General features: G+C 72.3%; 201 protein-coding genes, 1 tRNA gene and 3 pseudogenes (2 of these 205 cut by a window edge). 86 read left to right on the top strand and 119 right to left on the bottom strand.

Features of this window, described 5'->3' with window-relative positions; all coding sequences use genetic code 11:
• Positions 1–729: the beginning of an MFS transporter gene (locus tag OHT52_RS26500; RefSeq protein WP_328722696.1), read on the bottom strand. It extends 813 nt beyond the left edge of the window; 729 of the gene's 1,542 nt are visible here — the first part of the coding sequence; its start codon is at positions 727–729; its stop codon lies off the left edge, out of view.
• Positions 730–848: 119 nt separating this feature from the next.
• On the opposite strand from OHT52_RS26500, the gene OHT52_RS26495 reads away from it, so the two are divergent.
• Entirely contained in the window at positions 849–1,358 is a 510-nt protein-coding gene (locus tag OHT52_RS26495) for an HAD domain-containing protein (RefSeq protein ID WP_328722695.1), read from the top strand.
• A 41-nt stretch (positions 1,359–1,399) separates the two neighbouring features.
• Here the strand turns inward: OHT52_RS26495 and OHT52_RS26490 are convergent, their stop codons facing one another.
• Together OHT52_RS26490 and argH are read right to left on the bottom strand one after the other, a co-directional pair.
• Positions 1,400–2,371 (bottom strand): aldo/keto reductase, encoded by a 972-nt coding sequence (locus tag OHT52_RS26490; RefSeq protein ID WP_328722694.1) that lies wholly within the window; start codon positions 2,369–2,371, stop codon positions 1,400–1,402.
• Positions 2,372–2,507: 136 nt separating this feature from the next.
• Positions 2,508–3,947, bottom strand: coding sequence for an argininosuccinate lyase (gene argH, locus OHT52_RS26485; RefSeq protein ID WP_328722693.1), 1,440 nt, complete (start codon positions 3,945–3,947; stop codon positions 2,508–2,510).
• Between the two features lie 322 nt (positions 3,948–4,269).
• On the opposite strand from argH, the gene OHT52_RS26480 reads away from it, so the two are divergent.
• The 3 genes from OHT52_RS26480 (at position 4,270) to OHT52_RS26470 (ending at position 7,183) form a co-directional block, all read left to right on the top strand.
• Positions 4,270–5,664, top strand: coding sequence for a HEAT repeat domain-containing protein (locus tag OHT52_RS26480; RefSeq protein WP_328722692.1), 1,395 nt, complete (start codon positions 4,270–4,272; stop codon positions 5,662–5,664).
• A 120-nt stretch (positions 5,665–5,784) separates the two neighbouring features.
• Positions 5,785–6,384: a pyridoxamine 5'-phosphate oxidase family protein gene (locus tag OHT52_RS26475; RefSeq protein ID WP_328722691.1), complete on the top strand. Its 600-nt coding sequence runs from the start codon at positions 5,785–5,787 to the stop codon at positions 6,382–6,384.
• 88 nt (positions 6,385–6,472) lie between these two features.
• A complete protein-coding gene (locus OHT52_RS26470; protein ID WP_328722690.1) occupies positions 6,473–7,183 on the top strand; it encodes a L,D-transpeptidase family protein in 711 nt (236 codons plus the stop codon).
• A 69-nt stretch (positions 7,184–7,252) separates the two neighbouring features.
• On the opposite strand, the gene OHT52_RS26465 is transcribed toward OHT52_RS26470, so the two are convergent.
• The 5 genes from OHT52_RS26465 to argC all read right to left on the bottom strand — a co-directional run bounded on the left by OHT52_RS26465 (position 7,253) and on the right by argC (position 12,292).
• Positions 7,253–7,789 (bottom strand): arginine repressor, encoded by a 537-nt coding sequence (locus OHT52_RS26465; protein WP_328722689.1) that lies wholly within the window; start codon positions 7,787–7,789, stop codon positions 7,253–7,255.
• 25 nt (positions 7,790–7,814) lie between these two features.
• Complete coding sequence (locus OHT52_RS26460; RefSeq protein ID WP_328722688.1) at positions 7,815–9,020, bottom strand: acetylornithine transaminase; 1,206 nt, start codon at positions 9,018–9,020, stop codon at positions 7,815–7,817.
• Entirely contained in the window at positions 9,017–9,991 is a 975-nt protein-coding gene (argB, locus tag OHT52_RS26455) for an acetylglutamate kinase (RefSeq protein WP_328722687.1), read from the bottom strand. Before argB ends, OHT52_RS26460 begins: the two co-directional genes overlap by 4 nt.
• Complete coding sequence (gene argJ, locus OHT52_RS26450; RefSeq protein ID WP_328722686.1) at positions 9,988–11,142, bottom strand: bifunctional glutamate N-acetyltransferase/amino-acid acetyltransferase ArgJ; 1,155 nt, start codon at positions 11,140–11,142, stop codon at positions 9,988–9,990. Before argJ ends, argB begins: the two co-directional genes overlap by 4 nt.
• Before the next feature lie 121 nt (positions 11,143–11,263).
• Entirely contained in the window at positions 11,264–12,292 is a 1,029-nt protein-coding gene (gene argC, locus OHT52_RS26445) for an N-acetyl-gamma-glutamyl-phosphate reductase (protein WP_328722685.1), read from the bottom strand.
• A gap of 355 nt (positions 12,293–12,647) precedes the next feature.
• Between argC and OHT52_RS26440 the strand changes: the two genes are divergently transcribed.
• On the top strand, positions 12,648–14,174 hold the full coding sequence (locus tag OHT52_RS26440) for a multicopper oxidase family protein (protein WP_328722684.1): 1,527 nt from the start codon (positions 12,648–12,650) through the stop codon (positions 14,172–14,174).
• A gap of 78 nt (positions 14,175–14,252) precedes the next feature.
• Entirely contained in the window at positions 14,253–15,110 is an 858-nt protein-coding gene (locus tag OHT52_RS26435) for a hypothetical protein (protein ID WP_328722683.1), read from the top strand.
• A 105-nt stretch (positions 15,111–15,215) separates the two neighbouring features.
• Here OHT52_RS26435 and OHT52_RS26430 read toward each other — a convergent pair whose 3' ends face one another.
• Entirely contained in the window at positions 15,216–16,106 is an 891-nt protein-coding gene (locus OHT52_RS26430; RefSeq protein WP_328722682.1) for an NAD(P)-dependent oxidoreductase, read from the bottom strand.
• 603 nt (positions 16,107–16,709) lie between these two features.
• Positions 16,710–17,114, bottom strand: a complete 405-nt coding sequence (locus OHT52_RS26425) for a DUF5997 family protein (RefSeq protein ID WP_328722681.1) — start codon at positions 17,112–17,114, stop codon at positions 16,710–16,712.
• Between the two features lie 135 nt (positions 17,115–17,249).
• Between OHT52_RS26425 and OHT52_RS26420 the strand changes: the two genes are divergently transcribed.
• The 3 genes from OHT52_RS26420 (at position 17,250) to OHT52_RS26410 (ending at position 19,045) form a co-directional block, all read left to right on the top strand.
• Positions 17,250–18,029, top strand: coding sequence for a LysR family substrate-binding domain-containing protein (locus tag OHT52_RS26420; RefSeq protein WP_328722680.1), 780 nt, complete (start codon positions 17,250–17,252; stop codon positions 18,027–18,029).
• A 48-nt stretch (positions 18,030–18,077) separates the two neighbouring features.
• Entirely contained in the window at positions 18,078–18,458 is a 381-nt protein-coding gene (locus OHT52_RS26415; protein ID WP_328722679.1) for a hypothetical protein, read from the top strand.
• An 89-nt stretch (positions 18,459–18,547) separates the two neighbouring features.
• Positions 18,548–19,045, top strand: a complete 498-nt coding sequence (locus OHT52_RS26410; RefSeq protein WP_328722678.1) for a peptidylprolyl isomerase — start codon at positions 18,548–18,550, stop codon at positions 19,043–19,045.
• A gap of 122 nt (positions 19,046–19,167) precedes the next feature.
• Here OHT52_RS26410 and OHT52_RS26405 read toward each other — a convergent pair whose 3' ends face one another.
• The 5 genes and pseudogenes from OHT52_RS26405 to OHT52_RS26385 form a co-directional block, all read right to left on the bottom strand.
• On the bottom strand, positions 19,168–20,316 hold the full coding sequence (locus tag OHT52_RS26405) for a serine hydrolase domain-containing protein (protein WP_328722677.1): 1,149 nt from the start codon (positions 20,314–20,316) through the stop codon (positions 19,168–19,170).
• Positions 20,317–20,720: 404 nt separating this feature from the next.
• Positions 20,721–21,247: pseudogene (locus tag OHT52_RS26400) on the bottom strand (DinB family protein).
• 87 nt (positions 21,248–21,334) lie between these two features.
• The gene (locus tag OHT52_RS26395; protein ID WP_328722676.1) at positions 21,335–21,910 is read right to left on the bottom strand and encodes a histidine phosphatase family protein; all 576 of its coding nucleotides are present in this window, start codon (positions 21,908–21,910) and stop codon (positions 21,335–21,337) included.
• A 122-nt stretch (positions 21,911–22,032) separates the two neighbouring features.
• Complete coding sequence (locus OHT52_RS26390; protein WP_328722675.1) at positions 22,033–22,464, bottom strand: GNAT family N-acetyltransferase; 432 nt, start codon at positions 22,462–22,464, stop codon at positions 22,033–22,035.
• A gap of 352 nt (positions 22,465–22,816) precedes the next feature.
• Entirely contained in the window at positions 22,817–23,698 is an 882-nt protein-coding gene (locus OHT52_RS26385; RefSeq protein WP_328722674.1) for an alpha/beta fold hydrolase, read from the bottom strand.
• Positions 23,699–23,856: 158 nt separating this feature from the next.
• On the opposite strand from OHT52_RS26385, the gene OHT52_RS26380 reads away from it, so the two are divergent.
• Positions 23,857–24,240, top strand: coding sequence for a winged helix-turn-helix transcriptional regulator (locus OHT52_RS26380; RefSeq protein WP_328722673.1), 384 nt, complete (start codon positions 23,857–23,859; stop codon positions 24,238–24,240).
• 140 nt (positions 24,241–24,380) lie between these two features.
• On the opposite strand, the gene OHT52_RS26375 is transcribed toward OHT52_RS26380, so the two are convergent.
• Positions 24,381–25,838 carry an aminotransferase-like domain-containing protein gene (locus OHT52_RS26375; protein ID WP_328722672.1) on the bottom strand — a complete coding sequence of 486 codons (1,458 nt, stop codon included), beginning with the start codon at positions 25,836–25,838 and terminating at the stop codon, positions 24,381–24,383.
• Here OHT52_RS26375 and OHT52_RS26370 point away from each other — a divergent pair.
• Positions 25,837–26,877: a DMT family transporter gene (locus OHT52_RS26370; RefSeq protein WP_328722671.1), complete on the top strand. Its 1,041-nt coding sequence runs from the start codon at positions 25,837–25,839 to the stop codon at positions 26,875–26,877. The genes OHT52_RS26375 and OHT52_RS26370 overlap by 2 nt on opposite strands.
• A gap of 44 nt (positions 26,878–26,921) precedes the next feature.
• Positions 26,922–27,131: a DUF1918 domain-containing protein gene (locus tag OHT52_RS26365; protein ID WP_328722670.1), complete on the top strand. Its 210-nt coding sequence runs from the start codon at positions 26,922–26,924 to the stop codon at positions 27,129–27,131.
• A 100-nt stretch (positions 27,132–27,231) separates the two neighbouring features.
• On the opposite strand, the gene OHT52_RS26360 is transcribed toward OHT52_RS26365, so the two are convergent.
• Positions 27,232–28,008, bottom strand: a complete 777-nt coding sequence (locus OHT52_RS26360; protein WP_328722669.1) for a phosphotransferase — start codon at positions 28,006–28,008, stop codon at positions 27,232–27,234.
• Between the two features lie 341 nt (positions 28,009–28,349).
• A complete protein-coding gene (locus OHT52_RS26355; protein WP_328722668.1) occupies positions 28,350–29,582 on the bottom strand; it encodes a glycoside hydrolase family 10 protein in 1,233 nt (410 codons plus the stop codon).
• A gap of 197 nt (positions 29,583–29,779) precedes the next feature.
• On the opposite strand from OHT52_RS26355, the gene OHT52_RS26350 reads away from it, so the two are divergent.
• Both OHT52_RS26350 and OHT52_RS26345 read left to right on the top strand, forming a co-directional pair.
• The gene (locus tag OHT52_RS26350) at positions 29,780–30,637 is read left to right on the top strand and encodes a 3-hydroxybutyryl-CoA dehydrogenase (protein ID WP_328722667.1); all 858 of its coding nucleotides are present in this window, start codon (positions 29,780–29,782) and stop codon (positions 30,635–30,637) included.
• Between the two features lie 191 nt (positions 30,638–30,828).
• Positions 30,829–31,449 carry a hypothetical protein gene (locus OHT52_RS26345; RefSeq protein ID WP_328722666.1) on the top strand — a complete coding sequence of 207 codons (621 nt, stop codon included), beginning with the start codon at positions 30,829–30,831 and terminating at the stop codon, positions 31,447–31,449.
• 119 nt (positions 31,450–31,568) lie between these two features.
• Here OHT52_RS26345 and OHT52_RS26340 read toward each other — a convergent pair whose 3' ends face one another.
• The 9 genes from OHT52_RS26340 to infC all read right to left on the bottom strand — a co-directional run bounded on the left by OHT52_RS26340 (position 31,569) and on the right by infC (position 42,016).
• Positions 31,569–32,099 (bottom strand): NUDIX hydrolase, encoded by a 531-nt coding sequence (locus OHT52_RS26340; RefSeq protein ID WP_328722665.1) that lies wholly within the window; start codon positions 32,097–32,099, stop codon positions 31,569–31,571.
• Between the two features lie 87 nt (positions 32,100–32,186).
• A complete protein-coding gene (locus tag OHT52_RS26335) occupies positions 32,187–33,530 on the bottom strand; it encodes a transcriptional regulator (protein WP_328722664.1) in 1,344 nt (447 codons plus the stop codon).
• 501 nt (positions 33,531–34,031) lie between these two features.
• Positions 34,032–36,545: a phenylalanine--tRNA ligase subunit beta gene (pheT, locus tag OHT52_RS26330; RefSeq protein WP_328722663.1), complete on the bottom strand. Its 2,514-nt coding sequence runs from the start codon at positions 36,543–36,545 to the stop codon at positions 34,032–34,034.
• Positions 36,545–37,684 carry a phenylalanine--tRNA ligase subunit alpha gene (gene pheS, locus OHT52_RS26325; protein ID WP_328722662.1) on the bottom strand — a complete coding sequence of 380 codons (1,140 nt, stop codon included), beginning with the start codon at positions 37,682–37,684 and terminating at the stop codon, positions 36,545–36,547. Before pheS ends, pheT begins: the two co-directional genes overlap by 1 nt.
• Before the next feature lie 202 nt (positions 37,685–37,886).
• A complete protein-coding gene (locus OHT52_RS26320; protein ID WP_328722661.1) occupies positions 37,887–39,038 on the bottom strand; it encodes a sensor histidine kinase in 1,152 nt (383 codons plus the stop codon).
• A gap of 437 nt (positions 39,039–39,475) precedes the next feature.
• Positions 39,476–40,315 (bottom strand): TrmH family RNA methyltransferase, encoded by an 840-nt coding sequence (locus OHT52_RS26315; RefSeq protein WP_328722660.1) that lies wholly within the window; start codon positions 40,313–40,315, stop codon positions 39,476–39,478.
• Between the two features lie 183 nt (positions 40,316–40,498).
• Entirely contained in the window at positions 40,499–40,882 is a 384-nt protein-coding gene (rplT, locus tag OHT52_RS26310) for a 50S ribosomal protein L20 (RefSeq protein WP_275495100.1), read from the bottom strand.
• Positions 40,883–40,995: 113 nt separating this feature from the next.
• Positions 40,996–41,190, bottom strand: a complete 195-nt coding sequence (gene rpmI / locus OHT52_RS26305) for a 50S ribosomal protein L35 (protein WP_266702544.1) — start codon at positions 41,188–41,190, stop codon at positions 40,996–40,998.
• A 118-nt stretch (positions 41,191–41,308) separates the two neighbouring features.
• The gene (infC, locus tag OHT52_RS26300) at positions 41,309–42,016 is read right to left on the bottom strand and encodes a translation initiation factor IF-3 (protein WP_328722659.1); all 708 of its coding nucleotides are present in this window, start codon (positions 42,014–42,016) and stop codon (positions 41,309–41,311) included.
• Between the two features lie 364 nt (positions 42,017–42,380).
• Here infC and OHT52_RS26295 point away from each other — a divergent pair, with 364 nt between their 5' ends.
• Positions 42,381–42,740, top strand: coding sequence for a DUF1844 domain-containing protein (locus OHT52_RS26295; RefSeq protein ID WP_328722658.1), 360 nt, complete (start codon positions 42,381–42,383; stop codon positions 42,738–42,740).
• Between the two features lie 265 nt (positions 42,741–43,005).
• On the opposite strand, the gene OHT52_RS26290 is transcribed toward OHT52_RS26295, so the two are convergent.
• Together OHT52_RS26290 and OHT52_RS26285 are read right to left on the bottom strand one after the other, a co-directional pair.
• A complete protein-coding gene (locus tag OHT52_RS26290; RefSeq protein WP_328722657.1) occupies positions 43,006–44,379 on the bottom strand; it encodes an outer membrane protein assembly factor BamB family protein in 1,374 nt (457 codons plus the stop codon).
• A gap of 73 nt (positions 44,380–44,452) precedes the next feature.
• Positions 44,453–45,181: an SseB family protein gene (locus OHT52_RS26285; RefSeq protein ID WP_328722656.1), complete on the bottom strand. Its 729-nt coding sequence runs from the start codon at positions 45,179–45,181 to the stop codon at positions 44,453–44,455.
• A gap of 85 nt (positions 45,182–45,266) precedes the next feature.
• On the opposite strand from OHT52_RS26285, the gene OHT52_RS26280 reads away from it, so the two are divergent.
• Positions 45,267–46,202 carry a serine hydrolase gene (locus OHT52_RS26280; RefSeq protein ID WP_328722655.1) on the top strand — a complete coding sequence of 312 codons (936 nt, stop codon included), beginning with the start codon at positions 45,267–45,269 and terminating at the stop codon, positions 46,200–46,202.
• 85 nt (positions 46,203–46,287) lie between these two features.
• On the opposite strand, the gene mycP is transcribed toward OHT52_RS26280, so the two are convergent.
• Positions 46,288–47,505 carry a type VII secretion-associated serine protease mycosin gene (gene mycP / locus OHT52_RS26275; protein ID WP_328722654.1) on the bottom strand — a complete coding sequence of 406 codons (1,218 nt, stop codon included), beginning with the start codon at positions 47,503–47,505 and terminating at the stop codon, positions 46,288–46,290.
• On the bottom strand, positions 47,502–48,302 hold the full coding sequence (locus OHT52_RS26270) for a hypothetical protein (RefSeq protein ID WP_328722653.1): 801 nt from the start codon (positions 48,300–48,302) through the stop codon (positions 47,502–47,504). Before OHT52_RS26270 ends, mycP begins: the two co-directional genes overlap by 4 nt.
• 980 nt (positions 48,303–49,282) lie before the next feature.
• On the opposite strand from OHT52_RS26270, the gene OHT52_RS26265 reads away from it, so the two are divergent.
• The 3 genes from OHT52_RS26265 to eutC all read left to right on the top strand — a co-directional run bounded on the left by OHT52_RS26265 (position 49,283) and on the right by eutC (position 52,749).
• On the top strand, positions 49,283–50,485 hold the full coding sequence (locus tag OHT52_RS26265) for an amino acid deaminase/aldolase (protein WP_328722652.1): 1,203 nt from the start codon (positions 49,283–49,285) through the stop codon (positions 50,483–50,485).
• Between the two features lie 72 nt (positions 50,486–50,557).
• A complete protein-coding gene (locus OHT52_RS26260) occupies positions 50,558–51,955 on the top strand; it encodes an ethanolamine ammonia-lyase subunit EutB (protein ID WP_328722651.1) in 1,398 nt (465 codons plus the stop codon).
• Positions 51,952–52,749 carry an ethanolamine ammonia-lyase subunit EutC gene (eutC, locus tag OHT52_RS26255; protein ID WP_328722650.1) on the top strand — a complete coding sequence of 266 codons (798 nt, stop codon included), beginning with the start codon at positions 51,952–51,954 and terminating at the stop codon, positions 52,747–52,749. Before OHT52_RS26260 ends, eutC begins: the two co-directional genes overlap by 4 nt.
• Positions 52,750–52,813: 64 nt before the next feature.
• Here eutC and OHT52_RS26250 read toward each other — a convergent pair whose 3' ends face one another.
• Positions 52,814–53,482, bottom strand: a complete 669-nt coding sequence (locus tag OHT52_RS26250) for a response regulator transcription factor (protein WP_328722649.1) — start codon at positions 53,480–53,482, stop codon at positions 52,814–52,816.
• A complete protein-coding gene (locus OHT52_RS26245; protein WP_328722648.1) occupies positions 53,479–54,711 on the bottom strand; it encodes a sensor histidine kinase in 1,233 nt (410 codons plus the stop codon). Before OHT52_RS26245 ends, OHT52_RS26250 begins: the two co-directional genes overlap by 4 nt.
• Positions 54,712–54,865: 154 nt before the next feature.
• Here OHT52_RS26245 and OHT52_RS26240 point away from each other — a divergent pair, with 154 nt between their 5' ends.
• Complete coding sequence (locus OHT52_RS26240; protein WP_328722647.1) at positions 54,866–55,774, top strand: ATP-binding cassette domain-containing protein; 909 nt, start codon at positions 54,866–54,868, stop codon at positions 55,772–55,774.
• Positions 55,771–56,580, top strand: coding sequence for an ABC transporter permease (locus OHT52_RS26235; protein WP_328722646.1), 810 nt, complete (start codon positions 55,771–55,773; stop codon positions 56,578–56,580). The genes OHT52_RS26240 and OHT52_RS26235 overlap by 4 nt, the downstream gene beginning before the upstream one ends.
• Positions 56,581–56,601: 21 nt before the next feature.
• On the opposite strand, the gene OHT52_RS26230 is transcribed toward OHT52_RS26235, so the two are convergent.
• Positions 56,602–57,537, bottom strand: coding sequence for a LysR family transcriptional regulator (locus tag OHT52_RS26230; protein WP_328722645.1), 936 nt, complete (start codon positions 57,535–57,537; stop codon positions 56,602–56,604).
• 69 nt (positions 57,538–57,606) lie between these two features.
• Here OHT52_RS26230 and OHT52_RS26225 point away from each other — a divergent pair, with 69 nt between their 5' ends.
• Positions 57,607–58,785 (top strand): TDT family transporter, encoded by a 1,179-nt coding sequence (locus tag OHT52_RS26225; RefSeq protein WP_443046669.1) that lies wholly within the window; start codon positions 57,607–57,609, stop codon positions 58,783–58,785.
• Positions 58,786–58,847: 62 nt separating this feature from the next.
• Here OHT52_RS26225 and OHT52_RS26220 read toward each other — a convergent pair whose 3' ends face one another.
• From OHT52_RS26220 to OHT52_RS26210, 3 genes are all read right to left on the bottom strand, one after another.
• Entirely contained in the window at positions 58,848–59,402 is a 555-nt protein-coding gene (locus tag OHT52_RS26220) for a helix-turn-helix domain-containing protein (RefSeq protein ID WP_328722644.1), read from the bottom strand.
• 159 nt (positions 59,403–59,561) lie between these two features.
• Positions 59,562–62,186 carry an ABC transporter permease/substrate binding protein gene (locus OHT52_RS26215; RefSeq protein WP_328722643.1) on the bottom strand — a complete coding sequence of 875 codons (2,625 nt, stop codon included), beginning with the start codon at positions 62,184–62,186 and terminating at the stop codon, positions 59,562–59,564.
• Positions 62,179–63,339, bottom strand: a complete 1,161-nt coding sequence (locus tag OHT52_RS26210) for a quaternary amine ABC transporter ATP-binding protein (RefSeq protein WP_328722642.1) — start codon at positions 63,337–63,339, stop codon at positions 62,179–62,181. The genes OHT52_RS26215 and OHT52_RS26210 overlap by 8 nt, the downstream gene beginning before the upstream one ends.
• Positions 63,340–63,604: 265 nt before the next feature.
• Here OHT52_RS26210 and OHT52_RS26205 point away from each other — a divergent pair, with 265 nt between their 5' ends.
• The 11 genes and pseudogenes from OHT52_RS26205 to OHT52_RS26155 all read left to right on the top strand — a co-directional run bounded on the left by OHT52_RS26205 (position 63,605) and on the right by OHT52_RS26155 (position 74,501).
• Complete coding sequence (locus OHT52_RS26205) at positions 63,605–64,513, top strand: 5'-3' exonuclease (RefSeq protein WP_328723905.1); 909 nt, start codon at positions 63,605–63,607, stop codon at positions 64,511–64,513.
• 285 nt (positions 64,514–64,798) lie between these two features.
• Complete coding sequence (locus OHT52_RS26200; protein WP_328722641.1) at positions 64,799–65,647, top strand: siderophore-interacting protein; 849 nt, start codon at positions 64,799–64,801, stop codon at positions 65,645–65,647.
• Between the two features lie 158 nt (positions 65,648–65,805).
• On the top strand, positions 65,806–66,390 hold the full coding sequence (locus OHT52_RS26195) for a sigma-70 family RNA polymerase sigma factor (protein ID WP_328722640.1): 585 nt from the start codon (positions 65,806–65,808) through the stop codon (positions 66,388–66,390).
• Positions 66,387–67,142, top strand: coding sequence for an anti-sigma factor (locus tag OHT52_RS26190; protein ID WP_328722639.1), 756 nt, complete (start codon positions 66,387–66,389; stop codon positions 67,140–67,142). The genes OHT52_RS26195 and OHT52_RS26190 overlap by 4 nt, the downstream gene beginning before the upstream one ends.
• Positions 67,143–67,416: 274 nt before the next feature.
• Positions 67,417–69,060: a molybdopterin-dependent oxidoreductase gene (locus tag OHT52_RS26185; RefSeq protein WP_443046814.1), complete on the top strand. Its 1,644-nt coding sequence runs from the start codon at positions 67,417–67,419 to the stop codon at positions 69,058–69,060.
• A gap of 105 nt (positions 69,061–69,165) precedes the next feature.
• A complete protein-coding gene (locus tag OHT52_RS26180) occupies positions 69,166–69,810 on the top strand; it encodes a fasciclin domain-containing protein (protein WP_328722638.1) in 645 nt (214 codons plus the stop codon).
• Positions 69,811–70,075: 265 nt separating this feature from the next.
• Entirely contained in the window at positions 70,076–70,597 is a 522-nt protein-coding gene (locus tag OHT52_RS26175) for an SPW repeat protein (protein WP_328722637.1), read from the top strand.
• A 68-nt stretch (positions 70,598–70,665) separates the two neighbouring features.
• Positions 70,666–71,240 (top strand): annotated as a pseudogene (locus OHT52_RS26170) (ADP-ribosylglycohydrolase family protein); the annotation flags it as partial.
• 309 nt (positions 71,241–71,549) lie between these two features.
• A complete protein-coding gene (locus tag OHT52_RS26165; RefSeq protein ID WP_328722636.1) occupies positions 71,550–72,653 on the top strand; it encodes an LLM class flavin-dependent oxidoreductase in 1,104 nt (367 codons plus the stop codon).
• Between the two features lie 165 nt (positions 72,654–72,818).
• Positions 72,819–73,844, top strand: coding sequence for a hypothetical protein (locus tag OHT52_RS26160; protein WP_328722635.1), 1,026 nt, complete (start codon positions 72,819–72,821; stop codon positions 73,842–73,844).
• A 207-nt stretch (positions 73,845–74,051) separates the two neighbouring features.
• Positions 74,052–74,501, top strand: a complete 450-nt coding sequence (locus OHT52_RS26155) for a spore-associated protein (RefSeq protein WP_328722634.1) — start codon at positions 74,052–74,054, stop codon at positions 74,499–74,501.
• A 95-nt stretch (positions 74,502–74,596) separates the two neighbouring features.
• Here OHT52_RS26155 and OHT52_RS26150 read toward each other — a convergent pair whose 3' ends face one another.
• From OHT52_RS26150 to OHT52_RS26095, 12 genes are all read right to left on the bottom strand, one after another.
• On the bottom strand, positions 74,597–77,425 hold the full coding sequence (locus OHT52_RS26150) for a DEAD/DEAH box helicase (protein WP_328722633.1): 2,829 nt from the start codon (positions 77,423–77,425) through the stop codon (positions 74,597–74,599).
• A gap of 88 nt (positions 77,426–77,513) precedes the next feature.
• On the bottom strand, positions 77,514–78,404 hold the full coding sequence (locus OHT52_RS26145) for a diacylglycerol kinase (RefSeq protein ID WP_328722632.1): 891 nt from the start codon (positions 78,402–78,404) through the stop codon (positions 77,514–77,516).
• Positions 78,405–78,422: 18 nt separating this feature from the next.
• Positions 78,423–79,388: a twin-arginine translocase subunit TatC gene (gene tatC, locus OHT52_RS26140; RefSeq protein WP_328722631.1), complete on the bottom strand. Its 966-nt coding sequence runs from the start codon at positions 79,386–79,388 to the stop codon at positions 78,423–78,425.
• Between the two features lie 49 nt (positions 79,389–79,437).
• Positions 79,438–79,731, bottom strand: coding sequence for a Sec-independent protein translocase subunit TatA (gene tatA, locus OHT52_RS26135; RefSeq protein ID WP_328722630.1), 294 nt, complete (start codon positions 79,729–79,731; stop codon positions 79,438–79,440).
• Between the two features lie 219 nt (positions 79,732–79,950).
• The gene (locus OHT52_RS26130) at positions 79,951–80,148 is read right to left on the bottom strand and encodes a hypothetical protein (RefSeq protein WP_328722629.1); all 198 of its coding nucleotides are present in this window, start codon (positions 80,146–80,148) and stop codon (positions 79,951–79,953) included.
• Positions 80,149–80,213: 65 nt separating this feature from the next.
• On the bottom strand, positions 80,214–80,519 hold the full coding sequence (locus OHT52_RS26125; RefSeq protein ID WP_328722628.1) for a hypothetical protein: 306 nt from the start codon (positions 80,517–80,519) through the stop codon (positions 80,214–80,216).
• A gap of 2 nt (positions 80,520–80,521) precedes the next feature.
• Complete coding sequence (locus OHT52_RS26120; RefSeq protein ID WP_328722627.1) at positions 80,522–81,478, bottom strand: helix-turn-helix transcriptional regulator; 957 nt, start codon at positions 81,476–81,478, stop codon at positions 80,522–80,524.
• A gap of 20 nt (positions 81,479–81,498) precedes the next feature.
• A complete protein-coding gene (locus OHT52_RS26115; RefSeq protein ID WP_328722626.1) occupies positions 81,499–82,452 on the bottom strand; it encodes a helix-turn-helix transcriptional regulator in 954 nt (317 codons plus the stop codon).
• 240 nt (positions 82,453–82,692) lie between these two features.
• The gene (locus OHT52_RS26110) at positions 82,693–83,064 is read right to left on the bottom strand and encodes an FKBP-type peptidyl-prolyl cis-trans isomerase (RefSeq protein ID WP_328722625.1); all 372 of its coding nucleotides are present in this window, start codon (positions 83,062–83,064) and stop codon (positions 82,693–82,695) included.
• A 45-nt stretch (positions 83,065–83,109) separates the two neighbouring features.
• Positions 83,110–84,048: an FKBP-type peptidyl-prolyl cis-trans isomerase gene (locus tag OHT52_RS26105; protein WP_328722624.1), complete on the bottom strand. Its 939-nt coding sequence runs from the start codon at positions 84,046–84,048 to the stop codon at positions 83,110–83,112.
• A gap of 293 nt (positions 84,049–84,341) precedes the next feature.
• Positions 84,342–85,703: a Pup--protein ligase gene (gene pafA, locus OHT52_RS26100; protein ID WP_328722623.1), complete on the bottom strand. Its 1,362-nt coding sequence runs from the start codon at positions 85,701–85,703 to the stop codon at positions 84,342–84,344.
• 9 nt (positions 85,704–85,712) lie between these two features.
• Entirely contained in the window at positions 85,713–86,975 is a 1,263-nt protein-coding gene (locus OHT52_RS26095; protein WP_328722622.1) for an MFS transporter, read from the bottom strand.
• A gap of 167 nt (positions 86,976–87,142) precedes the next feature.
• Between OHT52_RS26095 and OHT52_RS26090 the strand changes: the two genes are divergently transcribed.
• Positions 87,143–88,174: a LacI family DNA-binding transcriptional regulator gene (locus OHT52_RS26090; RefSeq protein ID WP_328722621.1), complete on the top strand. Its 1,032-nt coding sequence runs from the start codon at positions 87,143–87,145 to the stop codon at positions 88,172–88,174.
• A 78-nt stretch (positions 88,175–88,252) separates the two neighbouring features.
• On the opposite strand, the gene prcA is transcribed toward OHT52_RS26090, so the two are convergent.
• The 5 genes from prcA to arc form a co-directional block, all read right to left on the bottom strand.
• The gene (prcA, locus tag OHT52_RS26085) at positions 88,253–89,032 is read right to left on the bottom strand and encodes a proteasome subunit alpha (RefSeq protein ID WP_328722620.1); all 780 of its coding nucleotides are present in this window, start codon (positions 89,030–89,032) and stop codon (positions 88,253–88,255) included.
• A 64-nt stretch (positions 89,033–89,096) separates the two neighbouring features.
• On the bottom strand, positions 89,097–89,945 hold the full coding sequence (prcB, locus tag OHT52_RS26080) for a proteasome subunit beta (RefSeq protein ID WP_328722619.1): 849 nt from the start codon (positions 89,943–89,945) through the stop codon (positions 89,097–89,099).
• Positions 89,946–90,284: 339 nt separating this feature from the next.
• Complete coding sequence (locus OHT52_RS26075) at positions 90,285–90,503, bottom strand: ubiquitin-like protein Pup (RefSeq protein ID WP_266702617.1); 219 nt, start codon at positions 90,501–90,503, stop codon at positions 90,285–90,287.
• Between the two features lie 128 nt (positions 90,504–90,631).
• The gene (gene dop, locus OHT52_RS26070; RefSeq protein WP_328722618.1) at positions 90,632–92,143 is read right to left on the bottom strand and encodes a depupylase/deamidase Dop; all 1,512 of its coding nucleotides are present in this window, start codon (positions 92,141–92,143) and stop codon (positions 90,632–90,634) included.
• Between the two features lie 257 nt (positions 92,144–92,400).
• Positions 92,401–94,167, bottom strand: a complete 1,767-nt coding sequence (gene arc, locus OHT52_RS26065) for a proteasome ATPase (RefSeq protein ID WP_328722617.1) — start codon at positions 94,165–94,167, stop codon at positions 92,401–92,403.
• Positions 94,168–94,408: 241 nt separating this feature from the next.
• Between arc and OHT52_RS26060 the strand changes: the two genes are divergently transcribed.
• Positions 94,409–94,720 carry a ferredoxin gene (locus tag OHT52_RS26060; protein ID WP_328722616.1) on the top strand — a complete coding sequence of 104 codons (312 nt, stop codon included), beginning with the start codon at positions 94,409–94,411 and terminating at the stop codon, positions 94,718–94,720.
• 28 nt (positions 94,721–94,748) lie between these two features.
• On the opposite strand, the gene OHT52_RS26055 is transcribed toward OHT52_RS26060, so the two are convergent.
• From OHT52_RS26055 to OHT52_RS26045, 3 genes are all read right to left on the bottom strand, one after another.
• On the bottom strand, positions 94,749–95,321 hold the full coding sequence (locus OHT52_RS26055; RefSeq protein ID WP_328722615.1) for a hypothetical protein: 573 nt from the start codon (positions 95,319–95,321) through the stop codon (positions 94,749–94,751).
• A 287-nt stretch (positions 95,322–95,608) separates the two neighbouring features.
• Complete coding sequence (locus OHT52_RS26050) at positions 95,609–96,550, bottom strand: tRNA (adenine-N1)-methyltransferase (RefSeq protein WP_328722614.1); 942 nt, start codon at positions 96,548–96,550, stop codon at positions 95,609–95,611.
• Positions 96,551–96,619: 69 nt separating this feature from the next.
• Positions 96,620–97,864 (bottom strand): site-2 protease family protein, encoded by a 1,245-nt coding sequence (locus OHT52_RS26045; protein ID WP_328722613.1) that lies wholly within the window; start codon positions 97,862–97,864, stop codon positions 96,620–96,622.
• Positions 97,865–97,973: 109 nt separating this feature from the next.
• Here OHT52_RS26045 and OHT52_RS26040 point away from each other — a divergent pair, with 109 nt between their 5' ends.
• Positions 97,974–98,885 carry a RecB family exonuclease gene (locus OHT52_RS26040; protein WP_328722612.1) on the top strand — a complete coding sequence of 304 codons (912 nt, stop codon included), beginning with the start codon at positions 97,974–97,976 and terminating at the stop codon, positions 98,883–98,885.
• A 10-nt stretch (positions 98,886–98,895) separates the two neighbouring features.
• Positions 98,896–99,567 (top strand): response regulator, encoded by a 672-nt coding sequence (locus OHT52_RS26035; RefSeq protein ID WP_266702633.1) that lies wholly within the window; start codon positions 98,896–98,898, stop codon positions 99,565–99,567.
• A gap of 179 nt (positions 99,568–99,746) precedes the next feature.
• Here the strand turns inward: OHT52_RS26035 and OHT52_RS26030 are convergent, their stop codons facing one another.
• A complete protein-coding gene (locus OHT52_RS26030) occupies positions 99,747–100,457 on the bottom strand; it encodes an HAD family hydrolase (protein WP_328722611.1) in 711 nt (236 codons plus the stop codon).
• 175 nt (positions 100,458–100,632) lie between these two features.
• Positions 100,633–104,145, bottom strand: coding sequence for a methionine synthase (metH, locus tag OHT52_RS26025; RefSeq protein ID WP_328722610.1), 3,513 nt, complete (start codon positions 104,143–104,145; stop codon positions 100,633–100,635).
• Between the two features lie 247 nt (positions 104,146–104,392).
• Between metH and OHT52_RS26020 the strand changes: the two genes are divergently transcribed.
• The 6 genes from OHT52_RS26020 (at position 104,393) to OHT52_RS25995 (ending at position 111,492) form a co-directional block, all read left to right on the top strand.
• The gene (locus OHT52_RS26020; protein WP_328722609.1) at positions 104,393–105,157 is read left to right on the top strand and encodes an IclR family transcriptional regulator; all 765 of its coding nucleotides are present in this window, start codon (positions 104,393–104,395) and stop codon (positions 105,155–105,157) included.
• Positions 105,158–105,559: 402 nt separating this feature from the next.
• On the top strand, positions 105,560–106,351 hold the full coding sequence (locus tag OHT52_RS26015; protein ID WP_328722608.1) for an MIP/aquaporin family protein: 792 nt from the start codon (positions 105,560–105,562) through the stop codon (positions 106,349–106,351).
• A gap of 70 nt (positions 106,352–106,421) precedes the next feature.
• A complete protein-coding gene (gene glpK, locus OHT52_RS26010) occupies positions 106,422–107,954 on the top strand; it encodes a glycerol kinase GlpK (protein WP_328722607.1) in 1,533 nt (510 codons plus the stop codon).
• Positions 107,955–107,960: 6 nt separating this feature from the next.
• On the top strand, positions 107,961–109,571 hold the full coding sequence (locus tag OHT52_RS26005; RefSeq protein ID WP_328722606.1) for a glycerol-3-phosphate dehydrogenase/oxidase: 1,611 nt from the start codon (positions 107,961–107,963) through the stop codon (positions 109,569–109,571).
• A 95-nt stretch (positions 109,572–109,666) separates the two neighbouring features.
• Positions 109,667–110,725, top strand: a complete 1,059-nt coding sequence (locus tag OHT52_RS26000; RefSeq protein WP_328722605.1) for an LLM class flavin-dependent oxidoreductase — start codon at positions 109,667–109,669, stop codon at positions 110,723–110,725.
• Between the two features lie 95 nt (positions 110,726–110,820).
• A complete protein-coding gene (locus tag OHT52_RS25995; RefSeq protein WP_328722604.1) occupies positions 110,821–111,492 on the top strand; it encodes a FadR/GntR family transcriptional regulator in 672 nt (223 codons plus the stop codon).
• Positions 111,493–111,663: 171 nt separating this feature from the next.
• Here the strand turns inward: OHT52_RS25995 and OHT52_RS25990 are convergent, their stop codons facing one another.
• Together OHT52_RS25990 and OHT52_RS25985 are read right to left on the bottom strand one after the other, a co-directional pair.
• Positions 111,664–112,443 (bottom strand): SDR family NAD(P)-dependent oxidoreductase, encoded by a 780-nt coding sequence (locus OHT52_RS25990; RefSeq protein WP_328722603.1) that lies wholly within the window; start codon positions 112,441–112,443, stop codon positions 111,664–111,666.
• Positions 112,440–113,780 carry an enolase C-terminal domain-like protein gene (locus OHT52_RS25985; protein ID WP_328722602.1) on the bottom strand — a complete coding sequence of 447 codons (1,341 nt, stop codon included), beginning with the start codon at positions 113,778–113,780 and terminating at the stop codon, positions 112,440–112,442. Before OHT52_RS25985 ends, OHT52_RS25990 begins: the two co-directional genes overlap by 4 nt.
• 264 nt (positions 113,781–114,044) lie before the next feature.
• Here OHT52_RS25985 and OHT52_RS25980 point away from each other — a divergent pair, with 264 nt between their 5' ends.
• Positions 114,045–115,115: a PAC2 family protein gene (locus OHT52_RS25980; protein WP_328722601.1), complete on the top strand. Its 1,071-nt coding sequence runs from the start codon at positions 114,045–114,047 to the stop codon at positions 115,113–115,115.
• A gap of 86 nt (positions 115,116–115,201) precedes the next feature.
• Here the strand turns inward: OHT52_RS25980 and mshC are convergent, their stop codons facing one another.
• The 4 genes from mshC to OHT52_RS25960 form a co-directional block, all read right to left on the bottom strand.
• Positions 115,202–116,431 carry a cysteine--1-D-myo-inosityl 2-amino-2-deoxy-alpha-D-glucopyranoside ligase gene (gene mshC, locus OHT52_RS25975; protein ID WP_328722600.1) on the bottom strand — a complete coding sequence of 410 codons (1,230 nt, stop codon included), beginning with the start codon at positions 116,429–116,431 and terminating at the stop codon, positions 115,202–115,204.
• Between the two features lie 153 nt (positions 116,432–116,584).
• Positions 116,585–117,418 carry an SCO1664 family protein gene (locus OHT52_RS25970; RefSeq protein ID WP_328722599.1) on the bottom strand — a complete coding sequence of 278 codons (834 nt, stop codon included), beginning with the start codon at positions 117,416–117,418 and terminating at the stop codon, positions 116,585–116,587.
• Positions 117,382–117,972, bottom strand: a complete 591-nt coding sequence (locus OHT52_RS25965; RefSeq protein WP_328722598.1) for a DUF3090 domain-containing protein — start codon at positions 117,970–117,972, stop codon at positions 117,382–117,384. The genes OHT52_RS25970 and OHT52_RS25965 overlap by 37 nt, the downstream gene beginning before the upstream one ends.
• A 121-nt stretch (positions 117,973–118,093) precedes the next feature.
• Complete coding sequence (locus tag OHT52_RS25960; protein WP_328722597.1) at positions 118,094–118,816, bottom strand: histidine phosphatase family protein; 723 nt, start codon at positions 118,814–118,816, stop codon at positions 118,094–118,096.
• Positions 118,817–118,891: 75 nt separating this feature from the next.
• Here OHT52_RS25960 and OHT52_RS25955 point away from each other — a divergent pair, with 75 nt between their 5' ends.
• A complete protein-coding gene (locus tag OHT52_RS25955) occupies positions 118,892–119,887 on the top strand; it encodes a magnesium and cobalt transport protein CorA (RefSeq protein WP_328722596.1) in 996 nt (331 codons plus the stop codon).
• Between the two features lie 97 nt (positions 119,888–119,984).
• Here OHT52_RS25955 and OHT52_RS25950 read toward each other — a convergent pair whose 3' ends face one another.
• Together OHT52_RS25950 and OHT52_RS25945 are read right to left on the bottom strand one after the other, a co-directional pair.
• Positions 119,985–120,773: a ferritin-like domain-containing protein gene (locus tag OHT52_RS25950; protein WP_328722595.1), complete on the bottom strand. Its 789-nt coding sequence runs from the start codon at positions 120,771–120,773 to the stop codon at positions 119,985–119,987.
• A 104-nt stretch (positions 120,774–120,877) separates the two neighbouring features.
• Positions 120,878–121,930 (bottom strand): LLM class F420-dependent oxidoreductase, encoded by a 1,053-nt coding sequence (locus OHT52_RS25945; protein WP_328722594.1) that lies wholly within the window; start codon positions 121,928–121,930, stop codon positions 120,878–120,880.
• A 141-nt stretch (positions 121,931–122,071) separates the two neighbouring features.
• On the opposite strand from OHT52_RS25945, the gene OHT52_RS25940 reads away from it, so the two are divergent.
• Both OHT52_RS25940 and OHT52_RS25935 read left to right on the top strand, forming a co-directional pair.
• Entirely contained in the window at positions 122,072–123,055 is a 984-nt protein-coding gene (locus tag OHT52_RS25940; protein WP_328722593.1) for an aldo/keto reductase, read from the top strand.
• The gene (locus OHT52_RS25935; RefSeq protein WP_328722592.1) at positions 123,052–125,373 is read left to right on the top strand and encodes an ATP-dependent RecD-like DNA helicase; all 2,322 of its coding nucleotides are present in this window, start codon (positions 123,052–123,054) and stop codon (positions 125,371–125,373) included. Before OHT52_RS25940 ends, OHT52_RS25935 begins: the two co-directional genes overlap by 4 nt.
• Positions 125,374–125,387: 14 nt before the next feature.
• Here the strand turns inward: OHT52_RS25935 and OHT52_RS25930 are convergent, their stop codons facing one another.
• Both OHT52_RS25930 and OHT52_RS25925 read right to left on the bottom strand, forming a co-directional pair.
• On the bottom strand, positions 125,388–126,140 hold the full coding sequence (locus OHT52_RS25930; RefSeq protein ID WP_328722591.1) for a hypothetical protein: 753 nt from the start codon (positions 126,138–126,140) through the stop codon (positions 125,388–125,390).
• A gap of 153 nt (positions 126,141–126,293) precedes the next feature.
• Positions 126,294–126,971: a hypothetical protein gene (locus tag OHT52_RS25925; RefSeq protein WP_328722590.1), complete on the bottom strand. Its 678-nt coding sequence runs from the start codon at positions 126,969–126,971 to the stop codon at positions 126,294–126,296.
• Between the two features lie 47 nt (positions 126,972–127,018).
• Between OHT52_RS25925 and OHT52_RS25920 the strand changes: the two genes are divergently transcribed.
• Positions 127,019–127,207, top strand: coding sequence for a DUF5703 family protein (locus OHT52_RS25920; protein ID WP_266702672.1), 189 nt, complete (start codon positions 127,019–127,021; stop codon positions 127,205–127,207).
• A 197-nt stretch (positions 127,208–127,404) separates the two neighbouring features.
• Here the strand turns inward: OHT52_RS25920 and OHT52_RS25915 are convergent, their stop codons facing one another.
• From OHT52_RS25915 to OHT52_RS25905, 3 genes are all read right to left on the bottom strand, one after another.
• The gene (locus OHT52_RS25915) at positions 127,405–128,169 is read right to left on the bottom strand and encodes a chaplin (protein ID WP_328722589.1); all 765 of its coding nucleotides are present in this window, start codon (positions 128,167–128,169) and stop codon (positions 127,405–127,407) included.
• 141 nt (positions 128,170–128,310) lie between these two features.
• Positions 128,311–128,544, bottom strand: coding sequence for a chaplin ChpH (gene chpH, locus OHT52_RS25910; protein ID WP_328722588.1), 234 nt, complete (start codon positions 128,542–128,544; stop codon positions 128,311–128,313).
• Between the two features lie 165 nt (positions 128,545–128,709).
• Positions 128,710–130,053: a M20/M25/M40 family metallo-hydrolase gene (locus OHT52_RS25905; RefSeq protein ID WP_328722587.1), complete on the bottom strand. Its 1,344-nt coding sequence runs from the start codon at positions 130,051–130,053 to the stop codon at positions 128,710–128,712.
• Positions 130,054–130,284: 231 nt separating this feature from the next.
• Between OHT52_RS25905 and OHT52_RS25900 the strand changes: the two genes are divergently transcribed.
• Positions 130,285–130,372 (top strand) — tRNA-Leu (locus tag OHT52_RS25900).
• 726 nt (positions 130,373–131,098) lie between these two features.
• On the opposite strand, the gene OHT52_RS25895 is transcribed toward OHT52_RS25900, so the two are convergent.
• On the bottom strand, positions 131,099–132,658 hold the full coding sequence (locus OHT52_RS25895; RefSeq protein ID WP_328722586.1) for an RICIN domain-containing protein: 1,560 nt from the start codon (positions 132,656–132,658) through the stop codon (positions 131,099–131,101).
• A gap of 804 nt (positions 132,659–133,462) precedes the next feature.
• Here OHT52_RS25895 and OHT52_RS25890 point away from each other — a divergent pair.
• Positions 133,463–135,253 carry a YVTN family beta-propeller repeat protein gene (locus tag OHT52_RS25890; RefSeq protein ID WP_328722585.1) on the top strand — a complete coding sequence of 597 codons (1,791 nt, stop codon included), beginning with the start codon at positions 133,463–133,465 and terminating at the stop codon, positions 135,251–135,253.
• 114 nt (positions 135,254–135,367) lie between these two features.
• On the opposite strand, the gene OHT52_RS25885 is transcribed toward OHT52_RS25890, so the two are convergent.
• Complete coding sequence (locus OHT52_RS25885) at positions 135,368–135,493, bottom strand: hypothetical protein (protein ID WP_328722584.1); 126 nt, start codon at positions 135,491–135,493, stop codon at positions 135,368–135,370.
• A gap of 641 nt (positions 135,494–136,134) precedes the next feature.
• Complete coding sequence (locus tag OHT52_RS25880; RefSeq protein ID WP_328722583.1) at positions 136,135–137,019, bottom strand: helix-turn-helix transcriptional regulator; 885 nt, start codon at positions 137,017–137,019, stop codon at positions 136,135–136,137.
• 367 nt (positions 137,020–137,386) lie between these two features.
• Here OHT52_RS25880 and OHT52_RS25875 point away from each other — a divergent pair, with 367 nt between their 5' ends.
• On the top strand, positions 137,387–138,325 hold the full coding sequence (locus tag OHT52_RS25875) for a pseudouridine synthase (protein ID WP_328722582.1): 939 nt from the start codon (positions 137,387–137,389) through the stop codon (positions 138,323–138,325).
• A 19-nt stretch (positions 138,326–138,344) separates the two neighbouring features.
• Here OHT52_RS25875 and OHT52_RS25870 read toward each other — a convergent pair whose 3' ends face one another.
• From OHT52_RS25870 to OHT52_RS25860, 3 genes are all read right to left on the bottom strand, one after another.
• Positions 138,345–138,974 (bottom strand): MBL fold metallo-hydrolase, encoded by a 630-nt coding sequence (locus tag OHT52_RS25870; protein ID WP_328722581.1) that lies wholly within the window; start codon positions 138,972–138,974, stop codon positions 138,345–138,347.
• Complete coding sequence (locus OHT52_RS25865) at positions 138,974–140,059, bottom strand: S-(hydroxymethyl)mycothiol dehydrogenase (protein ID WP_328722580.1); 1,086 nt, start codon at positions 140,057–140,059, stop codon at positions 138,974–138,976. Before OHT52_RS25865 ends, OHT52_RS25870 begins: the two co-directional genes overlap by 1 nt.
• Positions 140,060–140,312: 253 nt before the next feature.
• A complete protein-coding gene (locus tag OHT52_RS25860) occupies positions 140,313–141,014 on the bottom strand; it encodes a FadR/GntR family transcriptional regulator (protein ID WP_328722579.1) in 702 nt (233 codons plus the stop codon).
• A gap of 241 nt (positions 141,015–141,255) precedes the next feature.
• Here OHT52_RS25860 and OHT52_RS25855 point away from each other — a divergent pair, with 241 nt between their 5' ends.
• Complete coding sequence (locus OHT52_RS25855) at positions 141,256–141,765, top strand: gluconokinase (protein ID WP_328722578.1); 510 nt, start codon at positions 141,256–141,258, stop codon at positions 141,763–141,765.
• 12 nt (positions 141,766–141,777) lie between these two features.
• Positions 141,778–143,175, top strand: a complete 1,398-nt coding sequence (locus OHT52_RS25850; protein WP_328722577.1) for a GntP family permease — start codon at positions 141,778–141,780, stop codon at positions 143,173–143,175.
• Between the two features lie 227 nt (positions 143,176–143,402).
• On the opposite strand, the gene OHT52_RS25845 is transcribed toward OHT52_RS25850, so the two are convergent.
• On the bottom strand, positions 143,403–145,058 hold the full coding sequence (locus OHT52_RS25845; RefSeq protein ID WP_328722576.1) for an FAD-binding dehydrogenase: 1,656 nt from the start codon (positions 145,056–145,058) through the stop codon (positions 143,403–143,405).
• Between the two features lie 237 nt (positions 145,059–145,295).
• Here OHT52_RS25845 and OHT52_RS25840 point away from each other — a divergent pair, with 237 nt between their 5' ends.
• Positions 145,296–146,207 (top strand): DMT family transporter, encoded by a 912-nt coding sequence (locus OHT52_RS25840; protein WP_328722575.1) that lies wholly within the window; start codon positions 145,296–145,298, stop codon positions 146,205–146,207.
• Between the two features lie 77 nt (positions 146,208–146,284).
• On the opposite strand, the gene OHT52_RS25835 is transcribed toward OHT52_RS25840, so the two are convergent.
• Positions 146,285–148,216 carry a hypothetical protein gene (locus OHT52_RS25835; RefSeq protein ID WP_328722574.1) on the bottom strand — a complete coding sequence of 644 codons (1,932 nt, stop codon included), beginning with the start codon at positions 148,214–148,216 and terminating at the stop codon, positions 146,285–146,287.
• Between the two features lie 147 nt (positions 148,217–148,363).
• Here OHT52_RS25835 and OHT52_RS25830 point away from each other — a divergent pair, with 147 nt between their 5' ends.
• From OHT52_RS25830 to OHT52_RS25815, 4 genes are all read left to right on the top strand, one after another.
• Positions 148,364–148,882, top strand: coding sequence for an NUDIX domain-containing protein (locus OHT52_RS25830; protein ID WP_328722573.1), 519 nt, complete (start codon positions 148,364–148,366; stop codon positions 148,880–148,882).
• A 109-nt stretch (positions 148,883–148,991) separates the two neighbouring features.
• On the top strand, positions 148,992–149,387 hold the full coding sequence (locus tag OHT52_RS25825) for a YidH family protein (RefSeq protein WP_328722572.1): 396 nt from the start codon (positions 148,992–148,994) through the stop codon (positions 149,385–149,387).
• Positions 149,384–149,719 (top strand): DUF202 domain-containing protein, encoded by a 336-nt coding sequence (locus tag OHT52_RS25820; RefSeq protein ID WP_328722571.1) that lies wholly within the window; start codon positions 149,384–149,386, stop codon positions 149,717–149,719. Before OHT52_RS25825 ends, OHT52_RS25820 begins: the two co-directional genes overlap by 4 nt.
• Positions 149,720–150,027: 308 nt before the next feature.
• Positions 150,028–150,465 carry an NUDIX domain-containing protein gene (locus OHT52_RS25815; protein WP_328722570.1) on the top strand — a complete coding sequence of 146 codons (438 nt, stop codon included), beginning with the start codon at positions 150,028–150,030 and terminating at the stop codon, positions 150,463–150,465.
• Positions 150,466–150,521: 56 nt separating this feature from the next.
• Here the strand turns inward: OHT52_RS25815 and OHT52_RS25810 are convergent, their stop codons facing one another.
• The 4 genes from OHT52_RS25810 to OHT52_RS25795 all read right to left on the bottom strand — a co-directional run bounded on the left by OHT52_RS25810 (position 150,522) and on the right by OHT52_RS25795 (position 153,748).
• Entirely contained in the window at positions 150,522–151,151 is a 630-nt protein-coding gene (locus tag OHT52_RS25810; protein WP_328722569.1) for an alpha-ketoglutarate-dependent dioxygenase AlkB, read from the bottom strand.
• A 408-nt stretch (positions 151,152–151,559) separates the two neighbouring features.
• Positions 151,560–152,084 (bottom strand): DUF3291 domain-containing protein, encoded by a 525-nt coding sequence (locus OHT52_RS25805; protein ID WP_328722568.1) that lies wholly within the window; start codon positions 152,082–152,084, stop codon positions 151,560–151,562.
• A gap of 32 nt (positions 152,085–152,116) precedes the next feature.
• Positions 152,117–152,815: a helix-turn-helix transcriptional regulator gene (locus tag OHT52_RS25800; RefSeq protein WP_328722567.1), complete on the bottom strand. Its 699-nt coding sequence runs from the start codon at positions 152,813–152,815 to the stop codon at positions 152,117–152,119.
• 261 nt (positions 152,816–153,076) lie between these two features.
• Positions 153,077–153,748 (bottom strand): NADPH-dependent F420 reductase, encoded by a 672-nt coding sequence (locus OHT52_RS25795; protein ID WP_328722566.1) that lies wholly within the window; start codon positions 153,746–153,748, stop codon positions 153,077–153,079.
• Between the two features lie 78 nt (positions 153,749–153,826).
• Here OHT52_RS25795 and OHT52_RS25790 point away from each other — a divergent pair, with 78 nt between their 5' ends.
• Positions 153,827–154,204 carry a winged helix-turn-helix transcriptional regulator gene (locus tag OHT52_RS25790; protein ID WP_443046666.1) on the top strand — a complete coding sequence of 126 codons (378 nt, stop codon included), beginning with the start codon at positions 153,827–153,829 and terminating at the stop codon, positions 154,202–154,204.
• A gap of 66 nt (positions 154,205–154,270) precedes the next feature.
• On the opposite strand, the gene OHT52_RS25785 is transcribed toward OHT52_RS25790, so the two are convergent.
• The gene (locus tag OHT52_RS25785) at positions 154,271–155,569 is read right to left on the bottom strand and encodes a glucarate dehydratase family protein (protein ID WP_328722564.1); all 1,299 of its coding nucleotides are present in this window, start codon (positions 155,567–155,569) and stop codon (positions 154,271–154,273) included.
• A gap of 154 nt (positions 155,570–155,723) precedes the next feature.
• Here OHT52_RS25785 and OHT52_RS25780 point away from each other — a divergent pair, with 154 nt between their 5' ends.
• Both OHT52_RS25780 and OHT52_RS25775 read left to right on the top strand, forming a co-directional pair.
• Positions 155,724–156,746 (top strand): phosphotransferase family protein, encoded by a 1,023-nt coding sequence (locus tag OHT52_RS25780; RefSeq protein ID WP_328722563.1) that lies wholly within the window; start codon positions 155,724–155,726, stop codon positions 156,744–156,746.
• An 8-nt stretch (positions 156,747–156,754) separates the two neighbouring features.
• The gene (locus OHT52_RS25775) at positions 156,755–157,969 is read left to right on the top strand and encodes an acyl-CoA dehydrogenase family protein (RefSeq protein WP_328722562.1); all 1,215 of its coding nucleotides are present in this window, start codon (positions 156,755–156,757) and stop codon (positions 157,967–157,969) included.
• A 90-nt stretch (positions 157,970–158,059) separates the two neighbouring features.
• Here the strand turns inward: OHT52_RS25775 and OHT52_RS25770 are convergent, their stop codons facing one another.
• Positions 158,060–159,394 carry a M28 family metallopeptidase gene (locus OHT52_RS25770; protein ID WP_328722561.1) on the bottom strand — a complete coding sequence of 445 codons (1,335 nt, stop codon included), beginning with the start codon at positions 159,392–159,394 and terminating at the stop codon, positions 158,060–158,062.
• 533 nt (positions 159,395–159,927) lie between these two features.
• On the opposite strand from OHT52_RS25770, the gene OHT52_RS25765 reads away from it, so the two are divergent.
• Genes OHT52_RS25765 through OHT52_RS25755 form a run of 3 tightly spaced genes read left to right on the top strand, consistent with a single transcriptional unit; the run spans position 159,928 to position 163,144 of the window.
• Positions 159,928–161,265, top strand: coding sequence for an ABC transporter substrate-binding protein (locus tag OHT52_RS25765; protein WP_328722560.1), 1,338 nt, complete (start codon positions 159,928–159,930; stop codon positions 161,263–161,265).
• Positions 161,262–162,275, top strand: coding sequence for a carbohydrate ABC transporter permease (locus tag OHT52_RS25760; protein ID WP_328722559.1), 1,014 nt, complete (start codon positions 161,262–161,264; stop codon positions 162,273–162,275). Before OHT52_RS25765 ends, OHT52_RS25760 begins: the two co-directional genes overlap by 4 nt.
• Positions 162,272–163,144, top strand: coding sequence for a carbohydrate ABC transporter permease (locus tag OHT52_RS25755; protein ID WP_328722558.1), 873 nt, complete (start codon positions 162,272–162,274; stop codon positions 163,142–163,144). Before OHT52_RS25760 ends, OHT52_RS25755 begins: the two co-directional genes overlap by 4 nt.
• A gap of 20 nt (positions 163,145–163,164) precedes the next feature.
• On the opposite strand, the gene OHT52_RS25750 is transcribed toward OHT52_RS25755, so the two are convergent.
• From OHT52_RS25750 to OHT52_RS25740, 3 genes are read right to left on the bottom strand one after another with little or no spacing between them, the layout of a single operon-like run.
• On the bottom strand, positions 163,165–163,758 hold the full coding sequence (locus OHT52_RS25750; protein ID WP_328723903.1) for a TetR/AcrR family transcriptional regulator: 594 nt from the start codon (positions 163,756–163,758) through the stop codon (positions 163,165–163,167).
• A 49-nt stretch (positions 163,759–163,807) separates the two neighbouring features.
• Positions 163,808–165,487, bottom strand: a complete 1,680-nt coding sequence (locus OHT52_RS25745; RefSeq protein WP_328722557.1) for an AMP-binding protein — start codon at positions 165,485–165,487, stop codon at positions 163,808–163,810.
• Positions 165,484–166,251, bottom strand: coding sequence for an SDR family oxidoreductase (locus OHT52_RS25740; protein WP_328722556.1), 768 nt, complete (start codon positions 166,249–166,251; stop codon positions 165,484–165,486). Before OHT52_RS25740 ends, OHT52_RS25745 begins: the two co-directional genes overlap by 4 nt.
• 204 nt (positions 166,252–166,455) lie before the next feature.
• Here OHT52_RS25740 and OHT52_RS25735 point away from each other — a divergent pair, with 204 nt between their 5' ends.
• Positions 166,456–167,739: an exo-beta-N-acetylmuramidase NamZ family protein gene (locus OHT52_RS25735; RefSeq protein WP_328722555.1), complete on the top strand. Its 1,284-nt coding sequence runs from the start codon at positions 166,456–166,458 to the stop codon at positions 167,737–167,739.
• Between the two features lie 51 nt (positions 167,740–167,790).
• Here OHT52_RS25735 and OHT52_RS25730 read toward each other — a convergent pair whose 3' ends face one another.
• Positions 167,791–168,507 (bottom strand): SDR family NAD(P)-dependent oxidoreductase, encoded by a 717-nt coding sequence (locus OHT52_RS25730; protein WP_328722554.1) that lies wholly within the window; start codon positions 168,505–168,507, stop codon positions 167,791–167,793.
• A 103-nt stretch (positions 168,508–168,610) separates the two neighbouring features.
• Here OHT52_RS25730 and OHT52_RS25725 point away from each other — a divergent pair, with 103 nt between their 5' ends.
• Positions 168,611–169,441, top strand: a complete 831-nt coding sequence (locus OHT52_RS25725) for a helix-turn-helix transcriptional regulator (RefSeq protein WP_328722553.1) — start codon at positions 168,611–168,613, stop codon at positions 169,439–169,441.
• 81 nt (positions 169,442–169,522) lie between these two features.
• On the opposite strand, the gene OHT52_RS25720 is transcribed toward OHT52_RS25725, so the two are convergent.
• Entirely contained in the window at positions 169,523–172,360 is a 2,838-nt protein-coding gene (locus OHT52_RS25720) for a penicillin acylase family protein (RefSeq protein ID WP_328722552.1), read from the bottom strand.
• Positions 172,361–172,610: 250 nt separating this feature from the next.
• Between OHT52_RS25720 and OHT52_RS25715 the strand changes: the two genes are divergently transcribed.
• Positions 172,611–173,222 carry a hypothetical protein gene (locus OHT52_RS25715; protein ID WP_328722551.1) on the top strand — a complete coding sequence of 204 codons (612 nt, stop codon included), beginning with the start codon at positions 172,611–172,613 and terminating at the stop codon, positions 173,220–173,222.
• 77 nt (positions 173,223–173,299) lie between these two features.
• Here the strand turns inward: OHT52_RS25715 and soxR are convergent, their stop codons facing one another.
• The gene (soxR, locus tag OHT52_RS25710) at positions 173,300–173,779 is read right to left on the bottom strand and encodes a redox-sensitive transcriptional activator SoxR (RefSeq protein ID WP_328722550.1); all 480 of its coding nucleotides are present in this window, start codon (positions 173,777–173,779) and stop codon (positions 173,300–173,302) included.
• Positions 173,780–173,900: 121 nt separating this feature from the next.
• Here soxR and OHT52_RS25705 point away from each other — a divergent pair, with 121 nt between their 5' ends.
• On the top strand, positions 173,901–174,362 hold the full coding sequence (locus tag OHT52_RS25705; protein WP_266702746.1) for a MaoC family dehydratase: 462 nt from the start codon (positions 173,901–173,903) through the stop codon (positions 174,360–174,362).
• Between the two features lie 99 nt (positions 174,363–174,461).
• On the opposite strand, the gene OHT52_RS25700 is transcribed toward OHT52_RS25705, so the two are convergent.
• The 3 genes from OHT52_RS25700 to OHT52_RS25690 form a co-directional block, all read right to left on the bottom strand.
• The gene (locus tag OHT52_RS25700; RefSeq protein ID WP_328723902.1) at positions 174,462–175,085 is read right to left on the bottom strand and encodes a TetR/AcrR family transcriptional regulator; all 624 of its coding nucleotides are present in this window, start codon (positions 175,083–175,085) and stop codon (positions 174,462–174,464) included.
• A gap of 208 nt (positions 175,086–175,293) precedes the next feature.
• Positions 175,294–175,584 carry a YiaA/YiaB family inner membrane protein gene (locus tag OHT52_RS25695; RefSeq protein ID WP_328722549.1) on the bottom strand — a complete coding sequence of 97 codons (291 nt, stop codon included), beginning with the start codon at positions 175,582–175,584 and terminating at the stop codon, positions 175,294–175,296.
• A gap of 115 nt (positions 175,585–175,699) precedes the next feature.
• Positions 175,700–176,851 carry an acyl-CoA dehydrogenase family protein gene (locus OHT52_RS25690; RefSeq protein WP_328722548.1) on the bottom strand — a complete coding sequence of 384 codons (1,152 nt, stop codon included), beginning with the start codon at positions 176,849–176,851 and terminating at the stop codon, positions 175,700–175,702.
• Positions 176,852–177,129: 278 nt separating this feature from the next.
• Between OHT52_RS25690 and OHT52_RS25685 the strand changes: the two genes are divergently transcribed.
• The 5 genes from OHT52_RS25685 to OHT52_RS25665 all read left to right on the top strand — a co-directional run bounded on the left by OHT52_RS25685 (position 177,130) and on the right by OHT52_RS25665 (position 182,022).
• Positions 177,130–177,453 carry a hypothetical protein gene (locus OHT52_RS25685; RefSeq protein WP_328722547.1) on the top strand — a complete coding sequence of 108 codons (324 nt, stop codon included), beginning with the start codon at positions 177,130–177,132 and terminating at the stop codon, positions 177,451–177,453.
• 48 nt (positions 177,454–177,501) lie between these two features.
• Complete coding sequence (locus tag OHT52_RS25680; protein ID WP_328722546.1) at positions 177,502–178,164, top strand: TetR/AcrR family transcriptional regulator; 663 nt, start codon at positions 177,502–177,504, stop codon at positions 178,162–178,164.
• A 68-nt stretch (positions 178,165–178,232) separates the two neighbouring features.
• A complete protein-coding gene (locus tag OHT52_RS25675) occupies positions 178,233–179,216 on the top strand; it encodes a DMT family transporter (protein WP_328722545.1) in 984 nt (327 codons plus the stop codon).
• Positions 179,182–180,222 (top strand): polyphosphate kinase 2, encoded by a 1,041-nt coding sequence (gene ppk2, locus OHT52_RS25670; RefSeq protein ID WP_443046665.1) that lies wholly within the window; start codon positions 179,182–179,184, stop codon positions 180,220–180,222. The genes OHT52_RS25675 and ppk2 overlap by 35 nt, the downstream gene beginning before the upstream one ends.
• 147 nt (positions 180,223–180,369) lie before the next feature.
• The gene (locus OHT52_RS25665) at positions 180,370–182,022 is read left to right on the top strand and encodes an alkaline phosphatase D family protein (protein ID WP_328722543.1); all 1,653 of its coding nucleotides are present in this window, start codon (positions 180,370–180,372) and stop codon (positions 182,020–182,022) included.
• Between the two features lie 76 nt (positions 182,023–182,098).
• Here OHT52_RS25665 and OHT52_RS25660 read toward each other — a convergent pair whose 3' ends face one another.
• The 5 genes from OHT52_RS25660 to OHT52_RS25640 form a co-directional block, all read right to left on the bottom strand.
• Positions 182,099–183,178, bottom strand: coding sequence for a Zn-dependent alcohol dehydrogenase (locus OHT52_RS25660; protein WP_328722542.1), 1,080 nt, complete (start codon positions 183,176–183,178; stop codon positions 182,099–182,101).
• Positions 183,179–183,279: 101 nt separating this feature from the next.
• Positions 183,280–184,674: an aldehyde dehydrogenase family protein gene (locus tag OHT52_RS25655; RefSeq protein ID WP_328722541.1), complete on the bottom strand. Its 1,395-nt coding sequence runs from the start codon at positions 184,672–184,674 to the stop codon at positions 183,280–183,282.
• 315 nt (positions 184,675–184,989) lie between these two features.
• Positions 184,990–185,775: an ABC transporter permease gene (locus tag OHT52_RS25650; protein WP_328722540.1), complete on the bottom strand. Its 786-nt coding sequence runs from the start codon at positions 185,773–185,775 to the stop codon at positions 184,990–184,992.
• Positions 185,772–186,812 carry an ATP-binding cassette domain-containing protein gene (locus OHT52_RS25645; RefSeq protein WP_328722539.1) on the bottom strand — a complete coding sequence of 347 codons (1,041 nt, stop codon included), beginning with the start codon at positions 186,810–186,812 and terminating at the stop codon, positions 185,772–185,774. Before OHT52_RS25645 ends, OHT52_RS25650 begins: the two co-directional genes overlap by 4 nt.
• A gap of 12 nt (positions 186,813–186,824) precedes the next feature.
• Positions 186,825–187,496, bottom strand: a complete 672-nt coding sequence (locus OHT52_RS25640; protein ID WP_328722538.1) for a DUF4097 family beta strand repeat-containing protein — start codon at positions 187,494–187,496, stop codon at positions 186,825–186,827.
• A gap of 429 nt (positions 187,497–187,925) precedes the next feature.
• Between OHT52_RS25640 and OHT52_RS25635 the strand changes: the two genes are divergently transcribed.
• The gene (locus OHT52_RS25635) at positions 187,926–188,693 is read left to right on the top strand and encodes a GbsR/MarR family transcriptional regulator (protein ID WP_328722537.1); all 768 of its coding nucleotides are present in this window, start codon (positions 187,926–187,928) and stop codon (positions 188,691–188,693) included.
• A gap of 133 nt (positions 188,694–188,826) precedes the next feature.
• On the opposite strand, the gene OHT52_RS25630 is transcribed toward OHT52_RS25635, so the two are convergent.
• The 3 genes from OHT52_RS25630 to OHT52_RS25620 form a co-directional block, all read right to left on the bottom strand.
• Entirely contained in the window at positions 188,827–190,254 is a 1,428-nt protein-coding gene (locus OHT52_RS25630) for an ABC transporter ATP-binding protein (protein ID WP_328722536.1), read from the bottom strand.
• 350 nt (positions 190,255–190,604) lie between these two features.
• A complete protein-coding gene (locus OHT52_RS25625) occupies positions 190,605–192,785 on the bottom strand; it encodes a molybdopterin-dependent oxidoreductase (RefSeq protein WP_328722535.1) in 2,181 nt (726 codons plus the stop codon).
• A gap of 115 nt (positions 192,786–192,900) precedes the next feature.
• On the bottom strand, positions 192,901–193,512 hold the full coding sequence (locus OHT52_RS25620) for a TetR/AcrR family transcriptional regulator (protein WP_328722534.1): 612 nt from the start codon (positions 193,510–193,512) through the stop codon (positions 192,901–192,903).
• Positions 193,513–193,716: 204 nt separating this feature from the next.
• Between OHT52_RS25620 and hmgA the strand changes: the two genes are divergently transcribed.
• The 3 genes from hmgA to OHT52_RS25605 all read left to right on the top strand — a co-directional run bounded on the left by hmgA (position 193,717) and on the right by OHT52_RS25605 (position 197,456).
• Positions 193,717–195,087 (top strand): homogentisate 1,2-dioxygenase, encoded by a 1,371-nt coding sequence (hmgA, locus tag OHT52_RS25615; RefSeq protein ID WP_328722533.1) that lies wholly within the window; start codon positions 193,717–193,719, stop codon positions 195,085–195,087.
• A 50-nt stretch (positions 195,088–195,137) separates the two neighbouring features.
• On the top strand, positions 195,138–196,022 hold the full coding sequence (locus tag OHT52_RS25610) for a GntR family transcriptional regulator (protein WP_328722532.1): 885 nt from the start codon (positions 195,138–195,140) through the stop codon (positions 196,020–196,022).
• 246 nt (positions 196,023–196,268) lie between these two features.
• Positions 196,269–197,456, top strand: coding sequence for a type ISP restriction/modification enzyme (locus OHT52_RS25605; RefSeq protein ID WP_443046813.1), 1,188 nt, complete (start codon positions 196,269–196,271; stop codon positions 197,454–197,456).
• 405 nt (positions 197,457–197,861) lie between these two features.
• On the opposite strand, the gene OHT52_RS25600 is transcribed toward OHT52_RS25605, so the two are convergent.
• Positions 197,862–198,125: a hypothetical protein gene (locus tag OHT52_RS25600; protein WP_275494980.1), complete on the bottom strand. Its 264-nt coding sequence runs from the start codon at positions 198,123–198,125 to the stop codon at positions 197,862–197,864.
• Between the two features lie 287 nt (positions 198,126–198,412).
• On the opposite strand from OHT52_RS25600, the gene OHT52_RS25595 reads away from it, so the two are divergent.
• Positions 198,413–199,507: a DUF5925 domain-containing protein gene (locus OHT52_RS25595; RefSeq protein WP_328722531.1), complete on the top strand. Its 1,095-nt coding sequence runs from the start codon at positions 198,413–198,415 to the stop codon at positions 199,505–199,507.
• A gap of 73 nt (positions 199,508–199,580) precedes the next feature.
• On the opposite strand, the gene OHT52_RS25590 is transcribed toward OHT52_RS25595, so the two are convergent.
• A complete protein-coding gene (locus tag OHT52_RS25590) occupies positions 199,581–199,955 on the bottom strand; it encodes a GntR family transcriptional regulator (RefSeq protein WP_328722530.1) in 375 nt (124 codons plus the stop codon).
• Between the two features lie 71 nt (positions 199,956–200,026).
• Here OHT52_RS25590 and OHT52_RS25585 point away from each other — a divergent pair, with 71 nt between their 5' ends.
• The 3 genes and pseudogenes from OHT52_RS25585 to OHT52_RS25575 all read left to right on the top strand — a co-directional run bounded on the left by OHT52_RS25585 (position 200,027) and on the right by OHT52_RS25575 (position 201,866).
• On the top strand, positions 200,027–200,956 hold the full coding sequence (locus OHT52_RS25585; RefSeq protein WP_328722529.1) for a GNAT family N-acetyltransferase: 930 nt from the start codon (positions 200,027–200,029) through the stop codon (positions 200,954–200,956).
• A pseudogene (locus OHT52_RS25580) lies at positions 200,928–201,455 on the top strand (DUF402 domain-containing protein); the annotation flags it as partial. The gene OHT52_RS25585 and the pseudogene OHT52_RS25580, both read left to right, overlap by 29 nt.
• A gap of 48 nt (positions 201,456–201,503) precedes the next feature.
• Positions 201,504–201,866, top strand: a complete 363-nt coding sequence (locus OHT52_RS25575) for a VOC family protein (RefSeq protein WP_328723900.1) — start codon at positions 201,504–201,506, stop codon at positions 201,864–201,866.
• Positions 201,867–201,916: 50 nt separating this feature from the next.
• On the opposite strand, the gene OHT52_RS25570 is transcribed toward OHT52_RS25575, so the two are convergent.
• The 3 genes from OHT52_RS25570 to OHT52_RS31555 all read right to left on the bottom strand — a co-directional run bounded on the left by OHT52_RS25570 (position 201,917) and on the right by OHT52_RS31555 (position 205,362).
• Positions 201,917–203,467, bottom strand: coding sequence for a trifunctional class I SAM-dependent methyltransferase/NUDIX hydrolase/VOC family protein (locus OHT52_RS25570; RefSeq protein WP_328722528.1), 1,551 nt, complete (start codon positions 203,465–203,467; stop codon positions 201,917–201,919).
• Positions 203,468–203,745: 278 nt separating this feature from the next.
• Positions 203,746–204,642, bottom strand: coding sequence for an esterase/lipase family protein (locus tag OHT52_RS25565; protein ID WP_328722527.1), 897 nt, complete (start codon positions 204,640–204,642; stop codon positions 203,746–203,748).
• Positions 204,643–204,756: 114 nt separating this feature from the next.
• The gene (locus tag OHT52_RS31555; RefSeq protein WP_443046664.1) at positions 204,757–205,362 is read right to left on the bottom strand and encodes an ABATE domain-containing protein; all 606 of its coding nucleotides are present in this window, start codon (positions 205,360–205,362) and stop codon (positions 204,757–204,759) included.
• A gap of 331 nt (positions 205,363–205,693) precedes the next feature.
• On the opposite strand from OHT52_RS31555, the gene OHT52_RS25550 reads away from it, so the two are divergent.
• From OHT52_RS25550 to OHT52_RS25535, 4 genes are all read left to right on the top strand, one after another.
• Positions 205,694–209,155 carry a DNA polymerase III subunit alpha gene (locus OHT52_RS25550; RefSeq protein ID WP_328722526.1) on the top strand — a complete coding sequence of 1,154 codons (3,462 nt, stop codon included), beginning with the start codon at positions 205,694–205,696 and terminating at the stop codon, positions 209,153–209,155.
• Positions 209,152–210,183: a DNA polymerase Y family protein gene (locus OHT52_RS25545; RefSeq protein WP_328722525.1), complete on the top strand. Its 1,032-nt coding sequence runs from the start codon at positions 209,152–209,154 to the stop codon at positions 210,181–210,183. Before OHT52_RS25550 ends, OHT52_RS25545 begins: the two co-directional genes overlap by 4 nt.
• A gap of 80 nt (positions 210,184–210,263) precedes the next feature.
• Entirely contained in the window at positions 210,264–211,355 is a 1,092-nt protein-coding gene (locus OHT52_RS25540; protein WP_328722524.1) for a DUF3533 domain-containing protein, read from the top strand.
• 117 nt (positions 211,356–211,472) lie between these two features.
• The gene (locus OHT52_RS25535; RefSeq protein WP_328722523.1) at positions 211,473–212,366 is read left to right on the top strand and encodes an alpha/beta fold hydrolase; all 894 of its coding nucleotides are present in this window, start codon (positions 211,473–211,475) and stop codon (positions 212,364–212,366) included.
• A gap of 73 nt (positions 212,367–212,439) precedes the next feature.
• Here the strand turns inward: OHT52_RS25535 and fxsT are convergent, their stop codons facing one another.
• The 4 genes from fxsT to OHT52_RS25515 all read right to left on the bottom strand — a co-directional run bounded on the left by fxsT (position 212,440) and on the right by OHT52_RS25515 (position 220,356).
• Positions 212,440–216,372, bottom strand: a complete 3,933-nt coding sequence (fxsT, locus tag OHT52_RS25530; RefSeq protein WP_328722522.1) for an FxSxx-COOH system tetratricopeptide repeat protein — start codon at positions 216,370–216,372, stop codon at positions 212,440–212,442.
• Positions 216,369–217,673 (bottom strand): TIR-like protein FxsC, encoded by a 1,305-nt coding sequence (locus OHT52_RS25525; protein WP_328723899.1) that lies wholly within the window; start codon positions 217,671–217,673, stop codon positions 216,369–216,371. Before OHT52_RS25525 ends, fxsT begins: the two co-directional genes overlap by 4 nt.
• 156 nt (positions 217,674–217,829) lie before the next feature.
• Positions 217,830–220,103, bottom strand: coding sequence for a radical SAM/SPASM protein FxsBH, inactivated beta-hydroxylase extension form (gene fxsBH / locus OHT52_RS25520; protein WP_328722521.1), 2,274 nt, complete (start codon positions 220,101–220,103; stop codon positions 217,830–217,832).
• 85 nt (positions 220,104–220,188) lie between these two features.
• Entirely contained in the window at positions 220,189–220,356 is a 168-nt protein-coding gene (locus tag OHT52_RS25515) for an FXSXX-COOH protein (protein ID WP_328722520.1), read from the bottom strand.
• 210 nt (positions 220,357–220,566) lie between these two features.
• On the opposite strand from OHT52_RS25515, the gene OHT52_RS25510 reads away from it, so the two are divergent.
• A complete protein-coding gene (locus tag OHT52_RS25510; RefSeq protein WP_328722519.1) occupies positions 220,567–221,496 on the top strand; it encodes a DUF4231 domain-containing protein in 930 nt (309 codons plus the stop codon).
• Between the two features lie 31 nt (positions 221,497–221,527).
• On the opposite strand, the gene OHT52_RS25505 is transcribed toward OHT52_RS25510, so the two are convergent.
• The 7 genes from OHT52_RS25505 to OHT52_RS25475 form a co-directional block, all read right to left on the bottom strand.
• A complete protein-coding gene (locus OHT52_RS25505) occupies positions 221,528–222,007 on the bottom strand; it encodes a hypothetical protein (protein WP_328722518.1) in 480 nt (159 codons plus the stop codon).
• 240 nt (positions 222,008–222,247) lie between these two features.
• Complete coding sequence (locus OHT52_RS25500) at positions 222,248–223,147, bottom strand: S1 family peptidase (RefSeq protein WP_328722517.1); 900 nt, start codon at positions 223,145–223,147, stop codon at positions 222,248–222,250.
• Positions 223,148–223,403: 256 nt separating this feature from the next.
• A complete protein-coding gene (locus OHT52_RS25495) occupies positions 223,404–224,189 on the bottom strand; it encodes a DUF1684 domain-containing protein (RefSeq protein WP_328722516.1) in 786 nt (261 codons plus the stop codon).
• Between the two features lie 4 nt (positions 224,190–224,193).
• A complete protein-coding gene (locus OHT52_RS25490) occupies positions 224,194–225,474 on the bottom strand; it encodes an NtaA/DmoA family FMN-dependent monooxygenase (protein ID WP_328723898.1) in 1,281 nt (426 codons plus the stop codon).
• A gap of 14 nt (positions 225,475–225,488) precedes the next feature.
• Positions 225,489–226,565 carry an LLM class flavin-dependent oxidoreductase gene (locus OHT52_RS25485; RefSeq protein WP_328722515.1) on the bottom strand — a complete coding sequence of 359 codons (1,077 nt, stop codon included), beginning with the start codon at positions 226,563–226,565 and terminating at the stop codon, positions 225,489–225,491.
• A 105-nt stretch (positions 226,566–226,670) separates the two neighbouring features.
• Positions 226,671–227,423 (bottom strand): amino acid ABC transporter ATP-binding protein, encoded by a 753-nt coding sequence (locus OHT52_RS25480; RefSeq protein ID WP_328723897.1) that lies wholly within the window; start codon positions 227,421–227,423, stop codon positions 226,671–226,673.
• A gap of 119 nt (positions 227,424–227,542) precedes the next feature.
• On the bottom strand, positions 227,543–229,015 hold the 3' portion of the coding sequence (locus OHT52_RS25475) for an FAD/NAD(P)-binding protein (RefSeq protein ID WP_328722514.1). It continues 369 nt past the right edge of the window; only the last 1,473 of its 1,842 coding nucleotides appear in the window; the start codon falls outside the window, past its right edge; it ends in the stop codon at positions 227,543–227,545.

The following is a 229,015-nucleotide window of genomic DNA, read 5'->3' as shown; positions in this document are numbered from 1 at the left end:
CACGGCGGCGAGCGCGACGCCCGGGCCGAATCCGTGTGCGGCGGCCTCCTTGACCGCGTAGACCACCCCGATGATGCCGACGAGCGAGAGGGCGACGCTGGGCAGGTCCCAGGGACCGGGAGCCGGGTCCTTCGATTCGGGGATCAGCCGGGCGCCCACCACCACGAGGACGGCCATCACCGGCAGGTTGATGAGGAAGACGGAACCCCACCAGAAGTGTTCGAGGAGGAATCCGCCGACCACGGGCCCGACCGCCGCGCCGGCCGAGGCGGCCGCGCCCCAGATGCCGATGGCGAGACTGCGCTCGCGGGGGTCGTGGAAGATGTTGCGGATCAGGGCCAGCGTGGACGGCATCAGGGTCGCTCCCGCGACGCCGAGCAGCGCGCGGGCCGCGATCATCGCCTCGGCGCTGTCGGCGTACGCGTTCAGGACGGAGATCGCCCCGAACGCGGTGGCGCCCGTCAGAAGGAGCTTCTTGCGGCCGACCCGGTCGCCGAGGCTGCCCATGGAGACGAGGAACCCGGCGATCACGAAGGAGTAGACGTCGCCGATCCAGAGCAACTGGGTGCCGGTCGGTTCGAGGTCCTCGGTGAGGAACGGGGTCGCGAGGCCGAGGACGGTGGCGTCCACCGCGACCAGCAGGACGGCGAGGACGAGGACCGTCAGCGCGATCCAGCGGCCCGGGCGGCGGGTCTCTCCGGTGCCGGTCCCCCGGTCGGCTGTGCTCACCGCTCCACGCTCCGGCCCCCGCCGCCGGGCGGCAACCCGGCGATCCGCGGATGGCCCTGCCGGGACCCCGCGGCCGAATCTCGTTACCGCTCCGGCCCGCCGGGCGGCACCATGGGGGCATGGGCACCGAACCGCTGCTGCTGATCGACATCGACGGTCCGCTCAACCCGTACATGGCACTGTCCCGGCGGCGGGATCCGCAGGGGTACCGCCGCCACCGGATGCGCCCGACGGGGTGGGAGACCGGGCAGGCTCTGCCGGTACTGCTCAACGCGGCGCACGGCGCGGAGCTGCTGGCGCTGTCCGACCGGTACGAACTGGTCTGGGCCACCACCTGGAAGAACGAGGCCAACGAGTGGGTCGGCCCGCATCTGGGGCTGCCGCCGCTGCCGTTCGTCGACTGGCCCGTGGTGGGCGAGGGCACGGGCGACTGGACCTTCTGGAAGACGCGGCACGTCGTGGCGTACGCGGCCGGCCGGGCGTTCGCCTGGATCGACGACGAGATCGGCGAGCAGGACCGGGCGTGGGTGGCGGCCCACCACCCCGGCCCGGCGCTGCTGCGGCAGATCGATCCGGCCGTCGGCCTGGAGCGGGCGGACTTCGACGCGCTGGCCGCCTGGGCGACCTGAGGCACGCCGGGCCGGACGGGGATCGATGGGGGCGGGGTGCGTCAGCTCCAGGGCAGGGCGGCCCGGTACCGCCAGTACGCCTCCGGGTCCTCCACGAGGGTGTCGAACCGGGCCTGTTCCTCCTCGTCGAGGTCGAGGGTGACGGCGTGCAGGTTCCCGGAGAGCTGGAGAGCCGTGGCGGCGCCGGAGAGGACGACACCGGCCCACGGCTGGCGGAGCACATGCGCGAGGGCCACCGCGTCGCTGCCGAGTTCCCGGTCCCGGGCGATCTCCCGGATCAGCGCCGGGGCCTCGGTACCGGCCAGCCGTCCGTTCGCCATGCCCTCCTTGACGATCACCGTCAGTCCCGCCCCGTGGGCCTCGGCGAGCGCGGGGCCCGCCGAGGTCTCCAGGGCGTTGAAGGTGGCCTGGACGGTACGGAAGAGGGGTTCGCCGTCGACCGTGACGGCGAGGGCCGCCAGGATGGCGTCCTTCTGGCCGGGGCCGCTGGTGGAAAGGCCGATCGTGACGCCTTCGGCGGCCAGGTCGGCGAGCCGGGCGTGGAGTTCCTTGTCGGTGAGGGCCGGGCTGTCGGGGGTCACCGAGTGGATCTGGTAGAGGTCGAGCCGGTCGCCGAGCAGCGCGCGGGTCTCGGTGCGCTGGCGGTCGAAGGTGGCCGCGCCGTGGTCCTTGACCTCGTGCGCCTCGGCCTCCACGGACCAGTCGGCGGTGTAGGTGTAGCCCCATTTGCTGCCGACCACGACGTCGTCGAGGGCGGGTCGGGCGGTCAGCCACTCGGCGAGGAACGCCTCGGAGCGTCCGTAGGAGCGGGCCACGTCGATGTAGCGGACGCCCTGGGCGTAGGCGGCGTCCAGGAGTTCGTGGGTGCGCTCGCGCAGGGCGTCGGGGGTGCGGTCCCCGGGCAGGTCGAGGTCGCGGTGGAGGTTGATGTAGCCGGGCCTGCCGACTGCGGCGAGGCCGAGCCCGATGTGGGCGGTCGAGGCGGTGGCCGCGGTCAGGCGGTCGAATGGCATCGCGGGCTCCTCGTGGTCCGGGGTCGGTTCTTCACCCTTCCCCGTCAACGTAGCCCGCGTCGCCGTCCGTACACCTCGCACCCGGCCGCCGCGCGCGTCCGGACCGCGCGTGCGGGCACGGTCCGGACGCCAGGACCTACTTCCGGGCGGCCGCCCAGGCGTGCTGGACCGCGAGGTCCTGCTTGATCTCGGCGAGCTGGATCGCGACGGCGGACGGGGCGGTACCTCCGCGGCCGTCGCGCGAAGCGAGCGCGCCGGGCACGTCGAGGACGGTACGGACCTCGGGGGTGAGGTGCTCGGAGATCTTCTCGAACTGCTCGTCGGTCAGCTCGTCGAGCTCGATGCCCTGCTGCTCGCACTCCTTGACGCATTCGCCCGCGACCTCGTGCGCGACCCGGAAGGGCACGCCCTGCTTGACGAGCCACTCGGCGATGTCGGTGGCGAGCGAGAAGCCGGCCGGGGCCAGTTCCTCCATGCGCTCCCGGTTGACGGTGAGCGTGGCCATCATGCCGGTGAAGGCGGGGAGCAGGACCTCCAGCTGGTCGCAGGAGTCGAAGACGGGCTCCTTGTCCTCCTGGAGGTCGCGGTTGTACGCGAGCGGGAGCGCCTTGAGGGTCGCCATCAGGCCGGTCAGGTTGCCGATGAGCCGCCCCGACTTGCCGCGCGCCAGCTCGGCGATGTCCGGGTTCTTCTTCTGCGGCATGATCGAGGAGCCGGTGGAGAACGCGTCGTGCAGGGTGACGAAGGAGAACTCCTTCGTGTTCCAGATGATGATCTCCTCGGCGATCCGGGAGAGGTTGATCCCGGTCATCGCGGTGATGAAGGCGAACTCGGCGACGAAGTCGCGCGAGGCCGTGCCGTCGATGGAGTTGGCGACGGAGCCGCGCTCGAAGCCGAGATCGGCGGCGACCGCCTCCGGGTCGAGCCCGAGGGAGGAGCCGGCCAGCGCGCCGGAGCCGTACGGCGAGACGGCGGTGCGCTCGTCCCACTGGCGCAGCCGCTCGGCGTCCCGGGAGAGGGCCTGCACGTGGGCGAGGACGTGGTGGGCGAAGAGCACCGGCTGGGCGTGCTGGAGGTGGGTGCGGCCGGGCATCGCGACGTCCGGGTGGGTCTCGGCGAGGCCGACCAGCGCGTCCTGGAGCTCGGCGATCAGCCCGCCGATGATCCGGGCGTGGTCGCGCAGGTACATCCGGAACAGCGTGGCGACCTGGTCGTTGCGGGACCGGCCGGCGCGGAGCTTGCCGCCGAGGTCCTTGCCGAGGCGTTCCAGCAGACCGCGCTCCAGCGCGGTGTGGACGTCCTCGTCGGCGATGGTGCCGGTGAACGAGCCGTCCGCGACATCGGCTTCGAGCTGGTCGAGTCCGGCGGTCATGCGGGTGAGTTCTTCGTCGGTGAGCAGCCCCGCCTTGTTCAGGACACGCGCGTGGGCGCGGGAGCCGGCGATGTCGTAGGGCGCCAGCCGCCAGTCGAAGTGGACGGAGGCGGACAGCTTGGCCAGCGCCTCGGCCGGTCCGTCGGCGAAACGTCCGCCCCAGAGGCGTACGTCGCTGTTGCCGTTGGCGTGGGCGTTGCTCACTGCGTGCTCCTCGAAGAACAAGGGGGTGGATGTGCGACCGCCTCCCCGCCGCTGACGGTCGAGGAGGCCGGTTCTGTACGCGTGGTGCGGGCGTGGCACGCGCTGTCGGGCGGAGTCACACCGGGCGGCGGCCCTCGCGGAGGAGGCCGGAGGACTCTCCACGGTGCACCCACCGTTGGCATAACTATGCAATCCTCCGTATGTTTTGTCAAAGGGGCCGGTGGCGGCGCCCGCGGCACGGGTCGCGTACGGCGGCCCGCTCCCGCCGTACGTCTGCGGGGGCGGGACGGAGCGCGCTCCGGCTGCCCATAGGCTGCGCCCCATGCGGAAGCCGACCCACCCGTCCCCCAGGCGCCCACGCGCGGCGCACGAGCGCCTGCTGAGGGGCAGCCCCCTGGACTCCGTCCTGGACACCGCCGATCCCGAGGCCTGGATCGACCTCGACCGGCGCGTCCGCGCGGGGTCCGCGAGCACACCGCCCGCCGGCGCCTCCCCGGGCCCCGGCACCGACCACGGCGGAGACCCGGGGCAGCCGTTCGACCCGCAGTGGGACGAGCGCGCCCGGGACGTGACGTGGACGGACTTCCCGCCCTCCGAGCCGGAGACCGCCCTCACCCTGTGCCACCGCCGGTGGCAGGTGCGCGAGGCCGCGCTGCCCTTCGCCGCCGGGCGCCCCGCCCTGCTCCCGCTGCTGGTCCTGCGGTGCGCGGACGGCCGCGCCCCCGTACGGGACCGGGCCCGCCGGACGCTCGCCGCCGCACTGGACGGGCCTGCGGCGGCCGGACGCGCGGCCGCCCTGGTCCCGCTGGCCGTACAGCTGGCGCTCCGCCCGCACGGCGGGCCCGCTCTCGCGCTGGTCCTCACCGCCGCCCCCGCGCTTTCGCCTTCGCTGCCCGCGCTGCTGCTGGCGAGCCCCCGGCCGAGGGCACGGTTGCTCGGCATCGGACTCTGCCTGGAACGGGGTCTCCTCGCGACCGCCCGGCTCACGGAGTTGATCCTGACCGCCGAGGACCGGGCCGTCCGCAGGCTCTGCACCGACGTGCTCCTCACCCGGGTCAGGACCGGCGATCCGGAGCGCCTCCTCGATCCGCTGCTCACCGCTTCCTCGGCGGCGACCCGCTCTTCGGCGGTGGCCGCGCTGCACCGGGCGGGGCGGGGCGCGGAGGCGTCCGGCCACCTCGCCGACCCTTCGGCCCGGGTGCGTTCCGCCGCGCGGCTGGTGCTGCGGCTGGAGGGCGCGGACCCGTGGGCGTTCTACCGGGAGCGGTGCGCGGACTCGGCCGCGCCCGGCCTGCCCCCGGGCGCGGTCTTCGGGCTGGCCGAATCCGGATCACCCGACGCGGCCGGCCCGCTGCGGGCCCTGACGCGCCATCCGGAGGGCCGGGTACGCGCGGCGGCACTGGCCGGTCTGCGCATGCTGGACGCGGTCTCCCCCGACGAGCTGATGGCGGCCATGGCCGACCCCCATCCGCCGGTGGTGCGCACCGCCCGCAAGGCCCTCACCCCGTACGTGCTGCTCGTCCCGGAGGAGTGGCTGGCCGCGCTGGTGGCCCCCGCCCGGCCCCCGCACGTACGCCGGGCCGGGCTCCGTCTGCTCGGCGCGCACAGCCTCGGGCTGCGCAAGCGGGTGCTGGCGGGGATGGAGGAGGACGAGGACGCGGAGGTCGCCCACGAGGCGCAGCGCGCCCGGTACGAGCCGCTTCCGGACACGCACTGATCCGCTGCCACCCGTGGCGTCCGGGCTGCTGCCGGCAGCCCGGAACGGAGCGGTCCCTCGCGATCTACGACGGCCGAAAATCGACGGGCCCGGAGCTCCCCGGCGGCCGATAATCCGCGCATGGGAAAGACGCACGAGCACATAGCCGGACGGTTGCGCACCTTCATCGAGGAACAGCCGCTCTTCTTCACCGCGACCGCTCCCCTGGACGGCGACGGCACGGTCAACCTCTCCCCCAAGGGCGTCCGCGGCTCGCTCGTGGTGGTCGACGGGACGACGGTGGCGTACCTCGACTTCGCCGGGAGCAACGCGGAGACCATCGCCCACCTGCGGGAGAACGGTCGCATCACGCTCATGTGGTGTGCGTTCCAGGGGCCGCCCGACATCGTGCGGGTGCACGGCCGGGGCGAACCCGTCTTCCGCGACGACCCGCGCTTCCCCGGGTTGCTGGCCCTCTTCGACCAGGTCGACCACACGTCCCACGGGCTGCGCGCGATCATCGTCGTGACGGCCGAACTGATCCGCGACACCTGCGGATTCGCCGTGCCGTTCCTCGCGTACGAGCAAGATCGGCCGCTGCACGCGGACCGGTTCGCCCGCGAGGACGACGAGAGTCTGAGCGCGTACTTCGAGAAGAAGCCCGACATCGCGACCAGCGTCGACGGCCTGCCCGGTCTGCCGCTTCCGCTGCCACCGATGCCCGCCCCGTCCGGCGGCTGAGGGACGCCCGCTCGCCGAGGGGCGCGTCCGTGGACCGTACGGAGCATCCCGGTGGAGCCGTGCCCCCGTCGCCCGTACGGTCCGGAGCATGCGCGGATACCTGATGACCGTCCTGGTGACTCTGTCCGTCCTGGTGGCACCGGCGGGCGCGGCGGCGCCCGCCGGTGCCGGCGGGACGGCTCCCGGGTTGCTGGCCGACACGGGCGGCGGCCGGCAGCTGATCGTCGCCGAGGCCCCGGATGCCGGGTCCACCACCGGCACGGTCACCTGGTGGGAGCTGCGGCGGGGGCGGTGGGCCCGGGCGGGCTCCGCGCCGGCCCGGTTCGGAGCGGCGGGCCTGGCCGAGGGGCGTACCCGGCGCCAGGGCACGAACACCACTCCGACCGGCTTGTACGACCTCCCGTACGCCTTCGGTCTCCGGGAGGCTCCGGCCGCGACCGCGTACCCGTACCGCAGGGTGACGGAGGGTTCGTGGTGGTGCCAGGACAACGGGGCGCGCGACTACAACCGGTGGGTGGAGCCGCTGCCGTCCGACTGCCGGGCCGCGGAGGCCGAGCACCTGATCACGTACCCGGCGCAGTACGCCCGGGCGATGGTGATCGGCTTCAACTACGCGAAGCCGGTACGGGGCAGGGGCGCGGGCATCTTCCTGCACGTCGACGGCGAAGGGGCGACGGCGGGGTGCGTCTCGGTGGCGGCCGGGGTGATGGACCGCGTCCTGGCCTGGGCCGACCCGGCGAAGCACCCGCACATCGTCATCGGCACCTCGGCCGGGGAGCTGGCGGTGACCGGCTACTGACACCGCCACGTCGCGGAGGAGCCCGGTCCGTGGGTGACGGACCGGGCTCCTCCGCGTGCGGGGCAGGCGTCAGCGTTCGTTCTGCGCGAGACGCAGGAGGTGGTCGGCGAGGGCCTGGCCACCGGCCGCGTCACGGCTGATGAGCATCAGCGTGTCGTCCCCGGCGATGGTGCCGAGGACGTCGTGGAGCTCGGCCTGGTCGATGGCCGAGGCGAGGAACTGCGCGGCGCCCGGGGGCGTGCGCAGGACGACGAGATTGGCCGAGGCCTCCGCGGAGATGAGCAGCTCCGACGAGAGGCGCCGCATCCGCTCCTCCTTGGCGGAGCCGCCCAGCGGTGCCTGCGGGGTGCGGAAACCACCCTCGCTCGGCACGGCGTAGATGAGCTCGCCACCGGTGTTGCGGATCTTGACCGCGCCCAGCTCGTCGAGGTCGCGGGAGAGCGTCGCCTGGGTGACGCTCAGCCCGTCGTCGGCGAGGAGCTTGGCCAGCTGGCTCTGCGAGCGCACCGGCTGCCGGTTCAGGATGTCCACGATCCGGCGGTGGCGTGCCGTGCGGGTCTGCGGCACGGCAGGGCCGCCGTGGTCGTTGTCCTGCGCCTCGGTCATCGTCGTCGCCTCATTCTCCGGGTGGTCATGCTCCGGGTTCTCCGTCGCCCCTGCCCGGGTCCACCGTGTCCAGCGCGCCCCGCAGTACGGCCAGGAACGCGTCCACCTCCGCGTCGCCGATGATCAGCGGCGGCATCAGCCGTACGACATCGGGCGCGGGGGCGTTGACCAGGAGGCCCGCTTCCTGGGCCGCCTGCTGCACCTGCGATGCGTGGGGTCCCGTGAGCACGATACCCAGCAGCAGGCCGGAGCCGCGGACGTGGGAGACGAGGGGGTGTCCGAACCCTTCGACCTCTTCGCGGATGCGCTCGCCGAGCCGCTTGACGTGGTCGAGGGCGCCGTCCGCCGCCAGGGTGTCCAGCACGGCGAGGCCGGCCGCGCAGGCGATGGGGTTGCCGCCGAAGGTGGTGCCGTGTTGGCCCGGCTTCAGCAGGTCGGCCGCGGCGCCGAAGGCGACGGTGACACCGAGCGGCAGTCCGCCGCCGATGCCCTTGGCGAGGGTGACGACGTCGGGTTCGACGTCCTCGTGGGCCTGGTATTCGAACCAGGTGCCGCACCGGCCGACACCGGTCTGCACCTCGTCGAGGACGAGCAGGGTACCGGTGGCCCGGGTGATCTCGCGGGCGGCGGAGAGGTAGCCCTTGGGCGGGACGACCACGCCCTTCTCGCCCTGGATGGGCTCGATGATCACGAGCGCGGTGTCCGTGGTGACGGCGGCCCGGAGCGCTTCCACGTCCCCGTACGGCACGTGGGTGACCTCGGCGGGCAGCGGGAGGAACGGGTCCCGCTTCTTCGCCTGCCCGGTGAGGGCCAGCGCGCCCATGGTCCGGCCGTGGAAGCCGCCGGTGGTGGCCACCATGCCGGTCCGGCCGGTGAGCCGGCCGATCTTGAAGGCGGCTTCGTTGGCCTCGGCGCCGGAGTTGGCGAAGTAGACCCGTCCGCTCCGGCCGAAGAGCTGGAGCAGCCGTTCGGCGAGCGCGACGGGCGGCTCGGCGATGAAGAGGTTGGAGACGTGTCCCAGGGAGGCGATCTGGGTGGAGACGGCCTCGACGACCGCGGGGTGGGCGTGGCCCAGCGCGTTCACCGCGATACCGCCGACGAAGTCGAGGTACTCCTTGCCGTCGGCGTCCCAGACGCGCGCGCCCTCGCCGCGGACGAGGGGGATCTGCGGCGTGCCGTAGTTGTCCATCAGCGAGTCGCTCCACCGCTGACCGAGTTCCGCGTTCGTCATGCTGTCCCCTCCGTGACCGGCTCTGCCGCCGTGTCCCTGTCGGGCACGACCATCGTGCCGACGCCTTCGTCCGTGAAGATCTCCAGCAGGATCGCGTGCTGGACCCGGCCGTCGATGACCCTGGCGGTCTCGACGCCGTTGCGTACCGCGTACAGGCAGCCCTGCATCTTCGGGACCATGCCGCTGGACAGCTCGGGCAGCAGCTTCTCCAGCTCGGTCGCCGTGATGCGGCTGATCACGTCGTCGCTGTTCGGCCAGTCCTCGTAGAGGCCCTCGACGTCGGTGAGGACCATCAGCGTCTCGGCGTTCAGCGCGGCGGCCAGGGCGGCGGCGGCGGTGTCGGCGTTGACGTTGTAGACGTGGTTGTCGTCGGCGGAGCGCGCGATCGAGGAGATGACCGGGATGCGGCCGTCCGCAAGGAGTGCCTCTATGGCCCCGGTGTCGATCTCGGTGATCTCGCCGACCCGGCCGATGTCGATGAGCTCGCCGTCGATGGTCGGGCGGTGCTGGACGGCGGTCATGGTCCGGGCGTCCTCGCCGGTCATGCCGACGGCGAGCGGCCCGTGCTGGTTGAGCAGGCCGACGAGTTCGCGCTGGACCTGTCCGGCCAGGACCATCCGTACGACGTCCATCGCCTCGGGCGTGGTGACCCGCAGTCCGGCCTTGAACTCGCTGACCAGGCCCTGCTTGTCGAGCTGGGCGTTGATCTGCGGGCCGCCGCCGTGCACGACGACGGGCTTGAGGCCGGCCTGCCGCAGGAACACGACGTCCTGGGCGAAGGCCGCCTTCAGCTCGTCGTCGATCATGGCGTTGCCGCCGAACTTGATGACCACGGTCCGGCCGTTGTGCCGGGTCAGCCAGGGCAGCGCTTCGATGAGGATCTGCGCCTTCGGGAGGGCGGTGTGCTTCCGGGCCGTGCTGTTCTCGGCGCCCGTGTTCTTCTCGGCGCCCGTGTTCTCCGTGTCGCTCATGAGCTGTACGCGCTGTTCTCGTGGACGTACTCCGCGGTGAGGTCGTTCGCCCAGATGACGGCCGACTCGGTGCCCGCGGAGAGGTCGGCGGTGATCTTGACCTCGCGGTAGCGCATGTCGACCAGGTCGCGGTCGTCGCCGACGCTGCCGTCCCTGCACACCCAGACGTCGTTGATGGCGACGTTCAGCCGGTCGGGGTCGAAGGCGGCCCGGGTGGTGCCGATCGCGGAGAGCACGCGGCCCCAGTTGGGGTCCTCGCCGTGGATGGCGCACTTGAGGAGGTTGTTGCGGGCGATGGAGCGGCCCACCTCGACGGCGTCGTCCTCGGTCGCGGCTCCGACGACCTCGATCCGGATGTCCTTGGAGGCGCCCTCGGCGTCGCCGATGAGCTGACGGGCCAGATCGGCGCAGACGGCCTGTACGGCGGCGGAGAACGCTTCCTGCTCCGGGGTGACGCCGCTGGCGCCGGAGGCGAGGAGCAGCACGGTGTCGTTGGTCGACATGCAGCCGTCCGAGTCGACCCGGTCGAAGGTGGTGCGGGTGGCGTCGCGCAGGGCGGCGTCCAGCGCGGGCGCCTCGACGTCGGCGTCGGTGGTGAGGACGACGAGCATGGTGGCCAGCCCGGGGGCGAGCATGCCCGCGCCCTTGGCCATGCCGCCGACGGTCCAGCCCTCTCCGGCGGCCACGGCGGTCTTGTGGACCGTGTCGGTGGTCTTGATCGCGATGGCGGCGTCCGTGCCGCCTTCCTCGCTGAGGGCGCCCGCGGCCTTGTCGATGCCGGCGAGCAGCTTCTCCATAGGGAGCAGGGTGCCGATGAGCCCGGTGGAGCAGACGGCGATCTCGCCGGCGCTGTGGCCCTTGAGGACCTCGGCCGCCTTCTCGGCGGTGGCGTGCGTGTCCTGGAAGCCCTTGGGGCCCGTACAGGCGTTTGCGCCACCGGAGTTGAGGACGACGGCGGAGACCTCGCCGCCCTTGAGGACCTGCTGGGACCAGAGGACGGGCGCGGCCTTGACGCGGTTGGAGGTGAAGACTCCCGCGGCGGCGCGGCGCGGCCCGAGGTTGACCACGAGGGCCAGGTCCGGGTTGCCGCTCTCCTTGATCCCGGCGGCGATGCCCGCCGCCGAGAATCCCTGTGCTGCCGTGACGCTCACTGCATCTCCTCGTTCGCTTCTCCGCCCGCGCGGTGCGGCGCTGCGGCGGTTTCCGTGGTGGTCCGGGGCCGGGCGTCCGTACGCCCGGCGCCCGGGGTGGGTGCGGCCGGGCGCGGGTCGGTCACGGTGCCACGCCGGTCGTGGTCAGACCGGTGTCCTCGGGCAGCCCGAGGGCGATGTTCGTGCTCTGCAGGGCACCCCCGGCGGTGCCCTTGGCGAGGTTGTCGATGGCGCTGATCACGATGATCCGGCCGGCGGCGGGGTCGTACGCCACCTGGATCTGCACGGCGTTGGAGCCGTACACGGCCGCGGTGGCGGGCCACTGGCCCTCGGGGAGGAGGTCGACGAACGGCTCGTCGGCGTACGCCTTCTCGTAGGCGGCGCGAAGCGCTTCGCCGTCCACGCCGGGCTTCGCCTTGGCGCTGCAGGTGGCGAGGATGCCCCGGGGCATGGGGGCGAGGGTCGGGGTGAAGGAGACCGTGACGCGTTCTCCGGCGACGGCGCTGAGGTTCTGGGTGATCTCCGGCGTGTGCCGGTGTCCCCCGCCGACTCCGTACGGGGTCATGTTGCCCATCACCTCGGAGCCGAGGAGGTGCGGCTTGGCCGCCTTGCCGGCGCCGGAGGTACCGGACGCGGCGACGACGACCGCCTCGGGTTCGGCGAGCCCGGCGGCGTACGCCGGGAAGAGCGCGAGCGACACGGCGGTCGGGTAGCAGCCGGGTACGGCGATCCGCTGGGTCCCGGCGAGCGCGGCGCGGGCACCGGGCAGCTCGGGCAGCCCGTAGGGCCAGGTACCGGCGTGCGGCGAACCGTAGAACTTCTCCCAGTCCGCGGCGTCGGCCAGCCGGAAGTCGGCCCCCATGTCGACGACCAGCACCTCGTCGCCGAGCTGCTCGGCGACGGCGGCGGACTGCCCGTGCGGCAGGGCGAGGAAGACCACGTCGTGCCCGGCGAGCACCTCGGCGGTGGTGGGCTCCAGCACCCGGTCGGCCAGCGGCCGCAGGTGCGGCTGGAGCGCGCCGAGCTTCTGCCCGGCGTTGGAGTGGCCCGTCAGGGCGCCGATCTCGATCTCGGGGTGGGCCAGCAACAGGCGCAGCAGCTCACCGCCGGCGTATCCGCTCGCCCCTGCCACCGCTGCACGTACCACCATCGGAATCCTCCTCATCGATGGCATGACTATACGCAGTGATGCACTTTTATGCAAAGGTCGGAGGGGTAGGTCCGCGCGGGCGGCGGGACCGCACACACCGGCCGGCTGGGCCGCCGGTCCGCGGTGACGGTGACGGTTCCCGTCCGCCCCGAGGAGCGAGGAGCGCCGAGGAGCAGCGAAGAGCGCCGAGGAGCAGCGAAGAGCGCCGAGGGGTGCCCAGGAGCACCGGGCACCACTCTGTCAGGTGCGCCGATCAGGGGAAGCGGCGCGGCGCGGGACGTGTCGTCCGCCGGATCCGGTGGTGCGCTCGCCACGCTGGACGGCCTTTGGCCGTTCACGAGCAGGAGTGAAATCGATGGACTCATCTCGCGGAATCAGCAGACGTGCGGTATTGGCGGCGGCGCCCGCCCTGATGTCCGGCGCACTGCAGGCGCCCCGCGCGTCCGCGGCGGCGGCGCCCATCGGCCGGCCCGCGCTGATCCGGTCGGCGAACGGAATCCTGTCCACCACGTTGCGGGTCGCGTTCACCCGGGGAACGCTCGCCGGTGTCGGCGACGTCGATCTCCGGCTCTACAACGGGTCCATGAACGGGCCGACGCTGCGCGTGCGTCCGGGCGATCTGCTCGACATCGAACACATCAACGATCTGCCGCCCAACCCCGATCAGGTCGCGCACGGCGACCACAACGTGCCGCACGGCTTCAACACGGTGAATCTGCACACCCATGGGCTCCATGTGTCCCCGAGCGGGGACGCGGACAACGTCTTCCGGGAGTTCACGCCCTACGATCCGGCCAACGGGCTGACCGTCAGCAGCTACCGCAGCCGTATCGAGGTTCCCGCCGACCACCCGGACGGCACGTTCTGGTACCACTCGCACGTGCACGGGTCGACCGCCGTCCAACTGGCCGGCGGCCTGCTGGGAGCGCTCGTGGTGGAAGGCGAGACCGACAGGGTCCCGGAGATCGCGGCGGCGAGCGACGTGGTGATGTGCATCGGTGAACTCAAGCTCTCCGACGGCCAAGTGCCCGAGCTGCGCGCCGAGAACGACCTCAACAGGGTGGCGTCGACGTTCGTCGTCAACGGCGCCTACCGACCGGTGATCCGGTTGCGGGAGGGCGAGGTGCAGCGCTGGCGCCTGATCAACGCGTCGGCGTTCACCGTCCTGCCGGTACGGGTGGAAGGACACGCGCTGCACCAGATCGCCGTGGACGGCGTCACCCTCACCCGGACCGTCGAGCGTGACGGGGTCACCCTGTCGATGGGCAACCGCTCCGACGTCATGATCAGAGCGCAGAGTCCGGGCGACTACCGCATCACGGCGGGCGGCGTCCTGCTGGCGACGATGACCGTGGCTGCGGGCTCCGGCGCGCCCATGGAGCTGCCCACCGATCTGCCGGGGCCCGCGCCGTACATCGACCCGCGGGAAGTGATCCGCCGCCGTTCCCTGACGTTCCACAGCGACATGAACGCCTTTCCCGGCAAGCCCTTCCCCCACGCGTTCCGCATCACCGGCGACGGAGCGACCCCGCCGGCCCGCGACCCGGCCGACCCGACGGATCCGGCCTACGGACGGTTCGATCCGGCCCGCGTCAACCACACCCTCCGGCTCGGCGAGACCGAGGAGTGGACGATCCGCAACAATTCGAGAACCCACCCCAACCACTCGTTCCACCTGCACACCAACCGCTTCCTGGTCACCGCCGTCGACGGCAGCCCTCTGGACACCCCGGTGTGGCAGGACACCATCGGCGTCAGAAGGGGCGGCTCGGTGACCTTGCGCGTCCGCTTCACGGACTTCACCGGCCGGGCCCTCATCCACTGTCACGAGCTCCAGCACGAGGACCAGGGGATGATGCAGCTCGTCGAATACGTCGAGTGAAGCGTTCCGGTACGCCGGGTGACGCGTTCCGGTAGGTCGAGTGACGGATACCGCCACGTCGAGGGACGCGTTCCGGCGGTGGCGCAGGCAGCGGGCTCGGCCGTCGAGGAGACCGGAGCGGGCGGGCGCGGCACGGGTGGGCCTCCCGGCGCGGGCGGCGGCCCGTACGCGTGGTTCTACTCTGGCCGGATGACGTACGAGGGGGGATTCCGGGTCGGTGACGTGCTGTCGGTCACCTGCCCCTTCGCGGAGACCGTGGTCGAGTCGGGCGTGACGTGGGACTACCTGCCGGTGCGCTGGCCATGGTGGTCCATCGACACGGACAGCGACCTCTTCCACTGGAACGGGGTCGTGGCCCTGGGTCTCGGGAACGAGGGCCCTTCCCCGGGGAACCCGTCGGAGCTGTTCCGTACCGACCCGCCGCCGCACCGCCTGACGACGGGTGATCCCTGCCGGATCGGGATTCCTCCGACGCCGGTGCACGTCACTTCCGTCGACCGTCACGATCCGCCGCTGGAGACCGGCTGGTTGCCGCGCCCGGTGCTGACCGTGACCGTGCTGCCGCGGGGCATGTCCTACCGGGAGTATCCGGACGGCAGCCATCTCGACGGCTTCGGCCACGGGCTCCATCCGGGCGACGGAACGCCGTACGCCTTCGAGCTGCTGATGCGTCCGTACGCGTGTCTCCGGGCGGGTGACGAGGTGGCCGACGCCGACGGCAGGGCCTGGCTCTTCCGGGGGCCCTGGGACTGGGACGCCTTCGACGGCGGGAACAGCGGACCGGGCCCCGCGTGGCCTCTGACGCTCCTGACCCGCTCCGGGCTTCCCCGGTCCGCCGCGGACGCGGAAACGGTGGCCACGGGTTCGGCGACCGGCTCGCACCAGGACACCGTCCGGCGGTGGATGTCCCTCACCGGGGCTTCTCCCACACCCTGATCGACCCGGGACGGTCGCCTCCCGGAGCCGAGCCGGTCCACGCGGGCCCGGACGGGTCCGCGTGGACGCGGTCGCGGGCCGGGACGGTCGCTGCCCCGGACCGGGTCAGCGCGGTTCGTCCGGTTCGAAGCTCGCGAAGTAGGCGGCGGCCATGTCCTCGTGGCCGTGCCCCTGAGCGGCCGCGCGGGCGAAACGGTCCGCGCTCGCGGCGGCTACGTCGAGACGGACGCCGTACCGCTGCCCGGCCTCCACGATCAGTCGGGCGTCCTTCTCGGCCGTGGTCACCGCGAAACTGGCCGGATCGAGACCGCCGTCGAGGACGAGGGCCGACTTGGCGCGCAGATAGCCCATGTCGAGTGGGCCACCGGCGATGGCGTCGAAGAAGTCCTGCGGGTTCACTCCGAGCCCCTTGGCGAGTGCCAGGGTCTCTCCGGTGGCGGTGGTGGCCGCGATGACCCAGCTGTTGGCGACGAGCTTGAGGCGGGTGGCGCCGCCGTCCGCCCCGTTCTCGCCCGTCCAGACGGTCCGGGCCCCGACCGCGTCCAGTACGGGGGCGACGGCCGCGCGGCTTTCGGCCGGGCCCGCCGCGAGGATGAGCAGCTGCCCCGACTCGGCGGGCTGCCGGGTGCCGAGCACCGGCGCGTCGAAGAAGACGAGGCCGTGTTCCCCGGCGAGGGCGGCGAGCGCCTCGACCGCGTCCACGCCCACGGTGGTCGACTGCACCCAAGCGGTGCCGGGACGGAGTGCCGGGGCGGCCTGCCGCACGACCTCCTCCACCGCCGGCCCGTCGTGCAGCATCGTCAGGATCACATCGGCGCCCTCGACGGCCTTTGCGGGGGTGTCGGCGATCCGCGCGCCGTCCTCGGCCAGCGGTTCGGCCTTGGCCCGCGTGCGGTTCCAGACCTGTACGGAATGCCCGGCGCGGGCGAGGTTGCGGGCCATGGCGGCACCCATGATTCCGGTGCCCAGAACGCTGACGGTGAGTGTGTCGGTCATGGTCGGTCGTCGGCCTCTCTGCCGTGAGGGGGGAACGGCGGGCGCGGCAGCGCGTTTCGACGGGCGACAGCGCCCCCACCCGCACGTTACGTCGTGTCACCGGGTCCTGGGCGGCCGGGCTGTGGGAGGAGCCGGGCCATCTCGCCGGCCGGCAGGGCGGGGTGGGCGGCCACCAGGGCGGGCCCGCAGGGCGCGCCGGGTCGACGTCGGCCACCGTGAGCACCAGCGCACAGTCCTCGTGCGCGGAGACCAGGCGCTTCGCCTGTTCGCGGCTCAGATCGGAGCGGTCCGCGAGGGTCCGGGCGAGCTCGCAGGAGAGAGGGAGGCAGACGTCCTCGTACGCGAGGAACCGGTCGATCAGGTCGGGAGGCGGCGAAGGGTCGGCGGCGGGCCCGAGCAGGAGGTGACGCACGGCGTGCATCCTGTCGCGCGGGGCCCGGAGGGGGCCACCGGTTCATCCGTCGTCAGGTCATCCGCTTCAGGCCCTCAGGGCCGTACGGCTTCGGGCCGCCGGGTCGGTACGGTCCGCGCGGCCGGGCGGGTACGGCTCCGCCCGGCCGCGCGAGGTGTGTCTGCGGCCGGGCGGGGGGTGTGCGGTCCGGATCAGGAGCCGGCCTTGTCGGCCTTCGCGGCACGCTCCGCGTTCCGCTCCTTGATGCGGACGGTCTCCTTGCGTACGTCGGCCTGGGTGGCGCGCTCGGCGCTCAGCCATTCCGGCATCTCGTTCTTGAGGGCGTCGATCTGCTCGGTGGTGAGCGGCTCGGTGACACCACCGCGGGCGAGGCCGGAGATGGAGACGCCCAGCTTCGCGGCGACGACCGGTCGGGGGTGCGGGCCGTTGCGGCGCAGCTCCTCCAGCCAGGCCGGCGGTTCGGCCTGCAGCGCGTTGAACTCGCTGCGCGAGACCACACCCTCCTGGAACTCGGCGGGGGTGGCTTCGAGGTACACGCCCAGCTTCTTCGCCGCGGTGGCGGGCTTCATCGTCTGGGGTGTCTGGTGCGAGGTCATGTGTCAAGAGTAGCGAGCGTGTGCGAGGCCGCCGACCACACCGGTCGCGCCGGGCGGTCGCGGCGGTGTCCCGGCCACGGTCCCGGTCATGATCCGCCGGGCGTTCCCCCGGGGTGGGGCCGGTAACCTGGCGGGGTGACTGGCTCCGACGCATCCCCCTCGTTCCGCCTCGCCTACGTACCGGGCGTGACGCCTTCCAAGTGGGTGCGCATCTGGAAAGAGCGCTTCCCCCGCATCCCGCTGGAGCTGGTCTCCGTACCCACCGGCGAGGCCCCCGGACTGCTGCTGGAAGGCGGTGCCGACGCGGGTTTCGTACGCCTGCCGGTCGGGCGGGAAGAGCTCAGCGCGATCCCCCTGTACACCGAGACCACGGTGGTGGTGATCCCCAAGGACCACCTGCTCGCGGCCGCGGAGGAGGTCACCGCCGAGGACCTCGCGGAGGACATCGTGCTGCATCCGCTCGACGACACGCTCGGCTGGGAGCGCCCGCCGGGGCTGCCCGCGTTCGAGCGGCCGGAGACGACGGAGGACGCCGTGGCGCTGGTCGCGGCGGGGATCGGTCTGCTGGTCGTGCCGCAGTCGCTCGCCCGGCTCCACCACCGCAAGGACCTCACCTACCGCACGATGACGGATGTCCCGGAGTCGCGCATCGCGCTCTCGTGGCCGGAGGAGAAGACGACCGAGATGGTCGAGGACTTCATCGGCATCGTCCGGGGCCGCACGGTGAACAGCTCACGCGGGCGTACCCCCACTCCCCCGCAGCCGAAGCAGGAGAAGCGGCCGGCCGCGGGTGGGCAGCGTCGCGCCGCCGCGGGCAAGCCGTCGTCCCGCAACCCGCGGGGCGGGTCGGGCGGCGGGGCCAAGGGGGCGAAGAGCGCGGGGGGCGCCAAGCGCGGAAAGCCGCGCGGCCGGTAGCCGTCGGCGCCCTGCCGCCCCGGGCCCCCGCTCGCTACCCTCGCCCCCATGGGTGCGCTCCTGCCGTTGCTGATCGTCGCCGGATGCCTGGCCGCCGTCATGGGCCTCCTCGGCGCGCTCGCGGCCCGGGTGCGGCGCCGGGGGACGGCCGGGGCGGCGATCGGTGCGGCTCTGGCCTCGTACGAGGAGGCGTTCCGGACCACCTCGTACGCCGCTCACCAGGAGACCCGCGCCCAGGCCGACCGGCAGGCTCCGCTGCCGTCCCCGGACGGCGACCGGCGGCCCGCCGCGCCGGAATACGGGCCCCGTGGCCCGGTCGCGCGGCCCGTACGGCGGCGCCCCTGGCCGGGGTGGAGGTCCCGGGCGGGGCGGCGGGCTTCCGTCCGTGGTCCGGGCAGCCCGCGAGGACGGGGCGACGACGGGCGCTGAAAGGTTTTTCCGGCTTTCGCCGACCCGCCGGACCGCGCTGGGACCCCCCTCCGCACGAGGTCCGGCCCGAGAAGTGTCAGGATGGTTCTATGACCATCCAGACTTACTTCGACATCACCATCAACGACGAGCCCGCCGGGCGGATCACGTTCAACCTGTTCGACGACGTCGTCCCGAAGACCGTGGAGAACTTCCGCGCGCTCTGCACCGGTGAGCAGGGCTTCGGCTACGCCGGCTCCTCCTTCCACCGTGTCATCCCGGAGTTCATGCTCCAGGGCGGCGACTTCACCCGCGGTGACGGCACGGGCGGCAAGAGCATCTACGGCGAGAAGTTCGCCGACGAGAACTTCACGCTCAAGCACACCAAGCCGGGCCTGCTCTCGATGGCCAACGCCGGCCGGAACACCAACGGCTCGCAGTTCTTCATCACCACCATCGTGACCTCGTGGCTCGACGGCAAGCACGTCGTCTTCGGTGAGGTCGCGGACGAGAAGAGCCTGGAGCTCGTCAAGAAGATCGAGTCCCTCGGCTCCCAGAGCGGCCGCACCTCGGCGAAGATCACCATCGCGTCGAGCGGCGTCCTCTAAGGATTCCCGACCACCCGCCGCCTCCCGCGACGGACCTCGCACGAGGCGGCGGTGGGAACGCGCGGGCCCGACAGAATCCGTCGGCCCGCGCGTTCTCGTCTCCGGGGGCGTTCCCGACCGGGTCAGAGTGACGAGTAGACCGCCTCGACCAGTGCCGTCTTGCGCGGGTCGTCGGCGAGCCCGACTCCCATCCGGTTCATGACGTAACCGAGCGCCACCCCCGACTCCGGGTCGGCGAGTCCGCAGGAGCCGCCCGCCCCGTCGTGGCCGACCGCTCGCGGGTTGGGGCCGTAGGAGGCGTTCGGCCCGCTCAGCCAGACGCCGAGGGCGATCTCCGTCTCGTGCGCGAACCCCGCCCCCAGCACCAGATCGCGGCAGCTCCCCTGGCCCTCCCGTACCCGCTCGGCGGCGTCCTCGGACAGCACGCACCGACCGGACAGCGTGCCCCGCCCGGCGAGGATGCCGTAGAGGGCGGCGACCGCGCGGGCGGTGCCGTGTCCGTTCGCGGCCGGGATCTCGGCCGCCCGCCACGCGGCGGTGTTGGCCACTGCCGCTCCGGTGACGGGGTTGGCGAGGGAGGCGACGACCACCGGGGGCAGGCTCGCGAAGAACGCGGCTTGGGCGGGCGAGGCCCTCGTCGTAACGAGTTCGGCGACCCGGTCCGCCTCCTTCTCCGGCAGCCCCACGGTGAAGTCGATGCCGAGGGGACCGGTGACCTCGCGCCGGAGGAACTCCCCGGGCAGGTCCCCGCTGATCCGCCGGACCACCTCGCCGACCAGGAATCCGTACGTCAGCGCGTGGTAGCCGGAGCGGGTGCCGGGTTCCCACCACGGCTCGGTCGCGGCCAACCGGGACGTGGTGAGTTCCCAGTCGTAGAGGTCGGCGAGCGAGTGCGGCTCGCGCAGCCCGGCGAGACCGGCCCGGTGCGAGAGCAGATCGCGCACCTTGACGTTCTGCTTGCCCGCCGCGGCGAACTCGGGCCAGTACGAGGCCACGGGGGCGTCAAGGTCCAGCAGGCCCCGGTCGGCCAGAATGTGGGCGCAGAGCGCGGTCGGGCCCTTGGTGGTGGACCAGACGTTGACGAGGGTGTCCCGCTCCCACGGGCGGGTCCGCGCGCGGTCCGCCCATCCGCCCCAGAGGTCGACGACCGGCTCGCCGTCCACCAGGACCGTGACGGCCGCGCCCAGTTCGTCGCGCAGGGCGAAGTTCTCCTCGAACGCGGTACGCACGCGGGCGAAGCGTTCGTCGCAGCGGCCTCGGACCTGTGCCACGGTGGCCTCCTCCTCCTGGGGGCCCAGGGCGCCGGGACCCGCGTCGTCCTCCAGCGGCCGAACGGGCTCCGGGCGTCACGGGGTTACGGGCCAGGCGCTCGACGCCACCGGGGGTCCCGGGCCGTCCGGCCCGCGACCCCCGCAACATACCGACCGGTCCGACGGACGGGAAGGTGTCGTGCCGGTCCGGCCGGGGTCTGTACCGGGTTCGCGGGCCCGGCCCTGGACTCGATGCGGGCCCGAGGCCGTGTCCGACCATGCGCGTCGGATCAGCGGGCGGTGTCCGGTGCGGTGCGTCGCGAGGCGGAGGACCGCCCGAGCACGGGATGTATCCGGGCTGTCCGACAACGCCGCGAGATGCGGTGCCGGGCGCCGCCCGCCCGGCGGGAATGGTCAGACCCGGCCTAAAGCCCCACGGCGCCGTCGATCCCCTGGCGCAGCAGGTCGGCGTGGCCGTTGTGGCGCGCATACTCCTCCACCATGTGCAGCAGGACCCATCGGAGCGAGATCCGCCCCTGCCAGGGGTCGTTCGCGGACACGTCGAGATCGGGGCCTCGGCGACGAACCGTTCCGCGAAGTCGACCTCTTCCCGCCAGACCCGCCAGGCTTCCGCGGTGCGCGCGGCTCCGGGGACCGCACGGTCGAACGCTCCGTCCGGCTCGTCCGCCGTGGAGAAGGGCGCCGGACCCTCCTGGCCGGCCAACCGCTGCCTGAACCAACGGTGTTCCACGTCGGCGAGGTGCCGGACGAGTCCCAGCAGGGACAGGCCGGAGAAGTCCACGGACCGCATGGCCATGGCTTCGGGGTCGAGCCCGGAGCACTTCAGGACCAGGGTGTCCCGCTGGCGGCGCAGGGAGGCGACGAGCATGGTCCGTTCGTCGCTCTGCGTCGGGACCTCGACCCGTGGGTCGCTGCCGGGATCGGTGAACATCTCCGCAAACCGTTGCATGTCCGGGATTGTGACCGATCTCCACCCCGGTCGCACCGGTTTTCACCCTTCCGGCGAGAGCTCGGTACGTCAGCGGGCCGGCGGTTCCAAGGAGAGGCTCCAGCGGCCCGGTTGCCCGACCAGAGTGACCGCCGAGAGAGGGCGCACGTCGATGTTCCAGTACGTCGAGGGCGGGGCCTTCAGCGCGTAGACGAGGATCGCGCGGACCACCGCGGGTTCGGCCACCGCGACGATGGAACCGCCGTCACAGGGACGGGTGTCGAGCCAGTGGCCGATGCGCGTGATGAAGCCGAGCAGCGGCTCGCCGCCGTGCGGCGCGGAGCGGGGATCGGCCAGCCACGCGTCGACGGCGGCGGGTTCGCGGGCCGCGACCTCCGCCAGGGTCATGCCCCGCCAGCGCCCCATGTCGCAGTCCCGCAGGTCGGGTTGGGCCATGGGGGCGTAGCCGAGGGCGTCGCCGGTGGCCCGGCTGCGGGGGCTCGGCGCGCAGTAGCGGAGGTCGGCAGCGCCGAGCGGGACCAGGGCGTGGGCGACGAGTTGCACCTCGTGCCATCCGGCGTGGTCGAGCGGACGGTCGTCGTCGAAGCGCTCGGCGAGCAGGGACGAGCTTCGCGCTGCCGCCACGAGGGAAACCCGAACACTCATGGCCGCGATGGTGGGGCCGACAGCTCACCGGGTCAAGAGGGCGCACGGGCAAGGAAGTTGGCAATCCCGCGACGGGCCTCTCACGGTCCGCCCCGTCGCGGGCGGCCCCTGCCGGAGGGGCGTTATCCGTTGGTCAGAGCCATCCACTGGCCGGGCTTCTCCAGCCCGCGGAAACCGGCCTTCGCGTACACCTCGTGGGCGTCGCCCGTGGAAAGCAGGATCCTGCGGACACCGGCCGGGGCGAGGTGATCGCGTACCGCCTCGGCCAGCCGTACGCCGAGTCCGCGCCCGCGGGCCACCGGGTCGACGTAGACGTCGCAGAGCCAGGCGAAGGTGACATGGTCGGTCACCACGCGTGCGTATCCGACCTGGGTGCCGGAATTCCTCTCGTACACACCGAAGTTGAGCGAGGCCGCGATGGCCGCGTCCTGCTCGGCGCGGCTCCGGCCCAGCGCCCAGTAGGCATCGGTGGAGAGCCAGTGGTGGATACGGGCCGGGTCGAGCCGGGAGGGATCGGTCGAGATGTCGTAGCCCTGCTTGATCGCATCTGTCATCGGAACAGGCTACGACTCCGGAACTCCGGCCACAGTCAGGATTTCATGCCTGAGTGGCCGGCCACCGGGAACGACCCGGCCCGGCCCTCGCGCGCCACGTGCCGGCGGCCGGGCACTGTGCCGCGGCCTGCCTGCGTCCGGGCGTCCCCGGGCAGTCGTCCTCGGGCAGGAGGCATCGGGCCGGCGGCATCGGGCCGGCGGAGGAAGAACCGCCTCCCCGGTGCCGTGCCCGATCACGTCCGGACGGCCGTTTCCGGCCGTTTGCCCCCTTCGCGTCTATCCGTCGGGATCTCACCACCGGAATCACGGACTACGGCACGGGGGCGTGAACCGGTAGTCGACCCCGGCCCGGTCACGTCCCCTTCGCGTCCTCACCCGCGAGGAACGGACGCAGCAGCGAGAGCAGGGCGTGCGGCCGGTGCAGCGGGATGATGTGGCCGCAGTCTTCGAGGAGGTGTCCGGTGAGATCGTCGGCGATCGGGCGGAGTTGGTGTTCCAGTGCGGCACCGACGGGCCGGGCGCCCACCACCATCGTCGGCACCGTCAGCCGGGCGGTGGCGACCGCCTGTTCGATCTGTACCGCGCTCTCGGGCAGCGCCCGGTAGTACGAGAACGCCCGGCTCAGCGCCTGGTGGCCGGTGTACGCGCGGACGAAGGCGTCCCGGAGGGCGGGGCGCACTCCGTCACCGAGCGTGCCGGCGCTCAGGAACCAGTCGACGTAGGCGGCCTCGTGGCCCTCCAGTACGGTCTCGGCGAGGCTCGGCGCGGCGGAATGGAAGCCGAACCACCACGGTGGCCCGTCGGCGAGGAAGTCCTCGGCGCCGGGCAGCCCGCCCAGGACGGACTCCATGACGGCCAGGCGCCGGACGAGACCGGGGCGGCGCAGGGCGAGGAGGAAGGCCACCGCCGTGCCCGCGTCGATGCCCACCACCGCGGCGGAGGACACGCCGAGGGCCGTGAGAAGCGCGGCGGCGTCCTCGGCCAGGGTGCCCGCGTCGTAGCCGGAGCCGGTCCTGCCGTCCGCGCCGGTCCCGGAGGCGGTCCCGCTGCTCGCGCCGAACCCACGCAGGTCCGGCGCGATGACGCGGTAGCCGCCGGACAGGCCGGCGATGACGTCCGTCCACAGCTCCCAGGTGTGCGGGAAACCGTGCAGCAGCAGAACGGCCGGGCCCGACCCGGCGAGGGCGACGTTCAGTTCGACACCGTTGACGGGGACGCGCCGCAACTCGGGCATGGAGGGGCTCCAGAGGTGGTGAGGATGAGTGACCACATCACGCTAAGGAACTAGGCTGGCTGCTCCAAGAAGGCACTTTCCCCTCAGGTGGTGAGCCCGGAGTGACCGCATCGCGGCCCGGTGAACCCGGTCGGCGGCCCGGCGAGCGGGGCGATGTGATGGATCCGCTCTGTCCGACCCGCCAGTTGCTCGACCGTATCGGCACCAAGTGGACATCGATGGCGGTCAAGGTGCTGGCCGAGGAGGCACCGGACGAGCTCCGTTTCGCGGAACTGCGGCGCCGTATCCCCGGCATCTCCCAGAAGATGCTGTCCGTCACCCTGCAGACTCTCGTCCGGGACGGCCTGGCCGCGCGCCGGGTGGAACCCACCGTGCCGCCCGCCGTCCACTACCGGCTCACCGCACTCGGCCTGTCCCTCGAAGGGCCGCTCTCCGCCCTGCGGGTCTGGGCCGAGACACACATGCCGGAGATCGACCGCAGCAACCAGCTCGCCGACGGGCCTGCCGGGTGTACTGACCGGCAGCCCTGTTCCCACGGCTGACCGGCGGCCGGACCCGCGAGGGCGGCGCGGGTGACTGGTGCGAGGGCGTTGCCGGGCGGGCGGAGCGCTCTCGCCCCGCCCTGGGACGCCCTCGTGGACCTGCCCGTCCACTTCCCGCCCGCCCGCGCCACCGCCTCCGGTCACGCCCCGCAGGCTCCGAGGGTGTCGTACGCGAGGCGCAGGCGCCGGACCCCCTCCGCGATCTCGCCCGCGCCGGAGGCCGCCGCGAAGCTGATCCGGACCTGCGCGGAGGGTGGTTCGGCGCAGAAGTACGGGCGTCCCGGGGCCACGGCGACCCCGGCGCGCAGGGCGCCGGAAACGAACGCGGCCTCCTCGGCGCCGCTGCCGCCGTGGCCGGGGACGCGCAGCCAGAGGCTGCCGCCGCCGGACGGTACGTGCGGCAGGTCGAGTCCGGGCAGCGAGCGGCGGAGCTCTCCGGTGAGCAGGGTGCGGCGCCGGGCCAACTCGGCTGCCACGGAACGCAGGTGGGTACCCCAGGAGGGGGCTCCGACCAGTTCGAGGGCAGCCTCCTGGAGCGGTCGGGGCACGAAGAAGCTGTCCACGACCTGGATCGCCCGCAGCCGCTCCAGCACCGGGCCGCGCGCGGCGAGCGCGCCGACGCGCATGCTGGGCGAGGTGACCTTGGTGAGTGAGCAGACGTGCACGACCACCCCGTCCGGATCGTCGGCGACCAGCGGCGGCGGCAGCGGGCCGGCGTCCTCGTGGGCGAGGCGGCGGGCGAAGTCGTCCTCGACGACGAACGCGCCGGCCGCCCGCGCGATCCGCAGCACGTCGGCCCTTCGTCCGGGGGCGAGGACGGTGCCGGTCGGGTTCTGGAAGAGCGGCTGACAGACGAACACCCGGGCGCCGGTGGCGCGGAACGCGGCGTCCAGCAGCTCGGGTCGCACTCCGTCGGCGTCCACCGGTACGGGGACGGGCCGCAGCCCGGCGGCACGGGCGACGGCCAGCATGCCGGGGTAGGTCGGCGACTCGACGAGCACCGGAGCGCCGGGCGGAGCGAGCGCGCGCAGCGCGGCGGCCAGCGCGCTCTGGCCGCCCGCCGTGATGAGGACGTCGGCCGCGTCGACGCCGGGCCCGATCTCCCGGGCGAACCAGGCGCGCAACTCGGGCAGGCCGTCCACCGGCGGCCGGTCCCAGGCACCGGGGCGGCGGCCGGCCCGCGCGAGGGCGGATGCCAGGGCCCGTTCGGGCTGGAGGGAGGGGTGGAGGTAACCGCCGTTGAACTCGATGACGCCCGGTGGGGGCGCGGCGAGGGTGACGAGGACCCCCGAGGCGTCGACGGTACGGGGTACCACCTCGGGTCCGCCGTCACCGCTGAGCGAGACCTCCTGCCAGGACGTGTCGCCCCGGGCCGGTGCGGTGGTACGCGCCCGGGCGCGGAAGGCCCCGGCGCCGGGGCGGGTGACGACCAGCCCCTCGGCGGCCAGCCGGGCGAGGGCCCGGGTGACGGTGACCGGGCTGACCCGGAAGCGTTCGACGAGTACGCGGCTCGACGGCAGCTTTCCACCGGGTGAGTAGCGGTTGAGCTCCTCACGCAGGGATTCCGCCAACTCCCCCACACTGCTACGCTCGTTCATGAGAGATGACAATAGCGCTACCCACGCCAGGGCGATAGCGCTCGCACCCGGCACCACCCCTGCCGCCGCTCCGGCAGCCTCCGGCGCCCCCGTCGCTTCTTCCGCTTCCCTTGCTCCCCTCTCCGCGGCCGCTTCCGCCGCCCCGGCCTCCGAACGGTCCGGTTTCGTCCTCGCCTCCCTCGGCGTGGTCGCCTTCTCCCTGACCTTCCCCGCCACCGTGTGGGGGCTGGAGAGTTTCGGGCCCTGGTCGCTGGTGGCGCTGCGCAGTGTGCTCGCCGCGCTGATCGCGGGCACGGTCCTGCTCGCGGCCCGCAGTCCGTGGCCGGGCCGCCGCCACCTGGGCGGGCTGCTGATCGTGGCGGGCGGGGTGGTGGCGGGGTACCCGCTGCTGACCACGCTCGCGCTGAGGACGACGACCTCCTCGCACGCGGCCGTCGTGGTGGGGCTGTTGCCGCTGACCACGGCGGTGTTCTCGTCCCTGCGCACGGGCTCCCGCCCGCCGCGCGCGTTCTGGATCGCGGCGCTCGCGGGGGCCGCCGTGGTGCTCGCGTTCACGATCCGGCAGAGCGGCGGCGCGCTCTCGGCCGGTGACCTGTACCTGTTCGGTGGGCTGGTGGTGTGCGCGGCCGGGTACGCGGAGGGCGGCAGACTGGCGCGGGTGATGCCCGGCCGGCAGGTAATCGGCTGGGCACTGGTCCTCTCGCTCCCGGTAGCGGTCGCGGGCAGCGCGGTGGCGCTGGCGTACGAGCCGGTGCACCTGACCGGGCACGGGATCGCCGGCCTGGTCTGGGCGGCGGCCGGGTCCACGTTCGTCGGGCTGTACATCTGGTACCGGGGCATGGCGGAGATCGGCGCCCCCCGCGCCAGTCAACTGCAACTGGCCCAGCCGCTGTTGACGCTCGTCTGGTCGTTCCTGCTGCTCGGCGAGGAACTCGATCCCGCCGCCCCGCTCGCGGCGGTGGCCGTGCTCGTCTGCATCGCGGCGACCCAGCGGACCGGCGCCCGGCGCCCACGAGAAAGCCGGGCCGCACGGTCATAGACTTGTCGACACAGGGACCGCCGTCCAGGAGGAGGTCGTTTCCCGTGGAGGCACGCACCGGCGACCGGTTGCTGACCCACGGCAGAACCGTGGGCCGCCCCGACCGGGTCGCCGAGATCGTCGAAGTGAGGGGCCCGCGCGGCACCCCGCCGTACCGGCTGCGCTACGCGGACGGCCACGAGTCACTGGCGTATCCGGGGCCGGACAGCGTCGTAGAGCACACGGGCCGGCGGGAGGACCCCGGAACGGGCTGACTCTCCGCGGCAGGGGCCGCCCCGGAGAGACCTCTCAAGGCCGGCCCTCCCCGCGCCCTCCGGCACCTTCCCGACCAGGGCCCGACCCGGCCGCTTCCGCTCAGCCGAGCCGGTGGCCGATCCACTTCCGGCCCGCCTCCGACGCACGGCCCCGGTACGCGCCCAGCGCACCGCCGGGGCCGTGCGCGTGGTGCCAGGTCCAGTAGCCGGTGAGGGCCACCGCGAACGCGCTCGCCGTCTCGGAATCCACCGCGCGCCAGGCCGGAACCCGGGCGGCGAGAGCGACCTCCGCGCCCGCCGGACTGTGACCGGCGAGGATCAGCTGCGGGACGAAGAACGCCGCGTCCACCCACGCGGCGCCCCGCGCCCCCCACGACCAGTCCAGGATTCGGACCCGCCCGGTGCCGGTCTCGGTCAGCATGTTGTCCGCGCGCAGGTCGCAGTGGACCAGCGTGTCCCCGGCGGACGGTTCGACCAGCCGCTCCGCTCTGTCCAGGTCTTCCAGCCGGGCACGCTGCGAGGCGGTCCACAGGCCCTGCCCCGCCCACTCGGCCGGCCCGGCCGCGAGCCGCGCCCAGTGTCCTGCCAACGCCGCCAGGGTCTCCCCGACCGCACCGGCCTCCGGCACCGGACACGGCGTCAGCTCCCGTTCCAGCCCACCGACCGCGTCCAGCGCGCCGATCAGATCCGCCGACCCGGGCCACAGGCCGGGTTCCCTGCCCCGCACGGACTCGAAGGCGTTGACGACCCAGCCGCCCGCCTCCAGCGACCACAGGAACTCCGGAGCGATCGCAGTCGGCAGATGCGCCCCGACCACCGCCTCGGCCCTGTAGTGCGACGCCATCCGCGCACCGAGCGGCGAAGCCTTGAGGAACACCTCGCCGCCCCCCGGCACACCTCACCCGCGCGGCGAGCCCCCGGGTGAAACCGCCTCCCGGGTGGACGACGTCCACCACCGGCGAACCGAGCCGCTCCCGCACCGCTTCCCGCACCTCGCCCGGCAGGTCCTCCCACCGCGCCCGTGCCGAGCCTGCGCTCACCGATCAGTCCTTCCCCGGGCCGGCGTTCACCATGAGGCACGCGCCGAGCCCGGTGAGTGCCTCGCTGGTCGAGTGTTGCGCACCGGTCGTCGCCGCACACGCGGGCGTGCCCCTCCGCCTGCGGGACCGGGAGCACCGGCTCGCGCGGCCCGCGCACCGGAGCCCACCCGACCCCGCCTCACCCCACCCCGTAGTGGTCCGCCGCCACCCGGGACATGGCGCCGATCGGGTCCGCCTTGACGCTCTTCGCGGAGAAGAAGGCGTGACCGCCGACGGCCGGGTAGTCCTCGGCGAAGGTGAGGTGGCGGGAGAGTTCGGACGTGCTCTGCCAGGCGGAGTTCTGGGCCGGGTCGCCGGCCTTGTAGAGCGCCTCGCCGATGTAGAGGTCGACGTCCGTGCCGTCCACCACCTCCGCCCACCACGGGACCAGTTCGGCGTAGTCGGCGCCCGACTGGCCGATGCTCCAGTACAGCTGGGGGCAGATGTAATCGATCCACCCCTCCTTGATCCACTTGCGGGTGTCCGCGTACAGGTCGTCGTACGTCTGCACCCCGGCGGAGGTCGGCGAGCCGAGCGGGTCGGTCGTCTTGTTGCGCCAGACGCCGAAGGGGCTGATGCCGAAGCGGACGTGCGGCTTGATCTCCTTGATCCGGTCGGAGGTCTCCTTGACCAGCCGGTCGATGTTGTCCCGGCGCCAGGCCGCCTTGCTGCTGAAGCCGCCTCCGTGTGCGGCGTAGGTGTCGGCGTCGTCGAAGGTCTGACCGGAGACGGGGTACGGGTAGAAGTAGTCGTCCCAGTGGACCGCGTCGATGTCGTACCGGCTGACCGCGTCCAGCATGGCGTCCTGGACGAACGCGCGGACCTCCGGCAGCCCGGGGTCGTAGTAGAGCTTCCCGCCGTACGGAACGACCCAGTCCGGGTGGACCCGGGCGGGATGGGTGGCGACGAGCTTCTTCGGGTCGGTCTGGTTGGAGACCCGGTACGGGTTGAACCAGGCGTGCAGTTCGAGGCCGCGGGCGTGGGCCTCGGTCACGGCCGTGCCGAGCGGGTCCCAGCCTGGGTCCTTGCCCTGGGTGCCGGTCAGGTACTGCGACCAGGGCTCGTGGGGCGAGGGCCAGAGGGCGTCGGCGCTGGGCCGGACCTGGAAGATGACCGCGTTCAGGCCGAACCGGCCGGCCCGGTCCAGGTGGGCGGTCAGCTCGCTGCGCTGGGTGGCCGCCGACAGGCCCGTGGCGGAGGGCCAGTCGACGTTGGCCACGGTGGCGATCCACATGCCGCGCAGTCCGGTCGCCACGCGGTGACGTCGGTCACCGGACACGGGCCCCGCCGCCCCCGCCGGACCCGGTGCGGCCAGGGCCGCCACCACCCCGGCCGCGCCCAGCATGAATGCCCTCCGGCCCATGCGCCGCATACGCTCCACCTTCCGCTCGCGCTCCGCCGTGCCGCACCGGCCGGCTGCGTGACGCAGATCATGCCTTCTCGGACCGTTGATGACCCGCAGGTAACTTGGGCCGCGTCGCCGGGTACCGTCTGGAGGTCGAAGCGGGTACCGCCACCCCCGGGCCCCGCGATACGGAGATCAGGGAGAGGCACGAGGTGACGGACACTGTGGCCGACATTGCACGCGTCGGAGTGGTCGGCTGTGGCCAGATGGGCGCAGGTATCGCGGAGGTCTGCGCGCGCAGCGGCCTTGAGGTGATGGTCGCGGAGACCACCGGTGAGGCCCTGGAGATAGGGCGTACCCGGCTCCAGAACTCCCTGTCGAAGGCCGCCGAGCGCGGCAAGATCACCGAGGCCGAGCGCGACGAGACCCTCGGCCGCCTGAGCTTCACCACCGACCTGGGCGAGTTCGCCGACCGCGATCTGGTCATCGAGGCCGTCGTGGAGAACGAGCAGGTCAAGACGGAGATCTTCCGGGTGCTCGACCAGGTGATGACCCGGACGGACGCGATCCTGGCGTCCAACACCTCGTCCATCCCGCTGGTGAAGCTCGCCGTGGCCACGTCCCGTCCCGACCAGGTCATCGGCATCCACTTCTTCAACCCGGCACCGGTGCAGAAGCTCGTCGAACTGATTCCCGCCCTGACGACGTCCGAGCAGACCGTGCTGCGGGCGGAGGCGCTCGTACGGGAGGTCCTGGGCAAGCACCCCATCCGGGCGCAGGACCGGTCCGGGTTCGTGGTGAACGCCCTGCTGATCCCGTACCTGCTCTCCGCCATCCGGATGTTCGAGTCGGGCATCGCCAGCCGCGAGGACATCGACAACGGCATGGAGATGGGCTGCGCCCACCCGATGGGTCCGCTGAAGCTCGCGGACCTGATCGGCCTGGACACGGTGGCCTCCGTCGCCGACTCGATGTACGCGGAGTACAAGGAGCCCCTGTACGCCGCTCCCCCGCTGCTCCAGCGCATGGTGGACGCGGGCCGGCTCGGCCGGAAGTCGGGGGCGGGGTTCTACCCGTACTGACCTGCTGATGACAGGCCCGGGGCCTGCTGATGACAGGCCCGGGGCCTGCTGGCGCAGGGCCTGCGGGGGCGCGTGTCCCTCAGGTTTGCCCCGTCCGTCCAGGGACCGGGCCGATTCGGTCCACCCCCGAGCCGCTCACCACGACCGCGCGGTCCAGGACTTCCTCAGCCCCGCCCCCAGGAGACACCGGCATGACCGCCACCGCCGCACAGCTGCCGCCCGCCGCGGCCGCGCCCGCCGAGCGGCGCTCCGCGCGCCTGGTCACCGAAGTGCTGGCCCCGCCCCATCTCGTGGTCCTCGTCCTGATCGTCATCGGCGTGCACTCCACCGGTTCCCTCGGGGGCGCCGGCTGGGGTCTGCTCGCCGGGGTCTTCTGCGGTGGTCTGCCCATCGCGTACGTCGTCGCCGGGGTCCGCCGGGGCCGGTGGTCCGACAAGCACCTCAAGATCCGCGAACAGCGGTGGACACCGCTGTTCGTCACCCTCGCTTCGGTCCTCGCCGGCACCGGCCTGCTCCTGGCTCTCGACGCTCCCCGCGAGGTCGTCGCGCTGGTCGCCGCCATGATCGCCGGGCTGCTGCTGACCATGGCCGTCACCGTCTGGTGGAAGGTGAGCGTCCACACCGCCGTCGCCTCCGGCATCGCCGTCGTCGTCACCGTGGCGTACGGGTGGTGGGCCGCGCTGCTCTTCCTCGGCGTCGCGGCCGTCGGGTGGTCCCGGGTCTCGCTGCGGGACCACACGACGGCGCAGGTCGTCGCGGGGGCCGTCCTGGGCGGTACGGCCGCTGCCGCGGTGTTCGCCGGACTGCGCTGAGCCCGGCGGCGCGTGGGCGGCCATGCGCGCGACGGAAAAGAGCTCCCCACAGGGGCGGCCGGGCCCCCGGCCGCCCCTGTGGGGAGTCGCGCGGGCCCCTCACCCCAGCCTGAGGTGCGTCACCCCAGCCGGAGGTGGCGCAGCATCAGCAGCCCGGCCGCCATGTTGGCCGCGGGTACCTGGCCCCTCGCGATGAGGTCGGGTACGGACTTGAGGGGGATCCACTCCCGGCGCGAGGACTCGAATCCGTCGCTGGGCGGTCCGGTGTAGTGCGCCTCCTGTGCCCAGTAGAGGTGGTGGCGGGCGTCGGTGAGTCCGTTGGAGGGTTCCACCGTCATCAGCGGGCGCAGCGCGCCGGGGCGCCATCCGGTCTCCTCCTCCATCTCCCGGGCGGCGGCGACGGCGATGTCCTCGCCGTCCTCGACCACTCCGGCGGCGAGCTCCCAGCCCCAGCTGTCAGTGATGAAGCGGTGCCGCCAGAGGAGCAGGACCTCGTCGGCGTCGTTGACGACGGTGGCGGCGGCGACGGGGCGCAGCCGGATGACGTAGTGGTCGAGGTGCCTGCCGTCGGGGAGTTCGACGTCCGCGAGGTTCACCCGGAACCACCGGTTCTCGTACACGGATTGTTCGTTCAAGTTCGCCCACTGCAAGGTTCTGCCACCTTTCGGTCGATCGGTGGCAACATCGCAGCAGGGGCGGCAGGGTGAGGGAACGTGCGCTTCCGAATGCGCCGGGGCTCACAGGGGCACGCGCAGCGCTCCTTGGATCACCTCCGCCGCCCGCGCGGCCTCGGCGCTTCCGCTGGCCGCCAGGTCGTCGCGGACCGCGCCCATCCGCTCGCGCAGCCGGCGCGACTCGACCCCGCGCGCCCGTTCCGCCATCTCCGTGGCCGTACACGCCGCCCGGTCGGCCTCCCCCAGGCGCAGTTCCACCTGGGTCAGCATCGCGAGCCGGTGCACGCGCCCCCGGTCGTGCGCCGGGGCGCGCACCGCCAGGGCCGCGTGCTCCCGCGCGGCCTTGAGGTCGCCCAGGCCGAGCAGGGCCTCGGCGACCTGTACGTCCACCAGTCCCGGCTGGACGTACGCCGTCTCCTCCGGCTCCGCACCGGGCAGGATGCGGGCCGCCAGGGTCTCGGCGCGGCCGATGCGTTCGCGGGCGCACCGCCCGTCCCCGAGCCGGGCGTACGCCTTGGCCTGCATGGCGTGGAGGTCGGCGGCGAGCGCGGGGGTGACGCGGTCTCCGGCGGCCCGTATCGCCGCCTCGGCGAAGGCCACCGCGCGGCGGAACTCGCCCAGGTGCAGGGACTGGTTGACCAGCAGCGCGATCACGTAGCCGCCGAGCGCCCGGTCGCCGCTCGCCTTGGCGAGGCGCAGCGCCTGGTGGAAGTAGCGCTGGGCCAGTCCGTGGGCGTCGGAGTCGTAGGCGCAGATGCCCGCGAGCGAGACGAGTCCGGCCGTCGCGCGGTGCAGCCTGCGGCCCGTCGCGTCGTCGTGGCCGGCGTGCAGCAGCGGCGCGACCCCGGCGTTGAGGAAGCCCACCACCCTGCCTCTCGTCGCGATGCCGCCGGCCTTGCGGTAGAGGTGCTCGTAGTGGCTGCGGGCGGCGCGCAGGATCTCCAGGTCGGCCGGGCCGATGCGGGACGGGCCGGGGCGGGAGACGTCGATGTCCTCGGGCGGGTTCTCCCACTCCCACACGGGCATCACGGCGGCCGTACCGGTGACGGCGGGTACGCCCGTCAGCCGCGGGCTGTGCTGCCCGTCCGCGCGCCAGAGCGCGGTGGCCCGCTCGACGAACCCGGCGAGCGGGGTGCCGGGGGACGGCGCGGCGGGTGCGCCGGGCGCGCCCATGCCGATGTCGTCCAGGGTGACCGGCCGCCCCAGGCGCCGGCCGAGGACCTCGCAGATCAGGTCCGGTACCTCGCCGCGCGGGCGCTGGCCTTTCAACCAGCGCGAGACGGCCGTGTGTTCGTACCGCAGCCGCAGCCCTCGCGCCTGGCCGGCCCGGTTCACGTGTCCGGCGAGCCCCGCCCGCGAGACCCCCGCCTCTTCCACGAGGGACTCCAGCAGGATGTTGGGTTCCACGCGCCCCTCCCCCCTTCCGTGCCGCGCCTTCGCGCACCGGCCCGAGCAGGTGGGTCGGAACCGTGCCGGACGCGTGCGCCGCATGGTTCCAGCCAAGCACCGATTCACACGGGGTGTGAACGGAATGCCCGAACCGTCCCCCTGTGCGCCCTCCCGCACCGCGGGCGGCGTGGGTTGACTGGGCGTCTCGCCGGAAAGCGGCCGGGTCGTCGCGGCTCCCCCTCGTACAGCTCCGACGGCCCTCGTCCGCACCGCCCGCCCTGCCGGCCTGCCCGACACACCACGGCAGGGCGGGCGGTGCCGGACCGCACGGTCCCACTGCCCGAACGAACAGGAGGGTGGCCACGGGACGGAGGCCGGGGCCGAAACGCTTCCGGTCCCGGCTCCGAACCCGGGTGCGGTCCCACCGCGGACGGCGAGACGGCGGAGGGGCGTGTCCGGTCACCGGACACGCCCCTCCTCACCGTGCCAGGGCCTCGGAGCCCGGACCCTGACGGGTCGTCACGCTCCGCGCAGCACCGCACCGTTGCGCTCGGCGGCGAGAGCCACCGCGGCGTCGCGGGCGGCCGACGCCTCGTCGACCGTCAGCGTGCGGTCCGGGGCGCGGAAGCGCAGCGCGTACGCGAGCGACTTGCGGCCCTCACCGATCTGATCGCCGGTGAACACGTCGAACAGCCGGAGCGACTCGAGGAGTTCGCCCGCGCCCTCGCGGAGCGTCGCCTCGACCTCGGCCGCGGGGACGTCGGCGGGAACGATGAGCGCGATGTCCTGGGTCGCCACCGGGAAGGTGGAGATCCGGGGGGCGCGGAGCGCGCCTTCGGCGGCCCGCTCCAGCACGTCGATCTCGATCTCCATGGCGCTGGTGCGCTCGGGGAGGTGCAGCTCCTTGACGACGCGCGGGTGGAGTTCGCCCGCGTGTCCGAGGAGGGTCTCCTCGCCGTTCACCGTGACGTACAGCGCGGCGCAGCGGCCGGGGTGCCACGGGGCGTGGCGGTCTGCGCGGACCGTCACCTCGACGCCCGCCTCGCGGGCGAGCGTGCGTGCCGCCTCGACGGAGTCCGCCCAGGTGGCCGGGTGGCCCTTGCCCCACCAGCCGGCCTGCTCGCGGGCGCCCGCGAGGACGACGGCGGCGTGGCGCGGCTGACGCGGCAGGGAGGTGTTGAGCGCGGCGATCTCCTCTTCCGAGGGGCGCCGGTCCACCGGGAGCCGGACGGCCTGCTTCTCGTGACCGGTCGGCCGGAAGACCAGCCCGGTCTCGAAGAGCGCGAGGTCGTGGGAGCCCCGGCCGTCGTTGCGCCGCAGTGCCCCGAGGAGGCCCGGCAGCAGCGTGGTGCGCAGCGCCGGCTCCTCGTCGGAGAGCGGGTTGGCGAGGAGGACCGTGCGGCGCCGGGCGTCGTCGGTGTCCAGGCCGAGCTGGTCGAGTACGGCGTTCCCGATGAACGGGTAGTTCAGCACCTCGACGTAACCGGCGCCGGCCAGGGCGCGGCCCACGCGGCGGTTCAGCCGCTGACGGTCGGTGAGACCGCGCCCCGAGGGCGGGGTCGGCAGGGTGGACGGGAGGTTCTCGTAACCCTCCAGCCGGATGACCTCTTCGGCGAGGTCGTTCGGCTCGCTCAGGTCGGGGCGCCAGGACGGCACGGTGACCAGGAGCTCGTCCTGCCCGTAGACGTCGCAGCCGACCTCCTGGAGGCGTCGGACGACGATCTCGCGGCCGTAGTCGACCCCGGCCACCCGGCTGGGGTGGTTCGCGGGCATCGCGATGGTGCGGGGCGCGGAGGGGGCGGTGATCTCGGTGACGCCCGCCTCGGCGGTGCCACCGGCGAGCAGCACCAGCAGGTCGACCGTGCGCTGCGCGGCGGCGGCGGCGGCCTGCGGGTCCACGCCGCGCTCGAAGCGCCTGGACGCCTCGGAGGACAGCTTGTGCCGGCGCGAGGTACGGGCGATCGAGAGCGCGTCGAAGTTCGCGGCCTCGATGACGACCTCGGTGGTGGCGGCTGACTCGGTGCCGTTGTCCGCGATCTCCGTGTGGGCGCCGCCCATGACGCCGGCCAGGCCGATGGGGCCCCGGTCGTCGGTGATGACGAGGTCCTCGGCGTCCAGGACGCGCACGACACCGTCGAGGGTGGTGAGCTTCTCGCCCTGCTGGGCGCGGCGGACGCCGATGGGACCTTCGACGCGGGTGCGGTCGTAGGCGTGCAGCGGCTGGCCGAGCTCCAGCATCACGTAGTTGGTGATGTCGACGGCGAGCGAGACCGCGCGCATGCCGGCCTTCTGCAGCCGGCGCGTCATCCAGATCGGCGAGCGGGCCTCGGGGTCGAGACCGGTGACGGTGCGCGCGGTGAAGCGCGGGCAGCCGAACGGGTCGGTGATCCGGACCGGGTAGCCGTACGCGTTCGGCGCGGGTACGTCGATCAGCGCCGGGTCGCGCAGCGGCAGGCCGTACGCGATGGCGGCCTCGCGGGCGATGCCGCGCATCGAGAGGGCGTAGCCGCGGTCCGGGGTGACGGCGATGTCGAGGACCTCGTCGACGAGCTGGAGCAGCTCGATCGCGTCGGTGCCCACCTCGGTCTCCGGCGACAGCACGATGATGCCGTGGGTGCCGTCGTCGCCCATGCCGAGCTCGTCGGTGGAGCAGATCATGCCGTGCGAGGTCTTGCCGTACGTCTTGCGGGCGGCGATGGCGAAGTCGCCGGGCAGGACGGCGCCGGGGAGGACCACGACGACCTTGTCGCCGACGGCGAAGTTGCGGGCGCCGCAGACGATCTCCTGCGGTTCGCCGGTGCCGTTGGCGGCGCCGACGTCGACGGTGCAGAAGCGGATGGGCTTCTTGAAGCCCTCCAGCTCCTCGATGGTCAGTACCTGTCCGACGACCAGCGGGCCGGTGAGGCCGGCGCCGGTCTGCTCGACGGCCTCGACCTCGAAGCCGGCGTCGACGAGCTTGGCCTGCACGTCACGGCCGGTCTCGGAAGCCGGCAGGTCGACGTATTCCCGCAGCCAGGAAAGCGGGACGCGCATCAGATCTCCATCCCGAACGGTCGGGTGAACCGGATGTCACCCTCGACCAGGTCTCGCATGTCTTCGACGTTGTGGCGGAACATCAGCATCCGTTCGATGCCGAACCCGAAGGCGAATCCGCTGTACTTCTCGGGGTCGACACCGCAGGCGACGAGCACCTTCGGGTTGACCATGCCGCAGCCGCCCAGCTCGATCCAGCCCTCGCTGCCGCAGGTGCGGCAGGGGCGGTCGGGGTTGCCCACGGATTCGCCGCGGCAGACGAAACAGACCATGTCCATCTCGGCGGACGGCTCGGTGAACGGGAAGTAGTTCGGCCGCAGCCGGGTCTTCATGTCCGCACCGAAGAGCGCCTGCACCATGTGGTCCAGGGTGCCCTTGAGGTCGGCCATGGTGAGGCCCTCGTCGATCGCGAGCAGCTCGATCTGGTGGAAGACCGGGGTGTGCGTGGCGTCGAGCTCGTCGGTGCGGTAGACCCGGCCGGGGCAGACCACGTAGACGGGGGGCTTGCGGCTGAGCAGCGAGCGCGCCTGGACGGGCGAGGTGTGGGTACGCAGCACCACGCCGGACTCGTCGCCCTCGGTGGGACGGCCGTCGGCCGTCGTGCCGCGGACGAAGAAGGTGTCCTGCATCTGGCGCGCCGGGTGGTCGGGCACGAAGTTGAGGGCGTCGAAGTTGAACCACTCCGCCTCGACCTCGGGGCCCTCCGCGATCTCGTAGCCCATGGCCACGAAGACGTCCGCGACGCGCTCCATGAGGGTCGTCAGCGGGTGGCGGGCGCCGGCCGGGGTGCGGTCGTAGGGCAGCGTGACGTCCACGGCCTCCTCGACGAGCACCCGGGCGTCGCGCTCGGCCTCCAGCTCGGCCTGGCGCGCGGCCAGGGCCTTGGAGACGGCGCCGCGGGCCTGGCCCACGCGCTTGCCCGCCTCGGCCTTGGCCTGCGGCGGCAGGGCTCCGATCTCGCGGTTGGCGAGCGACAGCGGCGAGGTACCCCCGGTGTGCGCGGTCTTCGCCTGGGCGAGCGCGTCGAGGTCGCCCGCGGCGGCGAAGGCGGCGAACGCCTCGTCCCGCATGCGCTCGATCTCTTCCGGTTTCAGTGCCTCGACCTCGACTGGGTCGTACGACTTGTTCGGTGCCGACATCTCTTCCCGTGCTTCCGATTGGCTGATACTGCCCGTATCGGGGGACACCCCGAGACCCCCGTGGCCCTGCTCGACGGCAGGAGGACGCAAAGGTGCCAAAGGTCGAGTCTAAAGGCCGTGGGGGTGGTACGAAGCCCGTGGGCTGCTCGGAGGCCTTCCACCGCGCGGTGCGAAGGCGCCCGATCCCTCCGCGCGATCCTGATCAGCGCAGGTACGCGGGGGTGCTCACGGGCAGGATAAATCGAAACTCCGCGCCCCCGCCGGGCGCCCGGTCGACGGTGATGGTGCCGCCGTGGGCGGCGACGATGCCCTTGACGATGTAGAGGCCCAGGCCGGTGCCGCCGCGCTTGCTGCCGCGCCAGAAACGGGTGAAGACGCGGGCCATCGACTCCTCGGGGATGCCGGGCCCTTCGTCGCTCACGGTGACCGCCGTTCCTGTCTCGTCGTTGTCCGCCGGGGCGGGTGCGATGTCGATCGTGACAGTTCCCTCGCCGTGGCGCACCGCGTTTTCCAGCAGGTTGCCCAGCACCTGGTCGATCTTGTCGGGGTCGGCCCAGAGATCGGGCAGGGGCTGCTCGGTACGGACGAGGAAGCGGTCGGGCGACTGGCCGCTGGCGACGAGGGCCTGGACGTGGCGGGCGACGGCGGCGCGGATGTCCACGGGCTGGCGGCGCAGCTCCAGCCGTCCGGAGTCGATCCGGGAGATGTCGAGCAGTTCGGCGATGAGCCGGGTGATGCGGCCGGCGTCGGCGTCGACCGTCTCCAGCATGAGCCGCTTCTGGTCGTCGGAGAAACGTTCCCACTTGGCGAGCAGCGTGGCGGTGAACCCCTTGACCGAGGTCAGCGGGGAGCGCAGTTCGTGGGCGACGGTGGCGATGAGGTCGGAGTGGCTGCGCTCGGTACGGCGGCGGGCCTCGGTCGAGCGCAGCTGGACGACCACCCGGCGGACGGGCCCGGTGGGGCGGTCGCGGACGTACCGCGCGGAGACGAGGACCTCGCGCCCGCCGGGTAGCAGCAGGTTGCGCTCGGGCTGGCCGACGCGGGTGGAGAGGCCGCCGTACGGGTCGGTCAGGGTCCACCAGCGGCGGCCCTTGAGGTCTTCGAGGGGCAGCGCGTGTTCCAGGTGGCGGCCGAGGGCGGCTTCCCGCGCGACGGAGGTGATCCGGACCGCGGCGGCGTTGAAGCACACGATGCGCCCGGTGCGGTCGGCGACGACCAGTCCGTCCGGCAGGTCGTCCGGCTCGACACCGAGGAGGACGTCCGAGGGAGCGGAAGCGTCCGCTCCGTACTCGTCCGCCCCGGGGCGGACGACGGCGGTCCCCGTCCGACGCGGCCTGCTCATGCCGACAGCCATTTTCCCGTACCCCACCTCTCGAACCGGTGCAGTGGGCCCCGAGTCCGTCACCCTACTAGGGCGTGTGTCGAAAGTGGCGCCGTCCGTCCAAAGGGCGGGTCCGGCGGCGTCCGGTGCGTGCGATCGCACGGCGGAGGGTCGCCCCGACACTGGGCGTATCGGGGTGATCCCGACAATGCGGCGAGCGTGCGTGCCGGGCGTCGCCGGACAGGCGGGACGTGCGACGCACCGACACCCGGCCTAGACGGTCCCGGGCGCGGCCGGGACCTGCCGAAACCGTTCCGCTCGGGGGCGCACGGCGGGGACCGGCCGTGCCCCGAGGAGCGCGGGAACGACTGCTCACGCCGGGTCGCACGCGGGCTCACGGCGCGTCCCGCCCGTACCGCGGTACCCGCGCGCCCCGGCCTCACGGGCCGGTGCATCCGGGCCGGGAGGGGTCAGGAGGTCGTACGGGGGCGCTGCGCGCGGGCGGAGGCGTAGAGGCAGACGGCGGCGGCCGTGGCGAGGTTGAGGCTCTCCGCCTTGCCGTGGATGGGCACCCGGACCACCGCGTCGGCGAGGGCGCGGGTCTCCTCGGGGAGGCCCCAGGCCTCGTTGCCGAAGACCCAGGCGGTGGGGCCGCCCATGGTGCCGGCGTCGAGTTCGTCGTCGAGGTCGGCGGTGCCGGCCCCGTCCGCGGCCAGCACCCGCGCTCCGGCATCCCGCAACCCCTGCACGGCCAGCTCCACCGGTACGCCGATCGCGACCGGCAGGTGGAAGTGCGAGCCGACCGACGCGCGCACCGACTTGGGGTTGTACAGGTCCACCGAGGCGTCGGTGAGGACCACGGCGTCCGCGCCCGCCGCGTCGGCGCAGCGCAGCACCGTACCGGCGTTGCCGGGGTCGCGGACGTTCGCCAGTACAGCCACCAGGCGGGGCTTCGCGGCGAGGATCTCCTCGAACGGCGAGTCCAGGAAACGGCAGACGCCGATGAGTCCCTGGGGGGTGACGGTCTGGGAGACGTCGGCCAGCACGTCCGCGTCGGCGAGGTGCACCCGGGCACCGGCCGCGTGGGCGGCGTCGATGATCTCCGTGTACCGCTCGGCTGCTTCGACGGTGGCGAACAGCTCGATCAGGGTCGGCTCGCCGTCGACGCCCCGGTGCACGGCGGCCTCGCGCACGGCCTGCGGCCCCTCGGCGATGAACCGGCGCTCCTTGACGCGGAAGTTCCGCTTGGCCAGCCTCCGGGCCGCGGCGACGCGGGGCGAACGCGGGGAGATCAGTTCGGGGATGCCCATGGTCGGCGGCGGCCTCTCTGCGTGCGGCGGGACTCGGGTGTCCGGCGGGACTCGGGGTGTTCGGCGGGGTCCCGGGTGTCCGGCGGATCGGTGTCACGCGCCGCGGGAGGGCGTGCGACGCACCGGACCCGCAGGCGACGAGCGCCTGCGGGTCCGGGTCAAGCACCTTCAAGTACGCCTGGGTCAGGCGGCCTTGGGGGCGTTCACGTCGGCCGGAAGGGCCTTCTTCGCGACCTCGATGAGGGCGGCGAACGCGTTGGCGTCGTTGACCGCGAGCTCGGCGAGGATCTTGCGGTCCACCTCGATGTTGGCGGCCTTCAGACCCTGGATGAGGCGGTTGTACGTCATGCCGTTCTGGCGGGCAGCGGCGTTGATGCGCTGGATCCAGAGCTGACGGAAGTCGCCCTTGCGCTTCTTGCGGTCGTTGTAGTTGTAGACCAGGGAGTGGGTGACCTGCTCCTTGGCCTTGCGGTACAGGCGCGAACGCTGACCGCGGTAACCGCTGGCGGCCTCGAGGATCGCCCGGCGCTTCTTGTGGGCGTTTACTGCCCGCTTGACGCGTGCCACTTTTAACTCCTTGCAGCGGGGCTGGTGGTTACGGTTTCGACGCACCCAGCCCGGAAACGAATTGGTCCCGGTTTGATCGAGGTCGGCCTCCCGGATTCACCGGGGGCCTGACCTCACTTGCCGAGAAGCTTCTTGATCTTCTTGGCGTCGGCCGGAGCCACGACGACCGTGCCGGTCAGCGAGCGGGTCTTCTTGGACGACTTGTGCTCCAGGAGGTGGCGCTTGCCCGCCTTCTCGCGGAGCACCTTGCCGGAGCCGGTGATCTTGAAGCGCTTGCTGGTACCGCTGTGCGTCTTGTTCTTCGGCATCGCGCCGTTATCTCCTCGTCAGTGGCGCCCCTCACGGTGCGGGCACCGCGTGATCAGGGGCGTCAGATCTCTGTGGAATCCGGGAGGACCGGGGGCCACCTGGATGGCGGCCCCGAGGTCACGACTCGGAAGGTGTCTCGGCCGAAGCCTCGACGGGTGCCTCGGCCTGCGCCTCGGACGCGTCCTCGGACTCGACGTCCTGAGTGCTTCCCTGGCGCTCGGCCTTGCGGGCGGCCTGCGCCTCGCGGGCCTCCGCCATGGCTTCGGTCTTCTTCTTGTGCGGGCCCAGAACCATGATCATGTTCCGGCCGTCCTGCTTGGGGTTGGACTCGATGAAGCCGAGTTCCTCGACGTCCGAAGCAAGACGCTGGAGCAGGCGGAAACCGAGCTCCGGGCGGGACTGCTCACGACCACGGAACATGATCGTGATCTTGACCTTGTCGCCCTGCTTCAGGAACCGGACGACGTGACCCTTCTTGGTGTCATAGTCGTGCGGGTCGATCTTCGGCCGGAGCTTCATCTCCTTGATGACCGTGTGCGCCTGGTTCTTGCGCGCCTCACGGGCCTTCATGGCCGACTCGTACTTGAACTTCCCGTAGTCCATGAGCTTGCACACGGGCGGGCGGGCGGTCGCCGCCACCTCGACCAGGTCGAGGTCGTACTCCTGTGCGAGCTCCAGGGCCTTGGCAAGCGGAACAATCCCGACCTGCTCGCCGCTGGGTCCGACAAGTCGCACCTCGGGAACGCGAATCCTGTCGTTGATGCGGGGCTCGGCGCTGATGGATCCTCCTAGGTAGCACCACGCGACTGCCTGGCAGACAGCCACGTAACGTCTGTTTTCGAGAGACCAACCGCGCCGGGACACGAAAAATGCCCCGGACGGGACACAGGCGGGGCTCCTGGAAATACCGGAACACCGCCGCGTGAAATCCGCGGGGCGCATCGGACGGCTCCATCGTCCGTACGGAACGATGGTGGCCGCCTGACCGGTGACCCGCCGCCCTGAGGGCGACCGGGTGGGAGATCGGAGCCTCCACTTGTGGGCCGAGCACATAGGTGTCCGGCCGGTCGTTACACAAGGTTAGCAGCCGCCGGTCGAAAACGTAAACCGGATGCCGCACCGCCCCCCGGCCGCCCGGACCGCGCTCCCACGCGCGGGAACGTGTGGGACCCGCCGTATCGTGTGGGACATGAGTGACGCCCCCAGCACTGAGAACCCCGGCTTCGACGACATGGCCCGCGACATCGCGGAGGTTCCGGCCGTCGAGGTGATCGTGACCGTCGCGGTCAACCTGATGAGCGCCGCCGCCGTGAAGCTCGGCCTGACCGAGGAAGGCGAAGAGCACAAGGACCTCGACGAGGCCCGCAAGCTCGTGCACGCCCTCGCCGGCCTGCTGGACGCCAGCACGACCGAGATCAGCACCTTCCACGCCTCGCCGCTGCGGGACGGGCTGAAGTCGCTCCAGCTCGCCTTCCGCGAGGCCTCGCTCGTCCCGGACGAGCCGGGCACCGGCCCGGGCGAGAAGTACACCGGTCCCGTCTACGGCTGAAGCCTGTCGCGAAAGTCCCGACTGCCCGGCGACACCTGACACACACGCGCGCCGCGTTGTCGGGATCGCCCCGACACATCCAGTAACGGGGCGACCCTCCGCCGTACGATCACCCGCACCGGAAACCGCCGGACCCGCCCTCCGGACGGACGGCGCTACTTTCGGAACAGCCCTTGGGCAGCTGCCGGAACCACGTCGCGGAGCCCGCCTCCCCTCCGGGGACGGCGGGCTCCGTGCTGTCCGGCGCCCGGTCACTCCGGGCCGCTCACCACTCCCTGTACGCGGTCAGCGGGTGCACCGCGTCGCCCCAGCGCGCGAGGATCAGCAGCCCTCTGTACATGTACACGTCGGCGAGCTCGTTGCTGTCGTCGTCCACGTCCTCGCGGAACGAACGGTCGTCCTTCTCGTCGCCGGTCCTCGCGTCGAAGACGTGCAGGTCGTCGTCGGAGGTGCCCTTCTCGTTGGGGTCGGAGACCGCGGTGACCCGGCCGTCCCCCACGTACAGTCCGGAGAAATCGCGCTTCCCCGGCTTCGCGCGCCACACCTCGTCGCCGCTCTTCAGGTCGAAGGCGACCAGCTGGTCGTAGGTGAAGCTCTTGTACGGGTACGCGGCGACCGCGAAGAGCCTGCCGTCACTCACCGCGACCTTCGCGCGCGACGCGTCCGCGGATATCTCGCCGTAGGCTCCGTCGAACTCGATCCGCCCTCGCGGCGCACCCTCCGCCGTGAAGGAGAGGAAGGCGTGCACCCCGCGGTCCGTCCGCTCCGCGACCTGCACGACCGGGGGGTCCGCGGAGAGGACGGACACCTCCGCGTCGACGGCGACACTGCGCCGCGCGTCGAGCGGCACCCGCCAGCGCAGCGCACCGTCCGCCGGGCCGAAGGCGGCCAGTTCCAGGTCCGTCCGGTCGCAGGCCAGTACGGCGAGGACCTGGGTGTCCGACGCCGAAGCGCGGTACGGCACGCAGCCCTCGGGCACGGCCGCCTTCCACCGCGCCGCGCCGGTACGGGCGTCGACGGCCCGCAACGCCTCGTCGCCCGCCAGCCGCTCCCCCGGGTCGTTGTACACGTCGTCGGGGTACGTCCAGTGCGGGTCGCCGTCGCGCAGTACGGCGAGTCCGCCACCCACCGCGACCAGGTCCGGCTGCTCCTGGAGGACGTCCGCGTCCGCGGCGACCGGGGTGTGCCACAGTTCGTCCCCGGTCCGCAGGTCGATCGCGGCCGCGGTGACGCAGCCGCCGCCCTTCTCCAGGTCACCGTCCTCGCCGTAGGCGATCAGACCGACCCCGTCCGCCGCGGTGGTACTGACGGCGCATATCTCGGCACGGCCGGGTACGACGTACTCCCAGCGCTGCTTGCCGTCGGCCGCGCCGAAGCCGGTCACCGCGTCGAAGCGGGTACGGATCACGGTGTCGCCCACCAGCCATCCGCCGTTGCCGTGGTCAGCGGCGTTCAGATCCCGCGGGGCCTCCCAACTGCGGACCATCGCGCCACCCGGCAGATAGCCCTCCGAATCCAGGAGGGCGGCCACCAGGGCGACGACGCCCGCGACGATGCCCACCGGGATCGCCACGATGCCCACTCGGCGGAGCAGACTGCGCGGCCTCCCGCCGTCCGGCGCCGGATTGTCCGAGTTCAAGGTTCCCCCCTGATGAAGCGTCACACTGAGCCCCAGCAGGGTCCCACATGCCCCAGGCGCCCCAACACAGCGGTCAGCGGGTGAAGAGTGCCTCGCCCGGGGTGGGCGCGTCGGCCGGCAGCAGGGCGAGGTCGAGGCCGCGTACGAGCCGGGCGCGCAGCACCTCGCTGGCGGACAGCGCGGAGACCACCCGTCGTGCCGCCTCCGCGGGGACCGCTCCCGGGGCGAGGACGAGCGCGAGGGTGCCGTCGGCTTTCCCGGGGCCCAGGTGGGCGCGGAGCACGGCGGGCTCGGCCGCGACGACGTCCCGTACGGCCGTGACGACGGCGGGGTCGTCCAGCGGGCCGGCACCGGTCCGGCCCTCGGCGAGGGCGCGCAGGGCGGAGCCGGACAGCTCGAAGGCGACGGGACCGGCGAGGTCCAGCACGATCGTGTCCGCCTTCTCGTGCGCGGCTGCCTGCAGCGCCTGGTGCAGGGGTACGGCGACGGGGCGGGCCTGCGGGTCCCAGAGGGCCAGGGAGGCGGTGGAGGTGAAGGCGGGCAGCGCGCGCCGGTTCCCCGCCGTGAGGGTGGGGACGGCCATGTCGCTGGTCTTCTCGCGGCGCAGCCCGTTCTCGTCCTCCTCGACCTCGCCGAGGACGGCGACGACGGGCACCAGGAGCCGGGCGTCGCGGAGGGCGGCGAGCACCGGTCCGACGGCCGACCTGTCCTCGGACCACGCGGTGAGCGCCGCCGTCAGCTCGGGGGCGGCGGTGCCGTCGTCGTCGGAGAAACCGGGGTCCGGGATGTTCTTGAGCTCCACGGGACGAGCGTAGTGGGTCCGTTTTCTCACCGGGACGACAGGTTCGCCACAGGCTCCTCTCAGTCGCGCTTCCTAGCGTGCGGCCATGCCCCGTCTGAGAATACGCAGGTCAGTGATGTCCGCCTCGGTGACCGCGATCGTCGTGCTGGCCGGTACGGCTGCGGGCGGCGCGTATCTGACGAGCCACGCGGCGGACGGCGCGGACGCCCCAGCGGCATCGGTAGCCTCGGCCTCGTCGCGGGAGCCGTCCACCGGGGCCGGTACACCTTCCGCGACGGCGAGCGAGGAGCTCGAAGTGGACTACGACGCGACTGTGGCGGCGGCCGTCCGGCCGGTGGCCGGGGACGCGCGGCTCTCGGTGGCCGTGCTCGACACGGAGAGCGGTGCGGGCGGGGCGTACGAGAGCGCCGCCGGGCAGACCTTCGACACCGCCAGCATCGTGAAGGTGGACATCCTGGCCGCTCTGCTGCTGACCGCGCAGGACGAGGGGCGGGAACTGACCGCGAGCGAGCGGGCCGCGGCGGCCACCATGATCGAGAACAGCGACAACGCCTCGGCTACGCGGCTCCTCCAGGTGGTCGGCGGCGAGAGCGCGCTCGACGCGGCGAACGAACGGCTGGGGCTGACCGGTACCACCGCTTCTCACGCGTGGGGACTGAGCCAGACCACCGCGGCCGACCAGGTGCGGCTGCTGGAGTCGGTCTTCGCCGAGGGCTCCGACGAGAGCGGCGCGCTGTCGGCGGACTCGCGGGCGTACGTCCAGGAGCTGATGGGCCAGGTGGAGGCCGACCAGCGGTGGGGCGTGTCCGCCGCGGGCACCGACGCGCTGCTGAAGAACGGCTGGATGCCCCGGACCACCACCGGGTTGTGGGACATCAACAGCGTGGGGCGGGTCGAGTCGGGCGGCAGGACGTATCTGGTGGCCGTGCTCAGCGACGGGCACGCCACCCAGCAGGCGGGCATCACCCTGGTCGAGGCGGCGGCGAAGGCCGCGGTGGAGGCCGTCGCCGCGGCGGGCTGACCGGGCAAGCCGCGCGGCTCCCGGCGGCCTTGCGGCCCGGCGGCTCCGGGCCGCCCCGCGGTCTGACGGCTCCGGGCGGGCGCGGTCAGCCGAACCGGGGCGCCGGGCGGCTCCTGCCGCGCCACAGCACGACGGCGCCCACCAGGAACAGGACGCCCGCCGCACCGGCGGCGGGGGCGGTCCAGGCGGCCGGTCCGCCGTCGCCCGACTCGGGGTCGGGACCGGCGCCGAAGTACTTCTTGCCGTAGCCGGCGGAAGCGGCCTTGTTGTCCGCCAGTGCGGCGCCCTTGCCCGCCGCGACAGCCGCCGCCGGATCGACGATGCCGTAGCCGTAGGCGTCGTCCCGGCCACCGGCCGGCGCGTCGCGGGCCGTCTTCGCGAGGAGCGTCTTGATCTGCGCCGGGGTGAGGTCCGGGTGGGCGGCCCGAACCAGGGCCACGGCGCCGGAGACGAAGGCCGCGGCGGCCGAGGTGCCCCACTCGATGTAGTAGTGCCGGTCCGGGTTGGCGACGACGATGTCGAAGCCGGGCGCGCTGACGGTGGCGTACCAGCGCCGGGTGGAGAAGGAGGCGTGGGTGCCGTACTTGTCGACGGCGGCGACGGCGATGACGCCGGGGTAGGCCGCCGGGTAGGAGGTGCTGTCCCCCTTCTCCCCGCTGTTGCCCGCCGAGGCGACGACGGAGACGCCCTTGGCGAGGGCGTACTGGATGGCGTTGTCCTCGGAGGCGTCCGCGTGGGCGGACTTGCTGTCGTCGCCCAGTGACAGGTTGATGACGTCGGCGCCGTGGTCGGCGGCCCAGCGGATGCCGTCGGCCAGGGCGGTGCCCCGGGACGTGCGCGCCTTCGACCGGGAGGTGTCGGCGGATTCGAGGATCACCCGGACCGGCAGGATCTTCGCCCCGGGCGCGACGCCGAGGACGCCGTCGCTCTGGCCGGGGCCGTTGCCGTGTCCGGCGATGATGCCGGCCATGGCGGTGCCGTGCAGGGCCCAGGCCTTGTCGCCGGGGCCCGCCCCGAACCCGATGAGGTCCTTGCCGGGGAGCACCCCGCCGGCCAGGTCGGGGTGGGTGTCGTCGACACCCGTGTCGAGCACCGCGACGGTGATGCCCTCGCCCTTGGTCGTCCGCCAGGCCTGGTCGGTGTGGAGAGCGGCGAGGGCCCACTGCTGGTCGCGGATGGCGTCTGCCCGTGCGGGGGTGGCGGGCAGCAGCGCGAGCAGCCCTGCCGCGCACACGGCGGCGAGGGCCCGGGCGGCCCCGGACCGGGCGGCGGGGACACGGGCGCCGGGGAAACGGGTGCTCATCGCGGCTTCTCCTCCGTCAGGTCGGCGAGCGTCACGCGCAGAGCGCGTTCCACCCCGTCGGCCACGCCCTCGGCGTCGTTGCCCAGGCCCGCCTCCGCGACGGCGGTGGTGGCGCCCCGGGCCATGGCCGCGGCGGCGGGCTGCGGGTCGTGGACGGCCCGTCCGTCCGCGAATCCGGAGACCGCGTACACGAGTACGGGCTCCTCGGTGAGGACGTGCGTCGTCCAGCTGGCACGCTGCGCGGCCCCGAACCCCTCGGCGACGGTGCCCGCGACGGGGTAGGTACGGGGCATCAGATCCTTGCGCCCGCCGAGCTTCTGGTCGGCGAACCTGGTGCCGAGCGCCCGCATCGCTTCGGCGTCCGCCTCGGTGAAGACCATGCCGACGGTGACGACGCCGGACCGCGTCGCGTCGGTGTAGGTGGCGCGGACCACGCGTGCGCAGCCGACCGGGCCGAGGGCGCGTACCAGCAACGGGTCGAGCGCCTCGGCGCAGTCGCCGTCGGCGGCCACCCCGAGCCGGGTCCAGACCCGGTCGGCGCCGCCCGGTCCGGTCCCCCTGCCCTGGAGGGTCCGGGGGAAGAGCGTGTCGACGGGGAGGCTGTGCCAGGCGCTGCGGGCGGTGGACCACGAGGTGTCCCCGCCGGACGATGCCGAGGCGTCGTCGGTGAGCCAGGACCCGGCCACCGCGCCGCCGATCAGCCCCAGCCCGAGCACGACGCAGGCGGCCGCTGCTGCGGTCCTGGCCCGTTGCCGGGGCTCCGGCTTGATCGGCCGCAGCCGGGTCGTCGTCTCCATCGGCGTCTCGGGGAAGCCGTAGCGCGGCGGTACGGGGTACGCGCCGGGCGGCCGAACGCCGTACGGGGCCGGCGGCCCGCCGTACGGGGCGCCCGGCGGCGGGGTGAGGTCGACCGCTCCGACGGTCCTGCGCCGGGCGGCGGGCTGCGGCGGAACGGGGGGCGGCGGAACGGGGCGCGGGGCGGCGGAAGGCGGAGAGACGGAGGGCCGGGCGGGAGCGGCCGGGGGCGGGGACGGCGGGGCGTGCGGCGCGGGACGCGGAGGACCGGCCGGGACGGGCCTCAACCGGGTGGTCGTCTCGGCCGCGGTCGCCGCGGGTGCGACCGGCGGAGCAGCGGCGAACGGCGGAGCAGCGGCGAACGGCGGCGCGGAGGCGGCCGGCGCCGCCGAGGACGCGGGGCGGGCCGGGCGCAGGCGCCTGGTGGTCTCGGACGGGACCTGCCCGGCCGGCGCGGCGGGCGCGGAACCCTGCGCGGGCACGGTAGGGCCGGGGGCGGCTTGCCCGGAAGGAGTGGTGGGAGGTGCGGTCGGTACAGCAGGGGGCGCGGCCGGCGCGGAGGGGGGCGCGTTCGGGGCGGGTGGAGCGGGTGGGGTCGCGGGCGCGGCGGGTACGGACGGCTCGGGAGCCGCGGGCGCGCCCGGAGCGGCGGAGCCGCCGGGCGGGGCGGGGGCGCCGGGCGGGGCCGGTGGGCGGGGCGGCACGGGAGCGTGCTGCGCCTCGGTACTCATCCGTCCCCCTGGTTCACCTCGCGTACCGCTCGCGGAACACGCACCCGGGCACGCCCGTCGGTCGCCGCGTGCCGGTCACTCTACGGGCTGCGGGCGAGCCGCGGGGAACGAGTCCGTCCGGGCGCCGCGTCCGCGCCGGCCGGTCCCGGGGCGGGACGGAAGGGCCGGGTCCGACGCGACGAGACGTCCCGGAGCAGCTATTCTCCCGCAGCCCCTTACCGATGGGTAAGACTCTCTGGCAAGCTGCCGACATGACTGTGCGCGCCACCGACAGGACCCGTTACGACCGGGCCACCGCCCATCTCGACGCACCGATCGCGGTGGTCGACCTGGAGGCTTTCGACGCCAACGCGGACGACCTCGTCGCCCGCGCCGGCGGGAAGCCGGTCAGGGTGGCGAGCAAGTCCGTCCGCTGCCGGGCCCTGCTGGAACGGGTTCTCGCCCGGCCCGGGTTCGCGGGGATCATGTCCTTCACCATGGCGGAGTCGCTCTGGCTGGCCCGGGCGGGCTTCGACGACGTGCTGCTCGCCTACCCCTCCGCCGACCGTTCGGCCTTCGCCGAGCTGGCGGCGGATCCGAAGCTCGCCGCCGCGGTGACGGTGATGGTGGACGACCCGGCGCAGCTGGAGCTGATCGACGCGTCGCGCGCGGGCGGCACCGAGGAGATCCGCGTCGCTCTGGAGCTGGACACCTCGCTGCGCCTGCTGGGTGGCCGGGTCAGGGTGGGCGCGCTGCGCTCGCCGCTGCGCTCCCCCGCTCAACTCGCCGATCTCGCGCGGTCGGTGGCGCGGCGTCCGGGCTTCCGCCTGGTGGGCCTGATGGCGTACGAGGGACACATCGCGGGGGTCGGGGACGCGGTCTCCGGGCGTCCGCTGCGGTCCCGGGCGATCCGGCTGATGCAGGCGACGGCCCGCAGGGAACTGGTGGTGCGCCGCGCCGAGGTGGTCCGCGCGGTGCGTGCGGTGGTGCCGGATCTGGAGTTCGTGAACGGTGGTGGCACCGGCAGTGTGCAGCACACCGCCGCCGAGTCCGCGGTGACGGAGATCGCGGCGGGTTCGGGGCTGTACGTCCCCCGGCTCTTCGACAACTACACGTCGTTCTCCGGCCGTCCGGCGGCGCTCTTCGCGCAGCCCGTCGTCCGCAGGCCGGGGGTGGGCGTGGTGACGGTGCTCGGCGGTGGCTATCCGGCGTCGGGCGCGGCGGGCACGGACCGGCTCCCCGTCCCGTACTTGCCGCACGGGCTGCGCTACGACCCGCAGGAGGGGCCGGGTGAGGTCCAGACGCCGCTGCTGGGGTCGGTCGCCGACGATCTGCTGATCGGCGACAAGGTGTGGTTCCGGCACGCGAAGGCGGGCGAACTGTGCGAGCGGTTCGACGCGTTGCAGCTGATCGAGGGTGACCGGATCACCGCCACCGTACCGACGTACCGGGGCGAGGGGCAGACGTTCCTCTGAGCGCCGCCCGCCCGCGTCCGCCCGGCTGTGGCAGGCTCGGGATCTCGACCGCGGCGGTGAAGGAGTGCGGCCATGCCCCAGTACACGGCGTCCGTAGGGGTGGCCGGTTTCCGGTTCGACGGGTTGCGGGAGTTGCTCGGGCGAGCCGGTCCGGCGCGTTCGGGGGACGAGCTGGCGGGGGTCGCCGCGCGGAGCGACACGGAGCGGACGGCGGCCCGGATCGCGCTGGCCGAGGTGGAGCTGCGGACCTTCCTCGAAGACCCGGTGGTGCCCTACGAGGACGACGAGGTCACCCGGCTGATCGTCGACACCCACGGCTCCGGGGCCTTCGCGCCGGTCGCCGGGATGACGGTCGGCGAGTTCCGCGACTGGCTGCTCTCCTACCGGGCGACCCCAGAGGTCCTGGCCGCGCTGGCGCCGGGGATCACCCCGGAGATGGCCGCGGCGGTGAGCAAGCTGATGCGCAACCAGGACCTGATCCAGGTCGCCCGGGCGTGCACGGTCGTCACCCGGTTCCGGAACACGATCGGGCTGCCGGGGCGGCTCTCGGTGCGCCTCCAGCCCAACCACCCCACGGACGATCCCCGGGGCGTCGCCGCCTCGGTGCTCGACGGGCTGCTGTACGGCTGCGGGGACGCGGTCATCGGCATCAACCCGGCCTCCGATTCCCTGGCCTCGGTGACGGATCTGCTGAGGCTGACGGACGAGATCCGGCAGCGGTACGCGATCCCGACGCAGACCTGCGTACTCACCCATGTCACCCGCACGCTCCGGGCGATCGAGCGGGGCGCGCCGGTGGATCTGGTCTTCCAGTCCGTCGCCGGGACCGAGGCCGCCAACCGTGCCTTCGGCGTCGATCTGGCCCTGCTCGCGGAGGCGCACGACGCGGGGCTCTCGCTGGGCCGGGGCGAACTGGGCGACAACGTCATGTACTTCGAGACCGGCCAGGGCAGCGCGCTCTCCGCCGACGCCCATCACGGCGTCGACCAGCAGACGTTGGAGGCCCGCGCGTACGCGGTGGCGCGCCGGTTCCGTCCGCTGCTGGTCAACACGGTGGTCGGCTTCATCGGCCCGGAGTACCTCTACGACGGTAAGCAGATCGTCCGGGCGGGCCTGGAGGACCACTTCTGCGGCAAGCTGCTCGGTCTGCCGATGGGCGTCGACGTCTGCTACACCAACCACGCCGAGGCCGACCAGGACGACATGGACAGCCTGCTGACGCTGCTCGGCGTGGCGGGCTGCACCTTCGTGATGGGGGTCCCCGGCTCGGACGACGTGATGCTGAACTACCAGTCCACCTCCTTCCACGACGCGTTGTACGTGAGGTCGGTGCTGGGACTGCGTCCCGCGCCGGAGTTCGAGGCGTGGCTGGGGCGGATGGGGATGTACGACTCCGAGGGCCGGGTGGTGGCGCCGGTCGCGCACAGCCCGCTGGTCTCCGGACTCGCCGCGATGATCGGGGAAGCGTGACGGGCCCGGAGGAGAGCCGGAGCCCCGATCCCTGGGAGCCGCTGCGGCTCCACACCCCGGCCCGGGTGGGGCTCGGGCGGACGGGCCACGGGCTGCCGGTCCGGCATCTGCTGGAGTTCCAGGCGGCGCACGCCCAAGCGCGGGACGCGGTGCATCAGGCGGTGGACTTCGCGGCTCTGCGGCCGGGTCTCACGGGCCATCCGGTCGCCGAGGTGCGCAGCGCCGCCCCGGACCGTGCGGCCTATCTGCGCCGCCCGGACCTGGGGCGGCGGCTGCACCGGGAGGACGGGCCGCGCCTGGCGGGGCTGCCCGGCGGTGGAACGCTGGTGGTGATCGCGGACGGGCTCTCGGCCACCGCGGTCCGGCGCCACGCGCTGCCGCTGCTGGACGAGCTGGTGCCGCTGCTCACCGGCGGGAGCGGCGAGCGCGGCGGGGGCCGCGAGTCGGTCCCGGTGGTCCTCGCCTCCCAGGCGCGGGTGGCACTCGGGGACGAGATCGGGGAACGGGTGGGCGCCCGGCTGGTGCTCGTACTGATCGGCGAACGCCCCGGGCTCAGCGCCGCCGACAGCCTCGGCGTCTATCTGACGTACGCGCCCCGGACCGGGCGGCGGGACGCGGAGCGCAACTGCGTCTCCAACATCCACCCTCCCGCCGGGCTCGGCTACCGGGCGGCCGCGCACACGATCGCCTCGCTCGCCGAGGGTGCGCAGCGGCTCGGGCTCTCGGGGGTGGCGCTGGTCGGGGAGGAGCCGGGCGGCCCGGCGGCGCTGCCTTCCCCCGGCCCGGGCCCGTGAGGGACGACGCCGCGAGGTGCGGCGCCGGGGCACGCGAGCCCGGCACGGCCGGAGCGAGAGACCCCTAAGGGTTGACGGTCACCAGTTCCGCCTCGTAGGCGAGGATGACGAGTTGCACTCGGTCGCGGGCACCGAGCTTGGAGAGCAGGCGGGTCACGTACGTCTTGGCGGTGGCGCCGCTGATGCACAGCTTCTCGGCGATCTCGGCGTTGGTCAGGCCGCTGCCGATGAGGGTGAGTACCTCACGCTCGCGGTCGGTGATGCCGGTGAGGCGGCGCGGCGGGGCGGGCGTCGTCGCCGTGGGCGGACGTCGGTCGGCGAACTCGGCGATCAGGCGGCGGGTGACGCCGGGCGCGATGAGGCTGTCGCCGGCGGCGACGACGCGGACGGCGGCAAGGATGTCGTCGAGGGCCATGTCCTTGACGATGAAGCCGGAAGCGCCCGCGCGCAGGGCGCCGTAGACGTACTCGTCGTCGTCGAAGGTGGTCAGCATCAGCACGCGGGTGCCGCTCGGGCCTGCGGTGATGCGCCTGGTGGCCTCGATGCCGTCGGTGCCGGGCATGCGGATGTCCATGACGACGACGTCGGGGGTCAGCGTCTCGGCGAGCGCGGCGGCTTCGGCGCCGTCGCCCGCCTCGCCGACCACTTCCAGGTCCGGGGCGTCGGTGATGACCATCTGCAGGGCGGTTCGGACCAGCGGCTGGTCGTCGGCGAGCAGAACGCGGACGGTCACGGTGCCGCCACCTCCGTCCGGTCGTGGTGCCTGGGCACCGGAAGGGGAAGCCGGGCCGCCACGTGGAAGCCGCCCCCGGGACGCGGCCCCGCGGTGAACTCACCGTGCAGCAGGGCGACACGCTCGCGCATACCGGCGAGGCCGTAGCCGGCCGTGGACGCGTTGCCCGGGCCGCGGCCACCGTCGGTGATCTCAAGGACGATCTCCGCCTCCCGGGAGTCGATGCGCACCAGGCAGGAGCGGGCGTCGGCGTGCCGGACGACGTTGGTGACCGACTCCTGGACGATGCGGTACGCGGACAGGTCGAGGTCCGGTGGCAGCGGCCGCCGCTCCCCCTTCCACTCCACTACCACCCGTACCCCCGCGGCCGTGGTGGCCGCGGCCAGTCGGTCGAGGTCGTCCAGGCCGGGTGCTTCGCGCGGCGGGATCTGCGCGGAGTCCGCCGCACGCAGCGCGCCGAGCATCCGCCGCAACCCCGACAGGGTCTCCCGGCTCGCCTTCTCCACCTCACCGAGCGCCTCCCGGGCCCGTAGCGGCTGGCTGTCGATGACCCGGCGGGCCGCGCCGGACTGCAGGGCGACGATGCCGAGGGTGTGCGCGACGATGTCGTGCAGCTCTCGGGCGATGCGCAGCCGTTCCTCGGTCACGGCCTGAGTGGCTGCCTGGGCTCTGACCTGCTCGGTGTGGAGCCGGGACTGGTGGGCGGAGTCGCCGAGCAGCCAGGCGACCAGCACCGTGAGGGCCACGGCGAGTTGCCCGGCGGTATTGATGGTGCCGCCCCCGTACAACCGCACCGTCAGCGGGATCACCAGGACCACGAACGCCATTCCCGCCGCGCGGGCCGAGCCGCGGCGGGGTGTGGCGGCTGCGATGAAGTACAGGGCGACGTCCGGTGCCAGAAACTGCACCAGCGGGAACTCGGCCGCCTGGCCCAGCAGCGCCGCCCCGAGGGCCGAGCCGAGCAGCAGCAGGGCGTAGGACGTCAGCGGCCGGCGCTCCATCAGCCGACAGGAAACCGGCACCAGGGCTACGGCGGCCAGCAGAATCGGCCAGCTCACGAGCGTCGGGGCGAAGGCGGAGGCGGCCTTGTCGTCGCGGGCGCTGTCGCCCGGCAGGACGAGGAACTCGTCGACGAACGCGAAGCCCATCGCCCCGGCCCAGACGAGTGCCGTCCAGCGGCCGGGCGACAAGCGCTTGAGCAGCGGCGGTTGGCCGGGGTGCGCTGACATGCGGCGATCCTAAGGGCCGCGGTGGGCCAGGTCATCGGGCCATGGTCGTACAACCACGGGTGACACCCCCGCGACCGTGGCTGACATCCGCGGCGCACGATTGTCGACCGGGAGCGGATGCCCCCTCTCGGCCCCGGCCGCCATCGTTGACGCCATGATCGAAGCCAGCGAACTCACCAAGAGATACGGCGGGAAGACCGCCGTGGACACTCTGACCTTCACCGTCCGACCGGGCCGTGTCACCGGGTTCCTCGGTCCGAACGGCGCCGGGAAGTCCACCACCCTGAGACTCGCCCTGGGCCTGCACGAGCCGACCTCCGGCACCGTCACCGTCGGCGGCGTGCGCTTCCGCGACCGCCCGCGAGGCCTCCGTCACGTCGGCGCCCTGCTCGACGCGAACGACGTCCACGGCGGCCGTACCGGCCGGGCACACCTCGCCGCCCTGGCGCGCGGCAACCGCATCCCGCGCAGCCGGGTCGATCAGGTCCTGGCGGAGGTCGGCCTGACCGACGCCGCCCGGCGCCGTGTCGGCGGCTATTCGCTCGGCATGAGGCAGCGCCTCGGCATCGCCACCGCTCTCCTCGGCGACCCGCCGGTGCTGCTCTTCGACGAGCCGCTCAACGGCCTCGACCCCGAGGGCGTGAAGTGGGTTCGCGGGCTGTTCCGGCGGCTGGCGGCGGAAGGGCGCACCGTCTTCGTCTCCAGCCACCTGATGTCGGAGATGGAACACACCGCCGACGAACTCGTCGTCGTCGGCCGGGGCGCGCTCATCGCCGCACAGAGCCTGGCGGACTTCGCCGCCCGCGCCGGCGGCGACTCCGTCACCGTACGGGCCTCGGACGCCGCGGCGCTGACTCCGCTGCTGACGGCCGAGGGCGCGACCGTACGCGCCGACGGCGGCCTGCTCGTCGTCACCGGCCTGCCCGCGCCCCGGATCGGCGAACTGGCCTTCCGGCACCGGGTGCTGCTGCACGAACTGACCACGCGCCGCCCGTCCCTGGAGGAAGCCTTCATGGAACTCACCGCCGACAGCGTCGAGTACGCCGCCAAGGACTCCCGATGAACGCCGTACGCTTCTGCGACCTGATCGCCGCCGAGTGGCTGAAGACGTGGTCGCTGCGCTCGGCCCCGTGGGTGTACCTGGTGACCGCGCTGGCGGCCATCGGCTTCAACGTGGGCCAGGCGTACGACACTTACCACTACTGGAACGAACAGAACGCCGGCAGCCACGCGCGGGAGTTCGTCCGGGACGGCATCCCCGTGCAGAGCGTCTTCACCGACGACGCGAGTATCGTCTTCGCCCTCGCGACCCTTGCCATCGGCGCCGTCGCGATCGCCGGCGAGTACAGCACGGGCCAGATCCGCACCACTTTCACCGCGGTCCCCGCACGGCGGTCGGTGATGGCGGCGAAGCTCGCGGTCACGGCGGGGGTCATGACCGTGTTCGGTGCCGTGGTCGCGCTCGTCTCCTTCTGCACGACCCAGGCGATCCTGGGCCTGAGGGACGTGGGCGTCTCCATCGACCACCCGGGGGCCCTTCGCGCCGTCCTCGCGTCGGCCCTGCTCGCACCCGTCTGCGCCGTGGTCGGCATGGGGATCGGCGCCGTGCTGCGGCACGCCGGAACGTCGATCGTCGCAGGCGTCGTCGTCCTGCTGCTGGCACCCTTCCTCTTCAGCGAGGACCACCACTGGTCGGCCGTCCTCAACCACGCCCTCCCGATGAGCGCGTGGCACCGGCTGATGGAGATCCCCTTCACCCCACCGGTCCCCTACCCGTGGACGTCCACCGGCGCCTGGATCGTCTACGCCGCCTGGGCTCTGGGGGCGGTGGCCCTCGCCGGCACGGTCGTACACCGGCGGGATCAGTAGAGCGACCGGCCCGCCGGGCGTTCAGCCCGTCCGTGCCGTCAGCGAGAGCAGGTCGCGGGCGGGGCCGGCGGGGCGGTGTCCGGTGGGCCAGACGGCCCGCAGCTGGCGCCGGAGGCGTACGCCGGTGAGCGGGACGGGGACGAGCCGGCGGGCGGAGAGTTCCTCGCCGAGGGCCAGTTCGCTCAGGACGCACGGTCCGGCGCCGCTCTCGGCCGCGCTCTTCACGGCGGTCGTGGAGGAGAGTTCGAGGAGCGGCTGGGCCAGACCGCCGTGGCCGGCGAGGGCCGCGTCCAGGACCTGGCGGGTACCGGAGCCCCGCTCGCGGAGGATCAGCGGGGTCGCGGCGAGTTCCTGCGGGGTCAGCAGGGTACGGCGGCGGGCCCAGGGGTGGACGGGGGCGACGACGACCACCAGGCGGTCGTGGGCGACGACCGTGCCGTCGAGCCCCTCCGGAGTGGTGAGGCCCTCCACGAACCCGAGGTCGGCCTCACCGAGAAGGAGCCGGCGGGCCACCTGTACGGAGTTCCCCGCGAGCAGCGAGACGGCGGTGCCGGGGCGTTCGGCGCGCAGCGCGATCAGCCAGCCCGGCAGGAGGTACTCGGCGATCGTCATGCTGGCCGCGACCCGCAGCCGGGAGTCCCGCCGGTCCCGGAGCGCTTGGGCGCCCGCGTCGAAGGCCTCGGCCGCCTCGACGATCCGGCGGGCCCAGTCGGTGACCAGGGCGCCGGCGTCGGTGAGTGTGGAGCCGCGGGGCGATCGGTCGAGCAGGGCGACTCCGAGTTGCCGTTCCATCGTGCGGACCCGGCCCGAGGCGGCGGGCTGGCTGATGCCGAGCTCCTTGGCGGCGCGGCCAAGGCTGCCGTGGCGGGCGACGGAGAGCAGCAGTTCCAGCGCCCCGAGGTCGGGGACGCGATGGGACAGGGGTATGCGGGCGGGGTCGTCGTCGAGGCGGGGCATAACGTCAGCTTATGACCTCATAGACACGAAGTGTCTGGTGGGGTGGAGTACGCGGGAGATAATCATGTAATGGCCATCCATGAGCGGACCCTGACCCGGCCGCCGATCACGCGTCCCGGCCTCCCGGGTTCTGACGCCGCGCACTCCGATGCCCCACGCATGCCGTCGCTGCGCCACTTCGGCCCGAACTGGTACGCGACGGTGATGGGCACCGCGATCCTGGCGAGCGCCGGTGAGGCGCTCCCGGTGGACGTTCCCGGGCTGCGCGGCGCGTGCACCGTCGTCTGGGCGTTCTCCGCCGTCCTGCTGGTGGCCGTGCTCACCGCCCGTACCGGGCACTGGCTCCACCACCGTGACCAGGCCCGGACCCATCTGCTGGACCCGGCGGTCGCCCCGTTCCTCGGCTGTCTGCCGATGGCGCTGCTCTCGGTGGGCGGCGCGACGATGGTCGCCGGGACGCCGGTGCTGGGCGAGCGGGTCGCGCTCGTGGCCGACGTGGTGCTGTACACGGCGGGCTCGGTGCTGGGGCTCGCCGTCGCGGTGACCGTGCCGTACCTGATGGTGGTGCGCCACCGCATCGACGTCGGCAGCGCCGCCCCCGCGTGGCTGCTGCCGCTGGTCCCGCCCCTGGTCTCCGCCTCGCTCGGCCCGCTGCTGATCCGGCACCTCCCGGCCGGCCAGGGGCGTGAGGCACTGCTCCTCGGCTGTTACGCGATGTTCGGGCTGACACTGCTGGCGACCCTCGCCGTGCTCCCCCTGGTCCTGGCGCGGCTGCTGCACCACGGCCCGCTTCCCCTCGCGCTGACACCGACGCTCTTCCTGGTGCTGGGGCCGCTCGGCCAGTCGACCACCGCCGTGAACCAGCTGGCCGACGTGGCGCCGGGCACGGTGGGCGCCCCGTACGCGACCGGGCTCGGGGCACTCGCGGTGCTCTACGGGGTGCCGGTCATGGGATTCGCGCTGCTCTGGCTGGCCCTCTCGACGGCCCTCACCGTGCGCGCCCTGCGGGCCGGGATGAGCTTCGCGATGACGTGGTGGGGCTTCACCTTCCCGCTCGGCACCTGCGTGACCGGGGCGGCGGGTCTGGCCCGCCACACCGGGCTGCACGCCTTCGGCTGGCTGGCCGAGGCGCTCTTCGTCTGCCTGGTGGCCGCGTGGGCGGTGGCCGGGGCGCGTACCGTACGGGGCCTGCGCGGTGGCGCGCTGCTCGCGCCGCCCGTAGCGGCACGCCCCGTCGTGACGGGCTGAGCGCCGGCCGGCGTCCGGCTGCCCGGAGCGGGGCCGGGTGCCCGGGTCGTGCCCCGGGCCCCTCAGCGGCGGGAGTCGTAGGTGGCGTCGATGTGCTCGGCCACCGCGACGACCAGCAGCCGGGTGCCGGGAAGGGTGGCCCGCCAGCGGTGGCGCACCCCGCCGGAGAGGAAGAGCGTGTCGCCGCGGTCCAGGCGGTAGGCCTGGCCCTCCGCCTCCACCTCGACGGCGCCCTCGACGACGTACATGAGCTCGTCGTTGCGGTGCTGGAACTCGCGGCCGAGGTCCTGCTCCCCGATGAACTCCAGGGCGCTGAGCTGGTGGCGTCCGCGCACCACCCGGCGGGCACCGTCCTCGTCGCCGCCGCGCACCACGTCCACGGCGCGCGCCGAGTCGGCGGCCTCGCGCAACTTGGCGGTGGTGGTCTCCAGCGCCCCGGCGACCCGGGTGAGCGACTGGGCGCTGGGCCGGGCCCGCTCGTTCTCGATCTGGCTGAGGAAGGGCACCGAGAGGCCGCTGCGCGCGGCCACGGCGGCCAGCGTGAGCCCCAGGCTTCTTCGGCGCCGGCGCACGGCGGCGCCCACCCGCAGTGCTTCCTTCTCGTCCTTCTCGCCCATGTCCGCTCCCTCCCGCCCGGCCATCCTCCCGGCTGCCAGCACCTTACGCACATGGTTGCGCGATTCCCTCACCGAGGAGAAGTTCCGGCAACGCGCGGGGGGTGGCCCCCGCCTTTCGGCGTTGACCACCCCTGACCTGCGCGGACGAGCTTCGGGCCGCTACTGCGGCGCCATCGCGTCCACGATTCCCGGATGGGCGCCCATCCAGGACTTCACGGCTTCCTCCTCGTGACCGGTACCGGCCTTGGCGATGCCGTTCTCCAGTCCGGCGAGCTGGTCCTCGCTCAGCTTGAAGTCCTTGAACCACTTCGTGAGCTGCGGGTAGTTCTCCGGGAACTCCTTGCTCGCGACCGTGTGCAGCCGGTCACCGGTGCCGAAGCCCTTCTTCGGGTCCGCCAGCTTGGTGAGGTCGTACTGGTCGTACGCCCAGTGCGGGGTCCAGAGCACGACGGCGATCGGCTCCTTCTTCGCGTACGCCCGCTTCAGCTCGGCGAGCATGCCGGGGGTGGAGGAGTCGACGACCTTGTACTCCTTGTCCAGCCCGTAGGCCGGCAGCACGTTGTTCTTCAGGTTCTCCATGGTGGCGGTGCCGGGCTCGATGCCGACGATGCGCCCCTTGAACTGCGAGGACTTGCCCTTGAGATCGGCGAGCGTCTTCACGTCCTTGACGTAGGAGGGCACCGCGATCTCGATGGAGGTGGGGCCGTACCAGGAACCGACGTCGGTCAGGTCGTTCTTGTACTTCTTCCAGTAGTTCGCCTGCGTGTAGGGCAGCCAGCCGTCGAACTGGACGTCGATCTGGCCGCGCGACATCGCCGCGTACATCGGTCCGACCTCGAACTGCTTGAGGTTGATGGTGTAGCCGCGCTGCTCCAGGACCGCCTTCCACAGGTAGGTGGCGGCGATGTCCTCCTCCCACGGGAACCAGGCGACGTTCAGCGCGCGGGCGCGCTCGTCCTTGCCGTCGGCGGCCTTGGACGCCTTCGCCGACGGGGTCCACTTGGCGGCGGCGTCGGGGTTGGCCTTCAGCCAGGTGCGGACGGCGTCCTGCTCCTTGCCCGCGCCGGCCTTCTGGATCTCGGCCTCCAGGCTGGTGAGCTGCTTCTCACTCATCGTGAAGTTCTTCAGCCAGGACGCGGCCTCGGGGTTGTCGGCGGCGAAGCCCTTGCGGGAGAGGGTGTGGATGCCGTCGCCCTTGCCCCAGAGGTTCTTGGTGTCCTTGAGCTTCGTCAGGTCGTAATCGTCGTAGGCCCAGTGCGGCGACCAGAGCGGAACCACGATCGGTTCCTTCTTGGCGTACGCGCGCTTCAGCTCGGCCAGCATCGAGGGCGTGGAGCCGTCGACCACCTTGTACTCGCCGTCCAGGCCGTACCCCGGCAGGATCTTGTCCTTCAGCAGGGCCGACTCGCCGGCGCTCGGCTCGATGCCGACGATCCGGTTCTTGAACGAGGCGCCCTTGCCCTTGAGGTCGTCGAGGGTCTTGACGTCCTTGACGTAGGAGGGGACGGCCAGCTCCAGCGAGGTGGGGCCGTACCAGGAACCCAGGTCGTCCAGGCGGTCCTTGTACTTCTTCCAGTAGCTGGCGTGGGTGACGGGGAGCCAGGAGTCGGTCTCGAAGTCGATCTGACCGTTGGCCATGCCGGTGTACAGCGCCCCGGCCTCGTACTGCTTGACGTCGACCTCGAAGCCCTGGCGCTCCAGCAGCTCCTTCCACAGGTACGTGGAGGCGATGCCCTCGTCCCAGGGGATGTACCCCATGCTGATCTTCTTGCCCGCGCCGACGGACGAGGAGGACGCGGCGGTGGCGGAGGACCCGCCGCCGCCGAAGACGCCCATGCCGCCGGCGACGAGCGCGAGGATCACCACGCCGGTGAGCGCGACGGCGCCCTGCGGGCGGTAGTTCCAGAACTTCGGGCCACCGGCAAGGGCCTGGGCCTTGGCGAGCGCCCGGCGGCCCAGCGGGGAGACCTCGCGCCCCAGCGCGCCCGTCATCCGGTCCAGGTACATGGCGAGGATGACGATGGAGACGCCCGCCTCGAAGCCGAGGCCCACGTCGACGTTGCCGATGGCGCGGTAGACCGAGCCGCCGAGGCCGCCGCCGCCGACCATGCCGGCGATGACCACCATGGACAGGCCCAGCATGATGACCTGGTTGATGCCCGCCATGATCGTGGGCAGCGCCAGCGGGAGCTGCACGCGCAGCAGGGTGTTGCGGGAGGTGGTGCCGAACGCCTCGGCCGCCTCGACGAGTTCGCCGTCGACCTGGCGGATGCCGAGTTCGGTCATCCGGACACCCGGAGGCAGCGCGAAGATGATGGTGGCGATGATGCCGGGGACGACACCGACGCCGAAGAAGATCACGCCGGGGATCAGGTAGACCATGGCGGGCATGGTCTGCATGAAGTCGAGCACCGGCCGGGTCACCGCGCTGACGTTCTTGGACCGGGAGGCCCAGATGCCGAGCGGGACCGCCAGGACCAGCGTGACGATGGTGGCGACGAGCACCAGGGTGAGGGTGTCCATCGCCTCGTCCCACAGCTCGACGGAGTCGATGAGGGCGAATCCCACGAACGCCAGGACGCCTGCGGGCAGTCCGCGCAGCCACCAGGCGATGACGGCGACGATGCCCGCGAAGAGCAGCGGGGCGGGGGCGGAAAGGACGGCCGCGATGCCGTCGAACATGCCGCTGACGATCGAGCTGATGGCGTCGAAGAGCCAGGCGAGGTGGGTCTGCAGCCAGTCGACCGCGGAGTTGACCCATTCGCCGAGAGGGAGCCTAAACACGGGCCACCCTCTTCGCGGTGAGGCCGTCGGCGTCGTCCGCTCCGGCGGGCGCGGTGTCCTCTGCGGCGGGCATCGGAGCGGCGGGCTTCATCGGCTCGCCCAGGACGGCGAGGAGCCGCTCGCGCGGGACCACCCCGGTGAGCCTGCCCCGCTCGTCGGTCACGGCGACCGGGGTGCCGCTCGACGCGCACGGGGTGAAGAGCTCGATGATGGGCGTGGACTCGGCGACGGTGGCCGGGGCCGCGTCCAGCACGTCCTGCGGGGTGCGCAGTTCGGTGCCGTCCTCGGTCGTGGAGCCCATGACGGTGTGCGGTTCGGCCATGATGGCGCCGGCGGTCAGTACCCGGGCGCGGTCGACGTCCTGGGTGAAGGAGGCGACGTAGTCGTTGGCCGGGGTGACGAGGATGTCCTCGGCGGTGCCGAGCTGGACTATCTCGCCGTTGCGCATCACCGCGATGCTGTCGCCGAGGCGCATGGCCTCGTTGAGGTCGTGGGTGATGAAGACGATGGTCTTCTTCAGTCGCTTCTGGAGTTCCAGGAGCTGGTCCTGCATGTCGCGGCGGATCAGCGGGTCCAGCGCGCTGAAGGACTCGTCCATCAGCAGCAGGTCGGCGTCGGTGGCCAGCGCGCGGGCCAGTCCGACGCGCTGCTGCATACCGCCCGACAGCTCGTCGGGCCAGGAGTCCTCCCAGCCGCCGAGCCCGGTCAGTTCCAGTGCCTCGGCGGCGCGCTTCTCACGCTCGGCCTTGGCCACGCCCTGCACTTCCAGTCCGTACGCGGCGTTCTCCAGCACACTGCGGTGCGGGAAGAGCGCGAAGTGCTGGAAGACCATGCTGATCCTGGACGAGCGGACGTGACGGAGCTCGCGCGGAGTCAGCGACGTCAGGTCCTGGCCGTCGAACAGCACCCTTCCGGCTGTGGGGTCCAGCAGTCCGTTGAGCATCCGCAGAAGTGTGGACTTGCCCGAGCCCGAGAGACCCATCACGACGAAGATCTGCCCCGGTTCCACGGTGAACGACGCGTCGATCACCGCTGCGGTCGTTCCGTCGGCGCGCAGCTCGTCACGGCTCGCGCCTGCTTCGAGTTTCTCCACGGCCTGATCGGGTCGTCTGCCGAACACCTTGTACAGGTGTTCGGCCTGCAGCCTTGACACATACACCTCGCGGGTTGAACCGGAAACGGACCGCCACCCCCGTCGGCGGACCGTGGAGCGGCACGGAATCTGCCCGCATGGCACATACACAAGTTGAAATTTGGACGTGCTCCGCTCCGGTGCCGCGTCTGCCCGCACTTATGGGGAGCAAACACGAATGTGACCCGGGTCACTCACCCGGCCCGGAACCAGGCAGGTCCGGTGGACGTCGGCCCGGGCCGGTGTCGGTGCCGTGGGGCATGATCGGGGGGTGACGCGACGCCTGATGCTCCTCGACACCGCTTCCCTGTACTACCGCGCCTACTTCGGCGTGCCGGACTCGGTGCGCGCACCGGACGGCACCCCGGTCAACGCGGTGCGCGGGCTGCTGGACTTCATCGGCCGGCTGGTCCAGGACCACCACCCCGACGACCTGGTGGCCTGCATGGACGCGGACTGGCGGCCGGCCTGGCGGGTCGAGCTGATCCCCACGTACAAGGCGCACCGGGTGGCGGTGGAGACCCCGGCCGGACAGGCCGACGTGGAGGAGACCCCGGACACCCTCGCCCCGCAGGTCCCGATGATCGAGGCGGTGCTGGACGCGGTGGGCATCGCCCGCGTGGGCGTCGCCCCGTACGAGGCGGACGACGTCATCGGCACGCTCACCGGCCTGGCGAAGGGGCCGGTGGACATCGTGACCGGTGACCGGGACCTCTATCAGCTGGTGGACGACGAGCGTGGAGTCCGGGTGCTGTACCCGCTCAAGGGCGTCGGGACGCTCCAGGTGACCGACGAGGCGGTGCTGCGCGAGAAGTACGGCGTGGACGGCCGGGGTTACGTCGACCTGGCGCTGCTGCGCGGCGACCCCAGCGACGGCCTCCCCGGCGTCCCCGGCATCGGCGAGAAGACGGCCGCGAAGCTGCTGGACGCCTACGGGGACCTGGCCGGCATCATGGCCGCCGTGGACGACCCTGCCGCGAAGCTGACCCCCTCGCAGCGCCGGCGGCTGGACGAGGCCCGGGATTACGTCGCCCTCGCGCCGAAGGTGGTGCGGGTCGCCGGGGACGTACCGCTGCCGGCGTTCGACCCGGTGCTGCCCCGCGAGGCACGCGACCCGGTGGCCCTCTCGGAGCTGGCCGAGCGGTGGGGGCTGCGCGGGGCGCTGCAACGGCTCCTGTCGGCGCTGCACTCCTGAGGACCGCCGCCGCACCCCGCCGCCGCACCCCGCCGCGGCGGCCGCCCAGGGCCGGAAACCACCCGCCGACCCCGTCCGCCCACAGGAAGCCGTGGTTCCCTGGACGGAGGGCGCGACGGGGTGTGCGACCGCCCGGGGGACGCACCGCGCACGCATTGCTTACGGGACCACCCGTGCCCCGGCCACCGGAGCGGTGCTAGCTTAGGTAGACCTAAGTCCTTCGGGTCCCCGGGTGCCGAATCCCCGCCTTCCGGGTCCCGCACGTTCCAGTACAGGGAGATCCACGTGGCACGTCCGACGCGGCAACCGCCCAAGGGCAAGGGTGCGCAGGTCGTGCGCACCGAACAGATCACCCCTCACATGGTGCGGGTGGTCCTGGGCGGCGAAGGGCTCGCCTCCTTCCGGACCGAGGGCTTCGCCGACCATTACGTGAAGCTCTGCTTCGCACCCGAGGGCGCCGACTACACGCACCCGTTCGACATGGCGGCGATCCGCGAGTCGTACCCGCGCGAGCTGTGGCCGACCACGCGTACGTACACCGTGCGCTCCTGGGACCCGGCCGCCCGTGAACTCGCGATCGACTTCGTGGTGCACGGCGACGAGGGTCTGGCCGGCCCGTGGGCCGCGAACGCCTCCGTCGGCGACTGGATGACACTCCTCGGTCCGGGCGGCGGCTACGCCCCGCAGGAGACGGCCGGCTGGCACCTGCTGGTGGGCGACGAGAGTGCGATTCCGGCCATCGCCGTGGCGCTGGAGCAGATGCCCGCCGACGCCCGGGGTCACGTCTTCGTCGAGGTCTCCGACGCTTCGGAGCAGCAGAAGGTGACCGTCCCCTCCGGGGTGTCGGTGAGCTGGCTGCACCGGGGCGAGCGCCCGGTCGGCGAGCTGGTGACCGCCGCCGTGCTGGGGCTGGACTTCCCGGAGGGCGAAGTGCAGGCGTTCGTCCACGGCGAGGCGGGCTTCGTCAAGGAGATCCGCCGGTACCTGCGGGTGGAGCGCCAGATCCCGCTGGACCAGCTGTCGATCTCCGGTTACTGGCGCCTCGGCCAGAACGACGACGCCTGGCGCGCCGTCAAGCGCGAGTGGAACGAGCAGGTCGAGCGCGAGCAGGAGAGCGGCACCGCCTCCGACTGACGCCGACTGCCCACCGGGCCCCGGCCACCGTCCCCGGACGGGCGGCCGGGGCTTTCGCGTGTCCGGATTTCGCCGTGCCGGACAATCCGTACCCATCCGTACGGCCACCGGCTCCGAATGAAGGTGGTACTCCATGAACCTCCTGTGAGGAAGCCGCGTTGAAAGAAGCCGTGTACATCGGCCCCGTGCCCTCGGCCGGTCCCGATCTGCAGGACCTGCTGGTCCAGGTCGCCCGGGGTGATCAGGACGCCTTCGCCCAGGTCCACGACGCGATCTGCGGACCCGTCCTCGGTCTGGTCCGTACCGTGCTGCGGGACCCGGCCCAGTCCGAGGAGGTCACGCAGGAGGTGCTGGTGGAGGTGTGGCGGACCGCTCCCCGCTTCCAGCCGTCCCGGGGCAGCGCCATGAACTGGGTGCTGACGCTCGCCCACCACCGTGCGGTGGACCGGGTCCGCTCCGCCGAGGCGTCCGCCGCGCGGGAGCACCGGGCAGCGCTGCTCGACCGCACTCCGGCGTTCGACGAGGTCACCGAGCAGGTCGAGACCAGGCTGGAGCGCGAACAGGTCCGCCGCTGCCTGCGCACCCTCTCCGAACTCCAGCGCGAGTCGGTGACCCTGGCCTACTACCGGGGTCTGACCTACCGCGAGGTCGCCGAACTCCTCTCCGTACCGCTGGGGACCGTCAAGACACGGCTGCGCGACGGGCTGATCCGGATGCGCGACTGCCTGGGGGTGAGCGCGTGAGCACTGCCGAACTGCACACGCTGACCGGGGCGTACGCACTGCACGCCCTCCCCGAGGACGAGCGCCGCGCCTTCGAGCGCCACCTGACCGAGTGCCGGGCGTGCGCGCAGGAGGTGTCGGAGCTCTCCGCCACGGCGGCCCGCCTCGCCCTCGCGGTCGCCGCCGCTCCCCCGCGCGGCATGCGCGAGGAGGTGCTGCGCAGGATCGCGACGGTCCGTCAGGAGGGTCCGGGCCACGGCACCCCCGGCCGCGCGGCGAGGGCGTCCGGCGTCCCCGGACGCTGGTCCCGTTACGCGCTGGCCGCCTGCCTCGCCGCCGCGGCGGCCTTGGGCGGGATCGCCGTGTGGCAGAGCCAGCTCGCCCGGGGCGCCCAGCAGCAGGCCGACCGCGCCCACCGGCAGAGCGAATTGCTGGCCAGGGTGCTCTCCGCGCCGGACGCCAGGACCGTCTCGGGCCGCCCCGGGGCCGGCGCGCGCGGCACGGTCGTGGTCTCCGCGAGCGTGAACCGGGCGGTGTTCCTCGCCTCCGGCCTGGCACGCCCGCCCCGCGGCGAGGTCTACCAACTCTGGTTCGCCGACGGCGGAGCGATGCGCCCGGCCGGGCTGATGGACCCGGACGCGACGGACGCGTCCGTGCTCCTGGACGGGCCGGTGGACCGGGCGACGGGCATCGGCATCACGGTCGAGCCTGCGGGCGGATCGGCCCGGCCGACGTCGGAGCCGCTGGCACTGATGGACTTCCCGCCGGCCTGATCGGGGGTGTCGTCGGGGAGGACGGGCCCGGGGCCTCTTCACGGAGGCCGCGGGCCCGCGTACGCCTGCGGGACGGTGTTGTCCGTGCCGCCCGGCCCCGCCCCTGCGCCGCAGCCTGTCCGTACGTCAACGGCACTCCGTACGTGGCACGTTCGGGTGAACGACCAATCCGCCGGCCGGTCCGCCCCGAATCCCTGGTGTGACAGCAGACCGGAACGACGCGCGACCGCACAGGCCCTCCGGGGGCCGGCGGTCCCGCTGGGCGCGCGCCGCACTGGCCGCCCTCAGCGGGCTGATCGCCGCGTTCTGCGCCCTGTGCGTCGCGGAGCTCACCGCGGCCCTGGTCCGTCCCGAGGCGGGGCCGGTCACCGCGGTGGGCGGGGCGGTCGTCGACCGCACTCCCCCGGCCGTGAAGGACTTCGCCGTACGGAACTTCGGCACGGACGACAAGCTGGTGCTGCGACTCGGCATCCTCGTCCTGCTGGCGCTCTTCGCGCTGGCGGTGGGAGTTCTGGCGGCGCGGCACCGACGGCTCGGCGCCTCGGCCGTTCTGGTCTTCGGGCTGGTCGGGGCGGTCGCGGCGGTCGGGCGGCCCGAGGGCGCGCCCTCTGACGCGCTGCCCTCGGTGGTGGGCGCGGTGATCGCGGCGGGAGTGCTGTATCTCCTGGCCGGACGGCTGCCTCCGCCCCGGCTCGGGCCGCCGTCCCCCGCGGTCCCGCCCCCGGCCTCCGCGACTCCCGCGTCCCCGTCTCCCGCGGCTGGGGAGACGGGGACCGGGCCGGCCCCCGCCCCGGAGCCGCGGGCAGCGGAGTCGGCTCCGCCGCCCGCCTTCGACCGGCGCGGTTTCGTGATCGCCGCCACCGCCGCGGCGGCGGCCTCTGCCGGGGCGGGGTACGTGGGGCGACGCCTCACGGCCTCCGTCCAGGCAGGGGCGTCGGCCTCGCGCGCCGACATCAGGCTGCCGGTACCCGACTCGTCCGCCCCCGCCGTGCCCCCGGGCACGGACCTGGGGGTGCGCGGCATCAGCTCGTTCGTCACCCCGAACAAGAGCTTCTACCGCGTCGACACCGCGCTGGTGGTACCCCGCGTGGACGCCGGCCGCTGGCGGCTGCGCGTCCACGGCAAGGGCGTCACCCGCCCGCTGACCCTCGGGTACCAGGACCTGCTGCGGCGGACGACCGTCGAGCGCGACATCACCCTGGCCTGCGTGTCCAACGAGGTCGGCGGGCCGTACATCGGCAACGCCCGGTGGATCGGGGTACGCCTGGCGGACGTGCTGCGCGAGGCAGGGGTGGAGGCCCCGTCGAAGGGGGGTCCGGCCGATCAGCTGGTCTCACGCTCGGTCGACGGAATGACCATCGGCACACCCGTCGAGACCGTCATGGACGGCCGCGACGCGATGCTCGCCCTCGGCATGAACGGCGAACCGCTGCCGTTCGAGCACGGCTTCCCGGTGCGGATGCTCGTCCCGGGTCTCTACGGCTATGTCTCGGCCTGCAAGTGGATCGAGGACATCGAGCTGACCACCTTCGACGCGTACGACGCCTACTGGGTCGAGCGCGACTGGGCCCGACAGGCGCCCGTCAAGACGGAGTCGAGGATCGACACCCCGCGCCCCTTCGCCTCGCCGAAGGCCGGCACCGTGCCGGTCGGCGGTGTCGCCTGGGCCCAGCACCGGGGCATCTCCCGGGTCGAGGTCCGGGTGGACGGCGGCGAGTGGCACACCGCGCGGCTGGGCGCGGCGGACGGCCGGGACACCTGGCGCCAGTGGGTGTGGGAGTGGCCGGCCACCTCCGGCCACCACACCCTCGAAGTCCGCGCGACCGACGGCACCGGCGCCACCCAGACCTCCCGCCGCGTCGGGACCGTCCCCGACGGCGCGACCGGCTGGCATTCGGTGGTGGTCGACGTGTCCTGAGCCCCTGTCACCACCGCGGCAGTTCCACCTTCCCGTTCCACGACCGAACCGTCCGGGCCGCTCGACAGCCCGGACAGGCACCAACATCCGAACCAGGAGAACACCATGAACGCCCTGCACCTCCGTCGTATCGCCGTCGCCGTCTCGGCCGCCGCCCTGCTGCCCCTCGCCATGACGGCCTGCTCCTCTTCCGACACCAAGGACTCGGCCTCCGGCTCCGGCGCCGACAAGGCGTCCTCGGCGAGTGCGTCGGCGAGTGCCGCCATGCCCGCCGACGAGCCGTTCGGCCCGGCCTGTTCGTCCGTGCCGAAGAACGGCGCGGGTTCCTTCGACGGCATGGCGCAGGACCCGGTCGCCACCGCCGCCTCGAACAACCCGGAGCTCGCCACCCTGGTCACCGCCGTCAAGGCGGCGGGGCTGGTCGACACCCTGAACAGCGCGGAGAACATCACGGTGTTCGCTCCGACCAACGAGGCGTTCGCCAAGGTCCCGAAGGCCGACCTGGAGAAGCTGCTCGCCAACAAGGAGGAGCTGACCAAGGTCCTCACCTACCACGTGGTCGGCCAGAAGATCGCCCCGAAGCAGCTGTCGAACGGCTCCTTCGACACCCTGGAGAAGAGCGAGCTGACGACGTCCGGCTCGGACACGACGTACACCGTGAACGACAGCGCGAAGATCGTCTGCGGCAACGTCCGGACGGCCAACGCCACGGTCTACATCGTCGACTCGGTCCTGATGCCGCCCCAGTAGCCTGCGGACCCCGATGAGGGCCGGATCACCATGAGGGGGTTGCCGGGTGGCGCACCACCACCACCCGGCAACCCCCTTTCGCGCGGGCCCGGTTGACCGCCCCGGTGAACGGGCCGTGCTTTACGCGGTCAACCGCCTCCGGTCCCGGCGCATAAATGGGAGATAAGCGCACCATGGGGGAAAGAGGCACCGCTCGCGCCCCGGGCTTTCGCACCGGATCAGGTCGGCGGCGGGCGGACCCACGGGACCGCAAAGGAGACGACTCATGTCCGACCTCTCACACACCCGTGCCCACACCCGCGCGGACGCGCATGCCGACATGGCGGACCACCCGGACCTCCCGGAGATGCGCGAGCGGTACAACCGCACGCTCGGCGGCCGCGACGTCGCCCTCGTGGACGCGCCGGTGTTCCTGCTCGGTCTGTACTGCGCGGTGTCGCCCTGGGTGCTCCACTTCACGTCGAGCCAGCCCGCGCTGGTGCAGCACAACCTGATCATCGGTATCGCTCTCGCGGTACTGGGCCTCGGCATCACCGCGTCCCCGTCCCGGATGTACGGCCTGAGCTGGGCGATCTGCGCGATGGGCGCCTGGATGATCGTCGCACCGTGGATCGTGGGCAGCGGCCCCGATCTCGGGGTCGTCCTGAACAACGTCATCATCGGCGGACTCGCCGTGGTCCTGGGGCTGATCTGCGCGGCCGCCTCGATGAAGAGCGGCGGTTCGGCAGGCGGCAAGGCCGGGACGAAGGCCACGGGAGGACGAGGAACACCGGGTTCCCGGGGCTGACGGCCCCGACAGCCCGGACGCGCGGGCCGTACGGTGCACCCCTGGGGCGGGGTGACAGGCAGGACCGTGTGGTGGGCGCCGTCGTCGGCTCGTCGGTCGGGGAGCGCTGGGAGCACCCTTCGAGTTCGGGCCGGCCGGAATCTGGTCGGCCCGCTTCCCGGACGGCACCGGCACGATGTGCGGGGGCGGCGGCTGGGACCCGGGCGAGGCGACCGACGACACGCAGATGGCCGCACTCGTCGCCGAGTCCCTGCTGGACCGGGACGGACTCGACCTCCCCGACGTCTTCGACCGGTTTCGCCGGTGGGCCGCCGGAGACCCCAAGGACATCGGCATCCAGACGGAGACCGTCCTGCTCGGCGGTGACCCCTGGGACCTGGCGGCCGCCCTCCACTTCCAGGTGGAGGGCGGCGCGGCGGGCAACGGCTCACTGATGCGGGCGGCCGGATCGGCCGTCCGCTTCGCCCGTACGGCAGGACGCGGCCCCGGCGACGAGGCCGGGGCCCGCGCCGCCACGATGGACGCCGCACGGCGGACCGCGGCCCTGACGCACGGCGATCCGGCAGCCTGGGAGGGCACGGCGGTCCTCCACGAGCTGATCCGGGTGGCCCTGGACGGCGGCGACCCGGCCGCCGCCCGCCCAGCGCCCTCGCCCCGCGCCTGGACGAGCGCGGGGACGCACCCGCGCCCGCTGAGCCCCGCCGCGCCCACCTTGACCACCGCTCGGACACCCCGTTGACGCCGCACCGATCCGGCTGATCCACTGGACGGATGCGTCCTCAGCTGCGGTTGGTCACCCGCGACCACATCGACTTCGGTCGGGTGTGGTCGGCGTCCTGTCGTCCCTGACTGCTTCTCCGTCAGCACGACGACAGCACGACGGCAGGGCGGCCCCCGCACCGCCCGGCCGGTGCCACCGCCACCCCACCGCAGCAGAAGATGAGGCTTCGCCATGCCCGTAGAGTTCCTCGGCATCGCCGCGACCAACGAGGGTTCCGAGGTGACGCCCCGCTCGGGAGCGTCCTTCGACAAGGAGTACACGCTCAAGCTGGCCCGCGCCCACGAGGACCACGGCTGGGACCGGGTGCTCTTCGCCTACGGTTCCGGCTCCCCCGACCCGTCCCCGGCAGCCGCGTTCATCGCCGCGCGTACGGACCGGCTCCAGATCCTCGTGGCGCACCGGCCCAACGTCTCGTACCCGACGTTCGCCGCGAAGACCTTCGCCACGCTGGACCGGATCAGCGACGGCCGGCTCGCCGTCCACTTCATCACCGGCGGCAACGACCACGAGCAGCAGCGCGAGGGCGACTTCCTCACCAAGGACGAGCGGTACGCCCGCACCCGTGAGGCGATCCAGATCATCAAGAGGGCGTGGACCTCGCACGAACCCTTCGACCACGAGGGCACGCACTACCGCTTCAACGACTTCGTGAGCGACACCTTCCCCGTGCAGCAGCCGCACCCGCAGGTCTCGTTCGGCGGTTCCTCCCCGGCGGCGTACGCGGCAGGGGGCGCCGAGGCCGACATCTTCTGCCTCTGGGGCGAGCCCCTGGCCGAGACCGCCGAGCAGATCGCGTCGGTGAAAGCGGCGGCGAAGGCGGCGGGGCGCACCGACGTACCGAGGATCCAGGTGGCGTTCCGCCCGATCATCGCCCCCACCGAGGAACTCGCCTGGGAGAAGGCGCATCGGACGCTCGACCGGATCAAGGCCCGCAAGGCGGGTGCTCCCTCGAGTCGCCGTCACCCGCTGACCGATCCGCAGAACGCGGGTTCGCAGCGGCTGCTGGCCGTCGCGGGACGGGGGGAGCGCCACGACCGCGCGCTGTGGACGCCGACTTCGGGGGAGACCGGCGGTGCGGGCAACTCCACGGCTCTGGTGGGTACTCCGGAGACGGTCGCCCAGGCCCTCCTCGACTACCACGACCTGGGGGTCGAGATCCTGTCCGCCCGGGGCTACGACCTGCTCGACGACGCGATCGACTTCGGCCGCCACGTGATCCCGATCGTGCGGGAGGAAGTCGCCAAGCGGGACGCCGCGAGGACGTCGGCCGCCTGAACCGGTTTCGGGCCCGTCCACCGGTGCCACGGCCGGAAAGCACACTTACGATGATCATTCGGCGTGACGGCCGGGTGCGTCGGACCGACGGTTGCCCCCGCCCACGCCACCGGGGCGGGGGTCTTCCCGTCTCCCTGCGCGCAGAGAGTCTTGGGGTCATCCGCGGTGTCGTTCCTGGTCCTGGTGGCAGTCGTCTGCCTGTTCTGGTTCTTCCTCCTCCCGCTGAGGTGGCAGACCCGCCAACTGGCGGGTCCGGATCCCGCGTTGCGGAAGGCCGCCGCCGCGGCGCGGCGGCGGAAGTGGGAGCCGGCGGCGCGGCTCCTGGCCGAGACCGGCGAGGACTGGGAGCGTCGCGCCCTGTACAGCGACGTCCTGGGCCGGGTCGCGGCCCGCAACGGGGACGGGTGGCTGCTGGCATGGGAGGCCGCCCGGCCCTACGACCCGGACGCGGCGGTGGTCCGTGCGCGCACCCGGATCGCGTACGCGTGGAGGCTCCGGGGCAAGCTGGGGGCGAGCGCGACGTCCAGGGCGAAGTTCGCGCGCTTCCACCAGGCGCTGTGGGACTCCCGCGACGACCTGGTACGGGCCGCCCGGCTCAACCCGGCGGACCCGACGCCCCACGTCGCCGAGGTCTGGATGGCGATGGGGCTCAGCTATCCGAACCGTGACATGCATCTTCTGTGGCGGGAGATCACGGAGCGCGCCCCGCACCACTTCGACGCGCACCTCAGCGCCTTGCAGTACTGGTGCGCCAAGTGGCACGGCTCCAAGCAGATCGCTCGAGACTTCGCGGAGAAGGCCGCCGACGACGCTCCCGAGGGGAGCCTGCTGGCGGCTCTCCCGTTGATCGCGTGGTTCGAGAACAGCGACATGGCACCGCCCGCCGCGTCCTTCGGTTCACCGCGGGTGCGCGCCATGGTCGACGCCGCGCTGGTGGACATCGCCGCCGCACCCGACGATCATGCCCGGTTGCCGTACGTGCGCCACCTCGTGGGCTACGTCCTCGTCCACCAGGGGCGGTACCGCGAGGCCGTGGTGCAGTTCCGCCACGTCGACGGCCATCTGAACGGCCTGCCCTGGCGCTACTACCCCGAGCCGTTCGACGCCCTCCGCTACCGGGCTCTGCGCACCCGGGCGGCCCGGCGCTCCCTGTTCGAGAAGCGGGAGAAGCCCGAGAAGCGCCGCCGCTGAGCGGGACGGCACGGCGCGACGCGCTGCGAATCTCCCGCGTGCGACCACACCAGCCCCTGTTCTCCCTCCCGTATGTCTCCCCCGCGTCCCCGGCGGAATCCGCCCGGTTCTTCGGCAACTCTTCGAAAAGCGGGTGCAACCTTCCGTGCCCTTCGGCGGTCACATCAAGTGGGAGCAAAACGCTCTTGAAGTGACAAGGGGGAAATTATGGGATTCGCGCGTATTGCCGCGACTGCCGGGGCGTTGACCGCGCTGGTGGTGGGGACCACGGCGGCGTTCGGCGCCGCCGCCCAGGCCGCGCCCAACGTCACGCCGCAGGGGGTCTGCGGCAGTGCCTACCAGACCGTGGGCTCGGCGCCCGTCGGATCGCTGGGCACCGTCTACCTCACGTACAACTCCGCGAACGGCAACAACTGCGTCGCGACCATCCGCTCCAACCCGGGCACCGTGAAGTACATGTCCGCGTACATATACGTGCCGGACACCGACGCCTGGGCCGAGGACTACGGCAACTACACCTCGTACGCGGGCCCGGGGCGGGTCTACGGCAAGGGCCACTGCGTCAGCTGGGGCGGCAACATCGACAACATCCACGTGTCGGTGGAGAACTCCAACTGCGCCGCCCTGAGGGAGCAGCGGGTCACCACCATCGGCTGACCCCGCGCCGCCGCGCCGCAGGAGGCGGTATTCCGGACGGTGTACGGCGGGCCCGGGGCATCACGCCCCGGGCCCGTTCCGTCGTCCGTGCGGCCTCAGCCCACCGAGCTGTACGCCACCACTCCGCGCAGCACCTCGTCGACGGCCTTGCGGGCGTTCTTCGCCACCGTGCTGCCCTCGCGCGGGGCGGCCGCGGCCACCTGTCCGAGGACGTCGATGACCTGCTTGCACCAGCGGACGAAGTCGCCGGCGGGCATCTCGGCCTCGCGCAGCACCTCGTCCAGGGAGCGGCCGGAGGCCCACATGTAGACCGCCCAGGCGAAGCCGAGGTCGGGCTCGCGCTGGCCGACCCCCTCGGTCTGCCTGATCTTGAAGTCCTCCTCCAGGGCGTCGAGCCGTCCCCAGATGCGGACCATCTCGGCCATGGCGGTCTTCGCCGGGCCGGACGGCAGCTTGGGCGCCACCGCGTCGTCCGCCTGCCGCGCCTCGAAGACCAGCGCCGAGACGCAGGCCGCGAGTTCGGCCGGGTTGAGCCCTTCCCAGACGCCGTCCCGCAGACATTCGCTCGCCAGCAGGTCGAGCTCGCCGTAGAGCCTGGCCAGCCGGCGGCCGTGCTCGGTGACCTCGTTGGCGCGGAGGTAGTCCAACTCGGTCAGCAGGGCCACGATCCGGTCGAAGGTGCGGGCGATGGTGTTCGTCCGTCCCTCGATGCGGTTCTCCAACTGCCGGGTGTCGCGCTTGAGGCGGTGGTACCGCTCCGCCCAGCGCGCGTGGTCCTCGCGCTCGTCGCAGCCGTGGCACGGGTGGGCCCGCAGCTCGGTGCGCAGGCGCGCGATCTCCCGGTCGTCGGCCGCCGCCGCGCGTCCCTTGCGGTGGCGGTCCGGCACGATGTGCCCGGCCTTGGTCCGCAGGGCGGAGGCGAGATCGCGGCGGGACTGGGGCGAGCGCGGGTTGAACGTCTTGGGTACCCGCATCCGCTCGACGGCCTCCACCGGGACCGGGAAGTCGATCGACGCCAGCCGCTTCACCTGGCGCTCGGCGGTGAGCACCAGCGGGCGCGGACCGTCGTGCTGCTCGAAGCCGCGGTGTCCGTTGGTCCGCCCGGCGGGCACTCCGGGGTCCAGCACCAGTGCGAGGCCGGCGAACTTGCCGGTCGGCACGTGGATGATGTCGCCGGGCTTCAGCTTCTCCAGCGAGGAGGCCGCCGCGGCACGGCGCTGCGAAGCGCCCTGCTTGGCCAGATCGGTCTCGCGGTCCTTGAGGTCCCGCCGCAGCCGGGCGTACTCCTCGAAGTCCCCGAGGTGGCAGGTCATGCCCTCGCGGTACCCCTCCAGGCCCTCTTCGTTCCGCTGGACCTGGCGGGAGATCCCGACGACCGAGCGGTCCGCCTGGAACTGCGCGAAGGAGGTCTCCAGCAGCTCGCGCGAGCGGTGCCGCCCGAACTGCTGCACCAGGTTGACCGCCATGTTGTACGAGGGACGGAAGCTGGAGCGCAGCGGGTAGGTGCGCGTTCCCGCGAGCCCGGCCAGCCCCGCCGGGTCCAGGCCCCGCTGCCACAGCACCACGGCGTGGCCCTCGACGTCGATGCCGCGGCGCCCCGCGCGGCCGGTGAGCTGGGTGTACTCGCCGGGCGTGATGTCCGCGTGCTGCTCGCCGTTCCACTTGACGAGCTTCTCCAGCACCACCGAGCGCGCCGGCATGTTGATGCCGAGCGCGAGGGTCTCGGTGGCGAAGACGGCCTTGACGAGACCGCGGACGAAGAGCTCCTCCACGACCTCCTTGAAGGTCGGCAGCATGCCGGCGTGGTGCGCGGCGATGCCCCGCTCCAGCCCTTCGAGCCATTCGTAGTAGCCGAGGACGTGCAGGTCCTCGGTGGGGATGGAGGCGGTCCGCTCCTCGACGATCTCCCGCACGAGACGTCGCTTGTCCTCGTCGTTGAGCCGCAGCCCGGCGGCGAGGCACTGCTGCACGGCCGCCTCGCAGCCGGCCCGGCTGAAGATGAAGGTGATGGCGGGCAGCAGTCCTTCGGCGTCCAGCCGGTCGATCACCTCGGGGCGGGACGGCGTCCAGATCCGGCTGCGCTGACGGCGCTCGCGCTCGCGGTCCGCCTCGCGCACCATCTTGCCGCGCCGGCGGTCGCGCGGGTTGTACCCGGCCTGGCTCTCCATGCGGGCGAGCCTGATCAGGTCGGGGTTGGTCTCGCGGCGCGCCGAACCACGGCCGCCGTGGTCGGTCTCCTCCTCGAAGAGGTCGTACATCCGACGTCCGGCCAGCACGTGCTGCCAGAGCGGAACGGGCCGCTCCTCGGAGACGATGACCTCGGTGTCCCCGCGCACGGTGTCCAGCCAGTCGCCGAACTCCTCCGCGTTGGAGACGGTCGCCGAGAGGGAGACCAGCGTCACGGATTCGGGCAGGTGGATGATCACTTCCTCCCAGACCGCGCCCCGGAAGCGGTCGGAGAGGTAGTGCACCTCGTCCATCACGACGTACCCGAGACCGGTGAGGGCCTGGGAGCCCGCGTACAGCATGTTCCGCAGCACCTCGGTGGTCATCACGACCACCGGCGCGTCGGAGTTGACGCTGTTGTCACCGGTGAGCAGGCCGACCTTGTCGGCGCCGTAGCGCTTGACCAGGTCGGCGAACTTCTGGTTGGAGAGCGCCTTGATCGGCGTGGTGTAGAAGCACTTGCGCCCCTGTTCCAGGGCGAGGTGCACCGCGAATTCGCCGACGATCGTCTTGCCCGAACCGGTCGGGGCCGCGACCAGCACGCCCTTGCCCGCTTCCAGCGCCTTGCAGGCCTCGATCTGGAAGGGGTCGAGTTCGAACTCGTACATCTCGCGGAAAGGCCACAGCGCCGTGGCCATCTCGGCCTGGCGGAGGCGGGAGGCGTGGTAGCGCTCGGCTGGGGAGAGGTCCTCTGTCATCTTGCTGTCGAGCCTACCCGCCACCTCCGACAGTCCATGCGCCCTTTTTCCGCCCGCGCACCCGGCCCGCCCCGGCCCCGGGCCGGGCTCAGCCGGTGAGGACCCGTACCGCTCCGGGGACGCACACCGCCGTCACCGGGAGCGCTCCCAGGGATTCACCGTCGGCGTACGCGGTGGTGGAGGCCGCGGCCAGTTCGACGGAGGCGGCCCGGTGGACGGTGACCACGGGGTGGGAGAGGTGGGTGCCCCGGTAGACCTGGGGGAAGACCTTCAGCAGGGTGGTCCGGCCGCAGTCGCCGACGACGGTCACGTCGAAGAGGCCGTCGTCCATGACGGCGTCCGCGCAGATCCGCATGCCACCGCCGTAGGAGGTCCCGTTGCCGACCGCGACCAGGGTCGCCTCGACCTCCATGACGGCCCCGCCGTCCAGCCGTATCCGGTACGGGACCGGCCGGAAGGAGGCGAGTTCGGCGAGGATCGCCAGGTCGTACTTGAAGCGGCCGGGGACCAGGCGCATCCGATTGCCCCGGTCGTTGACCCGGGAGTCGAAGCCGGAGGCCAGCACCGTGCCGAACCACCGGTCCCCGGCCCGTCCGAGGTCGAGGGTGCGTATGCCGTCCCGCTTCAGGGCGTCGGCGGCCAGCCGGCCGGCCGCGGCCGGGTCGCGCACCGGCAGGCCGAGGGTCCGGGCGAAGTCGTTGCCGGTGCCCGCGGCCACCACCCCCAGCGGGGTCCGCGTCCCGGCCACCGCCTGGAGCGCGAGGGAGACCATGCCGTCCCCGCCCACCGCGATCAGCGCGCCCGTACCGCCGGCCACGGCGTCCCGCGCCCGGCGCAGGGCGTCGTCCGCGTTCTCGCCGAGCACGGTCCGCACGGAGAAGCCGGCGTCCCGCAACGCGGAAGCGGCCGGCTGCGCGGCGTGCGCGCCCCGGCCGCTTCCCGCGGTGGGATTGACGAAGAGAGTGATCTCGCTGGTCACCCGCCGGACCCTACAAGGTCAGGTGATGTCGTCGTAACCGCCCGGAGATTGCGATCCGGCACCGTCCTGCTCGCCCGACGCCTGGCCGGGCACGGTGGCACGGGCCGCGGACACGCTCTCCACCCCGCCGATCGGCTGGGGGGTGAGGTCGAGCTCGGACGCCTCGTCGTCGTCGAGCTCGGCGTCGGGGTTGCCGCGGTTGCGGCGCTTGTCGTTCAGGAGCGAGAAACCGGTCGCGATGAAGTACAGGACGGCCAGTGGTCCGGCCAGCAGCAGCATCGACAGCGGCTCGCCGCCGGGGGTGGCGATGGCGGCGAAGGCGGTGAGGCCGACGATCATCCCGCGCCACCAGCCGAGCATCCGCTTCCCGGTGACTATCCCGGTCAGGTTCAGCGCGACGAGCAACAGGGGGAGCTCGAAGGCCAGACCGAAGACCACGATCATGCGGGTCAGCAGGTCGAGGTAGCTGTCGAGCCCGATCTGGTTCTGCACGCTGTCCGGGCTGAAGCCGAGCATGATCTGCGCGGTCTGCGGCAGGATCAGGTAGGCGAGGTAGCCGCCGGCCAGGAAGAGCGGGGCGCCGATGACGGCGAAGCCGTAGGCGTACCGCTTCTCGCCCTTGTGGAGGCCCGGCGCGACGAAGGCCCACAGCTGGTACAGCCAGACCGGCGTGGCGAGAAGCACGCCGGACATGAGGGCGACCTTGAGGGCGTTGGTGAACGGCGCCATCAGGGTGTCGGTCTTCAGCAGCGCGCAGGGCTTGCCGTTGATCGCGGTGACCACGCCGTTCTTGCAGCCGACCGACGAGAGGATCGGTCGCAGAAGGAAGTCGTAGATGTCCTTCTGGAAGAAGGCAGCGACGATCGTCACCACGACAATGGCCAGGACGGCCTTCAGAAGCCGGTTACGCAGCTCACGCAGGTGATCGAGGAGGGGCATCCGCCCCTCGTCGTTCTTCTCCTGCTTGCGGGCAGACTTGAGCAACCCACTTCCCTCGTCTCGTGCGGCAGCCGTCGGTGGAACGGATCAGCTGTCAGCTCTGGGTGGTGGGGTTGGGCTCGGCGACGGGGCGCGCGCTGGTGACGTCACCCGGAGCGGCCTGGATGGTACGGGCGGCGGCAGGCTGCGGGGCGGGCTCGGCGACCGTCTCCGCGGCGGGGGTGGCGGGCTCGGCGTCGTCGCGCTTCATCGCCTTCGCCTCGCTCTTGAGGATACGCGCGGACTTGCCGAGCGAACGCGCCATGTCCGGAAGCTTCTTGGCACCGAAGAGCAGCAGGATGACAGCGATGATCAGAACCAACTCAAGGGGCTTCAGATTGCCGATCATGTGTGCGACTTCCTTCTCACTGGGGTGACTGGAGGAACGGGCTCACTACCCGATCAGTCGGACACGCGTCCGAACGGTCAGCTGGCAGCGATCGTAACCCGCAGTGGTAAACACGAGGCAATGCCCGTGCATACACGCGGTTCCGGACCACGCCTCCTGCCTGGGCCGACCTCAGCAGCGTACCGCGAGGTCCCGTGAATCCGGAGGGCGCGGCTCCCGCTACCGGAGGACGTCCGCCGTGGAGGCGAGGCGCGTCGCGGCCCGTTCCAGGTCCTGGGCGGCCCGGTTGATCCGCTCCGAGGTGATCGCCACCTGCCGGCCGAGCCGCCGGACTTCGAGGAAGACCCGGACCGCGAGGACGCCGAGCACGGCGATCCCCAGAAATCCCAGAGCGATGGCGAGCATGGGCCAGAACATGCGGGCTGAGCCTCTTTCGGCAGACGCGGGGGAAACGGACGACGGAGACGGGACGGCCGCGGCGGCTACGGGGCGGTGTGCAGCCGCAGCGTCCGTACGCCGCCGCCGGTGAGGAGCTCGACGATGCGCTCCCCGGCGGGCTTGCGCACGGCCGAGCCGCACTCGGGACAGGTGAAGGAGTAGAAGGTGGTGCGGGGGCCCGCCCCGATCGCGAGGCGCAGCGCCTCGGCTCCGAGCTCGAAGCGCGTACGGCAGTCGGGGCAGCCGGCCCGGAACCGTACGGCGTGGGCCGCGGCCGCGAGCCGGGCCGCTTCCGCGACGCCCGTCCCGCGCGGCCTCCGGGACGTGGTGCCCTCCTGTGTTCCCGTCATCGTCAGGCCACGCCGTCGTAGGCGGCGAGGGCTTCGGAGGCAGCCCGGCGGGCGCTCTCGGCCAGCTCCGGGGGCGAGACGATGCGGCCTTCGCCGCCGAGGCGGAGCGCCAGCCTCCGCAAGCTGGCCGGGTCCGGGGTGCGCAGGGTGATCACCAGCCCGCCGTCCGGGCGCTCCTCGGCACGGTCGTGCGGGTAGTACTCGGCGACCCACCGGCCGCCGGCGCCGACCTCGATCACCACTTCCGGGTCCTCGGCGGCCGGCTGTACGAGCCCTTCCGAGAGGTCGCGGAGCTCCAGTTCCGGGGGCGCCGCCGGTTCGTCGAGCAGCCGGATCTCCGCGACCCGGTCCAGGCGGAAGGTGCGCCGGGCCTCGGAGAGGCGGCACCAGCCCTCCAGGTAGGTGTGGCCCACGGCGAAGAGGCGGATCGGGTCCACCTCGCGCTCGGTCAGCTCGTCCCGGGCGGGCGAGTAGTAGCGCAGCCAGAGCCGTCGGCGCTCGGAGATGGCCCGGTCGACCTCGGCGAAGACGCCGCCCTCCGACTCGAAGGTCACCGAGAGCCGGGAGCTGGCCGCACCGGTCTCCCCGGCGGCCGTCTCCAGCTTGGCGGTGGCCCGTACCAGCGCGAGCCGGTCGCTCTCGCGCAGTCCGGGCAGGGTGGCGACGGCACGCGCGGCGACGAGCAGCGCGGTGGCCTCGTCGGCGGCGAGCCGCAGCGGCTCGGCGACGTCGTCCGGGTTGTGCCACCAGATCCGGTCGCCGTCGGTGTCGATGTCGAGCAGGTCGCCGCCGCGGAAGCTGGTCCCGCACATGGGCAGCACGTCGAGGTCGGAGATGAGCTCGTCCTCGGTGATGCCGAAGGCCCGGGCGACGTCCTGCACGTGGGCGCCGGGGCGCTCGCGCAGATAGGTCACCAGGGAGAGCATCCGCCGGGTCTGGTCGATCGCGTTCGTGGCCATGGTGGCTTCCCCTGGGTCCTTCAGTCCTTGGCCACGGCGCGCAGCCGGTCGACCACATCGGCCCGCAGATCGGCGGGTTCGAGCACGACGACGTCCGGTCCGAACTCGACGAGCCAGGCGTCGAGACCGTGTCCGTACGGGATCTCCAGTTCGTCCCAGCCGTCGCCGAGGTCCCGTACCGAGACGGCGCGCGAGCGCAGCGGGAAGCCGGCCCCGGTACGCAGTCTGATCCGGGCGGTGCGGGTGGCGGTCTCGCCGGCCCAGCTCTCCACTGTCTCCCGGACGGTGACCACGTCGGGAATGGCGGCGGAGAAGACGCCGGCCCGGGAGCGGACCCTGCCGGTGATGCGCGAGAGGCGGAAGACGCGCTCGGCGCCGCGCTCGCGGTCCCAGCCGGCCAGGTACCAGTGGCCGCGCCAGCACTCCAGCCCCCAGGGCTCGACCTGGCGCTGTTCGGCGTGGGCGGAATTGCCCTTGCGGTAGTCGAAGGTGACGGGGCGCCGGTCGCGGCAGGCGAGCATCAGCGGTTCGAAGGCGGCCTCGTGCACGGGGATGCGCGGTTCGAGGGCGCTCGGTACCTCGTACGTGTCCTCGGCCTCGGGCATTCCGGCGGCGCGCAGCTTCTGCAGCGCGCCGCTGGCGGCTCCGGCGAGGCGGGCCTGCTGCCACACCTTCGCGGCGATCTCCAGGGCCGCCGCCTCCTCCGCGCTGAGAGTGATCGGCGGAAGGCGGTTGCTGTCGCGGCGGGCGAGGTAGCCGATGTCTCCGTCGAGCCCCTCGACGGTCTCGATGACGAGGCCGAGTTCGCGCAGATCGTCCTTGTCGCGCTCGAACATGCGGTTGAAGGACTCGTCCGAACCGGCTTCGAGGTACGCCTCGATGGAGCCGCGCAGCTCACGCTTGCTGAGCGGACGCCGTGTGCCCAGCAGGCACAGCGCGAGGTTCATCAGCCGCTCGGCCTTGGCAATCGCCATCGGCGCCCTTTCTCTCCATGCGCTACGACGCTCGACCGTACCGCCCCGGGGGGCCCCGGCAAAAACACGCGTCCCCCGGAACTGACGGCGGGAGGGCCCGTGCCGAACGGCACGAACCCTCCCGCGCCTCCGTGAAGGAGGCGTGATCCTGGCGGACGGCGACAGGGTCGCGATCCGGCCATTCGATCGGACGGCCGGACAGCGAGGGAAATCGCTGTCCGGCCGGAAACCGCCGGACGATCAGACCGCGACGAGGTCGCAGACGAAGATCAACGTCTCACCCGGCGCGATGGCCGCACCGGCACCGCGGTCACCGTAGGCGAGGTGCGCCGGGATGATCAGCTGACGGCGTCCGCCGACCTTCATGCCCTGGACGCCCTGGTCCCAGCCCTGGATGACCCGGCCGGCACCGAGCGGGAACTTGAGCGGCTCACCGCGGTTCCACGAGGAGTCGAACTCCTCACCGGTGGAGAAGGCCACGCCCACGTAGTGGACGGAGACGAAGTCGCCGGCCTTGGCGACGGCGCCGTCGCCCTCCCAGATCTCTTTGATCTCAAGACCGGCCGGCGGCTCGCCGCCCGGGAAGTCGACCTCGGGCTTCTCGATGCTCACTGAAACTGCTCCTTGGAAAAGATGAACTGCACAACCGGGACAGTCTTACATCTTCGCCAGCAGGTCCACCGCGAAGACCAGCGTCGACTTGGCGGGAATCGACTGCTGCGCCTCGTCGCCGAAGCCCTGGTCCGGCGGAATGACCAGCAGGACCCGGCTGCCGACCTTCTTGCCCACCAGCCCGCTCTTCAGGCCCTTGAGGGTCACCTGCTCCAGCGGGAAGGTCTGGGTCTTCCCCTGTTCGTAGGTGCTGTCGAACGTCTTTCCGTCCTTCCACAGCAGCCCGACGTAGTTCACCACGACGCTGTCGGTGTCCGTGACGACCGCGCCGTCGGACTCCAGCACGTAGGTGGAGGAGAGCTTGGCGGGCGGGTCGCTCTTCGGGACGGTGACGCTGGGCGCCTTGCCGTCCGTGTTGGTGCCGACCTTCGGCAGCGCGGCGTCGTTCTGCGGGACCTTGGTGCCTTCGGCGGAGGCCGGGATCTGGGTGGCCTTGACGACGTCGATGACGAAGACGAGGGTCGCGTTGGCCTTGATGTCACCCTGGCCCTGCGCGCCGTACGCGAGGTCCGGCGGGATGACCAGCTGGACGCGGCTGCCGACCTTCTGGCCGACGAGGCCCTTGTCCCAGCCCTGGATGACCATGCCGGCGCCCAGCGTCAGATCGAACGGGCTCTTGCGGTCGAAGCTGTTGTCGAACGGCTTCGTGGAGTCCCAGGCCTGGCCGAGGTAGTTGACCTGGACCGCGTCGCCGTTCTTCAGCGCGGCGCCGTCGCCCTCGCTGATGACCGTGGTCTTCAGCTCCTTGGGCGGGTCGCCCACGCCCTTGGCGATGGTGGGTTTCTCACCGAACTTGGCACCCGCGGTGATCGCGGGCACGCCGGTCTCGGACGAAGCGGAGTCGGAGGCCTTGTCGTCGCTGCCGCAGGCCGCTGCGGAGAGCAGCAGGAGGGGGACGACGAGAAGGCCGGCAAGTCGGCGCACTGGTTCCTCAGATCTCAGACGACACAGTCATGGGTCCCGGACACCTTACGGCCTTCGCACTGTGCGGAGCCGGTTGGCGACGCCCCGCGACGCGGCCCGGCCGGTCGTCTCCCCCGTGCGTGCGACCGTCGGGCACTCCGTACGGCCTGGTGTTCGACCCTGCGGCGCCGTGCCCTCGGACACACGGGACAGGCCCCGGAACGGGTGTTCCGGGGCCTGTCCCGACCGCGCGCGGGGGCACGGGAAAATCTCGGCATCCGCGCGGCGCCGGAACCCGGCGACTCGCGGGGCCGCTACATGCCCGCGATCAGCTTCTCCACCCGGTCGTCCACCGAGCGGAACGGGTCCTTGCACAACACCGTGCGCTGCGCCTGGTCGTTGAGCTTGAGGTGGACCCAGTCGACGGTGAAGTCCCGCCGCTGCTCCTGCGCCCGCTTGATGAAGTCGCCGCGCAGCCGTGCCCGGGTGGTCTGCGGGGGCACGGACTTGCCCTCGAAGATCTTCAGGTCGTTGCAGATGCGGGTGGCCTGCCCCTTGCGCTCCAGGAGGTAGTACAGACCCCGGCGCCGGTGGATGTCGTGGTAGGCGAGGTCTATCTGAGCGACCCTCGGGTGCGACATGGTCATGTTGTGCTTGGCCCGGTACCGCTCGATGAGCTTGTACTTCATGACCCAGTCGATCTCGGTGGCGATCTTGTCGAGGTCCTCCGCCTCGATCGCGTCCAGGGTGCGGCCCCAGAGTTCGAGGACCTGGTCGGTCGTGCCGGTGCGGATGCCCCGGCGCTCGACGAAGTCGACCGCCTTGTCGTAGTACTCGCGCTGGATCTCGATGGCCGACGCCTCACGGCCGCTGGCGAGGCGCACCTTGCGCCGGCCGGTCGTGTCGTGGCTGACCTCGCGGATCGCCCGGATCGGGTTCTCCAGCGTCAGGTCGCGCATCACCGTGCCCGCCTCGATCATGCGGAGCACGAGGTCGGTGGCACCGACCTTGAGCAGCATCGTCGTCTCGGACATGTTCGAGTCACCGACGATGACGTGCAGGCGGCGGTAGCGCTCGGCGTCGGCGTGCGGTTCGTCGCGGGTGTTGATGATCGGCCGGGAGCGCGTGGTGGCGGAGCTGACGCCCTCCCAGATGTGTTCGGCACGCTGGCTCACGCAGTAGACCGCTCCGCGCGGGGTCTGCAAGACCTTGCCCGCGCCGCAGATCAGCTGCCTCGTGACGAGGAACGGAATGAGGATGTCCGCGAGCCGGGAGAATTCCCCGTGCCGGGCCACGAGGTAGTTCTCGTGGCAGCCGTAGGAGTTGCCCGCTGAGTCGGTGTTGTTCTTGAAGAGATAGACGTCGCCCGCGATTCCTTCCTCGTGCAGGCGGCGTTCGGCGTCGACGAGCAGACCTTCCAGAATGCGTTCGCCTGCCTTGTCGTGGGTGACAAGCTCGGTGAGGTTGTCACATTCGGGAGTTGCGTATTCCGGATGCGAACCCACGTCGAGGTAGAGGCGGGCGCCGTTCCGCAGAAAGACATTGCTGCTGCGGCCCCATGACACGACACGGCGGAAGAGGTAGCGCGCCACTTCGTCAGGTGACAGTCGGCGCTGTCCCCTGAACGTGCACGTGACGCCGTACTCGTTCTCCAGCCCGAAAATGCGGCGGTCCATGACTGAACATTACGCCTTACGGCGTGAGCTGAAACCGGGTTCGACAGCTCCGTTTCGATCATTTTCCGATCCGGCCGCGACGACGTGCTCACGCGCCGGAACTGCGAGGACCTTTCCGGTGGCGAGCAGAACCAGCAGAGCCGCCACTCCGCCCGCTCCGGCGACGGCGAAGCTCCAGGCCGTTCCGCCCAGCTCGACGGCGGGCCCCGCCACGGCCGTACCGGCCGCCGCGCCCACGCCGATGGTGGTCACGAGCCAGGAGAACGCCTCGGTCACCGTGCCCCGGGGCGCGTGCCGGTCGACCACGATGAACGAGCAGGCGATGGACGGCGCGAGGAACACCCCGGCGAGGGCCGCGAGGGCCGTCATCGCGACCACCCCGGGCGTCAGCACGAGCGGCAGGTAGCAGAGGGCGAGCAGGGCGACGAGGCCGCGGAGCCGGCGCTCGGGCGCACCGGCCCACTGCCTGGCCCCGTACACCGCGCCGCCCGTCAGCGCGCCGAGCCCGAGCGCCGCCATCAGCCAGCCGTACACGGACTCGCGGCCCTGGTCGTCGGCGTAGGCGACGCCCGCCACGGTGATCGAGCCGAGCGCGATCCCGACGAAGAAGAGGCAGCCGAGGAGGGCGAGGAGTCCGGGCGAGCGCAGGGCACCGAGCCAGTGGGCCTCGCGGGGCGCGGAGCGCCAGGTGCGGGAGGGTTCGGAGAGGATCACCGAGAGCGCCCCGAGGACCCCGGCGGCGTTGACGACGAGCAGCGCCACGGCGGGCGACCAGAGGGACACCAGCAGGGTCACCAGCAGCGGCCCCGCCGTGAACATGACCTCCTGGGCGACCGCGTCCAGGGCGTAGGCGCGGTGCACCCGCTCCTCCCGCCGCCCGAGGACGGACGGCCAGAGGGCGCGCAGGCCGCCTTCCAGGGGCGGGGTGGCCACCCCGGCGACGACGACCGCCGCGTAGGCGAGCGGCAGCGGGTCCAGGCCCGCGAGGGCCAGCAGCACCATGCCGAGGGCGGAGACGACCGCCGCCGGGAACTGCACGCGCGGCTGGCCGTACAGGTCCACCGCCCGGCCGAGGAGCGGCTGTCCGACGGCCGTGGCGAGACCGTACGCGGCGGCGAGCCCGCCGGCCAGCGTGTAACTGCCGCCCTCGGCGCGGGTGAAGAGCACGATCGCGATCGGGGCGATGCCGTTCGGCAGCCGTCCCACCAGGGTGCCGGTGAGCAGCCGGGCCGCGTGCCGCTCCCGGAGGATGTCCAGATATCCCGCGGCCATTCCCACCCCTCTCCCCCGGGTACGGGCCCGCGCCCGCCCGAGGTTTTACGTATAACTTCAAGGTTCATACGTACCATGTGCGCAGTCCGCCGGTCCACCGCGCAGCACCCGCCGCGCCCCGGCCGGCCCGGACGGTCCAGCACCGCACCATCCGCACGGAGGCCCCAGTGAACAGCCCGTCCCGGCCGGCCCCGGCCCGCCCCACCAGCCGGGACGTGGCGCGGGCCGCTGGGGTGTCGCAGGCGACGGTCTCCCTGGTGCTGGGCGGCAAGTGGACCGGCAGGGTGTCGGAGGCCACCGCCGAGCGGGTCCGGGCGAGCGCACGCGACCTCGGCTACCGCCCCAACCTCGCCGCCCGCAGCCTGCGCCTGGGGAAGACCCGCACCGCGCTGCTGGTGGTGCCCGCGCTCACCCACGAGTTCTTCGCCCGGGTCTACACGGGGGCCGCGTCGGTCGCCGCCGACCACGACTTCGGGGTGGTGCTCTACCCGTCGCCCGACGGCACCGGCCCGGCCAAGGACCCCTTCGCCAGCGCCCGCGCGGCGCTCGACGGGGTGATCGCCTCGTCCATGGCGACGGAGGCCCTCGGGGCACTGGGCGGTACGGAGCTGCCGCTGGTGATGCTGGACAGCGACCCGTCCGGAGCGGGCGCCGCGGCCCAGGTGAACCTCGACATCGCGGACGGGATGCGTCAGGTGGCGGAGCATCTGCTCGCCCTCGGCCACCGCCGTTTCACGCACGTGGCCGCCGCCGTCGACTCCTGGACCTTCGCGGTGCGCGCCCGCGCCCTGCGCGAGGCGCTGGCGGCGGTACCCGGCACCTCGCTGCGTACGGTCGCCTCGGCGCTGGAGGTCTCCGGGGGGCTGCGGGCGGCCGAGGCGGCGCTGACCGCGCCGGGGCCCCGGCCGACCGCGCTGGTCTGCGACGGGGACGTCCTGGCGGCGGGCGCCTGCAAGGCGGCTCGGCGCCTCGGCCTGCGGGTGCCCGACGACCTGTCCGTCTCGGGCTTCGACGACTTGGCGCTCGCCACCGCGGTGGAGCCCGAGCTGACCACGGTGGCGCTCCCCGCCGAGCGGGTCGGCGAGCGGGGCATGACGGCCCTGCTCGCGGTGCTGGAGGGCCGCCCCGCCCGCACCGGCAGCCTGCCGGTGGAGCTGGTGGTGCGCGGCTCCACCGCCCCGCCCCCGGCTGACCTCTGACGGCCGGCACGACGGCGCCCCGGGCCCCGCGTCCGCTGGACGGGGGCCCGGGGCGGCGTCACTGACCGGCCGTCGGGGCTACTCCTCGGTGGACCCGCTCGGCTCCTCGGACTCCTCCGTGTCGGACGGCGCGTCCGTGGGGGTGGTCGCCGCGGCGCCGTCGGCCTCCAGCAGCCGCGCGAGCTGCCGTCCGACGATCCGCTTGAACTTGCGCTGCTGGGGCCGGGTCCGGTCCAGCACCGCGACCTCCAGCCGCTCCGCGGGGATCTCCCGCTCGCTGCCGTTGGGGTCGCGGGAGAGCGCCTGCACGGCGAGCTTGAGCGCCTCGGCCAGCGTCATTCCGTCGCGGTGCCGCTGGTCCAGGAAGGTGCTGATCTGCTCGGCGTTCCCGCCGACCGCGACCGATCCGTGTTCGTCGACGATCGAGCCGTCGTGCGGCAACCGGTAGATCTGGTCGCCCTCGGGCTCGGCGCCGACCTCGGCGACGACCAGCTCCACCTCGTACGGCTTCTCCGCCGCGCTGGAGAAGATGGTGCCGAGCGTCTGGGCGTAGACGTTGGCCAGCCCACGGGCCGTCACGTCGTCCCGGTCGTAGGTGTATCCGCGCAGATCGGCGTAGCGGACCCCGCCGATGCGGAGGTTCTCGTACTCGTTGTACTTGCCGGCGGCGGCGAAGCCGATCCGGTCGTAGATCTCGCTGAACTTGTGCAGCGCGCGGGACGGGTTCTCGCCGACGAACACAATGCCGTCGGCGTACTGCAGCACAACGAGGCTGCGACCTCGGGCGATGCCCTTGCGGGCGTATTCCGCCCGGTCGGCCATGGCCTGCTGGGGTGAGACATAGAACGGCGTCGACACCGGCTATCCGTCCCTTTCTGTCAGTGACGAGTGCATCTGGGAATCCCCGGAACCCCGGGCCTGATCAGAGCAGAGCCGCGCGCGGACCGTCGGGCTGTTCGAGACGGCGCTCCAGGATCTCCCGGGCGATCGCGGAGGACTCGCCGTCCGACAGCCGGCGGAAGCCCTCGTCGGTGATGACGGTGACGATCGGGTAGATGCGGCGCGCCACGTCGGGGCCGCCGGTCGCGGAGTCGTCGTCCGCGGCGTCGTACAGGGCCTGCACGACCAGGGTGAGCGCCTGGGACTCCGTCAGGTCCTCGCGGTAGAGCTTCTTCATGGAGCCGCGGGCGAAGAGCGAACCGGAGCCCGTGGAGGCGTATCCGGCGTGCTCCTCGGAGCGGCCTCCGGTGACGTCGTACGAGAAGATCCTGCCCCGGCCCTTGTCGACGTCGTAGCCGGCGAAGAGGGGGACGACCGCGAGTCCCTGCATGGCCATCGCCAGGTTGCCGCGGATCATCGTGGAGAGGCGGTTCGCCTTGCCCTCCAGGGAGAGCTGCGCGCCCTCGACCTTCTCGAAGTGCTCCAGCTCCAGCTGGAAGAGCTTGACCATCTCCACCGCGAGACCGGCGGTGCCCGCGATGCCGACGGCGGAGTACTCGTCGGCGGGGAAGACCTTCTCGATGTCGCGCTGCGCGATCATGTTGCCCATGGTGGCCCGCCGGTCACCGGCGAGCACCACGCCGCCGGGGAACGAGGCCGCGACGATGGTCGTCCCGTGCGGTGCCTCGACGGCGCCCTTGAGCGGCGGAAGGTTCCGGTTGCCCGGAAGCATCGCGGGTGCGTGGTCGGACAGGAAGTCCATGAACGAGGACGAACCCGGCGTCAGGAACGCAGCTGGTAGACGCCCGGTGTGACGAGTGTTGGCTTCCACGCGTTTCCCTCCAGGTATGCATGCGACGGCCCGCCGGGGTCGGGAGGACGCCCGGTGCGCCGATGGCCGGTGTGCGGTTGAAGCACGGTACGTCACGGACCCTACCCGCCCGGTGGCGGTGATCCACCTGTGCGGGTGAAGCGGCCGGCGGGCGTACCCGTCGGTCGGCCGCTCCCCCGCGACGCGGCCCCTGCCGCCGCCGGTGACCTCCCGGTCAGCGGCGGCGCGCGTACGGGAAGCCGGTCCGGCGGTTCGGGGCGACGGACGCCCGTTCACCCCCGGTGCCCCGCGTGCGGGCACGTGTTCCGGACAGCTGTCCGGAACACGTGCCCGCGCGGACTACTCCCCGCCCTTCTGCACGAAGCTCCGCACGAAGTCCTCGGCGTTCTCCTCCAGGACGTCGTCGATCTCGTCCAGGACCGAGTCGACGTCGTCGCTCAGCTTCTCCTGGCGCTCCTTGAGGTCCTCCGAAGCCTGCGCTTCCTGCGCCTGCTCCTCGGTCTCCTCGGTGGAGCGCGTCGCCTTCTGCTGTCCGCCGCCGGTGTCCTTGGTCGCCATCTAGCTCACCCCGCTCGGTTCGAAGCATTCGAAGCTCTTGATCAGACCCTACCCACGGGGTCCGACATCGGCCCGGTACTTTTCCGATGTCCGGGCCCTGTCCCGATCATTCCCCTCCGGCGGCCCGTTCAGCCGCCGGACAGCACCCGGACCAGCTCTTCCGCCGTGCGGCAGCGGTCCAGGAGGTTCTTGACGTGCTCCCGCGTACCGCGCAGCGGCTCCATGGTGGGTACCCGTTGCAGAGAGTCATGGCCCGGCAGGTCGAAGATGACCGAGTCCCAGGAGGCGGCGGCCACGTCGTCCGCGTACTGGTCCAGGCAGCGGCCCCGGAAATAGGCCCGGGTGTCCTCCGGGGGCTTCGTACGCGCCCTGGACACCGCGTCCTCGTCCAGCAGGCGTTTCATCCGCCCACTGGCCACCAGCCGGTTGTAGAGCCCCTTGTCGGGCCGTACGTCCGCGTACTGCAGGTCCACCAGATGCAGGCGCGGGGCGTCCCACTCCAGGCCGTCCCTGCGCCGGTAGCCGTCCATGAGGGCCCGCTTGGCCACCCAGTCCAGCTCCCCCGACAGGCTCATCGGGTCGTTCTCCAGGCGGTTGAGCGTGTCCTCCCAGCGCAGCAGGACGTCCCGGGTCTGCTCGTCGGCGTCGACGCCGTACCGCTCCTCGACGTACTTGCGGGCCAGCTCGAAGTACTCCATCTGAAGCTGCACCGCGGTGAGTGTCCGGCCGCTGCGGAGCGTGATCAGGCGTTGGAGGGACGGATCGTGCGAGACCTGGTGCAGGGTCCGTACGGGCTGGTCGACGGCGAGGTCCACGTTGATGAACCCGTCCTCGATCATCGAGAGGACCAGGGAGGTGGTACCGAGCTTCAGATAGGTCGAGATCTCGGAGAGATTGGCGTCCCCGATGATGACGTGCAGCCTGCGGTACTTCTCCGCGTCGGAGTGCGGTTCGTCGCGGGTGTTGATGATGGGGCGCTTGAGCGTCGTCTCCAGCCCCACCTCCACCTCGAAGTAGTCGGCGCGCTGGCTGAGCTGGAAGCCGTGGTCGCGGCCGTCCTGCCCGATGCCGACCCGTCCCGCCCCGGTGACGACCTGGCGGCTCACGAAGAACGGGGTCAGGTGGCGCACGATGTCCGAGAAGGGGGTGTCCCGCCTCATGAGGTAGTTCTCGTGGGTGCCGTAGGAGGCGCCCTTGTTGTCGGTGTTGTTCTTGTAGAGGTGGATCGGCTGGGCGCCGGGGATGGCGGCGGCCAGTTCGGCGGCCTCGGCCATGATGCGCTCGCCGGCCTTGTCCCAGAGGACGGCGTCCCGGGGATTGGTGATCTCCGGGGAGCTGTACTCGGGGTGCGCGTGGTCGACGTAGAGGCGGGCGCCGTTGGTCAGGATGACGTTGGCCAGCCCGATGTCCTCGTCGGTGAGCTGGCTGGAGTCGGCGGTCTCGCGGGCGAGGTCGAAGCCTCGCGCGTCCCGCAGCGGATTCTCCTCCTCGAAGTCCCAGCGGGCTCGGCGCGCCCGGTGCATCGCGGCCGCGTAGGCGTTGACGATCTGGGACGAGGTGAGCATGGCATTGGCGTTGGGGTGGCCGGGGACGGAGATTCCGTACTCCGTCTCGATGCCCATTACTCGCCGTACGGTCATGCGGCCCTCCTTGCCCGGCGTCGTCCCTCCGGGGACGACGCTCAAGTACCGCTGCTTGTCCGGTTGCGTGCGCGGTCGTCCGGCCCCGCACTGCGCGGTCGGCGGTACGTCAGAGCCTAGAGCGCCTCCGCCCCGGTGGGGAGATCCATTACGTCTTTGTTCGGATGAGGCGCGGATTGCGCGCGGACACGGCGGCGGCTCCGGGGAAAACAGCCGGCTGCGGATGCCCCGTGGGGCAGCCGCAGCCGGTCCGCTCGTTACAGGTACTGCCCGGTGTTCGCGACCGTGTCGATGGAACGGCCGGTGTCCGCGCCCTGCTTTCCGGTGACGAGCGTGCGGATGAAGACGATCCGCTCGCCCTTCTTTCCGGAGATCCTGGCCCAGTCGTCCGGGTTGGTGGTGTTGGGCAGGTCCTCGTTCTCCTTGAACTCGTCCACGCAAGCCTGGAGGAGGTGGGAGACGCGAATGCCCTTATGGCCTTCTTCGAGGAACGCCTTGATGGCCATCTTCTTCGCCCGGTCGACGATGTTCTGGATCATCGCCCCGGAGTTGAAGTCCTTGAAATAGAGGACTTCCTTGTCACCGTTGGCGTAGGTGACTTCGAGGAAGCGGTTCTCCTCGGATTCCGTGTACATCCGCTCCACCACGGACTGGATCATGGCGTGGGCGGCGGCCGGCTTGGAGCCGGCGTGCTCGGCCAGATCGTCCGAGTGCAGCGGAAGCGACGAGGTGAGGTACTTCGCGAAGATGTCCTTCGCGGCCTCCGCGTCCGGACGCTCGATCTTGATCTTCACGTCGAGCCGGCCGGGCCGGAGAATGGCCGGGTCGATCATGTCCTCGCGGTTGGAGGCGCCGATGACGATGACGTTCTCCAGCCCTTCCACACCGTCGATCTCGGCGAGCAGCTGCGGGACGATGGTGTTCTCCACGTCCGAGCTGACGCCGCTGCCGCGGGTACGGAAGAGGGATTCCATCTCGTCGAAGAAGACGATGACGGGGGTACCCTCGCTCGCCTTCTCCCGGGCACGCTGGAAGACGAGGCGGATGTGCCGCTCGGTCTCACCGACGTACTTGTTGAGGAGCTCGGGGCCCTTGATATTGAGGAAGTAGCTCTTCCCCGTGGGCTGGCCGGTCACCTCGGCGACCTTCTTGGCGAGCGAGTTGGCGACTGCCTTGGCGATGAGCGTCTTGCCGCAGCCGGGCGGACCGTAGAGCAGGATGCCCTTCGGCGGACGGAGCTCGTGTTCTTTGAAGAGGTCGGGGTGGAGGTACGGGAGCTCGACCGCGTCGCGGATCAGTTCGATCTGGTCGCCCAGGCCGCCGATCTTGTCGTAGTCGATGTCCGGGACCTCTTCGAGGACGAGTTCCTCGACCTCGCTCTTGGGCACCACTTCGTAGACGTAGCCGGACCTGGGTTCCAGCAGGAGCGCGTCGCCGGGGCGGATGGTGATGTCGAGCAGCGGCTCGGCGAGCCGCACCACCCGTTCCTCGTCGGTGTGCCCGACCACCAGGGCACGCTCGCCGTCCTCAAGGATCTCCTTGAGGGTGACGATGTCCCCGGCCCGCTCGAACTCCATGGCCTCGACCACGTTGAGCGCTTCGTTGAGCATGACTTCCTGGCCTCGACGGAGGCCTTCGAGCTCAACAGTGGGGCTGACGTTCACCCGGAGCTTGCGGCCCCCGGTGAAGATGTCGCAGGTACCGTCCTCATTGGCCTGCAGGAACACGCCGAAACCGGCAGGCGGCTGGGCGAGCCTGTCGACCTCCTCCTTGAGGGCCACGATCTGGTCGCGGGCCTCGCGGAGCGTATGGGCGAGCCGTTCGTTCTGTGCGGTCACACCGGACAGACTGGTCTGCAACTCGACGACCCGCTCTTCGAGAATTCTCGAATGACGCGGAGAGTCGGCGAGCTTACGTCGCAGGACGGCGATTTCCTGCTCAAGATAGGCGACCTGGCCCGACGGGTCTTCTGACCCCCGCCCGGGCCGGATGGCACGGTTGATGTCGTCGTCGTGGGCTGCCACGGTCCTCACCTCCTCCAAGGGGAGCTGGACGCTTCCTGACCCTACCTGCGTGGGTGGTGATTGAAACCCCTAGATCACAAAGACCGCGGGGTGTGTCCGATCTTCACCCTTGCTCTCCCCCTCGTGCCAAGGGAATACCCACCCTTGGGCACCCGAAAGCAGCCAGTTGTATCGTCGAACCGTTCAACACCCGTCAGGGCTGGCTTCAATTGGTTGAGATACGCAGGGATCGGCAGGACATATGACCGTGCAGCAGGACTCGCCCGGCGCGAGCGACACCGAGGATCTGGAGGTCTGGATCGATCAGGACCTGTGCACGGGCGACGGGATCTGCGTCCAGTACGCCCCTGAAGTGTTCGAGCTGGACATCGACGGACTGGCCTATGTGAAGAGCGCCGAGGACGAGCTGCTCCAGCAGCCGGGCGCCACCACACGGGTCCCGCTGCCCCTGCTGACGGACGTGGTGGATTCGGCCAAGGAGTGCCCCGGCGACTGCATCCACGTACGTCGGGTTTCGGACAGCGTCGAGGTCTACGGCCCGGACGCGGCGTAACGGGCAGGGCCAGGGGCCCGGGGGCCGGTCAGACGCCGGCGCCGGGCCGCGCGACGGAACGCACGAAGGCGCCGCCCGACCACCGCCAGGTGGTCTCCTCGCGCTGGTCGGGGCAGCACCGGGGCACCTCGTCCGAGGAGTAGCCGAGCGTGGTCGCCGAGACGACGGCGTTCCCCACGGCGAGTTCACCGACCGTCGTGCGCAGAGCGGGGTCCACCAGGGTCGCCACGACCCGGGGTGCGGCCCCGCTTCCGCGTGTCAGGACGTAGACGCCGTCCGGCGGTGTGCCCGAGCCTGCCGCGCAGTGCACGGCCACCACGGTCTCGGGCTTCCCGTCACCGTCCAGGTCGCCCCGGGCCTGCCGTCCGACGGTCTGGCCCACGCTCCCGCAGACGAGCGGGAAGACCACGCCGGCCGGGTCGGGGGCCTCGGCGGTGACCCGGGGAGAGGCGGTGCCGGCGGCGGACGCGGACGCGGTCGGGTCGCCGGGCTGCAGCACCCCGGCGACGGCGACGGTCGCGAGCACCGCCGCGGCGGTGGCGAGCCAGTGCATCGTCCTGGAGTCGTTGTGCGCGAGGTCCGGGAGTACGGAGGGCTGCACGCGGTCTGTCTCCTGATGTTTCCGGGGAGCATGTGGAACGTCCCTGCCGGACATCGGCGGCAGGGGGTGGCCAGCATCGTGCCACACCTCACACGGGCAGGGAACAGCGGGGTGCGGGGCGGCTCGCGCGCGCGTCCGGAGGGCGGCGCGACGGGCTCGGGCGCGGGTACGCGAAGGGCGCCGCCGCCCCGCCTGCCCGGGTCGGTCCGGGAGGGCGGGGCGGCGGCGCCCATCGCTGCACCGCGAGCGGTTCGTGGTGGTCGGTCACCACGGGCCGGTCGAGGTCGTCAGTCGCGCACCTCGGCGCTGTCCTCGGTCGCCGGCGCGCGGTCGGCGGAGGTCTTCCGGCCACCGGGGCCGTCGTAGTCGTCGCCGTAGGCGCCCTTGGAGGGACGGCGGCGGCGCATCGGGGGCTCGACCCCGTCGGCCAGGCGGCGGGCGGTCACCAGGAAACCGGTGTGCCCGATCATCCGGTGGTCCGGACGGACCGCGAGACCCTCGACGTGCCAGTTCCGGATCATGGATTCCCACGGCTGCGGCTCGGCGAAGCAGCCGATCTCCCGGAGGGACTCGACCGTCCGCGAGAGCTGGGTGGTGGTGGCGACGTACGCGCAGAGGATGCCGCCGGGCACCAGCGCCTTGGAGACGGCCTCCAGGCACTCCCACGGGGCGAGCATGTCCAGGACGACCCGGTCGACCTCGGTGTCCGAGAGGTTGTCCTGGAGGTCGCCGACGGTGAGCTGCCAGGCCGGGTGGGGGCTGCCGAAGTAGCGCTCCACGTTCTGCTGGGCGATCTCGGCGAAGTCCTCGCGGCGCTCGTAGGAGTGCAGCATGCCCTGCTCGCCGATGGCGCGCAGCAGGAAGGTGGAGAGCGCGCCCGATCCGACGCCTGCCTCCACGACCCGGGCACCGGGGAAGATGTCGGCGAAGGCCAGGATCTGGCCCGCGTCCTTGGGGTAGACCACGGCGGCGCCGCGGGGCATGGAGAGGACGTAGTCGGGGAGCAGGGGGCGCAGCGCGAGATAGGCGACGTTTCCCGTGGTACGGACAACACTGCCCTCGGGAGCACCGATCAGCTCGTCGTGCGGGAAAGAACCCTTGTGGGTGTGGAAGTTCTTTCCGGCTTCGAGCGTGAAGGTGTGGTGGCGTCCCTTGGGGTCGGTGAGCTGTACTTGGTCCCCGACCTTGAAGGGCCCACGTCGGCGGGCGGCACCGGTCGGTTCAGACATGTGACCAGCGTACCGGTGTTTCCCGGGCCGGTTTCCGCCGGTGGACGGCCGCCGTCCCCGGGGCCTTCCTCAGGACCCGGGGCGCTTCATGGCGGCGAGGAAGGCGCGCTCGACGTCGGTCGTGGAGAGGACGCCGTAGACCGCGCCGGTCTCCTCCACGACGAGGTACTCGGTCGCCGGGGTGGCGCGCAGCCGGTCGAGCAGTTCCTCGCCCGCGAGTTCGGCGGGTACCCGCATGCCCTCGTTGAGGTCCTGTGCGAGGCCGCCGACGGCGACCCAGGGCCGGCGGTGTTCGGGGACGCCGCCGATGGCGGACTCCCGGACGACGCCCTTCGGCGTGCCCTCGGGGTCGACGACGACGAGGGCACGGGCCCCCGCCTCGTTGGCCCTGCGCAGCGCTTCGGAGAGCGGGGTCGCGGATTCCACGGGCACCGCGCGGCGGGTGAGGGTGCGGGCCTGGAGTTCGGGGAGGTGTTCGCGCAGGCGTGCCATGCGCAGGCTGTTACCGGCACCGGTCCAGATGATGCCCGCGAGGATGGCGGCGAGCAGGGCGTCCGTGACCGTCTCCATGCCGCCGGTCCGGACGGCGGTGTCACCGGTGCGTGTCAGCAGCGGCAGTCCGATGAGCACGGCGACGGCGAGGCCGCGGCCGACCCAGGCGGCGACGACGGTTCCGCTCATGGGCTTGCCGGTGATCTTCCAGACGACGGCGCGCAGCATGCGCCCCCCGTCGAGCGGCAGGCCGGGCAGCAGGTTGAAGACGGCGACGATGAGGTTGGAGATCATCAGTCCGGCGAGCAGGACACCGGGGACGGTGCCGGGCTCCACGAACTGCATGGAGAGATAGAACACTCCGGCCAGGACGAGGGAGAGGAGCGGCCCCACGAAGGCGAGCACGAACTCGCGCCCCGGGGTCTCGGTCTCCTTCTCGATCTCCGAGACTCCGCCGAAGAACTGGAGCTGGATGCGGCGCACGGGAAGCTTGTACCGGAGGGCCGCGACCGTGTGCGCGAGCTCGTGCACCAGGACGGAGGCGTAGAAGACGACGGCGAAGAAGAGGGCGACGAGGTAGCGGGCGGCGCCCAGCTCGGGCAGGACGCGGTCGAGCTGTCCCCCGAAGACCCAGGTGATGAGCGCCGCGACGACGAACCAGCTGGGGGCCACGTACACGGGCACGCCGAACGGGCGGCCCATCAGCAGGCCGCCGCCGGGTCCGGCGGGGCGGCGCGGACGCTCCTTGCCGGGTCCGGGGTCCTTGCCCCCCGCACCGGACCGCGGGCGCCCGCCGTCGCCGCTCTCGTCGCTCTCGTCCACTGGGTCCTTCCGTCCGGGCCGGGGCGTCTGAGTCGATCATGCAGTGCCCGAGGCTCTGCCGTCGATGGTATGCCGCCCGCTGTCGGTGGCGGGCCGTAGGGTCTGGGGCATGACCTCCGCACCCCGGCCCCCCGCGCCGCCGTCCTCCTTGTCGCCGTCGCGGGCCAACGACTTCATGCAGTGCCCTTTGCTCTACCGCTTCCGGGTCATCGACAAACTGCCCCAGAAGCCGAGCGAGGCGGCCACCCGGGGAACCCTGGTGCACGCGGTGCTGGAACGGCTCTTCGACGCGCCCGCGGCGGAGCGTACGGCACCGAGGGCGCGGGCCCTGGTGCCCGGGCAGTGGGACCGGCTGCTGAAGTCGAAGCCGGAGCTGACGGAGCTCTTCGCCGAGGACACCGGGGGCGAGCGGCTCGCCGGATGGCTGAGCGAGGCGGAGCGGCTGGTGGAGCGGTGGTTCTCGCTGGAGGACCCGACGCGCCTTGAGCCGGTCGAGCGCGAGATGTTCGTCGAGACGGAGCTGGAGTCGGGGCTGCGGCTGCGCGGGGTGATCGACCGCGTCGACATCGCGCCGACGGGCGAGGTCCGGATCGTCGACTACAAGACGGGGAAGGCCCCGCGCCCGGAGTACGCGGAGAGCGCGCTCTTCCAGATGAAGTTCTACGCGCTGGTGGTCTGGCGGCTCAAGGGCGTGGTGCCGCGCCGGCTCCAGCTGGTCTATCTCGGCAGCGGCGACGTCATGACGTACGACCCGGTGGTCGCGGACCTGGAGCGGGTGGAGCGGAAGCTGCACGCTCTCTGGGAAGCGATCCGGCTGGCGACGGAGACCGGCGAGTGGCGGCCGAGGCCGACCAAGCTCTGCGGCTGGTGCGACCACCGCGAGCTCTGTCCCGAATTCGGCGGGACTCCCCCGGTCTATCCGCTCCCCGTGGTGCTGGCGGAATCCCGTGAGGATGAGGCGGGCAGAATGGGGCCGGTGGGGGCCGACGCCGGTCGGCCCGCGTCCCCAGACGGTTCCTGAGGAGTTATTCGTGGCAATCCGCGTCCTGCTGGTCGACGACCAGCCACTGCTGCGCACCGGCTTCCGGATGATTCTGGAGGCCGAGGGCGATCTCGCGGTGGTCGGCGAGGCCGGTGACGGGCTCCAGGCCATCGACCAGGTCCGGGCGCTCCAGCCGGACGTGGTGCTGATGGACATCCGGATGCCGCGGATGGACGGGGTGGAGGCGACCCGCCAGATCACCGGCCCGGACCGGGACGGTCCGGCGAAGGTGCTGGTGCTGACGACCTTCGACCTCGACGAGTACGTCGTGGAGGCGCTGCGCGCGGGGGCCAGCGGCTTCCTGCTCAAGGACGCCCCGGCCAATGAGCTGTTGCAGGCGATCCGGGTGGTGGCCGCGGGCGAGGCGATGCTCGCGCCGAGCGTCACCCGGCGGCTGCTCGACAAGTACGCCGACCACCTCCCGTCCGGCGAGGAGCCCGTCCCGGACGCGCTGCACCGGCTGACCGACCGCGAGGTGGAGGTGCTGAAACTGGTGGCGCGCGGTCTGTCGAACGCGGAGATCGCGGCGGACCTCTTCGTCAGCGAGACGACGGTGAAGACGCATGTCGGCCATGTGCTGACCAAGCTCCAGCTGCGCGACCGGGTACAGGCGGCGGTGTACGCGTACGAGAGCGGGCTGGTCCGGCCGGGCGCGCAGTAGCGGCCCCGGCGGGGGCCTCACCGCCGGACTCCGCGCGCTCGACGGCGTCGGGTGTCCGCAACGGCACCGGCGGTCCGCGCCGGTGAGCGGTTCGGCGGCGCCGGCCAGGACCTCGGCGCGGCCCCCGGCGCTCCGGCGGGCGTGTCGGCACGCCTCCCCGGTTCCGGTCCGTGTACCGGTCAGTCCTCCACCGGCCGGTCCAGGACCAGCTTGCGCAGGAAGGCCAGGTCGACGTCTTCGAGCGAGCCGACGACCACGCGTCCGGGCGCCGGTGCGATGGGCGCCACGGAGGGGACGGCCACGACCCGGCATCCGGCGGCTTCCGCCGAGGCGACACCGGTGGCCGTGTCCTCGATGACGGCGCAACGGGCGGGATCGGCGCCGAATCCGGCGGCGGCGGCGAGGTAGGGGTCGGGGTGCGGCTTGGTGCGGGCGACCTCGTCCCCCGCGATGGTCAGCGCGAAGTGGTGGTGCCCGATCGAGTCCAGTACCCGGTCGATGATCCGGCGGTGCGAGGCGGAGACGAGGGCGGCCGGCACCGCGTGGGCGGAGAGTTCGGCGAGCAGCCGGGCGGCACCGGGCATGAGGGGCACGCCCCGCCCGATGCGCTTCTCGAAGCGGTCGTTCAGCAGGACCGTGAGTTCCTCGATGGCAATGTCCGCGCCGGTCACGTCGATGAGGTAGCCGGCGCTGCGGGTCATCGGTCCGCCGACGACCACTTCGCGCCAGGACTCGTCCAGCCGGTGGCCGAGGTCGGCGAAAACCTCGACCTCGGTGTCCCACCAGAAGCCCTCGGAGTCCACCAGGGTGCCGTCCATGTCGAGAAGGACGGCCTGCAGGGTGGCGCCGTCGGCCGTGCGGGTCAGGGACGCGGGGACCGTACTCGTCATGCGGCACACCTTCCGTGAGGGAAGAGAAGGCCGGCCACCCTTCCGGAGAAGGGTGACCGGCCTCACTGGACCGACCATTCTACGACGTGCACGGCGTTCGCGCGTGAACGGTCTCCGGTGTTTTCCCGACGCGAGCACGTCGGGAAGGTGCCGCCCGGCGACCGTGCGGGGCACGTCAGCGCGCGTTGAAGTACTTCGCCTCGGGGTGGTGGATGACGATCGCGTCCGTGGACTGCTCCGGGTGGAGCTGGAACTCCTCGGAGAGGTGGACGCCGATGCGCTCGGGCTGGAGCAGCTCGGCGATCTTCGCGCGGTCCTCCAGGTCGGGGCAGGCGCCGTAGCCGAGGGAGAAGCGCGCGCCGCGGTACTTCAGCGCGAACATGTCCTCGACGTGGTCCGGGTCCTCGCCGGAGTAGCCGAGCTCGGAGCGGACCCGGGCGTGCCAGTACTCGGCGAGGGCCTCGGCGAGCTGGACGGAGAGGCCGTGCAGCTCCAGGTAGTCGCGGTAGGCGTTGGCCTCGAAGAGCTTGGCGGTCTCGGTGCCGATCCTGGAGCCCACGGTGACGACCTGGAGGCCGACGACGTCCTTCTCGCCGGACTCCTCCGGGCGGAAGAAGTCGGCGAGGCAGAGGCGGCGGCCCCGGCGCTGGCGGGGGAAGGTGAAGCGGGTGCGCTCGGAGCCGTCCTCGTTCAGCAGGATCAGGTCGTCGCCCTTGGAGACGCAGGGGAAGTAGCCGTACACGACGGCGGCTTCCAGCAGGTTCTCGGTCTGGAGCTTGTCGAGCCAGCCGCGCAGGTGCGGGCGGCCCTCGGTCTCCACGAGCTCCTCGTACGTCGGGCCGTCTCCGGCACGCGCCTGCTTGAGGCCCCACTGGCCCTTGAAGAGCGCGCCCTCGTCGAGCCAGGAGGCGTACTCCTTGAGCTGGATGCCCTTGACGACGCGGGTGCCCCAGAACGGCGGGGTGGGTACCGGGTTGTCGGTGGCGACGTCGGAGCGGACGCCGGTCTCCGGCTCGGTGACCTCCAGGACGGCGGTGTCGCGCTTGGGCACCCGGCGCTGCTTGAGCTCGGGAAGGACCGCCCCGGGGACGCCGCGCTTGACGGCGATGAGGGCGTCCATCAGCCGCAGTCCCTCGAACGCGTCGCGGGCGTAGCGGACCTCGCCCTCGTAGATCTCGTGCAGGTCCTGCTCCACGTAGGCCCGGGTGAGGGCCGCGCCACCGAGGATCACCGGGAAGCGTGCGGCCAGCTTGCGCTGGTTCAGCTCCTCCAGGTTCTCCTTCATGATCACGGTGGACTTCACCAGGAGACCGGACATGCCGATGACGTCGGCGCGGTGCTCCTCGGCGGCTTCCAGGATCGCGGAGACCGGTTGCTTGATGCCGATGTTGACGACGTTGTAGCCGTTGTTGGAGAGGATGATGTCGACGAGGTTCTTGCCGATGTCGTGGACGTCGCCGCGGACGGTGGCCAGCACGATGGTGCCCTTGCCCTCCGCGTCGGACTTCTCCATGTGCGGCTCCAGATAGGCGACCGCGGTCTTCATGACCTCGGCGGACTGGAGCACGAACGGCAGCTGCATCTGTCCGGAGCCGAACAGTTCGCCGACCACCTTCATGCCTTCGAGCAGGGTGTCGTTGACGATGTCGAGGGCCGGGCGGGTCTGCAGGGCCTCGTCGAGGTCGGCCTCCAGACCGTTCTTCTCCCCGTCGATGATGCGGCGCTGGAGTCGCTCGTCGAGCGGCAGGGCGAGAAGTTCCTCCGCCTTGCCGGCCTTCATCGATTTCATGTTGACGCCCTCGAACAGCTCCATGAGCCGCTGCAGGGGGTCGTAGCCCTCGGCGCGGCGGTCGTAGATCAGGTCGAGGGCGACCTTGACCTGCTCCTCCTCCAGGCGCGCGATCGGCAGGATCTTGGAGGCGTGCACGATGGCGGAGTCGAGTCCGGCCTTGACGCACTCGTCGAGGAATACGGAGTTCAGCACGACGCGGGCGGCCGGGTTGAGGCCGAAGGAGATGTTGGAGAGGCCCAGCGTGGTCTGGACGTCGGGGTGCCGCTTCTTCAGTTCGCGGATGGCGCCGATGGTGGCGATGCCGTCCTTGCGGGACTCCTCCTGACCGGTGCAGATGGTGAAGGTCAGGGTGTCGATGAGGATGTCCGACTCGTGGATGCCCCAGTTGCCGGTGAGGTCCTCGATGAGCCGTTCGGCGATGGCGACCTTGTGCTCGACGGTGCGGGCCTGGCCCTCCTCGTCGATGGTGAGGGCGATCAGCGCGGCGCCGTGCTCGGAGGCGAGCGCGGTGACCTTGGCGAAGCGCGACTCGGGCCCGTCGCCGTCCTCGTAGTTCACGGAGTTCAGGACGGCGCGGCCGCCGAGCTTCTCCAGGCCGGCCCGGAGCACGGGCACCTCGGTGGAGTCCAGCACGATCGGCAGGGTCGAGGCGGTGGCGAAGCGGCCGGCCAGCTCCTCCATGTCGGCGGCCCCGTCGCGGCCGACGTAGTCGACGCAGAGGTCGAGCATGTGCGCGCCCTCGCGGATCTGGTCCCGGGCCATCTCCACACAGTCGTCCCAGCGGGCCTCCAGCATGGCCTCGCGGAACTTCTTGGACCCGTTGGCGTTCGTACGCTCGCCGATGGCGAGGTACGAGGTGTCCTGACGGAACGGCACGGTCTGGTAGAGCGAGGCGGCGCCGGGCTCGGGACGCGGGTCGCGGACGGTGGGGACGACGCCGCGGACACGCTCGACGACCTGGCGCAGGTGTTCGGGCGTCGTACCGCAGCAGCCGCCGACGAGGGAGAGACCGTACTCGCGGACGAACGTCTCCTGGGCGTCGGCGAGTTCTCCCGGGGAGAGCGGGTAGTGCGCGCCGTTCTTGCCGAGGACGGGCAGGCCGGCGTTGGGCATGCAGGAGAGCGGGACGCGCGAGTGCCGGGCGAGGTAGCGCAGGTGCTCGCTCATCTCGGCGGGGCCGGTGGCGCAGTTCAGGCCGATCAGGTCGATCCCGAGGGGCTCCAGGGCGGTGAGCGCCGCGCCGATCTCGGAGCCGAGGAGCATGGTGCCGGTCGTCTCGACGGTGACGGAGACGATCACCGGAAGGTTCGCTCCGGTGGCCTCCAGGGCGCGACGCGCGCCGATCACCGACGCCTTGGTCTGCAGCAGGTCCTGGGTGGTCTCCACCAGGAGGGCGTCCGCGCCGCCCGCGATCAGGCCTTCGGCGTTCTGCTGATAGGCGTCGCGGAGCTTGCCGTACGGGGCGTGGCCGAGGGTCGGCAGCTTGGTGCCGGGGCCCATGGAGCCGAGTACCCAGCGCTGCTGACCGGTGGAGGCGGTGAACTCGTCGGCGACCTCGCGGGCGATGCGCGCACCGGACTCGGAGAGCTCGAAGACCCGTTCGGGGATGTCGTACTCGCCCAGGGCGGCGAAGTTCGCGCCGAACGTATTGGTTTCGACACAGTCCACGCCGACCGCGAAGTACTCCTCGTGCACGGAGCGGACGATGTCGGGGCGGGTGACGTTGAGGATCTCGTTGCAGCCTTCGAGGTCCTGGAAGTCTTCGAGCGTGGGGTCCTGGGCCTGGAGCATGGTGCCCATGGCTCCGTCGGCCACGACCACACGGGTGGCGAGTGCTTCGCGGAGTGCGTCGGCCCTGCTCGGACTGACGGCGGAAGGGGTCGGCAACGAGGCCATGGATGATCTCCCAGGGATGCGACGGCTGTCGGCTTTGCGCACTTCCGGCAGAAGGCGCACCCGGCCAGCGTAGCCCGCTACCGGTGACCCCTGTGCGGGCGTCCCACCGACCGGACTGCATGCTGTGGCGGAAAAGGTGCGGCGGGGAGACGGCCTGACACCGCACCTCACCCCGCGCGGAGGTCGGCATCGGCCGATAGTGTTCAGCATTGTCGAACCGAGTGGACGAGTGGAGGAGTACGGCGCGATGGCCAAGAACATCCAGTCGCTGGAGCGGGCGGCGGCGATGCTGCGTCTGCTGGCGGGCGGCGAGCGCCGGCTCGGCCTCTCCGACATCGCCTCGTCCGTGGGGCTCGCCAAGGGGACGGCGCACGGCATCCTGCGCACGCTCCAGCTGGAGGGCTTCGTCGAGCAGGACCCGGCGTCCGGCCGCTACCAACTGGGCGCGGAGCTGCTGCGCCTGGGCAACAGCTATCTGGACGTGCACGAGCTGCGCGCCCGTGCCCTCGTCTGGACCGACGACCTCGCCCGGTCGAGCGGCGAGAGCGTCCACCTCGGGGTGCTGCACCAGCACGGGGTCCTGATCGTGCACCACGTGTTCCGGCCGGACGACAGCCGCCAGGTGCTGGAGGTCGGCGCCATGCAGCCGCTGCACTCCACCGCGCTGGGCAAGGTGCTGGCCGCGTTCGACCCGATGGCGCACAGCGAGGCGCTGGAGGGCGAGCGGCGCTCCTTCACCGCGCGCACGGTCACCGCGCAGGACGCGTTCGAGGAGACGCTCTCGCTGACCAGGGCGCGCGGCTGGGCCGACGACACCGAGGAGACCTGGGAGGGGGTGGCGGCCGTCGCGGCCCCCATCCACGACGGCCGCCGGATGCCGGTCGGCGCGGTCGCGGTGACGGGCGCGGTGGAGCGGCTGCGCCCGGAGGGCGAGCTGCGGCCCGAGCTGATCGCGGCGGTACGCGACTGCGCCCGGGCGGTCTCCCGCGACCTGGGGGCCGGCCGCTTCTGACCCCGCGCGGCCACCTCCGCAACTTTCGAGCCGCTCCGAGCCCGCCCGTGTCGCCCGACCGGGCGGGCTTCCGCGTCCCCGGCGCTCCGGCCCGCCCTCCCCGGCCACGGGGCGCCGGTACGCGGGCACGCGCGCCGGCCGGTCCGTGCCGGAGCGCGACACCGCCCCGAGTCGTATGCCACACCCCCTTGACGCCCGCCCCGACCGGGCGAAACACTGCCGTTCACCGGTCGGCATTGCCGAACGCTCGGCGGCCATAGGCGTTAGGGTGTGGCAATGCCGAGGGCCGGTCAAGCCCTTGCAGGTGACGCGTTCCCCGAGAAAGGGGCGTCATCTGGGGCGTGTACCCCCGGAGGGACCCGGCGGTGCGCATTCCCCTGGACGAAGGACAAAGGAGTCGCGGTGTCCAGCTCCGACATCTTCATCGGCGAGACCATCGGTACCGCCGTACTCATCCTGCTGGGCGGTGGAGTCTGTGCCGCCGTCACGCTCAAACGCTCCAAGGCGAAGGACGCGGGCTGGGTCGCCATCGCCTTCGGCTGGGGTTTCGCGGTGCTCACCGGCGCGTACCTGGCGGGCGGTGTGTCCGGGGCCCATCTGAACCCGGCCGTCACCATCGGTCTCGCGATCCAGGGCGGTACGCCGTGGAGCCAGGTGCCCCTCTACCTCGGATCGCAGCTGCTCGGTGCCGCCGTCGGAGCGGTACTGGTGTGGGCCGTGTACTACGGACAGTTCCACGCCCACCTGACCGACCCGGAGATCACCGGCACCCCGAACCCCGCCGAAGGCATGGTCGACCAGACCTCCGCGCCCGCCGCGGGACCGGTGCTGGGGGTCTTCTGCACCAGCCCCGAGATCCGTAACGCCGTGCAGAACGTGGTCACCGAGGTGATCGCCACCCTCGTGCTGGTCCTGGCGATCCTGACCCAGGGCCTCAACGACGACGGCAACGGGCTCGGCACGCTGGGCGCGCTCGTCACCGCCCTGGTCGTCGTCGGCATCGGGCTCTCGCTCGGCGGCCCGACGGGGTACGCGATCAACCCGGTCCGCGACCTCGGCCCGCGTATCGTGCACGCCATTCTGCCGCTGCCGAACAAGGGCGGCTCGGACTGGGGCTACGCCTGGGTACCCGTCGTGGGACCGCTCGTGGGCGGCGCCCTCGCCGGTCTCCTCTACAACGTCGCCTTCGCCTGATGGGCGGGACCAGGACCCCAGGCGCCCGGCAGACGCCTCCACACACCACCACAGACCCGGGGAGCACATCGTGAACGACGCACACACCGCCGGCCCGTTCATCGCGGCCATCGACCAGGGCACCACCTCCACCCGCTGCATCGTCTTCGACAAGGACGGCCGGATCGTCTCGGTCGAGCAGAAGGAGCACGAGCAGATCTTCCCCAAGCCCGGCTGGGTCGAGCACGACGCCGCCGAGATCTGGGAGAACGTGCGGGAGGTGGTGGCCGGAGCGGTCGTCAAGGCGGGTGTCACGGCCGACGACGTGAAAGCCATCGGCATCACCAACCAGCGCGAGACCACGCTGATGTGGGACCGGCACACCGGTGAGCCCGTCCACAACGCCCTCGTCTGGCAGGACACCCGTACCGACGCGCTCTGCAAGGAACTCGGCCGCAACGTCGGACAGGACCGCTTCCGGCGCGAGACGGGTCTGCCGCTCGCCTCCTACTTCGCCGGCCCCAAGATCCGCTGGCTGCTCGACAACGTCGAGGGTCTGCGCGAGCGCGCCGAGCGCGGGGACATCCTCTTCGGCACGATGGACTCCTGGGTCATCTGGAACCTCACCGGCGGCACCGACGGCGGCGTCCACGTCACCGACGTCACCAACGCCTCGCGCACCCTGCTGATGAACCTGCACGACCTGAAGTGGAACGAGCGCATCCTGCGGTCCATGGACATCCCGGCCGCCGTGCTGCCGGAGATCCGCTCCTCCTCCGAGGTCTACGGCCTCGCCGCCGAGGGGGTGCTCGCCGGGGTCCCGGTGGCCTCCGCGCTGGGCGACCAGCAGGCGGCCCTGTTCGGCCAGACCTGCTTCGCGGAGGGCGAGGCCAAGTCCACGTACGGCACCGGCACCTTCATGCTCATCAACACCGGCTCCACCCCGGTCAACTCCTACAACGGGCTGCTGACCACCGTGGGCTACCGGATCGGCGACCAGCCGGCCGTGTACGCGCTGGAGGGGTCCATCGCGGTCACCGGTTCGCTGGTGCAGTGGATGCGCGACCAGATGGGGCTCATCAACTCGGCCGCCGAGATCGAGACCCTGGCCTCCTCGGTGGACGACAACGGCGGCGCGTACTTCGTCCCCGCCTTCTCCGGCCTGTTCGCCCCGTACTGGCGGCCCGACGCCCGCGGCATCATCGCCGGGCTCACGCGGTACGTCACCAAGGCGCACATCGCCCGGGCCGTGCTCGAAGCGACGGCCTGGCAGACCCGCGAGATCAGCGACGCCATGACGAAGGACTCGGGCGTCGAGCTGACCGCGCTCAAGGTCGACGGCGGGATGACCTCCAACAACCTGCTGATGCAGATGCTCTCGGACTGTCTGGACGCACCCGTGGTGCGCCCGATGGTCGCCGAGACCACCTGTCTGGGCGCCGCCTACGCCGCCGGCCTCGCCGTCGGCTTCTGGCCGGACACCGACGCGCTGCGCGCCAACTGGCGCCGGGCCGCCGAGTGGACCCCCCGCATGGACGCGGCCACCCGTGACCGCGAGTACAAGAGCTGGCTCAAGGCGGTGCAGCGCTCCATGGGCTGGCTCGACGACACCACCGAGGAGTAAGCAGACATGACCATCCCGCAGAGCGTCCCCGCCCCCGGGACGCGCCCGGCCGCCGGCCCCCACCCGGGCCGCGCCGAAACCAGGGAGCGGCTCTCCCGCACGACGTACGACCTCCTGGTGATCGGCGGTGGCATCCTGGGCATCTCCACCGCCTGGCATGCCGCGCAGTCCGGGCTGCGGGTGGCCCTGGTCGACGCCGGCGACTTCGCCGGCGCCACCTCCTCCGCTTCCTCGAAGCTCCTCCACGGGGGGCTGCGCTACCTCCAGACCGGTGCGGTGAAGCTGGTGGCGGAGAACCACTTCGAGCGGCGGGCCGTCTCCCGACAGGTCGCCCCGCACCTCGCCAACCCGCTCACCTTCTACCTGCCGGTCTACAAGGGCGGCCCGCACGGGGCCGCCAAGCTCGGCGCGGGCGTCTTCGCCTACTCGGCGCTGTCCGCGTTCGGCGATGGCGTCGGCCATGTGATCAGCCCGCAGCGGGCCCGCCGGGACGTGCCCGAACTGCGTACGGACGGGCTGAAGGCGGTCGCGGTCTACGGCGACGACCAGATGAACGACGCGCGGATGGCCCTGATGACCGTGCGCGCGGCGGTCGCGGCCGGCGTCGACGTGCTCAACCACGCGGCGGTGACCGGGCTCCGGTTCACCCGGGGCCGGGTCACCGGCGCGGAGCTGGCCGACCGGGTGAGCGGTACGGAGTTCGGGGTGGACGCCCGCCTGGTGCTGAACGCCACCGGCCCGTGGGTGGACCGGCTGCGGCGGATGGAGGACCCGGGCGCCGCCCCCTCCGTACGCCTGTCGAAGGGCGCGCACCTGGTGCTGCGGCGCACCGCCCCCTGGCGGGCGGCGCTGGCGACGCCGATCGACACGTACCGGATCACCTTCGCCCTGCCCTGGGAGGACATGCTGCTGCTGGGCACCACGGACGAGGTGTACGAGGGCGAGCCCGAGGACCTGACGGTGACGGAGAAGGACACCGCGCAGATCCTGGACGAGGCGGCCTTCTCCGTCCGGGACCAGCAGCTCTCGCGCGACCTGATCACGTACTCCTTCGCGGGGCTGCGGGTGCTTCCGGGCGGTCCGGGCGACACTTCGAAGGCCAAGCGCGAGACGGTCGTGACGGAGGGGCGCGGCGGGATGCTGTCGGTTGCGGGCGGCAAGTGGACGACGTTCCGTCACATCGGCCGTGCCGTGGTGAACAAGCTGGCCGCGCTCCCGGGCCGGCCGCTGACCGATGCCATGGAGCCGATGGACCGTCTGCCGAAGCGGCTGGCGCTGCCCGGGATCGCCAGTCCCGGAGCGGTGACGCACCGGCTGCTGGCGGACGGCGCCGGATCGGGGCCGGAACTCGCGGCGGACACCGCCCGGCACCTGGCCACCCACTACGGTTCGCTCGCCTTCGAGATCACCCGGCTCGCGGAGGAAGACCCGGCCCTCGCCCGCCGCGTCCACCCCGACGCTCCGGAGATATGGGCGCAGGTGGTGTACGCGCGGGACCACGAGTGGGCCGAGACCGCCGACGACGTGCTGCGCAGGCGGACGACGCTGACGATCCGCGGGCTCGCCACCGACGAGGTGCGGGCCGGTGTCGAGTCGGTGCTGGCGGAGCGCCGCTGAGGGAGGGACGGCGGGGCCGGGGAGGGGTGACCACGCCCCGGCCCCGCCACGCTGCCGCCACACCGCCGCAACGGAAGGCGAGAACAGTGGAGGGCATGAAATTCTCCGTGCTCTCCCTGATCGGGCATGCCCCGCACCCGCTGACCGGCGAACTCCTCTCCCCCGCCGACCGCTTCGCCGAAGTGATCGCGGCCGCCTCGGACGCCGAGCGGCTCGGCTTCGACGCTTACGCCGTCGGTGAACGGCACGCCGGTGCCTTCCTCTCGTCGAGCCCCACCGTGGTGCTGGGTGCGGTGGCCGCGCGGACGACCTCCATCCGGTTGCTCACGGGCGTCACGGTGGTCGCGATCCTCGACCCGGTCCGGGTCGCCGAGGACTACGCCACGCTCGACCAGATAGCGCGGGGGCGGCTCGAACTGGTCGTCGGGAAGGGCGCCGAGGCCGGCCACTTCGCGCTCTTCGGGCTCGACGAGGACCGGCAGTGGGACCTCCAGGAAGAGAAGTACGAGCTGCTGCGCCGGCTGTGGACCGAGGAGGGGGTGGACTGGGAGGGGGAGTTCCGCCCGCCGCTGAAGAACACCACCACCGTGCCTCGTCCGTACGACGGCGCTCCGCGCGTCTGGCACGGCTCGGCGACCAGCCTGCACTCCACCGAACTGGCCGCCAAGCACGGCGATCCCCTCTTCACGGCCAACGCCATCCAGCCGAAGGCGGCGTACGCGCGGCTGATCGCGCACTACCGCGAGCGGTTCGAGGCGTACGGGCACGATCCGGCGGACGCCCGGGTGGCGGCCGGATCCGGGGGGCTGCTGATCGCGGACGGTTCGCAGCAGGCGGTGGAGCGGTACAAGGAGCTGTACGAAGCCCGGGTACGGCAGTCCTTCAAGCCGCACCTGGAGGGGAAGGCCGGGTACAACACTCCGTTCCGGACGATCGAGGACGCCATCGCGGGCGGCCCGCAGCTGATCGGCAGTCCTCAGCAGATCATCGACAAGATCCTCGGCTATTACGAGGAATACCACCACGACCTCCAGTCGATCACCGTGGACGGCTTCGGTCTGAGCCGTCCCGAGCAGGTGGAGACCCTGCAGCGGTTCGCGGAGGAGATCGCTCCGGTGGTCCGCCGGGAGGCCCCGACGGATCTGTGGGAGTGATCCCGGCTCAGCGCGGCGGAGGCGGGCGGGGCGGACCCGCATAATGGGATGAGACATCCGATGTCTGATTCCCCTGCGCACTCTGGAGGACCGTCATGGCTGTCACCGACGAGGCGATCGAAAAGATCAAGGGCATGATCGTCTCGGGTGCGCTCCGCCCCGGCGACCGGCTGCCGAAGGAGAGCGAACTCGCCGCGGACCTCGGGCTGTCCCGCAACTCCCTGCGCGAGGCGGTGCGGGCCCTGTCCCTGATCCGCATCCTCGACGTACGGCAGGGCGACGGCACCTACGTCACCAGCCTGGACCCCCAACTCCTGCTGGAGGCACTGAGTTTCGTGGTGGACTTCCACCGCGACGACACGGTGCTGGAGTTTCTCGCGGTCCGCCGCATCCTGGAGCCGGCGGCGACCGCGATGGCCGCCTCCCGGATCGGGGACGCCGAACTGGACGCGCTCGCCGCGCAGCTCGACGCGCTGGGCAGCGCCCCCTCGGTGGAGGAACTGGTCGCCGCCGACCTGGACTTCCACCGGGGCATCGTCCAGGCCTCGGGCAATACCGTGCTCTGCTCACTGCTGGACGGCCTGTCGGGGCCGACCACCCGCGCGCGGGTCTGGCGGGGCCTGACCCAGGAGGACGCGCTCAGCCGCACCCTCCAGGAGCACCGCGCGATCCTGGCCGCCTTGCGCGACCGGGACCCGGAGGCGGCGCGGGCCTGGGCGACGGTGCATGTGGCGAGCGTGGAGCAGTGGCTGCGTTCGACCCTCTGAGACGCGCGCCCCTCCGTCCGACTGACACGCACGCACGCACACCCTCCCGACACGCGGTCGGCCTCCCCGGAACGCGAGCGGCCCCTCCGGGAAGGCGCTCGGCCTTCCCGGAGGGGCGGGACGCCGGCCTCCGGTCCGTCGACGGTGACGGGTCCGGCGGCCGGCGGGTACTCAGTCCGACGCGGGGCGCAGCCGGAGGCCCTGCATCCCGCCGTCGACGGCGAGGGCGGTGCCGGTGACGGAGGCGGCGGCGGGGCTCGCCAGGTAGACGATCGCGGCGGCCACCTCGTCGGCCGAGACCAGCCGGCCGAGCGGCTGACGGGCGCTGAGCGCGGCCCGTTCGGCCTCGGGGTCCCCGGCCTGGCCGAGCAGCCGTCCGATCCACGGGGTGTCCGCGGTACCGGGGTTGACGCAGTTGACGCGGACCCCTTCACGGACGTGGTCGGCGGCCATGGCGAGGGTGAGGGAGAGGACCGCGCCCTTGCTCGCGCTGTAGAGGGCCCGCTGCGGCAGTCCGGCGGTGGCCGCGATGGAGCAGGTCTGGGTGATGGAGACCGCGCCGGGCCGCTCCAGGGCCGCGGCCCGCAGGTGCGGCAGGGCGTGCCGGGCGGTACGGACCATGCCGAGGACGTTGATGTCCAGCACCCGGGCCCACTCGTCGTCGGCGTTCTCCTCGACGGTGCCGATGGAGCCGATGCCCGCGTTGGAGACGAGGGTGTGCAACCCGCCGAATTCGGCGGCGGCACGGTCGACGGCCGCGCGGACCTGCGCGTCGTCGGTCACGTCCGCCTGCACGGCGAACGTCCCCCCGGGGGCGCCGGCGGTGTCCCGGTCGAGCACCGCGACCCGGGCGCCGCGTTCCAGCAGCAGCGTGGCGACGGCGGCGCCGATGCCGGACGCGCCTCCGGTCACCAGGGCGGACAGCCCGTCGAAATCCTTCGTACCGGTCATCGGTCGGCCTCCTGGAGGGCGGGGAGGGCCGCCCAGACGGGTCCCTCCGGGTAGCGGTGTGCGGCGATCGACGCGGGCAGCATCCGGGCCGAGAACCCGGGTCCGCGAGGGGTGACGTACCGTCCGCCGGTCACGACGGCGGGCTCGGTGAAGTGCTCGTGCAGGTGGTCGACGTACTCGATGACCCGGTCCTCCCACGTGCCGGAGACGGCGACGAAGTCGAACATGGAGAGGTGCTGGACCAGTTCGCAGAGCCCGACCCCGCCGGCGTGCGGACAGACGGGCACCTGGAACTTCGCCGCGAGCAGCAGGATCGCGAGGTTCTCGTTGACCCCGGCGACCCGGGCCGCGTCGATCTGCACGAAGTCCACGGCCCCGGCCTGGAGCAGCTGCTTGAACACGACCCGGTTCGCGCCGTGTTCGCCGGTGGCGACCTTGACCGGCTGGCCGGCCCGGATGGCGGCGTGCGCGAGGATGTCGTCGGGGCTGGTGGGCTCCTCGATCCAGTGCGGGTCCCAGGGGGCGAGGGCGCTCATCCACTCCACCGCCTCGGCCACGTCCCAGCGCTGGTTGGCGTCCACGGCGATCCGGACGTCGGGGCCGACCGCCTCACGGGCGATCCTCAGGCGGCGCACGTCGTCGTCGCGGTCGCCGCCGACCTTCAGCTTGATCTGGGTGAAGCCGTCGGCGACGGCCTCCTTCGCGAGGCGGACGAGCTTGTCGTCGTCGTACCCGAGCCAGCCGGGCGAGGTGGTGTAGGCGGGGTACCCCTGGGCCAGCAGCCGCTCGGTCCGCTCGGCGCGGCCCGGCTCGGCGGCGCGCAGGATGGCCAGCGCGTCCTCGGGGGTGAGGGCGTCGGTCAGGTAGCGGAAGTCCACCAGGGAGACGAGCTCCTCGGGGGTCATCGTCGCGAGGAACTGCCAGACGGGAAGTCCGGCCGCCTTCGCCGCGAGGTCCCAGGCGGCGTTGACGACGGCCCCGGCCGCCATGTGGGCGACCCCCTTCTCCGGGCCGAGCCAGCGCAGTTGCGAGTCGTGCGTCAGCTCGCGGTACAGGTCTCCGAGGTCCGCCGCGGTGCGCGGGAGGGGCCGGCCGAGCAGATACGGCTTCAGGGCCTCGATGGCGACGGCCATGACGTCGTTGCCCCGGCCGATGGTGAAGCAGAACCCGTGTCCTTCGAGGAGACCGCCGTCCGGTCCGCCCGGGGCGTCGGTGCGGAGCACCACGTAGGCGGCGGAGTAGTCGGGGTCGGGGTTCATCGCGTCCGAGCCGTCCAGCTCCAGGGACGTCGGGAAGCGGATGTCGTGGACCTCGACGTCCGTGACGGTCTGACTCATGCGCGGCCCCCCAGGGGAATAACATCGGATCTCTACAGCGAACATCCGATGTATAGCGTCATACAAGCCCCTTCGTCCAGCGCGGGGAGAAATTCGAGGGCGCACAGCTCGGATGAATCCGGAGTCAGATGCCCCGATTCGACCGGTGCCGCACATCGGCGGACGAGGTTCACCCGCCCGTGCAAAGGGGCTTCGGATGGGAATGCTCCAACCCGTAAGGTTGGTGCGTACGCATACGCGAGGGAACTTCGGAAGGAGGCCTGGGTGATCGAGCTCGAGGGTGTACCCGAGCTGATCGACCCGGTCATGGTGGCCGCGTTCGAGGGCTGGAACGACGCCGGTGACGCCGCCTCCACCGCGGTCGGACATCTGGACCGGGAATGGAAGGGCGAGGTCTTCGCGGCGCTGGACGCCGAGGACTACTACGACTTCCAGGTCAACCGCCCCACCGTGTGGCTGGACGGCGGTGTCCGCAAGGTCACGTGGCCGACGACACGTCTCTCGGTGGTCCGCATCGGTGGTGACAAGCCCCGTGATCTGGTGCTGGTCCGCGGCATCGAACCGTCCATGCGCTGGCGCTCGTTCTGCAACGAGCTGCTGGGCTTCGCCCACGAGCTGGGTGTCGAGATGGTGGTCATCCTCGGCGCACTGCTCGGCGACACCCCGCACACCCGGCCGGTGCCGGTCAGCGGGGTCACCTCCGATCCGGACCTGGCCGCGACCATGGACCTGGAGGAGACCCGGTACGAGGGCCCGACCGGCATCGTCGGCATCCTCCAGGAGGCGTGCACCCACGCGGGCGTTCCGGCGGTGAGCCTGTGGGCCGCCGTTCCGCACTACGTCTCGCAGCCGCCCAACCCGAAGGCGACGCTGGCCCTGCTGAACCGGCTGGAGGACCTGCTCGGACTCCGCATCCCGCTCGGCGAGCTGCCCGAGGACGCGCGCGCTTGGCAGATCGGGGTGGACCAGCTGGCCGCCGAGGACAGCGAGGTCGCCGAGTACGTCCAGACGCTGGAGGAGGCGCGGGACACCGCCGAGCTGCCCGAGGCTTCCGGAGAGGCCATCGCGCGCGAGTTCGAGCGCTATCTGCGGCGGCGCGACCCCGGCCCGGGGCCGGGCCAGGCGCCCGGCGGGCACGCCACGGAGAGCGGGGACGTGCCGTATCTGCGGGACCCGGCGAGCGGCCGCACCCGTCCGCCCAAGCCCCAGCGCCCCGCGGACCCCCCTCCGGCCGGCGGCCGGCCCGAGGGCAGGAAGCCGTCGGACGACGACGGTCCGGACCCGGGCACGGACTCCGGTACCGGCTCTCCCGACGGGGACAAGCCGGACGACTGACGCCCGGCCTGCGGACCCGCACACGACGGCCCCGGTCCCCCCTGGAAGGGGGGACCGGGGCCGTCGTGTGCGGATGCGAGCGGGTACTACAGGGCGACGCCCAGAAGGGCGTCGACGGTACGGGAGACGAGACCGGGTGCGCCCTCGTCCGTGCCGCCCTCGGACCGCTGGCACTCGGCCCAGCGGTCCACGGCGGCCAGCGCGGTCGCGGCGTCCAGGTCGTCGGCGAGGGCCTCGCGGACCTCTTCGACCAGGGCGTCGGCCGACGGGCCGTCCGGACGGGAGACCGCGGCGCGCCACCGTCCGAGCCGGGCGACGGCGTCGGCGAGGACCTGGTCGGTCCACTCCCAGTCGCTCCGGTAGTGGTGCGAGAGCAGGGCGAGGCGGATCGCCGCCGGGTCCACGCCCTCGCGGCGCAGCGTGGAGACGAAGACGAGGTTGCCCCGCGACTTCGACATCTTCTCGCCGTCCAGGCCGACCATGCCGGCGTGGACGTACGCCCGGGCGAAGGGGTGCTCGCCGGTCAGGGCCTGCGCGTGCGAGGCCCCCATCTCGTGGTGCGGGAAGGCGAGGTCGGAGCCGCCGCCCTGCACGTCGAAGCCCATGCCGAGGTGGTCCAGGGCGATGGCGACGCACTCGATGTGCCAGCCGGGCCGTCCGGCTCCGAGGCTGCCGCCGTCCCAGCTGGGCTCGCCCTCGCGGGCCGCCATCCACAGCATCGGGTCGAGGGGGTTCTTCTTGCCGACGCGCTCGGGGTCGCCACCGCGCTCGGCGGAGAGCAGCCGCATGGCCTCGGCGTCGAGACCGGAGACCTCGCCGAAGTGCGGGTCGGCCTCGACGGAGAAGTAGACGTCGCCCTCCAGCTCGTACGCCGCACCCGCGTCACGCAGGCGCTCGACGAGGGGCACGATGCCCGGTATGGCTTCGACCGCACCGATGTAGTGCTTCGGCGGAAGCATCCGCAGCGCGGTCATGTCCTCGCGGAACAGAGCGGTCTCGCGCTCCGCGAGGGCGGTCCAGTCCTCTCCGTCGCGCACGGCCCGCTCCAGCAGGGGGTCGTCCACGTCGGTCACGTTCTGGACGTAGTGAACCTGCCGCTTGGTGTCGAGCCACACGCGCTGTACGAGATCGAACGCGTTGTAGGTCGCCGCATGACCCATGTGGGTCGCGTCGTACGGCGTGATGCCGCAGACGTAGATGCGGGCGACGGGACCGGGGTCAAGGGTGATCCGTCCGCCGGTCGCGGTGTCGTGGATCCGAAGGTCGCGGCCCTTGCCAGGCAGGGCGGGGACCTCAGAAGCGGGCCAGGCATGCATGTCATGAGCGTAACCGGACGGCGGTTCCGGATACGAACCGGATGGCGAATCGTGTCCGAAGACGCATTCTTGACGGAACCGGCCGGCCCCGCCAAGGGGTGTTCGGAAGAGGCCCGGTCGGGTCGGTCGGGCCCCTCTGCTGACGGGCGCCCGTCAGACCGGCGGCCAGGGGATGGCGGGCCACTGCCCGCTCGGCACCGGGTGCAGCCCCGTCGTCCGGAGCGCGGCCACCCGTTCCCGTACGGCGTCCAGCTCGGCCGGGGTGATGAGCCCGCCCAGCCTCACGGCCAGCCGCGCCTCGGGCGCCAGCTCCCCGGCGAGGCGGTCCAGCACCTCGACCGCCTCGGAGGTCAGCGGCTCGCCGGCCCAGCCCCAGAGCAGGGTGCGGAGCTTGTCGTCGCGGTGGAAGGTGACGCCGTGGTCGATGCCGTACAGCAGCCCGCCGGGTGCGGGGAGCAGGTGGCCGCCCTTGCGGTCGCTGTTGTTGATGACCGCGTCGAGCACCGCGAGCCGCCGCAGCCGGGCGTCGTCCGCGTGCACCAGCAGGGCGGTCTTCCCCTCGCCCACGTCGGCGAGGCCCACGGCCTTCCAGCCGTCCTCCGGCTCTTCCCCCTCGACGAGGGCGAGCATCGGGCCGGCGTCGGACCCGGCGTCGATCCACAGCTGGCACATGCCCTCGCCGTACGGGCCCTCGCGCAGCACGGTGGGCGGGACGAGCCCCCAGCCGGTGGTCTCCGAGACCTCCCAGGCGGCCACCTCGCGCTGGGCGAGGGTGCCGTCGGGGAAGTCCCACAGCGGCTGCTCCCCGGCGACGGGCTTGTACACGCAGGGGAGCTCCGCGCCGTCGAGCGCGACGGTGCAGCGCAGAACCGCGTTGGAGGCTCCGGGTACCCGGCCGAGGACGGTGAGCCGCCCCTTCGTGAGCAGGGTGACCACTTCGGCTGCGGTCGTCATGCCCCGCGCCGGTATCCGTTCTGACGCGGGCACACGTGTCCTTCCGGGTCGAGCGGCAGGCTGCACAGCGGGCACGGTGGGCGACCTGCGGAGACGACGTCGAGGGCGCGCTTGGCGAAGGCCCTGGCCTGGGCGCCGCTGAGGCGCACCCGGAGCATCGGAGGGCCGTTCTCCTCGTCCTGGAGAAGCCTTTCCTCGGCCGCCGCCAGGTCGTCCTCGGTCTCGACGTCGATCTCGACGAGAGCCTGCGCCTCGACGATCATGCACTGCTCGTCGCCGTCCCAGGCCAGTGCCATCGTGCCGACCCGGAACTCCTCCTCCACGGGGGTGTCGAGGGGCGCGCTGTCGGCGACGGTCGTGGGGGCGACGGCGGGGACCGGCGAGTTGCCGCCGGTGCGGCGGACGACCTCGTCGAGCAGTTCGTCGATCCGCTCCGCGAGTGCGGCGACCTGGGTCTTCTCCAGGGCCACGCTGGTGACCCGGCCGCCGGCGGACGCCTGGAGGAAGAACGTACGGCGTCCAGGCAGCCCGACCGTGCCGGCCACGAATCGTTCCGGCGGGTCGTAGAGGAACACCTGACGGGACACGTCAGTTCTCCCTTGGGGATCGACGGCGGACGGGGGGCTGACCCCCGCCGCTCGGGGACGGGTGCCGGGAAAACCCTCGAACGGGCTCCCTACGGCCCGTCCACCCTATCGCCAGGAGCGATCACGGCGCCCCAGCGCCGCCCCCCACCTGGGCGCGCGAGCCGTGGTCAGCTCCGTCCGCGGGGGTGGCGTCGGCGCCCAGCCCCTGCTCGCGCGGGGCGAGCCCCGCCAGGTCCCCGGTGTCGCCGAGGCGCAGCAGGAAGGGGCGCAGCCGGGTGTAGCGCACGGCGGTGACCGAGCAGGGGTCGACGTGAATGCGCTGGAAGAGGTCGAGGTGCATGCCGAGGGCGTCGGCGACGACGGCCTTGATGATGTCGCCGTGCGAGCACATCACGTAGACGGCGTCCTCGCCGTACTCGGCCTCGATGCGGGCGTTCCAGTCCCGGACGGCGTCGACCGCGCGGTTCTGCATCGCACGCATCGACTCGCCGCCCGGGAAGGCGGCGGCGGAGGGGTGCTGCTGCACGACGGACATCAGCGGCTCGTCGGACAGTTCGGCGAGCTTGCGCCCGGACCAGTCCCCGTAGTCGCACTCGGAGAGGCCGTCCTCGACGTGCAGGGGGAGGCCGGGACGCGCGTCCAGCAGCGGCCGCAGGGTTTCCCGGCAGCGCTGGAGGGGGCTGCTGACGGCGGCCACGAGCGGAATTCCGGCGAGGCGGCCGGGGAGCCCGGCGGCCTGTGCGGCGCCGCGCTCGTCCAGCGCGACACCGGCGGTACGGCCCGCGAGCACTCCGGAGGTGTTGGCGGTGGAGCGTCCGTGGCGTACGAGGATCAGGGTGGGCATACCGGCCAGCCTAACGACCCCCGGCGGGGGCCCGGGGGTGGGGCGAAGGTGTGCTTTCGGCCAGGGCAGGGAAGAATGCGCGCCGTGATTGTCGACTGTGCCATCTACCGGGACGGGCGCCGGACGGACGGCCCCGACGACTTCTCCGACGCGCTGGACGAGGCGCGGGCCTCGGGGGACGCCTTCCTCTGGATCGGGCTGCACGAGCCCACCGAGGAGGAGTTCTCGCTGGTGACCAAGGAGTTCGGGCTGCACCCGCTGGCCGTGGAGGACGCGCTCAAGGCGCACCAGCGGCCCAAGCTGGAGATCTACGACGACTCGCTGCTCATGGTGCTCAAGCCGATCGCGTACGAGCCGGACGGCGACACGGTCAGCGCGGACGAGCTGATGGTCTTCGTGGGCGACTCGTTCGTGGTGACGGTCCGCCATGGCGAGAGCGCCCCGCTGGCGGACGTACGGCGCCGGCTGGAGGCGCAGCCCGGGGTGCTGCGGCAGGGGCCGACCGCCGTGCTGTACGCCGTCAGCGACTCGGTCGTCGACCACTACATAGACGTGGCGGGCGAGCTGCAGATCGACCTGGAGGAGCTGGAGACCCAGGTGTTCGCGCCGAGCGGCAACGCCGAGTCCCAGCACACCGCGAGCCGCATCTACACCTTCAAGCGCCAGGTGATGGAGTTCCGCCGGGCCGCGGGGCCCCTGACGGTTCCGATGAACCGCCTTTCGGGTACCGGCGTGCCGTTCGTGCACGCGGAGTCGCAGCCCTTCTTCCGGGACGTCGGCGACCACCTCACCCGCGCCAACGAGCAGGTGGAAGGGCTGGACCGGCTGCTGTCCGACATCCTCTCGGCGCATCTGGCGCAGATGGGGGTCCGGCAGAACGACGACATGCGCAAGATCTCGGCGTGGGCGGCGATGGCCGCCGTGCCGACGATGGTCGCGGGCATCTACGGCATGAACTTCGACCACATGCCGGAACTCCACTGGGTGTGGTCCTATCCGGCGGTGGTCGTGCTGATGGCCGGGGTCGTCTTCGGCCTGTACCGGCAGTTCAAGCGGCGCGGCTGGCTCTGACCGCACCGGGCCGGCTCCGGCTCCGGCTCGCGTGGTCTGCCGGTCTGCCGGTCTGCCTGTTTGCCGGTCTGCCTGTCTGCCTGTCTGCCTGCCGGTCTCAGGCGAATTCGGCGCCCGCCACGGCCGGGGCGCCGAGGGCGTCGCGGCGCTCCGGCTCCGCCAGGCTGACCATCCGGCGCCAGCCGGCCAGCCGCTCGTACGCGTACATCGCGTGGATGCCCGCCGCCAGCGCCGCCGCCTTCGGCCGGGGCCAGCCGAGGATGCGGCCCATGTGGGCCATGACGGCGAGGCTGACGTCGCGGTAGACCCGGATCTCGGCGAGGGCGCACTCGCGCAGGATGCGACGGATCGCACGGCCGTGGCCGGCGCGGGCGAGGCGGAGCAGTTCCTCGTGGCAGTAGGCGAGGTGGTTGTCCTCGTCGCGCGAGATCATCCGCACGGCGCGGCCGATGACGGGGTCGTCGGCGAAGTACCTGACCAGCAGGCGCATCTGCTCGGAAGCCCGCTGCTCGGTGACCCTGCTGTGGGCCAGATAGGTGACGATGTCGCGCTCCGCGAGCGGTTCCTCGCCCCTGAGCCGTGCGTGGGCGAGGCCGATCCCGTGGCGCTCCAGCAACATCGTGTAGTCGGTGTCGGCCGGGACCTCGGCGGCGGGCAGCCCGCGTTTCTTCAGGAGCGCGTCGAAGATCCGGCCGTGCTTGTCCTCGTCTGCGCCGTGCCGGACGATTTTCGGGGCGAGGGCGCGCTGGCTCTCGGGCACGAGCGCGGCGATGCGGGCATTCTCCCAGCCGCCCTGGGACTCACCGCTGGCGGCGATGGAGCAGAAGAGCCGGAACGACTCGTCGTCGTCGAGGATCTCCTGGAAGAGACTCTTTGCCGAGAGCATGACTGCCACCTCCGTACCCGTCTCCGGACAGCCTTCAAAAATTCAACGGCTCCGCGGCGCTCCGGGCAACCGGAGCGGGCCGGGGCCCGCTCCGGCCGGTGACGTTACTCGGCGGCGCCGGAGCGCTCCAGGGCCTCCGTACCGGCGCGCAGGGCGGTGATCCGCTCCTCCAGCGTGAAGCCGGCGGGGGCGAGGGTGAGGGTGGTGACGCCGGCCTCGGCGTAGGCGCGCATCCCGTCGGCGATCCGGTCGACCGGGCCGAGCAGGGTGGTCTGGTCGATCAGCCGGTGCGGGACGGCGGCGGCAGCGCCGTTCTTGTCCCCGGCGAGGTACTTGTCCTGGATCTCGGCGGCTTCCTTCTCGTACCCCATGCGCCGGGCGAGCTGGTTGTAGAAGTTCTGCTTCCGGCTGCCCATGCCGCCGACGTAGAGCGCGGTGTACGGGCGGAACATGTCCGCCAGACCGTTCACGTCGTCGCCGACAGCCAGCGGGACGGTCGGGCAGACGTCGAAGCCCTCCAGGGGCAGCCCGGCCTTCTCGCGGCCCGCCCGCAGGTGCCGCAGCGCGGTCTCCTCCAGGTGCTCGGCGGACGGGAAGATCAGCAGGGCGCCGTCCGCGATCTCGCCGGTCTGCTCCAGGTTCTTGGGGCCGATGGCGGCGATGTAGAGCGGGATGTGCTCGCGCTGCGGGTGGACGGTCAGCTTGATCGGCTTGCCCGGACCGCCGGGCAGCGGGAGGGTCCAGTGCTGCCCCTCGTACGTGAGGCGCTCGCGGGCCATCGCCTTGCGGACGATGTCGACGTACTCGCGGGTGCGGGCCAGCGGCTTGTCGAACGTGACGCCGTACCAGCCTTCGGAGACCTGGGGCCCCGAGACGCCGAGGCCCAGGCGGAAGCGGCCACCCGAGAGGGAGTCGAGCGTGGCCGCCGTCATGGCGGTCATGGCGGGCTGACGGGCCGGGATCTGCATGATCGCGGAGCCCACGTCGATGGACTCGGTCTGCGCCGCGACCCAGGTGAGCACGGTCGGCGCGTCGGAACCGTACGCCTCCGCCGCCCAGCAGACGTCGTAGCCGAGTCGGTCCGCCTCCTGCGCGACGGCGAGGTTGTCGGCGTCCATGCCCGCACCCCAGTAACCGAGATTGATGCCGAGCCGCATATCCGCTCCCCTTACTGATCAGTAACGTCTCTGTTCGCCGGACTCTAGCGCGGTGCGCCGCCGTCCGGCAGGGGCAGGGCCGCGCCATGGTTGTCCACAGGCTTCCCCGCTCCGGGGGCCCGGACAGTAATCTCTGCGCCCATGGAGCAGAGGCATCTCGGCCGTACCGGCCTTCGTGTGTCCCGGATCGGGCTCGGCACGCTCACCTGGGGCCGGGACACGGACGAGCACGACGCCGCCGACCAGTTGAAGGCCTTCTGGGACGCGGGCGGCACTCTGGTCGACACCGCGGACGCCTACGGGGGCGGGGAAGCGGAGTACCTCCTCGGGCGGCTCCTGGGCGGGCTGGTGCCGCGGGAGGACCTCGTGGTGGCCACGAAGGCGGGCAGCGTGCGCGATCCGTACCGCAGGTTCAACGGCTCGCGCGGACATCTGCTCGCCGCGCTGGACGCGTCCCTGGAGCGGCTCGGCACGGACTACGTCGATCTGTGGCAGGTGCACGCCTTCGATCCGGTGACCCCGCTGGAGGAGACGCTCCAGGCCCTGGACCTGGCGGTTTCCTCCGGCCGGGTGCGGTACGCGGGAGTGTCCAACTTCTGCGGCTGGCAGCTGGCCAAGGCCGCGACCTGGCAGCTCGCGGCACCGGGTGCGCGGACCCGGCTGGCGAGCACGCAGATGGAGTACTCGCTGCTGCAGCGCGGTGTGGAGCGCGAGGTGCTGCCCGCCGCCCTCGACCTCGGCGTGGGGCTGCTGCCCTCGTCCCCGCTGGGGCGCGGGGTCCTGACGGGCAAGTACCGCACGGGCACCCCCTCGGGTTCTCGCGGGGCCTCGGAGCAGCTGGCGCCCTTCGTGGAGCCGTACCTCGACGACGCGGCGAGCCGCATCGTGGAGGCGGTCGCCACGGCGGCAGACGGGCTGGCCACCACCCCGCTCCAGGTCGCGCTCGCCTGGGTCCGCGACCGGCCCGGGGTGGCCGCCCCGGTCATCGGCGCGCGCAACGCGCAGCAGCTCACCGAGGCTTTGTCGGTGGAGACGCTTACGCTTCCTGACGAGATCTGCCAGGCGCTCGACGACGTGTCGGCGCCCGTGCACCGCTATCCGGACCAGGACTGGAGCACGCTGTGACTGCGCTTCCCCGGGGGGAAACCCCGGGCCACTCGGCCGACCCCGAGGACCGTTCCCAGGAGCCGTCGGACCTGCCCGAGGACCGCTCGGAGGACCGTCCGGAGAACGGCCCGGAGGACCGCTCCGAGGACCGCCCGGAGGACGGCCCGGGTCTGCCCGACGGCTCCACGGACCTGCCCGGCGGCGCCGCCGACGCTTCCGAGGGCGGTTCCGGAGGTGACGGGGCCGCGGGTGAGCCGTCGGGTGAGGCCGCCGACGCCCCGACGGTCTCCGAGGCACAGGCCGAGCTCGCGGCCCAGCGGGAGCTGCGCAAGCGCATCGAGCAGCGGAAGGCCGAGAAGGCCGGTCCGATCGCCGCCGGGACCGGGCTGAGCGGGACGGCCGCGCAGCTGCTGGCCGCCGTCCGCGCGGTGGAGAGCGGCGAGAAGACCGCCTCCGCGTTCTACGAGGCTCCCGCCGCCCCCGTGGCACGACCGGCCGCCCCCGCGGCGGACCCGCGCGCTCAGCTCCCTCGGCCCGTCGATACCTCCTCCGCGCCGCAGGAGGTGCCTGAGGAGGCCGTGGAGGCGGTACGCGCCGTGCTGGCCGGGGCGGGTGCCCCCGCGGCCCTGGCTCCCGGGGCCGCCCGCGCGCTGGGCGAGCAGGCGGCCGAGGTGCTGCGGCAGGACCCCTGGCAGCTGCTGGCCGTCCCCGGGGTGCGCCCCGAGCAGGCGGACGGGTTCGCCCGCGCCCTGCTGGGGCCGGAGTGCGGTCCCGACGACGGACGCCGCACCGCCGCGCTGGTGGGCTGGCTGCTGGAGCAGGCCGCCGTGCGCGGCCACACGGCCCTGGACGTCACCGCGGTACGGGCCGCGCTGTCCGGACACGGTGTGACGGACCCGGAGACGGCCGTGGACGACGCGGTGGCCGAGGGGGCCGCGCTGCTCTTCCAGGAGGGCGTGGACCCCGCCGGGGCCGAGGAGATCACCGAGTTCCCCGACGAGGAATCCGGCGACGACACCGCCGGCGAGAGCGCCGATGCCTCGGACGAGGAGGAGCCGGGCCCGGCCCTGCTCGGGCTCGACCGGTACGCCCTGGCCGAGGAGAGCCTCGCGGACGGGCTGGGCCGGCTGGCCAACGCCTGCGAGAAGGGCGCCGACTGGACGGACGCGGCCTCGGCCGCTCCCTCGCCCTCGGCCGCCGAACTGATCCGCGCGGTCGCCGGGGCGGGCCTGGTCGTCCACTCCGGAGGCGAGGCGGCCCGCGCCGAACCCGCCGCCCTGCTGGTGGCGGCCCGGGGGTTGGGCCTGCGCGCGCTGGGCGCCACGCACAGCGTGGACGGCCGCCGCCGACTGGCAGCCGAGGCGGGGGACACCGGCGCCGCCGTCACGCTCGCCGGGCTGCTCTCCGATGCCGAGGGGCCGGGCCGGGACGAGGAGGGCGCCCTCGCGCTCGACCTGCTGGTGGTCCTGGACGCCCCGCAGCTGGACGTGGAGACCGCCGCGGCGCTCGTGGAGTCCCTCGCGGACGGTACGCGGCTGGTGCTGAGCGGCGACCCCGGGGTACTCGGTTCGGCCGGTGCGGGCCGCGTCTTCGCGGACGTCCTCGCCGCCCGCGCCTGCCCGCAGGTGATCTCCCGCACACCCGATCCCGGGCCCATCGGCGAGCTGGTCTCCGGCATCGGCATCGGTGAGCTGAACCAGGTCGGGGCGCCGGGCAAGGAAGTGGTGATCGTGCCGGTGCGGGACGCGGGCGAGGCCGTGCACCGCACCGTGCAACTGGTCGCCGACTCCGTACCCCGCGCCTTCGGCATCGACGCGGCGGACACCCGGGTGATCACCGTGGGCCACGGCGGCTCGGCGGGCACCCGGGCGCTGAACGCGGCGCTCAAGGACCGCCTCAACCCCGGCCCCGGGCGCTTCGGCGGCTTCGACCCGGGCGACCGGGTGGTCCACGTTCCCGCGCCGGGCCGGACCGTACCCGGTGTCGTGGTGTCGGCCGACGCCGAAGGGCTGCGGCTGGACTGCGAGGGCACGCCGGTCGTCGTGCCGCAGGGCCGGGTGGCCTCGGCGGTCCGGCACGGCTGGGCTCTCAGCGCCCACCAGGCGGCGGGGACGCGCTGGCCGGCCGCGGTCGTCGTGCTCCCCGGCGACGCGGCGCGGGGGCTCAGCAGGCCGTGGGTGTACACCGCGTTCAGCCGGGGCGAGCGCCATCTGTCCGTCGTGCACGGCGTCGACCAGGCGCTGCCCAGGGCCGTGGCCGAGATCCCCGGACAGGAGCGCACCACCCGGCTGCGAGCCCTGCTGGAGGCCTTGCCGACGCCCGACGCGTCGTCCTAGGCCGGCGGCCGTACTCACGGACTCTCCCTCTCCGGCAGCACCAGCCAGATTTCGGAGAGGGAGAGTCCGTGCCCTTCGCTCGCCGTCCCGCAGGCGCAACCGAGCACGGCCCGGCGCCAGTCGCAGGTGACGGTCCAGGGGCCGTCCTGCTCGCCGCACCCGGGACAGCCCACGGTCTCGGCCGACCACACTCCCGGTGCAGGCCTGGTGTGGTGCCGGAACCTTCCCGTATAGAGCGCCTTCCAGGGCTCGACCGGAGGCGTGTGCGGGTCGGCGTCGCCGGAGCTCGTCGCGACCAGGGCGGCGAACAGCGCGCCGAGGCCGGGGAGCAGGGCTTCGCCCGCTCCGGTCGGCGGCGCCGAGGCCGCCGCCGTTCCCGGCGCGGGCGGGTAGCGGGGGGCAGCGGCCGAGGGGAGGGGATTCGGGGCGGCGTGCCAGGGCAGCAAGGCGCGGGCGACGGCCGCCAGGAGGGCGGCGGCGGACGGACTGACGGCCCCGGCGTCCAGGTGGTGGACGGTGGTGCGGAGTGCGCGTTGGAGCCGTCTGTCCCGATCCGTCGCGCTGCTCCGGGCCGCCGTGCCCCGCTGGGCCGGGAGCGGCGCCGTGAGGCGGGCCAGGACGGCCCGAGCGGCTTCGGCGTCCGCCGGGGACAGTCGCCACTCGTTCGCGGCGAGCAGTCGCCACGTCCTTCCCGACTCCCGGACGAGCGCACCCGACCGGAGGGACCCGCCTGGCGCCCTCAGCCGCTCGCCGCGTGCCTCTTCCATCGACCTCGTCGTCCCTTCTGCCGGACCGGTCCGCCGTGGTGTGCTCGGTCACAGTCGCCCGGAGTCCGGACGGGCCGGTGGCCCGGTGCGCGGGGCACCGGGCCACCGGCCCGTCCGAAGAGCCGTCAGGGCAGTCGGGGCTCCCGGGCGCGGTCAGGCGCCGCCGGACGGGAGCTCGTCCAGATCCTCGTCTTCATCGTCCTCGTCGCCCTCGAGGTCGTCGTCGAAGACCGAGCTGACGTCGAACCTGCACACCACCAGCTCCGGGTCCACGTCCTCGAAGGGTGACCCGAGCCACTCCCCCGGTTCGCCGGCTTCCTCGGCGGCGGCCACCCAGAGCGTGGAGTCCCCCTCGGCCAGGCCGAACTCCTTGTGGCGGGAGGCGATCTCGTCGGGTTCGTACTCGCCGAACAGCACGCCGAGCGCGGCGTGGACGCTCGTACCGACGATCGCGGCGTGACCGGTGTCGAGGTCGTCCGGGTCGGCGTCCGCGAGCCGCTGCGCCTGGGCGAGCAGCCGCTGCGGCTCCGCCACCGCGTAGTCGCGCCGGATCAGCACGCTGAGCGCGCTCGGCTCGGCCGGTCCGGCGTACGGGGGCAGGGAATCGTCCGCACCCGGGATCTCGAAGGGAGTCACCTCGTCGTGCCGTTCGTAGAGGAGTTCGTCGTAGACCTCGGCGGCGGCGGCGAGAGCGTTGAACGCTTCGTACACGGCGGGGTCCTCGTCCCCGCTACGGCGTTCGACCGCGTCGAGGTGACGGTCGATCGCGGCTTTGACCGCTTCGGCGGCGGCACGTACCTCGGCAGCGGTGGGCTGCGCAGCATCAGACATGAGGCAGACGCTATCCGTACCGAGGCTCTGCCCGCACAATAGATGCGATGCCGGAATACGAATTTGTCGACGTGTACGTGCCGCGCGGGGTGTCCCGCAAGGATGCGGCCCGACTTTTGACCGACCACGCGGAGTACGGGCACTGGGAGCTGGACCGCCTGACGCTCCGCCACGACGGCAGCCGCAGGGTGCGGCTGCGGCGGAGGATCATCCGCCAGCTCAGAGCCACCTGGTGACGCCAGGAGCGGGCCCCGCAGCCGCGGGACCCGCTCCTCTTCGTCATGCGTGTCACCGGGACCGGAAGGGTCTTCCGGTCCCGGATCGGTCGCCCGGGTCGTGTCCTGAAAGTTCCGCCCGTCCCGGGGCGCCCGGCACGCGACCTACGCCGCCGGACCCGCCCTCAGGGCGGACGACGCCACTTTCAGAACACGATCTATGCCGCGCTGCGCGAGCGGCGGTAGAACACCGCTCCGGCGCCGGCGAGCAGCATGCCCGCACCGGCCGGAATCAGCATGCCGAGGTCACCGGCACCGGTCTCCGCGAGCTGCGGGGGAACGTGCACCTCGGGGGCCGGCGGCTCGTGGGCCGGCGGGGCTACGGGCTCCTCGGGGGTGACCGGCACCTCCGGCACGACGGGCGGGGCGACCGGGGTGCCGTTGACGCATTCGTTGCCGAAGACCGGGTTCAGCAGTCCCACGACGTCGACGGAGTTGCCGCAGGCGTTCACGGGGATGTCGATCGGCGCCTGGACGCTGTTGCCGGAGAGGATGCCGGGAGATCCCTGCGCGACCCCCTCCGCGGTGGCGCCGCCGCCACCGCCGACAGCCTTGGTGGAGTCGCCTGCACGGTGCCTGCCGGTCCCCGAGGCGGCGTTCCCGCCCTGCTGCGCCGAGGTGTCCCCGGCGTGGGCGCCGGACGGCCGGCCGGCGCCGCCGCCGCTCACGGAGTCGCCCTGCGACGTGTTCGCGCAGCTGTTTCCGAACGCCGGGTTGAGCAGACCGACGACGTCCACGGAATTTCCGCAGACGTTGACCGGGATCTCGATCGGAATCTGGATGCTGTTCCCGGATGCCACCCCCGGGGAATTCGTCGCGGCGGAAGCCGCTCCGGAGTCCGCCTGCGCGTAACCCCCACCGAGTGCGAGCACTCCGCCGGCCGCCGCCATGGTGATCAGGCCTTTACGAGTGACCTGTCGCATAGGTTCTTTTCCTGCCTTCTGCACTTCCGAATTACCCCCGGACACGACCGTGCGAGGGCCGAATGCCGGTCGGCCCCGGAGCGCATGGCGCGCGCTCCGGGGCCGACCGGGCTTCAAACCCTTACGGGTTGACGCTCAACGTCAGGCGTTGACGCAGGTGTTGCCGAAGGCCGGGTTCAGGAGCCCGATCACGGAGATCGTGTTGCCACACACGTTCACCGGAACGTGGACGGGGACCTGAATGACGTTGCCCGAGATGACGCCGGGGCTGCCGATGGCGGCACCCTGGGCACCCGCGTCGGCAACAGCCATGCCGGCGCCCGCGAGCACGAGACCACCGGTGACAGCCGCAGCGGCGGCAATCTTCTTGATCATTGTTCCTCCTCGTTGGAAATGCGGTCCCAGCCGCGGACCGCATCACCTGTAACGAGGAGAAAATCAGACGGCTACGAGTCCAACCCCCCTTTCACTCTTTCCGGTGAGGTACGGACAAGCGGGCGAATTACGTCACCGGAGAGCGGGCGGAAGTGCGGGGCGTGCTCAGCTGTGGTCGATGAACCGGTCCAGCACCCGTACACCGAACTGCAGGCCGTCCACCGGAACCCGCTCGTCCACGCCGTGGAACATGCCGGCGAAGTCGAGCTCCGGCGGCAGTTTGAGCGGAGCGAAGCCGAATCCCCGGATGCCGAGGTCGTCGAAGGACTTGGCGTCCGTACCGGCCGACAGCATGTACGGCACGGCCCGCGCGATCGGGTCCTCGGCCACCAGGGCCTTCTGCATGGCGTCCACGAGGGCGCCGTCGAAGGTGGTCTCCAGCGCCTTGTCCGCGTGCACGTCCTCGCGCCGCACGTTCGGGCCGAGGATCCGGTCGATGTCGGCGAGGAACTCCTCCTCGTACCCCGGCAGGAAGCGGGCGTCCACGTGGGCGGTCGCCTGGCCGGGGATGACGTTGACCTTGTAGCCAGCGCCGAGCTGCGTCGGGTTGGCGGTGTTGCGCAGGGAGGCACCGATCAGCTTGGCGACGCTGCCCAGCTTGGCGAGGGTCTCCTCCATGTTCTCCGGGTCCAGCTCCGTGCCCAGCGCGTCCGAGAGCTCGTCCAGGAAGTGGCGCAGGGTCTTGGTGACCCGGACCGGGAACTGGTGGCGCCCGAGCCGGCCGACCGCCTCGGACAGCTCCGTGATGGCGTTGTCCTTGTGGATCATCGAACCGTGCCCGGCGGTGCCGTCCACGGTCAGCTTCATCCAGTGCATGCCCTTCTGGGCCGTCTCCACCAGGTAGAGACGCAGCTGCTCGTTGACGGTCAGGGAGAAACCGCCGACCTCGCTGATGGCCTCGGTGACGCCCTCGAAGAGCCCCGGGTGGTTGTCGACGAGGTAGCGGGCGCCGTACGTGCCGCCGGCCTCCTCGTCCGCGAGGAACGCCAGCACGATGTCGCGCGGGGGCTTGCGGCCGCTGCGCATCCGCTCGCGGACGACCGCGAGCGTCATGGCGTCCATGTCCTTCATGTCGACCGCGCCGCGTCCCCAGACGCAGCCGTCCGCGATCTCGCCGGAGAACGGGTCGTGGGTCCAGTCCGCCGCGTTGGCCGGGACGACGTCCGTATGCCCGTGGATGAGGAGCGCGGGCCGGGAGGGGTCCTCGCCCTCGATCCGGGCCACGGTCGACGCACGGCCCTTGTGCGATTCGAAGATCTTCGGTTCCAGCCCGACCTCGGCGAGCTTCTCCGCGACGTACTCCGCGGCGAGCCGCTCGCCGGGGCCGGAGTGGTCCCCGTAGTTGCTGGTGTCGATCCGGATCAGCTCACGACAGAGGTCCACGACCTCGTTCTCGGCGTTGCCGGTCTTCCCGGACGGACCTGCCTGGGAGGCGCTGCTCTCGCTCACACTGATTCCTTCCACTGTCACGGTGGTGCTCCCCCTCATCCTCGCGCGCCCGCCCCGTGCGGCCCAAGGCCGTCCCCCTCGACGTCACGCGCCCGTCACACGCGCCGGGCGGCGCCGGAGGGGGTGAGCGGGGCTGAGCCGGAGGCGTGATCGAGCACCCCCGAATGTTTGCTATTGTTTTCCACGTCGGAACGGGACAGGAACAACAGCTCCGGGAACGGCAGACACCTTGTCCGGGTGGCGGAATGGCAGACGCGCTAGCTTGAGGTGCTAGTGCCCTTTATCGGGCGTGGGGGTTCAAGTCCCCCCTCGGACACCATGGTCGACCGACCAAACAGAGCCGGTCAAAGCGACATAAAGTCGCTTTGACCGGCTCTGTTGTTGTGTCCGGGTTGTTGTGTCCGGTTGTTGTGTCCGGCGTACGGAAGATCAGCTGCGGTTCGCGTGCCCGGGGGATGCGGGCGGTGCGACCGGGCTGAGATCCGGGCTTGTGTGCCCATGGGACCGCTGGCCGGCTCGGGGCGCCGGGGAGTTGCGGGGAAGCAGCTGACTGCCGTGGATCGTCGGGGCCGGCGTGGCTGGATGGCCGCGGTGCGTGGGAAAGACTCGCAGCAGGACGGGAAGCGGTACGCCGCGTGGGCGTCCAGGCTGCGTCCGCGAGCCGTGGAGGGCGGTCTTCGGCCCCGACCTGTCCGGCGGACGCCTGTTCCCCGGGCCGGGTCCGAGGCTCCGCCCCTACGGCCGCAACGACACCGCCGGCCCGCGGAGCGTGGGCTCCGCCGGCCACGGGGAAGTCGCCCCCGTGAAAGACACGAGCCGCATTGACCGGCCACCGTGGCGCCAAGGACGCCCAGGCTGCGGCCGGGAGCGGCCGGAGGGTGCCTGCGGGGGTGCGGGCGCCCTCCAGCCGGACGGGCCGGCGGTCAGCAGTCGTTCGGGGTGTCGGCGGTGCGGGTGCCGGAGCGGAGGCCGCCGTTGGCGGTGTCGCCCGCCGAGCCATCAGGAATCCGAAGCCCGCACCGGCGGGTCGGCGGGCAGGCCGGGGTCAGGAGATGGAGAAGACTGATGCCCACTTCTGGCCGGCCGAGCCGGCGGACGCGGTGTTGGCGGTGACCGCCTGGCCTGCCGTCGCGTTGCCGTCCAGGACGAATCCGGTGGCCGGGTTGGTCAGGGTGTAGGTGCCGGAGGAGTTCTGAGTCACCTGCCAGCGCTGGTTGGCCGCACCGAGGCTGATGGCCTGCAGGGAGATCTGGCCGCCGGCGGTGGTCGGTGCGGTCAGGGTCAGCGGGATCGGGCAGCTGTCGTAGACCCGCGCGGTGCCGTCGCCGTTGGCGGCGAACTTCCAGCGCTGGGACGCCCGGGAGGTGTCCAGGGCAGCGAACTGGGCCACTGCGGAGATGGCGACGCTGCAGCCCGTCCCCCGCTGGAGCGCGACGCCGCCGCCGTTGCTGAGCGCGTGGTAGGCGTTGTCACCGACGACCGTGGGTCCGTAGTTGATGGCGAAGGTGTCCAGCGCGGTCAGTGCCGACCCGGTGGTGGACAGCGGCGGCACGGCCGTCGGGCGGACGTTCTTGAACCAGTCGGCGAAGGTGGAGGGCGTGTGCGAGGCCAGAGTGGTGATGGTGCGGTCCCAGCTTCCGTCCACCTGGTTCCACAGCTGGAGCAGCGCGCCGTCCACGTTTCCCTGCACCTGGTCGCCGGTCTGCCAGCCCGCGGCCGTGGTGAACGGGTAGGACGAGCCGTCGGGGAACACGTAACGCTGGTCGCCCAGGAGGTAGGCGGCCACCGAGTCGGCGAAGCCCTCGGTCCAGGCGCAGGTGGCGGACGACGCCAACTGGATGTAGTGCGGGTTGCAGTTGGTGACGGTGGGGAACGTGCCGTTGTAGAGGCGGTGCTGGAAGAAGTGGCCGGCTTCGTGCAGCACGGTGTGTTCGGAGTCCGGGTCGCCCTCGGCCAGGTGGACGGTGTTCGACAGGTCGTAGTACGGCCCGTCGTTGGAACCGGTCTGCCAGCGCAGCGTCAGCGTGGTGCAGGTCGCCGCGTTGGCCTCGGCGGCCGTCCAGCACGGCGTGGTCGAGTTGGCCCGGCGCGACCAGAGCGGGTTGACGGTGTCGAAGGCGTGCCAGGCGCGAGCCGCGGTGGTCGGCTTGACCGTACCGAGAGCCACGTTCGTCGATATGTTCGACTGTGTCGGCGTGTCGTAGGTGTAGACCGTGCCGGCGGCATTGGCGACCCGCCACACCTGGTTGTTGCTGGTCGCGAAGTGTACGTACAGGTGGTTCATCGACGTGGTGTTGACCGGGGTGTAGCAGAGGTTGAACGAGCCGTCGGCCGCACCGGTCAGCTGCGTGCCGGCGTTCAGCTTGTGGTCGGTGTCGGTCGCCAGTTCACGGCCCCACAGTTCGACCGAGGCGCTGCGGGCGGCCCGGGTCAGCGTCGGCTTCGCGGTACCCGCCTCGGCGGACTGGTAGTCGAACTGCAGGGTGCCGCTCACGCAGATCGGCTGCGCGGCGGAGGCGGTGCCTGCCGAAAGCGGCACGAGCACGCCGGCGGCGAGCACCGCCGGCACCAGCAAGCGGAGCAAAGCTCTGGGTCTGCCTGACATGGACGACCTTCCGAAGGGCGCCCAGGCCCGCTGACGGCAGACCTGGCGCGCGGAGAGACCGGGTGGACCCCGGCCCTTGATACGCCGCCAGGTACCGGCGGTCTGAACCGTGAGCCATCGTCGGGGCACCACCGAGCCGCCGCCAGCGGCGCACAGAATCACAGCCAGCAGTTGTGTGGCTTGAGTGAATATCCAGCAGGGATTTTGCGCACACCCAACGCCTGCCCTGACCGGCCGTGCGCCCCTCAGCCGCCGCACCACCCTCGTCCCCTTCGCCGCTGAGCTGCGAGTTTCCGGCAGAGCACAGAGACGGAGCCGACCCGGCACACTGCTTGGTGAGCGCACGGAATCACCTGCGCCCCCCATGGCCTTACCGATGGAGGCGCACACCCTGGTGCGCCTGTCCCTCGTGGAGAATCCCGGCAACTCGAACCCTGCCTCCCTTGTCCGGGAGGTCGTCGGCGCCGGAGAACTTCCCGCGCGCGGGTGCGACTTCGGCAACAGCGTCTCGCTACGGAAGAAGGCCCGCAGCCGGACGGCGGTCCCTGCCGCGTGGGGCGGGACAGGGCCGTCTGCTCAGGGGCGTAGAGCGTGCATGTGCTTGTTCCGACCTGATGCGGGGGCCCGGGGTGTCATGCTGGCCGAGTCGAGGGGGCCAACACCGTTGGCCGCCAGGGATGTTCGCTCCGTCGTGGGTACGTCCTGGTGGCGGTGACCGGGGGCCGGTGAAGTTGCGGCGCCCTCGGGTCGCCCCCTTGGGCGCCCTGACGCGGGGCGGGCCTCGAAGAAGGGTTGAGGCACCTGATGTCCTCACGTTCCGTGTTACGCCCGTCGCGTCCGCGACGCAGATTCTCCGCGCTGGTCGCCGCCGGCGCACTCGCCGTCGCCGGTCTGGTCGCGCTGCCCGCCCCCGCCGCGCAGGCGGTGCCGCCCGCCCCGGTGGCATACGTCCCCGACCTGCTCAGCGACACCGTGACAGCGCTCGACACGGCCACCAACACGGCGGTCGCGACCATCCCCGTCGGTTCCTCCCCGATCGGTGTGGCGGTGTCCCCGGACGGTACCCGCGCCTACGCCGCCAACAACGGCTCCGCCTCGGTGTCGGTGATCGACACCGCCACGAACACCGTCACCACGACCATCGCGGTCGGCGCCGGACCCATCAAGCTCGCGGTGTCCCCGGACGGCGGCACCCTCTACACCGCCGACTCCGGCGCGAACACCGTCTCCGTCGTCGACACCGCCACGAACACGGTCACCGGGACGGTCGCGGTCGGCGCCCTCCCGTTCGGCATCGCGCTCTCCCCGGACGGCACCCGGGCCTACGTCTCCAACAACAACGGCAACACGGTGTCGGTGATCGACACCGTCACCGACACCGTCGTCGCGACCGTCGGCGTCGGCCTGAAGCCCAACGTCATCAAGGTGACTCCGGACGGCACCCGCGCCTACGTCGGCAACCAGAACTCCCACACCGTCTCGGTGATCGACACCGCCACCAACACCGTCACCGCCAGCGTCGCCGTCGGTATCGGCCCGTTCGGCCTCTCGCTGTCCCCGGACGGCAGCCGGGCCTACGCCAGCAACAACAGCGCGTCCTCGGTGTCGGTGATCGACACCACCAGCAACACCGTCGTCGCCACCGTCGGCGTCGGCAACGGGCCGTTCGAGTCCGCGGTCACCCCCGACGGCGCCTCGGTGTACGTCCCCAACGGCTACGAAGGCACCATCTCGGTCATCGACACCGCCACCAACACCGTGACCACGACGTTCCCGCTCGGCCCCTTCCCCTACGCTGTCGCCTTCGCCCCCGCCGTCGCCGCCGCACCCACCGCGGACCTGACGGTCGCCGTCACCGATGCCCCCGACCCCGTCAACGCGGGCGACCCCCTCACCTACACCGCCACCGTCAACAACAACGGCTCCGACGCCGCCACGGGCACGACCGCCGCGATCACTCTCTCCGGAACCGCCCGCACCATCACCTCCGCGACCGCCTCCCAGGGCTCCTGCGCCATCACCGCGCCGACCGTCACGTGCGCCCTGGGCACCGTCGCCGACGGCGCGTCGGCCACCGTCACCGTGCACGTGACCCCGACCGCGGCCGGCACCCTGACCGCCACCGCCACCGCCACCGCCACGGAGACCGACCCGGTCCCCGGCGACAACACCGCCGCCCAGTCCACCACCGTCGCCACCCCGCCGACCGCGGACATCGACGTCGATCTCACCGCACAGCCCCACATCGGCATCCTGGTGCCCTACCTGAGCTACACCCTCACCGCCCACAACACCGGCCCCGACGCCGTCACGTCCGCGACCCTGACCGCGACGCTCCCCCCGGGTGCGTCCGCCACCAACCTCTCCGCCGGATGCACCGCCGCCGGCACCACGGTGACCTGCTCCTACGGGCCCATCGCCAACAGCGCCGTCGTGAACAAGACCTTCCGCGTCCCGCTGAGTCTGCTGACCCTCGGACCGGTCACCGTCACCGGCCGGCGGACCACCTCCGCACCCACCGACCCCAACACCGTCAACAACAACGCGAGCGCCACCTGCACCGCCCTCTCCATCATCCTCGTCACCTGCCCCTGACACCGGCCAGGCGGCGAACCGTCATGGGCGAGGAGGACCTCCTGTCCTGACCAGCCCCGACCGCCGCCACGGCGGCCGGGGCGACCGCGCACCACGGGCGCCGTCGTGTCCAGGTCAGACAGTGCAGGGGATCTCGGCCGTGTGGTCGGGGTCGCCGGTGTCGATGGCCTGGTCGTCGCCCCGGTACGGTCCGACCATGCGGAAGCGCGTGGTCGCGGTGTCGTCGGCGAACTGGTTCACCGGGCCCGTGCCACGGCTGATGACCTTGCCGGGGCTTTCAAACCGGACTTCGTGATCGACGTCTTCGCGCCGATCCCGGCGCCCCGACGCGCGCCGCGAGACGCCGGGCCGACGAGATCATCGATACCCCGGACCTGTGCTCCACGTCAGCCACGCCACCGGCCGCGCCTACACCGTCAAGAGCCGCGGCACTTCGGCGAACTGCGCGAAGCGATCAGCATCGAACACGACCCGGCAGCGGCGATCGGCCTCTGGTACCAGCTAGGCGTGTGGGTCCGGCGGCGTCCGGTGCGTGCGATCGCACGGCGGAGGGTCGCCCCGGTACTGGATGTATCGGGGCGATCCCGACAACGCGGCGAGCGTGCGTGCCAGGCGTCGCCGGACAGGCGGGACTTTCACAGCACGGCCTAGTCGTCGCCGCCACCCCACCTTCACCTCACCGCATCGGAAAACAGCCGGTAACCCGACATCGAACTCACCACCCTCCGGGAGCAAGCACGGCCGGCGGTCAGGTGGCTCCCCGGTCAGCACCGCCTCACGCGGTAACAGCCTCGGGGAACACCGGTTCAGCGATTACCGCCGAGAACGGTCATGGGGCGTGAACCGAATGCGACTCGGTTCTCGTAGCCCGGACGTTCCGCTCAGGTCTGCCGGGCCGACTGCCGCTCGTCCCGCGTGGCGGCCCACGAGGCGAGGAGGCGGAGGCCCTCCTCGGAGGGGGAGCCGGGTTCGGCGGTGTAGACGGTGAGGGTCAGACCCGGCTCGGCGGCCATCTCCAGCCCTTCGTAGGCGAGGGTGAGCGCGCCGACGACCGCGTGGTGGTAGCGCTTGGTGCCGGTGCCGTGGTGGCGGACGTCGTGGGCGCCCCAGCGGGTGCGGAACTCGTCGCTCCGGGTGGAGAGCTCACCGACGAGGTCGTGCAGCTCCTTGTCGTACGGGTTGCGTCCGGCCTCGGTGCGCAGGATGGCCACGGTGATGTCGGCGGCGGGTTCCCAGTCGGGGTAGAAGCGGTGGGACGCGGGGTCCAGGAAGGCGAAGCGGGCGAGGTTGCCCTGGTTTCCCGCCGAGGCGTGGACGTCCCGGTAGAAGGCCCGTGCCAGTGCGTTCTCGGCGAGGATGTCCATCCGGCCGTTGCGGACGAACGCGGGACCCCCGGTGATCGCGTCCAGCGTCCACCGCAGGCTCCTGTGCGGCGTCCACTGCCGTGCGCTCCGCCGTCGCCGGGGCCGGGTGAGGGCGTCGGTGCCGTCGGCCGCCTGCGCCAGGCGCAGCAGGTGGGCCCGCTCGGCGTCGTCGAGCCGGAGGGCCCGGGCGACGGCTTCGAGTACAGCCGGGGAGGCTCCCGCGAGGTTGCCGCGCTCCAGCTTGGCGTAGTACTCGACGCTCATGTCGGCCAGGGCCGCGACCTCGCTGCGGCGGAGCCCCGGGACGCGGCGCCGGGTTCCGGCGGGCAGTCCCGCCCGCTCGGGGCTGATCTTCGCGCGCCGTGAGGTGAGGAACTCACGGACTTCTTGCTGATGGTCCACTCTTCGACCGTACGTGCCTGTCGCCGCGGAAGGGATGCTCTGCCGGTACACCCCTGGCGGGGGCGGCGTCCGGGGCGGTTCTCCGCAGGCCCCCGGCAGGCCTCCCCCAGGCACCGTGACAGGGCTTCCCGGGTGCCTCCGGGGGCGACCGGACAAGGCCGGTCGCCCGTGCCGTTCGCCCGAGGAGCACTCCCCTCTGCCCTGTCATGATGGGTGCGACACCCCTTCCCCGGAGTTCCGGCGCCGTCCGTGCACCGCACGTACCCCGCCACCTGAGAGGCCGCCCGATGTCCCGACCCGCGCCCGTCCGTCCGTCGACCGCGTCGGCGGACGGGGTCCCCGTCGTGCGGCTCCGGGCGGGGAACCGGTGAGGGGGCGCCGGAAGTCCGCCGCCTCGCCGCTCCCGCAGCGCGAGGGCGTCGATCCCGTGCGGGTGCGGCTGCCGGTGGATCCCGAGGAGGCCTGGGCGACGGTGGGCGACCATCTGCGGGAGCGGTTCGGTGCCGCGATCGGGGTGGCGCGGGTGGACGCCATGCTGGCGGAGGGCCTGTTCGTCGGGGCGGACGGGCGGCCGGTGCCGGGGACGCGGCCGTACGAGAGCGGGCTCGGCCTCTGGTTCCACCGGGAGTTCGCGCCCGAGGAGCCGGTGCCGTTCCCCGTCGGGGTGGTGTACCGCGACGAGCACGTGGTGATCGCGGACAAGCCGCACTTCCTCGCCACCACGCCGCGCGGCCGTCACGTGACGCAGACGGCGGTGGCGCGCCTCAGACACGGGCTGGGGCTGCCGCACCTCCAGCCCGCGCACCGGCTGGACCGGCTGACGGCGGGCCTGGTGCTGTTCGTCGTGCGTCCGGAGGAGCGGGGCGCATACCAGACGCTGTTCCGGGACCGGCTGGTGCGCAAGGAGTACGAGGCGGTCGCCGGGTACGACCCGGGGCTGGCGCTCCCCCGGACGGTGCGGAGCCGGATCGTGAAGGAGCACGGGGTGGTGGCCGCGCGCGAGGAGCCGGGCGAGCCGAACAGTGAGAGCCGGGTCGAGCTGCTGGAGCGGCGGGACGGGCTCGGCCGTTACCGGCTGCTGCCCGCCACCGGGCGCACCCATCAACTGCGTTTGCACATGAGTACGTTGGGGCTTCCGCTGGTCAACGACCCGCTCTATCCGGTGGTGGAGCCGCAGGGCGCTCCGGACGACTGGTCCCGCCCGTTGCAACTTCTGGCGCGGGTGCTGGAGTTCACCGATCCGGTCACGGGTGAGCCGCGTCGCTTCAGGAGCGGGCTGCGGCTCTCCGCGTGGCCGGACCGGTGAACGGGACGGGGTGCGCGGGTCAGTGACCGCGTGCGATCCACTCGTCCAGGTGCGGGGCCTCCGCGCCGATGGTGGTGGAGTCTCCGTGTCCGGTGCGGACGGTGGTGTCCGCCGGGAGGGCGAACAGCCGGTCCCTGATCGAGTCGAGGATCGTCGGGAAGTGTGAGAACGACCGGCCGGTGGCGCCGGGGCCGCCCTGGAAGAGGGTGTCCCCGGTGAAGACCGTGGCGAGCTCGGGGGCGTACAGGCAGACCGCGCCCGGGGCATGGCCCGGGGTGTGCAGGACGGTCAGCCGGGTTCCGGCGACCTCGATCTCCTGGCCGTCCGTCAGTTCGCCGTCGGGCGCGCGGTCGGGGTGGGTCTGCTTCCACAGCGGCAGGTCGTCCGGGTGGAGCAGGACCGGAGCCCCGGTGGCGTCGGCGAGGGCCGGGGCGGCGTCGATGTGGTCGTTGTGCGCGTGGGTGGACACGATGGCGCGCAGGGTGCGTCCGCCGAGGGCGGTCAGGATGGCGTCGGCGTCGTGGGCGGCGTCGATGACGATCGCCTCGTGGTCGTCGCCGACGATCCAGACGTTGTTGTCGACGTCCCATTCGCCGCCGTCGAGCGCGAAGGTGCCTGAGGTGACCAGGTGGTCGATGCGGGCGGCCATCAGAAGACCACCACCGAACGCAGCACGTCGCCGTCGTGCATGCGCTCGAAGGCGCGCTCGACGTCGCCGATGCCGATGGTCTCGGTGACGAAGGCTCCGAGGTCGATCCGGCCCTGCTGGTGCAGGTCGACGAGCATCGGGAAGTCACGGGACGGCAGGCAGTCGCCGTACCAGGAGGACTTCAGCGAGCCGCCGCGGCCGAACACGTCGAGGAGGGGGAGTTCGAGGCGCATCTCGGGCGTGGGGACGCCGACGAGGACGACGGTGCCGGCCAGGTCGCGGGCGTAGAACGCCTGCTCGTACGTCTCGGGGCGGCCGACCGCCTCGATGACGACGTCGGCGCCATTGCCGTCGGTGAGGGCGCGGATCGCCTCGACCGGGTCGTTGTCGCGGGAGTTGACGGTGTGCGTGGCACCCATCTTCTTCGCGGTCTCCAGCTTGCGGTCGTCGATGTCCACGGCGATGATCTTCGCCGCGCCCGCGAGCCGTGCGCCCATGACGGCCGCGTCGCCGACGCCACCGCAGCCGATGACCGCGACGGAGTCGCCCCGGCCCACCTGACCGGTGTTGATGGCGGCGCCGATGCCCGCCATGACGCCGCAGCCGAGCAGACCGGCGACGGCCGGGGACACCGCGGGGTCGACCTTGGTGCACTGCCCTGAGGCCACCAGGGTCTTCTCCGCGAACGCGCCGATGCCGAGCGCCGGGGAGAGCTCGGTGCCGTCGAGCAGCGTCATCTTCTGCTTGGCGTTGTGGGTGTCGAAGCAGTACCAGGGGCGTCCGCGCAGACAGGCGCGGCACTGGCCGCAGACGGCCCGCCAGTTGAGGATGACGAAGTCGCCGGGCGCGACGTCGGTGACGCCCTCGCCGACCGACTCCACGACGCCCGCCGCCTCGTGGCCGAGGAGGAAGGGGAACTCGTCGTTGATGCCGCCCTGCTTGTAGTGCAGGTCGGTGTGGCAGACACCGCACGCCTGGATCTTCACCACGGCCTCGCCGGGGCCCGGGTCCGGGATCACGATCGTCTCGACCCGTACGGGCTCGTTCTTCCCCGGCGCGATGACCCCTTGCACCTGCTGCGGCATACCTTGGTCTCCTTCTGTGTGGCGGCCCTGGGGCCTGTATCGAGTTCTGGGCCGGATCGGTGAGCGGCGGCGTGCGGCTTCGTGCGGCGTCGCGTCCCAGGCGGAGAGGACGAAGCCGCAGGGCGTCGCGTGCCCGGCCCGGATCTCGCCGCAGGCCCACCGGCGCCCCTGCGGCGTCCGACCGCTGTCCGAAGATCGAACGCGGACCACGGTACGCGCTGCGCGGTGCCCCCGCGCGGTCCCGGGCGGGGGGTCAGGGCGCGAGTACGTCCAGTTCGTCCAGGGCGCCGTGCGCGATCTCGCGGGTGAGCCGCTCGGCGGCCTCCGCGTCCTTTTCGCGTACCGCTTCGGCGACCCTGACGTGCAGGGTCACGGCGGCCGGGTCGGGGTCCTCGAACATCACCTGGTGATGGGTGCGGCCGGCGAGGACCTCGGCGACCACGTCCCCGAGCCGGGCGAACATCTCGTTGCCCGAGGCGTTCAGCACCACCCGGTGGAAGGCGATGTCGTGGCGGAGGTACTCCTCCAGCCGCTGGCCGCGCGAGGTCTCGACCATGCCGAGGGCGCATTCGGTCAGGGCCGCGCACTGCGCGGGGGTGGCGTACCGGGCGGCGAGCGAGGCGGCGACCGGCTCGATCGCGGACCGCAGCACGGTCAGCGAGCGGAGCTGGCGCGGGCGGTCGGCCCCGGCCAGCCGCCAGCGGATGACCCGGGGGTCGTAGACGTTCCACGCGTCGGTGGGGCGTACGGTCACGCCGACCCGGCGCCGGGACTCGACGAGGTGCATCGACTCCAGCACGCGGACCACCTCGCGGACGACGGTGCGGGAGACCTCGAAGCGCTGGGCGATCTCGTCGGTCCGCAGCACGTCGCCCGGACGGCGCTCCCCCGAGGTGATCTCCAGACCCAGGGCGTCCAGCACATGCGTATGGAGCCCCTGGCTCGTCGTGGTCATGGAGCAAGAGTACGGGGCGGTCCCGGAACACCGCGGCGGCCTCCCGACGGGGGCGCTCCCGGGCGGTGTCGAGGTGCGGGGGCCGGGGAAGGCGCCGGAGGCCGGAGCCGTTCCGGCGGGTCGCGCCACACCTCTACAGGACATTAAGTACGACGTTTACGTCACACCCGCTTGAATAAATACGACCTAATGAGTTTCAGTAGCGCGACGGACCGATGTCGAAGAAGACAGCGAGGCACCAATGAACACCCCCCACGTCGTCGTGGTGATGGGCGTGGCAGGGACCGGCAAGACCACGATCGGCCCCCTGCTCGCCACCGCACTGGGCGTCCCGTACGCCGAGGGCGACGACTTCCACCCCGAGTCGAACATCGCCAAGATGTCCGCCGGTACCCCGCTGGACGACTCGGACCGCTGGCCCTGGCTGGACGCCATCGGGCAGTGGGCGCACGGCCGTGCCGGACTCGGCGGTGTCGTCTCCAGCTCCGCGCTGAAGCGGGTCTACCGCGACCGCCTGCGGGGCGAGGCCCCCGACGCCGTCTTCCTCCACCTGACCGGAGACCGCGCCCTCGTAGAGGGGCGGATGTCCGCGCGCAAGAACCACTTCATGCCGACCGCACTGCTCGACTCGCAGTTCGCCACGCTCCAGCCGCTCGAAGCGGACGAGGCGGGAGTCGAGGTCGACGTGTCCGGCACCCCTGAAGAGATCACCGAACGCGCCGTCGCCGCGCTGCGCCGGCTCGCGAGCTAAGGACCCCCCACCGTGACCAGTCTCAGCGTCGAGACGTTGGCAGCGGACGCCGTCGAACCCATCACCTCCGCGGGCAACGCGCAGTTGGGCATCGCCGTCGTCGCAGGCATCGCCGTCATCGTCCTGCTCATCACCAAGTTCAAGCTGCACGCCTTCCTGGCGCTCACCATCGGCTCGCTGGCGCTCGGCTCCTTCGCCGGGGCTCCGCTGGAGAAGACGATCGCCAGCTTCACGGCGGGGCTCGGTTCCACCGTCGCGGGCGTCGGTGTCCTCATCGCGCTGGGCGCGATACTCGGCAAGCTGCTGGCCGACTCCGGCGGCGCCGACCAGATCGTGGACACCATCCTCGCGAAGGCGAGCGGCCGGGCGATGCCCTGGGCGATGGTGCTGATCGCCTCCATCATCGGCCTGCCGCTCTTCTTCGAGGTCGGCATCGTGCTGCTGATCCCGGTGGTGCTGCTCGTCGCCAAGCGCGGCAACTACTCCTTGATGCGGATCGGCATCCCGGCGCTCGCGGGTCTCTCCGTGATGCACGGGCTGATCCCCCCGCACCCCGGTCCGCTCGTCGCGATCGACGCGCTCGACGCCAACCTCGGTGTCACGCTGGCCCTCGGTGTGGTGGTCGCCATTCCGACCGTGGTCATCGCCGGTCCGGTCTTCTCCCGGTTCGCCGCCCGCTGGGTGGACATCAAGGCGCCCGAGCGCATGGTTCCCGAGCGCGCGTCCGAGGAGCTGGAGCACCGCCCGAGCTTCGGCGCGACGCTGGCCACCGTGCTGCTGCCGGTCGTGCTGATGCTGGCGAAGGCCCTCGTCGACATCGTCGTGGACGACCCGGAAAGCGGCGTCCAGAAGGTCACCGACGTCATCGGCTCCCCGCTGATCGCCCTGCTCGCCGCCGTGATCGTCGGCATGTTCACGCTGGGCCGGGCCGCCGGGTTCACCAAGGACCGGCTCGCCGGCACCGTCGAGAAGTCGCTCGCCCCGATCGCGGGCGTGCTGCTCATCGTCGGCGCGGGCGGTGGCTTCAAGCAGACCCTCATCGACGCCGGTGTCGGCCGGATGATCCTGGAGTTCTCCGAGAGCTGGTCGATCCCCGCGCTTCTGCTCGGCTGGCTGATCGCGGTCGGCATCCGGCTCGCGACCGGTTCGGCGACGGTCGCGACCATCTCGGCGGCCGGCCTGGTCGCCCCGCTGGCGGCCGACATGTCGACCTCGCACGCCGCGCTGCTGGTCCTCGCGGTCGGCGCGGGCTCACTCTTCTTCAGCCACGTCAACGACGCGGGTTTCTGGCTGGTGAAGGAGTACTTCGGGATGGACGTCGGCCAGACGGTCAAGACCTGGTCGGTGATGGAGACCATCATCTCCGTCTGCTCGCTGGCCTTCATCCTGCTGCTGTCCCTGGTGGTGTAGGGCCCCCGTACGGGGTGCCTGACGGCCCCCGGTTCCTGCTTCACCAGGTACCCCCGCCGGGACCCGACGCTCCCGGCGGGACCACGAAGGCGCCCGACCCCTCCGGTACGCATGCCCATACATGCCTCCCGGACCGGTCGGGCGCCTTCGCGCGTGTACGTGGACGGGCGTGAGCCGGAGCCCGGTCGCGGGGCGGGAGACCTTCCCGGGCGGGCCGCCCGGGACCGTCAGCCGAGGGCCGCCGCCGCCGCGCGTCCCGCCGTGCGGCCGGAGAAGATGCAGCCGCCGAGGAAGGTTCCCTCCAGCGAGCGGTAGCCGTGCACCCCGCCGCCTCCGAACCCGGCCGCCTCCCCCGCCGCGTACACCCCGGGCAGCGGGGAGCCGTCCGCCGTCAGCACCCGGGAGGAGAGGTCCGTCTCCAGCCCACCGAGCGATTTGCGGGTGAGGATGTTCAGCCGGACGGCGATCAGCGGACCGGCCTTCGGGTCGAGGATGCGGTGCGGCTTCGCCGTGCGGATCAGCTTGTCGCCGAGGTACGAACGCGCCCCGTGGATCGCCGTGATCTGGAGGTCCTTGGTGAACGGGTTGGCGATCTCACGGTCGCGCGCGGTGATCTCCCGGCGCAGGTCGTCCTCGTCGATGAGCCCGTCGCCGGTCAGGGCGTTCATGCCCCGGACGAGCGCGCCGAGGTCGTTCTCCACTACGAAGTCCACGCCGTTGTCCATGAACGCCTTGACCGGTCCGGGCACCTCGGCGCGGGCCCGGCCGATGACGTCGCGGACGGACTTTCCGGTGAGGTCCGGGTTCTGTTCGGAGCCGGAGAGCGCGAACTCCTTGCCGATGATCCGCTGGTCCAGGACGAACCAGGTGTAGTCGAATCCGGACTTCATGATGTGTTCGAGGGTGCCGAGCGTGTCGAAGCCGGGAAAGAGCGGGACGGGAAGCCGCTTGCCCCGGGCGTCGAACCAGAGAGAGGACGGGCCGGGCAGGATGCGGATGGCGTGCTTGTCCCAGACGGGGTTCCAGTTCTCGATGCCCTCGGTGTAGTGCCACATCCGGTCGCGGTTGATGTGGCGGGCCCCGGCCTCCTCGGCGACGCCGAGCATCAGTCCGTCGACGTGGGCGGGCACTCCGGAGAGCATCTTCGCGGGCGGGGCGCCGAGCCGCTCCGGCCACTGGGCCCGTACGAGGTCGTGGTTGCCGCCGATCCCGCCGGAGGTGACGATCACCGCCTGGGCCCGCAGCTCGAAGGCGCCGGTGGCCGTCCGGCCGCTCGCGGTGCCGCGCTCGGCCGCGCTCGGCTCCAGGACCTCGCCGGTCACCGTGTCGACGGCTCCCTGGGTGCGGCCGAGGCCCGTCACCCGGTGCCGGAAGCGGAACTGGACGAGCCCCTTGGCGACGCCCTCGCGCACCCGCCGCTCGAAGGGGGCGACCACCCCGGGACCGGTGCCCCAGGTGATGTGGAAGCGGGGGACGGAGTTGCCGTGGCCGGTCGCGTCGTAGCCGCCGCGCTCGGCCCAGCCGACCACCGGGAAGAGCCGCAGTCCCTGCGCGCGCAGCCAGGAACGCTTCTCCCCGGCGGCGAAGTCCACGTACGCCTCGGCCCACTTCTTCGGCCAGTGGTCCTCCTCGCGGTCGAAGCCGGCCGTGCCGAACCAGTCCTGGAGGGCGAGCTCACGGCTGTCCTTGATCCGGAACCTGCGCTGCTCGGGAGAGTCGACGAGGAAGAGGCCGCCGAAGGACCAGTGCGCCTGACCCCCCAGCGACTGCTCGGGCTCCTGGTCGAGCAGGATCACGGAGCGTCCCGCGTCCGCCAGCTCCGCCGTGGCCGCCAGCCCCGCGAGGCCGGCTCCGATCACGATCACATCGGCGTCGTACGCCATGGGTTCCATCCTTCGGGGGAGGCGGTGCGGAAACCGGCCGGGCACGGCGCGTACGGCGCCGGTTCGGCGGCCGCGGGGGTGTGCGGGGGCGCGGAAGTTACTCGTTGGTCAGATCTTCGGTACGCCCCGATGCCCGAGTCAACAGGCCGGTCGGACCAATCTCACCGCTCCCCTACACGGAGGGGCATATCGTTCGGAACACATCCTTTCCGCCCGCCCGATCCGAGGAAGAAGCCTGTGTCCTTGCTGGTCGTCCTCCTCTCCGTGGGCGCGGCGGCGTGCCTGGGTTTCGGCTTCGTCCTTCAGCAGGACGCCGCCCGCCGCGCACCGATGAGCGATTTCCTCTCCCCCCGTCTGCTGCTCGACCTGATGAAGGTGCGGAGCTGGCTGGCGGGCATCGCGTTCATGGTCTGCGGGATGGTGCTGGGTGCCCTGGCCCTGGGCCAGGGCGAGCTGTCGGTGGTGGAACCGCTGCTGGCGACCAATCTGCTCTTCGCGCTGGGCCTGTCGCGTGCCCTCACCGGGCAGCCGCTCGGCCGTCAGGGATGGGGCGGGCTGGCGCTGCTGTCCTGCGGGGTCGCCGCGTTCCTGCTCGCGGGGCAACCGACCGGCGGGCAGGCGGAGACCGACCCGTTGCGGCACTGGCTGATCATCGGCGTGGTGGTGGGTCTCGCGCTGGTCCTCGCCGCCTCCGCCCGGCACGCCCGCCCGGCGGTGGCGCCCTCACTGCTGGCGCTCGCGGCGGGGCTGCTCTACGGACTCCAGGACGCGCTGACCCGGGAGAGCGGCCAACTGCTGGCGGACGGCGGCTGGACCGCGCTGGTGGGCGGCTGGCAGCCGTACGTCGTCCTGTCGATCGGGGTGACCGGGCTGATCCTGGTGCAGAGCGCGTTCGAGATGGCTCCGCTGCGGATGTCGCTGCCCGCGCTGACCGCCGCCCAGCCGCTGGCCGGGATCGCCTGCGGCATCGGCTTCCTCGGCGACCAGGTGCGCACGGACCCGGCGGCGCTGGCGGGCCAGGCGGCCGGGCTGGCGGCGATCGTGGCGGGGATCGTGCTGCTCGGGCTGCATCCGGCGCTCCCGGGCGGCAAGGGCGGCGGCGCCCATCCCGCCCGGGACCTGCTCTCCACGGAGGGCGGCGGGATCTGACCGGTGTACCGGACCGGGTCACGGCCGTCGACCGCCGTCTTTGGCCGGCGCCGTCTCCGGTCACCGCCGCTCCGTGGTCACCGCCGCTCCGTGGTCTCCGGCCACGGGTATCCCAGCTCCAGGGCGTACTCGGCGGATCCGCCCGTCACCTGCGCGTACCCCTTCGGGTCCTCGGTGGCCAGCCGGTGCAGTACGGCCGCCGCCCGTTCGGCGGGCGGTGTGCCGTCGGCGGGAAGGGTCCAGACGAACTGGAGCCAGGGGCCGTCGCGGTCCCTGCGCCCCTCCGCGAGGCCGGGCCAGTAGGTGAAGGAGAGCGTGTTGGCCTCGGGATCGCGGAAGTCCGCACCGGTCCAGTCTTTCCGGAGATCCCACCGGGTGAGGAGATCCGGCCGCGCCCTCAGCCCCTCCTCGACCAGCCGCGCGGTCGCGGCCGCGGGCCACTCCCAGCCCCGGTCCGCCTCCGCCCGCTCGATCTCGGCGTCGTAGGCGAGGGCGTCGAAGCGCTCCTCACCGAGTGACGGCCGGGTTCCGAGGCTCCGCCGCCAGTCGGACCAGACGACCTCGTCGCCCTCCCGCCGGATCGTGACGTACAGCGCCCCGCAGCAGCCCTCGGTGCACCAGGCCTCGGCGAGCAGCACCTCGCGCGCCTCGGCGGTGGCGCGCAGCCCGCCCCCGGCCAGCAGCTCGCCCGGAGGGCGCGCGGGGCCCTTGCCGAAGTGCTCGGGCACCAGCGGGCGTCCGCCGATCAGCAGGCGGGTCTCCACGGGCTCCAGGTACGCCGGATCGCGCACGGTTCCTTCCACCCGCAGCCGGCCTGTCCGGGGAGGAGCGCCGAAGACCCGGCGCACGGTCTGCCGGACCCACCGGTGCCGCCGCCGGTCGTCCGCGCTCCCGTGCCGTGCGGGGTCGCCTTCGTGCACGGAGGCCCGTTCCCGGGTGGCCGGCAGCGCTCCCAGAGCGTCGAGCAGCGCCTCACGGCGGCCGGTCGGCCAGTCGAGGAGAACACTCGCCCCGCTGTGCAGTTCCAGGGCGAGCGAGGCGAGGACGGTGCGGTGGTCGAGGTCCGGCGGCAGGGACGCCGCCCGGGCGATCACCTCCTCGTACAGGGTGACGGCGTCCCGGTGCGCGAGGATCTCGACCTGGCTGTCGTACGGCCCCGCCATCATCACGAGCAGGCGTCCGGCCTGGGCGAGGAGGCGGGGGTCCACGGGGTCCGAGCGGAGCAGGTCCGCCAGGCGCACCGCTTCGGAGATCCTGCGGGCGCATTCGGCCCCCATGGTCCGGCGTTCGACCGGAACCTCCAGCAGCAGCCGGCGTACGCCCGGGTCGTCCTGACGGGTCAGCGCGTCGACGAGAGCGCGCGGTTCCCCCTCCCGGACGTGGGCGCCGAGCCAGAGCAGCGCGGCGACGGGCCGGTCGAGACCGTCCAGCGCCTCCACGACCGGGCGGACGAAGCCCCGCAGGAGTCCGAGGACGCCGAGGTGCGGGACGTCCTCGGCTTCCCCGAGGCGCGCGAGGAGCCCGATGCCGACGCCCACCGCCGCGGCGGTCGTCCCGTGGCGCACCAGTCTCCGGGCGAGGGCGAGGGCAGCGGCCGGGTCCTCCAGCGGCAGTCGCGCGACAGCCGCTCGGACCGGCTGTTCCCGCAGGCCCTGCCCGCGCAGCGCCCGGTGGACGCGCTCCGCCGCACGTTCGGCGTCGGGATCGCTCAGCAGGGGTGCGAGCAGTCGGTGTGCGGTCTCCTTGCTCTCGGCGAAGGAGGCGACGGGGGCGGGGGTGGCTGCGGGGCTTGCGGGGGCGGGGGCGGCGGGCCCGCTCGGGGTGTCGCTCTTCGAGGGGTCGACGCCGGGCGGGGCGCTCTTCGAGGCGCGTTCGGAACGTGCCGTGTCCGGCAGCGGGAAGCCGCGGCCGGGAGGGCGGCCGTCGGGCGCCGTGTGGAGCTGCCGCAGCGCGTGGTCGTACAGGGAGGTCCGGGTCGTGAGCGGCTCGCGCTCGTCCGGGGCGTTCACAGGGCGGGGTGCTGCTCGATTCCGTGGGTCATGGCGGGAGTCTGGCAGTTCGCCCGCCGTCGCGGCGAGTGGGTTTCGTGTCCTGGCCGTCGCCGTCGCCGCCCGCGGCCCCGGGGCGGTGTCGGCGGGGTGCGGTTGGATGGGGGCATGAATCCTGCTGACGAGATCCTGGACGTCGTCGACGAGAACGACGTGGTCGTGGGGCGGGCGACGCGAGGCGAGGCGACCGCGCGCGGGCTGCGCCACCGGTGTGTGTTCATCGAGGCGCGCGACGCCGAGGGGCGGGTGTTCGTCCACCGCAGGACGGCCACCAAGATGGTCTTCCCCTCGCACTACGACATGTTCGTCGGTGGGGTGGTCGGAGCCGGGGAGTCGTACGACGAGGCGGCGCTGCGGGAGGCGGAGGAGGAGCTCGGCGTCCGCGGACTGCCGCAGCCCGAGCCGCTGTTCTCGTTCCTGTACGAGGAGGACGGACACTCCTGGTGGTCGCGCGTCTATCAGGTGCGGTGCGAACTGCCGGTCGATCCGCAGAAGGAGGAGATCGACTGGCACGGCTTCCTCGCGGACGAGGAGCTGGCCGAGCGCGTCCCCGTGTGGGCGTGGACGCCGGACGGGCTTGAGGGGTACCACCGGCTGCGGGCGTACCGGGAGCGGGCAGGGAACTGACCACGCGGCGCCCCGGCCTTCGGTGCGCCCCGGGCTTCCACGCGGGCGCCCGGCAGCCTCCGTTCGTCGTGATCGAAACGGCTCACAAGGGGGCGGATAGGGTTCCCGCGTGAACGAATTCGTACAGAGCTTGCGGTTGTGGTTCGCGCCGCAACGAATCCGCGACGAGGGCGACACCCCGGACTACCGCTTCTCCCTCGCCAACGAGCGGACGTTCCTCGCCTGGATCCGTACGGCCCTGGCCCTGATCGGCGGCGGCTTCGCCGTCGACCAGTTCCTGCCGGGGCTCGCGTGGGGAGTGCGCGCCGGTCTGGCGTTCGGCCTGCTCGCGGCCGGTGTGCTCTGCGCGCTGCGGGCCGTCAACCACTGGGTCCGCTGCGAACGGGCCATGCGGCGGGGCGAGGATCTGCCCGTCTCGCGGTTCCCCACCCTGCTGAGCCTGGTGGTCGCGGTGGTCGCCGTGGCGATGGTGGTGGTCGTCCTCTTCGGCTGGGAGGGCCGGTGAGCGGAGCCGTGCCCGGGCCCGCCTCCGGGGCCACCCGGGACCCGGGCCTCCAGCCGGAGCGCACCCTCCTCGCCTGGCGTCGCACCACACTGTCGGCGACGGTGGCGGCGGTGCTGGCCGGGAAGCAGGCCCTGCACGGCGGAGCGACCCTCGGGGCGGTGGTCGCGCTGGCCCTCAGCGCGGCGGCCTGGATCGGCTTCCTGCGGGTGGCCCACCGGCGAGTACGGGCGACCGGCACGGCTCAGCCCGAGCCGCTGGCCCTCCGAGCGGCACTGACGGCCGCCGCGTGCACGGTGGCCTTGGCGGTGTTCGCGGCGGCGATGGTGTTCTGAGGCGTCGCGGGGCGGGCCGGGAGCCGGGACCGGGCGGGCCGGAGAGCCGAGCGGGTAGCGGAGCCGACACGGGCCACAGAGCCGAGCGGGAAGCGGAGCCGACACGGGCCGGAGCGGCAAGGGCGGCGCGGAGAGCGCGAGCACCACGAAGAGCGCGCCCCGGTGCGCCGTTCGTACCTCCGCACGCCTCGGCCACCTGCCCCGGTAGGCGTTTCTCCGTGCCGTGTACGGGCATTCCGGACGGGGGCACCGGCGTCCGCCGGCCCCTTCCTCCGGCCCTCCGCCGACGGCCGGACCTCCCGAGGAAGGTGAGTGAGCTGCCCGATCCGGATGCCTCCGAGAGGCCCAGTACCGCCGTGATCATCATCAACGACCGGGGTGACTACCTCCTCCATCTGCGCGATGCCCACAAACCGATCTGCGACAGCGGCACCTGGTCCCTGGTCGGGGGCGGCGGGGAGGGTGAGGAGTCGCTGGACGACACGATCGCGCGGGAGATCCGCGAGGAGACCGGCCTCGTCCTGCCCGACGTCACCGCCTTCCGCGCCGTGCACGCCGAAGGCCCGTACGTCACCGAGGGGCACATCCACGTCTATACGGCCCACTGGGAGGGTGACGCGCACGCTCTCCCGGTGAGCGAGGGCATCATGTTCCACTGGTTCGATCTGGCGACGATGGAGCACCTGACCATGTGCGGGTGGGCCCACGAGGCCATCAAGGCGCACCACGCCGGAGCTGCCGCCTGACGCGACGGCCCCCCGCGGAAACGGTGGAGCCGCACGGGAGCGCGCCCACGCACCGGTCAGCGCACCCCGCGCGGACGGTACTGCACGCTGATCCGGGGCCCGCAGGACCGGGCGGTCTTGGGGATCGCGTGCTCCCAGGTCCGCTGGCAGGAACCCCCCATCACGATCAGGTCCCCGTGCCCCAGCGGGCGGCGCAGGGTTTCACCCGCGTGGTCACGGGGTCGCAGCAGAAGGTCGCGCGGGGCCCCCACCGAGAGGATCGCGACCATGGTGTCCTCGTGCGAGCCCCGGCCGGTCCGGTCGCCGTGCCAGGCGACGCTGTCCCGGCCGTCGCGGTAGTGGCAGAGCCCCGCCGTGGTGAAGGGTTCGCCCAGTTCCCGGGCGTAGTGCGCCGACAGCTCCTGGCGGGCCTCGGTGAGGACCGGGTGGGGCAGTGTGTCGGCGGCGCGGTAGAAGGCCAGCAGGCGCGGTACGTCCACGGTGCGGTCGTACATCCGGCGGCGTTCGGCACGCCAGGGGACCTCGGTTTCGAGCCGCGCGAACAGTTCGTCCCCGCCGCTCAGCCAGCCCGGCAGCAGATCGATCCACGCGCCCTGTCCGAGCTCCGTGCGGTGCAGCCCGGACAGCGGCCCGAGAGCGGGGCCGTCGGACTGGCCGAAGAGTGATGGCTGGAGGAACGAGGTCATGAGACCGACGAGTCTAGTTCATTTGTTCGAATACGGGCTCACGGCCCGTCCGCCTTCCCTTCCTGCCGCGAGCCCGCTGCCTCACGGGGAAGCGGCCAGCCGGGATGGTCAGCGCCCGCGTTCCGGGCCCGCAGGACCGCCAGGGCGTACGCGCCGTACCGACCACCGGGCGCGTCGCGGGCAGGACGCGGGCGGGCCGGCGGGTGACGTGAGCCAGGGAATGGGCCAAAAGCGGTTCCGGCGCAGGAACGGGGTTGACCAGGAAGATCAGGAACGTCTGCGTCGCGGTGTCCACGGAGTCACCCGAACGGGTTGGCGCAGGAGAGGCGAGCGAGCACGTCGCCGACCGCGCCCCGGGCCCGGTCGACCTGCTCGTGGCGGTGCGTACGCGCTCCGCGACGCCCTCCCTCACTCGGGGAGCGGCGCCCCCGCGCACGTCGCGGCGGCCTCGTCCGAGTACGTCGCGGCGGCGGCCTCGTCCGCGGAGTACGAGGAAGTGAAGGTGAAGGCGCACGGGGAGGGGCCGTTGGCCCGCAGGTCCGCCAGCCGCTCCAGAGCCTCCTCGACGGTCGGGACATGTCCGGCCGGGACCCACCAGAGCACCAGGTGCGCCTCGACGTGCCGGTCGAACCAGTCGCGGCGCTGCCGCACCACCTCCAGGTGGCCGCTGCGGTAGGTGAAGTCCCAGAGCGCCTCCGGGGTCTCCCACACCGACATGTTGACGATGACGTTCTCGCCCGCCGGGCGCAGGTCGGTGGCGTCGGCGCCGCCGTCCCCCACGAGCCGCCACACGAATCCGGGTGCGCCGTCGGCGTCGGCGTTGACCGGGTCGAGCAGGGCGACGAACGGCGCGATGCGGGGGTCGTCGAGGGGGTGGAGGAGCGTGGACACGTTGAGCTGGGCGAGGTGGGCGGCGCGCGGGGATGCGGTCATGGCCTCATCCCAGCATGGCCCGCTTTTCTATGTCAATCGTCATTGATTTTAGAATCTTCGACGACGACACAGCATCCCCCCGGCCGGGCATCCATGCGCGCGCGGACGGGACCGTCCGTACCGAGCAGCCCTTCCAGCAGGGCGAGGTTCATGCCGCAGACGAGGGGCGGAAAGCGTTCGGCGACCGCGTGGAAGGGGCAGTTGCGCATGCGGACGACGGGCGCCTTCCCTCCTGCCGCCCCCTCGTCGTCGCCGCCGTCCCCGCCGCCTTCCAGATGCGGCTCGTACCCGCGCGCGGCCAGTACCCCCAGGGCCTCCGCGAGGTCGCCGCAGGGCGCCGCCGCCCCGCGCAGCGCCTCGCCCCTGCGGTGGGCGGCCTCGCGGAGCCCGGCATCGAGGCCCGCCTCCTCGGCCGCCTCGGCGAGCAGTTCGGCCGCGGTGCGGTAGTCGCGGGCGGGCAGCGAGACCCCGAACTCGGTGAGCACCCGCGTGTACACCTTGGCGGGACGGCCCGCCCCCGGCCCCGACCGACCCGTCAGCCGGCGGCTGCCGCTCGCCAGCAGACCCGCTTCGGTCAGCTTGTCCAGATGGTGCGCGGCCAGCGTGCGAGCCACCCCGGTCGCCTCGGCGGCCTCGTTGCGCCCGACCTCGCGGCCCTGCGCCGCCACGTACGCGTACAGCCGGCGGCGTACCGGGTCCTGCAGCATTGCGATCGCGTCGATGTCCTCCACCCGGCCATTCTAGGAACAACGCAGGTTGGAGATAGAAAACGGCTCCGGCCGCCGCGCGCCGAGCACTGCGGGTCGGCGTCCGGCGGTCCGGGAAGGCGGGAGTCCGCGGCGCTGCGGCACGCTCGCCCCGCTCAGACCGCAGGTGTGCGTACCGCACGCGAACCGCGAGGCCCACCCTCCTGCCGTCCGCACCGCCGGCCGGCGTCCCGCCCCGTGGCGCCAGGCACGTCCCGGCCGTCCCCGCATCGGTGGCGGTGTCCGTCACCGCCCCCGACGCCCCGCCCGGTCCCCGGCCGTGACGACCTCGAAGGGCGGCAGCAGGGTGCGGGGGTCGTGGCCGGACTTCCACAGGCCGATCAGGAGCGCGGTCGCCGCCTCCAGCTGATCAGCGCGCTCCAGGCCACCGAGCGTGAGCGGCACGTGTCCGAGAGCGCGCACGAGCGTGCGTACGGTCTCCAGCGCGGCCTCGTCGTCGCCGCAGAGCGGCACGGCCAGCGGCCCCTCGGCGGTGGCGGCGGTGAACGGGTCGAGCCGCCACACGGCGTCGGGGAGGTGGTTGAACGCCTTCACCACCCCGGCTCCGGTGGTACGGGCGAGGGTGCGGGCGGCGCCCGGACCGGTGCCGGTGGTGAGCAGCAGGCCGGGGCCGACCGCGTTGGTGCAGTCGATCAGCACCCGGCCCCGCAACGCGCCTTCGCCCGCGCCGAGTCCGGCGAGCACGCCCGCCAGGGCGTGGTGGGGCAGGGCGAGCAGGACCGCGTCCCCGAAGCGGGCCGCCTCGCCCAGCGTGCCGGGGAGGCCGCCCGCCCGGCCGGCGAGGGCACGCGACCGCTCGGGCGACCGCCCGCCGAAGAGCACCTCGTGCCCGGCCGCGGCCCAGCGCGTGCCGAGTGCGTCCGCCATGTTTCCCGTACCGAGCACGCCGACGCGCATCCGTCTTCCCTCCGTCCGCAGGCGCCGCTCCCAGGTCCGGGAGCGACGCCTGCGACGTTAAGGGACGCGGCACTTACCATGTGGTGCCCACGTGGTGTGCGAATAGGGGGCGTTGTGGAACGGGTGCTGGCCGACTGCCGGGCGAGACTGGCGTTCGACCTGCTGGCGAACACCTGGAACGCCGTGGTGGTACAGGCGTTGGCGGCCGGACCGCTGCGCCCGCGCGATCTGAGCGCGGCGATCGGATCGATCAGCCCCAAGGTGCTCACCGAGACCCTGCGCAGGCTCACGGAGTACGCGCTGGTGGAGCGTACGGTCCCCGCCGGGGCGCCGCGTCGCGTCGAGTACGCACTGACCCCGCTCGGCCGGACGCTGCTGGAGCCGATCGCTGCCCTGGGGCGCTGGTCGGCCGAGCACGGGGACGCCTTCGTGGCGGCGCAGGGCTGGGACGACTGAGCCGGCTCCGCGCCGGTTCTTCCTCGTCCGGCCCGTGCCCCCTCGGTACCGCCGACGAGCGCCGTGTCACCAGCGTGGGATCGCCGGGGTCACCCACTCCGGGTCGGCCTTGCGCATCGCCGCCGCGTCGTCACGGTCGCGCAGGGTGCCGTCGTCGTCCAGCCAGCGCCGGTGGAGGGCGGCCAGCCGGTCGCGGTCGAGTTCGACACCGAGGCCGGGGGCGTCGGAGACGGTCAGGCGGCCGTTCTCGAACACGTGGCGGGTGGTGATGACGTCCTCGGTCTGCCAGGGGTAGTGGCTGTCGCAGGCGTAGTCGAGGTTGGGCACGGTGGCGGCGACATGGGTCATCGCGGCGAGGCTGATGCCGAGGTGGGTGTTGGAGTGCATGGACAGGCCCACCCCGAACGTCCGGCAGATCGAAGCCAGTTCGCGGGTGCGGTGCAGTCCGCCCCAGTAGTGGTGGTCGGAGAGGACGACCTGGACCGCGTCCTTCGCGAAGGCTTCGGGCAGCTCGGCGAGCGTGGTGACGCACATGTTGGTGGCGAGCGGCACGTCCGTGCCCGCCGACACTTCCGCCATCGCGGGCGTTCCGCTCGCGGGGTCCTCCAAGTACTCCAGTACGCCGCCCAGTTCGCGGGCGACGCGGAGCGAGGTCTCCACCGACCAGGCGCCGTTGGGGTCGAGCCGGAGCGGGCGGCCGGGGAATGCCTCGGCCAGCGCGCGGATCGCGGCGATCTCCTCGTCGGGCGGGAAGACACCGCCCTTGAGCTTGAAGGAGCCGAAGCCGTACTCCCTGGCGAAGCGTTCGGCCTGGGCGACGACCCCGGCCGGGTCGACGGCGGCGCCCCAGTCGTCCTTCTCGCCGCCCTCCGGGTGGGCGGCCCAGCGGTAGAAGAGGTACGCGCTGTAGTCGACGGCGTCGCGGACCTTGCCGCCGAGCAGGGTGTGCACGGGCAGGCCCAGCGTCTTGCCGAGCGCGTCCAGGCAGGCGACCTCGAAGCCGGAGACGACGGACAGCCGGAGCTTGTCGGCCGTACGGACGCCCCGCAGGCCGCCCGCGTCGACGCCCTCTTCCCCGGCCTCGGCCTCGCCGGATCCGCCGCACACCTCCTCCGCGAGGGCGAAGAGGGCGTTCAGATCGCTGACCGCGCGACCCGGCAGCGCCTGGGCGAGCGGGCGGGCGAGATCCAGGTAGACGGAGTCGCCGTACGTCTCCCCGATCCCGGTCACGCCACCCCGTGTGACCACTTCCACGATGAGCCGCGGGGTGTAGGGCTGGTGCACGCCCTGGGTGTTCAGCAGGGGCGGGTCGGCTATGAGAATCGGGGTGAGCCGGACGTCCTCGATCAACAACGCTGTATCCATACGTGAACTCTATTCAGAGATGCGTTCCAGCGCCAGGGTGGCCGACTGGGCCGGCCCCACGTCGCCGCCGCGGATTCCGGCCGCTCACTGGACGACATACCGACTGGTCGGCATCATGGGCACGTTCGGTCCACCACCCCCGGAGGTGCGCGTCATGAGTTCAGTCCCCCCGCCAGGACTCGACCCCGTCCTGCTGCGCGGCCATCTCGACCGCGAGCGGCCGGGGCTGGTGAGCGGACCGCTCGAAGCGCGGCTCATCGAGGGCGGCCGGTCGAACCTGACGTACACCGTCACCGACTCCGTGCACACCTGGGTGGTCCGCAGACCGCCGCTGGGCCACGTCCTCGCCACCGCGCACGACATGAAGCGCGAGCACCGGGTGATCGACGCCCTGCACCCGACCGCCGTACCCGTACCGGAGGCGGTGCTGCTCTGCGAGGACGACTCCGTCGTCGGGGCGCCGTTCTACGTCATGGAGTACGTGGAGGGCACCCCCTTCCGTACCGCCGGACAGCTCGCCCCGCTCGGCGCCGAGCGCACCCGGCAGGTGGTCCTGGGGCTGGTGGACACCCTGGTCGACCTGCACGCCGTGGACCCGGCGGCGGTCGGGCTGGGCGACTTCGGGCGCCCCGAGGGTTTCCTCGACCGGCAACTGAGGCGATGGGGCAAACAGTTGGACGCCTCACGCAACCGCGAGCTGGCCGGCATCGACGAACTGCACGCCGGCCTCGGCCGTGCGCTGCCCGACTCGCCCGCCCCGACCGTGGTGCACGGCGACTACCGCCTGGACAACGTGCTGATCGGCGCGGACGACTCCGTCAAGGCCGTGCTCGACTGGGAGATGTCCACCCTCGGCGACCCGCTCACCGACCTCGGGCTGCTGGTGATGTACAGCTCCGACCTGGGGCTTCCCGAGTCGCCCGTCTCCACGACGAGCGGCGCCCCGGGCCACCCCTCCCCCGCCGAGCTGATCGAGCGCTACGCCACGCGCTCCGGCCGGGACACCTCCGCCCTCTCCTGGTACACCGCGTTCGCGTGGTTCAAGCTCGCCGTGATCCTGGAGGGCATCCACTACCGCTACACCCTGGGCCAGACGGTCGGCGCGGGGTTCGACCGCATCGGCGAACTCGTCCCCCTCTTCATCGAGCACGGCCTCACCACCTTCCAGGAAGGCTGATCACCCGCATGGACTTCGCATTCGACGCCCGCACCGAGGAGCTGCGCACCAGGCTGCTCGCTTTCATGGACGAGCACGTCCACCCGGCGGAGAAGACCGCCGAGGAGCAGCGGGCCCTGCTCGCCTCACCGTGGCAGACCCCGCCGGTCGTGGCGGAGCTGAAGGCCGAGGCGCGCCGCCAGGGCCTGTGGAACCTCTTCCTGCCGGACGCCGAGCACGGCGCGGGCCTGACCAACCTGCAGTACGCGCCGCTCGCCGAAATCAGCGGCCGTTCACCGCAGTTGGCGCCCACCGCACTGAACTGCGCGGCGCCGGACACCGGGAACATGGAGGTGCTCCACCAGTTCGGCACGGACGCCCAGAAGAAGCAGTGGCTGGAGCCCCTGCTCGCGGGCGAGATCCGTTCGGGGTTCGCCATGACGGAGCCGGAGGTGGCCTCCTCCGACGCGACCAACATCGAGACCCGGATCACGCGCGACGGCGACGAGTACGTCGTCAACGGCCGCAAGTGGTACATCTCCGGGGCGATGAACCCGGACTGCGCGGTCTTCATCGTGATGGGCAAGACCGACCCGGACGGCGAGGACATCCGCCGCCAGCAGTCGATGATCCTGGTCCCGCGCGACACTCCCGGCCTCGAAGTGCGCCGCGCCATGCGGGTGTACGGGTACGAGGACCACTGGCACGGCGGGCACGCCGAACTCGTCTTCACCGACGTCCGCGTGCCGGTGGCCAATCTGGTCGGCGAGGAGGGCGGCGGCTTCTCCATCGCCCAGGCACGGCTCGGTCCGGGGCGCATCCACCACTGCATGCGGCTGATCGGCATGGCTGAGCGCGCGATCGAGCTGATGTGCCGTCGCGCGGTCTCCCGTACGGCCTTCGGCAAGCCGCTCGCCCAGCAGGGCGTGGTGCAGAACTGGATCGCGGACGCCCGGGTGACCGTCGAGCAGCTGCGGCTTCTGGTGCTGAAGACGGCGTGGCTGATGGACACCGTGGGCAACCGGGGAGCGCACACCGAGATCCAGGCCATCAAGATCGCCACACCCCGTGCGGTGCTCGGCATCCTCGACGACGCGGTGCAGCTGCACGGTGCCGGAGGCGTGAGCCAGGACTTCCCGCTCGCCGAACTGTGGGCATCCGCAAGGACCTTGCGTCTGGCGGACGGGCCGGACGAGGTGCACCAGCGGTCGCTGGCGCGGCGGGAGATCAAGAAGTACCTCTGACGACGGGCGCGGCGAGGACGGACGGCCGGTGCGCGGGTGCGGGTGCCCCGCGCGCCGGCCGTCCGGGTGGTGTCCGCCGGATGGCGGGGATCAGAAGGTCAGCGACCAGCTGTTGATGTACCCGGTGTCGGAGGACGCCGTGTCCTGCACCTTCAACTTCCACACCCCGTTGGCGACTTCGGAGGAGGCGTTGACGGTGTAGGTCGCGACGACGTTGTCCGCCGAGTCACTGCTGCTCGCGCTCTTCAGCCGGTAGGCGGTGCCGTCCGGCGCCACCAGGTCCACCACGAGGTCGCCGCGCCAGGTGTGCCGGATGTCCACGTCCACCTTGAGGCCGGCGGGCGCGTTGCCGGTGCGCCCGGAGACGGTGAGGGCGGAGGTGACGGCGGCGCCGTTGTCCGGCACGGTCACGTCGGTGGCGTTGGTGAACACCGTGCCGGCCGGCGGGGTCGCCGTGGCGGCCGAGAGGTTCCAGACCGCGTAGGCGACGGCGTCGCTGTTGCGGTCGAGCGCGGTGTCGTCGATGTTGGCGGAGGTGTCGCAGGAGGCGTGGTAGCAGCGGTCGAAGGCGAGACCCGAGGTGCCGCCCCACTTCTGCGCCTGCGCGGCGGTCTTGATGTAGTCGGCGCCGGAGAAGAGGCCGCCGACCGGGACGCCCGCCGTCTTGAAGGGAGCGTGGTCGGAGCGGCCGTCTCCCTCGGTCTCGATCTCGGTGGCTATGGAGAGGCCCGCGTAGTAGTCCTTGAAGGTCTGCTCGATCGTCGGGTCGTCGTCGTAGACGAAGTAGCCGGGGTTGGGCGAGCCGATCATGTCGAAGTTGAGGTAGCCGGTGAGCTTGGCGCGTTCGGTGGCCGCGAGGTTGTTGACGTAGTACTTCGACCCGACCATGCCCAGCTCCTCCGCGCCCCACCAGGCGAAGCGGAGGTGCTTGTCCGGCTGGTAGCCGGCCCGGGAGACGGCGAGGGCGGTCTCCAGTACGGCCGCCGAGCCGGACCCGTTGTCGTTGATCCCGGCGCCGGCGGTCACGGAGTCGAGGTGGGCCCCCGCCATCAGCACCTTCGAGGTGTCGCCGCCCGGCCAGTCCGCGACCAGGTTGTAGCCCGTGGCGCCGCTGGAGGTGAACTGCTGGAGGGTGGTGGTGTAGCCGGCGGCGTCGAGCTTCGCCTTCACGTAGTCGACGGACGCCTTGTACCCGGTACGGCCGTGGGCGCGGTTGCCGCCGTTGGCGGTGGCGATCGACTGGAGCTGGGCGAGGTGCGCCTTGACGTTGGCGAGCGGGATGTCGGGGGCGGCGACCGCCGCAACCGCCGTGGGGGCGGGTACGACGACGGGGGCCGCGGCGTGCGCGGCCCCCGTCGTCACGAGCAGGGTGGCCACCGCGAGGGCGGCGGCGGAGGGCAGGGTTCTGCACAGGACCGGTCTCATCACATGCTCCGTTTTCCGTGAAGGGGGACGGAAGGCGCGGGGGGTATCCGGCAGGAGCCGTGCTCCGGCCGGACCTGGAGCTGGTGGTGCGGTGCGGGGTGCGGGCGCGCGTACGGCGTGCGACACGGCGCGTGGAGTACGGGACGCGCCGGTGCGTGACCGATATTCAGCCAGTTAGCCGTACACGGTCAAGAGCAGGAACCGGACATGACTGTTCGGTCAACGGACGGTGCAGGCCGGGGCGTTACGTGGTTCACCCACCCGTCACGGCGGACGGCCCCCGCGCTCCCGGCCGCCCTCGCCGGCTCACCCGTGCGGAAGCCCGCTTTCGTGTCGCTGCCCGGCGCGCGAGCGGTCGGCTGCGAAGGTACGGCGAGAGTTTTCGGCCGGATGCCCCCGGAAGGCGCCGGACGCCATGCCGTCGTGTCCGTCCACGCGTGCGGTCCGGGGCCCGGGTTCGGCCCGCGCGGCGCGGAAGGGCCCGGAGGGCGGGTCGGCCGTCCGGCTCGTACCGCCTCGGCAGGAGGGCACGCATGACCACGGGTCAGGGCCATGAAGGCACCACAGGTCGCACCGGCGCCGCCGACCGCGGGGACGCCGCCACCGGGCGCAGCCGCCGGGAGTTCCTGCGGGCCGGCGGCGGGATCGTGGCGGCCGGCGCGCTGCCGCCGGTGCTCTCCGGGTGCTCGGGCGGCTCCGGCGACGGGCTGCGGATCGTGGGGGTCACCGACCAGCAGCAGCCGGTGGAGGAGCTGCTGAAGCTCTACCGCAGGAGCCGGCCCGCAGAGTCCTTCACCACCTCGTTCGCGCCCACCGAGCAGATGCAGACCGTGGTCCGCACCCAGCTCGCCGGGGGCAACGCCCCGGACGTGCACGCGGTGTATCCGGGCAGCGGCAGCGCGATGTCCATGGTCGAGCTGGCCAGGGCCGGGCTGCTCACCGATCTCAGTACGCAGCCGTGGACGGCGAACATCCCGGCGGCCTTCGGTACCGCCTACCGGTACGAGGGGCGCACGTACCTCTACTCGGCGGGGAGCTGCCTGATCGGTGCGATCTACAACAAGAAGGTGTTCGCCCGGGCCGGGGTCGAGCCGCCGTCGACCTGGACGGAGCTGCTCGAGGTCTGTACGAGACTCAGGGCCCGGGGCGTCGTGCCGATCGCGCTCGGCGCGCAGACGCCGTGGGTGACGCAGCTGATCAGCTACGCGCTGGTGCCCAACGCCGTCTACGCGCACAACGCCCGGTTCGACGACGACATGGCCGCCGGCCGGACGTCCTTCCGGGATTCCGGCTGGGCCGATGCCCTGGGCCGGTACCAGGAGCTCCAGCGCAAAGGTTTCTTCAACGACAACCCCAACGGCACCACGTTCGAGCAGCAGACCGCGATGGTCGCCACCGGGAAGGCGGCGATGGCCGTCCAGGTCTCCGCGGTGCTCGGGGTGTTCCGGGAGGCCACCGAGAGCCCGGAGGACCTGGCGATGTTCCCCTTCCCCGGCGGCGACGATCCGGCGCGGCTGTGGATCCCGGCGGGCATCGTGGTCGGCCTCGGCGTCTCCGTGCGGGCCGAGCGCGACCCCCGGGCTGCGGACTTCATCGCCTTCCTCGGGAAGCAGGAGAACATCGACCGCTGGGCGTCCGCCGTCTTCGCGATCCCCTTCCGGCGGGACGCGTCCACCGCCGTCGACCCGGTCCTGGAGCCCTTCCTGCCGATCGTGGACACGGGCCGCGCCGTGCCGTTCATGGATCAGCGGTGGCCCAACGCCGAGGTGCAGCCCGCTCACTTCGCGGCCGTACAGGATCTCCTGTCCGGCGAGACGGACGTCCGGGGCGCGCTCGGACAGATGGACGACGCCTACCGGAGGGCCTCATGAGCCGCTCGCTCCCCCAGCCCGAGGAGATCGAGCCCGAAGGGGTCCGGCCCGGGAAGCCCGGCCCCGAGGCTCGCACCGTGAAGACACCGCCCACGGTCCCGATCCCGCCGCCGCGGCCGGCCCGCACCCGCCCCGGCCGCGATCTCACGGCCCCGCCCTGGGGGTTCGTGGTCCCCGCGCTGCTGGTGTACGCGGTCGTGGTGCTCTACCCGAGCCTCGCGGGCGTGGCGTACGCGTTCACCGACTGGTCCGGCATCGGCGACGCCTCGTTCGTCGGACTGGCGAACTTCCGGGCGCTCCTGGACGACCGGCGGACCCTGGACTCGGTGGTGAACACGCTGCTGCTGACCGTCGCCGTGGTCGTCGTGCAGAACGTCGTGGGACTGCTGCTCGCGCTGGGGGTCGACACCGGCATCCGGAGCAGGTCGCTGCTGCGGGTGGTCTTCTTCGCCCCGGCGGTCGTCAGCCCGGTGATGGTCGCGTTCCTGTGGAAGTACGTCTACAACCCCGAGCCCACGGCTGGGCTCAACGGCTTGCTGGGGGCGGTCGGTCTCGGCGCGCTGCGGCAGGACTGGCTGGGCGATCCCTCGCTGGCGCTCTGGTCGGTGGCGGCCATGGTCGTGTGGCAGTACGCCGGGTACTCGATGGTCATCTTCCTCGCCGGGCTCCAGGGGGTGCCGCCCGAGCTCCACGAGGCGGCGAAGATCGACGGCGCCGGGACCTGGCAGAGGTTCCGCTACGTCACCTGGCCGATGCTCGCCCCGGCGCTGACCGTCAACCTCATGCTGTCGACCATCGGCGGCCTGAAGCTCTTCGACCAGGTGTACGCGGCCACCAACGGCGGCCCCGGCACCGCCAGCGAGACCCTCTCGACTGCCCTGTTCAAGGAGGCTTTCGTGTACGGGAAGTTCGGCTACAGCACGGCCGTGGCCCTGGTGCTCGCGCTCTTCGTCGCGGCGGTCTCGCTCGTCCAGCTCCGCTTCCTGCGCGCCCGGGAGGTGACCGCGTGAACTCCGTGGAACACGCGAAGCCCGTGAAGTCGGCGACGTCCGTGCGCCGCCGCGCCCGCTACGGAAGCTACGCCCTGGAGCTGGTCATGGTCGCGGTCGCGGTCCTCTTCCTCTTCCCGGTGTACGCCCTGATCACGCTGGCGCTCAAGGAGCCCCGGCAGATCGCCGACTCCCCGCTGGGCCTGCCCGCCCCGCCGACCCTGCACAACTTCGGCAACGCGTGGTCGTCCGCGTCGCTGGGGCCCGCGCTCGTCAACAGCGCGGTCATCACCGCCCTCAGCCTGCTGCTGCTGGTGGTGCTCGGCTCGACGGGGGCGTACTTCCTGGCCCGCCGGGCCCAGGGGCTCGGCTACGGGCTGTACATCCTCTTCCTGCTGGGCATCGTGCTGCCCTTCCAGCTGGGCATGATCCCGCTGTACAAGCTGGTCGACAGCCTCGGCTGGCTGGGGACGTACCAGGGGATGGTGCTCTTCTACACCGGCATCCAGTTGCCGTTCACCGTGTTCCTCTACACCGGGTTCGTCCGCACCCTGCCCGCCGACTACGCGCAGGCAGCGCTGATCGACGGGTGCGACCACCGGCAGGCGTTCACCCGGATCGTGTTCCCGCTGCTGCGGCCGATCACCGGCACGGTGGTCATCCTGAACGCCGTCTTCGTCTGGAACGACTTCTTCACCCCGCTGCTCTACCTCGGCGGGTCCGACAAGGAGACCGTGCCGGTGGGGGTGTTCTCCTTCGTCGGCCAGTACGTGTCGGAGTACGGGCTCGTCTTCGCGGGGCTCGTCCTGGCCGCGCTGCCCGTCCTGGTGGTGTTCCTGCTGCTCCAGCGGTACGTCATCAAGGGGTTCGCCGGGGGGCTCAAGGGCTGAGCTCCGCGGGCGGACGCCCGCTACGGCCGCAGCGCCCGCAGCAGCAGGTCCGCGAGGTGGCCGGCGACTTCCTGCTTGGTGAGCGGGCCGTCGGGGCGGTACCAGGTCGAGAGGTGGTGGATCGAGCCGAAGTGGTAGTCGACCACGAGGTCGGCGGGGCTGGCGAGGGAGAAGACGCCCGCCCGCTGCCCTTCCTCGATCAGGGCGCGGAAGCGCTCGTGGTAGCGGCGGCGTTCGACGCGCACCTGCTTGTTCTTCTCCGGGCTCAGGTGGTGCATGGAGCGGAAGAAGATCGAGGCGTCGTCGAGGTTCTCGATGGTCGTCACGACCACGTCCGCGGCGGCGTCGCGCAGCCGCTTCGCCACCGGTTCGTCGGCGTTCGCGAAGGCGTCGAGGCGCTCCTGCTGGAGGCGGAGCACCCGGGCGTAGACCTCGTGGAGGAGGTCCTCCTTGGAACCGAAGTAGTGGTACAGGGCCCCCTTGGTGACCCCTGCGGCCTCGACGATCTCCTGGACCGAGGTGCGGTCGTACCCCTGTTCCGCGAAGAGGCGGGTGGCGGCGGCCAGCAGCCGCTGGGGAACGGGAACCCCGTTCCCCTCCATCGTCCTGGCCATCGCCTTGGCCATCGCCGCCACCTGCCCTTCGCTTCACCGTGAACGTGTTCTATCGCGGGGAACGCAGTTCCCGCCTGAGGATCTTCCCACTCGCCGTTTTCGGCAGCTCGGCCAGGATCTCGACCTGACGGGGGTACTTGTACGCGGCGAGCCGTTCCTTGCAGTACGCGCCCAGTTCCTCCGGCGCCACGGCGGAGCCCGGCCGGAGGCTGACGTAGGCGCGGACCGTCTCGCCCCGGTAGGCGTCGGGAACGCCGACGACGGCGGCCTCGCGTACGGCGGGGTGGGTGTAGAGGACGTCCTCCACCTCGCGGGGCCAGACCTTGAACCCGGAGGCGTTGATCATGTCCTTCTTGCGGTCCACGACGTAGAGCCAGCCCTCGCGGTCCATGAACCCGATGTCTCCGGTGCGCAGTTCACCGTCGGGGAAGGCCGCGGCGGTGGCCTCGGGGAGGTTCCAGTAGCCGGACACGACCTGGGGACCGCGCACCGCGATCTCGCCCTGTTCGCCGAGCGGCACCTCCGCGCCGGTCTCGTCGAGGATGCGGACGAGGGTGTCCGGGCCAGGTACGCCGACCGACAGGGTTCCGGAGACGGGGTCGACGGGGGCTTCCCGGTGCGGGGGTACGGCGGCGCAGGGGGCGGTGCACTCGGTGAGGCCGTAGCCGTTGCGGATGTACGGGCCGAAGCCCGCCCGGAACTTCTCCACCAGCGCGGGCGGCAGCGGTGCGCCGCCGGAGGAGATCACCGCGAAGGATGCGAAGTGGGCGGGGGTGGCGTCGGGGTGGGCGGCGAGCGCCATGAAGGCGGTGGAGGGGCCGACGGTGTAGGCGGGGCGGTGGGTGGCGAAGGCTTCGAGGACCACGCTCGCCTCGAACCGGTAGGCGAGCACGAGGGTGCCTGCGTTGGCGAGGCAGGCGGCGAGCTGGCAGACCATGCCGGTGATGTGGAAGAGCGGGGCGAGGGCGAAGTAGGCGGCGCCCTCGGGGATCGGGTGGTCCTCGCGCTGGCGTGCGGCGTTGACCATGACGTTGCCGTGGGAGTTCATCGCCCCCTTGGGCTTCCCACTGGTGCCGGAGGTGTAGCTGATCAGCGCGGTGTCGGTGGCGGTGAGTGCGCGGTCGTCGGGGGCGGCGAGGCCCTTGCGGGCGACGGCCACCAGGTCGTCGGTGTCGCCGGGGGCCGGAAGCCGCTCGAAACCGAGGACGCGCGGGTCGTTCTCGGTCTGGAGGTCGAGCTCGCAGGCGGTGACGGCGATCGTGACGCCGGGCGCGGCGGCCGCGGTGTCGCGCAGGTACGACTCCCAGGCCCGGTCCGAGCAGAAGAGCGCGGTCACCCCGGCATCGTCCAGGACGTGCGCGACCTCGCCGGCCTTGTACATGGGGTTGAGCGGGACGACGGTGGCGCCCGCCTTCCACGCGCCCAGCAGGGCGAGGACGAAGTGCGGGGTGTTCTGGAGCATGATCGCGACGCGGTCGCCGCGCCGCAGGCCCCGGGCGGCGAGGTGCCCGGCGACGGAGTCGCTGAGTTCGTCGGCCTCGCGGTAGCCGAGCCGCCCGTCGAAGTAGGCGAGGGCCGTATGTTCCGGGGCGCGGGCGACTGCGGCCCGGAAGGCGTGCAGGACCGTCTCGGCGGGCTCGACGGGGGTGAGCTGCGTCTCGGAGAGCAGCCCGGTCCAGGGCTTCGCGGCGTACGGGGACGGGGCCGCCGTGTCCGGGGTGGTGGTCATGCGCGGGTCCCCTTCTCCCAGGTGCGCTGGAGTTTGTTCATGCCGCCGATCCAGTGGTCCGGGTCCTCGGCCCTGGCCCGGTAGTAGCCGGCCACCTCGGGGTGGGGCAGGACGAGGAAACGGTCCTTCGCGATCGCGTCGAAGAGCGCGTCGGCGACGGCGTCCGGTTCGATGGCGGTGGGGGCGAGGACGAGCTCGCCGGCCGATCCGGCGGCGGTGAGCATGTCGGTCCGTACGCCCTGCGGGCAGATCGCGTGGACCTTGATCCCCCGGTGGCGGTAGGTGAGCGAGAGCCACTCGGCGAAGGCGACGGCCCCGTGCTTGCTGACGCTGTAGGGCGCGGCGCCGATCATGGTGAGCAGGCCGGCGGCGGAGGCGGTGGTGACGAACCGGCCGCTGCCGCGCTCCAGCCACTCGGGCAGCAGGGCCCGGGCCGCACGGACGTGGGCCATCACGTTGACGTCCCAGGCGGCTGCCCACACCTCCTCGTCGGCGAAGACGTCGCCGGGAGAGGCGAGGCCGGCGTTGGCGCAGAAGACGTCGACGGTGCCGCCGAGGGCGTCCCGGGCGGCGTCCACGATTCCGGAGGCGTCACCGGCGATCGCCGTACCGCCGATCTCCTGGGCGAGCGGCTCGATCCGTGCGGCGTCGAGGTCGTTGACGACCACCCGCGCACCCTCGGCGGCGAATCTCCGGGCCAGGGCGGCGCCGATGCCGCCTCCGGCTCCCGTGACCACTACGCCGGCGCCTTGAACCGTACTCATCGGGTCCTGCCTCTCTGCACGACTGCCCCAGCAGACTAACCAGTCGGTATGTGATCGGGGAAGGGGTCGCGGGAAGGTCTGGTGTTCTGCCCAGCCGATGCGGGCCGGGCTTGTGAATCCGCCCGCCCGAGATCGTTCCGTACGGGCTCCGCGCGCGCTAGCGTGCATGCCCATGACAGTCCGCGCGATCATGGAGGTGGCTGGATGAGCCTGACCAGACGGGGTGTACTGGCAGCGGGCGGAGGCCTGGGAGCCCTGGCGGTGACCGCCGTGGGCGGGGGTACGGCGGCTGCCTCGGGCGGCCACGGCGGGGACTCCGGGCGCGGCGGGCGCGCCCCGGTCCGTACCGGCTTCGACCGGCTGGCCGCGGGCGGCTACCGGCTGCTGGCCGGGGAGCGGGTGGGCATCGTCACCAACCCCACCGGGGTCACCTCCGACGTGCGCCACATCGTGGACGTCATGCACGCCGACGACCGGGTGAACCTCACGGCCGTCTTCGGACCCGAGCACGGCTTCCGGGGCACCGCCCAGGCGGGCGGCTCCGAGGGGCGGTACGACGACCCGGCGACGGGACTGCCGGTCTACGACACGTATCTGAAGAACGGTCAGCCGCTCGCGGACGTGTTCACGGCCTCCGGCGTCGACACGGTCGTCTTCGACATCCAGGACGCGGGCGCCCGCTTCTACACCTACATCTGGACGCTGTACGACTGCATGGAGGCGGCGGCGCTCGCGGGCAAGCGGTTCGTCGTGCTGGACCGGCCGAACCCGAACACCGGTCGGGCCGCGCTCGGTCCGGTGCTCGATCCGGCGTTCGGGACCTTCGTCGGGCGGCGGGAGATCGCCCAGGCGCACGGGATGACCGTCGCGGAACTTGCGCTCTTCTTCAACACCGAGTTCTTCGCCGCGCGTCCGGCGGACCTGGACACGGTGACGATGTCGGGGTGGCGGCGCTCGGACTTCTTCGACGCGACGGGCCTGCCGTGGGTGCCGCCGAGCCCCAACATGCCGACGCCGGACACCGCGCTCGTGTACTCCGGCACCTGCCTCTTCGAGGGGACGAACCTCTCCGAGGGGCGCGGCACCACCCGTCCGTTCGAGTTGCTCGGGGCGGCCGGGATCGACCACCGCTGGGCCGCCGCGGCCAACGCGCTGGAGTTGCCCGGGGTCCACTTCCGCGAGGCGTACTTCGCGCCGACCTTCTCCAAGTTCTCCGGTGTCACGGTCGGCGGAGTGCAGCTCCACGTGGACGACCGGGAGGTCTTCGACCCGGTGCGCACCGGGATCGCGCTGCTGGTGACCGCCAAGGCGACCTGGAGCGGTTTCGCCTGGCGGGCCGACAACTGGATCGACAAGCTGACCGGCAACACCCGGGTCCGCACGATGATCGACGCGGGCGCGGACACCGACGAGGTGGTCGGTGCCTGGCGATCCGACCTCGCCGCATTCCGGGCCAAGCGGAAGAAGTACCTGCTGTACGGGGGCTGAGCCGGTCCGGTCCGGTGCGGGGCCCCGCCTCCCCGCACCGGGCCGGGGGTCTCACCAGGGCAGCGGGCCCTCGGCGTCGAAGTAGCCGCCGGTCGGGCCGTCCGGGCCCACCAGCGCCATCCGCACGATGATCTCCGCCCCCTCCTCCACGGTCTGGGTGCCGGTGCGTCCGTTGAGGTCGGTCGCGGTGAAGCCGGGCTCCACCGCGTTGATCCGCATCCCGGGAAACGCCTTGGCGTACTGCACGGTGATCATGTTGACCGCGGCCTTGGACGCCGGATAGGCGACGCCCGGGTAGGCGGAGGCCGGGTTGCCCGGGGTGGCCATCCGCTCCAGCGAGGCGAGGCCGCTGCTGAGGTTGACCACGACCGGGGCCGCGGAGCGTTCCAGCAGCGGCAGGAAGGCGTGCGTGACCCGCACGGTGCCGAGGACGTTCGTCTCCAGGATCGTCCGCGTGGACCCGGCCGTCTCACCGCCCGCGCCGAGGACGCCTCCGTCCGGAGTGCGTCCCTCGATCCCGGCGTTGTTGATCAGTACGTCGAGGCCGCCCCCGGCCTCGATCGTCTTCGCCGCGGCCTCCACCGAGGCGTCGTCGGTCACGTCGATCAGGACCGGCCTGGCGCCGATCCGCTCGGCCGCCCGCCTCCCGCGTTCGGCGTCGCGGCTTCCCAGGTACACGGTGTGCCCGGCGGCTACCAGCCGGCGGGCGGTCTCGAAGCCGAGACCCTTGTTCGCTCCGGTGATCAGAGTCCTCGTCGTCTTCGTCATGCCTCCCACTGTCCGGCCCGGCCGGGGCGCCTGCCAGACGTCCCGTCTTCCTGGGACCGGCGGTACCAGGAAGACCCGCGGGTCCCGGTGCACACTGGTGGGCATGGCGAAGGCGGAGTTCGGGCAGGCGGTGCGCCGCTGGCGCGACCGGGTGCCGCCCGAGGCCGCGGGGCTCGTACCCGGTGGTCACCGGCGTGCGGCGGGGCTGCGGCGCGAGGAGCTGGCGATGCTCGCCGGGATCTCCGCCGACTACGTGACCCGCCTCGAACAGGGCCGGGCCACCCATCCCTCCGGGCAGATCGTGGAGGCCCTCGCCGGGGCCCTGCGGCTGTCGGGGGCGGAGCGCGAGCACCTCTTCCGGCTGGCCGGTCTCGCGCCTCCCGGCCCCGGCACCGTACCCACCCGCATCTCTCCCAGCGTCCACCGGCTGCTCGACCGGCTCACCGGCACGGCGGTCGCGGTGTACGACGCCACCTGGACGCTGCTCCTGGCGAACCCGCGGTACGCGGCGCTGATGGGCGACCCGGCCCGCCTGCCCGGCCACGAGCGCAACGGGGTCCGGCGCAATCTGCTGGGCCAGGGCGACAGCCGGGTCCGCCAGACCCCGGAGGATCGCCGGCGGCTCGAAGCGGCGCTGGTCGCGGATCTGCGCACGGCCGCCGCCCGGTACCCGGACGATCCCCGGCTGGGGAGCCTCCTCGCGGAACTGCGGTCGGGCAGCGCCCGGTTCGCCGAGCTCTGGGACTCGGGGGCGGTCGGTACCCACGAGTCGGCCCGCAAGACGATCGACCATCCGGCCGTGGGGACCCTCACACTCGACTGCGACGTGCTCACCGTCGCCGGGGACGATCTGCGCGTGATGGTCTACACGGCCGAGCCGCACACCGAGGACGCCGAACGCCTGGCGCTCCTCGGTACCCCGGCCCGGGAGTGAACGGGCGTCGACGCGGACGGTCCGGGTGCGGGGGTGGGGCACACCCCCGCACCCGGACCGTCCGTTGCCGGGCGTGCTCCCCTACCGGTGCGTGGGGAACTCCACGACCTGCTGGTAGGTCGGCCGGTTCTGCCACGGGATCGACTTCTGGGCGATCCCGCCCAGCGCGCGGTGGATGATGGCGTCGCTGCACCACTGGTTGCCGGCCGCGCAGTTGTCGTCACCCGGGTAGACCGTGGTGGCGGGCTTGGCGGCGGCCTGCTTCAGGGTGGTGAGCAGGGCGTCGCGGCAGGTGGCGAGTACGCCGCCCCCGCAGTAGGTGCGGGCCAGCGGCCCCTGGACGTTCTCACCGAGGACCTGGCGCAGGTCCTTGTCGGCGAAGGCCCACCAGCCGTACTGGAAGGCGGAGCCGCTGTGCGCGCCGCTGGGTCCGTGGCTGGCGGCCGGGGACTCGTCCACGGCGAGGTTCACCGCCAGGGCGTCGTAGAGCGCGCCCCCGAGGCCGGGCCGGAACTCCGCGTCCATCAGCGCGGGCCACCAGGCGTCCATGACACGTACGGCGTCGGCGTTGGCGTACGTTCCCGAGCCCGCGGCCGTCTCCTTGCGCTGCGAGCCGCCCGCCCGCCACGCCTCCAGCTGCTTGACGACGGCGTCGAGGGCGGTGTCGGTGACGGGCTGGGAGCGGATGACCTTCAGCAGTTCGGGCAGCAGCTGCTCGCCCCGCAGGTCGGTGACGGCGGCCGACTCCATGGCCTTGGTGAGCGAGGCGCGGGTGACGCCGCCCTGGGCGACCAGCGCGGAGACCCGGTCGTCCAGCAGGTCGGCCCGGTGCACGGCGCCGAACCCGAAGCCGGCGGAGGCGTATCCCTTGGCCTGCCGGTTGTTCCAGGAGATGTAGTAGTCCTGGCCGCTGGAGTGCGGGTGCGCGGCGAAGGACGTGTACGTGGCGGTGTTGGCGGCCGGGTCGAAGCCCTGCCACTCGTACGCCCGGTCCGCCGCGACCGGCAGCGCCGGGTCCACGCCGGCGGCGCGCTCCGGGTTCATGCCGCTGTTGTAGTAGGCGGCGGTGCGGGAGTCGGCGTAGAACCAGTTGAAGGCGTAGTCGATGTTGCTCGCCGCCTGCTGGAAGGAGGCGGCGTCGGTCACGTAGGCGGGGTCGTTGAGCATCTGGAAGCCGATGATGGAGTCGGCCTCGTGGCGGTAGGTGGTGCGCAGCGAGGTGTACGCGACCGGCTTGCCGGCCACGGTCGCCCGGTGGGTGACGATGCCGTAGTTGGTGCGCCAGACCTGCATCCGGTAGGAACCGGCGGCGGTGGAGTCGGCGGTCGTGGGCTTCCAGGAGTTGGTCCGCTCCATCTTCTCCATGGGCGTGCAGGTGCCCCGGTAGAGGTAGGAGGCGGAGTTCTTCGACGGGGTGGCGCCGCTCGCCTCGCAGAGCGGGACGGCGTAGGTGTCGGTGATGTCCTGGGCTGCGGAGGTGGCGCTCCAGGCGTAGTCCTCGCCGCGTCCCATCTGGATGTACATGCCGACGCCCGCGAACGAGACGCCGCGGGCGCTGATGCCGGGTCCCTGGATCTCCTGGAGCATCATCAGCTGTGGAGCGAAGTAGCCGGTCTGCGGGCCGAAGACGGCGACCGGGTTGCCGCTCGCGGTGCGGGAGCCCGAGACCACCAGGGCGTTGGACATGCCGCGCTTCTGCGCGTCGGTGCCGGAGCCGGGGAGGGTGCCCTCGGGGATGACGCCGTCGTCGAAGACGCCCTGGAGCGGCTTGAGGGCGGCGGGCGCGGCGACCTGGGCCTTGAGGTTGGTGCCCGCGGAGCCGGTGCGGTCGTAGATCAGGGGCTCGGCGGTGACGGAGCCCTTGTCGGGGAGTGCGGTGCCTCGCGCGGTGGCGGGCTTCTGGGCGTACGGGAAAGAGGTGCCGTCGTGCACGGTGAGGACGGCTTCCGGGTCCTCGCGCTGCCGGAACGACTCCCAGACCTGGGTGCCCTCGCTGACGCCGTACTTCTCCTGGGCGGCGAGCAGCGAGATCGCGGCCTGCACCTCGCCGCCGCCTCCGCCCCCGAACTGGCCGCCGACGACGGTCGCGATGGCGATCAGGTCGGTGAGCTTGAAGGGCACGATCTCGCCGACGTTGGTGATCGAGTCGATCTTGCCGGTGAGGACGTACTCGCCGGGGAAGTTGCGACTCGACTTCGCCTTGTCCTTGTAGGCGTTGATGCCGTCGATGTAGGCCTGCGCGTCCGACATGGCCAGCTCGCCGCGCGCGCCCTCGGTGGTCCTGATCCGCTCGACCTGGGCCTGGAGATCGGCCTCGGTGTACGGGGCCTGCGGCCAGAACTGCTGCTCCAGGCCCTGGTTGGCGAGCGCCCCGCCGGCGAAGGAGGTGAGTTCGCCGCGTCCGATGTGGCGGAAGAGGTCCATCAGCCAGAGCCGGTCCTGGCCTGCCGCGTAACCGGCGCCGAACTCGGTGCCGTAGCGGGTGGTGCCGACGATGTGCGGGACGCCGGTCTTCTTGTCCCGGGTGATGGTGACGTCGCTGCGGGGCGAGACGGTGGACTCGACCTGACCGGACGGGACGCCGAAGGAGGCGTCGTTGAAGAAGTCGGTCAGCTTGGCGTCGGTGAGGGTGCTCTGGCCGGAGATCAGCGAGGTGTAGCGGTCGAGCTGGTCGTCGCTGTGGGAGGGATGGGTGCCGAAGAGCTTGTTGCCGAGGATGTCGGCGAGTGTGGCATTGCCGTTCGCGCCGGGCGGCAGGATGTCCGCGCACTGGCCGGCGCAGTGGTCGGTGACCGCGGCGGCGGTGGCCGCCACCGGGGCGGCGCCTGCCGGGAGTGATCCCGCCAGCATGGAGGTTCCGAGTGCGAGGACGGCCGCGAAGGTCGCGGCGAGCTTGCCGGTACGTGTACGTGGGGGCATGCGTACTCCTCAGGGAGGCCGATGCGCCGGAGATTACCGACGGTAAGTCCGGTCCGTAAGATGAGCATCAGTCACCTTTGCCGAATCGTCACACGGCCGCCGCGCCCCGGTCGGCGGCCGTCGGCGGCCGTGCGCCCCTGTGTGCACCCCCGTCCCATCCGTGGCCGGAAATCATCTTTCGGGGGAGCCAGAACGGGCAGGCGTACGTCCATCCCCCACAAGAACACCGAACGACGGAGGTGGCGGTGGTATGGCCGGTTTCCGGAGTCTCGCGAGACAGGTCCGTGACCCCCGGGCCGATCTGGCCCTGCGGCGTTACTCGCTGCGCAAATGCCTGGAGCGCTTCGCCCCCTACGGGCACCGGGCGACCTGGGACCATCTGTGCGCCCGGCACGGGTTCGGCCCGGAGGACCGGGCCCCGGACCCGGCCCGGCTGACGGGCGCGCTGGCCGAACTGGAGGCGGCCCGGACCCTCTGGCTGGCGTACGAGGCGGGGTTCGCCGAACGGCGGCGCCGCGAGAAGCGCGAGGGACTGCGCCGTCCCGGCGGCTTCGACGCCTGGCACCGGCGGATCTGGGGAGGCAACGGCGTGGCCCGCTGCGCCGACCCCCGTACGCATCCGAGCGCCCCGCTCCCCGAGGTACTGCTCCGGCTGATCGCCGCGCTCGGCGCGGAGCCCGGCACGGCCTGCCCGGTCTGCGCGGAGACCCGGATCGTCTGGCACCAGGACCCGCACCGCGAACCCCGGTCCGGCCCGGAGTGCACGGGCTGCGGCATCCTCGTACCGGCGTCGGCGCTGACACCGGGGACGCTGGCACGGGCGCACCGGATACGACATCAGCAGCTGACCTCGGCGGCCTGAGGGGCGGCGGCCGGAGCACGGGCGGGCGGGGGCCGGACGAGCGGCCCCCCAGCGCCGGTGTCCCCGCCCCCGGGGTGTCAGTCGCGCGGCTCCGGGTCGGTCCGGCGCTCCGGCATCAGCCGGGAACCGGCCATTCGCTCGCCGGAGATGTCGTCCGGGTTGGAGAGCACGCAGTTCTCCAGCGAGAGACAGCCGCAGCCGATGCAGTCGGTCAGATGGTCGCGCAGCCGGCCGAGCTGCTCGATGCGTTCGTCCAGCTCGGTACGCCACGCCCCGGAGAGCCGCGCCCAGTCCTCCCGGGTGGGCGTGCGCTCCTCCGGGAGTTCGGCGAGCGCCTCGCGGATGGTGGCCAGCGGGATGCCGACCCGCTGGGCCGCGCGCACGAACGCGACCCGCCGGAGCGCGTCCCTGTCGTAGCGGCGCTGATTGCCGCTGGTGCGTCGGCTGGTGATCAACCCCTTGGACTCGTAGAAGTGCAGGGCGGAGACGGCGGCGCCGCTGCGCGCGGCGAGTTGGCCGACGGTGAGTTCGTGGAGCGACCGGGGAATCTGGGGCACCCCCCGAACCTACTGCGCACGCGATGGCACCTCCCCACTTCGTTGACAGGAGCCGGTGACCACTCCATGCTGAGCAAGCGCTTAGACATCGAGCAGTGAGCCGGAAGGCAGGACCAGGACCATGGCAGAGCCGAAGATCTTCACCTCCGCACAGGAGCTCCGCGACGGTGTGGGCGAGCAGCTGGGGCACAGCGACTGGCTGGAGATCGACCAGAAGCGGATCGACCAGTTCGCCGAGGCGACCGGCGACCACCAGTGGATCCATGTCGATCCCGAGCGCGCGGCGACCGGCCCGTTCGGCACCACGATCGCCCACGGATACCTGACGCTCTCCCTGCTCCCGGCACTCGTCCCGCAGGTCATGTCGGTCGAGGGCGCGAAGATGGGCATCAACTACGGCACCAACAAGGTGCGCTTCCCCTCCACCGTCCCGGTCGGATCGCGGCTGCGCGCCACCGCCGTACTGAAGTCCGTCGAGGAAGCGGGCGGCGGGGTGCAGATCACGGCGGTCGTCACCGTGGAGCGTGAGGGCGGCGAGAAGCCGGCCTGCGTCGCCGAGTCGGTGTCCCGCTACTACTTCTGAGCGATCACCCCGGCACGGGCCTCACGGCCACGGGCCCGCCGCACCCCGAGGACGCGGGGTGCGGCGGGCCCGCCGCATGTCCGTGACTCGCGCGGAGTCCTACTTCGGAGCACCGACCATGCGCAGCACCAGGTCCACGTAGAGCGCGCCGACCTCCTCCGGCGTCCGGCTGCCCTGCGCGTTGAACCAGCGCGAGACGTCGATGCAGAGGGAGAGCACGGCGAGCGCGGTACCGGGCACGTCGGGGACGTCGAACTCCCCCGTCTCCACACCGTCCTTGATGATCCGCCGCATCACCGCGTCGGTGCGCCGCCGCAGTTCGATGATCTCGGCGCGGTGTTCGTCGCTCAGCGCGTCGAGTTCGTACTGCACCACCCGCGCGGTGGCGAAGCGCTCGGCGTGCCAGTGGACGAAGGCCCGTACGGCCGTGGCGAGCCGGTCCGAGGCAGTGCCTTCGGCGTCCACCGCCGCGTCCAGCAGGGAGAGCGCGCGGTCGTGGCCGATGCGGCTGATCCGGTGGAGCAGCTCTTCCTTCGTCTTGTAGTGGATGTAGAGGGCCGCCGGGCTCATGCCGGCCCGGCCGGCGATGTCACGGGTGGTCGTCGCGTGGTAGCCGCGCTCGGCGAAGGCCTCGACCGCCGCCACGAGAAGCCGCCGGGCGGCTTCGGGGGTCACTTCGCCCCACGGCGTCTCCTGGCCGTCGGTCTCCTGCGCCGTACCCATCGTCACGCGCCCCTCTCCGTCCACCGGACGAACACCATACCCCGACCCTGAGCAAGCGCTTAGGATCTCGCCCGCAGGATAGCGCCGCCCGCGCGAAAGGGGGAGGTGGGAAGCGGTGAAACGGTTGCGCCCCCGAGATCGCCGGGGTTACCGGGGACCTCGGGGGCGGCGAGGGGAGCGGGCGGGGCGTGCGGGCCCGAGCCGGGGGTCAGAGCTTCTGGAAGGGGTCGTGCTCGGCGAGGATCTTCTCCAGTCGCGCCTGGTCGACGCGGCTGACGATCCTGCCCTCCTCCTGGCGGTCGCGGATGACCTTGGCGAGGGTGAAGCACGAGGTGACGAGGTAGAGGACGCCGATGGCGAGGAAGGCCCGCACCCAGGCGTCCGCGTCGAGGAAGAAGATCCCGAGGGCCACCGCGCCCATCGCCACCCCGAAGGAGGCGACGGCCTGGCCGTAGTAGGCGCCGGTGTTCTGCTGCTTGACGGATGTCGTGTCGCTCATGCCCAGAGCTTCCGCCGCCCGGCGGGCCGCCGCATCCGTGCCGGTACTCACCGCCGTACTCAGGCCCGGTGCGGGGCGGCTGGGAAAGGCGGCCGGGCGACGCGGCGGGCGGCGGTCAGAAGGCGGAGACCCCGGTCAGCGCGCGGCCGATGATCAGCTTCTGGATCTGACTGGTGCCCTCGTAGAGGGTCATCACCCGGGCATCGCGGACCAGCTTGCCCACCGGGTACTCGTCGATGTAGCCGTACCCGCCGAACACCTGGAGGGCGTTGTTGGCGGAGCGGACCGCGGCTTCCGAGGCGAAGAGCTTGGCCTGGGAGGCGGCGGTGGCGAAAGGCTCGCCCCGGTCGACCAGATCGGCGACCCGCCAGGTGAGGAGGCGGGCGGCGTCCACGTCCACGGCGATGTCGCTGATGAGTTCCTGGACCAGCTGGTAGCTCGCGATGGGCTTGCCGAACTGCTGCCGCTCGGACGCGTAACCGACCGCCGCGTCCAGGGCCGCCTGCGCGATCCCCACGCACCCGGCGGCCACCGACATGCGCCCCTTGGCCAGCGCGGACATCGCGATCGAGAACCCCTTGCCCTCGGGGCCCATCAGCGCGGACGCGGGGACCCTGACCCCCTGCAGGACCAGTTCGGCGGTGGCCTGGCCCCGCAGACCGAGCTTGCCGTGGACGGTGTTGCGGGTGAGGCCCGGGGTGTCGGTGGGCACCAGGAAAGCGGAGACGCCCTTGTGGCCCGGGGCGTCGTTGGTACGGGCGAAGAGCAGCACCACATCGGCCCAGGTGCCGTTGGTGATGAACATCTTGGTTCCGTCGATGACGTAGTCGTCGCCGTCGCGTACGGCCTTGGTCGCGAGGTTCCCCGCGTCCGAACCGGTGCCGGGTTCGGTGAGCCCGAAGCAGCCGATCAGGTCCCCGGCGGTGAGGCCGGGCAGCCAGCGGCGCTTCTGCTCCTCGTCGCCCCAGGCGGCGACGGTCTTGGCGACCAGGCCGAGGGAGACGGAGACGATGCCGCGCACCGAGGAGTCGCCGCGCCCCAGTTCCTCGGTGACCAGGCAGTACGCGAGGTGGTCACCGCCGGAGCCGCCGTACTCCTCCGGCACGGTGAGCCCGAGGAATCCCAGAGCGCCCAGCCTCTTCACAATCGACTTGTCGACATTCTCGGCACGGTCCCAGGCGGCGACGTGCGGGGTGACCTCCCGGGTCACGAAGTCCCTTGCCAGTCGGCGGACCGCTTCCTGTTCCTCGCTGAGCTCCAGGTTCATCGGACTCCACTCCTCCGCGTCGGGCGCCGCTCCCAGCGGGCCGCCGACCCCGCCGACACTTTAAATTAGCACTGCTAGTTTCTTGTCGCAGCCCACTATGTGCCGCCGGGCCGTGCGGCGCAAGCCCTCCGCGTCCCGGCGGTCTCCGCAGCTCTATTCGGCCAACTCCGGCCGGAGCGATCGGTCCTGCCCCGCGCCCTGCTAGATTCCCTCGCCTCCCGCGCAAGGGGCGGGCACCGTCCCTCCGCCGGCCCCGACCACCCGGAAGGGGAACCGGATTGACGGCCGCACACGAAGAGGGTTTGGACCTCCCGGAGGACGAGGGCCGGCTGCGCCTGGTCATGTCCGTCCCGCTGGCGATCCTGTATCTGATCGCGGGCTTCTTCCTGTACACGGCCTTGTCGATCCGCCCCTCGGGCGGCTGGGACGACGGGGCCCGGGCGGCCATCGCCCTGTCGTGCGTCCTCACGCTCCTGGCGGGCGGGACGGCGGCCGGGCTGGTGGCGCTGCCCTCGGTCCGCAGGGCGATGGGCTGGTGGTGGACAGCACCCGCGCCAGTGCTGGGCGTCGTCGCCGTGATCCGCTGGGTCACCATGGAGTAGCGCCGATCACCTGCGGGTTCCCGGCGGCCAGGCCCTACTATGTGCCGCATGGCCCGACCTCGTACCCCCCTCCTGAGCCGAGAACGGATCGTCGAGGCGGCGGGCGCGCTCGTGGACGCGGAGGGACTCGGTGCCCTCTCCACCCGGCGGCTCGCCGCCGGGCTGGGGGTCAGCGGACCGTCGCTGTACAACCACTTCCGGAACAAGGACGAGATCCTCGACGCGGTCGCCGACGCGGTGTCCGCCCAGGTCGACCTGTCGATGTTCGACGCGGGCGATCCGCGCGACTGGCGCTCCGCCCTGCACGACTGGGCCGTCTCGTACCGGGCCGCGCTCTCCGCGCATCCGCACATCGTGCCGGTCCTGGCGCAGGGCCCCGGGCGCCGGCCCGCCGGGCTGCGGGTGGCCGACGCGGTGTTCGGCGCGATGGTGGACGCGGGCTGGCCGCGCGCCCAGGCCACGCACATCGGAGCGCTGATGCGGTACTTCGTCACCGGCTCCGCACTGGGGTCCTTCGCGCGGGGTTTCGTGGACGACGAGACGGCGTACGACCCCGCCGACTACCCGCACCTCGGCCAGGCCCACCTCCTCGCCGACCGGCGCCAGCAGGTGGACGAGGGCGCCTTCGAGACGGGGCTGCGGGCGCTGCTCGACGGGCTGGCGCTCCAGTACGCGCGACTGGACCGGCGCCCGGGGACGACGCGGCACTGAGGCCCGGGCCCCGACCGCCCCGTGGACGTCCGGTGCGGGCCGATCCCCGCGCACCGTACCTTCCTCGCATGACCACACCGCCCGTACCCACTGATCCGCCCCGCTCCGGCCCCGACCGGCGGGCCGTCGCCGCCGCCTGCTTCACCGTCGTGCTGTGGGCGACCGCGTTCGTCTCCATCCGCAGCGCGGGCGAGGCCTACTCCCCCGGAGCGCTCGCCCTCGGCCGGCTGCTGGCGGGTTCCGTGGTGCTCGTCGCCCTGTTGCTCGTACGCCGCGAGGGGCTGCCGGCGCGCGGTGCCTGGCCCGGCATCGTCGTCTCCGGGCTCCTCTGGTTCGGCCTCTACATGGTGGTGCTCAACTGGGGCGAGCAGGAGGTGGACGCCGGGACCGCCGCGATGGTGGTCAACATCGGTCCGATCCTGATCGCGCTGCTCGGGGCCCGGCTGCTGGGCGAGGGGCTGCCGCGCAGGCTGCTCGGGGGCATGGGGGTGTCCTTCGCGGGCGCCGTCGTCGTCGGTCTGTCCATGTCGGGCCACGGCGGTTCCTCGGTGCTCGGGGTGCTGCTCTGTTTCGTCGCCGCCCTCACCTACGCGGCGGGCGTGGTCGCGCAGAAGCCCGCGCTGGAGCACGGTTCACCCCTCCAGGTCACCGCATTCGGCTGCCTGATCGGCGCGGCGGGCTGCCTTCCGTTCACCGGGGTGCTGGTCCACGAGGCCGCCGACGCCCCGCTCTCCGCCACTCTCAACATGATCTATCTGGGCGTCTTCCCGACCGCGCTCGCCTTCACCACCTGGGCGTACGCGCTGGCGCGCACCACCGCCGGGCGGATGGGCTCCACCACCTACGCGGTGCCCGCTCTCGTGGTGCTGATGTCGTGGCTGGTGCTCGACGAGGTACCGGCCGCGCTCTCCGTCCTCGGCGGGCTGCTCTGCCTGGCAGGGGTGGCGGTCTCCCGGACCCGTCCGCAGACTGGGCGGACGCGGAAGGTCGTGGCCGAGCCGGTGGAGGGAGCCCCCGATGGCGTCGAGCAGCAGGAAACCGGGCGGGTCTGACGGGCGCGCACGGACGGCCCGGCGGGGATCCGCCGGGTCGAAGCCCGTGCCGGACGACTCCCCGCCCGGGTCGGAGGCGGACCGTGCCGCCCGGTTCGGCGGACCGCACCTGGAGGGGTTCGGGCTCCACGAGCGGGGCGACGACGACCCGGAGCTGGTCACCCCGGAGGGCCGCGCCCGGGACGCCTGGCGGGAGGACTACCCCTATCCGCAAAAGCTCGGCCGCAAGACGTACGACAAGCAAAAACGCGCCCTCCAGATCGAGCTGATCAAGCTCCAGCACTGGGTGAAGGAGCACGACGAGCGGCTGGTGATCCTCTTCGAGGGGCGGGACGCGGCCGGCAAGGGCGGCACCATCAAGCGGTTCACCGAGCATCTCAACCCGCGCGGCGCCCGGGTGGTGGCTCTGGAGAAGCCGACCGAACGCGAGTCCTCCCAGTGGTACTTCCAGCGGTACGCGGTCCACCTTCCGACGGCGGGCGAGATCGTCCTCTTCGACCGGTCCTGGTACAACCGGGCCGGGGTGGAGCGGGTGATGGGTTTCTGCACCACCCGCGAGTACCTGGAGTTCATGCACCAGGCCCCGGGGTTCGAGCGGATGCTGGTCCGCGACGGCATCCACATCGTGAAGTTCTGGTTCTCGGTCTCCCGCAACGAGCAGCGCAACCGTTTCATGATCCGGCAGATCGACCCGGTGCGCCGCTGGAAGCTGAGCCCGGTCGACCTGGCGTCGCTCGACAAGTGGGACGCGTACACCGAGGCCAAGGAGCTGATGCTCTTCCACACCGACACGGCCGACGCGCCTTGGACGGTGGTGAAGAGCAACGACAAGAAGCGGGCGCGGCTGGAGGCGATGCGGCACGTACTGGACCGCTTCGACTACCCGGGCAAGGACACGTCCGTGGTCGGCGTCCCGGACCCGCTGATCGTCGGTCCGGCGTCCCGGCTCTTCGAGGAGGGCGAGATGGACGCCCGGCTGCTCGCCCCGAGGCCGCCCAAGGCCTGACCCCCGGTCCGCCCCTCCGCGCACGGGCCGCGCGGCGCCGGGTCCGCGGACCACCGCCACAACGCGGGGCGACCGGATTCCGACGGCTCGGCGAACTTCTGCTGTTCGCACACCAGTTTGCCTTACTCGTCAGTAGCGTGTGCGCCCGTGACCACACAACACGCGCCCGCATCCGCACCCAGCCGTCGCACGGTCGTCAAGGCTGCCGCCGCCACGGCCGTCGCCGCCCCCGTCCTGCTCGGCGCGACCGCCGCACGGGCCGCCGACGGGCCGGCCTTCCTGCACGGTGTGGCCTCCGGCGACCCCCTCCCGGACGGCGTCCTCCTGTGGACCCGCGTCACGCCCTCCCCGGACGCCGTACCCGGCTCCGGCCTCGGCGCGGACACCCCGGTCGGCTGGGAGATCGCCGAGGACAAGGCCTTCTCCCGGACGGTCGCCTCCGGTACGTCCATCGCCCGGGCCGCGTCCGACCACACCGTCAAGGCGGACGTCCGGGGGCTGCGCCCGGCCACCGCCTACTGGTTCCGCTTCTCGGCCGCCGCCGGGCAGATCCTCTCCCCCGCGGGCCGGACCCGCACGGCGCCCGCCGCCGGTGCGGCGACGCCCGGGGTGCGCTTCGGCGTGGTGTCCTGCGCCAACTGGGAGGCCGGCTACTTCTCCCCGTACCGGCACCTCGCGGCCCGCGCCGACCTGGACGCCGTGCTGCACCTCGGCGACTACATCTACGAGTACGCGTCCGGCGGTTACGCCCACGGCGACACCGTCGTGCGCCCGCACTCCCCTTTGCACGAGATCCTCACCCTGGCCGACTACCGCGTCCGGCACGCCACGTACAAGACGGACGCCGACCTCCGGGCCCTGCACGCCGCCCACCCGGTGATAGCGATCTGGGACGACCACGAGTTCGCCAACGACGCCTGGTCCGGCGGCGCCGAGAACCACACCCCGGGGACGGAGGGCGCCTGGGCGGGCCGGGTCGCGGCGGCCAAGCAGGCGTACTTCGAGTGGATGCCGGTCCGTGCCTCCACCGAGGGCACCGTCTACCGCCGGCTCTCCTTCGGCAGCCTCGCCGAGCTGCACCTGCTCGACCTGCGCAGCTTCCGCTCCGCGCAGGCGTCGATCGGCAGCGGGTCGGTCGACGACCCGGAGCGCACGATCACCGGCCGGGCCCAACTGGAGTGGCTGAAGGCCGGTCTCGCCGGGTCGGCGGCCACCTGGAAGCTGGTGGGTACGTCCGTGATGATCTCCCCGGTCGCCTTCGGCTCCGTCCCCGCCGACGTGCTCGCGCCGCTCGCGGAGTTGCTGGGCCTGCCCGGCGGCGGCCTGGCCGTCAACGTCGACCAGTGGGACGGCTACACCGACGACCGCAAGGAGCTGATCGACCACCTGCGGACCAGGTCGGTGACCAACACGGTCTTCCTGACCGGCGACATCCACATGGCGTGGGCCAACGACGTGCCCGTCAAAGCCGCGACCTACCCGCTGTCGGCGTCCGCCGCCACCGAGTTCGTGGTGACCTCGGTGACCTCGGACAACCTGGACGACATCCTGAAGGTCCCCGCGCACACGGTCTCCGAGGTCGCCGCCCTGGCGGTGAAGGCCGCCAACCGCCACGTGAAGTGGGTGGACATGGACGGCCACGGTTACGGGGTCCTCGACGTGACGGCCGAGCGCTCACAGATGGACTACTACACGGTCTCCGACAAGACCCGCCAGGACGCCACGGCCGCCTGGGCCCGCTCGTACCGCACGCTCAACGGCACCCAGAAGGTCGAACGGGCCGACGCCCCGGTGCGCTGACCCGACCGCGAGAACCGCGCGCGACCCGCCGCCGGCCGCCCGTGCCCAGGGGTACGGGCGGCCGCGCGGGGCGGCCTCAGAAGGTGACCAGGGCCCGGCCGCCCTTTCCGGCGACCATGTTCTCGAAGGCGGCGGGGATGCCGTCGAGCGAGATCCGCTCGGTGACCATCGACGACACGTCGAAGCGGCCCGCGCGGATGTGCTCGGCGAGCACCGGCAGATCGCGTTCCGGGTCGCTGTTGCCGTAGACGCAGCCGGTCAGGGAGCGGCCCCAGTGGAAGATCTCCAGGGCGTTGAAGGTGACGTCCTGGTCCTTGCCGCCGATGCCGACGACGGTGGTACGGCCGCCCCTGCGGGTGGACTCCCAGGCGGTACGGATGGTCCGGGCGAGCCCCACGCACTCCACGGCCACGTCCGCGCCCACCCCGTCGGTGAGCCCCCGGATCTCGCGGGGGGTGGTGGCGGAGGCGACGACGTAGTCGGTGGCACCGGCCAGCCGGGCCAGCTCCTCCTTCTCCGGCGTGACGTCCACGGCGATGATCCGGGAGGCACCGGCGATGCGCGCCGACTGGAGCACGGCGAGACCGACCCCGCCGATCCCGAACACGGCCACGGTCTCCCCGGCCCGCACGCGTGCGGAGTGGTGGACCGCGCCGTAGCCGGTGAGCACCGCGCAGCCGAGGAGGGCCGCGTCGGTGAGCGGGATGCCCGCCGGGGCGGGCAGTACGCAGTTGGCGGCGACGAGGGTCTCCTGCGCGAACGCGCCGACGTTCAGGCCGGGGTGGAGTGCGGTGCCGTCCGCGAGGCGGGCATGGACGTTCGCTGCGCCCTTCAGCGCGTCGGCGCAGAGCCAGACCTCACCGATCCGGCAGGGATGGCATGTGCCGCAGGAGGGTGCCCAGTTGAGGACGACGCCGTCACCCGGGACGACGTGCTCGACGCCCTCGCCGACCTCCAGGACGGTGCCCGCGCCCTCGTGGCCGAGTACGCAGGGCACCGGCAGGCGCATGGTGCCGTTGCTCAGCGACAGGTCGGAGTGGCAGACCCCGGCGGCGGCCAGGCTCACCCTCACCTGGCCCGGACCGGTGTCCGGCAGCTCGATGTCGGTGATCTCCAGCGGCGCTTGGACGGCGGGCAGTACGGCGGCGCGAACCACGGACGGCTCCCTCGGTTGGTGGGCCGGGCCCGGCGGGACCGGCGGCGGACTGGGGTCGGCCGGGCGCCCCGGCGGCTGACCGGGCGGCGTGCGGCCGGAGTTCAGAACTGGAAGGACTTCGTCTGGAGGTACTCGGCGAGACCGTGCGGGCCGAGTTCACGGCCGACGCCGGACTGCTTGTAGCCGCCGAAGGGTGCCAGCGGGTTGAACCGGCCGCCGTTGATGTCGACCTGCCCGGTCTCCATCCGGCGGGCGAAGGCGACGGCCCGCTCGTCGTCGGCCGCCCAGACCGCGCCGGCCAGGCCGTAGACGGTGCCGTTGGCGATACGGAGGGCGTCCTCCTCGTCCTCGTACCGGAGGATGGAGAGGACCGGGCCGAAGATCTCCTCCTGGGCGATGGCCATGTCCCCGGTGACGTCGGCGAAGACGGTGGGCCTGACGTAATAGCCGACCTCCTGCGGGGAGTCGGGGCCTCCGGCGACGAGCCGGGCGCCTTCCGCGATGCCCTTCTCGATGTAACCCCGCACCCGCGCCTGCTGCTTGGCGTTGACGACGGGTCCGATCCGCTCCCCGGGGACGTACTTGGCGACGGCCGCCGCCGCGAGGGCCACGGCTTCCTCGTACCGCTCGGCGTCCACCAGCATCCGGGTCCACGCGCTGCACGTCTGGCCGGAGTTGGACATCACGTTGGCGACGCCGACGTTGACGGCCTTGGCGAGGTCGGCACCCGGCAGGATCACGTTGGCGGACTTGCCGCCCAGCTCCAGTGCGACACGCTTGACGGCGCCGCTCGCGGTGGCGCCGATCGACCTGCCGACGGCCGTGGAGCCGGTGAAGGAGACGAGGTCGACCCCGGGGTGCTCGGCGAGCGCCTGCCCGGCGACCGGGCCGAGACCGGTGACCAGGTTGAAGACACCGGCCGGGATCCCGGCCTCCTCGGCGGCTTCGGCGAAGAGTTGGGCGGTCAGCGGGGTGTCCTCGGCGGGCTTGAGGACGACCGTGCAGCCGGCGGCCAGCGCGGGGGCCACCTTGGCGACGATCTGGTGGAGCGGGTAGTTCCAGGGGGTGATCGCCCCGACGACCCCGACCGGCTCGTGCAGCACGGTGGAGTTCCCGAGCTTCTCCTCGAAGGCGTACGTGGCGGCGAGTTCGGCGTACGAACCGGCGACCAGCACCGGCACGCCCGCGTGCACGGTCTGCGAGAGCCGGAGCGGGGAGCCGAGTTCGGCGGTGACCGTCGCGGCGATCTCCTCCGCGCGGGCGGCGAGGACGTCCCGCAGGGCGGCGAGCCGTGCGGCGCGCCCGGCGGGCGGGGTGGCGGCCCAGCCGGGGAGCGCGGCGCGCGCGGCACGTACGGCGGCGTCCACGTCGGCGGGCGTCCCCGCAGGCACATGGGCGATGACCTGCTCGTCGGCCGGGTTCACGACCGCGATGGTGTCGCGGCCCTCGGCGGGTCGCCATGCGCCGCCGATGTACATCCCGTCGTGGGCCTTCATGGGCTGTTCCTCCCGGGCTTGCGGTGTTCGGCCGCTGTGTGGGGCCGGCTTGCGGTCGTCCGGCTCGGTCGTTTCCGGCTCTCGGTCGTCCGCGCCTGGTCGCCGGAACCCCAAACTAGCGCTGTTAGTTTTTGTGCGCCAGAGCCGGTACCGGGAGGGGCCCGAGACGCGCGTCACGTGGGCGCCGGCCGGATCACGGAGGAGACCGGCGAACGCCGAGGGGCGGCGCTCTCCGGCTCGTTCGCCGGGTCACGCCGCCCTCGGGGCGGTACGGGGTGCGGGGGTGCGGGGTGCGGCCCTGGTGGCCATGGCGGCTTACTTCGGGTCGGCGTTGAAGGTCGAGGTCGACCAGAGGTAGCCGAGGACCGAGAGGCCCAGGCACCAGGCGACGGCGATGAGACCGTTGTCGCCGATCTCGGTGCCGAGCAGGAGTCCGCGCAGGGTCTCGATGGCCGGGGTGAACGGCTGGTACTCGGCGACCGGCTGGAACCAGCCGGGCATGGAGTCGACGGGGACGAAAGCGCTGGAGAGGAGCGGGAGCAGGATCAGGGGCATCGCGTTGTTGCTCGCCGCCTCCACGGTCGGGCTGACCAGGCCCATCCCGACCGCGATCCAGGTGAGCGCCAGGGCGAACAGCACCAGCAGCCCGAAGGCCGCCAGCCACTCCAGGACAGTGGCGTCGGTGGAGCGGAAGCCGATGGCCACCCCGACCGCCCCGACGAGGACCACACTGGCGACCGACTGCAGCACGCTGCCGACGACGTGCCCGACGAGGACCGATCCCCGGTGGATCGCCATGGTGCGGAAGCGGGCGATGATGCCCTCGGTCATGTCCATCGAGACGGAGACCGCACTGCCGACCACGGTGCTCCCGATGGTCATCAGCAGCAGGCCCGGCACGATGTAGGCGATGTAGTCGGAGCGGTCCCCGCCGCCGATGCCCGCGCTCATGGTGTCGCCGAAGATGTAGACGAAGAGCAGGAGCAGCATGATCGGCGTGAGCAGCAGGTTCAGGGTGAGCGAGGGGTAGCGCCGGGCGTGCAGCAGGTTGCGGCGCAGCATCGTGGACGAGTCGCGCACGGCGAGGGAGAGGGAGCTCATCGGACGTCCTCCTTGGACTGGGGCGACTGGGGCGACGTGGACGGCCGGGGCGACCGTGTCTGCTGGTCCGGCCCGTCCTGCTGGTCCGCCTGGTGGGGGACGTGGGTGGTGTCGGTGAGGGCGAAGAACACGTCGTCGAGGTCGGGGGTGTGGACGGTGAGTTCGTCGGCTTCGACGCCTGCGGTGTCGAGGCGGTCGAGGATGGTGCGCAGTTCGCGCTGGCTGCCGTCGCTGAGGATCTGGAGGGTGAGGGCGTCGTCGTCGCGGGCGGCGTCGGGCAGGGCGGTCGCGGCTTCGCGGTAGGGGGCGGGGTCGGTGAAGCGGAGGCGGACGTGTCCGCCGGGGACGAGGCGCTTGAGTTCGTCGGCGGTGCCTTCGGCGGCGATCCTGCCGTCGTGGAGGACGGCGATGCGGTCGGCGAGTTCGTCGGCTTCGTCGAGGTACTGGGTGGTGAGGAAGACGGTGGTGCCGCCGGTGACGAGTTCGCGGATGATGCCCCACATGGTGTGGCGGGAGCGGGGGTCGAGTCCGGTGGTGGGTTCGTCGAGGAAGATGATCCTGGGGTCGCCGACCAGGGTCATGGCGATGTCGAGGCGGCGTTTCATGCCGCCGGAGTAGGTGGAGGCGGGCTTCTTCGCCGCGTCGGTGAGGTCGAAGCGTTCCAGCAGTCCGGCGGCGACCCGCTTGCCCTCCGTTGTGGGGAGGTGGTGCAGGTCGGCCATGAGGAGCATGTTCTCCTCGCCGGTGATCAGGCCGTCCACCGCCGAGAACTGGCCGGTGACGCCGATCGCGGCCCGTACCGCCTGCGGCGCGGCGGCCAGGTCGTGGCCGGCGACCCGGGCCTGGCCGGCGTCGGCGGTGATGAGGGTCGAGAGGATCTTGACGACGGTGGTCTTGCCGGCCCCGTTCGGACCGAGCAGCGCGAACACGGACCCGGCCGGGACGGCCAGGTCGATGCCGTCGAGGACGGTCTTGTCGCCGTAGGACTTGCGCAGACCCTTCGCCGCGATGGCCGGGTCGGTGGTGGGGTGTGCCACGGGAGTGCTCCTTTACAGGCTGCGGGCGGTGATGTCGCCGTAGGCGGTGGTCGCGTGGATGTTCAGTCCGGCGGCGGCGCCGTCGGTGTGGGTGAGCGCGTTGTGCACCCGGCCGTAGCTGGTGCCGGCGTCCAGGGAGGCAAAGACCCCGCGGGCGGCGCCGACGGCGATGTTCCCGTGCGAGGTACGCAGGGTGACGGTGCCTCGGACGGCCTCGGTGACGTGGAGGTCGCCCTTCTGGGTGCTGATCTCGGCGGGGCCGCCGAGGCGGCCGACCGAGACGTCTCCGGCGAGGACGGTGAGCCTGGCGCTCGCGGTCTCGTCGAGCTTGACCGTCGCCTCCTGCCCCTCGAAGACGACGTCGCCGAGCCGTCCGACGCCGCGGAGTTCGGCCAGGGCCGCCTTCGCCTCGACGCGGGAGCCGGCGGGCAGTTGGACGGTCACCTCGACCGATCCGGAGGAGCCGAGGACGCGGTGGGTCGCGGCGGGGGCCTCGATCCGCAGGACGCCCTCGGTGTGGGTGACCTCGATCCGCCCGGCCGCCTTGACGTCGGAGCCCTTGGAGGCGTCCGCGGGCAGGATCTCGACGGTGGTGTCGGGCCGGTCGGCGGCGATGAACCGGATGAGTCCGGCGGGGATGTCCACGACGGCCGTGACCGGGGCGGGGGTGTCGAACTTCTGCATGGTTTTCTCTTTCGTCCGCGTCGCGGGCCCCTGCGGCCCGAGGTTTCCGACAAGAGAAACGCTACGTTGCATTCACCATTCCGGCAACGAAGTAGTCGATGAAAAACCCGTCATTGCAGGTGGGTTGAGGGATTTCATTGCAATGAATGTGAATCGAATGCAACGAACCTGCCCCCAATCGTTGCAATGGGTTGGGCGCGAACGCAAAGGAGCGGCCCAGGGCGTGTGCCGAAAGTAGCGCCGTCCGTCCGGAGGGCGGGTCCGGCGGCGTCCGGTGCGTGCGCTCGCACGGCGGAGGGTCGCCCGGTACTGGACGTACCGGGGTGATCCCGACGACGCGGCCAGCGTGCGTGCCGGGCGTCGCCGGACAGGCGGGGCTTTCGACGCACGACCTAGGCTGGGGCCCCACGCACCACGAAGGAGAACGCGATGCCGGGAGGCAGACTCACCCAGCAGGAACGTCAGCAGATCGCGCTCGGTCTGGCCGACGACCTCTCCTACGCGGAGATCGCCCGGCGCCTCGACCGCCCGACCTCGACCGTCACCCGCGAGGTCATGCGCAACGGCGGCCCCACCGGCTACCGCGCCGACCAGGCCCAGCGCGCCACCGGGCGCCGGGCGCAGCGCCCGCGGCAGGCGGAAGTCCGGGAGGCCGGGGCGCCGTTGGAACCCGGACGGGACGCGGAGGCGGTGCGCGCGTACGAGGAGACGTTCACGGACATCCTCGTGCAGTCGGGGCTGTCGCGGATGATGGCCCGGATCCTGGTCTGCCTCTACACCACCGACGCGGGCAGCGTCACCGCGTCCGAACTCGTGCGGCGGCTCCAGGTCAGCCCGGCGACCGTCTCCAAGTCGATCGCGTACCTCGAAAGCCAGGGCCTCGTCCGCCGCGAACGCGACGAGGGACGCCGCGAGCGGTACGTCGCCGACGACGACGTCTGGTACCAGTCGGTGATGGCCAGTGCCCGTTCCACCGCCCAACTCGCCGAAGTGGCACGGCAGGGCGTCGGCGTACTGGGTTCCGGCACACCGGCCGCCCACCGCATGGAGAACATCGCCCGCTTCACCGACTTCGTCTCGGAGAGCATCGCTCGCGCCGCCGAGCAGGCCCGCGACATCCTCGTCGCGAAACCGGCGGCGGCGCCGGACGGAGGTCACGGAGCCGGTACGCCCTCCGGAGCCGGTCCGGAGGGCTGACGGCGCACGACCGCACACGGGGGGCGTGGCGCGAACGACCGACGTACCGGCGCGTGACGTACGGGCGCGTGACGTACCGGCGCGTGACGTACCGGCGCGTGACGTACGGGAGCGTGAAGTGCGGGCGCGCCGCTCAGACGTCCAGCCCCGGCACGTCCCTCGGCAGCGGACAGATCCGGCGGCCCTGGTGGTCGAAGACGTACAGGTGTGCCAGGTCCACCAGGAGGGGCACTTGGCCGCCGGTGCGCAGCCGCATGTCCGGGCTGGTGCGCACGACGAGGTCGCCCGGGCTGACGGCCGGTCGGTCGGGGCCGCTCATCGCGTTCCGCTGTCCGTGGTGGGGAGGCTCGCCGAGCGCCACGACCGGTCCGCTGATGTGGCCGGCCTTCTCCCGCAGGCGTTCCAGTACGCCGAGGCCGCCGCCCCGGGCCCAGGCCGTGCCCTCCCGGCGCCCGCCGCGCGAGGAGTCACCGTGGACCGCCCCTCCCGCCCGGCCGCCCGTCGTGCGGCGCCGGCGCGCGGACACCTCCGGGCGGGCGGATTCGAGGTCGGGCACCACGGCCGGCTGCGATCCGGTGCTGAGGTGCACCAGCGCCTCGTGGCCCTGGTACTCCACGTGCTGGACGATGCCACCGAGCGCCACCTCACCGGGGCGGGCCTGGCTCGGCGGTGCGATCCGTACGGCTTCGGAGCGCAGCCCCACGATGATCCTGCGGCCCTGCTGGATGCGGAGCAACTGGTGGTCGGGGCTGAGCGGTTCGGGCAGTGCGAGGCGCTGACGCCCCAGATCGAGCGACATCCGCCCTTCGAGCGGGGCGTGGACGACGGCCTGGAGGAGGTTGATCCTCGGGGTGCCGATGAAGGCGGCGACGAAGACGTTCTCCGGCAGGGCGTACACCTGGCGCGGGGCGCTGACCTGCTGGAGCACTCCGCCACGCAGCACGGCGACACGGTCGCCGAGGGACATCGCCTCGGACTGGTCGTGCGTGACGTAGACCGTGGTGACCCCCAACTCCTTCGTGAGCTGGGCGATTTCGGCGCGCAGGTGGTTGCGGAGCTTGGCGTCGAGGTTGGAGAGCGGCTCGTCCATCAGGAAGACCGAGGGGCGGCGGGAGATGGCCCGGCCCATGGCGACTCGCTGGCGTTCACCACCGGAGAGCTGGCCCGGATAGCGGTCGAGGACTCCCTCGATGCCGAGCATCCGCGCTGTGGCCTCGATCTGCTCGGTGTTGTCCTCGCGCGGGTTCTGGAGCTTGAGCGGGAAGCCGATGTTGCCCCGGTTCGTCATGCTCGGGTAGAGGGCGAAGTTCTGGAAGACCATCGCCATGCCCCTTTCGCGGGGCTGGAGATGGGAGGCCGGTTCGCCGTCGAGCAGGATCTCGCCTTCGGTGGCCTCCTCCAGCCCCGCGATCATCCGCAGGACCGTGGATTTGCCGCAGCCCGAGGGGCCGAGCAGCACCACGAACTCACCGGGTTCGATGTCGAGCGAGAAGCGGTCCACTGCACGCGGACCCCGTCCGTACGCCTTGCTGATGTCCTGCAGAGAGATCGCGCGAGTCATGAGGGTTCCGCCCATGGAAAAGTGATGCGGCTGCACGGTGGGGAGCGGCTGCGTGGCCTGAAGTTAACCCAGAGTGCGGGGCGTGTGAATGACTCGCGCGAAGGTTGCGACGACAGGGGCGCGTTGGGCCGGAAGTGCCATGGAAGATTCCGGTTGGCGCAATATTTTCGCCCTGGGATCGAGGGAGTTGGCGATGAGGCCGCGCTGCGGAGGCAGGCGCGGGACGGCGGTACGGGCGGGCGGCGTCGGGGCCGGAGCGGTTCGGGCGGGCGGCGGTGCGACCGCGCACCCGTGCCGCCGCCCCGGCCCCGCCCCGTTCCACTCCACCCCGCTCCACCCCGCCCCGGGGTCTACCGGGCCGCCGTCACCAGGACCGGGAAGCCGTTGAGTACGGCGGTTCCGGAGAGCGGGTCGAGGAGGGTGCCGTCGAGCAGCTGGTTGACGTTGGCTCCCGGCCGGGCGGCGGCGACCGGCGTCCGGGTTCCGGGGCGGCCGTGTCCCCAGCCGTGCGGCAGGCTCACCACTCCGGCGCGGACCGTGTCGGTGATCTCGGCGGGCGCCTCGATCGCGCCTCCGGCCGCTTCGATCCGGGCGTTCGTACCGTCCGTGAGGCCGATCCGGTGCGCGTCCTCGGGGTGGATCTGGAGGGTGCAGGTGTTCGTTCCGCCGCTCAGCGCGGGGATGTTGTGCATCCAGCTGTTGTTGGAGCGCAGGTGGCGGCGGCCGACCAGGACCAGCGGGGCGGGGGTGTCGCCGAGGGCCGCCCGCAGTCGGCCGAGGTCGTCGGCGAGCGGCTCCGGGAGCAGTTCGATCCGCCCGCTGCGGGTCCGCAGGACGTCGGGCAGCCGGGGGCGCAGCGGTCCGAGGTCGATGCCGTGCGGATGGGCGAGCAGGTCGTCCAGGGTGAGGTCGTACGGGCCGAGCCGCAGCATCAGGTCGAGCCTGCGCTCGGGGCCGGTGGTGCCGCAGAGGCGTTCGGCCCACTCCCCCGGCATCCCGGCCCGGTCGAGTGCGGCGGTGATGGCGAGTTCGTCGACCTTCCGCGGCGGTGCCCCGTGCGTGCCGCCGACGGCGAGGATCAGCCGGGCGAGGATCTCGCTCTCGTCGAGGGCGCCTTCGTCCAGGGGAACGGCCGGGCGCGTGTAGCGGACCTGGTTGCGCACCGCGAGGGTGTTGAGCGCGAAGTCGAAGTGGGCGGAGCGGGAGGGCGGCGGCGGGGGCAGGACGACGTCGGCGTGGCGGGAGGTCTCGTTGAGGTAGGGGTCGACGCTGACCATGAAGTCGAGCCCGTCGGCGAGCGCCCGGTCGAGCCGGTCGCCGTCGGGAGCGGAGAGCACCGGGTTGGAGGCGAGCACCACGAGGGCGCGGATGCGGTCCTCGCCGGGGGTGTCGATCTCCTCCGCCAGTGCTGCCATGGGGAGTTCGCCCTTGGCCTCGGGGTGTCCGGAGACCCGGCTGCGCCAGCGGCCGAGGGCGAAGCCCTTGCCGGGGCCCGGCGGGCGCGGGGCACGGGCGGTGGCGGCGAGCGGGAAGAGGGCGCCGCCGGGGCGGTCGAGGTTGCCGGTGAGGATGTTGAGGACGTCCACCAGCCAGCTCGCGAGGGTGCCGTGCGCGACGGTGCAGCTGCCGATGCGTCCGTAGACGGCCGCGGTGGGCGCGGCGGCGAGTTCCCGCGCGACGGTGCGGATGGTGGCGGGGTCCAGGTCGCAGGGTCCGGCGACCGCCTCCGGCGTGAAGTCCGCCAGGGCGTCGGCGAGCCGGTCGAGCCCGTCCAGGTGGTCGGCGAGGGCTCCGGGGGCGGTGAGTTTCTCGGTGACGAGTACGTGGGCGAGAGCGGCGAGCAGCAGGGCGTCCGCGCCGGGCCGGATCGCGAGGTGGCGTCCGGCGAGCTTGGCCGTACGGGTGCGGCGCGGGTCGACGACGGTGAGCGTGCCGCCCCGGGCGAGGAGCGCCTTGAGCCGGCCGGGGAAGTCGGGCGCGGTGCAGAGGCTCCCGTTGGATTCCAGCGGGTTGGCGCCGATGAGCAGCAGATGGCCGGTGCGGTCGAGATCGGGTACGGGGATGGCGTTGGCGTCACCGAAGAGCAGCCCGCTGGAGACGTGCTTGGGCATCTGGTCGAGGGTGCTGGCGCTGAAGACGTTGCGGGTGCGCAGCGCGGCGATCAGCAGGGGCGGGTAGAGGCCGCCGGCCATGGTGTGGACGTTGGGGTTGCCGAGGACGAGCCCGGCGCTCTGCGGTCCGTGGGCGCCGGTGACAGCGGAGAAACGTGCGGCGACGGTGTCGAACGCCTCCTCCCAGGTCGCCTCGCGCAGTACGCCCTCGCGGCGGACGTGTGGGGTGCGGAGGCGGTCGGGGTCGGTGTCGAGCGCGCCGAACGCGGCTCCCTTGGGGCAGATGAAGCCACGGCTGAAGACGTCCTCACGGTCCCCGCGCGCTCCGGTGACGGTGGTCCCCTCGATGGTGAGGGTCAGCCCGCAGGTGGCCTCGCAGAGCGGGCAGATACGGGGTGCGGTACGGGAGTTGGCGGACACGGGGCCTCCCCGGGGAGCGACTGGGACAGCGTGAGCATACCGACCGGTACGCATGTGGGGGAGTCCCCGGACGGGCCGGGGCGGGGCGACCCCGGAACGAGCGCAGCCGCGCTCGTCAGTCGAGCACCCGCGCGAGGTAGGCGTGGAGCAGCACCCGGATCTCCGCGACGATCGCCGGGTCACCGGACGGGTCGTCGCGGAAGGCGAGTTGGAGCGTGGCGTCGGCCGCCTCCACGCCGACCAGGACGGCCCGCCGCAGGTCCGCGTCGGGGCTGCCGCCGAGGTGCCTGGCGAGGAGTCCGGCGAGCCGGTCCGCGAGCCGGTGGTTCGCCCGGTGCTGCGGGTCGTCGGCGTGCGCGGCGGCCCCGAAGTCGACGTGGGCGAAGCCGGGGACCGTGCGCCGCATCGCCAGGTACTCGTCGAGTACGGCGTCGATCGCGCCCCGCCAGTCGGCGGCGGGGACGGCGGCGAGCCGGACGGTCAGGTGCTCGGTGTAGGAGGTGAGGTTGCGCACCGCGAGGGCGTCGACCAGTGCGCGTTTGTTGGGGAAGAAGCGGTAGACGGAGCCGATGGGCACTTCGGCCCGGACGGCGACGGCCCGGGTGGAGAGTTCCTCGTAGCCGGCTTCGTCGAGGAGCGCCGCGCAGGCGTCGAGTATCCGGGCGAGCCGTTCGGCGCTGCGCCGCTGGACGGGGGCGCGGCGCAGGTTCGGTTTCGGATGGGACACGGCCCCATCATGCCGCCCTCGGGCGCGGGACGGGCGCGGGGACCTTCCGGCGCAGCGCGCACCCCGGACTCCCGGGTGCGGCTCACGGAGTCCGGCGATTGGCGTTGACGGGCCCCCTCCCCATTCCTACGGTGTTCCACAGGATTCATCTTCCACGGCTCCCGCGCGTTCCGCGGGGCCCGTCTCGGCACCGGGAGCAGCGGTATGGGCGGTACGGACGGCACGCGGCACACCGACGACGGACGCGGCCCGGGGGGCGAGGGAACGGAGGGCGGGGAGACGGGGGCCGGCCGGCCGGCGTACTCCACCGGGTTCGGCAACGAGCACAGCTCCGAGGCGGTCCCGGGCGCGCTGCCGCACGGGCGCAACTCCCCCCAGCGCGCGCCGCTCGGGCTGTACGCGGAGCAGCTCAGCGGTTCGGCGTTCACCGAGCCCCGGGCCCGTAACCATCGCTCGTGGCTGTACCGCATCCGGCCCTCCGCCGCGCATCCGGCGTTCGTACGTGCCGACAACGGTGGCGTGCGTTCCGCGCCCTTCACCGAGTCCGTACCCGACCCCAACCGGCTCCGCTGGGACCCGCTGCCCGATCCCGCCCCCGGCACCGACTTCGTGGCCGGGCTGTGGACGCTGGGCGGCAACGGCGACGCGGCGGCCCGCTCCGGCATGGCGGTCCACCTCTACCACGCCAACTCCTCCATGGAGGAACGCGTGTTCAGCGACTCCGACGGCGAGCTGCTGATCGTCCCGGAACGGGGAGCCCTGCTGCTCCGCACCGAACTGGGCCTGCTGCGCGCGGCCCCCGGCGAGGTGGCGCTGATCCCGCGCGGGGTGCGCTTCCGGGCCGAGCTGCTCGACGCGACCGCCCGGGGGTACGTCTGCGAGAACTACGGCAGCCCCTTCCAGCTGCCCGAGTTGGGCCCGATCGGAGCCAACGGGCTGGCCAACGCACGGGACTTCCGCGCCCCGGTCGCCGCGTACGAGGACCGCGAGGGGCCGTTCGAGGTGATCAACAAGTTCTGCGGCAACCTCTGGAAGGCGACCTACGACCACTCCCCGCTGGACGTCGTCGCCTGGCACGGCAGCCACACCCCGTACGTCTACGACCTGCGCCGCTTCAACGTCATCGGCTCCATCAGCTACGACCACCCCGACCCGTCGGTCTTCACCGTGCTGACCTCGCCGACCGACACCCCGGGGCTGGCCGACGTCGACTTCGTGGTCTTCGCGCCGCGCTGGCTGGTCGGCGAGGACACTTTCCGGCCGCCGTATTTCCACCGCAATGTGATGAGCGAGTACATGGGGCTGATCGAGGGCGCCTACGACGCGAAGGCGGGCGGCTTCGTCCCGGGCGGCGGGTCGCTGCACAACATGATGTCGGCGCACGGACCCGACCGGGAGACCTTCGACCGGGCGAGCGCGGCGGAGCTCGTACCGCAGCGGGTCGACGACGGGCTGGCGTTCATGTTCGAGACGCGCAGGCCGTTGACGCTCACCGGGCAGGCGGCCTCCGCTCCCCATCTGCAGCGCGGATACGACGGAGTGTGGCAGGGTCTGGACAGCAACTTCCGGCCCTGAGGGATCTCCGGGCCAGGTCCGGCGAGGCCGTACGAGTCGAAGGGGGCCGGATGCCGGCAGGACGTACGAACGGGAACCGGACCGGCCGGGGCGGGCCGGTGGCCGGGGCTCCGGCCGGCCAGGAACCCGCCGGTGGGGGGCCGGCCGCCGGCGGCGCGGGCACCGGGGTGCCGGAGCGGGCCCGGTCGGCCGCCTTCGCCCCGGACTCGCTGGTGCTGAACGGAAAACTCCCGCTCTGGTACCAGGTCTCACAGTCGCTGCGCGCCTCGATACTCGGCCGCCCGCAGGACGCTCCGGCCCGGCTGCCGACCGAGGAGAAGCTCGCCGGGCACTACGGGGTCGGCGTCCTGACCATGCGCCAGGCGCTGAAGGAGCTGGAGTCGGAGGGGCTGATCAGCCGGCAGCGGCGGCACGGCACCTTCATCGAGCCCCGGGCCAGGCGGGTACGGCCGGTCCGGGTGCTCGGGTCCGTCGACGCGATCGTGGCCCAGCAGTCGGGCGAACTGACGACCGTCCTCGGCCACGGGCCCGGCGCCGTGCCCGGCGAACTGGCCCATCACTTCCCGGACTGCGCGGAAGTGGTCGGCTACCGGCGGCTGCGCCGCGACGCGGTGACGGGAGAGCCCGTCAACTGGGCGGAGAACACGGTGCGTCCGGAGGTCGCGGCCCGGGTCGACGCCGCCGAGCTGGAGCGGTGGCCGATGACGAAGATCCTGCGGGACACCGCCGGGGTCTCCATAGCGCGGATCACCGACACCGTGGAAGCCCGGCTCGCCGACCCGACCACCGCCGCGCTGCTGCGGGTACCGCTGCTCAGCCCGATCCTGCACTTCACCGGCGTCACCTACGACACCGGGGGCCGGGTGGTCGACGTGGCCCGCATCCACTACCGGGGCGACCGGTTCTCCTTCTCGGTGACGGTGGACGCCGACTGAGCCCTCGCGTACCGCGGGCCGGCCGGAGGCCCGGTACTGCGCCCTGCCGCCCCGTTACGATGCCGGGAGGAAGCGGGCGGACGTGGCGGGCGGGAGGACGACACGGTGGCAGCGGGCAGGGCGGCCGAGGGCGCCCGCGACACGGCGGGCCCCGGCGGCGGGGACGACCGCGGCCCCGGACCGGGCTCCGGGGCGCCTCACGCGGTACCGCGCCAGGGGGCCGGCCATCCCACCCTGGACGAGCTGATGCCCTGGTCCGTACAGCCCCTGCGCACCGGCCGGTCCTGGGTCGTCGGCCCCGACCCGGCGTCCCTGAAGGCGCGCTGGGAACGGCTGGTACGGGCCGGGGGCGAGGAGCAGGAGCGGCTGTTCCGGCCCACCCGGTCGCGTACCCCGCGGACTCCGGCCGCCGCGCTGCCGGGACGGACCGCCTCCACCGGGCGGCTGGCCCGCGAGCCGGGGACGTACCCGGAGCCGGTACGCGTCCAGCACGGGCCGTTCGACGAGCAGTGGCTGATTCCGGACCACCGGCTGATCGACGCGGCCCGGCCCGAGCTCTGGCGGGTGGCCGACACCCACCAGCTCTTCGTCTTCGAACACGGCTTCCTCCCCGGGGACTCGGGCCCCGCGTTGTCGGTGACGGCGCTGCTCCCCGACGGGTACGCCCCCGCCGGCCGGCCCGGACGCGTCCGGCCGCTCTACCGGCGCCCCGGCGGTGTGGAACCCAACCTGACCCCGGGGCTGTGCGCCGCACTCGGCGCGGCCGGTCTCGGCGCGGCCGGCGAACCGGTGTCCCCGGAGGCGGTGCTCGCTTGGGCCGTGGCCGCCGCGTCCCCCTCCCCCGGCGGGTGCCTGGTACCCCTGCCGTGCGACGGGGCGCTCTGGTCGGCCGGGGTGGAGCTGGGCCGCGAGCTGCTCAGGATCCAGCTGCGCGGGGCGCGTGGTGGCGAGCGCCCCCGGTTGCCCGGTGGGCAGCGGCCGTACGTACGGTCCGCGGTGCCTCCCCGGCCCCGCTCGGTGGCGTACGACGCGGGGAGCGGGACGCTGCTGCTCGACGAGGGGCGGATCGCGCCGGTCCCGGCCGAGGCCTGGGAGTTCCGGGTGGGCGGTGTGCGGATGCTGGAGGTCTGGTTCGCCCGGCGGGCGGCAAGCTGGGCGGACACGGAGCGGGACGGGCTGGACGCGATCGGGCCGGCCGGGTGGCCCCGGGAGTGGACCTCGGAGCTGCTGGAGCTGATCACCGTGCTGGCCCTGCTCGACGGGGTCCGTGACCGCCGGCGGAAGCTGGCCGAGCGGATCGGTGCGGCCCGGACCCTCGGGCGGGACGAGCTGCGCGCGGCCGGGGTGTTGCCGGTCCCGGCGGCGGCGCGGCGCCCGGCGTCGGTGCTCGGCCGGCGGGAGGAGGGGCCGGAGGGGCAGTTCGCCCTGCTGTGAGGCCTCCCGCCCCTCGGGGGAGCCCCCGGCCCTGCCTGCTGGTGGTCTTCGTCCCGCTGACGGCCCGGCGTCACGCGCGCTGCGGGCAGGAGCGCCGGCCGGTGTACGGGCCGGCGGGGCGCGGGGCGGTGCGCGCCGATTCGGTACGGAGCGCGGGTATCGAGGAACGGGCCGGGAAGAGCCGGGCTCCGTACGCCGTTCGTCCGTGCCGCTCTTGGCACCGGAGCGGGTGCCGCCGTACACCCGGGGAGGGCGGGCGGGCAGGCGGCAGCCCCGCATCGGGACAGAGCGGTCTTCCGGGCCGACCCGCGCGAGGGGCCGACCCGGTGGTGGCCGGGCCGATACCGGCCGGCCGGTGGCGGCCGGGTCCGGCGTGGCCGGGCCGGTCGCGGCAGGGCCGGCCCGTCAGTGGCGGCTGCCGAACAGCGAGCGCCGCAGTCGCCGCAGCGGGGCGAAGAGCGACACACGGGCGCTCTTGCTGCCGCGGGTGTGCGCGGCGTCGCGCGAGGTCAGCTCGCGCATCAGCAGCGTCGCCTCGGCGGTCTCGCGCTGCGGCAGCGCGGGGCCGCCGAGCACCGCGAGATGGCGGTCGAGCCGCGAACTGGTCGCACTGCTTCCACATGTGATGGCAGGCACGCGCGGCCTGCTGCGGACCGTTATCTGTTCCATGTCACTCCCCACCCGTACGAGGGCACCCGGTGCGGGCAGGTTAACCCTATCGCTCCACGAGGACACACGCGTATCCCGGGCGCAGGATTACGTACACGGCCGCAGGGTTGACGGTGTGTCACGCTATTTGCCTGATACGGACGGGACTTGGGCGTTTCGCGTCCTCCCGCGCACGCCCCCGTCGGCGCCGGCCGCCCTCGCGCGCTCCACCGGGACGAGGGAACGCCCCCTGCCCCCGGTCGGTGAAATCCGGTGCGCCGGGCCGCACGGTGCCCGATCATGGGCGCATGTCTGCCAACCTCGAGTCCGCGCTGCCGATCCGGCTCACCGTCGACGACAGTGATTCTCCCTCCGACGTCATGGACTCGCTGTTCCTGGGCCGCTTCACGACGGGCGAGCAGCCGTATGCGCACAGTTCGTCGCTGGAGCGCGTCAAGCCGGGCAGGACTCTCCTGCCGCCGGGCGCGACGGTGCTGCGGACCGCCCGGGAGGACAGCCGGAGCGCGACCCTCGCGGAGGGCGAGGGCTGGACCCTGCTCGCCCGGCGGTGGAGCAGGGGCGCCGATGTCAACGTGACCGCGACCAGCGCCGAGCTGGCCGAACGGGTCGTCAAGGAGGCGACGGACGGCGTCCAGGACGAGCCCGAACCCCAGCCCGAGGACGTGAGCATGGGCTTCTGGTACGTCTCGCCGCAGCGCGGGCCGCACCGCACCACGCGCCGGATCTCCGCCGGCACCTGGGACGAGGTCCGCCCCAACTACTCGGCCCAGGTGGCCGGGGCGATGGACGGGCTGATGAAGATCACCCCGGACGACGTCTCCGGCCGGCTCCTGCTGCTGCACGGCCCGCCCGGGACGGGAAAGACCTCGGCGCTGCGGACGCTGGCCCGCGCCTGGCGCGACTGGTGCCAGGTGGACTGCGTCCTGGACCCGGAGCGGCTCTTCAACGACGTCGGTTATCTGATGGACATCGCGATCGGCGAGGACGACGGCTCGGGGAAGGGGCGTTGGCGGCTGCTGCTCCTGGAGGACTGCGACGAACTCATCAGGGGCGAGGCCAAGCACACGGCGGGCCAGGCGCTCTCCCGGCTGCTCAACCTGACGGACGGCCTGCTCGGCCAGGGCCGGAACGTCCTGGTGGCGGTCACCACCAACGAGGACCTGGAGCGGCTGCACCCGGCGGTCGTCCGGCCCGGCCGCTGCCTGGCACGGATCGAGGTCGGCCCGCTGAGCAGGCCCGAAGCGGTGTCCTGGCTGGGGACGGACGAGGGGGTCGGCCGCGAGGGGGCGACCCTCGCCGAGCTGTTCGCGCTGCGGCGGGGCAGCGGACCGGCCTCGGTGCCGAAGCAGGAGGCGGGCGCGGAGGCGGGCCTCTACCTCTGAGCGGTCCCCGGCCCCCGAGCGGGCGCCGCCAACCTCACGGCGGGCGCCGCCCGTTCGCCTCCGTACGCCGCCCTCAGTCCTCGTACGCCGCGCGCACCGCGTCCTCGGCGAGGGCGAGGGCTTCGGCGCGGGAGAGCCCGAGGCGCCTGGCCTGGTCCGCGTAGGCCTGTGCGGCGGTCGCCGCCCTGCGGTCCGCCGCGTCCCCGGCCGCCGCGACGAAGGTGCCGTTGCGGCCCCGGGTCTCGATCACGCCGTCGGCCTCCAGCGCGCGGTAGGCCTTGGCCACCGTGTTGGCGGCCAGGCCGAGTTCTTCGGCGAGCCCGCGCACGGTCGGCAGCCGGTACCCCACCGGAAGGGCGCCCGAGCGGGCCTGTTCGGAGACCTGCGCGCGCAGCTGCTCGTACGGGGCGGTACCGGTGTCCGGGTCGATCACGATCGTCAGAGTCACGGTGCAGATTCTGCACCTCCCGCCCGGAAATCCGGAGGCGGCCCGTCACATCCTCTGCGTAGGGTCGCGCCATGACTGTGACCGTCAGGGATTTCCGTCCGGAGGACGCCGACGGCTGGGAGGCGGTGCGGCGCGCGGCCCTTCCGTTTCTGGTCTCCGTTCCCGGCCAGTGGGCGCACGACCTCGCGACCTCCCCTCCCGAACGGCATCTGCGGCTGCTCGTGGCCGAGGACCGGGGCGAGGTGATCGGTACCGCGCAGGTCGGCATCTGCCACGACAGCGCCCGGCCGGGGCAGGGTTTCTGCAATGTCTACACCCACCCCGACCGGCTCGGCCGGGGCAGCGGGTCCGGACTGGTCCGGGTGGCCGAGGCCCATCTCGCCGGTCTGGGCGCGGTGGAGATCCTCAGCTGGGTGCTCGACGATCCGGTCAGCCGTGCCTTCGCGCGCGTGCGGGGGTACGCACCGAGCCGCTCCGCCCACTTCCTCTCGCTCGACCTGGCGACGGAACGCCTGCCGCCACGTCGAGAACTGCCACCCGGTGTGGAGTTGAGGAGTGCGGAGGACTTCGCGGACGACCCGCGAGCGCTCTTCGCCCTGGACGCCGAGGTCACGGCGGACGAGCCGGGCGATGTCCCGAGCCTGCTCACCGACTACGAGCACTGGCTGGCCTCGACCTGGCACCATCCCGTGGTCGACCGCTCGCTCACCTCGGTGGTCCTGGTCGACGGGGAGCCCGCCGCCTTCAGCCTGGCGACCACCGACGGCGCCACCCGGTACGCCTCCGGGATGACGGGCACCGGGCGGGCCCACCGGGGGCGCGGTCTTGCCAAGATCGCGAAGAACGACTCCCTGCACCGCGCCAAGGACGCCGGATTCACCATGGCCTACACCGGCAACGACGCCGGCAACGGCCCCATGCTCGCCATCAACGCCTGGTTCGGTTACCAGACATGCGCCACGGAGGTACGTCATGTCCGCACACTCGGCATCACCCGCTGACGGACCCGCTGACGGGACGGGCGAGGTTGCCGCGGAGGTGACCGTCGTCCTGACCAAGGCCGGACGGACGAAGATCCGCTACCCGGCCCGGGAACTGGCCGACGACGGCAGCCGGGTGACCGTCCTCGCCCCGTGGGCCGCCCCGGGGGTACGGGACTTCGGGTTCGTGGCGTTCGCGCCCGGCGACGTCCTCACCGAGCACTACTGGCGCGACCGGTGGTACGCGGTGAAGGAAGTCCGCACGGGCGACGGGTTGTTGAAGGGCTGGTACTGCGACATCACCCGCCCCTGCGTCGTCGGCGGCGGCGAGGTACGGGTGGAGGATCTGGACCTGGACCTCTGGGTGTCCGCGGACGCCTCCGAGATCCTGCGCCTGGACGAGGACGAGTTCGCGGCGAGCGGGCTGGCCGAGCGCGATCCGGTCGCGGCCCGGGAGGCGGCCGGCGCCCTGGACGCGCTGGAGGGCATCGCCCGGGCGGGCCTGCTTCCGGCACTGCTGACGGACGCCGGGGCGTCCCGCCCCGGCCCGGACGCACACCCCCGGCGGATGAGGCTCACCTCGATCGCCCTCGACTGCCCCGACCCCCTGGCGCTGGCGGCCTTCTACCAGCGGGCCACCGGATACGCCCTCCACCCCGGTTCCGGCGCCGGGTTCGCCGGTCTCACCCGCGAGGACGGTCTGCACATCGGCTTCCAGCGGGTGGAGGGCCACCGGGCTCCCCAGTGGCCCGGCGACGGTGGCACCACGCCCCAGCAGGCGCATCTGGACTTCGACGTCGACGATCTCGACGAGGCGGAGGGCATGCTTCTGGAACTGGGCGCGGCGAAGCCGGCGTTCCAGCCGGCCGGCGCCCGGTGGCGGGTCCTCACCGACCCGGCGGGCCACCCCTTCTGCATCGTCGCCCGCTGACCGTTCACGTCCGCCCCGCACCGGACCCGGTACGGGGCGGGTACGGCCCGTCAGACGGCGGGGACCTGCCTCCCGGCCGCCGGTTCGCCCGCGCACGGCGCGGGCTCCTCCCGGGCCGGACCGCCCGCCACGAGCTCGACCTCGAATCCCGAGTCGTTCTCCAGGTACGCGGCCCGGTGGCCCTCGCCTCCCGCGTAGGGGTGCCGGTCGGCGAAGAGCAGCCGCCAGCCGTGCGCCGGGGCCTCCGCCGCGAGTGCGTCGAGCGCCTCCCGGTCCTCGACGTGGAACGCCAGGTGGTTGAGGCCGGGGCGGAGCCGGTCGTGGGTGCGTGCGACCGCGTCCGGCGACTCCTCGATCACGACGTAGCTGTCGCCGCGCCGCCAGCTGCGGCCGTGGGACCAGCGCTGGTACGGCAGGTGGCCCAGCCGGCCGAGCAGCCAGTCCCAGCCGGGCGCCGCCACCGCCAGGTCGGCGACCCACAGCTCGATGTGATGCACCCGTCCGGTACCGGCTCCCGCCGACGCCAGCGGGACGGCGCGGCGCGGGCCGTCGGGGTCGTGGGCGACCGCGTCGCCGTCCTCGTGCCAGTGGATCAGGAAGTGCTCACCCGAACGGTATCCGTCGAGTCCGGCCCGGCAGTACGCGACCATGTCCTCGGGCAGTGAGTCCAGCCGGAACCAGCCCAGCTCCGAGCACTTGTCGGGCTCCGCGTTGTACGGCGCCCGCTCGGAGTCGTACTCCGCTTCGAAGAACCAGCCCGTGCGCGGGTTGCCGCCGGGGCCCCGGTGGTGCATGACGAGGGCGACGCGCAGTTCCTCCGGCTGGAGGGTGATCCCGATCTCCTCGGCCGCCTCGCGCACGATCGCCTCGCGCACGTCCTCGCCGTCCTCCAGGTGGCCGGAGGGCAGGTGGAGGAGGCCGTCCGCGTAGCCCGTGCCGGCCCGGCGGGCGAGCAGCACCCGGGGGCCGTGCCGGAGGATCAGGTGGACGTCGACGACCTCGGTGTGGCGGCTTGGGGGTTCGGCGCGGGCCACGACGGCGTACCGCTCGTCGTCCACGTCCTTGCCCCAGAGTCGGGAGTCCCCGGAGAGCGGTTCGTGGTGGATCCGCTCGGTGTGCGGGGCGAGCAGGGCGGTGAGCAGTTCGGCGGAGATGCCCACCCCGCCCCATACGCCCTCGATCAGGACGAGCCGCCCGCCGGGCTTCAGCAGGCCGAACCAGGTCTCCAGGGCCGCCACGGGATCGGGCAGTGCCCAGAGGACGTGCCTGACCAGGACGACGTCGAACCGCCGGCCGCCCGTGGGCGGCCGGGCGGCGTCGCCGATCAGCACTTCGGAGCCGGTTCCCGCGAGTTTGTCCCGCGCCTGCTCGACCATGCGCGGCGACTGGTCGACCCCGGTGACCCGGTGGCCCTGGCCCACGGCGAGCAGGGAGAGGCTGCCGGTACCGCAGCCGAGGTCGAGGATCTCGCAGGAGGTGACGGGGAGCCAGTTCTGCAGGCGCCGCGCCCAGGCGTCGCGCACGACGGGGTCGAGCATTCCGTGGTCGGGTTCTTCGTCGAAGGAGTCGGCGGCCTCGTCCCAGTAACTGATCGTCGTCATGACTTCCATGGTCCCAGCAGCGGGCGGCCGTCGGAGCACGGACGGTACGAATTGGGACTGGTCCCGGCCGTACACGGCAGGGGTTGCGGCCCGGACGCGCGCCAACACGCTTTTCCACGGCCCTGACGGCCCGACGCCGACGGTTCTTCCGGCTTCCCGGCCGGCTCCCGACCGGCTCCCGGAAACCGTACGTACGAATGCCGGGGCCGGGGCCGGGGCCGCCGGACCGGCGGGTCCCGTACGGCACCCGGCCCGTCGGGGGCCGTACGGGACGTCGTTCAGCTGAGCACGGAGGTGCAGTCCGTCGTGGTGGCGTGCGCCGGGTCGAGCGCGTTGGCCACCTCGTGGAAGGCGATCTTGTCGGTGGTGCCGATGAGGACGTGCTCGGAGAGATCGACCGCGCACAGGTCCTGGAGCAGGACGTTGCGCACGTTCGCGCCGCTCAGGTACTGGGTGCGGTAGGGGGTGACGACCTCGTCGTACCGGGTCGAGATGACGGTGTACTTCACCCCGGCCACGGTGTCGGGGAGGGAGTTGAGCTTGGTGACGAACGGCGATCCGGCCACCTGGTCGGCGAGGCCGGGGGTGGCTGCGTTCAGCAGGGACTCCGCGCCGGGGAAGTAGGGCAGCAGCTTGGTCAGCCCGAGGAGGGTGGTGCCGTGGTTGTCGGGGGCGAGGGCGACGAGCGCGTTCACCTTGGCGGCGCCGCCGAGGAACTTCAGGTAGTAGTTCGGCATCATGCCGCCCTGGGAGTGGCCCACGAGGTCGGCCTTCGACTTGCCGGTGGCGGCGAGCACCTTGTCGACGAACGCGCTGAGCTGGGCGGCGGACTTGTCGATGGGGCCGAGACCGTTGAAGACCGGCACGCCGGGGAGCTGTCCGTAGTCGAGGGAGAAGACGCAGTAGCCCCGGGCCACCAGGTAGGGGGCGAGGACGAGCCAGTTGTCGACGGAGTTCCCGAAGGTCCCGTGGACGAGGACGACGGGACGCGGGTGCGCGGCGGAGGGCTTGCAGGAGTAGTCGTTCCAGCCGCTCGTGGTGGCGGCGGCCTCCCCTGCGGAAGGGGCCGCCACCGCGGCGGCCGAGGGGCCGGCGAGGGCGGCGACGGCGAGGAGCAGGGCGGCGAGAGTTCTCCGCGCACGCGGGGCTCGCGGCGTACGGGTCCAGGGCAGCATCGTGGGATCTCCTTGCGGCTCAGGGAGTTGCGATGTGGGGGTTCACCCTGTGGCCCGGACCACAAGCTTTATGTGCTCATGTCAAATTACGCGCGAGTAGGTTCGCGGGGGAAGTTACGCGTCGGTAAAAACTGTGCGGACGCCGGCACGGCGCCGGCGGGACCGCTCTACGCGGACGGTGCCCGCCGCCTGGGCACCCATGACGAGTGGGGCGAGGCCGCGGCGGCGGTGACGGTGCGGTCGGTCGGCCCGGGGAAGCCGGGGCCGGTCGAGCCGACGGGCGTACCCGAGTCCCACCGCGGTCGCGGCTACGGCCGGGCGATCACGGTGGCCGGGTCGCGGGAGGAGGGCTCGTCGAGCGTGCGCGTGTGCACACCGAGTTCTCACATAGGCGGCGCCGCCACGTACAAGGCTGCCGGCTTCGGGGCGCGGCCGGAGGTGCGGGACCGGACGCGGCAGGCCTGACACCGGGGCCGCCCCGCACAGCGGGCGCGGGCTCCGGCGATCGGCCGCGTACACGGCCTCCCGGACGACGGTCGCCCGCCCCACGTGGGAGGCGCCGGCCGGAGCGACCGTGTCGACGAGGCCGGATTCGAGACACCGGGCGTCCAGCCGGTCCGGCGACGCGAACATCTCGAACCGGGCGGACCGGCGTGCGCGCGGTGCGGCGACGAAGTCGAGCGCCGGGTTCCCGCGGAGAAGGACATGCTCCAGGTCCACATCACCATCCCGGCAGGCGACTCTCGCCACCCACCAGGCACGCGCCACCCGGTCCGGCCGGGGCGGAACACCGCCCGCACCGGGTGGCGAAGGTCATGCGGGACAGCGGGGACGCGCACCGCGAAGACCCCCTCGGACCCAAGTCCCGCGCCGCGCGACGGGGGTGACGGCCCGGCAGCTCACCACGCCGCCCTCTGTTCGATTACTTCCGCACCGACCGGCCCCTTACCCGCTCGCCGACCTGGGGCGAGGGAGTTAAGGTAATCGAACGAACGTACGAGGAACGTATCGGGAAAAAGTCAGAAATGGGGTGGCGGAATGGAGGTGCGGCATGGCGGGCTTCGCCCATCTGCACGTCGCGTCCGGTTACTCCGCCCGCTACGGCGCCGCCCACCCCGAGCTCCTCGCCCGGCGGGCGGCCGAACTCGGCCTGCCGGATCTGGCGCTCACCGACCGGTCCACCGTGACCGGCGCTGTTCGATTCGCCCAGGCCTGCGCCCGGGAAGGGGTGCGGCCGGTCTTCGGCATCGACCTCGCGGTGGAGGCCCTCGCCCCACCGCCTCCGGCCGAGCGTCCGCGCACCCCCGCGCGCGGGGGCTCCCACGTCGTCGAACCGCCGCTGCGCGTCGTACTGCTCGCGCAGGACCGGACCGGCTGGGCGCGGCTCTGCCGCATCACCTCGGCGGCCCACGCCGGAGCGGTGTCCGGTGTCGCGCCGGTGGTGCCGTGGGCGGCGCTGCGTGAGCACGGCGGCCCCGGGCTGACCGTGCTGCTGGGCCCGCTGTCGGAGCCGGTACGGGCGCTGGCGGCGGGCCGCGAGGACGTCGCGGTGAAGCTGCTGGCGCCGTGGCGGCAGATCTTCGGCAGCGGGCTGCGGCTGGAGACCGTGGCCTACCAGCGGGCCGGCACGGGCCCGGGGTCGCTGCGGCTGGCGGCCCGTACCCTGGCGCTGGCCGACCGTACCGGCGTCACCGCCGTGCTCTCCAACGCGGTCCGCTACGCAGACCCCGCACAGCACCGCCTGGCCGACGTGCTGGACGCCGCACGGCTGCTGCGCCCCGTCGACCGGCGCCGCCTGGACAGCGGACAGCGCTGGCTCAAGGGCGAGGGCGCCATGGTCGCCGTCGCCCGCGCGATCGCCGCGTCCGCCGGTCTTGACGACCGCCGGGCACGCCGGCTGCTCGCGGACACCGCCGCGACGGCCGCCGGGTGCGTCCTCGCCCCGGGGGCGGACCTCGGCCTGGGGAGGCGGCACTTCCCGGAAGCGTCCCTGTTCGGCGCCGGGCCGGACGCCGGGGGCGCCGCCCGGCTGCTGCGCGAGCGCTCCGAGGCGGGGCTGGTCCGCCGGGGCCTGGACCGTGACGCGGACGCCCGGGAGCGGCTGGAGATGGAACTCGGGGTGATCTCCCGGCTGGGGTACGACTCGTACTTCCTCGCCGTCGGCCAGGCGGTGGCGGACATCCGCGAGCTGGGCATCCGGGTCGCGGCCCGTGGTTCCGGAGCGGGCTCGATGGTCTGCCACACCCTGGACATCGCCACCGCCAACCCGCTGGATCACCGGCTGCTGTTCGAACGCTTCCTCAGCGAGCGGCGCGCGTCGCTCCCGGACATCGACATCGACGTGGAGTCGGCGCGGCGGCTGGAGTGCTACGACGCGATTTTCGCCCGGTTCGGCAAGGAGCGGGTCGCGGTCACCGCGATGCCCGAGACCTACCGGGCCCGCCGCGCGCTGCGGGACACCGGCCTCGCGCTCGGCATCGCGCCGGACGAGGTGGACCGGATCGCCAAGAGCTTCCCGCACCTGCGGGCCTCCGACATCACGAGCGCCCTCGCCGAACTGCCCGAGCTGCGCGCTCTGGCGTCCCGGGCGAAACGTTACGGGCCGCTGTGGGAGCTCGCCGAGGGGCTCGACTCCCTGGTGCACGGCATGGCCATGCACCCGTGCGGGGTGATCATCAGCGACGCGAGCCTGCTGGACCGGCTGCCGGTGCAGCCCACCCCGCAGGGCGACTACCCCATGGCCATGGCCGCGAAGGAGGAGGTGGAGGCGCTGGGCAACATCAAGCTCGACGTGCTCGGGGTACGGATGCAGTCCGCGATGGCCCACGCCGTCGACGAGATCGAACGCGCGACCGGCGACCGGATCGACCTGGACGACCCGGAGCAGGTGCCGCTCGACGACGTCTTCGCGTTCAAGCTCATCCAGCAGAGCGAGACGATCGGGCTGTTCCAGCTCGAATCGCCCGGTCAGCAGGATCTGCTCTCCCGTCTCCAGCCGCGCAATCCGCAGGACGTCATCGCCGACATCAGCCTCTTCCGCCCGGGACCGGTCGCCGGAGGCATGCCCGAGCGGTACGTCGCCGCGCGGCACGGAAAAGCCCCCGCCTACGCCCACCCCGACCTCGAACCGGTGCTCGCCGACACCTACGGGGTCACCATCTGGCACGAGCAGATCATCGAGACCCTCTCCGTGATGACCGGCTGCGACCGGGCGATGGCCGAGGTGGGCCGCCGGGCGCTCGGGGACGGGAAGCGGCTGCCCGCCATGAAGAAGTGGTTCCACGACCGCGCGTCGGCCCGGGGCTACGACCCCGAGGTCCGCGCGAAGGTGTGGGCGACGGTGGAGGCGTTCGGCGCCTACGGTTTCTGCCGCGCGCACGCGGTGGCCTTCGCCGTACCGGCGCTGCAGAGCGCCTGGCTCAAGGCGCACCACCCCGCGTTCCTCCTCGCCGGGCTGCTCGAACACGACCCCGGGATGTGGCCCAGGCGCGTCGTCGTCGCCGACGCCCGCCGCCGGGGCGTGCCCGTACTTCCCGTGGACGTCAACCGTTCCCGCACCGGGTACGCCGTGGAGCGGACCGACGACGAGCGGTGGGGGGTGCGGCTCGCGCTGTCCTCCGTACGCGGTATCACCGAGGACGAGAGCGCCCGGATCGAGGCCGGTCAGCCCTACGACTCGCTGTCGGACTTCTGGCAGCGGGCCCGCCCGAGCCGGCCGCTGGCGGAACGCCTGGTGGAGATCGGCGCGTTCGCAGGGCTCGACGGGCTCGACGGGGGCCGGCTCACCCGGCGGGACCTGCTGCTGCACGTCGCCGAACTGCACCGGCAGTCCCGCACCCGTTCCGCGGGCGACGGTCAGCTCGCCCTCCACGCGGGCGCGGCGGGCGCGGCGGAGCCGAGCGGTCTGCCGGAGATGACCGGCCGCGAGGCGCTGGACGCCGAGCTGAACACGCTGGGCATCGACGTGTCCCGGCACCTCATGGTCCACCACCACCGGCTGCTGCGGGAGATCGGCGCGACGGACGCCGCGCACCTGGCCGACGTGCGCCAGGGGCAGCAGGTCCTGGTCGCCGGGGTGCGGGCCTCCACGCAGACCCCGCCCATCGCCAGCGGCAAGCGCATCATCTTCGTCACCCTGGAGGACGGCTCGGGCATGGTCGACCTGGTCTTCTTCGAGGACTCCCACCCGGCGTGCGCGCACACCGTCTTCCACAGCGGGCTGCTGCTGGTGCGCGGCACCGTGCAGGTGCGCGGCAACCGGCGCTCCGTGGTCGGCACCATGGCCTGGGACCTGGACCGGATCGCGGCGGCCCGCCGGGACGAGGGCCCCGCCGCCGCGCTCGCGCTGCTCGGCGGGGAGCGCCCGCACCCCACGCCCGCACAGCCGGGGCGCACGCTGGCCAACGGCACCTCGGGCGCCCGGCTGCACCCGTACGCCGACCTCCAGCCGGCCGGCAGCCGCTCGGCAGACCTGCGCAGGCTCGGCCACACCAGCCAGGGGAGCGCGGGATGACGGCCCCCCGCCCGGTCCGCCGCCGCCACATCGCCCATCTGCACCTGCACGCGGTGCCGGACGAGGAGCGGTACGCCGACATCGTCGAGCTGATGTCCGGCATCACCCCGCACGTCCAGGCCGTCCCGCCCGACGCCGTGCAGCTGGACCTCACCTCGGCGCTGCGCTACTTCGGCCTGCCCCCGTACGACCTGGTCCAGATGGTCAAGCTCCGCCTGTTCGCCCTGTACGGGATCGAGTGCGGAGCGGGGCTCGCCGGCAACCGCATGCTGGCCGCCATGGCGGCCGACGTGTCCGGGCCGGGCGAGACCACGGAGGTCCCCGCCGACCGGGCGGACTCCTGGCTGCGCCCCCGCCCGGTCACCGCGCTGCCCGGCATCGGCCGCGCCACGGCGACCACGCTGGGGCGGTACGGCGTGCACACCATCGGCCAGATCGCCGACCTGCCGCCGCTGACCCTCCAGCGTCTGCTGGGCGCCGGTCCCGCTCGGCTGCTGGCCGAGCACGCGCGGGGCCGCGACCCCCGTCCGGTCGTGCGCGAGGAGCCGGCCGCCCACCTCTCCGTCGATCTGGTGCTCGACCGGGACTGCCTCGACCCCGGACTGCACCACCGGGCGGTACTGGGGCTGGCCGAACGGCTGGGCCTGCGCCTGCGCGCCGGGCACCAGGTCGCCGGGCGGCTGACGCTCACCGTGCGGTACGCCGACCGGACGTCCAGCACCCGGACCCGTACCTGTGCCGAACCCACCGGTCACTCCCCCCTCCTCGCCACCGCCGCGCTGGGGCTGCTGGACTCGCTCGGCCTGCAACGTGCCCGGGTGCGCGCCTACACCCTGCGTGCGGACGCCCTCTCGCCCGCCGAGGACGCCCCGCGCCAGCTCTCCCTGGACCCGGTCGACGACCGGTCCCGCGCCGCCGAGGCCGCCTCGGACCGGGCCCGCCGGCGCTTCGGCGCGGGGGCCGTACGGCCCGCGAGCCTGGCCCCGGCGCCGGCGGGGGCACCTCGAAGGCACCCGCCCGCCGCGTGACAACGGGCGGGCCGCCGCCCCCTTGCGCCATTCGGCCCGCACCGCCTGCGCGAAGTGCCGGCCGGATCGAGCGTGGGGGCATGAACTTCGCCGGCGAGGTCAAACAGGCCGTCACGCCACGGGCCGCCCTGCTGGTCCTGGGCGTGCTGGTCCTCCAATTGCTCTTCATCGCCTCCTACGTGGGCGCGCTGCACCGGCCGGTGCCGACCGACGTCCCCTTCGGTGTCGTGGCGCCCCCGCAGGCGTCCCAGCAGCTGGTCACCGATCTGGACGGGCTCCCGGGCGGCCCGCTCGACCCACGCGCCGTCGACGACGCCGCCGAGGCACGCCGGCAGATCATGAACCGTGAGATCGACGGCGCCCTCGTGGTGAACCCGACCGGCACGACGGACACCCTGTTCGTCGCCTCCGGCGGCGGCTCCGCGCTCGCCACCTCCCTGGAGAAGACCACCACCGCGGCCTTGGCCCAGCAGCAGCGCACCGTGCGGACCGTCGACCTGGCCCCTGCTTCCTCCGACGACTTCGACGGGCTCTCGTCCTTCTACCTGGTCGTCGGCTGGTGCGTGGGCGGCTATCTCTGCGCCTCGATCCTCGCGATCAGCGCGGGCTCCCGGCCGGCCAGTCTCCGACGCGCGCTCATCCGCACCCTGGTCATGGCGGTGTACTCGGTGCTGGGCGGCATCGGCGGCGCGATCATCGTCGGGCCCGTCCTCGGCGCGCTGCCCGGCAGCCTCTGGGGACTGGCGGGACTGGGCGCGCTGGTCGTCTTCGCCACCGGCATGATCACCCTCGCCCTGCAGGCGCTGACCGGCATCGTCGGCATCGGGCTGGCCGTCCTGATCATCGTGATCGCGGGCAACCCGAGCGCGGGCGGCGCCTTCCCGCTGCCGATGCTGCCGGACTTCTGGCGCGCGATCGGCCCGGCCCTGCCCCCGGGCGCCGGCACCTGGGTCGCCCGTTCGATCGCCTACTTCCGGGGCAACGCGGTCACCGGATCCCTGCTGGTCCTCTCCGCCTGGGCGGTGGCCGGTACGGCCCTGACACTGCTGCTCTCCCTGCGCCACAAGCGGACGGACGCCAACGGAACCGGTGGGACCGGCGGCACGCCGCGTCCGTCACCCGGCGCCTCAGGAAGCACGGGAACCCCTCCAGGGGGCGCACACACCGTGTGACTCCGTTTCCCTCCCAACAGGTAGTGCGCATAAGGCCTTTGATGACCCATCATCGAAATGAGGCAGCGCGCACCGGGCACAAACGCCCGGGCCGGCCGGGGACTTGAGGAGGTACGGGTGCGCAATCGGGTGCGCGTGACGGACGGACGTCACCTGATCGTGGAGCGTCAGGGGGATCTGCACGGAAGACCGGTCTTCCTGCTGCACGGCACCCCGGGCAGCAGGCTCGGGCCCGCTCCGCGCGGCATGGTCATGTACCAGCGCCAGACCCAGCTCATCACCTACGACCGGCCCGGCTACGGCGAGTCCGACCGGCATCCGGGCCGCCGCGTGAGCGACGTCGTCGAGGACGTACGCGCCATCGCCGACGCCCTCGGCCTGGAACGGTTCGCCGTGGTGGGCCGCTCCGGCGGCGCCCCGCACGCCCTGGCCTGCGCAGCACTGATGCCCGACCGGGTGACCAGGGCGGCCGCTCTGGTCACCCTGGCCCCCTGGGACGCACCGGGGCTCGACTGGTTCGAGGGGATGGCCGCCTCCAACGTGCTGGCGTACTCCACCGCGGCGGCCGACCCGGACAGCCTCACGGAGTCCTTCATCGTCCGTTCCGCCGAGATCCGGGTCGACCCGGTACGGCTCCTGGACGACCTGCGGCGCGAACTCACCGACTCCGACAGGGTGGTGGTGAACGACGCGGGCATCCGCTCACTGCTGCTGCGCAACTACAGCGAGGGTCTGCGGACTTCGGCGTACGGCTGGATCGACGACGCCATCGCCTTCAGCAGGCCGTGGGGCTTCGACCCGGCCGACATCACCTGCCCGGTGATGCTCTGGCACGGCGAGAAGGACGTCTTCTCACCGGCCAGCCACTCCCGTTGGCTGGGCGGAAGGATTCCGGGCGCGACCACCGTGCTCGAACCGACCGCGGCCCACTTCGACGCCCTGTCGGTGCTCCCGCGGGTACTGAACTGGCTCCTGGACGAACGTGAGTCCAGCGTCGGTTCGATGAGCTGAGCTCCGCCGGAACCCTTTCGACCGCACGATGAGGGCGGGCCTCCCGGATGGCGGCCCGCCCTTCACCGTGCGCTCAGACCTGGATCGGCTCCAGCTCCCGCTCGAACCTTCTCCCGTCCCGCGCGATCCGCGTCATCGGATGATCGTCACCGAGCTGGCGGGCCAGCTCGGTGACGATCCTCGTCCGCACCTTCTGGGCCTCGTCCCCGCGGCCGAGGTCTTCCAGCGTGACCGCCATGTTCCCCACCATGGCCAGCGCCTCCGGATGCTGAGCCCCGAGAGCCTCCGCGAGCTGCCCGGCGAGGAACTGCTCCGTCTCCAGTACGAGCTCCTCGTCCCCCAGCGCCGCGGTCGCGTTCGCCAGATTCATCACGCAGAAGAGCGTGTGCGGGTGCTCCCTGCCGAACAGCTCCCGCATCAGGTCGACGACCCGCCGGGACGTCCTGGCCGCCTCCTCCGCCTCCCCCGAGCCGAGCAGGTAGACGGCCAGGTTGTTCTGCGCGGCCAGGGTGTACGGGTGCCTCTCGCCCGGCACCAGCAGGTACTGGTCGACCACCTCTTTCGCCGTGTCCCTCGCCTGGGTCGATTCGCCGATCGCGTAGAAGTCGGCCGCCAGGTTCAGGTCGCAGGCCAGCGACTCCGGGTTGACGGAGGTGTACTTCGCCCGGTACCTGGCACGGGTGGCCAGTGTCAGTCTGCGGGCGTCCTCCAGCTGCCCCGCCCGGCGCAGTGCCACCGCGAGCGCCTTGGCGGCGGAGAGCGTGCCGGGGAAGGAGGGCCCGAGAGTCCTCTTGTAGCTGTCGTACGTGCGGCTGAGCAGCGCCACCGAGTCCTCGTACCGGCCGACGTCCCGCAGGTCGCGAGCAAGGCTCACGGCGGAGGACAGACTGTACGGATGCTCCGCCCCGAGCACCTCGCTGCGCCGGTCGTACACCTCCTGGTCGATCTCCCTCGCCCGGGAGTACTGCCCGACCAGGCGCAGGTTGAGCGCCAGGTTGTTCGCCGCCGCGAGCGTCCTCGGATGGCCCTCGTGGAATATCTCGCCGAAGCCCTCCCGGGCCTCGGTGGCCAGCTCGATCGCCCGGCCGTACTCCCCCAGCATGCCGAGGTCGGTCGCCAGACTGCTCGTGGTCATGTAGGTGTGCGGGTGCTCGGCACCCAGGATGTCGCGCTGCCGCTGGAGGGTGATCTCGTCGAGCTCCTTGGCCTCCACGTAACGCCCGCGCGAGCGGAAGATGTTGGAGATGTGGAAGCAGAGATAGAGGTACTGGATGTCCTCCTTCCCCAGCATCTCCGCCCAGGTGGCCCGGAGTTCGGCGCCCAGCGCACCCGCCGTGCGGACGTCGCCGCGCTTCCAGAGGTAGCGGACGCGGTCGATCAGCAGCCTGCGGGTCTCCGGCTCCCCGCAGTGGCGGGCCCCGGACGGTCCCAGGTGCGGCCAGATGGTGGCGAACCGCGCCCAGTTCTCCGGGTTGTCGATCGGCTCGTCGTCGTCCGGCCGGGCCCCCGCCAGGACGCGGTGGACCACGTGCCGGGCCTCCCGCTGCTCCTCCTCGCTGAGCTGGGCCTTGATGACGGCCTGCACCAGCCGGTGCACCTGGATCGAGTTGGAGACCTGGTCGACCTTGGCGAGCGCGAAACGGCCGATCTCCCGGATGACCCTTCCGAGGACGAGCTTCTCCTGGAGGGAGGAGTCGTACGGCTTCAGCGCCTCGATCATCTCCTTGCTGTACAGGAGGTTCGCGTTGATCGGCTCGGGCGCGAAGAAGGCGCAGAGCTGGAGCAGCCGCACCGCCGCCGGCGACCGTTCCTTGAGCCGCTCGATGGAGACGTTCCAGGTGGCTGCCACGGGTTCCGGGTAGCCGGCGGGCTGGTTGAGGGAGAGTACCTGGGCGGCCTGCTCCGCGAGCTGGTCGAGATAGGTGTCGACGGGGGTCGCCGTCTCCGCGATCCAGGCGGCGGCCTGTTCGACGGCGAGCGGCAGGTCACCGACGGCCGTGGCCACCCGCGCGGCGTCCTCCTGGCTGAGACCGGGGGCTCGGCGGCGGAGGTGTTCGACGGACTCCTCGCGCAGGAAGACGTCGACGGGCAGCGCGTCGCCGTGCTGCGACCAGGCCTGGTTCCGGGACGTCACCAGGATGTGGCCGGAGCCGCCCTGCGGGAAGTAACGCCTGATCCGCTCGGGGTCGTCCGCGTTGTCGAAGACCAGCAGCCACCGGTCGGAGGGCACTCCCCGGCGCAGCAGGTCGACCGCTTCCTTGGAGGCCGCCGCCATGTCGTCGCCGCCCTGCGCTCCCAGCCGGGAGGCGAGTTCCGCGAGTCCGGCGACCACGTCGTCGGTCTGTTCGGAGGCGATCCACCACACCAGGTCGTAGTCGGCCATGAAGCGGTGCACGTACTCCAGCGCCACCTGTGTCTTGCCGACGCCGCCGAGGCCGTACAGGGTCTGTGGCTGGGGCAGCACCACCGCCATGCCGCCGCCGAGCTGGTCGCGCATGCGTTCCAGTACCAGGGAGCGGCCGGTGAATCCGGGGTTGCGCGGCGGGGCGTTCCAGATCTTCGGGACCGTGCCGGGGAACCTGGGCCCCGGTGCCGCCCCGTCGACCAGTTGGGTCGGGCGGTCCAGTGCGCGGAGCAGGGCGGCCATGGCATGGGTTTCGTCGAGCCGGAAGAGGTCGACCGGGTTGCGGTCGATGTAGGAGGAGGTGAGCCGGACGTCTCCGACGCGGAACAGGATCTGGCGTCGGCCGCCTCCCTGGTCCTCGGCGGCTGCCCGCTGCCACAGTTCGGTGGCGCGCTGGGACTTGAGATAGGCGCTGGAGAGCAGCACGACGGTGCGGGCGGCGGTGTCCGGCGCGGTGGTGGGCGGTTCCCGGTCCTCCCGCTCGGTGGAGACGTCGCGCGGCACGACCCGGAAACCGGCCCGGGTCAGGACTGATTCGATCCAGTCCGCCCACATCCGGTTCTCCGCGACGTAGTTGAGGAAGATGTCGGCGGGGAGGGCGGGCCTGCGCCGGGTGAAGGCATCGCGGATGCGCAGCCGGACGTCCTCCGCGACCGCCGGCATGGCGGTGACCTCCTGGTCGGTGATGACCGACACGAGCCGTTCGAACGCGGAGAGCAGCGAGTTGGAGAGTCCGGCTTCGTCGCCGAAGGTCGCGAGCGTCTCCTCGTACGCGTAGTAGGGGCGGTACGGGATCTCCACCGCACCCCAGTAGGCGGTGAGTTCGTCGCCGGACAGGTCGCGCGGCAGCCGGTCGAACTTGAAGCGGGCGAGGGCCCGTCCGGCGTCGGCCTTCTCCTTCTCGCCCTCGTCGATGCGCATCGGAACGGGGTAGATGGCGATCGGACGCCCGGTGTAGCGCTCGGCCATCTGGCGCGCCACGGAGGCGGCTCCGTCGATGGACTGGTCGCTGAGGGTGAAGCAGTCCACCAGTACGTCGGGGAGGTGGACGGTGCAGATGTCGGCGATGTCGCTGAGACCGGTACGGCTGTCGATGAGGACGTAGTCGTAGTTGGCCTTCATGTCGTCGCGCAGGGCGTCGAAGAAGTTCCCGCCGCCGAGCCGGTCGTAGAAGTTGTCCCAGTCGAACGTGGAGACGGCCGCGGAGTACTCACGGTTCTGGCGCCCGGCCGAGACGAAGTCGAGGGTGCCTCCCCTGGGGAACTCCCAGCCGAGCGCCTCCGGTGTCAGGGAGACGGCGTGCTGCTGGATGCGCGCGTAGTCGCGGTGCCAGTCGTCGGGACGCTGTGCGGGGCTGGTGGCGGCCCAGGCGTAGTCGGTGATGAGGTCGATGACGCCCGTGGTGGCGCCGAGCGTGGAGGGGTCGAGGAAGGGGTGGAAGAACCGGTGCAGGCCCGGTGCCTCCAGGTCCCAGTCGACGGCCAGTACCCGCTTGCCGTTGGCGGCCAGGATCCAGGCGGTGTTGGCCAGGGCCATGGTGCGCCCCGTGCCTCCCTTGTACGAGTAGAAAGTGACGATCCGCCCGTCACGACCGGCTGTCATACGTCCTCCGCTTGCGTCCCAGGGTGGAGCGTGTCGGGTATGAACTGCGTGTTGCCCATGGGGCCCGTCAGTCGGGTGCGTTCGCTGTGCCCGCCGCCGCTGCCGGGCGGATAGACGGTCGCGTTGCGCAGATACTGCTGCGCGGCGACTTCGACGACCTGGGGCAGGATCTGGCCGAACGCCTCCATGCTGGGCACTCCTTTGGCCGCGACGCGGCAGAAGGCGCGTCCCTGGCTCATCTTGACGGGCAGGGTCCGTTCGAGGATCGCCGTGAGTTCCGCCTCCGCGTCCGGGCTCTGCGGGTCGTCCCGGTTCCATGGCACCACCAGGATCACCCAGGGTCTGTTCTCGGCGTCGAACGCGGCGAGCCTGCGGCGGCGGTCCTCGTCCTGGAGCGCCCAACGGTCGAGTATGAGTATTTCCGGTGTGGTGGGCGCCCGCTTGTCCTCCAACTGGCCGGTGTCCTCGTCGAACGAGCCGATCACCGCTTGGTAGTTGAGCGAGCGGACGAGCTCTTCGGTGACGTACGCCAGCGGGCGCGCGGCGGCCGGGTGGTAGGGGTTCCAGTCCTGCGGGTTGTCGCCGTAGTAGGCCGTGTCCCGCCCGGGCGGCAGATCGTGGCGAGTGGGTGCGGCGATGGTGATCCGCATCGGCTTCGGTGCTCCCGCCCCGCTGCTGCGGGAGCCGAAGGCGCTGGGGGCGAGGCGGTAGTCGACGGGTCTCCCGGTGTCGATCCGCACGGTGTCGGCGACGGTGACGATGCGCTTGGCCAGCTCGTAGACGGCTCGTTCGTACTCCTGGGCGAAGAGCCTGAGCTTGATCAGCCCGTAGAGCCCGTCGCTGACGTAGCGTTCTCCGAAGTCCCGGTGGTTGAACTGGATCCGCTCGGCGGAGCCCGGTAACTGACTGGGCGGCACCGGTACCCAGAGCGCGGGGACGATGGCCTCGGCCGACTGGTTGGAGCGGGCCCGATGGTGGATCGCGCGCTGTTCGAAGGCGTACCACTCCTTGCCGCACATCTCACTGGCGAAGTAGCGCGGCGAGAACAGCGGAACGAAGACCCGGCAGGTGGCGAGCACCGAGCCGAGCCGTTCCGACCAGCCCTCGCCGGATCGTATTTCCCGGTCCATGAAGCCCGCGGGCGTACCCGCGGGAAGATCGGTCATGGCCATCACATGGCCGCAGAGATCTTGGAAAAGGCGTTCGACCCACATATCGGGGTCCGTTCCACCGCCGTACCCCGGTGTGTGCGCGTAACTGAGGAAGAAGTACGGCCGATGGTCCGACGCTCGCTGTTGCATCATGCGTGCACACGACCCCCGTCCTGTGTGAGCACCCACATCCGATGCTACGGAGTGAATGCGAGCGAATTCATCATTCCGGAGCGGACCGCACTTCGCTCCTCTGATCTTCGGTCATTCATCGCCCCTTTTCAGTCATCTCCCCAGGAGGACCGATCACTTACCTTCTTGATCGAAGATTGTCCTGGGACGGTTGTTCCCGCTTGTCCCCTGTGTACCGCTGAGCTCCTTTCGGAGCACGTCCAACAGTCGTTTTCCGTGAACGGTAGGTTCGGGGGCCCCTTCGAGCAGATCGAGCGCCTCCTGTACGCCCGCCGGGAATTCCGGGTCGAACAGCCCGACACCCACGCGTTCATGGGTCTCGGCCAGCAGACGGGAGAACGGAACGGCCGTCCCGTCCCAGGGCGACAGATACTCCCAGTCCCCGTCCGCCGCGTACAGGTCCGTGACGTCGCACAGACCCCGCAGTTCACTTCTGCGGTGGGCGCGCACCATTTCGACCGCCAGTTCGTCGCCCTCGGCATCCACCCGGACTCCGAGAGCCCCATGGCCGCGTGGCCCCTCGGCCCGACCGCCGAGGATCAGCGGGGTGATGGTGGTCACCGCCTCCGCCATGGCCTCGGCCACCGCCGGGGCCACCGCCTCGATCCGGGCCCAGGCACGGAGGACGGCCTCGCCGAAGGCCTGGAAGGCCTCGGGTTCCAGACGGGGCGCCGCCGGCGCCGCGTGGCAGTCCCGGTACGGGTCGAGATCGTCGACGGCCCAGCCGGACCGTCCGGTCACCGCGAGCCGGCGGACCGGACGCCAGTCACCACCGTCCGGCTTCCCGGGACCGACGCGCAGCTCCTCACCGCTCTCGCGTTCCACCACGAATCCGCCGTCCTCGCCCCGGACGAGGACCGTCCCGTGGTCGTCCGCGTCTCCGAGCGTCAGTTCTCCGAGCGTGGGAAGGAAGAGTTCGCCTCGTCGGTAGCTCACCGGCACCGGGTCCGTCAGACCGGCCAGCACTGTCGCCGCAGCCACGTACGAGGTGAGTACCGATGCGTCCGCGACGGCCCGGTCCTCGTCGGTGCGGAGGCCTTCCACGGTCCCCTGGAGCCAGGAACGCGCGTACGGGTGGGCGAGTACGTGGTCGAGACCCGCGACCCCGACGTCCGACGCCTCCAAGGCGCCCGCCCGTTCCCACGCCCGCAGCCACGGCTCGCCCGCGAGGCCACCGAGCAGGGCGTGGAGGCCGGCCAGCAGCGTGCGCGTGAGTTCGTGCTGCTCGGCGGCCGCCCCGGCCGGGCCGGACAGTGCGGGAGAGACGAGGGCCGACGCCGTGCGCTCCTCGATCCCGCGCACCAGGGCTTCGAGATCCGCGCAGTACACGGACGGGTTGTCGAACTCGTTGGAGGAGCGATAGCGGTGGGTGTAGAGCCCTCCCCCGCACGAACGTACGACGGGGCAACTGCGGCAGTCCTCGCTGACGCCCGTCAGGCCGAGCTGGCGAGCCCGCACTCCCGGGTGGGCCGCCACCTGGTCGAAGGAGTGCGTGAAGACGTCGAAGCCGGTCGCGGCGGCTCCCTCGTACGCGCTCTTGAGCGAATCCACCTGTTCGAGTTGCCCGTCCGTTTCCACGACGACCAGGTCCGTGGGGGCGAGCCCGAGCGATTCCGTGAGACTCGGTCCGCCGCCCAGGGTGGACACCACGGAGGAGAACAGCCGGACCGGCACCGGACGCCCCTGCTCCTGCCAGCGATCGAAGATCGCGAGAAGCCAGTCGGCGTAGGCGGTGGGTGACCCGTCGGGGCGCGGCGGCGGATCGTCCCAGGTGGCGTGCGGAAGGAGGAAGTCGATGAGCGGGGGTTCGAGTTCGGTCAGGGCGTCGAGCACCGCGTGCGGGTCGTTGGCGATGTCGATCGTGCAGAGGAGGCCCAGATTCAGGTGGCGATAGCGGTCCTGCCGGAGCAGCTCCACAGCCTTGAGCACGAGCGGGTGACTGCTGCGACCGTCCGCGAAACGACGGTGCCGGTCGTTGGCCGCCTGGTCGCCGTCGAGGGAGATGCCCACCTTGACGTCGAACTCGTCGAAGAGATCCAGATACCGCGGACTGAGCTGAAGGCCATTGGTGTGGATACGGAGATCCAGTTCGGCGACGCCCGCGAGCGCGGAGCCGAACTCCTCGCAGACGCGGCGCAAGCGCGCGGGGCCCGCGAGTAGCGGCTCCCCTCCGTGCAGGATCACTGACACGGAGGGCAGTGCATGTGTCCTGGCGTGCTCAGCCAACCGCTGAGCCGTCCGCTGAATCACCTGGTCAGAGATTGTTTTGGGGCGGGTTCGCCAACTCTGGTCAGCATGTTCATAGACATAGCAATGATCACAGGCAAGATCGCACCTGCTGTGAACCTTCAGAACGATTTCACGGAATGGGACCGGGGGTCCTGTCATTCCGTCATTCTAGCCATCGGCACCAGGTGCGTCGGCCGTACGTGAGTGACGATCTGTCACGACACGTCCCCGGGCGAACTCCGGATCAGAGCGAAGAGTTGAACGTCGACGCCTTGTTCGGGCGACCGCCGGAAACCGTGACGATCCGCCCGAGCTTCTCGGCGGCGTCGCCACCGGCGATCTCGATCTTGGAGAGCGGCACACGGCTGGTCTTCGCGGTGGCGAAGGAGGAGGGGAATGCGTAGGTCTTCACGGCCGTCCTTGAGTGGCTCGTTCCGGACATGGAAACAGCACCGGCCAGCTGCACCATTGCAGTGTCCGGCGTCACGACTTTACTCTCAGATTCTCGACGAGCACATCTTCACAGACATGTGTACCCCCATCGGAGCGCGGAAGTTACCCGAATGGGCGGAACAGGCCATTCCATCAGCAGGACTCCCCCTGTTTTGATCAAGGAGCGGACATGACGGCGATTCCTGAACCCCTGCGGAGCATGGTCTTCAGGAATGCCGACCTGCCCGAACTCTTCCACCGCACCGACGCCGTCGCGGTCGCCCGGCAGCGGGAGACGACCCGCACGAACCGCGCGCAGCTGGCCCTCCTCGTCCTCGGGGCGGTGCCGGCCGCCCTGCCGTGGAGCGTGGAGGTCGGGGACTCGCTCCAACTACTGGACTTACTCGGGGCATTGGCCTACGCCAGTGTTCTGGTCATCACCTTCCTCGCCTCGCACCGCAAAGCAAAGTCGCATTGGCAACTCAACCGCTCCGCAGCGGAGTTCATCAAGTCGAACTGCTGGCGCTACGCCGTGCACGGCTCACCGTTCGACACCACGACGCAGCACCCCGAGGCGGTCTTCGCCAGCAGGCTGGAAGAGGGTCTCCAGGAACTGCGGAAGGCCGGATGGGACGATCCCCGCGACGGCCTCGACGGTCCGGACGGCGGCCTCATCACCGACTCCATGCGGCAGTTGCGGGACAGGGCGTACACGGTACGCAAGGAGACGTACATCCGGGACCGGCTCATCGAACAGCGACGCTGGTACCGGAGAAGGCAGTTGGTCTCCCGACGGGGTGCGCTGGTCTGGTCGGGCACGGTGGCGGCGCTGACGGTGCCGGCGCTGGCCCTCTGCCTGTTGCAGACCTTCGGGACGGGACGGTCCTTCGGGCTGACCGGGGTGCTGTCCGCCGCCGCGGCGGGGTGCCTGGCCTGGAACGAGACGCGCCGCCACCACCCGCTGATCTCGGCCCACTCCGTGGTCGAGAAGGATCTGGAGTCGATGCAGGCGGCGATGGAGACCTCGCTCACCGAACGGCAGTGGCCGGTCGCGGTCTTCGAGACCGAGCGCATCGTCTCCCCCGAGCACACGGACTGGCTGGCGCGCCACCGCGGCTGAGGGCCCATCACCTACCGTGGGTGCGCGTCCCTCAGTCGCGGCGCACGCCTTCGCGCCAGATCACCGTGACCGGGCGGCCCAGGGCGCGCGCGTAGGTGACGATGTCGCCGGTGCCGCCGAGCCCTCGGGCCGGGAGGCCGTCCCAGACGGCGACGAGCCGGTCGCAGTGGTCGGCGATCCAGGTGCCCGCCGCGTAGTAGGCCTCGTCCGTGGAGTGCGGGTGGTCGAGCCGGACCTCCCTCCCGGCGAGGGATTTGAGCATGAGGTAGCGCGCGAGGTCCTCCTCCTCCTCGAAGCACTTCTCGTAGTCGTCGCTGGGGATCACCGCCGTCAACCGCGCGCCGCGCGCGAGGGCCAGTTGGGCGAAGAGCTGGTCCGCCCCCACGGCGAGGCTGGAGAGCGCCTCCAGTGACTCCCCGCTCACCCGCAGCGCCTCGCACAGGCCCTCGTACACCTGGGCGTAGGCCGCCGGGGGAATGGAACGGTGTCCTGTCACTCCGATGCGATGCACGGGCCTCGAACCCCCTGGGTGTCTGCGGGAGCCGGAGGCACCCCTCCGTACGGACCTGGCGTCCGCCCCCGACGCTCCTCTGCGTCCGACCGTGCGGCCATCATCCCGCACGGCGGGGGGCGCGCGGGAGCCCCCGTTCGAAGCGAACGGGGGCTCTACGCGTCCGCGGAATCACGGAACGCGCCACGGGCCGGGTCCGTGGGGTCCGCCGGCGCGTGCGGGCACCGGCGGACCGTCGGATCAGAAGACACTGACTCCGTACGCGCTCAGCGCTTCGGTGACGGGCTGGAAGAAGGTCGTGCCGCCCGAGGTGCAGTCGCCGCTGCCGCCCGAGGTGAGGCCGATGGCCAGGGTGCCGGAGTAGAGCGGGCCGCCGGAGTCGCCGGGCTCGGCGCACACGTTGGTGCGGATCAGACCCGAGACGATCTCCCCGTTGCCGTAGTTGACGGTGGCGTTGAGGCCGGTCACCGTGCCGCTGTGGATGCCGGTGGTGGAGCCGCGGCGGGTCACGGACTGACCGACGGTGGCGTTCGCCGCGCCGGTGATGTCCACGCTGCCCACGGTGCCGCTCTTGGTGACGCTGCTGTTGGTGTAGGTCACCAGGCCGTAGTCGTTGCCCGGGAAGCTGGATCCCGAGGTGGTGCCGAGCGTGGTGGTGTGGGCCGAGTTGGACCACCAGGTGCCCGCGCCGTCGGTGCAGTGCCCGGCGGTCAGGAAGTAGTAGGTGCTGCCACTGCGGACGTTGAAGCCGAGCGAGCAGCGCCAGCTGCTCGCGTAGATCGCGTCGCCGCCCGAGATCAGCTTGCTGAAGGTGCCGGCCGTGCGCTCGATGCGCAGGGCGCCGGCCTCGTCGCCCGCGGTCTCCTTGATCTTCGCGATCTCTGCCTGGGTGACCGTGCTGTCGACGGTGACCACGAGGCGCTTGGTGGCGGGGTCGACGCTCCAGGCGGTGCCCGGGACGTCTGCGGTGAGCACGGCGTCGCTCGCGGCGGTGAGCTGGGTGGTGCTGTACGTACCGGCCGAGTCGGCGTTGGCCGCGGGGACGGCGAGCGCCGCTACGGCGACCAGGCCCGCCGCGACGGCGACGGCCCTGCCGCGTCTGGCGACGGCGCTGAGGGGGGTGGTGCGCTTGATCCTCACTTCGCGTTCCTCCAAGGGGGAATCAGGGGCCCGTCCGTGGGGTGGCGGACCCGTGAGGCGCGGTCAGGCGTCGGACTTCCGGCAGGTGTTCGCTATGCGGATGCCGTGTTCCTGACAAGCGCTGCTTGGGAGTATTTGGGACCGCCCGCGCGCGGCGCAAGGGCGCCTTTCGGCCGCCCCGGGCCGCGCGGAACGGAGAGACGCCCCGGCCCCGGCAGCGTACGGGCTGCCGGGGCCGGGGCCGGGTGACGCGGGCTCAGCCGTCGAGCCGCTTCCGCTCCCCCGCGGGGACGGCGATCGGGAGGGTGTTGCCCGGCGGCGGGAAGGGGCAGATGAAGTGATCGGCGAAGGCGCACGGCGGCAGCAGGGCGTGGTTGAAGTCGACCGTCACCGAGCCGTCCGCGGCGGGGGCGGCGGGCCGCAGGAAGCGGAACCGGAAGCTGCTGTCACCGCTGGTCGCGTCGGCGAAGACGATCCACAGCGAGCCGTCCGGCTCTACCGCGGCCTGGAGGGCGTGCTCGGTTCCGTCCACGACGAACGTCGCCTCACCCGCGAGTGGGAGGCCGCGCTCGACGCCGTCGGCGTTCCTCACCCGGACGGTGCGGTCCTCGTACCGGCGGAAGGTGCCGGACAGGCTCCAGCGCTCGTCGTACGGCGTCGCCTCGACGGACCTGAACGCGTGCCGGTTCGGCGCCGCCGGATCGAAGTCCCGGACCGCCCAGAGACCCTCGCGGCGGAGCACGACGAAGCGCCGTCCGCCGAGGCCCACCCGGGCGTCGTCGACCGGCCCGAGGTCGGGGCCGAGGCGGACGTCGCCGGTGAGCGGCTTGCCGTCGACGGTCAGCCCGTCCTCGGCGCCGGCGGTCAGGACGAGGTCGTCACCGTCCGCGCGCCACTCTCCCGGGACGGCCGGAATTCGCCCTTCCGGGTAGTCGGCGAGCCAGTGGGTACCGGCCAGCGAGAGCGGCCCGTAGGGCGCCGCCACCGCCGCGACGCGCCCCTCGTGCCAGCTGCGCCATTCCTGCTGTGCGTGCGTGCTCATGCGCTCAACCTTTCCATACGGGTTCGGCCAGCCCGAGGTGTTCCCGCAGGGTGGAACCGGTGTACTCGGAGCGGAACGCTCCGCGCTCCTGGAGGAGGGGGACGACCCGGTCGACGAAGGCGTCCAGACCGCCGGGGGTGAGGTGCGGCACCAGGATGAAGCCGTCCGCCGCCTTCCCGTCGACGAAGGCGGTCAGTCCGGCGGCCACGGTCTGCGGGCTGCCGACGAAGGACTGCCGGGTGGTGGTCTCGATCACGGTCTCCCGGATGGAGAGCCCCTTCTCCTCCGACAGCGCCCGCCACTTCGCGGCCACGGCGAACGGGTCGGCGACCCGCACCCGGCCCTGCACGAACCCGGATTCCGGCTCCGGGTCCACCGAAGGGAACGGCCCGTCGGGATCGTACGAGGACAGGTCGCGGCCCCATACCTGTTCGAGGGCGAGGATCGCGTTCTGCGGGGAGACCTGGAGGCGGCGGATCTCGGCGGCGTCCTGCTGGGCCTCCGCGTCGGTGTCGGCGACCACGACCGTGACGCCGGGCATGATCTTCAGGTCGTCGGAGTCCCGGCCGTACTTCGCGAGGCGCCCCTTGACGTCGGCCCAGAAGGCGCGTCCGGCCTCCAGGGTGCCGTGCCGGGTGAAGACGACGTCGGCGGCACCGGCCGCGAACTCCCGGCCCTCGTCCGAGTCGCCGGCCTGAATGACGACCGGATGCCCTTGCGGGGAGCGCGGGACGGTGAACTCGCCGCAGACGTCGAAGTGCCGGCCGTGGTGCGCGAACGGGCGGGGCACCCCGTCCGGAGCCCAGGAATCCCACAACTCCCGTGCGGTGGAGACGAATTCGGCGGCCCTTGTGTAGCGGTCCGCACGGTCGAGAAAGCCGCCGCGGCGAAAGTTCTCACCGGTGAAGGCATCCGAGGAGGTGACCACGTTCCACGCCGCTCGACCACCGCTGAGGTGGTCGAGGGTGGCGAACCGGCGGGCCAGCTCGTACGGCTCGTTGAAGGTCGCGTTGACCGTGGCGGCGAGCCCGAGCCGGTCGGTGACGGCCGCGAGCGCGTTCAGCACGGTGAGGGACTCGGGCCGCCCGACCACGTCGAGGTCGTGGACGCGCCCGTCGTACTCGCGCAGCCGGAGCCCTTCCGCGAGGAAGAAGAAGTCGAACTTGCCCCGCTCGGCGGTCCTGGCCAGATGTTCGAAGGAGGTGAAGTCGATCTGGCTGCCGGACCGGGGGTCCGACCAGACCGTGGTGCTGTTGACGCCCGGGAAGTGGGCCGCCAGATGCATCTGCCGGTGCTCGGTCATCGCCGCTCCCCCGCCGTCCGGGCGAGCGCGTAGCGGCTGGCGGGGCGGGCGAGGCCGAGGTGCTCGCGGAGGGTGTGGCCGGGGTGGAAGGTACGGAAGAGGCTGCGGTGCTGGAGGAGGGCCACGGTGCCGTTGACGATCCTTTCGAGGTCGCGGGCCGGAGTGATGGGGGTGAGGTGGAAGCCGTCCGCCGCGCCCGCCCGGTACCACTGCGAGATGAGTTCGGCGAGGTCCACCGGCCCGCCCCGGAAGTAGGTCCCGTGACCGGCCAGCGGGGGACCGCTCTCCAGCCCCGGTTCGGGTGCGGTCTCCGCGTCGCCGAGGTCGACCGCGAGCGCGACCAGCACTCTGAGCTCGCGCGCGGAGCGGCCGTGCGCGGCGGCCAGCCGGTGGACGTCCGCGCGGGCGGCGGCCGCCTGTTCGGGCGTGGTGGCCCGGACGTGCACCACGTCCGCGTGGCGGGCCGCGACCGCCCGGGCGGGGGCGGTGGTGCCGTCGATCACCGTGACGGGCCGTCCCTGCGGGGGCCTCGGCACGATGGCGGGGCCGCGTACGGAGAAGGCCTCGCCCTCGAAGTCGATGTGGTGCACCTTGTCCCGGTCGATGAACCGGCCGGTGGCGGTGTCCCTGATCTCGGCGTCGTCCTCCCAGCTGTCCCAGAGCCGGGCTCCCGCGTCGGCCGCCTCCCCCGCCTCGCGCCACAGGGCCTCGGCGGGCGGGGCGGGTCGCCGGCCGAAGAGCCGGGCCACGGCCTCCGTCGACGAGACGTCGGCACTCCAGCCGGCCCGGCCCCGGCTCACCCAGTCCAGGGTGGCGACGGCGGACGAGACGTGGAAGGGCTCGGTGTGCGTGGTGTCGACGGTCGGGACGAGTCCGATCCGGTCGGTGGCGGGCGCGATCCGGGCGAGCACGGAGAGCGCGTCGGGTCCGGGCCGGGCGAAGGAGTCGCCGAGGGTCACGTAGTCGAGGGCGCCGCCCTCGGCGAGCCGCGCCAGACCGAGGTAATGGTCCGGCTCGTATCGGGGCGGGCCACCGATCTCGGCGGCCAGATGGAGGGGTCTGCCGGTGGTCATGCGAGCCTTCCGGGATCTGGTCGATGGGGGGTTGACTGGCGGTGGGTTCGAAGGGAGGTGTTCCGGCCGGTCGGGAACGGGCGGCCCGTGGCGGCGACGCCGCTCCTACAGGACCTTGGAGAGGAAGGCGCGGGTGCGCTCCTGGGCGGGCCGGTCGAGCACCTCGGCGGGCGGCCCCTGCTCGACGATGCGCCCCTCGTCCATGAAGACGACGGTGTCGGCCACTTCGCGGGCGAAGCCGATCTCGTGGGTGACCACGATCATGGTGGTGCCCTGCTCGGCCAGATCCTTGATCACGTCGAGGACCTCGCCGACGAGTTCGGGGTCGAGCGCCGAGGTCGGCTCGTCGAAGAGGAGCAGCTTCGGCTTCAGCGCGAGGGCACGGGCGATGGCGACGCGCTGTTGCTGCCCACCGGAGAGCTGCCGGGGGTATGCCGCAGCCTTGTCGGAGAGGCCCACCCGCTCCAGCAGTCGCTCGGCCGTGGCGATCGCCTCGTCCCGGGGGCGGCGCAGCGCGGAGACGGGCGCCTCGATGATGTTCTCGACCACGGTGAGGTGGGGGAAGAGGTGGAAGCTCTGGAAGACGAAGCCGATCCGGGTGCGTCGGCGCAGCACCTCGCGCTCGCGCAGTTCGTACAGCTTGTCGCCGTCCCTGCGGTAGCCGATGAGGTCGCCGTCCACGGTGATCCAGCCGCGGTCGGCCTTCTCCAGGTGGTTGATGGTGCGCAGCAGGGTGGATTTGCCGGAGCCGGAGGGGCCGAGGACGACGGTCACCTCGCCGGGCCGGACGGTGAGGTCGATGCCGCGCAGCACCTCGGCCGAGCCGAAGCTCTTGTGCAGGGCGCGGATCTCGACCATGGGTGGCGCTTCGGTGGTGGTGAGCGGCATGGCACTTCCTCGCAAGCGGTTCGGGGCGGCGGACGCGGTACGGGTGGGTACGGTCCGGCCGGTGGGGTGCGGGAGGGTCTCCGCCCGGGTCAGTTGGCGAATACGGGGCGCCCGGCGAGGGCGCGCAGGAAGGTGAGCGCGGTACGGGCGGTGGCGTCGTTCTGGCCGAACGCGGGGCCTCCGGTGCGCGGCCGGGTGAAGGCGCCCGACGCGCGTGCCGTGGTGAAGGGGCCGAGGGCGAAGCGCCGGGGGTGGGTGGTGCCGTCGCGGTCCTGTATCCCGCCGTCGAGCGGGGAGACCTGGAGGAGACCGTTCTCGGTGACGGCCGCCCCGTCCTCGTACAGTCCGCGCAGGAGCGGGCTGCTGGTGTGCCGCAGGGAGGGTGACGGGAGGCGTGCCTCGACGAGTGCCCGGGCCTCGGTGCGCGCGCCGGGGACGGTGGGACTGCCCGCCCGGAAGACGCCCTGCTCCTCGTCCGTCTCGACGGTCGTGTCGGCGCCGAGGAAGCGGACGACTCCGGCACGGGAGAGGGCGAGCAGCTGTTCGAGCCGGGGGCCGGGCGGGCCGGACGCGATGTAGCTGAAGAACCCCTGCCAGCTGTCGCCGGTGTCCCCGAGGGCGATCAGCTGGACGTAGACGGAGAGGAGTCCGAAGAACACGGCCAGATCCTGCGAGTACGCGTTGTCATGACGTCGCGTCAGGTCGGCCGCTATGTGGTCGCGCAGGGCTCGCTGGAGGGCTTCCGGATCGGAGAGGGTGACGCCGCTCAGGGGCCGGTCGAGCAGGTCCAGGTCGAGCCGGTCCGCCGGATCGGGTACGGACCGGGCCACCAGTGCGGCGAGTTCGGCGCTGTCCGGCTCGGCGGCTTCGTAGCTCTCCTGGAACTCCTCCCAGCCGACGGTGGTGCGCTCGGGGTGGGCGGTGAAGAGCCGGTGGTAGTGGGCGTGGGCGAGTTCGCGGGCGATGAGCGGCCAGACGTCACGCCGGAAGTCCAACGGGCCCGGAGCGGCGAGGAGTTCCTTGACACGTTCGGGTCCGAGGTGGTGCGGAAGGGGCGGGCGCTCCCCCTCCCAGCCGTAGCCGATCTTCGAGCGGTACGGGACTCCGCGCCGTGACCCGACGTACAGGACGGGTTCACGTCCGGACGGGTGGTAGACGCCGCCCTCGTGCCGGCCTCCCCGGCCCTCGGTGAGGAGCACCATCAGGTCCACGAAGGCCAGTCCGAAGCCCCGGACGAGGACGGGCTCGCCCGGACGGAGTGCGCCGAGGTCGGTGTCGGCGGTGAAGTCGGGTGGCAGGTGCACCAGTTGGTGGCGCAGCGCGAAGGCGGACAACTCCTTCTGCTCGTCGTCCGGTTCTGCATCCAGATGGCCGACCGTGAGGACGACGAGGTCGGCGAGCAGAGGTTCGGCGCGCCCCTCCAGCCAGACCCGCTGCCGGCCGTCGCGGGGGCCGGTGACGCGCAGGGCGCGGGTGCGGTGCTCGTGCACGGTGATCCCGGCGGGCAGGGCGGCGGCGGACTCCTCGTAGAACCAGCGCAGGTAGACGCTCTGGAGCCGGCG

Source organism: Streptomyces sp. NBC_00247, assembly GCF_036188265.1.
Classification (GTDB): Bacteria; Actinomycetota; Actinomycetes; order Streptomycetales; family Streptomycetaceae; genus Streptomyces.
This window is presented reverse-complemented; position numbering and strand designations above follow the sequence as displayed.

Coding starts and splice junctions, on each gene's coding strand:
- OHT52_RS26495 (WP_328722695.1), top strand. CDS start 849: ATGGGCACCGAACCGCTGCTGCTGATCGACATCGACGGTCCGCTCAAC.
- OHT52_RS26490 (WP_328722694.1), bottom strand. CDS start 2,371: ATGCCATTCGACCGCCTGACCGCGGCCACCGCCTCGACCGCCCACATC.
- OHT52_RS26480 (WP_328722692.1), top strand. CDS start 4,270: ATGCGGAAGCCGACCCACCCGTCCCCCAGGCGCCCACGCGCGGCGCAC.
- OHT52_RS26475 (WP_328722691.1), top strand. CDS start 5,785: ATGGGAAAGACGCACGAGCACATAGCCGGACGGTTGCGCACCTTCATC.
- OHT52_RS26470 (WP_328722690.1), top strand. CDS start 6,473: ATGCGCGGATACCTGATGACCGTCCTGGTGACTCTGTCCGTCCTGGTG.
- OHT52_RS26465 (WP_328722689.1), bottom strand. CDS start 7,789: ATGACCGAGGCGCAGGACAACGACCACGGCGGCCCTGCCGTGCCGCAG.
- OHT52_RS26460 (WP_328722688.1), bottom strand. CDS start 9,020: ATGACGAACGCGGAACTCGGTCAGCGGTGGAGCGACTCGCTGATGGAC.
- argB (WP_328722687.1), bottom strand. CDS start 9,991: ATGAGCGACACGGAGAACACGGGCGCCGAGAAGAACACGGGCGCCGAG.
- argC (WP_328722685.1), bottom strand. CDS start 12,292: ATGGTGGTACGTGCAGCGGTGGCAGGGGCGAGCGGATACGCCGGCGGT.
- OHT52_RS26440 (WP_328722684.1), top strand. CDS start 12,648: ATGGACTCATCTCGCGGAATCAGCAGACGTGCGGTATTGGCGGCGGCG.
- OHT52_RS26430 (WP_328722682.1), bottom strand. CDS start 16,106: ATGACCGACACACTCACCGTCAGCGTTCTGGGCACCGGAATCATGGGT.
- OHT52_RS26425 (WP_328722681.1), bottom strand. CDS start 17,114: ATGACCTCGCACCAGACACCCCAGACGATGAAGCCCGCCACCGCGGCG.
- OHT52_RS26415 (WP_328722679.1), top strand. CDS start 18,078: ATGGGTGCGCTCCTGCCGTTGCTGATCGTCGCCGGATGCCTGGCCGCC.
- OHT52_RS26410 (WP_328722678.1), top strand. CDS start 18,548: ATGACCATCCAGACTTACTTCGACATCACCATCAACGACGAGCCCGCC.
- OHT52_RS26395 (WP_328722676.1), bottom strand. CDS start 21,910: ATGAGTGTTCGGGTTTCCCTCGTGGCGGCAGCGCGAAGCTCGTCCCTG.
- OHT52_RS26390 (WP_328722675.1), bottom strand. CDS start 22,464: ATGACAGATGCGATCAAGCAGGGCTACGACATCTCGACCGATCCCTCC.
- OHT52_RS26385 (WP_328722674.1), bottom strand. CDS start 23,698: ATGCCCGAGTTGCGGCGCGTCCCCGTCAACGGTGTCGAACTGAACGTC.
- OHT52_RS26380 (WP_328722673.1), top strand. CDS start 23,857: ATGGATCCGCTCTGTCCGACCCGCCAGTTGCTCGACCGTATCGGCACC.
- OHT52_RS26370 (WP_328722671.1), top strand. CDS start 25,837: ATGAGAGATGACAATAGCGCTACCCACGCCAGGGCGATAGCGCTCGCA.
- OHT52_RS26375 (WP_328722672.1), bottom strand. CDS start 25,838: ATGAACGAGCGTAGCAGTGTGGGGGAGTTGGCGGAATCCCTGCGTGAG.
- OHT52_RS26355 (WP_328722668.1), bottom strand. CDS start 29,582: ATGCGGCGCATGGGCCGGAGGGCATTCATGCTGGGCGCGGCCGGGGTG.
- OHT52_RS26345 (WP_328722666.1), top strand. CDS start 30,829: ATGACCGCCACCGCCGCACAGCTGCCGCCCGCCGCGGCCGCGCCCGCC.
- pheT (WP_328722663.1), bottom strand. CDS start 36,545: ATGCGCGTCCCGCTTTCCTGGCTGCGGGAATACGTCGACCTGCCGGCT.
- pheS (WP_328722662.1), bottom strand. CDS start 37,684: ATGTCGGCACCGAACAAGTCGTACGACCCAGTCGAGGTCGAGGCACTG.
- OHT52_RS26320 (WP_328722661.1), bottom strand. CDS start 39,038: ATGGCTGTCGGCATGAGCAGGCCGCGTCGGACGGGGACCGCCGTCGTC.
- OHT52_RS26315 (WP_328722660.1), bottom strand. CDS start 40,315: ATGGGCATCCCCGAACTGATCTCCCCGCGTTCGCCCCGCGTCGCCGCG.
- rpmI (WP_266702544.1), bottom strand. CDS start 41,190: ATGCCGAAGAACAAGACGCACAGCGGTACCAGCAAGCGCTTCAAGATC.
- OHT52_RS26295 (WP_328722658.1), top strand. CDS start 42,381: ATGAGTGACGCCCCCAGCACTGAGAACCCCGGCTTCGACGACATGGCC.
- OHT52_RS26280 (WP_328722655.1), top strand. CDS start 45,267: ATGCCCCGTCTGAGAATACGCAGGTCAGTGATGTCCGCCTCGGTGACC.
- mycP (WP_328722654.1), bottom strand. CDS start 47,505: ATGAGCACCCGTTTCCCCGGCGCCCGTGTCCCCGCCGCCCGGTCCGGG.
- OHT52_RS26270 (WP_328722653.1), bottom strand. CDS start 48,302: ATGGAGACGACGACCCGGCTGCGGCCGATCAAGCCGGAGCCCCGGCAA.
- OHT52_RS26265 (WP_328722652.1), top strand. CDS start 49,283: ATGACTGTGCGCGCCACCGACAGGACCCGTTACGACCGGGCCACCGCC.
- OHT52_RS26260 (WP_328722651.1), top strand. CDS start 50,558: ATGCCCCAGTACACGGCGTCCGTAGGGGTGGCCGGTTTCCGGTTCGAC.
- OHT52_RS26245 (WP_328722648.1), bottom strand. CDS start 54,711: ATGTCAGCGCACCCCGGCCAACCGCCGCTGCTCAAGCGCTTGTCGCCC.
- OHT52_RS26240 (WP_328722647.1), top strand. CDS start 54,866: ATGATCGAAGCCAGCGAACTCACCAAGAGATACGGCGGGAAGACCGCC.
- OHT52_RS26235 (WP_328722646.1), top strand. CDS start 55,771: ATGAACGCCGTACGCTTCTGCGACCTGATCGCCGCCGAGTGGCTGAAG.
- OHT52_RS26230 (WP_328722645.1), bottom strand. CDS start 57,537: ATGCCCCGCCTCGACGACGACCCCGCCCGCATACCCCTGTCCCATCGC.
- OHT52_RS26225 (WP_443046669.1), top strand. CDS start 57,607: ATGGCCATCCATGAGCGGACCCTGACCCGGCCGCCGATCACGCGTCCC.
- OHT52_RS26220 (WP_328722644.1), bottom strand. CDS start 59,402: ATGGGCGAGAAGGACGAGAAGGAAGCACTGCGGGTGGGCGCCGCCGTG.
- OHT52_RS26205 (WP_328723905.1), top strand. CDS start 63,605: ATGCTCCTCGACACCGCTTCCCTGTACTACCGCGCCTACTTCGGCGTG.
- OHT52_RS26180 (WP_328722638.1), top strand. CDS start 69,166: ATGAACGCCCTGCACCTCCGTCGTATCGCCGTCGCCGTCTCGGCCGCC.
- OHT52_RS26175 (WP_328722637.1), top strand. CDS start 70,076: ATGTCCGACCTCTCACACACCCGTGCCCACACCCGCGCGGACGCGCAT.
- OHT52_RS26165 (WP_328722636.1), top strand. CDS start 71,550: ATGCCCGTAGAGTTCCTCGGCATCGCCGCGACCAACGAGGGTTCCGAG.
- OHT52_RS26155 (WP_328722634.1), top strand. CDS start 74,052: ATGGGATTCGCGCGTATTGCCGCGACTGCCGGGGCGTTGACCGCGCTG.
- OHT52_RS26150 (WP_328722633.1), bottom strand. CDS start 77,425: ATGACAGAGGACCTCTCCCCAGCCGAGCGCTACCACGCCTCCCGCCTC.
- tatA (WP_328722630.1), bottom strand. CDS start 79,731: ATGATCGGCAATCTGAAGCCCCTTGAGTTGGTTCTGATCATCGCTGTC.
- OHT52_RS26130 (WP_328722629.1), bottom strand. CDS start 80,148: ATGTTCTGGCCCATGCTCGCCATCGCTCTGGGATTTCTGGGGATCGCC.
- OHT52_RS26125 (WP_328722628.1), bottom strand. CDS start 80,519: ATGACGGGAACACAGGAGGGCACCACGTCCCGGAGGCCGCGCGGGACG.
- OHT52_RS26120 (WP_328722627.1), bottom strand. CDS start 81,478: ATGGCCACGAACGCGATCGACCAGACCCGGCGGATGCTCTCCCTGGTG.
- OHT52_RS26115 (WP_328722626.1), bottom strand. CDS start 82,452: ATGGCGATTGCCAAGGCCGAGCGGCTGATGAACCTCGCGCTGTGCCTG.
- pafA (WP_328722623.1), bottom strand. CDS start 85,703: ATGGACCGCCGCATTTTCGGGCTGGAGAACGAGTACGGCGTCACGTGC.
- OHT52_RS26095 (WP_328722622.1), bottom strand. CDS start 86,975: ATGGCCGCGGGATATCTGGACATCCTCCGGGAGCGGCACGCGGCCCGG.
- OHT52_RS26075 (WP_266702617.1), bottom strand. CDS start 90,503: ATGGCGACCAAGGACACCGGCGGCGGACAGCAGAAGGCGACGCGCTCC.
- dop (WP_328722618.1), bottom strand. CDS start 92,143: ATGACCGTACGGCGAGTAATGGGCATCGAGACGGAGTACGGAATCTCC.
- OHT52_RS26060 (WP_328722616.1), top strand. CDS start 94,409: ATGACCGTGCAGCAGGACTCGCCCGGCGCGAGCGACACCGAGGATCTG.
- OHT52_RS26050 (WP_328722614.1), bottom strand. CDS start 96,550: ATGTCTGAACCGACCGGTGCCGCCCGCCGACGTGGGCCCTTCAAGGTC.
- OHT52_RS26040 (WP_328722612.1), top strand. CDS start 97,974: ATGACCTCCGCACCCCGGCCCCCCGCGCCGCCGTCCTCCTTGTCGCCG.
- OHT52_RS26030 (WP_328722611.1), bottom strand. CDS start 100,457: ATGACGAGTACGGTCCCCGCGTCCCTGACCCGCACGGCCGACGGCGCC.
- metH (WP_328722610.1), bottom strand. CDS start 104,145: ATGGCCTCGTTGCCGACCCCTTCCGCCGTCAGTCCGAGCAGGGCCGAC.
- OHT52_RS26020 (WP_328722609.1), top strand. CDS start 104,393: ATGGCCAAGAACATCCAGTCGCTGGAGCGGGCGGCGGCGATGCTGCGT.
- OHT52_RS26005 (WP_328722606.1), top strand. CDS start 107,961: ATGACCATCCCGCAGAGCGTCCCCGCCCCCGGGACGCGCCCGGCCGCC.
- OHT52_RS26000 (WP_328722605.1), top strand. CDS start 109,667: ATGAAATTCTCCGTGCTCTCCCTGATCGGGCATGCCCCGCACCCGCTG.
- OHT52_RS25995 (WP_328722604.1), top strand. CDS start 110,821: ATGGCTGTCACCGACGAGGCGATCGAAAAGATCAAGGGCATGATCGTC.
- OHT52_RS25990 (WP_328722603.1), bottom strand. CDS start 112,443: ATGACCGGTACGAAGGATTTCGACGGGCTGTCCGCCCTGGTGACCGGA.
- OHT52_RS25985 (WP_328722602.1), bottom strand. CDS start 113,780: ATGAGTCAGACCGTCACGGACGTCGAGGTCCACGACATCCGCTTCCCG.
- mshC (WP_328722600.1), bottom strand. CDS start 116,431: ATGCATGCCTGGCCCGCTTCTGAGGTCCCCGCCCTGCCTGGCAAGGGC.
- OHT52_RS25960 (WP_328722597.1), bottom strand. CDS start 118,816: ATGCCCACCCTGATCCTCGTACGCCACGGACGCTCCACCGCCAACACC.
- OHT52_RS25955 (WP_328722596.1), top strand. CDS start 118,892: ATGCGCGCCGTGATTGTCGACTGTGCCATCTACCGGGACGGGCGCCGG.
- OHT52_RS25950 (WP_328722595.1), bottom strand. CDS start 120,773: ATGCTCTCGGCAAAGAGTCTCTTCCAGGAGATCCTCGACGACGACGAG.
- OHT52_RS25945 (WP_328722594.1), bottom strand. CDS start 121,930: ATGCGGCTCGGCATCAATCTCGGTTACTGGGGTGCGGGCATGGACGCC.
- OHT52_RS25940 (WP_328722593.1), top strand. CDS start 122,072: ATGGAGCAGAGGCATCTCGGCCGTACCGGCCTTCGTGTGTCCCGGATC.
- OHT52_RS25930 (WP_328722591.1), bottom strand. CDS start 126,140: ATGGAAGAGGCACGCGGCGAGCGGCTGAGGGCGCCAGGCGGGTCCCTC.
- OHT52_RS25925 (WP_328722590.1), bottom strand. CDS start 126,971: ATGTCTGATGCTGCGCAGCCCACCGCTGCCGAGGTACGTGCCGCCGCC.
- OHT52_RS25920 (WP_266702672.1), top strand. CDS start 127,019: ATGCCGGAATACGAATTTGTCGACGTGTACGTGCCGCGCGGGGTGTCC.
- OHT52_RS25915 (WP_328722589.1), bottom strand. CDS start 128,169: ATGCGACAGGTCACTCGTAAAGGCCTGATCACCATGGCGGCGGCCGGC.
- chpH (WP_328722588.1), bottom strand. CDS start 128,544: ATGATCAAGAAGATTGCCGCCGCTGCGGCTGTCACCGGTGGTCTCGTG.
- OHT52_RS25895 (WP_328722586.1), bottom strand. CDS start 132,658: ATGTCAGGCAGACCCAGAGCTTTGCTCCGCTTGCTGGTGCCGGCGGTG.
- OHT52_RS25890 (WP_328722585.1), top strand. CDS start 133,463: ATGTCCTCACGTTCCGTGTTACGCCCGTCGCGTCCGCGACGCAGATTC.
- OHT52_RS25870 (WP_328722581.1), bottom strand. CDS start 138,974: ATGGCCGCCCGCATCGACCACCTGGTCACCTCAGGCACCTTCGCGCTC.
- OHT52_RS25865 (WP_328722580.1), bottom strand. CDS start 140,059: ATGCCGCAGCAGGTGCAAGGGGTCATCGCGCCGGGGAAGAACGAGCCC.
- OHT52_RS25860 (WP_328722579.1), bottom strand. CDS start 141,014: ATGACCACGACGAGCCAGGGGCTCCATACGCATGTGCTGGACGCCCTG.
- OHT52_RS25855 (WP_328722578.1), top strand. CDS start 141,256: ATGAACACCCCCCACGTCGTCGTGGTGATGGGCGTGGCAGGGACCGGC.
- OHT52_RS25845 (WP_328722576.1), bottom strand. CDS start 145,058: ATGGCGTACGACGCCGATGTGATCGTGATCGGAGCCGGCCTCGCGGGG.
- OHT52_RS25830 (WP_328722573.1), top strand. CDS start 148,364: ATGAATCCTGCTGACGAGATCCTGGACGTCGTCGACGAGAACGACGTG.
- OHT52_RS25810 (WP_328722569.1), bottom strand. CDS start 151,151: ATGACCTCGTTCCTCCAGCCATCACTCTTCGGCCAGTCCGACGGCCCC.
- OHT52_RS25805 (WP_328722568.1), bottom strand. CDS start 152,084: ATGACCGCATCCCCGCGCGCCGCCCACCTCGCCCAGCTCAACGTGTCC.
- OHT52_RS25795 (WP_328722566.1), bottom strand. CDS start 153,748: ATGCGCGTCGGCGTGCTCGGTACGGGAAACATGGCGGACGCACTCGGC.
- OHT52_RS25790 (WP_443046666.1), top strand. CDS start 153,827: ATGTGGTGCCCACGTGGTGTGCGAATAGGGGGCGTTGTGGAACGGGTG.
- OHT52_RS25785 (WP_328722564.1), bottom strand. CDS start 155,569: ATGGATACAGCGTTGTTGATCGAGGACGTCCGGCTCACCCCGATTCTC.
- OHT52_RS25780 (WP_328722563.1), top strand. CDS start 155,724: ATGAGTTCAGTCCCCCCGCCAGGACTCGACCCCGTCCTGCTGCGCGGC.
- OHT52_RS25775 (WP_328722562.1), top strand. CDS start 156,755: ATGGACTTCGCATTCGACGCCCGCACCGAGGAGCTGCGCACCAGGCTG.
- OHT52_RS25770 (WP_328722561.1), bottom strand. CDS start 159,394: ATGAGACCGGTCCTGTGCAGAACCCTGCCCTCCGCCGCCGCCCTCGCG.
- OHT52_RS25765 (WP_328722560.1), top strand. CDS start 159,928: ATGACCACGGGTCAGGGCCATGAAGGCACCACAGGTCGCACCGGCGCC.
- OHT52_RS25760 (WP_328722559.1), top strand. CDS start 161,262: ATGAGCCGCTCGCTCCCCCAGCCCGAGGAGATCGAGCCCGAAGGGGTC.
- OHT52_RS25750 (WP_328723903.1), bottom strand. CDS start 163,758: ATGGCCAGGACGATGGAGGGGAACGGGGTTCCCGTTCCCCAGCGGCTG.
- OHT52_RS25745 (WP_328722557.1), bottom strand. CDS start 165,487: ATGACCACCACCCCGGACACGGCGGCCCCGTCCCCGTACGCCGCGAAG.
- OHT52_RS25740 (WP_328722556.1), bottom strand. CDS start 166,251: ATGAGTACGGTTCAAGGCGCCGGCGTAGTGGTCACGGGAGCCGGAGGC.
- OHT52_RS25735 (WP_328722555.1), top strand. CDS start 166,456: ATGAGCCTGACCAGACGGGGTGTACTGGCAGCGGGCGGAGGCCTGGGA.
- OHT52_RS25730 (WP_328722554.1), bottom strand. CDS start 168,507: ATGACGAAGACGACGAGGACTCTGATCACCGGAGCGAACAAGGGTCTC.
- OHT52_RS25725 (WP_328722553.1), top strand. CDS start 168,611: ATGGCGAAGGCGGAGTTCGGGCAGGCGGTGCGCCGCTGGCGCGACCGG.
- OHT52_RS25720 (WP_328722552.1), bottom strand. CDS start 172,360: ATGCCCCCACGTACACGTACCGGCAAGCTCGCCGCGACCTTCGCGGCC.
- OHT52_RS25715 (WP_328722551.1), top strand. CDS start 172,611: ATGGCCGGTTTCCGGAGTCTCGCGAGACAGGTCCGTGACCCCCGGGCC.
- OHT52_RS25705 (WP_266702746.1), top strand. CDS start 173,901: ATGGCAGAGCCGAAGATCTTCACCTCCGCACAGGAGCTCCGCGACGGT.
- OHT52_RS25700 (WP_328723902.1), bottom strand. CDS start 175,085: ATGGGTACGGCGCAGGAGACCGACGGCCAGGAGACGCCGTGGGGCGAA.
- OHT52_RS25695 (WP_328722549.1), bottom strand. CDS start 175,584: ATGAGCGACACGACATCCGTCAAGCAGCAGAACACCGGCGCCTACTAC.
- OHT52_RS25690 (WP_328722548.1), bottom strand. CDS start 176,851: ATGAACCTGGAGCTCAGCGAGGAACAGGAAGCGGTCCGCCGACTGGCA.
- OHT52_RS25680 (WP_328722546.1), top strand. CDS start 177,502: ATGGCCCGACCTCGTACCCCCCTCCTGAGCCGAGAACGGATCGTCGAG.
- OHT52_RS25675 (WP_328722545.1), top strand. CDS start 178,233: ATGACCACACCGCCCGTACCCACTGATCCGCCCCGCTCCGGCCCCGAC.
- ppk2 (WP_443046665.1), top strand. CDS start 179,182: ATGGCGTCGAGCAGCAGGAAACCGGGCGGGTCTGACGGGCGCGCACGG.
- OHT52_RS25655 (WP_328722541.1), bottom strand. CDS start 184,674: ATGAAGGCCCACGACGGGATGTACATCGGCGGCGCATGGCGACCCGCC.
- OHT52_RS25650 (WP_328722540.1), bottom strand. CDS start 185,775: ATGAGCTCCCTCTCCCTCGCCGTGCGCGACTCGTCCACGATGCTGCGC.
- OHT52_RS25640 (WP_328722538.1), bottom strand. CDS start 187,496: ATGCAGAAGTTCGACACCCCCGCCCCGGTCACGGCCGTCGTGGACATC.
- OHT52_RS25635 (WP_328722537.1), top strand. CDS start 187,926: ATGCCGGGAGGCAGACTCACCCAGCAGGAACGTCAGCAGATCGCGCTC.
- OHT52_RS25630 (WP_328722536.1), bottom strand. CDS start 190,254: ATGACTCGCGCGATCTCTCTGCAGGACATCAGCAAGGCGTACGGACGG.
- hmgA (WP_328722533.1), top strand. CDS start 193,717: ATGGGCGGTACGGACGGCACGCGGCACACCGACGACGGACGCGGCCCG.
- OHT52_RS25610 (WP_328722532.1), top strand. CDS start 195,138: ATGCCGGCAGGACGTACGAACGGGAACCGGACCGGCCGGGGCGGGCCG.
- OHT52_RS25605 (WP_443046813.1), top strand. CDS start 196,269: ATGCCCTGGTCCGTACAGCCCCTGCGCACCGGCCGGTCCTGGGTCGTC.
- OHT52_RS25600 (WP_275494980.1), bottom strand. CDS start 198,125: ATGGAACAGATAACGGTCCGCAGCAGGCCGCGCGTGCCTGCCATCACA.
- OHT52_RS25595 (WP_328722531.1), top strand. CDS start 198,413: ATGTCTGCCAACCTCGAGTCCGCGCTGCCGATCCGGCTCACCGTCGAC.
- OHT52_RS25585 (WP_328722529.1), top strand. CDS start 200,027: ATGACTGTGACCGTCAGGGATTTCCGTCCGGAGGACGCCGACGGCTGG.
- OHT52_RS25575 (WP_328723900.1), top strand. CDS start 201,504: ATGAGGCTCACCTCGATCGCCCTCGACTGCCCCGACCCCCTGGCGCTG.
- OHT52_RS25570 (WP_328722528.1), bottom strand. CDS start 203,467: ATGACGACGATCAGTTACTGGGACGAGGCCGCCGACTCCTTCGACGAA.
- OHT52_RS25565 (WP_328722527.1), bottom strand. CDS start 204,642: ATGCTGCCCTGGACCCGTACGCCGCGAGCCCCGCGTGCGCGGAGAACT.
- OHT52_RS25550 (WP_328722526.1), top strand. CDS start 205,694: ATGGCGGGCTTCGCCCATCTGCACGTCGCGTCCGGTTACTCCGCCCGC.
- OHT52_RS25545 (WP_328722525.1), top strand. CDS start 209,152: ATGACGGCCCCCCGCCCGGTCCGCCGCCGCCACATCGCCCATCTGCAC.
- OHT52_RS25540 (WP_328722524.1), top strand. CDS start 210,264: ATGAACTTCGCCGGCGAGGTCAAACAGGCCGTCACGCCACGGGCCGCC.
- fxsT (WP_328722522.1), bottom strand. CDS start 216,372: ATGACAGCCGGTCGTGACGGGCGGATCGTCACTTTCTACTCGTACAAG.
- OHT52_RS25525 (WP_328723899.1), bottom strand. CDS start 217,673: ATGCAACAGCGAGCGTCGGACCATCGGCCGTACTTCTTCCTCAGTTAC.
- fxsBH (WP_328722521.1), bottom strand. CDS start 220,103: ATGACAGGACCCCCGGTCCCATTCCGTGAAATCGTTCTGAAGGTTCAC.
- OHT52_RS25510 (WP_328722519.1), top strand. CDS start 220,567: ATGACGGCGATTCCTGAACCCCTGCGGAGCATGGTCTTCAGGAATGCC.
- OHT52_RS25495 (WP_328722516.1), bottom strand. CDS start 224,189: ATGAGCACGCACGCACAGCAGGAATGGCGCAGCTGGCACGAGGGGCGC.
- OHT52_RS25490 (WP_328723898.1), bottom strand. CDS start 225,474: ATGCATCTGGCGGCCCACTTCCCGGGCGTCAACAGCACCACGGTCTGG.
- OHT52_RS25485 (WP_328722515.1), bottom strand. CDS start 226,565: ATGACCACCGGCAGACCCCTCCATCTGGCCGCCGAGATCGGTGGCCCG.
- OHT52_RS25480 (WP_328723897.1), bottom strand. CDS start 227,423: ATGGTCGAGATCCGCGCCCTGCACAAGAGCTTCGGCTCGGCCGAGGTG.